General features: G+C 70.5%; 217 protein-coding genes, 3 tRNA genes, 3 pseudogenes and 1 other annotated feature (2 of these 224 running past the window's edge). Of the genes and pseudogenes, 120 read left to right on the top strand and 103 right to left on the bottom strand.

Features of this window, described 5'->3' with window-relative positions:
* The 3 genes in view from ACX9MN_RS28145 to ACX9MN_RS28135 are tightly spaced (at most 24 nt apart) and all read right to left on the bottom strand, a layout consistent with a single transcriptional unit that may run on beyond the window.
* Positions 1-181: the start of an LbetaH domain-containing protein gene (locus tag ACX9MN_RS28145; RefSeq protein WP_489726062.1), read on the bottom strand. Its footprint begins 440 nt before the window's first position; the window shows 181 of its 621 coding nt (coding positions 1-181); it begins with the start codon at positions 179-181; the stop codon falls past the left edge of the window.
* Positions 174-860: a DUF1045 domain-containing protein gene (locus tag ACX9MN_RS28140; RefSeq protein WP_489726061.1), complete on the bottom strand. Its 687-nt coding sequence runs from the start codon at positions 858-860 to the stop codon at positions 174-176. Before ACX9MN_RS28140 ends, ACX9MN_RS28145 begins: the two co-directional genes overlap by 8 nt.
* Before the next feature lie 24 nt (positions 861-884).
* Complete coding sequence (locus ACX9MN_RS28135) at positions 885-2,033, bottom strand: ceramide glucosyltransferase (RefSeq protein ID WP_489726060.1); 1,149 nt, start codon at positions 2,031-2,033, stop codon at positions 885-887.
* A gap of 197 nt (positions 2,034-2,230) precedes the next feature.
* Here ACX9MN_RS28135 and ACX9MN_RS28130 point away from each other — a divergent pair, with 197 nt between their 5' ends.
* Complete coding sequence (locus ACX9MN_RS28130; protein ID WP_489726059.1) at positions 2,231-3,859, top strand: inorganic phosphate transporter; 1,629 nt, start codon at positions 2,231-2,233, stop codon at positions 3,857-3,859.
* Between the two features lie 89 nt (positions 3,860-3,948).
* Here ACX9MN_RS28130 and ACX9MN_RS28125 read toward each other — a convergent pair whose 3' ends face one another.
* From ACX9MN_RS28125 to ACX9MN_RS28095, 7 genes are all read right to left on the bottom strand, one after another.
* Positions 3,949-4,200, bottom strand: coding sequence for a hypothetical protein (locus ACX9MN_RS28125; protein WP_091980035.1), 252 nt, complete (start codon positions 4,198-4,200; stop codon positions 3,949-3,951).
* A 3-nt stretch (positions 4,201-4,203) separates the two neighbouring features.
* On the bottom strand, positions 4,204-4,611 hold the full coding sequence (locus ACX9MN_RS28120; protein WP_020093775.1) for a Ros/MucR family transcriptional regulator: 408 nt from the start codon (positions 4,609-4,611) through the stop codon (positions 4,204-4,206).
* A gap of 476 nt (positions 4,612-5,087) precedes the next feature.
* Positions 5,088-6,416 (bottom strand): MFS transporter, encoded by a 1,329-nt coding sequence (locus ACX9MN_RS28115; RefSeq protein ID WP_056523767.1) that lies wholly within the window; start codon positions 6,414-6,416, stop codon positions 5,088-5,090.
* Positions 6,417-6,757: 341 nt separating this feature from the next.
* A complete protein-coding gene (locus ACX9MN_RS28110) occupies positions 6,758-7,684 on the bottom strand; it encodes a hydroxymethylglutaryl-CoA lyase (protein WP_489726058.1) in 927 nt (308 codons plus the stop codon).
* Positions 7,681-8,874, bottom strand: coding sequence for a CaiB/BaiF CoA transferase family protein (locus tag ACX9MN_RS28105; RefSeq protein WP_020093779.1), 1,194 nt, complete (start codon positions 8,872-8,874; stop codon positions 7,681-7,683). The genes ACX9MN_RS28110 and ACX9MN_RS28105 overlap by 4 nt, the downstream gene beginning before the upstream one ends.
* Before the next feature lie 100 nt (positions 8,875-8,974).
* The gene (locus ACX9MN_RS28100) at positions 8,975-9,895 is read right to left on the bottom strand and encodes a LysR family transcriptional regulator (RefSeq protein WP_100252749.1); all 921 of its coding nucleotides are present in this window, start codon (positions 9,893-9,895) and stop codon (positions 8,975-8,977) included.
* Positions 9,896-9,920: 25 nt separating this feature from the next.
* The gene (locus tag ACX9MN_RS28095) at positions 9,921-10,295 is read right to left on the bottom strand and encodes a hypothetical protein (protein WP_020093781.1); all 375 of its coding nucleotides are present in this window, start codon (positions 10,293-10,295) and stop codon (positions 9,921-9,923) included.
* A 230-nt stretch (positions 10,296-10,525) separates the two neighbouring features.
* Between ACX9MN_RS28095 and ACX9MN_RS28090 the strand changes: the two genes are divergently transcribed.
* The 9 genes from ACX9MN_RS28090 to ACX9MN_RS28050 all read left to right on the top strand — a co-directional run bounded on the left by ACX9MN_RS28090 (position 10,526) and on the right by ACX9MN_RS28050 (position 19,175).
* Positions 10,526-11,149 carry a LemA family protein gene (locus ACX9MN_RS28090; protein ID WP_489726362.1) on the top strand — a complete coding sequence of 208 codons (624 nt, stop codon included), beginning with the start codon at positions 10,526-10,528 and terminating at the stop codon, positions 11,147-11,149.
* Between the two features lie 34 nt (positions 11,150-11,183).
* Complete coding sequence (locus ACX9MN_RS28085; RefSeq protein ID WP_489726057.1) at positions 11,184-11,996, top strand: TPM domain-containing protein; 813 nt, start codon at positions 11,184-11,186, stop codon at positions 11,994-11,996.
* Positions 11,986-12,618, top strand: coding sequence for a TPM domain-containing protein (locus ACX9MN_RS28080; protein WP_489726056.1), 633 nt, complete (start codon positions 11,986-11,988; stop codon positions 12,616-12,618). The genes ACX9MN_RS28085 and ACX9MN_RS28080 overlap by 11 nt, the downstream gene beginning before the upstream one ends.
* Before the next feature lie 303 nt (positions 12,619-12,921).
* On the top strand, positions 12,922-14,238 hold the full coding sequence (locus ACX9MN_RS28075; protein WP_489726055.1) for a glycosyltransferase: 1,317 nt from the start codon (positions 12,922-12,924) through the stop codon (positions 14,236-14,238).
* Positions 14,238-14,474, top strand: a complete 237-nt coding sequence (locus ACX9MN_RS28070) for a ferredoxin (protein WP_489726054.1) — start codon at positions 14,238-14,240, stop codon at positions 14,472-14,474. The genes ACX9MN_RS28075 and ACX9MN_RS28070 overlap by 1 nt, the downstream gene beginning before the upstream one ends.
* Positions 14,471-15,796, top strand: a complete 1,326-nt coding sequence (locus tag ACX9MN_RS28065; RefSeq protein ID WP_489726053.1) for an NAD(P)/FAD-dependent oxidoreductase — start codon at positions 14,471-14,473, stop codon at positions 15,794-15,796. Before ACX9MN_RS28070 ends, ACX9MN_RS28065 begins: the two co-directional genes overlap by 4 nt.
* Positions 15,789-17,030 (top strand): cytochrome P450, encoded by a 1,242-nt coding sequence (locus tag ACX9MN_RS28060; protein ID WP_489726052.1) that lies wholly within the window; start codon positions 15,789-15,791, stop codon positions 17,028-17,030. The genes ACX9MN_RS28065 and ACX9MN_RS28060 overlap by 8 nt, the downstream gene beginning before the upstream one ends.
* Before the next feature lie 186 nt (positions 17,031-17,216).
* A complete protein-coding gene (locus ACX9MN_RS28055) occupies positions 17,217-18,392 on the top strand; it encodes a zinc-dependent alcohol dehydrogenase (protein WP_091681780.1) in 1,176 nt (391 codons plus the stop codon).
* Between the two features lie 114 nt (positions 18,393-18,506).
* On the top strand, positions 18,507-19,175 hold the full coding sequence (locus tag ACX9MN_RS28050) for an SOS response-associated peptidase (protein ID WP_489726051.1): 669 nt from the start codon (positions 18,507-18,509) through the stop codon (positions 19,173-19,175).
* Between the two features lie 6 nt (positions 19,176-19,181).
* Here the strand turns inward: ACX9MN_RS28050 and ACX9MN_RS28045 are convergent, their stop codons facing one another.
* The 3 genes from ACX9MN_RS28045 to ACX9MN_RS28035 form a co-directional block, all read right to left on the bottom strand.
* Entirely contained in the window at positions 19,182-19,952 is a 771-nt protein-coding gene (locus ACX9MN_RS28045) for a lytic transglycosylase domain-containing protein (RefSeq protein ID WP_489726050.1), read from the bottom strand.
* A gap of 72 nt (positions 19,953-20,024) precedes the next feature.
* Positions 20,025-20,285 (bottom strand): hypothetical protein, encoded by a 261-nt coding sequence (locus ACX9MN_RS28040; protein ID WP_020093792.1) that lies wholly within the window; start codon positions 20,283-20,285, stop codon positions 20,025-20,027.
* Positions 20,286-20,333: 48 nt separating this feature from the next.
* A complete protein-coding gene (locus ACX9MN_RS28035) occupies positions 20,334-20,624 on the bottom strand; it encodes a hypothetical protein (RefSeq protein ID WP_489726049.1) in 291 nt (96 codons plus the stop codon).
* Positions 20,625-20,761: 137 nt separating this feature from the next.
* On the opposite strand from ACX9MN_RS28035, the gene ACX9MN_RS28030 reads away from it, so the two are divergent.
* Positions 20,762-20,983, top strand: a complete 222-nt coding sequence (locus tag ACX9MN_RS28030) for a hypothetical protein (RefSeq protein WP_100252755.1) — start codon at positions 20,762-20,764, stop codon at positions 20,981-20,983.
* Positions 20,984-21,060: 77 nt separating this feature from the next.
* Here the strand turns inward: ACX9MN_RS28030 and ACX9MN_RS28025 are convergent, their stop codons facing one another.
* Positions 21,061-22,329 carry a hypothetical protein gene (locus ACX9MN_RS28025; RefSeq protein ID WP_489726048.1) on the bottom strand — a complete coding sequence of 423 codons (1,269 nt, stop codon included), beginning with the start codon at positions 22,327-22,329 and terminating at the stop codon, positions 21,061-21,063.
* Positions 22,330-22,444: 115 nt separating this feature from the next.
* Here ACX9MN_RS28025 and ACX9MN_RS28020 point away from each other — a divergent pair, with 115 nt between their 5' ends.
* From ACX9MN_RS28020 to der, 3 genes are all read left to right on the top strand, one after another.
* Positions 22,445-23,056 carry an NnrU family protein gene (locus ACX9MN_RS28020; RefSeq protein WP_100252756.1) on the top strand — a complete coding sequence of 204 codons (612 nt, stop codon included), beginning with the start codon at positions 22,445-22,447 and terminating at the stop codon, positions 23,054-23,056.
* A gap of 128 nt (positions 23,057-23,184) precedes the next feature.
* Positions 23,185-23,895 carry a tetratricopeptide repeat protein gene (locus tag ACX9MN_RS28015; RefSeq protein ID WP_091927367.1) on the top strand — a complete coding sequence of 237 codons (711 nt, stop codon included), beginning with the start codon at positions 23,185-23,187 and terminating at the stop codon, positions 23,893-23,895.
* Between the two features lie 31 nt (positions 23,896-23,926).
* Positions 23,927-25,276 carry a ribosome biogenesis GTPase Der gene (gene der / locus ACX9MN_RS28010; RefSeq protein ID WP_489726047.1) on the top strand — a complete coding sequence of 450 codons (1,350 nt, stop codon included), beginning with the start codon at positions 23,927-23,929 and terminating at the stop codon, positions 25,274-25,276.
* A gap of 123 nt (positions 25,277-25,399) precedes the next feature.
* Here the strand turns inward: der and ACX9MN_RS28005 are convergent, their stop codons facing one another.
* The 5 genes from ACX9MN_RS28005 to ACX9MN_RS27985 all read right to left on the bottom strand — a co-directional run bounded on the left by ACX9MN_RS28005 (position 25,400) and on the right by ACX9MN_RS27985 (position 30,395).
* A complete protein-coding gene (locus ACX9MN_RS28005; RefSeq protein WP_091927366.1) occupies positions 25,400-26,518 on the bottom strand; it encodes a carboxylate-amine ligase in 1,119 nt (372 codons plus the stop codon).
* A 58-nt stretch (positions 26,519-26,576) separates the two neighbouring features.
* Positions 26,577-26,987: a dihydrofolate reductase gene (locus tag ACX9MN_RS28000; protein WP_012320823.1), complete on the bottom strand. Its 411-nt coding sequence runs from the start codon at positions 26,985-26,987 to the stop codon at positions 26,577-26,579.
* 196 nt (positions 26,988-27,183) lie between these two features.
* A complete protein-coding gene (locus ACX9MN_RS27995; protein WP_489726046.1) occupies positions 27,184-27,933 on the bottom strand; it encodes an SDR family NAD(P)-dependent oxidoreductase in 750 nt (249 codons plus the stop codon).
* A 246-nt stretch (positions 27,934-28,179) separates the two neighbouring features.
* Positions 28,180-29,655, bottom strand: a complete 1,476-nt coding sequence (gene purF / locus ACX9MN_RS27990) for an amidophosphoribosyltransferase (protein WP_489726045.1) — start codon at positions 29,653-29,655, stop codon at positions 28,180-28,182.
* A gap of 131 nt (positions 29,656-29,786) precedes the next feature.
* Positions 29,787-30,395: a CvpA family protein gene (locus tag ACX9MN_RS27985; RefSeq protein WP_056523728.1), complete on the bottom strand. Its 609-nt coding sequence runs from the start codon at positions 30,393-30,395 to the stop codon at positions 29,787-29,789.
* Positions 30,396-30,671: 276 nt separating this feature from the next.
* On the opposite strand from ACX9MN_RS27985, the gene alr reads away from it, so the two are divergent.
* Both alr and radA read left to right on the top strand, forming a co-directional pair.
* Entirely contained in the window at positions 30,672-31,781 is a 1,110-nt protein-coding gene (alr, locus tag ACX9MN_RS27980) for an alanine racemase (protein WP_489726044.1), read from the top strand.
* 45 nt (positions 31,782-31,826) lie between these two features.
* Positions 31,827-33,263, top strand: a complete 1,437-nt coding sequence (gene radA / locus ACX9MN_RS27975; protein ID WP_091681792.1) for a DNA repair protein RadA — start codon at positions 31,827-31,829, stop codon at positions 33,261-33,263.
* Positions 33,264-33,369: 106 nt separating this feature from the next.
* On the opposite strand, the gene moaA is transcribed toward radA, so the two are convergent.
* On the bottom strand, positions 33,370-34,422 hold the full coding sequence (gene moaA / locus ACX9MN_RS27970; RefSeq protein ID WP_489726043.1) for a GTP 3',8-cyclase MoaA: 1,053 nt from the start codon (positions 34,420-34,422) through the stop codon (positions 33,370-33,372).
* 81 nt (positions 34,423-34,503) lie between these two features.
* Between moaA and ACX9MN_RS27965 the strand changes: the two genes are divergently transcribed.
* Positions 34,504-34,926: a gamma-butyrobetaine hydroxylase family protein gene (locus tag ACX9MN_RS27965; protein ID WP_056523722.1), complete on the top strand. Its 423-nt coding sequence runs from the start codon at positions 34,504-34,506 to the stop codon at positions 34,924-34,926.
* A 173-nt stretch (positions 34,927-35,099) separates the two neighbouring features.
* The gene (locus tag ACX9MN_RS27960) at positions 35,100-35,420 is read left to right on the top strand and encodes a cupin domain-containing protein (protein ID WP_091980002.1); all 321 of its coding nucleotides are present in this window, start codon (positions 35,100-35,102) and stop codon (positions 35,418-35,420) included.
* 221 nt (positions 35,421-35,641) lie between these two features.
* Here the strand turns inward: ACX9MN_RS27960 and ACX9MN_RS27955 are convergent, their stop codons facing one another.
* Positions 35,642-36,307 (bottom strand): L,D-transpeptidase, encoded by a 666-nt coding sequence (locus ACX9MN_RS27955; protein ID WP_091681796.1) that lies wholly within the window; start codon positions 36,305-36,307, stop codon positions 35,642-35,644.
* Positions 36,308-36,531: 224 nt separating this feature from the next.
* On the bottom strand, positions 36,532-38,460 hold the full coding sequence (gene mdoH, locus ACX9MN_RS27950) for a glucans biosynthesis glucosyltransferase MdoH (RefSeq protein ID WP_489726042.1): 1,929 nt from the start codon (positions 38,458-38,460) through the stop codon (positions 36,532-36,534).
* Between the two features lie 271 nt (positions 38,461-38,731).
* Here mdoH and ACX9MN_RS27945 point away from each other — a divergent pair, with 271 nt between their 5' ends.
* The gene (locus ACX9MN_RS27945) at positions 38,732-40,246 is read left to right on the top strand and encodes an OpgD/OpgG family glucan biosynthesis protein (RefSeq protein WP_489726041.1); all 1,515 of its coding nucleotides are present in this window, start codon (positions 38,732-38,734) and stop codon (positions 40,244-40,246) included.
* Positions 40,247-40,287: 41 nt separating this feature from the next.
* Here the strand turns inward: ACX9MN_RS27945 and ACX9MN_RS27940 are convergent, their stop codons facing one another.
* Positions 40,288-40,488, bottom strand: a complete 201-nt coding sequence (locus tag ACX9MN_RS27940) for a hypothetical protein (protein WP_056523710.1) — start codon at positions 40,486-40,488, stop codon at positions 40,288-40,290.
* A gap of 122 nt (positions 40,489-40,610) precedes the next feature.
* Complete coding sequence (gene zwf / locus ACX9MN_RS27935; protein ID WP_020093813.1) at positions 40,611-42,083, bottom strand: glucose-6-phosphate dehydrogenase; 1,473 nt, start codon at positions 42,081-42,083, stop codon at positions 40,611-40,613.
* A 219-nt stretch (positions 42,084-42,302) separates the two neighbouring features.
* On the opposite strand from zwf, the gene ACX9MN_RS27930 reads away from it, so the two are divergent.
* Positions 42,303-42,590 (top strand): GIY-YIG nuclease family protein, encoded by a 288-nt coding sequence (locus ACX9MN_RS27930; RefSeq protein WP_331297676.1) that lies wholly within the window; start codon positions 42,303-42,305, stop codon positions 42,588-42,590.
* 147 nt (positions 42,591-42,737) lie between these two features.
* Here the strand turns inward: ACX9MN_RS27930 and ACX9MN_RS27925 are convergent, their stop codons facing one another.
* Complete coding sequence (locus ACX9MN_RS27925) at positions 42,738-43,580, bottom strand: SDR family NAD(P)-dependent oxidoreductase (protein WP_489726040.1); 843 nt, start codon at positions 43,578-43,580, stop codon at positions 42,738-42,740.
* Positions 43,581-43,736: 156 nt separating this feature from the next.
* Here ACX9MN_RS27925 and ACX9MN_RS27920 point away from each other — a divergent pair, with 156 nt between their 5' ends.
* Positions 43,737-44,915 carry an endo-1,4-beta-xylanase gene (locus ACX9MN_RS27920; protein ID WP_489726039.1) on the top strand — a complete coding sequence of 393 codons (1,179 nt, stop codon included), beginning with the start codon at positions 43,737-43,739 and terminating at the stop codon, positions 44,913-44,915.
* Here the strand turns inward: ACX9MN_RS27920 and ACX9MN_RS27915 are convergent.
* Positions 44,902-46,020 carry an acyltransferase family protein gene (locus tag ACX9MN_RS27915; RefSeq protein WP_489726038.1) on the bottom strand — a complete coding sequence of 373 codons (1,119 nt, stop codon included), beginning with the start codon at positions 46,018-46,020 and terminating at the stop codon, positions 44,902-44,904. The two genes, ACX9MN_RS27920 and ACX9MN_RS27915, sit on opposite strands and share 14 nt — an antisense overlap.
* Before the next feature lie 384 nt (positions 46,021-46,404).
* On the opposite strand from ACX9MN_RS27915, the gene ACX9MN_RS27910 reads away from it, so the two are divergent.
* Together ACX9MN_RS27910 and ACX9MN_RS27905 are read left to right on the top strand one after the other, a co-directional pair.
* Positions 46,405-48,270 carry a L,D-transpeptidase family protein gene (locus ACX9MN_RS27910; RefSeq protein ID WP_489726037.1) on the top strand — a complete coding sequence of 622 codons (1,866 nt, stop codon included), beginning with the start codon at positions 46,405-46,407 and terminating at the stop codon, positions 48,268-48,270.
* Positions 48,271-48,406: 136 nt separating this feature from the next.
* Positions 48,407-48,940, top strand: a complete 534-nt coding sequence (locus ACX9MN_RS27905; RefSeq protein ID WP_020093819.1) for a Dps family protein — start codon at positions 48,407-48,409, stop codon at positions 48,938-48,940.
* A gap of 54 nt (positions 48,941-48,994) precedes the next feature.
* Here the strand turns inward: ACX9MN_RS27905 and ACX9MN_RS27900 are convergent, their stop codons facing one another.
* Positions 48,995-51,682 (bottom strand): bifunctional acetate--CoA ligase family protein/GNAT family N-acetyltransferase, encoded by a 2,688-nt coding sequence (locus tag ACX9MN_RS27900; protein WP_489726036.1) that lies wholly within the window; start codon positions 51,680-51,682, stop codon positions 48,995-48,997.
* A 394-nt stretch (positions 51,683-52,076) separates the two neighbouring features.
* Here ACX9MN_RS27900 and ACX9MN_RS27895 point away from each other — a divergent pair, with 394 nt between their 5' ends.
* Together ACX9MN_RS27895 and ACX9MN_RS27890 are read left to right on the top strand one after the other, a co-directional pair.
* On the top strand, positions 52,077-52,490 hold the full coding sequence (locus ACX9MN_RS27895; RefSeq protein ID WP_020093821.1) for a Ros/MucR family transcriptional regulator: 414 nt from the start codon (positions 52,077-52,079) through the stop codon (positions 52,488-52,490).
* 110 nt (positions 52,491-52,600) lie between these two features.
* Positions 52,601-53,359, top strand: coding sequence for a restriction endonuclease (locus ACX9MN_RS27890; protein WP_489726035.1), 759 nt, complete (start codon positions 52,601-52,603; stop codon positions 53,357-53,359).
* Between the two features lie 6 nt (positions 53,360-53,365).
* Here the strand turns inward: ACX9MN_RS27890 and ACX9MN_RS27885 are convergent, their stop codons facing one another.
* From ACX9MN_RS27885 to ACX9MN_RS27875, 3 genes are all read right to left on the bottom strand, one after another.
* Positions 53,366-54,007, bottom strand: coding sequence for a DedA family protein (locus ACX9MN_RS27885; protein WP_020093823.1), 642 nt, complete (start codon positions 54,005-54,007; stop codon positions 53,366-53,368).
* Between the two features lie 91 nt (positions 54,008-54,098).
* A complete protein-coding gene (locus ACX9MN_RS27880; RefSeq protein WP_020093824.1) occupies positions 54,099-54,578 on the bottom strand; it encodes a peroxiredoxin in 480 nt (159 codons plus the stop codon).
* Positions 54,579-54,680: 102 nt separating this feature from the next.
* On the bottom strand, positions 54,681-55,079 hold the full coding sequence (locus tag ACX9MN_RS27875) for a hypothetical protein (protein ID WP_244539993.1): 399 nt from the start codon (positions 55,077-55,079) through the stop codon (positions 54,681-54,683).
* A 129-nt stretch (positions 55,080-55,208) separates the two neighbouring features.
* Here ACX9MN_RS27875 and ACX9MN_RS27870 point away from each other — a divergent pair, with 129 nt between their 5' ends.
* Positions 55,209-55,847, top strand: coding sequence for a YqgE/AlgH family protein (locus tag ACX9MN_RS27870; RefSeq protein ID WP_091979976.1), 639 nt, complete (start codon positions 55,209-55,211; stop codon positions 55,845-55,847).
* Between the two features lie 145 nt (positions 55,848-55,992).
* On the opposite strand, the gene ACX9MN_RS27865 is transcribed toward ACX9MN_RS27870, so the two are convergent.
* Positions 55,993-56,976: a hypothetical protein gene (locus ACX9MN_RS27865; RefSeq protein ID WP_489726034.1), complete on the bottom strand. Its 984-nt coding sequence runs from the start codon at positions 56,974-56,976 to the stop codon at positions 55,993-55,995.
* Positions 56,977-57,368: 392 nt separating this feature from the next.
* Between ACX9MN_RS27865 and dnaK the strand changes: the two genes are divergently transcribed.
* From dnaK to ACX9MN_RS27845, 4 genes are all read left to right on the top strand, one after another.
* On the top strand, positions 57,369-59,285 hold the full coding sequence (dnaK, locus tag ACX9MN_RS27860; protein WP_029359089.1) for a molecular chaperone DnaK: 1,917 nt from the start codon (positions 57,369-57,371) through the stop codon (positions 59,283-59,285).
* Positions 59,286-59,536: 251 nt separating this feature from the next.
* Positions 59,537-60,685, top strand: coding sequence for a molecular chaperone DnaJ (gene dnaJ, locus ACX9MN_RS27855; protein ID WP_020093829.1), 1,149 nt, complete (start codon positions 59,537-59,539; stop codon positions 60,683-60,685).
* Between the two features lie 139 nt (positions 60,686-60,824).
* Complete coding sequence (locus tag ACX9MN_RS27850; protein ID WP_020093830.1) at positions 60,825-61,463, top strand: class I SAM-dependent methyltransferase; 639 nt, start codon at positions 60,825-60,827, stop codon at positions 61,461-61,463.
* A gap of 109 nt (positions 61,464-61,572) precedes the next feature.
* A complete protein-coding gene (locus tag ACX9MN_RS27845; protein ID WP_020093831.1) occupies positions 61,573-61,890 on the top strand; it encodes a hypothetical protein in 318 nt (105 codons plus the stop codon).
* 58 nt (positions 61,891-61,948) lie between these two features.
* Here ACX9MN_RS27845 and deoA read toward each other — a convergent pair whose 3' ends face one another.
* From deoA to ACX9MN_RS27805, 8 genes are all read right to left on the bottom strand, one after another.
* On the bottom strand, positions 61,949-63,247 hold the full coding sequence (gene deoA, locus ACX9MN_RS27840) for a thymidine phosphorylase (protein ID WP_489726033.1): 1,299 nt from the start codon (positions 63,245-63,247) through the stop codon (positions 61,949-61,951).
* A gap of 2 nt (positions 63,248-63,249) precedes the next feature.
* Positions 63,250-63,981 carry a deoxyribose-phosphate aldolase gene (deoC, locus tag ACX9MN_RS27835; protein WP_489726032.1) on the bottom strand — a complete coding sequence of 244 codons (732 nt, stop codon included), beginning with the start codon at positions 63,979-63,981 and terminating at the stop codon, positions 63,250-63,252.
* Complete coding sequence (locus tag ACX9MN_RS27830) at positions 63,974-64,798, bottom strand: purine-nucleoside phosphorylase (RefSeq protein WP_489726031.1); 825 nt, start codon at positions 64,796-64,798, stop codon at positions 63,974-63,976. Before ACX9MN_RS27830 ends, deoC begins: the two co-directional genes overlap by 8 nt.
* Positions 64,791-65,231, bottom strand: coding sequence for a cytidine deaminase (locus ACX9MN_RS27825; RefSeq protein WP_489726030.1), 441 nt, complete (start codon positions 65,229-65,231; stop codon positions 64,791-64,793). Before ACX9MN_RS27825 ends, ACX9MN_RS27830 begins: the two co-directional genes overlap by 8 nt.
* A gap of 63 nt (positions 65,232-65,294) precedes the next feature.
* On the bottom strand, positions 65,295-66,062 hold the full coding sequence (locus ACX9MN_RS27820; RefSeq protein WP_026605029.1) for an anti-sigma factor: 768 nt from the start codon (positions 66,060-66,062) through the stop codon (positions 65,295-65,297).
* 101 nt (positions 66,063-66,163) lie between these two features.
* Positions 66,164-66,799, bottom strand: coding sequence for a sigma-70 family RNA polymerase sigma factor (locus ACX9MN_RS27815; protein WP_489726029.1), 636 nt, complete (start codon positions 66,797-66,799; stop codon positions 66,164-66,166).
* Between the two features lie 56 nt (positions 66,800-66,855).
* Positions 66,856-67,410: a glutathione peroxidase gene (locus ACX9MN_RS27810; protein ID WP_331298210.1), complete on the bottom strand. Its 555-nt coding sequence runs from the start codon at positions 67,408-67,410 to the stop codon at positions 66,856-66,858.
* A gap of 61 nt (positions 67,411-67,471) precedes the next feature.
* Positions 67,472-68,599, bottom strand: a complete 1,128-nt coding sequence (locus ACX9MN_RS27805; protein ID WP_447682555.1) for a patatin-like phospholipase family protein — start codon at positions 68,597-68,599, stop codon at positions 67,472-67,474.
* Between the two features lie 384 nt (positions 68,600-68,983).
* On the opposite strand from ACX9MN_RS27805, the gene ispG reads away from it, so the two are divergent.
* The 7 genes from ispG (at position 68,984) to ACX9MN_RS27770 (ending at position 77,080) form a co-directional block, all read left to right on the top strand.
* Complete coding sequence (gene ispG, locus ACX9MN_RS27800) at positions 68,984-70,309, top strand: flavodoxin-dependent (E)-4-hydroxy-3-methylbut-2-enyl-diphosphate synthase (RefSeq protein ID WP_026605032.1); 1,326 nt, start codon at positions 68,984-68,986, stop codon at positions 70,307-70,309.
* A gap of 312 nt (positions 70,310-70,621) precedes the next feature.
* Positions 70,622-72,640: a potassium transporter Kup gene (locus ACX9MN_RS27795; protein ID WP_489726028.1), complete on the top strand. Its 2,019-nt coding sequence runs from the start codon at positions 70,622-70,624 to the stop codon at positions 72,638-72,640.
* 63 nt (positions 72,641-72,703) lie between these two features.
* Positions 72,704-72,949 carry a type II toxin-antitoxin system VapB family antitoxin gene (locus ACX9MN_RS27790; protein WP_103985845.1) on the top strand — a complete coding sequence of 82 codons (246 nt, stop codon included), beginning with the start codon at positions 72,704-72,706 and terminating at the stop codon, positions 72,947-72,949.
* Entirely contained in the window at positions 72,949-73,353 is a 405-nt protein-coding gene (locus tag ACX9MN_RS27785) for a type II toxin-antitoxin system VapC family toxin (protein ID WP_489726027.1), read from the top strand. The genes ACX9MN_RS27790 and ACX9MN_RS27785 overlap by 1 nt, the downstream gene beginning before the upstream one ends.
* 462 nt (positions 73,354-73,815) lie before the next feature.
* Complete coding sequence (locus tag ACX9MN_RS27780) at positions 73,816-74,295, top strand: (2Fe-2S)-binding protein (protein ID WP_489726026.1); 480 nt, start codon at positions 73,816-73,818, stop codon at positions 74,293-74,295.
* On the top strand, positions 74,292-76,622 hold the full coding sequence (locus tag ACX9MN_RS27775) for a xanthine dehydrogenase family protein molybdopterin-binding subunit (protein WP_489726025.1): 2,331 nt from the start codon (positions 74,292-74,294) through the stop codon (positions 76,620-76,622). Before ACX9MN_RS27780 ends, ACX9MN_RS27775 begins: the two co-directional genes overlap by 4 nt.
* A gap of 74 nt (positions 76,623-76,696) precedes the next feature.
* Complete coding sequence (locus ACX9MN_RS27770) at positions 76,697-77,080, top strand: hypothetical protein (protein WP_427509694.1); 384 nt, start codon at positions 76,697-76,699, stop codon at positions 77,078-77,080.
* Between the two features lie 238 nt (positions 77,081-77,318).
* Here ACX9MN_RS27770 and ACX9MN_RS27765 read toward each other — a convergent pair whose 3' ends face one another.
* The 3 genes from ACX9MN_RS27765 to ACX9MN_RS27755 form a co-directional block, all read right to left on the bottom strand.
* Positions 77,319-78,113, bottom strand: a complete 795-nt coding sequence (locus tag ACX9MN_RS27765; protein ID WP_091681903.1) for a DUF1194 domain-containing protein — start codon at positions 78,111-78,113, stop codon at positions 77,319-77,321.
* Between the two features lie 313 nt (positions 78,114-78,426).
* Positions 78,427-78,651, bottom strand: a complete 225-nt coding sequence (locus ACX9MN_RS27760) for a hypothetical protein (protein WP_012320868.1) — start codon at positions 78,649-78,651, stop codon at positions 78,427-78,429.
* 282 nt (positions 78,652-78,933) lie between these two features.
* Positions 78,934-79,647 carry an SIR2 family NAD-dependent protein deacylase gene (locus ACX9MN_RS27755; RefSeq protein WP_489726024.1) on the bottom strand — a complete coding sequence of 238 codons (714 nt, stop codon included), beginning with the start codon at positions 79,645-79,647 and terminating at the stop codon, positions 78,934-78,936.
* A gap of 120 nt (positions 79,648-79,767) precedes the next feature.
* On the opposite strand from ACX9MN_RS27755, the gene ACX9MN_RS27750 reads away from it, so the two are divergent.
* From ACX9MN_RS27750 to ACX9MN_RS27715, 8 genes are all read left to right on the top strand, one after another.
* Positions 79,768-80,325: an isochorismatase family protein gene (locus tag ACX9MN_RS27750; RefSeq protein WP_489726023.1), complete on the top strand. Its 558-nt coding sequence runs from the start codon at positions 79,768-79,770 to the stop codon at positions 80,323-80,325.
* Positions 80,322-81,392, top strand: a complete 1,071-nt coding sequence (locus tag ACX9MN_RS27745) for a GlxA family transcriptional regulator (RefSeq protein WP_489726022.1) — start codon at positions 80,322-80,324, stop codon at positions 81,390-81,392. Before ACX9MN_RS27750 ends, ACX9MN_RS27745 begins: the two co-directional genes overlap by 4 nt.
* 235 nt (positions 81,393-81,627) lie before the next feature.
* A complete protein-coding gene (gene hydA / locus ACX9MN_RS27740; RefSeq protein WP_489726021.1) occupies positions 81,628-83,055 on the top strand; it encodes a dihydropyrimidinase in 1,428 nt (475 codons plus the stop codon).
* Positions 83,056-83,104: 49 nt separating this feature from the next.
* Complete coding sequence (locus ACX9MN_RS27735) at positions 83,105-84,100, top strand: ABC transporter ATP-binding protein (RefSeq protein WP_489726020.1); 996 nt, start codon at positions 83,105-83,107, stop codon at positions 84,098-84,100.
* A gap of 11 nt (positions 84,101-84,111) precedes the next feature.
* Positions 84,112-85,374 carry an ABC transporter substrate-binding protein gene (locus ACX9MN_RS27730; protein ID WP_489726019.1) on the top strand — a complete coding sequence of 421 codons (1,263 nt, stop codon included), beginning with the start codon at positions 84,112-84,114 and terminating at the stop codon, positions 85,372-85,374.
* 259 nt (positions 85,375-85,633) lie between these two features.
* A complete protein-coding gene (locus tag ACX9MN_RS27725; RefSeq protein WP_020093854.1) occupies positions 85,634-86,566 on the top strand; it encodes an ABC transporter permease in 933 nt (310 codons plus the stop codon).
* A gap of 2 nt (positions 86,567-86,568) precedes the next feature.
* Entirely contained in the window at positions 86,569-87,456 is an 888-nt protein-coding gene (locus tag ACX9MN_RS27720) for an ABC transporter permease (RefSeq protein ID WP_056523607.1), read from the top strand.
* Positions 87,457-87,645: 189 nt separating this feature from the next.
* Entirely contained in the window at positions 87,646-88,329 is a 684-nt protein-coding gene (locus ACX9MN_RS27715; protein WP_020093856.1) for a 50S ribosomal protein L25/general stress protein Ctc, read from the top strand.
* Between the two features lie 71 nt (positions 88,330-88,400).
* On the opposite strand, the gene pdxH is transcribed toward ACX9MN_RS27715, so the two are convergent.
* Positions 88,401-89,024, bottom strand: a complete 624-nt coding sequence (gene pdxH / locus ACX9MN_RS27710; protein WP_489726018.1) for a pyridoxamine 5'-phosphate oxidase — start codon at positions 89,022-89,024, stop codon at positions 88,401-88,403.
* A gap of 92 nt (positions 89,025-89,116) precedes the next feature.
* Here pdxH and ACX9MN_RS27705 point away from each other — a divergent pair, with 92 nt between their 5' ends.
* Positions 89,117-89,617: an RT0821/Lpp0805 family surface protein gene (locus ACX9MN_RS27705; RefSeq protein ID WP_489726017.1), complete on the top strand. Its 501-nt coding sequence runs from the start codon at positions 89,117-89,119 to the stop codon at positions 89,615-89,617.
* 52 nt (positions 89,618-89,669) lie between these two features.
* On the opposite strand, the gene ACX9MN_RS27700 is transcribed toward ACX9MN_RS27705, so the two are convergent.
* Positions 89,670-89,969 (bottom strand): hypothetical protein, encoded by a 300-nt coding sequence (locus ACX9MN_RS27700; RefSeq protein WP_020093859.1) that lies wholly within the window; start codon positions 89,967-89,969, stop codon positions 89,670-89,672.
* A gap of 343 nt (positions 89,970-90,312) precedes the next feature.
* Here ACX9MN_RS27700 and ACX9MN_RS27695 point away from each other — a divergent pair, with 343 nt between their 5' ends.
* The 5 genes from ACX9MN_RS27695 to ACX9MN_RS27675 all read left to right on the top strand — a co-directional run bounded on the left by ACX9MN_RS27695 (position 90,313) and on the right by ACX9MN_RS27675 (position 96,831).
* Complete coding sequence (locus ACX9MN_RS27695) at positions 90,313-91,929, top strand: glucosamine inositolphosphorylceramide transferase family protein (protein ID WP_489726016.1); 1,617 nt, start codon at positions 90,313-90,315, stop codon at positions 91,927-91,929.
* 185 nt (positions 91,930-92,114) lie between these two features.
* Positions 92,115-94,088 (top strand): monovalent cation:proton antiporter-2 (CPA2) family protein, encoded by a 1,974-nt coding sequence (locus ACX9MN_RS27690; RefSeq protein WP_489726015.1) that lies wholly within the window; start codon positions 92,115-92,117, stop codon positions 94,086-94,088.
* Between the two features lie 17 nt (positions 94,089-94,105).
* Positions 94,106-95,542 carry an MATE family efflux transporter gene (locus ACX9MN_RS27685; protein WP_489726014.1) on the top strand — a complete coding sequence of 479 codons (1,437 nt, stop codon included), beginning with the start codon at positions 94,106-94,108 and terminating at the stop codon, positions 95,540-95,542.
* A 110-nt stretch (positions 95,543-95,652) separates the two neighbouring features.
* Positions 95,653-96,441 (top strand): DUF937 domain-containing protein, encoded by a 789-nt coding sequence (locus ACX9MN_RS27680; protein ID WP_427509704.1) that lies wholly within the window; start codon positions 95,653-95,655, stop codon positions 96,439-96,441.
* Positions 96,442-96,513: 72 nt separating this feature from the next.
* Positions 96,514-96,831 carry a cupin domain-containing protein gene (locus ACX9MN_RS27675; protein WP_100252789.1) on the top strand — a complete coding sequence of 106 codons (318 nt, stop codon included), beginning with the start codon at positions 96,514-96,516 and terminating at the stop codon, positions 96,829-96,831.
* A 22-nt stretch (positions 96,832-96,853) separates the two neighbouring features.
* On the opposite strand, the gene ACX9MN_RS27670 is transcribed toward ACX9MN_RS27675, so the two are convergent.
* Together ACX9MN_RS27670 and ACX9MN_RS27665 are read right to left on the bottom strand one after the other, a co-directional pair.
* Positions 96,854-97,303 (bottom strand): hypothetical protein, encoded by a 450-nt coding sequence (locus ACX9MN_RS27670; protein ID WP_489726013.1) that lies wholly within the window; start codon positions 97,301-97,303, stop codon positions 96,854-96,856.
* A gap of 137 nt (positions 97,304-97,440) precedes the next feature.
* Positions 97,441-97,608 carry a hypothetical protein gene (locus ACX9MN_RS27665; protein ID WP_489726012.1) on the bottom strand — a complete coding sequence of 56 codons (168 nt, stop codon included), beginning with the start codon at positions 97,606-97,608 and terminating at the stop codon, positions 97,441-97,443.
* A 235-nt stretch (positions 97,609-97,843) separates the two neighbouring features.
* Here ACX9MN_RS27665 and glyA point away from each other — a divergent pair, with 235 nt between their 5' ends.
* The 4 genes from glyA (at position 97,844) to ACX9MN_RS27645 (ending at position 101,530) form a co-directional block, all read left to right on the top strand.
* Positions 97,844-99,148 carry a serine hydroxymethyltransferase gene (gene glyA, locus ACX9MN_RS27660; protein ID WP_012320887.1) on the top strand — a complete coding sequence of 435 codons (1,305 nt, stop codon included), beginning with the start codon at positions 97,844-97,846 and terminating at the stop codon, positions 99,146-99,148.
* Positions 99,149-99,263: 115 nt separating this feature from the next.
* On the top strand, positions 99,264-99,797 hold the full coding sequence (gene nrdR / locus ACX9MN_RS27655; protein ID WP_056523583.1) for a transcriptional regulator NrdR: 534 nt from the start codon (positions 99,264-99,266) through the stop codon (positions 99,795-99,797).
* Positions 99,794-100,903 carry a bifunctional diaminohydroxyphosphoribosylaminopyrimidine deaminase/5-amino-6-(5-phosphoribosylamino)uracil reductase RibD gene (gene ribD, locus ACX9MN_RS27650; RefSeq protein WP_427509707.1) on the top strand — a complete coding sequence of 370 codons (1,110 nt, stop codon included), beginning with the start codon at positions 99,794-99,796 and terminating at the stop codon, positions 100,901-100,903. Before nrdR ends, ribD begins: the two co-directional genes overlap by 4 nt.
* A 3-nt stretch (positions 100,904-100,906) precedes the next feature.
* Entirely contained in the window at positions 100,907-101,530 is a 624-nt protein-coding gene (locus ACX9MN_RS27645; protein ID WP_489726011.1) for a riboflavin synthase, read from the top strand.
* Positions 101,531-101,640: 110 nt separating this feature from the next.
* Here ACX9MN_RS27645 and ACX9MN_RS27640 read toward each other — a convergent pair whose 3' ends face one another.
* The 12 genes from ACX9MN_RS27640 to ACX9MN_RS27585 form a co-directional block, all read right to left on the bottom strand.
* A complete protein-coding gene (locus ACX9MN_RS27640) occupies positions 101,641-102,069 on the bottom strand; it encodes a PaaI family thioesterase (RefSeq protein ID WP_091681860.1) in 429 nt (142 codons plus the stop codon).
* Between the two features lie 266 nt (positions 102,070-102,335).
* The gene (locus ACX9MN_RS27635) at positions 102,336-103,907 is read right to left on the bottom strand and encodes a SpoVR family protein (RefSeq protein ID WP_132367012.1); all 1,572 of its coding nucleotides are present in this window, start codon (positions 103,905-103,907) and stop codon (positions 102,336-102,338) included.
* Between the two features lie 34 nt (positions 103,908-103,941).
* The gene (locus ACX9MN_RS27630; protein ID WP_489726010.1) at positions 103,942-105,243 is read right to left on the bottom strand and encodes a YeaH/YhbH family protein; all 1,302 of its coding nucleotides are present in this window, start codon (positions 105,241-105,243) and stop codon (positions 103,942-103,944) included.
* A 193-nt stretch (positions 105,244-105,436) separates the two neighbouring features.
* Complete coding sequence (locus ACX9MN_RS27625) at positions 105,437-107,389, bottom strand: PrkA family serine protein kinase (RefSeq protein ID WP_020093872.1); 1,953 nt, start codon at positions 107,387-107,389, stop codon at positions 105,437-105,439.
* A gap of 218 nt (positions 107,390-107,607) precedes the next feature.
* Complete coding sequence (locus ACX9MN_RS27620) at positions 107,608-108,051, bottom strand: Ig-like domain-containing protein (RefSeq protein ID WP_489726361.1); 444 nt, start codon at positions 108,049-108,051, stop codon at positions 107,608-107,610.
* A gap of 120 nt (positions 108,052-108,171) precedes the next feature.
* A complete protein-coding gene (locus ACX9MN_RS27615) occupies positions 108,172-108,591 on the bottom strand; it encodes a hypothetical protein (protein ID WP_026605037.1) in 420 nt (139 codons plus the stop codon).
* A gap of 80 nt (positions 108,592-108,671) precedes the next feature.
* Positions 108,672-109,175, bottom strand: coding sequence for a MerR family transcriptional regulator (locus ACX9MN_RS27610; RefSeq protein ID WP_132367011.1), 504 nt, complete (start codon positions 109,173-109,175; stop codon positions 108,672-108,674).
* Positions 109,176-109,289: 114 nt separating this feature from the next.
* A complete protein-coding gene (locus tag ACX9MN_RS27605; RefSeq protein WP_020093876.1) occupies positions 109,290-109,610 on the bottom strand; it encodes an integration host factor subunit alpha in 321 nt (106 codons plus the stop codon).
* 167 nt (positions 109,611-109,777) lie between these two features.
* On the bottom strand, positions 109,778-110,785 hold the full coding sequence (locus ACX9MN_RS27600; protein WP_051123757.1) for a beta-ketoacyl-ACP synthase III: 1,008 nt from the start codon (positions 110,783-110,785) through the stop codon (positions 109,778-109,780).
* Positions 110,786-110,884: 99 nt separating this feature from the next.
* Positions 110,885-111,919 (bottom strand): phosphate acyltransferase PlsX, encoded by a 1,035-nt coding sequence (plsX, locus tag ACX9MN_RS27595; protein ID WP_091927318.1) that lies wholly within the window; start codon positions 111,917-111,919, stop codon positions 110,885-110,887.
* 145 nt (positions 111,920-112,064) lie between these two features.
* On the bottom strand, positions 112,065-112,595 hold the full coding sequence (locus ACX9MN_RS27590) for a YceD family protein (RefSeq protein ID WP_489726009.1): 531 nt from the start codon (positions 112,593-112,595) through the stop codon (positions 112,065-112,067).
* Positions 112,592-113,161 (bottom strand): ubiquinol-cytochrome C chaperone family protein, encoded by a 570-nt coding sequence (locus ACX9MN_RS27585; RefSeq protein WP_489726008.1) that lies wholly within the window; start codon positions 113,159-113,161, stop codon positions 112,592-112,594. Before ACX9MN_RS27585 ends, ACX9MN_RS27590 begins: the two co-directional genes overlap by 4 nt.
* Positions 113,162-113,316: 155 nt before the next feature.
* Here ACX9MN_RS27585 and ACX9MN_RS27580 point away from each other — a divergent pair, with 155 nt between their 5' ends.
* On the top strand, positions 113,317-113,814 hold the full coding sequence (locus ACX9MN_RS27580; protein ID WP_020093881.1) for an outer membrane protein assembly factor BamE: 498 nt from the start codon (positions 113,317-113,319) through the stop codon (positions 113,812-113,814).
* On the opposite strand, the gene ACX9MN_RS27575 is transcribed toward ACX9MN_RS27580, so the two are convergent.
* The 4 genes from ACX9MN_RS27575 to ACX9MN_RS27560 all read right to left on the bottom strand — a co-directional run bounded on the left by ACX9MN_RS27575 (position 113,751) and on the right by ACX9MN_RS27560 (position 119,931).
* A complete protein-coding gene (locus tag ACX9MN_RS27575) occupies positions 113,751-114,461 on the bottom strand; it encodes an HAD hydrolase-like protein (RefSeq protein WP_427509710.1) in 711 nt (236 codons plus the stop codon). The genes ACX9MN_RS27580 and ACX9MN_RS27575 overlap by 64 nt on opposite strands.
* A 22-nt stretch (positions 114,462-114,483) precedes the next feature.
* Positions 114,484-116,397 carry a PAS domain S-box protein gene (locus ACX9MN_RS27570; RefSeq protein ID WP_132367009.1) on the bottom strand — a complete coding sequence of 638 codons (1,914 nt, stop codon included), beginning with the start codon at positions 116,395-116,397 and terminating at the stop codon, positions 114,484-114,486.
* Positions 116,398-116,500: 103 nt separating this feature from the next.
* On the bottom strand, positions 116,501-117,592 hold the full coding sequence (locus tag ACX9MN_RS27565; protein ID WP_020093884.1) for an alkene reductase: 1,092 nt from the start codon (positions 117,590-117,592) through the stop codon (positions 116,501-116,503).
* Between the two features lie 194 nt (positions 117,593-117,786).
* Positions 117,787-119,931 carry a sodium-translocating pyrophosphatase gene (locus ACX9MN_RS27560; RefSeq protein WP_091927315.1) on the bottom strand — a complete coding sequence of 715 codons (2,145 nt, stop codon included), beginning with the start codon at positions 119,929-119,931 and terminating at the stop codon, positions 117,787-117,789.
* A gap of 448 nt (positions 119,932-120,379) precedes the next feature.
* Between ACX9MN_RS27560 and ACX9MN_RS27555 the strand changes: the two genes are divergently transcribed.
* On the top strand, positions 120,380-120,751 hold the full coding sequence (locus ACX9MN_RS27555; RefSeq protein WP_489726007.1) for a hypothetical protein: 372 nt from the start codon (positions 120,380-120,382) through the stop codon (positions 120,749-120,751).
* Here ACX9MN_RS27555 and thiL read toward each other — a convergent pair.
* The 4 genes from thiL to ACX9MN_RS27535 all read right to left on the bottom strand — a co-directional run bounded on the left by thiL (position 120,671) and on the right by ACX9MN_RS27535 (position 123,512).
* Entirely contained in the window at positions 120,671-121,666 is a 996-nt protein-coding gene (gene thiL / locus ACX9MN_RS27550; RefSeq protein ID WP_482959388.1) for a thiamine-phosphate kinase, read from the bottom strand. The genes ACX9MN_RS27555 and thiL overlap by 81 nt on opposite strands.
* Positions 121,667-121,669: 3 nt before the next feature.
* Complete coding sequence (nusB, locus tag ACX9MN_RS27545; RefSeq protein ID WP_170863012.1) at positions 121,670-122,275, bottom strand: transcription antitermination factor NusB; 606 nt, start codon at positions 122,273-122,275, stop codon at positions 121,670-121,672.
* Positions 122,276-122,286: 11 nt separating this feature from the next.
* Positions 122,287-122,781: a 6,7-dimethyl-8-ribityllumazine synthase gene (gene ribH, locus ACX9MN_RS27540; RefSeq protein WP_020093929.1), complete on the bottom strand. Its 495-nt coding sequence runs from the start codon at positions 122,779-122,781 to the stop codon at positions 122,287-122,289.
* Positions 122,782-122,924: 143 nt separating this feature from the next.
* Positions 122,925-123,512, bottom strand: coding sequence for a carboxymuconolactone decarboxylase family protein (locus tag ACX9MN_RS27535; RefSeq protein ID WP_091927313.1), 588 nt, complete (start codon positions 123,510-123,512; stop codon positions 122,925-122,927).
* Between the two features lie 174 nt (positions 123,513-123,686).
* Here ACX9MN_RS27535 and ACX9MN_RS27530 point away from each other — a divergent pair, with 174 nt between their 5' ends.
* The 11 genes from ACX9MN_RS27530 (at position 123,687) to dxs (ending at position 132,281) form a co-directional block, all read left to right on the top strand.
* Positions 123,687-124,409 (top strand): SDR family NAD(P)-dependent oxidoreductase, encoded by a 723-nt coding sequence (locus tag ACX9MN_RS27530; protein WP_041372745.1) that lies wholly within the window; start codon positions 123,687-123,689, stop codon positions 124,407-124,409.
* A complete protein-coding gene (locus tag ACX9MN_RS27525) occupies positions 124,406-125,605 on the top strand; it encodes a hypothetical protein (RefSeq protein WP_489726006.1) in 1,200 nt (399 codons plus the stop codon). Before ACX9MN_RS27530 ends, ACX9MN_RS27525 begins: the two co-directional genes overlap by 4 nt.
* Positions 125,602-126,126, top strand: coding sequence for an NUDIX hydrolase (locus ACX9MN_RS27520; RefSeq protein WP_091927311.1), 525 nt, complete (start codon positions 125,602-125,604; stop codon positions 126,124-126,126). The genes ACX9MN_RS27525 and ACX9MN_RS27520 overlap by 4 nt, the downstream gene beginning before the upstream one ends.
* Positions 126,123-126,581, top strand: a complete 459-nt coding sequence (locus ACX9MN_RS27515; protein WP_020093933.1) for a TIGR02301 family protein — start codon at positions 126,123-126,125, stop codon at positions 126,579-126,581. The genes ACX9MN_RS27520 and ACX9MN_RS27515 overlap by 4 nt, the downstream gene beginning before the upstream one ends.
* Positions 126,582-126,740: 159 nt before the next feature.
* On the top strand, positions 126,741-126,995 hold the full coding sequence (locus ACX9MN_RS27510) for a hypothetical protein (RefSeq protein WP_012320917.1): 255 nt from the start codon (positions 126,741-126,743) through the stop codon (positions 126,993-126,995).
* Positions 126,996-127,096: 101 nt separating this feature from the next.
* Positions 127,097-127,948 carry a CAF17-like 4Fe-4S cluster assembly/insertion protein YgfZ gene (gene ygfZ, locus ACX9MN_RS27505; protein ID WP_489726005.1) on the top strand — a complete coding sequence of 284 codons (852 nt, stop codon included), beginning with the start codon at positions 127,097-127,099 and terminating at the stop codon, positions 127,946-127,948.
* A 130-nt stretch (positions 127,949-128,078) separates the two neighbouring features.
* On the top strand, positions 128,079-128,693 hold the full coding sequence (locus ACX9MN_RS27500; protein ID WP_489726004.1) for a DNA-3-methyladenine glycosylase I: 615 nt from the start codon (positions 128,079-128,081) through the stop codon (positions 128,691-128,693).
* A 26-nt stretch (positions 128,694-128,719) separates the two neighbouring features.
* Positions 128,720-129,280 carry an HD domain-containing protein gene (locus ACX9MN_RS27495; RefSeq protein ID WP_091979887.1) on the top strand — a complete coding sequence of 187 codons (561 nt, stop codon included), beginning with the start codon at positions 128,720-128,722 and terminating at the stop codon, positions 129,278-129,280.
* Between the two features lie 50 nt (positions 129,281-129,330).
* The gene (locus ACX9MN_RS27490) at positions 129,331-129,843 is read left to right on the top strand and encodes a tyrosine phosphatase family protein (RefSeq protein ID WP_020093937.1); all 513 of its coding nucleotides are present in this window, start codon (positions 129,331-129,333) and stop codon (positions 129,841-129,843) included.
* Between the two features lie 139 nt (positions 129,844-129,982).
* Positions 129,983-130,243: an exodeoxyribonuclease VII small subunit gene (locus ACX9MN_RS27485; protein WP_012320922.1), complete on the top strand. Its 261-nt coding sequence runs from the start codon at positions 129,983-129,985 to the stop codon at positions 130,241-130,243.
* 43 nt (positions 130,244-130,286) lie between these two features.
* A complete protein-coding gene (gene dxs / locus ACX9MN_RS27480) occupies positions 130,287-132,281 on the top strand; it encodes a 1-deoxy-D-xylulose-5-phosphate synthase (RefSeq protein ID WP_489726003.1) in 1,995 nt (664 codons plus the stop codon).
* Between the two features lie 260 nt (positions 132,282-132,541).
* Here the strand turns inward: dxs and ACX9MN_RS27475 are convergent, their stop codons facing one another.
* Both ACX9MN_RS27475 and ACX9MN_RS27470 read right to left on the bottom strand, forming a co-directional pair.
* Complete coding sequence (locus tag ACX9MN_RS27475) at positions 132,542-133,633, bottom strand: tartrate dehydrogenase (RefSeq protein ID WP_020094395.1); 1,092 nt, start codon at positions 133,631-133,633, stop codon at positions 132,542-132,544.
* Between the two features lie 103 nt (positions 133,634-133,736).
* Positions 133,737-135,668, bottom strand: coding sequence for a chloride channel protein (locus ACX9MN_RS27470; protein ID WP_244540868.1), 1,932 nt, complete (start codon positions 135,666-135,668; stop codon positions 133,737-133,739).
* A gap of 221 nt (positions 135,669-135,889) precedes the next feature.
* Between ACX9MN_RS27470 and ACX9MN_RS27465 the strand changes: the two genes are divergently transcribed.
* The 8 genes from ACX9MN_RS27465 to ACX9MN_RS27430 all read left to right on the top strand — a co-directional run bounded on the left by ACX9MN_RS27465 (position 135,890) and on the right by ACX9MN_RS27430 (position 141,791).
* Positions 135,890-135,966, top strand: a tRNA-His gene (locus ACX9MN_RS27465).
* A gap of 257 nt (positions 135,967-136,223) precedes the next feature.
* Positions 136,224-136,592: a hypothetical protein gene (locus tag ACX9MN_RS27460; RefSeq protein ID WP_020094393.1), complete on the top strand. Its 369-nt coding sequence runs from the start codon at positions 136,224-136,226 to the stop codon at positions 136,590-136,592.
* Positions 136,593-136,716: 124 nt separating this feature from the next.
* Complete coding sequence (hpt, locus tag ACX9MN_RS27455; protein WP_020094392.1) at positions 136,717-137,283, top strand: hypoxanthine phosphoribosyltransferase; 567 nt, start codon at positions 136,717-136,719, stop codon at positions 137,281-137,283.
* Positions 137,284-137,446: 163 nt separating this feature from the next.
* Positions 137,447-137,812, top strand: coding sequence for a response regulator (locus ACX9MN_RS27450; protein ID WP_007567202.1), 366 nt, complete (start codon positions 137,447-137,449; stop codon positions 137,810-137,812).
* Positions 137,813-137,916: 104 nt separating this feature from the next.
* Positions 137,917-138,246, top strand: coding sequence for a hypothetical protein (locus ACX9MN_RS27445; protein WP_091928131.1), 330 nt, complete (start codon positions 137,917-137,919; stop codon positions 138,244-138,246).
* 64 nt (positions 138,247-138,310) lie between these two features.
* A complete protein-coding gene (locus ACX9MN_RS27440) occupies positions 138,311-138,688 on the top strand; it encodes a hypothetical protein (protein WP_020094390.1) in 378 nt (125 codons plus the stop codon).
* Positions 138,689-139,038: 350 nt separating this feature from the next.
* On the top strand, positions 139,039-139,593 hold the full coding sequence (locus tag ACX9MN_RS27435; protein WP_489726002.1) for a class I SAM-dependent methyltransferase: 555 nt from the start codon (positions 139,039-139,041) through the stop codon (positions 139,591-139,593).
* A gap of 1,079 nt (positions 139,594-140,672) precedes the next feature.
* The gene (locus ACX9MN_RS27430) at positions 140,673-141,791 is read left to right on the top strand and encodes an acyltransferase family protein (protein WP_489726001.1); all 1,119 of its coding nucleotides are present in this window, start codon (positions 140,673-140,675) and stop codon (positions 141,789-141,791) included.
* A gap of 371 nt (positions 141,792-142,162) precedes the next feature.
* Here the strand turns inward: ACX9MN_RS27430 and ACX9MN_RS27425 are convergent, their stop codons facing one another.
* Positions 142,163-142,414, bottom strand: a complete 252-nt coding sequence (locus ACX9MN_RS27425; protein WP_103986162.1) for a hypothetical protein — start codon at positions 142,412-142,414, stop codon at positions 142,163-142,165.
* A 211-nt stretch (positions 142,415-142,625) separates the two neighbouring features.
* Here ACX9MN_RS27425 and ACX9MN_RS27420 point away from each other — a divergent pair.
* The 5 genes from ACX9MN_RS27420 (at position 142,626) to ACX9MN_RS27400 (ending at position 146,148) form a co-directional block, all read left to right on the top strand.
* Positions 142,626-142,700, top strand: a tRNA-Thr gene (locus tag ACX9MN_RS27420).
* A gap of 282 nt (positions 142,701-142,982) precedes the next feature.
* Entirely contained in the window at positions 142,983-144,197 is a 1,215-nt protein-coding gene (locus ACX9MN_RS27415; protein ID WP_489726000.1) for an ABC transporter substrate-binding protein, read from the top strand.
* A gap of 17 nt (positions 144,198-144,214) precedes the next feature.
* Positions 144,215-144,973, top strand: a complete 759-nt coding sequence (locus ACX9MN_RS27410) for an SDR family oxidoreductase (protein WP_489725999.1) — start codon at positions 144,215-144,217, stop codon at positions 144,971-144,973.
* 324 nt (positions 144,974-145,297) lie between these two features.
* Positions 145,298-145,555 carry a NepR family anti-sigma factor gene (locus tag ACX9MN_RS27405; RefSeq protein WP_091682814.1) on the top strand — a complete coding sequence of 86 codons (258 nt, stop codon included), beginning with the start codon at positions 145,298-145,300 and terminating at the stop codon, positions 145,553-145,555.
* Positions 145,552-146,148 (top strand): sigma-70 family RNA polymerase sigma factor, encoded by a 597-nt coding sequence (locus ACX9MN_RS27400; RefSeq protein ID WP_170855239.1) that lies wholly within the window; start codon positions 145,552-145,554, stop codon positions 146,146-146,148. Before ACX9MN_RS27405 ends, ACX9MN_RS27400 begins: the two co-directional genes overlap by 4 nt.
* 32 nt (positions 146,149-146,180) lie before the next feature.
* Here ACX9MN_RS27400 and ACX9MN_RS27395 read toward each other — a convergent pair whose 3' ends face one another.
* The 10 genes from ACX9MN_RS27395 to chpT form a co-directional block, all read right to left on the bottom strand.
* The gene (locus ACX9MN_RS27395) at positions 146,181-146,714 is read right to left on the bottom strand and encodes an isochorismatase family protein (protein ID WP_056529984.1); all 534 of its coding nucleotides are present in this window, start codon (positions 146,712-146,714) and stop codon (positions 146,181-146,183) included.
* 303 nt (positions 146,715-147,017) lie between these two features.
* The gene (locus ACX9MN_RS27390) at positions 147,018-147,923 is read right to left on the bottom strand and encodes a tetratricopeptide repeat protein (protein ID WP_489725998.1); all 906 of its coding nucleotides are present in this window, start codon (positions 147,921-147,923) and stop codon (positions 147,018-147,020) included.
* 347 nt (positions 147,924-148,270) lie between these two features.
* The gene (locus tag ACX9MN_RS27385; protein WP_091981130.1) at positions 148,271-149,287 is read right to left on the bottom strand and encodes an asparaginase; all 1,017 of its coding nucleotides are present in this window, start codon (positions 149,285-149,287) and stop codon (positions 148,271-148,273) included.
* Positions 149,288-149,406: 119 nt separating this feature from the next.
* On the bottom strand, positions 149,407-149,997 hold the full coding sequence (locus ACX9MN_RS27380; RefSeq protein ID WP_489725997.1) for a hypothetical protein: 591 nt from the start codon (positions 149,995-149,997) through the stop codon (positions 149,407-149,409).
* A 248-nt stretch (positions 149,998-150,245) separates the two neighbouring features.
* Positions 150,246-151,109: a CheR family methyltransferase gene (locus tag ACX9MN_RS27375; protein ID WP_489725996.1), complete on the bottom strand. Its 864-nt coding sequence runs from the start codon at positions 151,107-151,109 to the stop codon at positions 150,246-150,248.
* Positions 151,106-152,317: a chemotaxis-specific protein-glutamate methyltransferase CheB gene (gene cheB / locus ACX9MN_RS27370; protein WP_020094378.1), complete on the bottom strand. Its 1,212-nt coding sequence runs from the start codon at positions 152,315-152,317 to the stop codon at positions 151,106-151,108. Before cheB ends, ACX9MN_RS27375 begins: the two co-directional genes overlap by 4 nt.
* A gap of 58 nt (positions 152,318-152,375) precedes the next feature.
* Positions 152,376-152,768, bottom strand: coding sequence for a response regulator (locus tag ACX9MN_RS27365; RefSeq protein WP_012320961.1), 393 nt, complete (start codon positions 152,766-152,768; stop codon positions 152,376-152,378).
* An 11-nt stretch (positions 152,769-152,779) separates the two neighbouring features.
* On the bottom strand, positions 152,780-153,298 hold the full coding sequence (locus tag ACX9MN_RS27360) for a chemotaxis protein CheW (RefSeq protein WP_020094377.1): 519 nt from the start codon (positions 153,296-153,298) through the stop codon (positions 152,780-152,782).
* Positions 153,299-153,431: 133 nt separating this feature from the next.
* Positions 153,432-156,200 carry a hybrid sensor histidine kinase/response regulator gene (locus ACX9MN_RS27355; protein WP_489725995.1) on the bottom strand — a complete coding sequence of 923 codons (2,769 nt, stop codon included), beginning with the start codon at positions 156,198-156,200 and terminating at the stop codon, positions 153,432-153,434.
* Between the two features lie 104 nt (positions 156,201-156,304).
* Positions 156,305-157,015 carry a histidine phosphotransferase ChpT gene (gene chpT, locus ACX9MN_RS27350; protein WP_103986157.1) on the bottom strand — a complete coding sequence of 237 codons (711 nt, stop codon included), beginning with the start codon at positions 157,013-157,015 and terminating at the stop codon, positions 156,305-156,307.
* 407 nt (positions 157,016-157,422) lie between these two features.
* Here chpT and ACX9MN_RS27345 point away from each other — a divergent pair, with 407 nt between their 5' ends.
* Positions 157,423-160,428 (top strand): bifunctional [glutamine synthetase] adenylyltransferase/[glutamine synthetase]-adenylyl-L-tyrosine phosphorylase, encoded by a 3,006-nt coding sequence (locus ACX9MN_RS27345; RefSeq protein ID WP_489725994.1) that lies wholly within the window; start codon positions 157,423-157,425, stop codon positions 160,426-160,428.
* A gap of 72 nt (positions 160,429-160,500) precedes the next feature.
* Positions 160,501-161,373 (top strand): 3'(2'),5'-bisphosphate nucleotidase CysQ family protein, encoded by an 873-nt coding sequence (locus ACX9MN_RS27340; RefSeq protein WP_489725993.1) that lies wholly within the window; start codon positions 160,501-160,503, stop codon positions 161,371-161,373.
* Here the strand turns inward: ACX9MN_RS27340 and ACX9MN_RS27335 are convergent.
* The gene (locus tag ACX9MN_RS27335; protein WP_489725992.1) at positions 161,354-161,956 is read right to left on the bottom strand and encodes a YHS domain-containing (seleno)protein; all 603 of its coding nucleotides are present in this window, start codon (positions 161,954-161,956) and stop codon (positions 161,354-161,356) included. The genes ACX9MN_RS27340 and ACX9MN_RS27335 overlap by 20 nt on opposite strands.
* A gap of 124 nt (positions 161,957-162,080) precedes the next feature.
* On the opposite strand from ACX9MN_RS27335, the gene ACX9MN_RS27330 reads away from it, so the two are divergent.
* From ACX9MN_RS27330 to ACX9MN_RS27300, 7 genes are all read left to right on the top strand, one after another.
* Positions 162,081-162,707, top strand: coding sequence for a DUF1134 domain-containing protein (locus ACX9MN_RS27330; RefSeq protein WP_091928104.1), 627 nt, complete (start codon positions 162,081-162,083; stop codon positions 162,705-162,707).
* A 150-nt stretch (positions 162,708-162,857) separates the two neighbouring features.
* On the top strand, positions 162,858-163,580 hold the full coding sequence (locus ACX9MN_RS27325) for a hypothetical protein (RefSeq protein WP_489725991.1): 723 nt from the start codon (positions 162,858-162,860) through the stop codon (positions 163,578-163,580).
* Between the two features lie 143 nt (positions 163,581-163,723).
* Positions 163,724-164,026, top strand: a complete 303-nt coding sequence (locus tag ACX9MN_RS27320; RefSeq protein WP_020094369.1) for a hypothetical protein — start codon at positions 163,724-163,726, stop codon at positions 164,024-164,026.
* A gap of 168 nt (positions 164,027-164,194) precedes the next feature.
* Entirely contained in the window at positions 164,195-164,542 is a 348-nt protein-coding gene (locus ACX9MN_RS27315; protein ID WP_489725990.1) for a hypothetical protein, read from the top strand.
* A 166-nt stretch (positions 164,543-164,708) separates the two neighbouring features.
* The gene (lysA, locus tag ACX9MN_RS27310; protein ID WP_091928102.1) at positions 164,709-165,977 is read left to right on the top strand and encodes a diaminopimelate decarboxylase; all 1,269 of its coding nucleotides are present in this window, start codon (positions 164,709-164,711) and stop codon (positions 165,975-165,977) included.
* A complete protein-coding gene (locus ACX9MN_RS27305) occupies positions 165,974-166,834 on the top strand; it encodes a glycosyltransferase family 2 protein (RefSeq protein ID WP_489725989.1) in 861 nt (286 codons plus the stop codon). Before lysA ends, ACX9MN_RS27305 begins: the two co-directional genes overlap by 4 nt.
* Positions 166,835-166,846: 12 nt before the next feature.
* Positions 166,847-166,938 (top strand) — tRNA-Ser (locus ACX9MN_RS27300).
* Positions 166,939-167,072: 134 nt separating this feature from the next.
* On the opposite strand, the gene ACX9MN_RS27295 is transcribed toward ACX9MN_RS27300, so the two are convergent.
* Genes ACX9MN_RS27295 through ACX9MN_RS27275 form a run of 5 tightly spaced genes read right to left on the bottom strand, consistent with a single transcriptional unit; the run spans position 167,073 to position 176,760 of the window.
* Positions 167,073-169,136, bottom strand: a complete 2,064-nt coding sequence (locus ACX9MN_RS27295; protein ID WP_489725988.1) for a 3'-5' exonuclease — start codon at positions 169,134-169,136, stop codon at positions 167,073-167,075.
* Positions 169,136-169,867: a hypothetical protein gene (locus tag ACX9MN_RS27290; RefSeq protein WP_489725987.1), complete on the bottom strand. Its 732-nt coding sequence runs from the start codon at positions 169,865-169,867 to the stop codon at positions 169,136-169,138. Before ACX9MN_RS27290 ends, ACX9MN_RS27295 begins: the two co-directional genes overlap by 1 nt.
* Before the next feature lies 1 nt (position 169,868).
* Positions 169,869-172,805, bottom strand: a complete 2,937-nt coding sequence (locus ACX9MN_RS27285) for a site-specific DNA-methyltransferase (RefSeq protein WP_489725986.1) — start codon at positions 172,803-172,805, stop codon at positions 169,869-169,871.
* Complete coding sequence (locus ACX9MN_RS27280) at positions 172,805-173,725, bottom strand: hypothetical protein (RefSeq protein WP_489725985.1); 921 nt, start codon at positions 173,723-173,725, stop codon at positions 172,805-172,807. The genes ACX9MN_RS27285 and ACX9MN_RS27280 overlap by 1 nt, the downstream gene beginning before the upstream one ends.
* The gene (locus ACX9MN_RS27275) at positions 173,722-176,760 is read right to left on the bottom strand and encodes a BPTD_3080 family restriction endonuclease (protein WP_489725984.1); all 3,039 of its coding nucleotides are present in this window, start codon (positions 176,758-176,760) and stop codon (positions 173,722-173,724) included. The genes ACX9MN_RS27280 and ACX9MN_RS27275 overlap by 4 nt, the downstream gene beginning before the upstream one ends.
* 418 nt (positions 176,761-177,178) lie before the next feature.
* Here ACX9MN_RS27275 and ACX9MN_RS27270 point away from each other — a divergent pair, with 418 nt between their 5' ends.
* Positions 177,179-178,168 (top strand): hypothetical protein, encoded by a 990-nt coding sequence (locus ACX9MN_RS27270; protein WP_489725983.1) that lies wholly within the window; start codon positions 177,179-177,181, stop codon positions 178,166-178,168.
* A gap of 513 nt (positions 178,169-178,681) precedes the next feature.
* Positions 178,682-179,940 (top strand): IS3 family transposase gene (locus ACX9MN_RS27265; protein WP_489725237.1). Its coding sequence is split into 2 segments (ribosomal slippage): positions 178,682-179,026 and positions 179,029-179,940, totalling 1,257 coding nucleotides; the frame shifts between segments, so codons are not numbered across the junction.
* A 433-nt stretch (positions 179,941-180,373) separates the two neighbouring features.
* Here ACX9MN_RS27265 and ACX9MN_RS27260 read toward each other — a convergent pair.
* Both ACX9MN_RS27260 and ACX9MN_RS27255 read right to left on the bottom strand, forming a co-directional pair.
* Positions 180,374-182,911, bottom strand: a complete 2,538-nt coding sequence (locus tag ACX9MN_RS27260; protein WP_489725982.1) for a S8 family peptidase — start codon at positions 182,909-182,911, stop codon at positions 180,374-180,376.
* Between the two features lie 56 nt (positions 182,912-182,967).
* Entirely contained in the window at positions 182,968-183,978 is a 1,011-nt protein-coding gene (locus tag ACX9MN_RS27255) for an AAA family ATPase (protein WP_489725981.1), read from the bottom strand.
* Positions 183,979-184,572: 594 nt separating this feature from the next.
* Here ACX9MN_RS27255 and ACX9MN_RS27250 point away from each other — a divergent pair.
* Both ACX9MN_RS27250 and ACX9MN_RS27245 read left to right on the top strand, forming a co-directional pair.
* Positions 184,573-184,986, top strand: coding sequence for a zinc-finger-containing protein (locus ACX9MN_RS27250; RefSeq protein ID WP_489725980.1), 414 nt, complete (start codon positions 184,573-184,575; stop codon positions 184,984-184,986).
* A 375-nt stretch (positions 184,987-185,361) separates the two neighbouring features.
* Entirely contained in the window at positions 185,362-185,694 is a 333-nt protein-coding gene (locus ACX9MN_RS27245) for a hypothetical protein (protein ID WP_489725979.1), read from the top strand.
* Between the two features lie 135 nt (positions 185,695-185,829).
* Here the strand turns inward: ACX9MN_RS27245 and ACX9MN_RS27240 are convergent, their stop codons facing one another.
* Positions 185,830-186,072 (bottom strand): hypothetical protein, encoded by a 243-nt coding sequence (locus tag ACX9MN_RS27240; protein WP_489725978.1) that lies wholly within the window; start codon positions 186,070-186,072, stop codon positions 185,830-185,832.
* A gap of 154 nt (positions 186,073-186,226) precedes the next feature.
* On the opposite strand from ACX9MN_RS27240, the gene istA (ACX9MN_RS27235) reads away from it, so the two are divergent.
* From istA (ACX9MN_RS27235) to ACX9MN_RS27225, 3 genes and pseudogenes are all read left to right on the top strand, one after another.
* Positions 186,227-187,489: an IS21 family transposase gene (istA, locus tag ACX9MN_RS27235; RefSeq protein WP_489725977.1), complete on the top strand. Its 1,263-nt coding sequence runs from the start codon at positions 186,227-186,229 to the stop codon at positions 187,487-187,489.
* Positions 187,486-188,349 (top strand): IS21-like element helper ATPase IstB, encoded by an 864-nt coding sequence (istB, locus tag ACX9MN_RS27230; RefSeq protein ID WP_489725688.1) that lies wholly within the window; start codon positions 187,486-187,488, stop codon positions 188,347-188,349. The genes istA (ACX9MN_RS27235) and istB (ACX9MN_RS27230) overlap by 4 nt, the downstream gene beginning before the upstream one ends.
* Positions 188,234-188,947 (top strand): annotated as a pseudogene (locus tag ACX9MN_RS27225) (FAD-dependent oxidoreductase); the annotation flags it as partial. The gene istB (ACX9MN_RS27230) and the pseudogene ACX9MN_RS27225, both read left to right, overlap by 116 nt.
* A 222-nt stretch (positions 188,948-189,169) precedes the next feature.
* Here the strand turns inward: ACX9MN_RS27225 and istB (ACX9MN_RS27220) are convergent.
* Both istB (ACX9MN_RS27220) and istA (ACX9MN_RS27215) read right to left on the bottom strand, forming a co-directional pair.
* The gene (gene istB / locus ACX9MN_RS27220; protein ID WP_043766072.1) at positions 189,170-189,901 is read right to left on the bottom strand and encodes an IS21-like element ISMex39 family helper ATPase IstB; all 732 of its coding nucleotides are present in this window, start codon (positions 189,899-189,901) and stop codon (positions 189,170-189,172) included.
* A gap of 5 nt (positions 189,902-189,906) precedes the next feature.
* Positions 189,907-191,400 (bottom strand): annotated as a pseudogene (gene istA / locus ACX9MN_RS27215) (IS21-like element ISMex39 family transposase); the annotation flags it as partial.
* Positions 191,401-191,500: 100 nt separating this feature from the next.
* On the opposite strand from istA (ACX9MN_RS27215), the gene ACX9MN_RS27210 reads away from it, so the two are divergent.
* Positions 191,501-192,130, top strand: coding sequence for an FAD-dependent oxidoreductase (locus ACX9MN_RS27210; protein WP_489725976.1), 630 nt, complete (start codon positions 191,501-191,503; stop codon positions 192,128-192,130).
* 70 nt (positions 192,131-192,200) lie between these two features.
* Here the strand turns inward: ACX9MN_RS27210 and ACX9MN_RS27205 are convergent, their stop codons facing one another.
* Positions 192,201-193,181, bottom strand: a complete 981-nt coding sequence (locus ACX9MN_RS27205) for an AraC family transcriptional regulator (RefSeq protein ID WP_489725975.1) — start codon at positions 193,179-193,181, stop codon at positions 192,201-192,203.
* Positions 193,182-193,397: 216 nt separating this feature from the next.
* On the opposite strand from ACX9MN_RS27205, the gene ACX9MN_RS27200 reads away from it, so the two are divergent.
* Positions 193,398-193,943, top strand: a complete 546-nt coding sequence (locus tag ACX9MN_RS27200; protein WP_489725974.1) for a YkgB family protein — start codon at positions 193,398-193,400, stop codon at positions 193,941-193,943.
* Between the two features lie 96 nt (positions 193,944-194,039).
* On the opposite strand, the gene ACX9MN_RS27195 is transcribed toward ACX9MN_RS27200, so the two are convergent.
* Positions 194,040-194,660: a CGNR zinc finger domain-containing protein gene (locus tag ACX9MN_RS27195; RefSeq protein ID WP_489725973.1), complete on the bottom strand. Its 621-nt coding sequence runs from the start codon at positions 194,658-194,660 to the stop codon at positions 194,040-194,042.
* A 251-nt stretch (positions 194,661-194,911) separates the two neighbouring features.
* On the opposite strand from ACX9MN_RS27195, the gene ACX9MN_RS27190 reads away from it, so the two are divergent.
* The 4 genes from ACX9MN_RS27190 (at position 194,912) to ACX9MN_RS27175 (ending at position 198,317) form a co-directional block, all read left to right on the top strand.
* Entirely contained in the window at positions 194,912-195,763 is an 852-nt protein-coding gene (locus ACX9MN_RS27190) for an alpha/beta fold hydrolase (protein WP_489725972.1), read from the top strand.
* A gap of 81 nt (positions 195,764-195,844) precedes the next feature.
* Positions 195,845-196,816 carry a zinc-binding alcohol dehydrogenase family protein gene (locus ACX9MN_RS27185; protein ID WP_489725971.1) on the top strand — a complete coding sequence of 324 codons (972 nt, stop codon included), beginning with the start codon at positions 195,845-195,847 and terminating at the stop codon, positions 196,814-196,816.
* A gap of 26 nt (positions 196,817-196,842) precedes the next feature.
* Positions 196,843-197,610: an SDR family oxidoreductase gene (locus tag ACX9MN_RS27180; protein WP_489725970.1), complete on the top strand. Its 768-nt coding sequence runs from the start codon at positions 196,843-196,845 to the stop codon at positions 197,608-197,610.
* Between the two features lie 26 nt (positions 197,611-197,636).
* Complete coding sequence (locus tag ACX9MN_RS27175) at positions 197,637-198,317, top strand: haloacid dehalogenase type II (RefSeq protein ID WP_489725969.1); 681 nt, start codon at positions 197,637-197,639, stop codon at positions 198,315-198,317.
* Positions 198,318-198,371: 54 nt separating this feature from the next.
* Here the strand turns inward: ACX9MN_RS27175 and ACX9MN_RS27170 are convergent, their stop codons facing one another.
* Complete coding sequence (locus tag ACX9MN_RS27170; RefSeq protein ID WP_489725968.1) at positions 198,372-198,656, bottom strand: hypothetical protein; 285 nt, start codon at positions 198,654-198,656, stop codon at positions 198,372-198,374.
* 226 nt (positions 198,657-198,882) lie between these two features.
* On the opposite strand from ACX9MN_RS27170, the gene ACX9MN_RS27165 reads away from it, so the two are divergent.
* Complete coding sequence (locus ACX9MN_RS27165) at positions 198,883-199,014, top strand: hypothetical protein (RefSeq protein ID WP_489725967.1); 132 nt, start codon at positions 198,883-198,885, stop codon at positions 199,012-199,014.
* 1 nt (position 199,015) lies between these two features.
* Here the strand turns inward: ACX9MN_RS27165 and ACX9MN_RS27160 are convergent, their stop codons facing one another.
* The gene (locus tag ACX9MN_RS27160) at positions 199,016-199,195 is read right to left on the bottom strand and encodes a hypothetical protein (protein ID WP_489725966.1); all 180 of its coding nucleotides are present in this window, start codon (positions 199,193-199,195) and stop codon (positions 199,016-199,018) included.
* 86 nt (positions 199,196-199,281) lie between these two features.
* Here ACX9MN_RS27160 and ACX9MN_RS27155 point away from each other — a divergent pair, with 86 nt between their 5' ends.
* The 5 genes from ACX9MN_RS27155 (at position 199,282) to ACX9MN_RS27135 (ending at position 202,076) form a co-directional block, all read left to right on the top strand.
* Entirely contained in the window at positions 199,282-200,163 is an 882-nt protein-coding gene (locus tag ACX9MN_RS27155) for a nucleotide-binding protein (RefSeq protein WP_489725965.1), read from the top strand.
* A 78-nt stretch (positions 200,164-200,241) separates the two neighbouring features.
* The gene (locus ACX9MN_RS27150; protein WP_489725964.1) at positions 200,242-200,454 is read left to right on the top strand and encodes a hypothetical protein; all 213 of its coding nucleotides are present in this window, start codon (positions 200,242-200,244) and stop codon (positions 200,452-200,454) included.
* On the top strand, positions 200,451-200,597 hold the full coding sequence (locus ACX9MN_RS27145; RefSeq protein WP_489725963.1) for a hypothetical protein: 147 nt from the start codon (positions 200,451-200,453) through the stop codon (positions 200,595-200,597). The genes ACX9MN_RS27150 and ACX9MN_RS27145 overlap by 4 nt, the downstream gene beginning before the upstream one ends.
* A 223-nt stretch (positions 200,598-200,820) precedes the next feature.
* Positions 200,821-201,327: a hypothetical protein gene (locus tag ACX9MN_RS27140; RefSeq protein ID WP_489725962.1), complete on the top strand. Its 507-nt coding sequence runs from the start codon at positions 200,821-200,823 to the stop codon at positions 201,325-201,327.
* Positions 201,328-201,479: 152 nt separating this feature from the next.
* Positions 201,480-202,076 carry a lysozyme inhibitor LprI family protein gene (locus ACX9MN_RS27135; protein WP_489725961.1) on the top strand — a complete coding sequence of 199 codons (597 nt, stop codon included), beginning with the start codon at positions 201,480-201,482 and terminating at the stop codon, positions 202,074-202,076.
* A gap of 276 nt (positions 202,077-202,352) precedes the next feature.
* Here ACX9MN_RS27135 and ACX9MN_RS27130 read toward each other — a convergent pair whose 3' ends face one another.
* A complete protein-coding gene (locus ACX9MN_RS27130; RefSeq protein WP_489725960.1) occupies positions 202,353-204,041 on the bottom strand; it encodes a tyrosine-type recombinase/integrase in 1,689 nt (562 codons plus the stop codon).
* A gap of 466 nt (positions 204,042-204,507) precedes the next feature.
* On the opposite strand from ACX9MN_RS27130, the gene ACX9MN_RS27125 reads away from it, so the two are divergent.
* Entirely contained in the window at positions 204,508-204,717 is a 210-nt protein-coding gene (locus ACX9MN_RS27125) for a helix-turn-helix transcriptional regulator (protein ID WP_489725959.1), read from the top strand.
* Between the two features lie 316 nt (positions 204,718-205,033).
* Here ACX9MN_RS27125 and ACX9MN_RS27120 read toward each other — a convergent pair whose 3' ends face one another.
* Together ACX9MN_RS27120 and ACX9MN_RS27115 are read right to left on the bottom strand one after the other, a co-directional pair.
* A complete protein-coding gene (locus ACX9MN_RS27120) occupies positions 205,034-205,216 on the bottom strand; it encodes a hypothetical protein (protein ID WP_489725958.1) in 183 nt (60 codons plus the stop codon).
* A gap of 293 nt (positions 205,217-205,509) precedes the next feature.
* Positions 205,510-206,738, bottom strand: a protein-coding gene (locus tag ACX9MN_RS27115) for an IS3 family transposase (RefSeq protein WP_091713013.1) whose coding sequence is annotated in 2 segments (ribosomal slippage) — positions 205,510-206,450 and positions 206,450-206,738 — 1,230 coding nt in all. Because the reading frame shifts where the segments join, the coding sequence is not laid out codon by codon here.
* Positions 206,341-206,457, bottom strand: a sequence feature (AL1L pseudoknot). (Overlaps the previous gene by 117 nt.)
* A 294-nt stretch (positions 206,739-207,032) precedes the next feature.
* Here ACX9MN_RS27115 and ACX9MN_RS27110 point away from each other — a divergent pair.
* The 8 genes from ACX9MN_RS27110 (at position 207,033) to ACX9MN_RS27075 (ending at position 212,210) form a co-directional block, all read left to right on the top strand.
* Positions 207,033-207,179 (top strand): hypothetical protein, encoded by a 147-nt coding sequence (locus tag ACX9MN_RS27110; protein ID WP_489725957.1) that lies wholly within the window; start codon positions 207,033-207,035, stop codon positions 207,177-207,179.
* Positions 207,172-207,369 (top strand): hypothetical protein, encoded by a 198-nt coding sequence (locus ACX9MN_RS27105; protein ID WP_489725956.1) that lies wholly within the window; start codon positions 207,172-207,174, stop codon positions 207,367-207,369. The genes ACX9MN_RS27110 and ACX9MN_RS27105 overlap by 8 nt, the downstream gene beginning before the upstream one ends.
* Positions 207,366-207,635, top strand: a complete 270-nt coding sequence (locus ACX9MN_RS27100; RefSeq protein ID WP_489725955.1) for a hypothetical protein — start codon at positions 207,366-207,368, stop codon at positions 207,633-207,635. Before ACX9MN_RS27105 ends, ACX9MN_RS27100 begins: the two co-directional genes overlap by 4 nt.
* A gap of 16 nt (positions 207,636-207,651) precedes the next feature.
* Complete coding sequence (locus ACX9MN_RS27095) at positions 207,652-207,834, top strand: DUF3606 domain-containing protein (RefSeq protein ID WP_489725954.1); 183 nt, start codon at positions 207,652-207,654, stop codon at positions 207,832-207,834.
* A 148-nt stretch (positions 207,835-207,982) separates the two neighbouring features.
* Positions 207,983-208,873 carry an ImmA/IrrE family metallo-endopeptidase gene (locus tag ACX9MN_RS27090; RefSeq protein ID WP_489725953.1) on the top strand — a complete coding sequence of 297 codons (891 nt, stop codon included), beginning with the start codon at positions 207,983-207,985 and terminating at the stop codon, positions 208,871-208,873.
* 128 nt (positions 208,874-209,001) lie between these two features.
* On the top strand, positions 209,002-209,340 hold the full coding sequence (locus ACX9MN_RS27085) for a hypothetical protein (protein WP_489725952.1): 339 nt from the start codon (positions 209,002-209,004) through the stop codon (positions 209,338-209,340).
* Positions 209,341-209,475: 135 nt separating this feature from the next.
* Positions 209,476-209,874 (top strand): restriction endonuclease subunit S, encoded by a 399-nt coding sequence (locus ACX9MN_RS27080; protein ID WP_489725951.1) that lies wholly within the window; start codon positions 209,476-209,478, stop codon positions 209,872-209,874.
* Between the two features lie 581 nt (positions 209,875-210,455).
* A complete protein-coding gene (locus tag ACX9MN_RS27075) occupies positions 210,456-212,210 on the top strand; it encodes an HWE histidine kinase domain-containing protein (protein WP_489725950.1) in 1,755 nt (584 codons plus the stop codon).
* A gap of 96 nt (positions 212,211-212,306) precedes the next feature.
* Here the strand turns inward: ACX9MN_RS27075 and ACX9MN_RS27070 are convergent.
* A pseudogene (locus ACX9MN_RS27070) lies at positions 212,307-212,471 on the bottom strand (DUF2852 domain-containing protein); the annotation flags it as partial.
* A 131-nt stretch (positions 212,472-212,602) separates the two neighbouring features.
* On the opposite strand from ACX9MN_RS27070, the gene ACX9MN_RS27065 reads away from it, so the two are divergent.
* Both ACX9MN_RS27065 and ACX9MN_RS27060 read left to right on the top strand, forming a co-directional pair.
* Positions 212,603-213,877 (top strand): MFS transporter, encoded by a 1,275-nt coding sequence (locus tag ACX9MN_RS27065; protein ID WP_489725949.1) that lies wholly within the window; start codon positions 212,603-212,605, stop codon positions 213,875-213,877.
* Between the two features lie 26 nt (positions 213,878-213,903).
* Positions 213,904-214,632 (top strand): phosphatase PAP2 family protein, encoded by a 729-nt coding sequence (locus tag ACX9MN_RS27060; protein WP_489725948.1) that lies wholly within the window; start codon positions 213,904-213,906, stop codon positions 214,630-214,632.
* Between the two features lie 361 nt (positions 214,633-214,993).
* Here ACX9MN_RS27060 and ACX9MN_RS27055 read toward each other — a convergent pair whose 3' ends face one another.
* The 5 genes from ACX9MN_RS27055 to ACX9MN_RS27035 all read right to left on the bottom strand — a co-directional run.
* Positions 214,994-215,410 carry an ester cyclase gene (locus tag ACX9MN_RS27055; RefSeq protein ID WP_056529496.1) on the bottom strand — a complete coding sequence of 139 codons (417 nt, stop codon included), beginning with the start codon at positions 215,408-215,410 and terminating at the stop codon, positions 214,994-214,996.
* Positions 215,411-215,844: 434 nt separating this feature from the next.
* Positions 215,845-217,371, bottom strand: a complete 1,527-nt coding sequence (locus ACX9MN_RS27050) for a GMC family oxidoreductase (protein WP_489725947.1) — start codon at positions 217,369-217,371, stop codon at positions 215,845-215,847.
* A gap of 32 nt (positions 217,372-217,403) precedes the next feature.
* Positions 217,404-218,348, bottom strand: a complete 945-nt coding sequence (locus ACX9MN_RS27045) for an alpha/beta hydrolase (RefSeq protein ID WP_091928349.1) — start codon at positions 218,346-218,348, stop codon at positions 217,404-217,406.
* Between the two features lie 103 nt (positions 218,349-218,451).
* The gene (locus tag ACX9MN_RS27040) at positions 218,452-219,330 is read right to left on the bottom strand and encodes a pirin family protein (protein WP_489725946.1); all 879 of its coding nucleotides are present in this window, start codon (positions 219,328-219,330) and stop codon (positions 218,452-218,454) included.
* A 186-nt stretch (positions 219,331-219,516) separates the two neighbouring features.
* A protein-coding gene (locus ACX9MN_RS27035) for a LysR substrate-binding domain-containing protein (protein ID WP_056529504.1) crosses the window boundary here: on the bottom strand, positions 219,517-219,827 show its 3' end. Its footprint extends 601 nt past the window's final position; the window shows 311 of its 912 coding nt (coding positions 602-912); its start codon lies beyond the right edge, outside the window; the stop codon is at positions 219,517-219,519.

Genomic DNA, 219,827 nt, shown 5'->3' with positions numbered 1-219,827 from the left:
AGAACTTGCCGATCGCGGTGTAGATCACCTCGCCGTCCTCACCGATGTAGGAATAGTCGTCGAGGGTCGTCTCGGTGAGGTGGGTGCGGGCGCCGACCTCGGTGTAGCGGCCGAGGCGGCTGTCGACGACCCGGGCGCTCGGATCGAGCGCGGGTTCGAGGCCGAGGGGGCGGTCAACCACGGGCCTCTCCGAAGGGCAGGCGCGCCAGGAGCCGGAACGGCCCCGACCCGTCCTGGGTCAGGAGGCTGACGGCGTCGATCCGCAGGGGCTCCGGTCCCGCGGCGGCGTAGGCCTCGGACAGGCGCCGGTGCCAGAGGTCGCGCTCCGCCTCCGGCAGGGCGTCGGTCAGGGTCATGTGGAAGCGGAAGGCCTCGAACACGTAGGGGTAGCCCCAGCGGTCGAGGAGCGCGCGGCCGCGCGGGTCGAGGCGCTCCGGCCGGCGCTTGGCGCGCTCGGCCTCCGTGAGCGGTGCCCGGAACGGGTCGAGGGCGGCGACGCACTCGGCGGCGAGGAGCCCGAGTTCCGGCGGCGGGCCCTCCGGTACCAGGGCGAGGAACGGCCCGAGGGCGGCGACCCGGAGCGGCCCCACCGCCACCGGCGGGTGCGCGGCCGCGAGGGCGCGGGCGGCGGCCACGAGGTCGGCCTCCCCGGTGCCCGGGGCGAGGCGCAGCGGCGCCTTGAGGGTGGCGTGGAACCCGTAGACCCGCGCGCCCGCCGTGACCGCAGCGAGATCACCGAGCCCCTCCGGGTGCGGCACCGGCAGCCCGGTGACGTTGTCGGTGCCGAGGATCGCCCGGCCGAAGGCTTCGAGGCGCGAATCCGGGGCGGGCAGCCAGTAGAGGGCGTAGCGGCGCGACACGTAGGGTCTCCGATCGCCGGGCGGTCAGGCCGTCGGCGCGTAGGTGCGCGCGTCGGCGGCCCGCCGGGGGCGCACGTCCATGGCATTGCCCCGCCACACGATGGCGCTCCGCATCCAGGCGCCGACCCAGATCACCGGGATCAGGGCGTCGCGCGCCAGGAAGGCGGCCAGCGTGCGGGGCGAGCGGTGCCAGCCCGCGCGGGCCGCGAGCCGGTGCTCGGCGGCATAGCACAGGGCGGCGAGGCCGGCAGCGCCCGCGAGGCCCGCGAGGCTTCCGGCCCAGAGGGCGACGAGGAGCGCCGGCAGCAGGACGCCGCTGCCGATCTCGGGGGCGAAGAACAGCGGGAAGGTCACGCGGCGCAGGCGCGCCCAGCGCAGCTGCCGCGACCAGACCTCCCGGAAGCCGCGCGGGCCGAGCGGCTGCTCGAACGGGCTCGCCACGAGGTGGACCCGCTTGCCGGCGGCGCGCACGAGCTTGGTGGCGGCCGCGTCCTCGGCGATCTCGGCCGCGAGCGCCTGGAGGCCACCCTGCGCCTCCAGGAAGGGCTTGTGCCAGAGCATGCTCTTGCCCTGCGCGAAGCCCAGCCCGAAGGCCTCGGCGGCGTATTGCCAGCGCGCCTGCAGGGTGTTCAGGAAGGCGCACTCCACCTCCGCCATGAAGCTGCCCGGGCGGGCGCCGGCCGGGGTGGAGCAGACGAGGCCGGTATCGGCGCGCCACGCCGCCTGCAGCCGCTGGAGGTAGTCCGGCGGCATGGCGACGTTGGAATCGGCGAGCACCACCCAGTCGTGGGCGGCGGCGCGCCAGCCGCGCAGGCAGTTGTTGAGCTTCGGGTTGGCGCTGACGCGCTCGTCGCCGAGGATCAGGCGGGCGGGCACGTGCGGGTGGGCCTCGATCAGGCGCTCCACCATCGGGACGATCGGGTCGGCCGGGTCGGCCACGCAGAAGATCAGCTCGTAGGACGGGTAGTCGAGACGGAAGCTGCGGAGGAGCATCTCCTCGCTGTAGGCCTCGACCCCGCGCAGGGGGCGGACCAGGGAGACGGGCGCGCTGTCCGGGAACCGCGACGGGCCGTGGTCCCGGCCGAGGCGCCGGGCCGCGACGGCGATGCTGCCGATCTGGACGACGGCCAGGAGCGCGCCGAGGGACAGGGCCGGCACCGTGGCGTCAATCATGCGGATCCCTCGTGCGATCGGGCGAGCGGTCCGGTCCGCTAGCGGCCGGACCGCGTCAGGCGTGTGACAGCGGCGCCCGACGCTCTCAGACACGCTCTCGGACACGCTCGCCGACGCGCGGCGTCGCGGGCCGTCACCCAACCGTCACCGCGCGGTTTTAATCCCCGCTCACCACGAAAGATTCCGCGCGAGGGTTCATGTCCGATACCGCCGTGATGCCGTCGGGGGCGGTGGGAGGCCGGAAGGCGGGCGGCCCGCGCCTCGACCACGGGATGCATCTCGGCGGGGTGGTGGCGTTCCTGCTCGTCCTCGTGGCGGGCCTGGGCTACGCGGTGGTGAGCCTCATCGCGGACATGAATGCGGTCGGGGAGGCGCCCCTGGCCTACGGCGCCTTCGCGCTGCTCGGCCTCGCCCTGCTGATCGCCCTCGCCTTCGAGTTCGTGAACGGCTTCCACGACACCGCCAACGCGGTCGCCACGGTGATCTACACCCACTCGATGCCGCCGCTCGTCGCGGTGATCTGGTCGGGCGTCTTCAACTTCCTCGGCGTGATGCTGTCCTCGGGCGCCGTGGCCTACGCGATCGTCACGCTGCTGCCGGTCGAGCTGATCCTCAACGTCGGCTCGCACGCGGGCTACGCGATGATCTTCGCGCTGCTGCTGGCGGCCATCATCTGGAACCTCGGGACCTGGGCGTTCGGGCTGCCGAACTCGTCGTCCCACGCGCTGATCGGCTCGGTGCTCGGCGTCGGCCTCGCCAACCAGCTGATGAACGGCGGCGACGGCACCGCGGGCGTCGACTGGACCCAGGCGCTCAACGTCTTCAAGGCGCTGCTGTTCTCGCCGGTCTGCGGCTTCGTGCTCGCGGCGCTGCTGCTGCTCGCCCTGAAGGTCACGGTCCGCCGCAGGGACCTCTACGAGGCGCCCGCGGGCGAGGCGCCGCCGCCCCCGTGGATCCGCGGCCTGCTGATCCTCACCTGCACGCTGGTCTCGTTCTTCCACGGCGGCAATGACGGGCAGAAGGGCATGGGCCTGATCATGCTGATCCTGATCGGCGCCGCGCCCACCGCCTACGCGCTCAACCGCACCATGGCGGACGACACGACGCCCGCCTTCGTGCAGGCCTCGACGGCGGCGAGCGCGGTGTTCGCCGTCCGCGCCCCCGGCGCGGCGGTTCCGGACGCCGCCGCCGCGCGCCGGACGGTGACGGAGGCGCTCAAGACCAAGGCGCTGAACACGCCGCCCGTCTACGCGGCGCTGGCGGCGCTCTCGGACGACATCGCCGCCAGCGTGAAGAATTACGGCGCGATCCGCACGGTGCCGGCCGCCCAGACCCAGAACCTGCGCAGCGACATGTACCTCGCCGCCGACGCGGTGCGCGTGCTGCCGGGCGCCGGGGCGGACTTCTCGGAGGCCGACAAGGCCGACCTGAAGCGCTACGCGGGCCTGCTCAACGACGGCACGCGCTACATCCCGGGCTGGGTCAAGGTCTGCGTCGCCCTGGCGCTGGGTCTCGGCACCATGGTCGGATGGAAGCGCATCGTCGTCACGGTGGGCGAGAAGATCGGCAAGACCCACCTGACCTACGCGCAGGGCGCCTCGGCCGAGATCGTCGCCGCCGGCACGATCGGGCTGGCCGAGCTCTACGGCCTGCCGGTCTCGACCACCCACATCCTGTCGTCGGGCGTCGCCGGCACGATGGCGGCCAACGGCTCGGGCCTCCAGATGTCCACGGTGCGCAACATGGCGCTCGCCTGGATCCTGACCCTGCCGGCGGCGATCACCCTCGCGGCCGCTCTGTTCTACCTCCTGCGCCACCTGTTCTGACGCGGGTCCGGCCGGACGGGCCGGAGACCGCGCTCCGCCCCCCGACGAAGCGACCCGGTCTCCGGCCTCCCGCAGCGCGCCCCGGCGCTTCAGGAACTCGCCATCGCCCGCACGAAGGCCAGGCAGGTCCGGCGCGCCGCCGGACTGTCGATCGCCACGAAGGCCGAGACGAGGTCGGCCGCCTGGGTCATGGCCGCGTCGGGCCGGTCGGCATCCGGGTAGAAGCTCGCCACCGGCACGTCGAGGATGCCGGCGATGCGGCTCAGGGCGTCGCTCGTGCGCGCCGCCCCCGGTAACGGCGCGCGGTCCCGGGCCGGATCCGCGGAAGCGTCGGGCGTCATCGCTCAGGCCGCCTTGTGGCCGAGCTGGATCGCCCGGGCGATCTCCGAGCGCCGCGCGGCGTAGCCCGGGGCCACCATCGGGTAGTCGGCCGGCAGGCCGTACTTGGCCCGGTACCGCTCGGGGGTGAGGCCGTGCGCGGTGAGGTGGCGCTTCAGGGTCTGGTAGGACCGGCCGTCGATGAAGCTGATCAGGCCGTCCTGCTGGATCGAGGCATCGACCTGCGACTGGCTCAGCCCGACCCCGCCGAACTCCGACGGCGCGCAGCGGAGCACCGCGATCGCCGTGTGCACTTGGTCGATCAGCGCCGGCAGCGCCGTGACCTCGATCGCGTTGCGCGAGACGTAGGCCGCGACGATCGCGCCGACCTTCTCCAGCATGAAGGTTGAACGGTGGTCGGTGAGGTGGTCCATCTGAGACATCGCTGTTCGAGGGCGTCCCGATCCTCGTGCCCGTCTCCGGTGGACCCGCTCGCGCGGGCTTTGCAGGACGAAACCGAGGCGACGGGCCAGCCGAGGGATTTCTACCTCAAGTTGATTTCACTCCGTTTCTTGAGGTTGCAGATAATATACAATATGAGTGGCCGGCGGTTTGTCCGGCAGCGCGAGGTTTTTTGCTCCAACGCGCAACCGGCGGCATTCCCGCCATGGTTACTGATACGTTCACTGATTTCGGCCGCTGAGATCGGCGTCTGAACCGGATATCGGCATCGGCCGATCCCGGCGGCGCGCAACCTCGGGGGCCCCCGGCGCCGATCCGGGACCGCTCGGTCGCGGCGGTCGCGCGCCTGACCGATCCCGCCCGCGCGGCGTGCGGCCACGCCCGTCTCGCCCCGCTCCGGGGCCAGCCGCGGCCCGCCGCCCCGGCCGCGCCGGGGCGGCGGGCCGTCTCACGCCGCGCGGTCGCTCCGGCGCAGGCTCGCCGGCATGGCGAAGAGCGCGAGCCCGGCGGCGACGAGGCAGAGCACGCCGATCCCGTAGAGCGCGGGCGTCGTCGAGCCGGTGAGATCCTTCACCCAGCCGACCATCACCGGGCTGACGATGCCGCCGAACTGCCCGAGCGTGTTGATCAGCGCGATCCCGCCCGCCGCGCCGACGCCGGTGACGAGCTTGGCCGGCAGGGTCCAGAAGGTCGGGATCGAGGCGACGATGCCGGCCCCCAGCAGTGCCAGGGCGAACATCAGCGGCACGATGTGCTTGTCGAACAGGCCGGCGCCGAAGAAGCCGAGCGCCGCCGCGATGGCGAGGCCCGCGACGAATTTCGGCCGCTCGCCCGAGGCGTCGGACAGGCGCCCGATCACCACCATGCTGATCGCCCCGCAGATGTAGGGGATCGCCGTCAGGAAGCCCACCGAGGCCGCCTGCCCGCCGCTCGCGGTCTTGATCAGGTCCGGCCCCCAGAAGTTCAGGCCGTACGAGCCGATCTGGAGCAGGAAGTAGATCAGCGCGATCATCAGGAAGCCGGGCTGCTTGATCGCCCCGATCAGCGAGTGGTCGCCGATGTCCCGGTTGTGGTGTGCGATCCGGCTCGACAGGAGCGCCTTCTCGGGCTCGGACAGCCAGCGCGCATCGGCGATCCGGTCGTCGAGGCGCGTCAGCACGAGCATTCCGAGCACGAGGCAGGGCAGGCCGCCGGCCAGGAACAGCCATTGCCAGCCGGCGAGGCCGCCGACGCCGTTGAGGCCGCCGAGGATCAGGCCCGCCACCGGCGCGCCGAAGATCCCCGAGAAGGCCGAGGCCACGAACATGAACGAGGTGATGCGGCCGCGATGCGAGGCCGGGAACCAGATGGTCAGGTAATAGAGGATGCCCGGCGCGAAGCCCGCCTCCATGGCGCCGATCAGGAAGCGCAGGGCGTAGAAGTGCCACTCGCTGCGGATGAAGATCATCAGCGCGGTGGCGATGCCCCAGGAGATCATGATCCGGGCGATCCAGCGCCGCGCCCCGACCCGGTAGAGGAACAGGTTCGAGGGCACCTCGAAGATCACGTAGCCGACGACAAACATGCTCGCGCCGAGCCCGTAGGCGACGTTGCTGAAGCCGAGGTCGCTCTGGAGCTGGAATTTGGCGAAGCTGATGTTGATGCGGTCGAAGAACGCGAACATGTAGCAGATCATGATCAGCGGCATGAGCCGCCACGCGACCTTGCGGACGACGCCGGTCTCCGTCACCGCGCCGGCCTCGGCGGCGGCCGGCGACCCGGACAGGGCTGCGGTCATGGTTTCCTCCGTGGTGTGTTCTTGAGGGACGTGTCGTGGGCGGTGCCGCCTTCGGGCGGGCGGCTTCCCGCGAAGTCAGGTTCGGTCGCAGCTCACGGCACACGACGGCGACGCCGCCTTCGCCGGATGAGGCGCGGGTCCCCTCTCCCGTGCGCGAGAGAGGGACAGGGTGAGGGATCAGGTCTGTCCGGATGAGAAGCGTCCTGCCGGCGCGTCGACGGTGTGCCGCATCCGGAGAGTTCTCATCCCTCACCCCGACCCTCTCCCGAACGGGAGAGGGAGCGCGTCGCGTCCAAAGCGTGGGGCGGGCCATTGTGAGCCCGCCCCTCCCCGTCTCCGGCTCAGGCCGCCCGGGCGGGGGCCGGATGCAGGTCGCAGGGCCGTCCGGCCTTGGCGACCTGGCCGGGCACGTCGTGGCCGACGAGGCGCGGCAGGTCCCGCGACAGGCCGATCAGCGCCGGGAGGTCGAGGCCCGTCGGCACGCCCATCTCGTGGGCCATGCTGACGAGATCCTCGGTGCAGATGTTGCCGGTGGCACCCGGCGCGAACGGGCAGCCGCCCAGGCCGCCGAGCGCGGCGTCGAAGCGGCGGGCGCCCGCGTCGTAGGCCGCCAGCACGTTGGCGAGGCCGAGGCCGCGGGTGTTGTGGAAGTGGAGCGTCAGGCGCCCGGGACCGACCAGGGGCAGGACCCGCGCGACCAGGCGCGCGACCTGCCGGGGATTGGCCATGCCGGTGGTGTCGGCGAGCGTCACGCCGTCGACGCCGAGTGACAGGTAGCGCTCGACCTGGGCGAGGACCTTGTCGGCCGGCTGGTCGCCCTCGAACGGGCAGCCGAAGGCGGTCGCCACCGTGGCGTTGGTGCTGAGCGGGGCGCCGCGCACCGAATCCATGATCCGCGCGAAGCCGGCGATCGAGTCGGCCGGGCTCATGCCCATGTTGGCGCGGTTGTGGGTCTCACTCACCGAGGCGACGAGGTTGATCTCGTCGACCCTGGCGGCGAGCGCCCGCTCGGCGCCCTTCGGGTTCGGCACCAGGGCGACGTAGACGGTCCCGGACCGGCGCCGGATCCCGGAGAAGACCTCGGCCGCGTCGGCGAGCGCCGGCACCGCCTTCGGCGAGACGAAGGACGAGACCTCGATCCGGCTGAAGCCGGCCGCCGCCAGGGCGTCGATCAGGCGGATCTTCTCCGCCGTCGGCACGAAGACCGGCTCGATCTGGAAGCCGTCGCGGGTCGCGACCTCCTGGACGATCAGCGCGTCGCCGCTCATGCCACGGCTCCCTTCTCGCGCAGCGCGGCGATGCGCGCCGGGTCGAGACCGAGCTCGGCGAGCACGGAATCGGTGTGGGCGCCGAGGGCCGGCCCCTGCCAGCGGACCTCACCGGGCGTGTCGGAGAGCTTCGGGACGATGCCGGGCATCTTCACCGCGGTCCCGCCGGGCAGCTCCGCCTGCAGGATCATGTCGCGCGCCTGATAATGCGGGTCGGCCACGATGTCGGCCACCGAGTAGATGCGGCCGGCCGGCACGTCGGCGGCGTCGAGGGCGGCGAGCGCCTCCTCGACCGTCTGCGTCTTCGACCAGTCGGCGATGGTGCCGTCCAGCATGGCGGATTGCCTGGAGCGGCCCTCGTTGTTGCGCAGCGCCGGGTCGTCCGCGAGGTCGGGCCGGCCGATCGCCGTCATGAGACGGCGGAAGATCGGGTCGCTGTTGCCGGCGATGACCACGTAGCCGCCGTCCCGCGTCGGGTAGGTGTTCGACGGGGTGATGCCCGGCAGGGCGCCGCCGGTGCGGGTGCGGACCTCGCCCAGCAGGTCGTATTCCGGGACGAGGCTCTCCATGACGTTGAACACGCTCTCGACGAGCGAGACGTCGATGACCTGGCCCGCGCCCTGCCCGGTCTTGACCCGCAGCAGGGCCATCAGCGCGCCGATGACGCCGTGGAGCGAGGCCAGGGTGTCGCCGATGCTGACGCCGACCCGGGCCGGCGGGGCCTCCGGGCTGCCGGTGGTGAAGCGGATGCCGCCCATCGACTCGCCGATGGCGCCGAAGCCGGGCCGGTCGCGGTAGGGCCCGGTCTGTCCGTAGCCCGAAATCCGCACCATCACGAGCTTCGGGTTGAGGGCGGAGAGCACGTCCCAGCCGAGGCCGAGCTTCTCCAGGCCGCCGGGCCGGAAGTTCTCGACCACCACGTCGGCGCTCGCGGCGAGCTGCTTGACGATGTCGAGCCCCTCGGGCGACTTCAGATTGACGGCGATCGACTTCTTGTTGCGCGACTGCAGGTACCACCAGAGCGAGGTGCCCTCGTGCATCTTGCGCCACTTCCGGAGAGGATCGCCCTCGCCCGGGGGCTCGACCTTGATGACCTCGGCGCCGAACTCGGCCATCAGCCGCGTCGCGAAGGGCGCGGCGATCAGCTGACCGAGCTCGAGAACGCGGATACCGCTGAGCGGACCGGACACGGCTTTCCTCCATCGTTTGTTGCCCCGGAGATAGGGCTCTTCCGGTGGCCAAGTCCAAACGCCATGCATCACCGTGCGTTCGCCGACGGAGAACGCGGGCTCAGCGCCCGGCCTCCCGGAGATGCTCCAGCAGGAGGGCGGCCGCGGGCGACAGGGCGCCCGGGCGGACGACGAGGCGCAGCGTGCGCACGGCCCAGGGATCGGTGAGCGGCACCGCTGCGAGCCGCATCGGCGGGCCGAGCAGGGCGTAGACGCGCTCCGGCACGGTCCCGAGGCCGAGCCCGACCTGCGCCATGCGGCAGATCGCGTCGAAGCTCGGGACGTGCATGCGCAGCCGCAGCGGCCGGCCGAGGCGCCGGGCCTCGTCGCGCAGGGCGGCGTAGATCGAGCTCTCCGCGTGCAGCCCGACATGGTCGTAGTCGAGTGTGTCGGCCAGCGCGACGGCGCCGCGGCCGCTCAGGGGATGTCCGGCCGGCATCACCAGGACGAGGCGGTCGCTCCGGTACGGGTAGGCGGTGAGGCTGCGGGTGTCGGTGTTGTCCGCGCAGAGGCCGAGATCGGCGAAGCCCTCCTCGACGCCGGCGACGACGCCGCCGCTCGGCCGCTCCTCCAGGTCGACCCGGATCCCGTCCTGCGCCGCCAGGAAGGCCTGCAGGTCCTCGGGCAGGAACTCCACGATGGCCGAGAGGTTGGCGAGCACCCGCACGAAGCCGCGCACGCCCCGGGCGTGCTCGGCGAGTTCCAGGGCGATCTGCTCGGCGCTCGCCAGCATCCGGCGGGTGTGGTGCAGCAGGGTCTCGCCCGCCGGGGTGAGCCGCATGCCGCGCGGCTCGCGGGTGAGCAGGGTGCAGCCCAGCGCGTGCTCCAGCTCGGCGAGGCGCTTGCTCACCGCCGAGGGCGCGATCGCCGCCCGACGGGCCGCGCCGTTCAGGGTCCCCTCCGCGCAGATGGCCGCGAACAGCCGGAGCGTCTTCAGGTCGAGGCGGCTCAGGGTCGCGGCCGCGGGCAGGTCGGCGGACATCCGGCGGCTCGGTCCGGGCGCGCCGTCAGTCGCGGGATCCGACCGGCTGGCCGTAGGTGCCGAGACCGGCCTTGGCCCCCTCCCGGTTGACGAGGCCGAAGCGCAGCACAGCCTGCTCCAGGTAGTCGATCGCGTCGACGAGGTGGGCGCGCGCCGCGGCGACGCTCTCGTCCCCCTCCTCGACCGGCGTCTCGGCGAGCTTCACGGCGGCGATCAGGACGCGGTCGCGCTCGTCCTCGATCCGCGGGTCGCGGGCGAGGTGGCCCCGGACCCGGGCGTCGAACGTCGCGATGACCGACCAGGGCAGCGCGTCCTTGCCGGACGGCGCCCGGTACGCCCGAGCGTGGCGCCGCGCGTCGGCGCTGGCGGCCCTGACATCGTCGGCGAGTGCTGCATCCATTCCCGGCCTCCGCGGCGCCGCGCCGATCGGTCCTCGGCCGGACCATCGGCTCGAGGGTCCGAACGTGCGCCGGCCCGGTCCGTTGCCGACGCCCTTAACGGTCCGCGCCACAAACCTTCAAGACCCGTCGGGCGAGGGCCTTACCTTGGCGGTTCCGGCCCTTATCTCTCGGGCTCGTGATCAAGCGGCCGAGTCTCGGCCGGCAGATGGGGGACGATATGGGAACGACGCTGACGGCCGGCGCGGTGCGCCGGACATCGCCCGCGGCGCGCCTCCTCGGCGTGCTCTCGGTGATCCTGGTGGCCGCGGGTCTCTCCGGCTGCGGGGCGGTCAACCGGGTGCCGACGCTGCAGGAGCAGGCCAAATCCGCGTGGAGCGAGGTGCAGAACCAGTACCAGCGGCGGGCCGACCTGATCCCCAACCTCGTCGAGACCGTGAAGGGCTACGCGCAGCAGGAGAAGGACGTGCTGATCGGCGTCACCGAGGCGCGCGCCAAGGCGTCCAGCGTGAGGGTCGACGCCTCCACGGTCAGCGATCCGCAGAAGTTCAAGGAGTACCAAGACGCCCAGAACCAGCTCTCGGGCGCGCTCGGACGCCTCTTGGTGACGGTGGAGCGGTATCCCGACCTCAAGTCGAACCAGAACTTCCTCGCCCTGCAATCCCAGCTGGAGGGCACCGAGAACCGCATCGCGGTGGCGCGGCGCGACTACATCACGGCGGTCCAGGCCTACAACACCGAGGTGCGCACGATCCCGGGCCGCTGGATCGCGGCGGTCCTGTACCCCGACGCCAAGCCGATGGAGACCTTCACGGCGACGCCGAACGCCGACCGGCCGCCGAACGTGAAGTTCTAGGATGCGGCGCGTGGGGCGGCGCGTAGGACCGACCATGACCCGGACCCGGGGCGGGATCCTGCCCGACCGGGTGCGGCTCGCCCTGTCGCTCGCCGTCCTGGCGGCGTGCCTGACGGTCTTCGCGCTCGGGGCGCTGGCGGCGGAGCTGACCTTCCCGGCGCTGACCGGCCGCGTGGTCGACGCGGCCGGCATCCTGACGCCGGAGCAGCGCGGCACCCTCGAGACCAAGCTGAAGGCGCACGAGGACAAGACCTCGGACCAGGTGGTCGTCGCCACGGTGCCGAACCTGCAGGGCACGACCGTCGAGGACTACGCCAACCGCCTGTTCCGGGACTGGAAGCTCGGGCAGGCCAAGACCAACAACGGCGTCCTGCTGCTGGTGGCGCCGAGCGAGCGGAAGGTCCGGATCGAGGTCGGCTACGGCCTGGAGGGCGCGCTGACCGACGCCCTGTCCAAGGTGATCATCGCCGGCGCCATCACGCCGCGCTTCAAGACCGGCGACTATTTCGGCGGCCTCGACGCCGGCGTCGACGGCATCCTGTCGATCCTGGCCGGCGACGCGCAGGACTGGCAGCGCAAGCCGCAGGTGCGGTCCGACGAGGTCGATCCCGCCCAGGTGGCGGTCTTCGTCGTCCTGCTCCTTATCGTGGTGTTCGTCGCGTGGCGCATGAGCCGCGGCGGCCGGTCGGGACCCGGCGGCCTCGTCATCCTGCCGGGCCCCGGCTCGGGCGGGTGGGGCGGCGGCTTCTCGGACGGCGGGTCGGGCGGCTCCTCGGGCGGTTTCGACGGTGGATTTTCCGGCGGCGGCGGCTCGTCGGGCGGCGGAGGGGCCTCCGGTGACTGGTAGACGCGCGGCTGTCCTGACTCCGGAAGCGCGGGAGCGGCTCGCCCACGCGGTCGGGCGCGCGGAGGCCGGGACCTCCGGCGAGATCGTCGTGATGGTGAGCCGGCGCGCCGGCGCCTACCGCTCGATCGTGCTGCTCACCGCCCTCGTCGCGGCGCTGGTCCTGCCCTGGCCGCTGATCGCCCTGACCGCCTGGAGCGCCGCGTCGATCCTGCTGGCGCAGGCGGCCCTCGTGGCGGCGATCCTCGCGGCGAGCCAGAACGAGCGGCTGCGCATGGCCCTGGTGCCGACCCGCCTGCGCCGCGCCCGCGCCCGGGAGGCGGCCCGGCGGGCCTTCTGGTCGCGCGGCCTGAGCCTGACGCGCCGGCGCACCGGCATCCTGCTCTACCTGTCGCTCGCCGAGCGGCACGCCGAGATCGTCACCGATCTCGGCGTCCTGCGGGAGATCCCGCCCTCCGCCTGGGACGGGATCCTCGCCGAGCTCATACCGGCGCTCGGGCGCGGCGCCATCGAGGACGGCCTGACGGCGGCGGTCGCGCGCGTCGGGGCCTGCCTGGCGGAGCATCTCCCCGCGGGCCCGGGCGATCCCGACGAGCTGCCGAACCGGGTCGTCGTGGTCGACTGACGGCGCCGCCGGCCGTCGCGGTCGGGCGCCGGTGACGCGTCATTCGAACGGTGGACGCGCCGAGATCCGGCAGGCCGCACGATCGCTGTGGCCTGTGACACTCCGATATTGCGTCGGACTTCAACCGGATGCCATGGTGCGGCGCCGCACCAAGCACCTTGGGGTTGTGTAACTGCGCTGGACCGGCCGCGATTTCCCCTGTGAGTCCGGCGCGCCGGGGGCCACGGGGCACCCGCGCGTGAAGGCGCCGGCACCCGAGCAGGAGCGACGCCGGCCCGACCGGCGGCGCTCGAGGAGGCCGTGATGAAGATCCTGATCACCGCGACGCCGCTCACCGGCCACGTGAACCCGCTCCTCGCCATCGGTCGGACGGTGGCGGCCCGGGGGGACGACGTCCTCGTGCTCACCGACCCGGCCTTCCGGCCGAAGGTCGAGGCGGCGGGCCTGCGCTTCACGCCCTACGCGGACAACCACGCGGCCGAGTACCGCGAGACCGAGCTGCCGGCCGGCCCGGAGCGCTACCGCCGCGAGTTCGAGCGCCGGTTCGTGGATCCGATGCCGGTCCAGGCCGCCGCCCTGCGGGCGCTGATCGCGGCCGAGGCGCCCGACGTGATCCTGGCCGGCAGCATGTTCCTGGGCGCGCTGCCGCTGCTGCTCGACAGCGCGCCGCGGCCGCCGATCGTGACCGTCAACGTCAGCATCCTGTTCCTCGACCGGCCCGACCACGCGCCCGTGGGCCTCGGCCTGCCGCCGGCCCGCGACCGGGACGACCTCGTCCGCTACGCCACCCTGAAGGCCGGCATGGACGCGGCCTTCGTCAACCCGGTGCGGGCCTACACGGACGCGAAGCTCGCCGCGCTCGGCCTGCCGCCCCTGCCGGCGTCCCTGCCCCACTCGATCGTGGTCCTGCCGGACCTGTTCCTGCAGCCGACCGTGCCGGGCTTCGAGTACGAGTACGGCACCCTGCCGCCCGGCCTGCGCTTCATCGGCCTGCTCGATCCGCCGACGCCGCCCGCGCCGCTCCCGGACTGGTGGCCCGATCTGGAGGCGGCGAACGCGGCGGGCCGGCCCGTCGTGCTGGTCACCCAGGGCACGCTGGCCAACGCGGATTTCGGCGAGTTGGTCGAGCCGACACTGACCACCCTGGCCGACCGGGACGATCTGCTGGTCCTGGCCACCACCGGCGGCCGCCCGGTAGACGCGCTGAAGGTTCCGGTCCCGGCCAACGCCCGGGTGTCGTGCTTCCTGCCGTTCCGCGAATTGCTGCCGCGGGTGAGCGTGCTGGTGACCAACGGCGGCTACGGCAGCGTCTCGCAGGCGCTCGCCGCCGGCGTGCCGATCGTGTCGGCCGGCCTGACCGAGGACAAGGCGGAGGTGAACGCGCGCATCGGCTGGTCCGGCGTCGGGATCAACCTCGGGACCAACGCGCCGGCCCCGGAGGCGGTCGGCGCCGCGGTGGCGCGGGTGCTCGGCGAGCCCGACTTCCGGGCACGCGCCGGGGCGCTGCGGGACGCCTTCGCGGCCCGGGACGCCATGGCGTCGATCCTGACGGCTCTGGACGATCTCGCGCGCGCCGGGACCGATGCCGGGACCGCGCGCCGGCTGGCGAGGTCGGCGTGATGCCGGCCTCCGACACCGCGGCGCTCCGGGTCGTCGTGGATCTCAACCGCTGCCAGGGCTACGCCCAGTGCTGCTACGCCGCGCCGGACGCCTTCGCGATCCGCGGCCACGAGATCCTGTTCTACGATCCCGCGCCGCCGGCCGACCGCCGCGGCGCCATCGAGCGGGCGGTGCAGGCCTGCCCGGTCCGCGCCATCAGCCTCCAGGCCGGCCCGGACGACGGAGAGGCGCCGTGACCCCCGAACCCGCCGGCATCGTCGTGGTCGGCGCCTCTCTCGCCGGCCTGCGCGGCGCCGAGGCGCTGCGGCGGGGCGGGTACGGCGGCCCGCTCACGCTGGTCGGCGCCGAGCCGTACCGGCCCTACGACCGGCCGCCCCTGTCGAAGCACGTGCTCGCCGGCGAGCTCGCCGCCGACGCGACCCGGCTGCCGGAACTGGCGGATCTGCGCGCCCGCTGGCACCTCGGGAGCCCGGCCGTCGCCCTCGACCGGGCAGCCCGCACGCTTCGGCTCGCCGACGGCTCGGCGCTGGCCTACGAGGCCCTGCTCATCGCCACCGGCGCCGAGGCCCGGCCCTGGCCGGCCGAGGCCGGCGGCGGGCTCGCCGGCATCTTCACCCTGCGCGGGCGCGACGACGCGGCCGCCCTGCGGGACGCCCTGCTGGCGCGCCCGCGGCAGGTGCTCATCGTCGGCGGCGGCCTGATCGGTTGCGAGGCGGCCTCCTGCCTGCGCGACCTCGGCCTGCCCGTGACCCTGGTCGACCCGAACGCCGCGCCCCTGGCCCGGGGTCTCGGGACCTTCGTCGGCAGCGTGATCGCCGAGCGTTTGCGCGAATCCGGCGCCACGTTCCGCCCCGGCACGATGGTGCGGGCGTTCGAGGGCGACGCGGCGGGGCACGTGGCCCGGGCCCGGCTGGCGGACGGCAGCACCGTCGAGACCAACTTGGTCATCGCCGCCCTTGGGGCGACCCGGGCGACGGGCTGGCTGCGGGGCGCGGGCCTGCGCGCCGATGCCGGCGGCGTGACCTGCGACGCCGCCTGCCGGGTCCTCGACGCCGACGGGGTGCCCTGCCCGGACATCTACGCCGCGGGCGACGTCGCCCGGTGGCCGATCCCGCTCTACGGCAATCGGCTGATCGCCGTGGAGCACTGGGGCAACGCCGTCGAGCAGGCCGCCCACGCCGCGCGCAACATGCTGGCCGGCCCCGGCGAGCAGCGCCCCTACGGCCACCTGCCGGCCTTCTGGTCGAGCCAGTTTGGGATCAACATCAAGCTCGTCGGCCTCCCCGACGGCGCCGATTCCGTGGCGGTGGTGCAGGGTTCGCGGGCCTCCCGGCGCTTCCTCGCCGTCTACGGCCGCGCCGGGCGCAGCGTCGCGGCCGTCTCGTTCGATCAGGCCCGCTGGCTGCCGGCCTACGCGGAGGCGATCACGGCCGGCGACCCGTTCCCGCCGATCACCGACGCCACCGACCGGCCGCGCGTCGAGATGGCGGCCCCGGGCTTCCCGACGCCGCGCCGCGCCGCCCCGGCGCGGCCTTCCGCCGAGACCGTCCATGTCTGACGACGCGCTGTTCGCCGCGGTGATGGATCCGGCCAACCGGGCCGACCCGTACCCGCTCTATCGTCGGTTGCGGCAGCAGCCGGTCTCCCGCCAGCGCGACGGCAGCTACGTCGTCTCCACGCACGCGGCGATCCGCAGCCTGCTGTTCGACCCGCGGCTCAGCTCCGAGGATCTGCCACCGCCCCGGCGGCCCCGCACCGGCAATCCGCTCAAGGACCTGATCCTCAACCCGATCAAGAACCGCATCAGCGCCACGCACCGCCCGCTCATCTTCCGCGATCCGCCGGACCACGACCGGCTGCGCAGCCTGGTGATGCGGGAATTCTCGATCGCGCGGGTTCAGGCGCTGCGGCCGCGGATCGTCCAGGAGGTGGACGGCCTGATCGACGCGTGCCGGGACCGGCGGGAGGTCTGTCTCGTGAGCGACCTCTCCTACCCGCTGCCGGTGACGGTGATCTGCGAGCTGCTCGGCGTGCCGCGCGAGGACGAGCCGCGGTTCCAGGCCTGGGCGACGCAGCTCGCCACGGCCGTCGAGCCGGACGCGCGCCACGACGACGCGACCCGGCGCCAGATCGTCGGCGCCTTCGACGAGATCGCCGCCTACATGCGCGACCTCATCCGCGAGAAGCGGCGGCGCCCGGCCGACGACATGCTGAGCGGCCTCGCCGCCCCCGGTCCGGACGGCCGGAAGCAGATGAGCGACTTCGACCTCCTGTCGACGGCGGTCCTGCTGCTGGTCGCCGGTCACGAGACCACCGTGAACCTCATCACCAACGCCATGCTGACCCTGCTCCGGCACCCCGAAGAGCTGGAGCGGCTCCGGGCCGATCCGGAGCGCGCGCCGCGGCTGATCGAGGAGGTTCTGCGCTACGAGCCGCCGGTGCACTTCCGGACCCGCAAGGCCCTCGGCGCGATCGCGGTGGCCGGCGAGATGATCCCGAAGGGGGCACCCGTCATCCTGATGTTCGCCGCCGCGAACCGCGATCCCGACCGGTTCGCGGATCCCGACCGCTTCGATCCCGACCGGGGCGACATCGAGCATTTCGGCTTCGGCGGGGGCCTGCACTACTGCGTCGGCGCGCCCCTGGCGCGGCTCGAGGCCGAGATCGCCCTGGTGGCGCTGAGCCGCCGCCTCGTCGCCCCGCGGCTCGCGGTCGATCCGCCGCCCTACCGGCCGGGCGCGTCGCTCCGGGGGCCCGAGCAGCTCGGCATCGGCATCGACGGGATCGCCTGATCTGGACCGGGCCGGCGCGAGTCGTAAAGCGACGGTGAACGGGGCTGTTTCACGTGAAACATTCGTAAACCCCTTCGTCCGCGGTCGCCCGGACGGCGACGCCGGAACTTGGCCGTGCCGAAGCGGGCTTTACGGGAGAGCGGCCGAGACGGCCGCAATCCCGAGAGCTTCCGGAGAGACGACGCCATGAAGGCATTGTGCTGGCACGGCCGCAACGACATCCGCTGCGACACGGTCCCGGATCCGGTCATCGAGGATTCCCGCGACGTCATCATCAAGGTGACGAGCTGCGCGATCTGCGGCTCGGACCTGCACCTGATGGACGGCCTGATGCCGACCATGAAGAGCGGCGACGTCCTCGGCCACGAGTTCATGGGCGAGGTCGTCGAGGTCGGACAGGGCTTCACCAAGTTCAAGAAGGGCGACCGGATCGTGGTGCCCTTCAACATCAATTGCGGTGCATGCCGGCAGTGTAAGCTCGGCAACTTCTCGGTCTGCGAGCGGTCGAACCGCAACGCCGAGATGGCGGCCGCGCAGTTCGGCTACACGACGGCCGGCCTGTTCGGCTACTCGCACCTCACCGGCGGCTACGCGGGCGGCCAAGCCGAGTACGTGCGCGTGCCCATGGCGGACGTCGCCCCCATGAAGGTGCCGGACGGCATGGACGACGAATCCGTCTTGTTCCTCACCGACATCCTGCCCACCGGCTGGCAGGGCGCCGAGCACTGCGAGATCCGGGGCGGCGAGACGATCGCGGTCTGGGGCACCGGCCCGGTCGGCATCTTCGCGATCCAGTCCGCGAAGATCATGGGGGCCGGGCGGATCATCGCCATCGAGACCGTGCCCGAGCGGATCGCCCTGGCCAAGAAGGCCGGCGCCACCGACGTCATCGACTTCATGAACGAGGACGTGTTCGAGCGGATCAAGGAGATCACCAAGGGCCAGGGCGCCGACGGCGTGATCGACTGCGTCGGCATGGAGGCGAGCGCCGGCCACGGCGGCCTCACCGGCATGCTGTCGACGGTGCAGGAGAAGCTCACCGCCACGGAGCGCCCCTACGCGCTGGCCGAGGCCATCAAGGCGGTCCGCCCCTGCGGGATCGTCTCGGTGCCGGGCGTCTACGGCGGCCCGATTCCGGTCAACATGGGCTCGATCGTCCAGAAGGGCCTGACCCTCAAGAGCGGCCAGACTCACGTGAAGCGCTACCTCGAGCCGCTGACCAAGCTGATCCAAGAGGGCAAGATCGACATGACTTCCCTGATCACCCACCGCTCGCAGGACCTCGCGGAGGGCCCGGACCTCTACAAGACATTCCGCGACAAGAAGGACGGCTGCGTGAAGGTGGTGTTCCACCTGAACTGAGGCGGCGGCGTCCCGGTCGGCGATCGGCCGGGACGCCCCTCTCCGCCGGGCTGGGCGCGGCGTCCCGAAAGCGTGTAGAGCCGGCAACGCGCTCACCGACCACGCGGGGTGTCCATGTGCAATCTCTACAGCCTGCGAACCGGCCCGGCGGACCTGCGCCGGGCCTTCGAGATCGCGGAGGATCGCACCGGAAACCTCCCGCTGTTGCCGGCTATCTTTCCCGACCAGCTAGCGCCTGTGGTCCTGAACGGCGCGACCGGCCGCGACCTCGCGATGATGCGCTGGGGCATGCCCGGCCCGAAGGCGTTCGGCGAGCACCCGATCACCAACGTGCGCAACGCCGCGAGCCCGCACTGGCGGCCCTGGCTCGGCGTCGCCCACCGCTGCCTCGTGCCGGTCACCGCCTTCAGCGAGTACGCCGACACCAAGCCGCGCAAGACGCCCGTCTGGTTCGCCCTCGACGCGGACCGGCCGCTCTTCGCCTTCGCGGGGATCTGGCGGCCCTGGACCGGCGTGCGCGGCACGAAGCGCGAGAACCCCGACCGGGTCGCCGCGGAGCACCGGCTCTTCGCCTTCCTGACCACCGAGGCGAACGGCGTCGTCGGGCCGGTCCATCCCAAGGCCATGCCGGTCCTGCTCACGAAGCCGGAGGAATGGGCGACGTGGCTGGAGGCGCCGACCGCGGAGGCGCTCCGGCTCCAGCGGCCGCTTCCGGACACGGCGATGCGCGAGGTCGCCCGCGGCGCGCGCTCGGACGGGCCGGAGGCCGAAGCCGAGGCGTGAGGGGCGCTAGCCGCCGGCCGGCTCGCCGGAGGCCCCGTCGGGCGCGGCCGACCAGCCGCGGGCCCGCCAGCGCGACACCACGGCGGCGTTGAGCCGGGCGATGCGCGCCCGGTGCGCCTCCCAGAACGACATCGGCTTCGCCGGGACGGCGGCGACGCGGGTCCGCTGGACGGGGGCCGTCGGCCGCGCGGCGAGGCGGTCCGGCGCGGCCGCGCGGGCGCTCGCCCGGACGACGCGCGCCTCCGGATTGCCGAGGATCGCCTGGGCGCGGGCGCAGTAGAGCTGCGACAGCGGCGACATCGCCTCCGAACCGTGGCCGGCCCGGTACTTCATCAGGGCGCGGCAGAGGTCCCCGTCGGCCCGGCGCCACGCCTCGGCGAGGTAGCGGACGCCGTAGCGGACGTTGATCTCCGGCGACGCCAGCTCGGCGACGGTGCCGCGGAAGCCGAGCATCGCCGCGGTGGTCGGGCGGACCTGCATCAGACCGACCTCGCCGACGCTGCCGACCACGGTGGGGTCGTAGCCGCTCTCGATCCGCGCGACGGCGTCGGCCACCGCGAGGGGCAGGCCGGTGCCGGCGGCCTCGCGGGCGATGAGCGGCAGGTAGCGGGCGCGGGCGTCGGCGGCGACCGGTGCGGGTGCGGGCACGGCCGCAGGCGCGGGCGGGACCGGCGGCAGCGAGGCCATGCCGACGGCGTGCACCGCCAGGAAGGTGGCGGGCCGGGCCTGCGCGGGGGCGGCGCAGGTCAGCAGCAGGAGAAGCAACGGAGCGCGCATCGGCCGCCACGGAGAGGAACCGGAACCTGTCTATCCCGGCCGCCTCAACGAAGCCTTTCGCCGGCGCGCGCCCTACTGGATGGGGCCGCGGTCCCGCGCCTGCAGCAGCCGCAGGGCCTCGCCCAGGACCGCGTGGAGGTCGGCCGCGCCCTGCTGGCTCAGCGGCAGGCCGACCCGCTGCCCGTGGATCGTGTCGAGGACCAGCATGGCGAGGTCCTCGCCGATCAGCAGGTTGGATCCGGGCAGGCAGAGCGGCAGGACGAAATCGCCCTCGACCTCGCCGAGGGCGTCGACCGCGTCCGCGGGCCGGAAGGGCGGTTTCCGATCGGTCATCGCTCCCCTCCTCGCATTCCTCCCGGCGCCGGTCCCCGGCGCCGCGGCTCAGCCGCGGTCCGGCATCCGCACCGACCGCACCGTGAGCGTGTCGATCTCCAGCGAACCGACCTCCAGGGTGCCGACCCGGGCGCGGCCCACCGAGAGGCGGCCGATCGCGAAGGCGCCGACCGCCACGACGCCGAGGGCCGCGGCCCCGAGGGCCAGCGCGCCCAGGGCCGACGCCCCGATCGCCCCCGCGCCGACGGCGCCCGATCCCAGGATCGCCGTGTCGTGGGACGGGATCACCCCCGCCCCGTCGGGGCGGCTCTGCGCCTCCGGAACCCTCGAACGCGACATGCGGATTCCTCTCCGAGCGGACGACTCCGGAGCCAGCTATACCCGACGTTAACCGCGTTTTCACGCCGCTCGGAGACGATGGCGCTCGATCCCGGCCGGCCCGGACCGCGCGTCCGCCGCCAGAGAGGACGTCGCCCGTGCAGCACCTGTTCCAGGCCGTCGCGATCTTCGCGTTCGGCTGCCTGCTGATCCATGCCGGTCGCGCCTATGCCCGGGCGACCACGCTCCTGCTCTCCGCGACCGCGCTGATGCTGAGCGTCACCCTCGGCACCGTGCTCTGCCAGCGGATCGGCCTCCCGGGGCGCTCCGTCGCGGCCGGCCCGTCCTACACGGTGGCGCTCGGCCGGCCCGCTCCGTAGAGCCGCGTCCGGTCGGACGGGATGCGCCCGAGGCTCGGGACGGTGTCGCGCGGTGGGGCCGCGCCGGTCGAGCGGGATCAGGGCCAGACGCGGATCGCCACCGGGCGGCGCAGCAGGTCGCGGTCGGAGGTGATCGTGCAGCCCTCCGTGCGCAGGCTCGCGTAGGTCAGCAGCGCCCGGTCGCCGACGTCGTCGAAATTGCGGCCGCGCGCGTCCGGGTCGAGCAGCGACGGGTAGGCGAGGAGCGGCGCCGTCGCCGCGCACGGGTCGTCGTAGAGGGTCGCGCCCTCGAGCAGCAGGCGCGGGCTGTCCCAGGTGATCAGGTCGCGGGAGGTGGTCCAGTAGAAGCCCGACCGGGGAAAGCCCTCCCCCGCCTTGGCCATGAACACGGCGATCCAGGCGCCCGTGCCGCGGTGCCGGACGACGGCGCCGACCGGGCCCGGGAACGGCCCGACCGGCCGGCAGGTCGCCGTATTCGGGCGGGCAGCGCGGTAGGGGTCCGGGAAGGCGGCGGTGAAGCCGGTGCCGGTCCAGGCCCGCCAGCGGGTCGGATCGGCCGGGTCGTCGCTGCGGAACAGGCAGACCCCGGCCTCCTGATCGCTGCCCGGTCGGGTCCAGCCGGTGGTCGAGGCGAGGAAGTACCGCCACATCCCGTCCGCGACGATGTTCGACGGGTTGAAGAAGCCGCGGTGGCGGCCTTGGTCGATCTCCTGCCGGAACGGCGCCCCGGCGACCACGACAGGCGGGCTCTGGCGCTTGAAGCTGCGGCCGCCATCCGTCGAGGCTGCGGCCGTGATCGTGTTGTACCAGCAGGCCATGTAGCTGGCCGCCGGGCAGCGGCCGGGATGCTCGTTGGCCTGGTACTCGTGGTGGAGGAGCGCGGCCACGCGGCTCCCGTCCTCGGTCCAGGTGGCGGTGATCCAGGAGCGGTCGTCGTAGGTGGCCGGATCGGGCTTCTCGCCCGAATCGAGCACCACCGCGCAGTCGATCTTGAGATGCTCGAGGTCGGGACCACGCAGCGCCCGGTTGCGGTAATGCATCCCGTAGAGCGCCACCGCGCCCGACGCGTCCCGGAAGGCGCGCGCCGGCGCGTCGGGCACGTCGGCGCCGTCGCAGGCGTCGCGCCCCGCCTTGAAGACGAGCGCGGGTGGCCCGACCAGCGTCAGCGCCGAGAGCGGCGGCTCGGGCGCGGCCGCGGCAACGCGCGGGAGGAGCGGCAGAAGCACCAGGGGGAGTGCCACGGATAGCGCCAGGGAAAGCGTCGGCAGGATCCGGCGCGCCGCCGTCCCGGAGCCGGTTAAGCGCGCGGCGCGCGTCCGTCCGGCGATCCCGTTCGCCCAACCCATGATCGCCACCCGGCTGCGTCCCGGCCGCGCCTGGACAAACAGGCGGAGATTCGCTTGAGAACCATTACAGAGTGCTTGCCGCCGACCGGACGCGCGGCCCGACCGAAAGTCATCCATGGTTCTCCTGATCCTCGGGCTGGTGCTGTTCCTCGGCACGCACGCCTTCTCGATGGCCCGCACCCGCCGCGCCGCGATCGTCGGCCGGATCGGCGAGGGCCGCTACAAGCTCGGCTACACCGCCCTTTCGCTGCTCGGGCTCGTGCTGATCGGGATCGGCTTCCACGATTACCGGCTCGCTGGCTACATCCCGGTCTGGGACCCGCCGGTCTGGACGCGCCACCTCGCCCTGACGCTGGTCTGGGCCGCCTTCGTGTGCCTCGCGGCCGCCTACCTGCCGGGCCATATCCGCGCCAAGGCCAAGCACCCGATGCTGCTCGCCGTGAAGATCTGGGCGACGGCACACCTCCTCGCCAACGGCGATCTCGGCTCGATACTGCTGTTCGGCGGCTTCCTCGCCTGGGCGGTGACCGCGCGGATCAGCGCCAAGCGCCGGGGCCTCGCTCCGGGGGCGGTCGCGGCCCAGCACGGCGGTCCGGCGGCGGCCCCGCTGGGCTGGCGCAACGACGTCCTGGCCCTGGTGATCGGCACGGCTGCGTGGTTCGTCTTCGCCCGCTACCTGCACTACCCGGTGATCGGCGTGCCGGTCTGGCCGGGTACCCCGGCCTGAGCCGGCCCCCGAGACGACACCCGAGGCGGCCCCGAGACATGGCCTGTCGCCAACCCGGCGCCCGTGTGTTAGGCGCGGGGCCCGAACGCGACGAGGTGGCCCGCTGAGATCATGCGGGCCGGGATAGAATGGCCGAGAACAACGAGTTCCTCCGCGAGGTCGACGAGGATTACCGCCGCGACCGGATCCTCCAGATCTGGAAGCGCTACAGCGGCGTGATCATCGCGCTCGCCGTGCTGCTGGTGGCGGGCGTCGCGGGCTGGCGCTACTGGCAGGCCCAGCAGCGCGCGGCGGCCGAGGTCGCCTCGGTGCAGTTCGACGACGCCAACCGCCTCGCCAAGGACGGCAAGGTCGCGGAGGCCGACAAGGCCTTCGACGCCCTCGAGGCGCAGGGTCCGGCGGGCTACCGCCTGCTCGCCCGGTTCCGGGCGGCGGCCGAGACCGGCAAGCGCGACCCGGCGGCCGGGGCCGCGGAGTTCGACAAGCTCGCCGACGATACCGGCCTCGGCGACGGCCTGCGCGACCTCGCGCGCCTGCGCGCCGCGCTGCTGCGCCTCGACGGGCAGAACCCGGATCCGGCGCTCGCCAACCTCCAGGGCCTCGCGGCCGGGACCCCGTTCCGCCACACCGCCCGCGAGATGCTGGGCCTCGCCGCCCTGAAGAAGGGCGATTACGAGGACGCCAGCCGCTGGTTCGACCAGATCGTGGCCGATCCCGACACGCCACGGAACCTGCGCGAGCGGATCGAGGTCTACGCGGCGATCGTGGCGGGCGGTCCCGTGACGGTGACCGCGGCCAAGCCCGAGCCCGCCGCGCCGCCCCCGCCGATTACGCGCTGATTTCATCGTCCGGACTGTCTCGAGAACCACCATGGATATGCCGACCGTCGCGATCGTCGGGAGGCCGAACGTCGGCAAGTCGACCCTGTTCAACCGCCTCGTGGGCAAGAAGCTCGCGCTGGTCGACGACCGCCCGGGCGTGACCCGCGACCGGCGCGAGGGCGACGTCGCGTTCGGCGGCCTCCAGTTCCGGGTGATCGACACCGCCGGCCTGGAAGAGGCCGACGAGAAGACCCTCACGGGCCGGATGCGGATGCAGACCGAGGCGGCGATCCTCGCCGCCGACGTGGTCCTGTTCGTGATCGACGCCCGCGCCGGCGTGCTTCCGGCCGACCAGCCCTTCGCTGAGCTGGTGCGCCGCGCCGGCTGCCCGGTGATCCTGATCGCCAACAAGGCCGAGGGCGGCGCCGGCCTCGCCGGCGCCTACGAGGCCTTCACCCTCGGGCTCGGCGACCCGATCCCGTTCTCCGCCGAGCACGGCGAGGGCCTGGGCGAGCTGCACGAGGCGCTCAAGGGCGCCCTGCCCCAGCGCGACGAGGACGAGGATTCCGACGACGACGCCCCCGGCGGCCGCGCCCTGAAGGTTGCGATCGTGGGCCGCCCGAATGCCGGCAAGTCGACCCTGATCAACAACATGCTCGGCGAGGACCGGCTGCTCGTCGGCCCCGAGGCCGGCATCACCCGCGACTCGATCTCCCTGGACTGGGAGTGGCGCGGGCGGCGGATCAAGCTGCACGACACCGCCGGGATGCGCCGCCGCGCCCGGATCGACGACAAGCTGGAGAAGCTCGCGGTCTCGGACGGCCTGCGCGCCGTGCGCTTCGCCGAGGTGGTGGTGGTGCTCCTCGACGCGACGATCCCGTTTGAGAAGCAGGACCTCACCATCGTCGACCTCGTCGAGAGCGAGGGCCGCGCCCTGGTGATCGGCCTCAACAAGTGGGATCTGGTCGCCGACCAGCCGGGCCTGCTCAAGCAGCTCCGCGAGGATTGCACCCGGCTGCTGCCGCAGGTGCGCGGCGTCGGGGTCGTGCCGCTCTCGGGTCTCGCGGGCGACGGTGTCGACAAGCTGATGCAGGCGGTGGTGCAGGCCGCCGAGGTCTGGGACCGGCGCGTCTCGACCTCGCGCATCAACGACTGGCTGAACGAGGCCACCTCCCGCAACCCGCCGCCGGCGGTGTCGGGCCGGCGGATCAAGATCCGCTACGCCACCCAGGTGAAGAGCCGGCCGCCGCACTTCGCGCTGTTCGGCAACCAGCTCAACGCCCTGCCGAAATCCTACACGCGCTACCTCGTGAACGGCCTGCGCGAGGCGTTCGACCTGCCGGGCACGCCGATCCGCCTGTCCCTGCGCACCTCACAGAACCCGTTCGACAAGGGCTGATCCGAGCTCCGGTCGTCCTTGCGAGCGGAGCGAAGCAACCCAGTGTCGCGCCGCGCTGGTCGAGGTCGCGGCACCCCGGGTCACGTCGCTCCGCTCGTGATGACGGCGCGGATGCGGCAGTGCTCAGCGCGCCGCGTCGGCGATCCAGTCCACCGCGGCCGCCAGCGCGGCGCGCTCGTCCTGATCCGCGGCGAGCGCGGCCTCGTAGGCCGCGATCTGCCCGTCCGCGCTGGTCCCCTCGGCCACGATCGCCCGCGCGCGGGCCACGTCCGCCGCGCAGCCGAGGGCGTCCGCGTCCTCGGCCACCAGCGTGAGCACCGCCTCCAGCGCCTCGGCGAACGGCACGGCCTCGCCGCGCGCCTCGTCGATCAGGGACGCGGCGACGCCGCTGTGCTGGGCGCGCCAGAGGTTCTCCGAGGCCAGCGCCCGCGAGACGCCGTCGAGCCCGGCATGGAGGTCCGGCCGGCGCGCGCACAGGCGCACGAGGCAGCGGAACAGCGCGGCGACGCAGAGCGAATCGTCGAGGCGCGTGCAGGCGTCGGCGATGCGCAGCTCCAGGGTCGGGAACTTGATGGAGGGCCGCAGCGACCACCACAGGAAGCTCGCGTCCGCGATGGCGCCCGACCGGGTCATGATGGCGACGAACCGCGCGTGGGCGTCCGAGTCAGTGAACAGTTCCGGCAGGCCGGTGCGCGGCAATTCCCCGAAGACGCTGAGCCGGTAGGCCCGCAGGCCCGTCGCCTCGCCCTGCCAGAACGGCGAGGAGGCCGACAGCGCGAGCAGCAGCGGCTGGAACGGCAGCAGCCGGTTCATCAGGTCGACCCGGGCGTCGGGGTCCGGAACCTGGACGTGGACGTGCATGCCGCAGATCAGGGCCCGCCGCGCCGCGATGCCGACATCCGACAGGATGCCCTTGTAGCGCGCGCCGTCGGTGGCGGTCTGGCGCGACCAGCGCGCGAGGGGGTGCGTGCCGCAGGCCAGCAGCCGGAGGCCGTTCTCGGCCGCGATCCCGGCGAGCTGCGCCCGCTGGCCGCCGAGGTTGTCGCGGGCGGCCGCCGCGTCGGTGAGCGGCGGCGTGCAGACCTCGACCTGCGCAGCGACCAGCTCGCGGCCCGTCTCGGGGAGCTCCGCCTTGACCCGCGCGTGGAAGGCGGCGAGGTCGCCCCGCGGCGTCCCCCGGGTCTCGGCATCGGCCAGGAAGTACTCCTCCTCGATGCCGAAGCGGTAGCTGGGGGCGCTCATCGTGGTCTCCGGAAACGCGACGCGTGCGCCAACGCGCCGGCCCGCAGGAAGGTGCCGCTCAGGGCGTCCGCAGCGGCCCGCCGACCAGCCAGGCGGGGTCGAACCAGCGGTCGGCCTCGCCGTCGTAGGGCAGGCGCGTGATGTCCCAGTTCTGGATGTACCGCGCGTAGACGTTCCACACCGCGATCCCGCCGCCGACGAAGATCCGCCGCCCGGGATAGCGCTTGAGCACCGCCTCCGGATCCTCGTGGCTGCGGATCACGTCGATGGTGCGGTCCTTGAAGGCGAATTCGGGTACCGAGGCCACCGTCTTCGGCCCGGCGATCAGCACGTGGCCCATGGTGAGGGCGAAGAAGCGCGTGACGTCCTCCACGAAGAGCGGGTCGGTGTTGCCCTCCCAGGGCAGGTGGCCGTTGAGGCCGAGCTGGCCTCGCAGGCCGATCGCGCAGATGCAGCGGACGTCGATCATCGTGATGAACTCAGAGAGGAAGATCAGGCCCGTCCCATACAACCCCTCATCCCGAGATGCCCGCGCGAGCGGACCGCGAAGGAGGGCTCCAGGGATCGCGCGACCTCCGGGCCGTTCTCTCGAGGCCTCCGCTTCGCTCCGGCACCTCAGGATGAGGCAGGCGGTGGGATGTGCGTTCGAATAGCAGCGCAGGGGCTCACTCGGGTGCGCGGAAACTCAGCACCCGGTCTGTGGGGAAATCGTAGAGCTTGCCGGTCTCGGCCCAGTCCGGCGCCGCGAGCCGCACGAAATGGGGGGCGAGCTCCTCGGGCGTCCGGAGGGTCTCGGGGTCCTCGCCGGGCATGGCCGAGCGGCGCATGCCGGTCCGCAGGGGGCCGGGATTGAGCAGCATGGCCCGGATCGCCGTGCTCTCGTTCTCGGCCGCGTAGGTCCGCACCAGGGCCTCCAGTGCCGCCTTCGAGACCGAGTAGGGCCCCCAGTAGGGCCGGCACTTCGAGGCCGCCCCCGACGAGACGAAGATCGCGCGGCCCGCGTCCGACATGCGCAGCAGCGGGTCGAGGGAGCGGATCAGGCGCCAGTTGGCGGTGACGTTCACGTCCATCACCTGCCCCCAGATCTTCGGGGTGATGTGGCCGATCGGCATGAGCGCGCCGAGGATGCCGGCATTGGCGACCAGGATGTCGAGGCGCTTCCAGCGCTCGTTGATCGCCGCGCCGAGGCGGTCGATGGCGTCGTAGTCGGCGAGGTCGAACGGCACCAGGGTGGCGCTGGAGCCGGCGGCGCGGATCGCGTCGTCGAGCTCCTCGAGGGCGCCCACGGTCCGGGCCACCGCGATGACGTGCGCGCCGGCCCCGGCCAGCGCGAGGGCGGCGGCGCGCCCGATGCCGCGGGACGCGCCGGTGACGACCGCGACGCGGCCTTCCAGGGGTCTTTGGGAGTCAGCCATGGGGAGCACGTAGCGCATTCCCGCGCCAAGGGTCGAGGAGTCCGGTTTCAAATGGCCAGTAACCGGGCCCTTTCGACCACTTTCGGTCGATGGCCCCGACCCGCGTCTTTGCGAGCGCAGCGAAGCAATCCAGGCGGCGCCATGCTCACCGATGTTGCGCTACCCTGGATTGCTTCGCTCCGCTCGCAAAGACGGCTGTGCCGAAGCCGTGTTTCTGCTTTGCCGGTCGCGCCCTTCCGGAGAGGCTCAGTCGGCCTCGGCCAGCATGGCGAAGCGCTTCGGGCCGGCGATGGTCAGGTCGGTCAGGCCCGTCGGGTAGTCGCCCGTGAAGCAGTGGTCGGTGTATTGCGGGCAGGCCGCGTTGCGCGCCTCCTCGCCCATCGCCCGGTAGAGGCCGGGGATCGACAGGAAGGCCAGCGAATCGGCGCCGATATACTTGCGCATCGCCTCGAGATCGTGGGTCGCGGCGAGCAGCTTCTCCCGCTCGGGCGTGTCGATCCCGTAGAAGTCCGGGTAGGTGATGGGCGGCGAGGCGATCCGGAAATGCACCTCCGCGGCGCCGGCCTCGCGCATCATCCGGACGATCTTCACCGAGGTCGTGCCGCGCACGAGGCTGTCGTCCACGAGGACGATGCTCTTGCCCTCGATCGCCGCGCGGTTGGCCGAGTGCTTCATCCGGACGCCGAGCTCGCGCACCGACTGGGTCGGCTGGATGAAGGTCCGGCCGACATAGTGGTTGCGGATGATGCCCATCTCGAACGGGATCCCGGTCTCCTGCGAGAAGCCGAGCGCCGCCGGCACCCCGGAATCCGGCACCGGCACGACGATGTCGGCGGGCGCCGCGGCCTCGCGGGCCAGCTCCCGGCCGATCGCCTTGCGCACCGCGTAGACGCTCTTGCCGTTCACCACCGAGTCCGGCCGGGCGAAGTAGATGTACTCGAAGATGCAGGGCCGCATCGGCACGGCGTCGGCGAAGCGGATCGACTCGATCCCCTCCTCGGAGATCACCACGATCTCGCCATTCTCGATGTCGCGCACGAAGCGGGCGCCGATGATGTCGAGCGCGCAGGTCTCGGAGGCCAGCATGTAGCGGCCGTCGAGCTCACCCAGCACCAGCGGGCGGATGCCCAGCGGGTCGCGGGCGCCGATCAGCTTCTTGTTGGTGAGCGCCACGATCGCGTAGGCGCCCTGGATCGCCTGCAGGGCGTCGATGAACCGCTCGATGATCCGCGGCTTCCGCGAGCGGGCCGCGAGGTGCAGGATCACCTCCGTGTCGGAGGTCGACTGCGTGATCGCGCCGTCGCGCACGAGGTCGCGGCGGATCGACAGGGCGTTGGTCAGGTTGCCGTTGTGGGCGACCGCGAGGCCGCCGCTGGCGAGCTCGGCGAAGAGCGGCTGGACGTTGCGCAGGATCGTGCCGCCAGTGGTCGAGTAGCGCACGTGCCCGATGGCGGCGCGGCCCTTGAGGCGGGCGATCGTGTCCCCGTCCGAGAAGGAATCACCGACGAGGCCGGGGCGTCGCTCGGAGTGGAACACCGCGCCGTCGAAGGAGACGATGCCGGCCGCCTCCTGGCCCCGGTGCTGCAGGGCGTGCAGGCCCAGCGCGACGATCGCCGAGGCGTCCGGATGGCCGAAGATGCCGAAGACGCCGCACTCCTCGCGGAGCGTGTCGCCGTCGAGATCGAGATCGAAGGTGTCGGTGGTGGCGGCGGCGTGTGACATGGGGCTGTCGATCACTCACAGATCCCGGCGGCGACGGGCCGGCGCGCCGGTCGTCGCGGAAGCAATCCGTACACCACCGGAACCGCTATCTAGGCGTTCCGCGCGACGAGACCTACGGCGAATACCGCAGATCAGCGTCGCGTCGGGGTCGGCGCGGTCTCGGTCCGGCGCTGCGGCGCCGCGTCGGTCTCGGCCGGGGCGTCGGCGGAATCGCTCGGCGGCGCGCCGGTCTTCGGCTTCTTGAACTGCTTGAGGAAGCCTTCCGGATTCTCGGGCAGCTGCGCCACCAGGGCGTCGCCGGACTTCTCCAGCATCGGGCGCGTGCGGGCCTGGGCGGCCCAGTCCGGCACCTTGCCCTGCACCAGCCACGACAGGAACACCCAGCCGATCACGCAGATCAGGAACCCGCGGGCCGCGCCGAACAGGAAGCCGAGGGAGCGGTCGACCGCGCCGATCCGCGAGTCGAGCACGACGTCGGAGATCTTCACCGTGATGATCGACACGACGATCAGGGTGCCGAGGAAGATCGCCGCGATCGAGGCGACGAGCGCCACGGTGTCGCTGTTCACGTGCTGCTTCACGGTGGGCAGCAGCATGGGGTGGAGCGTCCACGCGACCGCGGCGGCCGCCACCCAGGCGACGATCGCCAGGACCTCGCGGGTCACACCACGCACGGCCGCGAGCAGCGCGGAGACCGCGACGATGCCGAGCACGGCGAGATCCAGGACGGTAAACGGCATCGTTGAGCTTTTTGGTACCCGCGGGGATAGCGCGTCGGCCGTGCGGCTCCCCCGGACCGCGGCGGATTTATACCAAGCCCGACCTCGGCCGTCACCCTGGCGCGCCCGCCTGATCGCGCGCCTGTGCCGTCCATGCATCAGACCGTGCATCGGACGCGCCGATCACCGTGGCGCGCGCCGCCGCGCGGAATGCCCGGCTCCACCCGGGCACCGTCCCGGTGCTATGGGTCGCGCCCGGGGTCCGGTCCGCGCGTCCGGACTCCCGGTGGCGAATGGATGGAGGCGTTCCGCGTGTCCGAGGCCGGACCTGTGACGGAGATCGGCGCCCACGGCGCCCGGCTGACGATCGACCTCGGGGCGATCGCGGCCAACTGGCGGATCCTGGCGGCCCGCGGCGCGGGCGCCGACTGCGCCGCCGTGGTGAAGGCCGACGCCTACGGCTGCGGCGTCGGCCGCGTCGGGCCGGCCCTGTGGGCCGCCGGATGCCGGACCTTCTTCGTCGCGCACCTGTCCGAGGGCGTCGCCGCCCGGGCCGCCCTGCCGGACGCCGCGATCTACGTCCTGAACGGTCTGCCCCCGGGCGCCGCGGCGGCCTTCGCGGCCCACGGTCTGCGCCCGGTGCTCGGCAGCGTCGAGGAGCTGTCGGACTGGGCGGCGTTCCCGGGGAACCGGCCGCCCGCGGCGCTCCACGTCGATACCGGCATGAACCGGCTCGGCCTGTCGGTGCCCGAGACGCTGGACCTCGCCGGGGACGCGCGGATCGCGGCCGCCGGGATCGACCTGCTGCTCAGCCACTTCGTCAGCGCCGAGAAGCCGGAGGACCCGGTCAACGCCCGGCAGATCGCCGATTTCGCCCGGGTCCGGGCGGCCTATCCCGGGCTCCGGGCCTCGCTGGCGAACTCGTCCGGGGTCTTCCTCGACGGGGCCCGGCACGACCTGCTGCGGCCGGGCTACGCCCTGTTCGGCGGCAACCCGACGCCGGGCGCCGCGAACCCGATGCGCCCGGTGGTGCGGCTGGAGGCGGCGATCGCGCAGGTGCGCGGCGTCGCGGCCGGTGCCACCGCGGGCTATAACGGCCGCTGGACCGCCGCCGCGCCGAGCCGGCTGGCGACGCTCTCGCTCGGCTACGCCGACGGCTTCCCCCGGGCGATCAGTGGCCGCGGCCACGCGCTGGTCGGCGGCGTCCCGTGCCCGATCCTGGGCCTCGTCTCCATGGACCTGATCATCCTCGACGTCACGGCGGCACCCGCGGCCCGGCGCGGCGCGGAAGCGGTGCTGATCGGCGACAGCCTCGACATCGACGCGGTCGGCCGCGCCGCCGGCACGATCGGGTACGAGATCCTGACCGGGCTGGGTTCTCGGTATGTTCGAACTTATGTAGGCTGACGCGACTCCACCCTGACACGCCGGATCGCCGGCGCCCGGACCCGTATGGCCAAGATCCACCAGACCTTCGTCTGCCAGTCCTGCGGGGCGGTCTACAATCGCTGGCGCGGACGCTGCGAGGCCTGCAACGGCTGGAACACGATCGTCGAGGAGGCGCCCTCGGCCCCCGGCCAGTCCGGCCCCGCCGCGACCCGGCCGTCGCGCAATCGCGGCCGGGTCTTCCCCCTCGAGGGCCTGACCGGCGAGGCCAAGGAGGCGCCGCGCATCCCCTCGGGGATCGGCGAGCTCGACCGGGTGACCGGGGGCGGCTTCGTGCGCGGCTCGGTGATCCTGCTCGGCGGCGATCCCGGCATCGGCAAGTCGACCCTGCTGATGCAGGCCTCGGCCGCCATGGCGGGCACGGGCGAGCGGGTCGCCTACATCTCGGGCGAGGAGGCGGTCGGGCAGGTGCGCCTGCGGGCCGAGCGGCTGGGCCTGAGCGCGCGCCCGGTCCAGCTCGCCGCCGAGACCAACGTCGAGGACATCGTCGAGACCCTGAGCCAGGGGCGCCCGCCCGCGCTCGCGATCATCGACTCGATCCAGACCATGTGGACCGAGACGGTGGAATCGGCCCCCGGCACGGTCACGCAGGTGCGCTCCTCCGCGCAGGCGCTGATCCGCTTCGCCAAGACCACCGGCACGGCGGTGATCCTGGTCGGCCACGTCACCAAGGACGGGCAGATTGCCGGTCCCCGCGTGGTGGAGCACATGGTCGACGCGGTCGCCTCCTTCGAGGGTGACCAGGGCCACCATTTCCGCATCCTGCGCGCCGTGAAGAACCGGTTCGGGCCCACCGACGAGATCGGCGTGTTCGAGATGACCGACGCGGGCCTCAGCGAGGTGCCGAACCCCTCCGCCCTGTTCCTGGCGGGCCGCGACCATCAGGCGGCGGGCACCGCGGTCTTCGCCGGCATGGAAGGCACGCGGCCGCTGCTGGTGGAGATCCAGGCGCTGGTGGCGCCCTCGTCGCTCGGCATGCCCCGGCGCGCCGTGGTCGGCTGGGACCCGAATCGGCTGTCGATGGTGCTCGCCGTGCTGGAAGCCCACGGCGGCATCCGGCTCGGCAGCCACGACGTCTATTTGAATGTTGCCGGAGGCTTGCGCATCACCGAGCCGGCAGCGGATCTGGCGGTGGCGGCAGCGCTGGTCTCATCGCTGTCGGGGGCCGTGCTGCCGCCCGAGACGGTCTATTTCGGCGAGATCGGCCTGTCGGGGGCGATCCGGCCCGTGGCGCAGGCCGGCTCCCGGCTGAAGGAGGCGCAGAAGCTCGGCTTCGCCAAGGCGCTGATCCCGCAGGGCCGCGGCGAGGGCGAGAAGGCGCTCTCCGTGGAGACGCTCCGCCACATCGCCGACCTGGTGGCGGGGATCAGCGCAGGCGCGCCGCGGCGGGGATCCGGCCAGCGCGGGCGGCAGCAGGCCCGCTACGCCGACGAGGAGATGTGAGCGCGTCCGTCCTTGCGAGCGCAGCGAAGCAATCCAGGGATGCGCTACGGTCGGGAAGGGCCCGCTGCCCTGGGTTGCTTCGCTGCGCTCGCAAAGACGGAGGCGGTCAGCCCCCCGTCACGCTCATGTGCCGCGGCACGGCGGCCGGGCGCTGGCGCTCGATGACGAAGTCGTGGCCCTTGGGCTTGCGGGTGATTGCCTCGACCACCGCCGCGGCCAGCACCGCGTCGTCCTGGGAGGCGCGCAGGACCGCGCGCAGGTCGGCCGAATCCTCCTGGCCGAGGCACATGTAGAGCTGGCCCGTGCAGGTCAGGCGGACCCGGTTGCAGCTCTCGCAGAAATTATGGGTCAGCGGCGTGATGAAGCCGAGCTTCCCGCCGGTCTCCTCGACCCGCACGTAGCGCGCCGGGCCGCCGGTGCGGTCGGGCAGCGGCGTCAGGGTGTAGCGGGTCTCCAGGCGCTGCCGGGCGACCGACAGGGGCAGGAACTGGTCGGTCCGGTCCGCCTCGATCTCGCCGAGCGGCATCACCTCGATCAGCGTCATGTCCATGCCGAGGCCGTGCGCCCAGGCGATCATGCCGGGGATCTCGTCGGCGTTGATGTCGCGGAGCGCCACCGCGTTGATCTTCACCTTCATCCCGGCGGCCCGCGCCGCCGCGATGCCGTCGAGCACCACCTTGAGGTCGCCGCGCCGAGTGATCTCCCGGAACTTGTCCGGATCGAGGGTGTCGAGCGAGACGTTGATCCGGCGCACGCCCAGGCTCGCCAGCTCGTCGGCGTAGCGGGTAAGCTGCGTGCCGTTGGTAGTGAGCGTCAGCTCCTCCAGCGCCCCCGAATCGAGGTGGCGCGAGAGCCGGCGGAACAGGTGCATGATGTCGCGGCGCACGAGCGGCTCGCCGCCGGTGATCCGGAGTTTGCGCACGCCCCGGGCGATGAACACGCCGCAGAGCCGGTCCAGCTCCTCCAGGGTCAGCAGGTCGCGCTTGGGCAGGAACTCCATGTGCTCGGACATGCAGTAGGCGCAGCGCAGGTCGCAGCGATCCGTCACCGAGATGCGCAGGTACGAGATCGCCCGCTGGAACGGGTCGATCAGCGGCGCGGGCCCGGCGGGCGCGCCGACCGCGGACGTCTGCGGCGTCAGGGAGCTGTCATCGAGCATCGTCCGGCATATGATGCCACCGGCGGTCGCGGGCAAGCCGATCCCGCGCCGCAGTCCCAGATTGCGTGAGGAGTGTGACCCGTGAGCGAGGATCTGTGGCCGACCGAGATCCGCCTGTCGGCCGACCGGCGGGTGCTCAACGTCGCCTTCGAGGATGGGGCGCGCTACGCCCTGCCGGCCGAGTACCTGCGGGTGTCGAGCCCCTCGGCCGAGGTGCAGGGGCACTCGCCGCTGGAGCGGAAGGTGATCGGCGGCAAGCGCGCCGTGGCCATCCTGGCGGTGGAGCCGGTCGGCAACTACGCGGTGAAGCTCGGCTTCGACGACATGCACGACACCGGCATCTACGGCTGGGGCTACCTCCACACGCTGGGCCGCGAGTACGAGACGCGCTGGAACACCTATCTCGGCGAGCTCGCCGAGCGGGGACTGGACCGCGAGACCGCGCGCACCGCCCCGGTGAAGCAGGGCGGGGGCTGCGGGTCGGGCTCGTGCGGCTGCCACTGAGGGCAGCCGCTCCCGCTTACTCCGGCCCCGAGCCTCGTCTTTGCGAGCGGAGCGAAGCAATCCAGAGTGGCGCCACGATTTTCGGCGTCGCGCATCCCTGGGTCGCTTCGCTGCGCTCGTGATGACGGCGGCGTCGAGCCGCGCACCCGTCAGCCCGCACCTTCGGAGCCGCCATGGCCTTCGCCTGCACCATCCCCGCGACGCCCACGATCCAGCAGGACGACGCCGCCGTGCGCATCACCCGCTGGGATTTCCCGCCCGGCGGCGTGACCGGCTGGCACGAGCACGGCTGGCCCTACTTCGTGGTGATGCTGGTGGACGGGATCCTGCGCGTCCACGATGGCGCGGCGGTCAGCGAGACGGCGCTCGCGGCCGGGCAATCGTACATGCGTCCCGCGGGCATCCGGCACGACGTGATGAACGGGTCCGACCACCCGATCGCGTTCATCGAGATCGAGGTGAAGCGTCCGGACGCGCTGGTCACGCTGCCGTGATCCGGTTTCCGTTTGAACGCTTCGGTTGATGTGCCTATCCCGTCATCACGAGCGAAGCGAAGTGACCCAGGGCAGCGCGACCTCTGCAGGCGTGGCGCCGCTGGATTGCTTCGCTCCGCTCGCAAAAGACGGCCGTGCCGAAGCCATCAACCGGAAACCCTACGAAACGCAAAAAGGGCCGACCTCGCGGCCGGCCCCCTCGTCGAAGCTCCGAAAAGGAATCAGCGCTGGACGATGACCTTCGTGCCGACCTTGGCGCGGGTGTAGAGGTCCGTCACGTCGTCGTTGGTCATGCGGATGCAGCCCGACGAGACGGCGGTGCCGATCGTCTCCGGCTCGTTGGAGCCGTGGATGCGGTAGATCGAGCCGCCGAGATACATGGCGCGGGCGCCGAGCGGGTTCTCGAGGCCGCCCTTCATGTAGCGCGGCAGGTCGGGCCGGCGCTTCAGCATGGTCGACGGCGGGCGCCAATCCGGCCACTCGCGCTTCATCGTGATGGTCTGCACACCGCCCCAGGTGAAGCCCGGCCGGCCGACGCCGACGCCGTAGCGCAGGGCCTGGCCGCCGCCGAGCACGTAGTAGAGCCGCCGCTCGGCGGTGGAGACGACGATCGTGCCGGCGCCGTAGGGGCCGTTATACGCCACCGTCTCGCGCGGGATCGCCGACATCTGCGGGACCGCCGCGTCGGCGCTCAGCGGGTCGGCGGGATTCAGGGCGGCGTTGGCCACCGGCACCGCGACGGTCTCGACGGCCTGCGGGCGGACGCGCACGGTGAGCGCGTCGTTCAGCGGCTGGCGGGTCAGCGGGTCGATCTCGTAGGCCAGTGCCGGCGCGGCGCAGGCGGCCGCGCCGAGAAGCCCGATCAGGGCGGGGAGAAAACGACGCATCAAAGCCTCTCGGGGCAGGCGCGGACTATGGCGGGAACGCGGCGAAGACCGCGGCACGATGCCGTGCCGATCCTCGCCAAGGGGTAAACGCTCGCGCCTCAAATCCAAGCCTGAAACCGCCCGGCCGGGGCGGTTCCGCCCGCCCGTGACTCGATGGCAACACTGTGGCAGCTTGGCCGTAAGAGCCTGGATGACGGGCGCGGATCCGCGCGTTCGCCCCCCCGTCAGGCCTCGTCGGCGGCGAGCCAGATCGCCGGCTCGCGCGCGGCCGGGCGGAGCGGGGCCGGCGCGGCGGGCAGGCCGCGCAGCTGGGCGAGTTCGGCGAGTTCCGGCGCCTGCGCGGTGTCGTCGGCGTTCAGGAACAGACCCCGCGCCCGGGCGGCGCGGCCGAGATCGGCGCGGCTGGTCCAGACGCTCTGGGCCGGGCTCGTGAGCAGCGCCAGGGCGATCGGCGCCAGCCAGAGGGCGAGCCACGGGTTCCCGACGAGGACCAGGGCGAGCACCATCAGTGCGCCGACCACCACGGCGTCGGCCTGGAGCCGGAACGCCTCCGCCCAGGAGACCTGCCGGTCGTCCCGGTCCTGCGTCTCCCAGCGGACCACCCGGCCGAAGAAGGTCGAGACCACGGCGCCGGCGGTGAATAGGGTCAGGACCGGCCACAGGACCACCCACACCGCCTGCTCCAGGGCGGCGCTCGCGAGCAGCGCCCGCGTGCCGCCGAAGGCCGCCCGGCGCTCCGGCGAAGCGAGGACGTGGCCGAGGCTCAGGAGCTTGGGCAGGGCCAGCACGGCGACGCTGAGGGCGGCGAGCGCGTGGGCGGCGGCGCCCTGCCCGGTCAGCCCGTAGGCCAGGAGGCCGAGATCGCCGGTCCGGGCGGCCTGCCACGCGGCGAGGCCCAGGAAGGCGATCCAGAGCGGCAGCACCCCGTAGGAGAGGATGCCGACGAAGAGGTGCCAGCGGCTCGCGCCGTGAAGGCCCGCCCAGGGCAGCACCCGCAGGTGCTGGAGGTTGCCCTGGCACCAGCGGCGCTCGCGGCCGAGCAGGTCGACGAGGTTGGTGGGCATCTCCTCCCAGGTGCCGCCCATCTCGGGCAGCAGCCGCACCTCCCAGCCGGCGCGCACCATCAGCGCGCCCTCGACGATGTCGTGGCAGAGGATCTCGCCGCCGAGCGGCTCCCGGCCCGGGAGCTTCGGGAGCTGCGCGTTCTCCGCGAAGGCCTCGACCCGCAGGATCGCGTTGTGGCCCCAGTAGCTGCCCTCCGGGCCCTGCCAGGTCTCCAGGCAGCGCAGGGCCAGCGGCGCGTAGAGCCGGACGGCGAATTGCTGGATGCGGGCGAAGAGCGTGTCCCGGCCGGCCGCGTACGACACGGTCTGGATCAGGCCGGTGCGCGGGCTCGCCTGCATCAGCCCGACGAGCCGGCCCATGGCCGCGCCGGTCATCAGGCTGTCGGCGTCCAGCACGATCATGAAGGCGTACTCGCCGCCGTAGGTGCGGCAGAACTCGCCGATATTGCCGGCCTTGCGGCCGACATTCTCCGTCCGGCGCCGGTAGCGGATCCGCGGCAGCGCCGGGTCGGAGGCCGCCCAGGCCTGGATGCGGGCGTACTCGTGCTCCTCCACAGCGGCGATCGCGCCGTCCCGTGTGTCGGAGAGGACGAAGATGTCGATGCCCCGCGCCTCGGCGCGGGCGAGCGACCGGGCCATCACCCGCAGGCGGGCGAAGACCGCGACCGCGTCCTCGGCGTGGATCGCCACCACGGCGGCGGTGCGTCCGGCCCCGGCCGGCACGGCGCCCGCCTGCTCGGAGCGGCGCTCCAGCGCGGACGTCGCCCGGTCGCCCAGGAGGGCCGCGACGAACCCGTAGACGTACTGGCAGGCGACGAAGGCCTGCCAGCCCATCACGAGGCCGAACAGCACCAGGACCGCCCAGGCCAGCGGGCTGACACCCGCCGGGTAGGCGAGCGCGGCGAGCCAGACGAGGCCGCCGGCGGTGGCGAGGCTCGGGACGGCCAGGGCGAGGCGGCGGGCGCGCAGGGCGCCGCGCGGCGCGTCGGTCCAGACCTCGCGGCAGGCTGCGTTCTCCGACGGATCGGGTATGGCGGGAGCCGCGTTCCGGTGCGACCGCTCGGCGGAGGAGGTGACGCGTGACGACATGGCGCGAGGAACTCGACCGTGGAAGGCTGCCGGCCGCCCGGCCGTGCGGGGCCGGGAACCGATGACCGTGGATATCGATGTGCGGGGTGAGGATACGGAGCCGACCCGGCAGCCCAGGCCGCCGGAAGCCGAACGGATCAATCCCCCCTCCCGGCGCCGCGTTCTTCGAACAGTCCTGGCCGCGGCTGCCGGCACGGTTCTACCTAGCGCGACGGATCTGAATGGGTCCAGAACGTGGGCCGGGCCGGCGCTTCCGCCGCAGGGCGACGCGATGACCTTCGAGAGCCTGTCGGCGCAGGCGGCGCAGCGCGCCGCAGCGCCCTACGCCCCGCCGCCCGAGGACCTGCCGCCGGCGCTCGCCGCCCTCGACTACGACGGCTACCGCGCGATCACCTTCCGGCCGGACGCGAGCCTGCGGCTCGGCGCGCATTTCAGCGCCCAGCTGTTCCACCGCGGCTTCCTGCAGCGCCGGCGCGTGGCGCTCCACCTCCAGCCGCTCCGGGGGCCCGCGCGGCCGATCCCCTACGACACGGGGCTGTTCGACCTGGGCACGCGGCTCGCCGGCCAGGGCTTCCCGGCGGATCTCGGCTTCGCGGGCTTCCGCCTGCACTACGCCTTCCCGGACACGCCCGCCTGGCGGCCGAAGGGTTTCCAGGAGGAGTTCCTCGTCTTCCTGGGCGCCTCCTACTTCCGCCTGCGCGCGGCCAACCAGGAATACGGGCTCTCGGCCCGGGGGCTCGCCATCGGCACCGGCGCCCCGGAGGGCGAGGAATTCCCCGACTTCGTCGCCCACTGGATCTGCGAGCCGGAGCCGGAGGCGCGCACCCTCACGGTGCTCTCCCTCCTCGACAGCCCGAGCGTGGCCGGCGCCTACCGGTTCGAGATCGCGCCCGGCGACCCGGCCCGGATCGCCGTCACCGCGGCGCTCCACCCGCGCCGGGCGCTCCCGAAGCTCGGGCTGGCGCCGCTCACCAGCATGTTCCTGTACGGCCAGAACGGGCCCGGGGCCCGGGGCGCCAAGCCGTTCGACGATTTCCGGCCGCAGGTGCACGATTCCGACGGGCTGTGCGTCGCGGCCGGGGCCGACCCGGCGCGGATCGACCGGATCTGGCGGCCCCTGGTCAACGGGCGGGCGCAGCCGCAGATCTCCGCCTTCGCGGCCCGGCCGCTCGCCGGCTTCGGGCTGCTGCAGCGGGAGCGGAGCTTCGCGGCCTACCTCGACGTGGAGGCGCGCCACGAGGCGCGGCCGGGCCTTTGGGTGGCGCCGGATTCCCCCAGGGGCGCCTTCGCGGACGGCGCCGTGCAGCTCTTCGAGATCCCGTCGGGCGAGGAGTACATGGACAACATCGTGGCGGCCTTCGTGCCGGCGGCCCCGGCGCAGCCCGGCGCGCCGCTGCACGTCCGCTACGGGCTGACCACGGTGGGGGCCGAGCCCGTGCCGGCGATCCCGGAGACCGCCCTCGCCCGGGTGACGTCGACGCGACTCGGCTCGGCGGAGCGCCTGCGCCCGTCGAACCCGCCCGACCCGCGGCGGCGGCTCTGCGTCATCGACTTCGAGGGTCCGGGCCTGCCGAAGGGTCCCGACGACGCGGTCGCCGCGGAGGTCTCGGCCAGCGCCGGCACGCTGCACGATCCGGTGGCCAACTTCGTGCCGCAGACCGGAGGCTGGCGGATCTACGTCGAGTGGCGCCCGCCGGAGCCGGTGCCGCCGGGCGACGTCGTGCTGCGCGCCCGGCTGGTCCGCGGAACCGTCCCACTCAGCGAGACCTGGGACGCCGCCGTCTAGGCTCCGTCATCGCGTCGCCACGCTCGCGAAGACGGCGTGTCTCAGGCGGTCCGGCGCTCCTGCTCCAGGCGCCGGGCCAGGCGGGTGGCGCCGTAGACCTCGCTCAGGCGGCGGCGGGCCGCGGTGACCGGCGGCGCCTGCCGCTCGTCGTGGGCGGCCGCGATGACGCGCAGGGCGGCGGCGACCGAACGCTCCAGGCGACGCTCGGCCTGGACGGCCGCGTCCCGATGATGGTCCAGCATGTGATGATCCCTCGTGCTGCGCCGTCTCCACCCTCTGGCGGGGCGGTCGCCGGCAGCGCCGACAGATTTCACATCCGGCTTGACCGTATCAAGGCAGCTTGGCCGTGAGCCGCGGCGCGTCGTTACCGCAATTCCTCGTGCCACGTCCGGCCGTCGCGCTCGATCAGCGCGATGGCGGCGGTCGGGCCCCAGCTCCCGGCCGGGTAGGGCCGCGGCGCCTCGGGCCGGTCGGCCCAGGCCTTGAGCACGCCGTCCGCCCAGGCCCAGGCCGCCTCGACCTCGTCGCGGCGCATGAACAGCGTCGCGTTGCCGCGGACCACGTCCATCAGCAGGCGCTCGTAGGCGTCGGGGTAGCGCTGCTTGAAGGTCTCCTCGAAGGAGATGTCGAGGTCGGTCGGGCGCAGCCGCAGGCCGCCGGGCCCCGGGTCCTTGGTCATCACCTCGAGCTTCATGCCCTCCTGCGGCTGCAGGCGGATCACGAGGCGGTTCGGCTCGCGGCCGAAGGCCTCCTCGGGGAAGATCGAGAACGGCGAGGCGCGGAACTGCACCACGATCTCGGAGAGCTTCTGGGGGAGGCGCTTGCCGGTGCGCAGGTAGAACGGAACCCCGGCCCAGCGCCCGGACTGGATCTCGACCTTCATGGCCACGAAGGTCTCGGTCCGGCTCTCGTGGCCGAGCTCGGCGAGGTAGCCCTCGACCGGTTTGCCGTCGACGGCGCCCGCCACGTACTGGCCGCGCACCGTCACCAGCGGGATGTCCTGGCTGGTGATCGGCTTCAGGGCGCGCAGCACCTTGAGCTTCTCGTCGCGGACGGAGTTCGCCTCGAGATTGAGCGGGCTCTCCATGGCGGTGAGGCAGAGGAGCTGCAGGATGTGGTTCTGCAGCATGTCGCGCATCGCGCCCGACGTGTCGTAGTAGCCGGCCCGGCCCTCGACCCCCACCGTCTCGGCGACCGTGATCTGGACGTGGTCGATCACGTCGGAGGTCCAGAGCCGCTCGAAGATCGTGTTGGCGAAGCGGAGCGAGAGCAGGTTCTGGACCGTCTCCTTGCCGAGATAGTGGTCGATCCGGAAGATCTGCGATTCGGGGAAGACCTCGCCGACCGCGTCGTTGATCGCCCGGGCCGATTTCAGGTCCTTGCCGATCGGCTTCTCCAGCACGACGCGGGACTTCTCCCCCACGAGCCCGTGGGCGGCGAGGTTGCGGCAGATCGAGCCGTAGAGGTCGGGCGAGGTGGCGAGGTAGTAGGGCCGGACCTGGTCGGGCCGCTCGTCGAGCTTGGCGACGAGGTCGGTCCAGCCGCTGTCGCCGGCCCCGTCCACCGCGACGTAGTCGACGTGGTCGAGGAAGCGGTGGAGCATGTCGTCGGACAGGTCGGCCGCCGGCACGAAGCGCTTGAGCGCGTCGCGGGCGTGCTCGCGGAAGGCGTCGAGGGACAGTTCCGAGCGCGAGGCGCCGATGATCCGGCTGGTCTCGGGGATCTGGCCGTCGCGGAATCGGTAGAACAGGGCCGGCAGGAGCTTGCGCGCGGTCAGATCGCCGGTGGCGCCGAACACGACGCAGTCGAAGGAAGCGACGGGGATGATCGTGGCCAAGTGCGGCTCCCGGTTGTCGTGCGCTGGTCTCGTGCGGCGGCTGCGTCGCACTGACCTAGCCCGTGTGCAAGGGCTTCGCCAGACGAGGGGCGCCAAGGCCGGGGCAATCGACAGGCGCCACGCTCATCGATAGGGCGCCACGTCTTTGCGAGCGCAGCGAAGCAACCCAGAGCGGCGCGGGGCGAGTCGTCCTGCGCACCGGCCATGAAGGAAGCCTCTGTGCGCGAGCCGGCCGTCTACATCATGGCGAGCCGCCGCAACGGCACGCTCTACACCGGCGTGACCTCGAACCTCGCCAGGCGGGTCTACGAGCACCGGGAGGCGCTGCTTGCCGGTTTCACGAGCCGCTACGCTTGCCAACGCCTCGTCTGGTACGAGCGCTATCCGACGATGAATGAGGCCATCACCCGCGAGAAGCAGATCAAGGCGGGCTCACGGAAGAAGAAGCTCGCGCTGATCGAGGCGATGAATCCGGACTGGAACGACCTGTATCCCGATCTCGCGTGAACGGGTCCGGCGTCGCGGATCCCTGGATTGCTTCGCTGCGCTCGCAAAGACGGCGATCGTGGCATCCCGCGCAGTCACGCAGCGGGTCTCGCTCCTCCGTCATCACGAGCGGAGCGAAGTGACCCAGGGCAGCGGGCCGCCGGGGGTTCAGCCCTCCATGTAGCGCTTGAACGCCTCGGCGTAGTCCGGGTGCCAGCGCGAGAGGGCGGGCCGGTTCTCGACGATGTCGCCGGACGCCCAGGCGATCCGCTTCGCGTCCTGGGCGCGCGTGGTCTCGTTGTCGGGGCAGAGGATGTAGAAATCGCCGGCGGCGAGCCGCTCCAGCAGGAAGGCCACGGTCTCGTCGGGCGTCCAGGCCCCGGCGGGCTTCTCGGCGACGCCGCGGGCCTTGGTGAGCCCGGTATAGACGAAGCCCGGGATCAGCAGGTGGGCGGTGGTGTGGCAGCCCTCCCGGTTGCGCAGCTCGTGGGCGAGCGCCTCGGTGACCGCCTTCACGCCCGCCTTGGAGACGTTGTAGGGCGCGTTGCCCGGCGGGGTGGTGATGCCCTGCTTGGAGCCCGTGACGATGATCGCCCCGGGCCTGCCGCCCTCGATCATCCCGGGCGCGAAGGCGTGGATGCCGTTGACGACGCCGCCGAGGTTGGTGCCCAGGATCCGCGTCCAGGTGTCGGCGTCGGAGAACAGTTTTCCGCCGGCCTCGATCCCGGCGTTCAGCATCACCAGGGCGGGCGGCCCGCCCTTGGCGACGGCGGTCGCCAGGGCCTCGACGGCGCCCCGGTCCGACACGTCGGTGGGCACGGCGCGCACCTCGACGGCGGCGAGTTCGGCGACGGCGGCCCGGGCCGCGTCCAGGGCCGGGCCCGGCAGGTCGGCGAGCCAGACGTTCATGCCGGCCCGGGCGAAGGCCTGCGCGGCGGCGAGCCCGATGCCGCTCGCAGCCCCGGTGACGACCGCGCTGCGGCCCGGACTGATCGCGGGGTGCTGGCTCATGACGGATCCTCGGCTGACGGGCGCCCATCAGATGGGGCGCCCCGGGCGGAAGGCGAGTTCGCGCCGCGGTCCCGCGCCGCCCCGGCAGAACCAGCGGATCGCCGCCGCGGCGGCTTCTGCTAGGGTGGCGGGCACGTCACGGAACGAAGCACCCGGATGCCCCCTCTCCCGCACCGCCGGTCGATCCTCGCCGGCGCGGCCGCCCTCGGCCTCGCCGGCGCGGCGCGCGCGGCCGGCCCGGCGGGGTTCGGTCCCCTCGGCCGGCCGTCCTGGTCGGCCGACAGCCTCCAGGCCGCCGCGGCCGCCAAGGGCCTGACATACGGCTGCGAGGTGCCGTTCCACCGCTTCGACGCGACGCCCGCCTACCGGCAGGCGGTGGCGCGGGAATGCGGCATCCTCGTCTGCGGCACCGAGATGAAGATGGAGGAGGTCCTGCCGGCGCCGGGCAAGACCGACTTCGCCCGCGGCGACGCCATCCTGCGCTTCGCGAGGGGAAACGGCCAGCGCATGCGCGGCCACACGCTCGTCTGGCACGCGGCGCTGCCGCCCTGGGTCGGACCGCTGCTCGGCCGGGCGAGCGCCGTCCAGGCCGAGGACTTCATGCGGCGCTGGATCGAGACGGTGGCGGGCCATTACCGCGGCCAGATCGTCGCCTGGGACGTGGTCAACGAGATCCTCGGCAACGAGTCCGACCCAGACCGCGGCGGCGGCCTGCGCGACTCGCCCTGGCTCGCCTCCATCGGCCCCGGCTACGTCGACCTCGCCTTCCGCATCCTGCACGAGACCGATCCGGCCGCCGCCGGCACGTGGAACGAGGACGCGGTGGAGCAGGGCGTGCCCTGGATGGAGGCCAAGCGCACCAAGGTCCTGCGCCGCCTGGAGGCGATGTTGTCCCGGGGCGTGCCGATCCGGCGCTTCGGGCTCCAGTCGCACCTCACCAGCACGATCCCGATCGATCAGGGCCAGCTGCGGCGCTTCCTGCGCGAGATCGGCCAGATGGGCCTCGGCATCGAGATCACCGAGCTCGACATCGACGACCGCGACTTCCCGTCCGACGTGGCGACCCGCGATCGGATGGTGGCCGATTACGCCCGCCGCTACCTCGACGTGGTGCTGGACGAGCCCGCCTGCCTCGACGTCCTGACCTGGGACATCTACGACCCGGACACGTGGCTGAACGACCACCCCTACCGCAAGCGGCCCGACGGCCTGCCGCAGCGGGCGCTGCCGCTCGACGCGCAGTTCCGGCGCAAGCCCCTGTGGCACGCGATGAAGGCGGCCTTCGAGGCCGCGCCCGATCACAGGGCCGCCCGCGAGAAGCTCAGGCGGGCGTGACACCGGCCCGGCGGCCGTCCTCGGCCAGGCTCGGCTCCGGCGGCCGGTCCGCCAGGAGCCGGCGGCGGAGGCGCGCGCAGGGGCGCTCGACGAGGCCGTACATGCCCCAGCACCACAGCAGGGTCACCGGGAAGGCCGCCAGCATCAGGCCGACGCCGTGCAGCCCGGGCCGCAGGTGCAGCACCAGGGCCACCACGGTCATGTGCGCGAGGTAGAAGCTGTAGGACCAGAGACCGAGCCGGCGCATAGGCCGGCTGGCCAGCAGCCGCACCAGAGGTCCCTCGCCGTGCAGCAGGTACACGAAGGGCACGAACAGGGCGGCGCTCTGGAGCGTGTAGCGCAGGCTCTCCCGGAAGGCGGGATCGCGGACCGCCAGGGTCCCGAGGATCACCGCGAGGCTCGCCGCCACGTGCCAGGGCGCGGGGCGCCACGCCCGGTCGGCCGGGACCACCGGGTTGTTCCACAGCCCGAGGCAGCACCCGAACAGGATCGCGTCGATCCGGGTGTGGGTCCAGCTGTAGTTCAGGCTGTAATCCGGCAGCCGCCAGACGTTGACGCACCGGATCGCCAGGACCGCCGCGCAGAGCCCCAGGCAGGCCAGGGCCGCGCGGCGCGGCCGCAGGCGCCCGAGCCAGAGCAGGAAGACCAGCGGGAAGACGAGGTAGAAATGCTCCTCGATGGCGAGGCTCCAGAGCGGCACCGGCAGCACCGCCTCGGTGCCGAACAGGCCGGGATAGTTCGTCAGGAAGGTCGCCTGCCCGAGGACCGCCGCCGGCGCGACCGGCATCCAGTCGAGCCACCCCGCCGCGTAGAGCGCGCCGGAGGCGAGCAGGGTCAGGTACATGGGCGGCAGGATGCGCAGGCTCCGCCGGAGGTAGAAGGCCGGAAGCGACACCGTTCCGGTCCGCGCCCGCTCGATCCGCAGGAGCGTGGTGATCAGGTAGCCGCTGAGGAAGAAGAAGACGGTCACGCCGAAGCCGCCCGGCACCACGTGGCCGTAGCCGCAATGGGCCGCGAACACGATCAGGATGGCGAGCGCCCGCACCCCGTCGAGCTGCGGCAGGTAGGGCATCGTCCTCGGGATCGGATCACCGGAATCCGGCATGCTGGGGACCGATCTCCTGTCCGGGCCTGGGCAGCCGTGGCGGCCCGGCCACGCGGTGTCCGACGGAACGCTTCGATGAAGGTGTCCTACTCCGTCATCGCGGGCGGAGCGAAGTGACCCGGGGCAGCGCGACGACGGGCGGCGTCGCGCCGTCTGGATCGCTTCGCTCCGCGCGCAAAGACGTGGGCGCCGGAGCCAGCAACGCATGAATGTATGAGCGCGACGTTCACGCCGACCGACTTCCGCGCCGTCACACGCGGATGAATCAATGGCGGGATCGTAAATCCCGATCCTGCCCGCTCTCGGGGTCGGAGGAGATTGGTAACCACGCCGGCCCATCATCCGGCCCGGTCGCGCCGACTGAGCGCGTCGGGAGTGTTGCGTATGGTCCCGGTCCAGCCCCGCCGTCACGCCCGCCCGCACGCCGCGCTGGGTGCGGGCCTGTCCCTGCTGGCCCTGCTCGGAGCGCCCGGCGTCGCCCTGGCGCAGGGGACCGGCGCGGCGCAGGGCGGCCCCGCGCCGGTGCCGCCGCTCGCCGCGCCGGTCGCGGTGCCGCCCGCCGCGGGCGAGACCGCGAAGAGCCAGGAGCCCCGCGCACCGGAGGCGAAGGGTGAGGCGAAGGGCGCGGCCGTCAAGCCGGCGGAGGCCAAGCGGGCCGACACCAGGCCGGCCGAGACCAGGCCGGCCGAGCCCCGGGCGACCGAGGCCGCGCCGGAGCCCGTCCCGGCGCAGGGCAAGGCGCAGGATGCCAGGGCACAGGACGCGAAGGCCCAGGACAGCAAGGCGTCGGAGAGCAAGGCGTCCGACGCCCGATCGGCCGAGACCAAGTCCCAGCCGGCCAAGCCTCAGGAAGCGGCGAAGAGGTCCCGCGAGCCGGCGCCGCTGGTCTACGCCAAGGTCTCCGCCGACCCGAACCCGACGCTGACGCCCCGGACGTTCCTCGACACGCTCCGGGCGGCCGAGCGCTACGCGGCCTTCGCGGAGGCCGGGGGCTGGGAGCGGCTGCCAGACGATCTCGCGCGCCTCAAGCCCGGCGAGCGCCACCCGGCGATCCCCGCCCTGCGCCACCACCTGACGCTGACCGGCGACCTGCCGGCGGATGCCCCCGCGAACGACCGCCTCGACCCGCCCCTGGTGGCGGCGATCGCGGCGTTCCAGGGGCGTCACGGCCTGCCCGACAGCGGTATCCTTGGCCGGCTCACGATCAACGCGCTCAACGTGCCGGCCGCGGTGCGCCAGCGCCAGCTCGCCGCCTCCGCGGCCCGGCTGATGGGCTCGAAATTCCCGTTCGGCGAGCGCTACGTGGTGGTCAACATCCCGTCCGCCGCCGTGGAGGCGGTGGAGAACGGCGCCGTGGCGCGCCGCTACGTCGCGGTGGTCGGCTCCCCCGACAAGGCGACGCCGTCCGTCGAGACGCGGATCACCGACATCAACTTCAACCCGACCTGGACCGTCCCCGCCTCGGTGGTGAAGAACGAGATCATCCCGGCGATGCGCAAGAACCCGGGCTACCTCGCCAAGAACCGCATCCGGATCCTGGGCCCGGCGGGCGAGGTCGACCCGACCCGGATCGACTGGGCGGGCCAGAAGGCCGTCAACTACACGCTGCGCCAGGATTCCGGCCTCGACAATTCGCTGGGCCAGGTGCGGATCGACATGCCGAACCGCTTTGCCGTCTACATGCACGATACGCCGGCGAAGTCGCTCTTCGCCGCGAGCGTGCGCTTCCACAGCCACGGCTGCGTCCGGGTCGGACAGGTGAAGGAGCTGGTCGGCTGGCTGCTGCAGGGCACGGACGGCCCCAACGGGCCGGGCACGAGTTGGGGGCCGATCGAGATCGAGACCGGCATCGCCGACGGCGAGCGCCGCGACATCAAACTCACCAAGCCGATTCCGGTCACCTTCGTGTACCTCACCGGCTTCGCCACGCCGGACGGGAAGGCGCATTTCCGCGACGACATCTACAACCTCGACACGCCGGCGCCCGAGCCCGCCGCCACCGGCGCGATCCCGCCCGCGGCGGGCGCGGACGCCGCGAAGCCGGCCCCCGCCACCGCGCCGGCCCCGCCCCGGCCCGGTGCCGCCCACGACGCGAAGCCGGCTCCCGCGCGGGCTGCCGCGGCCAAGCCCGCGACGGTCGGGCCCGCGACGGTCGGGCCCGCGCCGGTCAGGCCCGCACCGGCGAAGCCGTCGCCGGAGCGGCCCGTTACCGAGCACCGCAGTTTGGAATCCGTCGAACCTACCCGCTAAAGCCAACCCAGCTATGCGATTCTCAGCACGCCGGAACATCCTGGCGGGCCGGCCATTGGCCTGCAGAAGGCGCGTTCGCCCCTCCGCGGCGTGACGGAGCGGCGCGCCGAGCCAGCGAATCGCATTGGAGACGACCATGGCCAAGGCCAAGCCGAGCAGCCGCATCGAGAGCGCGCGCCTCAACACCCCGACCGACCTCGATCCGAGCGACGTCCGGACGATCGCCGAGGGCCTGACGGTCCTGAGTTCGGACCTGTTCGCCCTCTACATCAAGACCAAGAACTTCCACTGGCACATGAGCGGGCCCCATTTCCGCGACTACCACCTGCTGCTGGACGAGCAGTCGGCCCAGATCTTCGAGATCATCGACGCGGTGAACGAGCGCGCCCGCAAGATCGGCGGCACGGTCCTGCGCTCGCTCGGCCAGGCCAAGAGCCTGACCCGCGTGGCCGACAACGATGCCGAGTACGTCTCGCCCCTCGACATGCTCAAGGAGCTGCGCGACGACAACAAGGCCCTCACCGCCAACATGCGGACGCTCCACGGGGTCACCGACGAGGCCGGCGACGTGGCGACCACCTCGCAGCTCGAGGAGTGGATCGACCAGTCCGAGGAGCGGACGTGGTTCCTCTACGAGACCACCCGCAACGCGACCGACAGCGGCCACTGAGCCGCGCCCCCCGGCACCGGCGCGGCCGGCGCCGGGTCGGGCCTCGCCGCGCCGCTAGCCGGTTGCGAGATCGAGGTGCACCTTCACGAGGCCCGGATCGTCCGGGTCGCGCCCCTGCGTGAAGCCGAGGCGGCGGCACACCGCCAGCATCGGCCGGTTCTCGGCGAGCACCGTGCCCTCGACCCGGCCGATCCCCTCGGAGCGCGCCCAGTCGATCATCAGGCGCATCAGCGCGAAGGCGAGGCCCGTCCCGCGGGCGTCGCGGCCCACCGCGATCGCGTACTCGCCGCTCTCGTGGTTGGCGTCGGCGTGGAGCCGGACCGCACCGAGCATGCGCTCGCCGCCGCCCGGCCCGATCTCCGTGGCCACGAACGCGATGGCGCGGGCGTAGTCGAGCTGCGTCAGGCGGGCCAGGAAGGCGTGGCTGAACTCGCGCACCGGCCCGAAGAACCGCAGCCGCAGGTCCTCCGGGTCAAGACCCTTGAAGAAGGCCAGGAACAGGCCCTCGTCCTCCGGGCGCACGGGCCGCACCCGCACGGTCCGGTCCTTGAGGTTGAGCGTGCGGATCCACTCGGCCGGATAGGGCCGGATCGCGAAGCGCGGGTGGCCGCGGCCGTGGACGCTGCCGTGGTCGCCGCGCTCGGCGCGCCCGATCCGGACCCGGGCGTCGAGGGCCAGCACGCCGGTCTCGTCGGCCAGGAGCGGGTTGATGTCGAGCTCGCGCACCTGCGGCAGGTCGGCGGCGAGCTGGGACAGCTTCACCAGCGTCAGCGCGATCGCCCCGAGATCGGCCGCCGGCACGTCGCGGTAGGCCTCCAGGCGGCGCGCGACCCGGGTGCGGGCAATGAGATCGCGCGCCAGGGTCAGGTCGAGCGGCGGCAGGCCGAGGGCGCGGTCGTCGATCACCTCCACGGCGGTCCCGCCCCGGCCGAACACCACCACCGGGCCGAACACCGCGTCCTCCGCGAGCCCGGCGATCAGCTCCCGGCGCTGGCCGCGGCGGACCATCGGCTGCACGGCGAAGCCGGTGACCCGGGCGTCGGGCCGCTCCCGGCGCGCGCGGGCCAGGATGCTGCGGGCGGCCTCCGCGACGTCGGCCTCGCTGGTCAGGTCGAGGTGGACGCCGCCGATGTCGGATTTGTGCACGATGTCCGGCGAGACGACCTTCAGCGCCACCGTCCCGCCCGCCGCGATGATCGGCCACGCGGCCGCCGCGGCCGCGTCCGTGTCGGGGGCGAGCGTGATCGGGACGGTCGGGATCCCGTAGGCCTGCAGGAGGCCGTTCACCGCCACCGGGTCGAGCCACGCGGCGCCCTGGCGCAGGGCCCCGGCGACGATCGAGCGGGCCCGCGCCGTGTCGGGGGAGAAGTCCCGCGGCAGCGAGTCCGGCGTGCGCATCAGGTCGTCCTGGGCCTCGCGGTAGCGCACGAGATGCAGGAAACCCTCGATCGCCTCGGAATCGGTGGTGAAATGCGGGATCCCGGCCTGCGCGAAGGTCTCGCGCGCCGCCTCCGCGTCGCCCAGCGTGACCGCGAAGACCGGCTTCTTGCGGGTCTGGCCGGCGCGGGCGGCCTTGACCGTCGCGGCGACGGCCTCGGCCACCGCGCCGGCCTCCGAGCGGATCGTCGGCACGTGGATCGCCAGCACGGCGTCGCTCGTCCGATCCGTCAGCAGCGGCGTCAGCGCGGACGCGAAGGCCGGACCGGCGGCGTCGACGCCGAGGTCGAGGGGGTTTCCCGGCGCGCGGCCCTCCGCCTCGGCGGGCGCCGCCAGGGTCCCGGCCCGCTCGATCAGCCGGTCCGCCGCGAGGAGGCCGATGCCACGGCCGTTGGACACGATCGCCAGCCGGTGGCCGGGGAACGGCCGCTGCCGCCCCAGGGTCTCCACGGCGGAGAACATCGCGTCGAGGTCCGGCACGGCCAGCAGGCCGGCCCGCCGGAAGGCCGCGGCGTAGACCGCGTCCGGGCGGGCCAGGGCGCCGGTATGGGTGACGGCGGCGCGGGTGTCGGGCCGGTGCCGGCCGGCCCGCAGGACCACGACGGGCTTGGCCCGGGCCGCGGCGCGGGCGGCCGACATGAACCGGCGGGCATCCGCGACCCGGTCGAGGCAGAGCAGGATCGCGCGGGTGCGGAAATCGGCGGCGAAGTGGTCGAGGCAGTCGGCCACGCCGATGTCGAGGACGCTGCCGAGCGACAGCACCGCCGAGAAGCCCGTGCCGTGGCGGGCGCCCCAGGCGACGATGGCGGCCGCGACCGTGCCGGATTGCGAGACGAGGGCAAGGTCGCCGGCCTCGGGCGCCTGGGCGAACAGGCTGGCGTTGAGCCTCGCGCCCGGGACCGCCAAGCCGGCGCTGTCGGGCCCGAGCAGGCGCAGGCCGTGGGCGCGGGCGATCCCGTGGGCGACCGGACCGGGATCCCCCGGCCCGGATCCGAGCCGCGCCGTGAGGATCACGGCCGCCCCGGCGCCGATCGCGGCGGCCTGCGCGACGACCTCGGGCACGCTCGGCGGCGGCACCGCGATCAGGACGAGGTCGGGGGCGGCGGGCAGATCCGCGACCCGCGGCACGCAGGCCAGCCCCTCGACGGCGGCCTGATCGGGCTGGACCGGCATGATCGCGCCGGGAAAGCCCGCGGCGCGCAGGCTGTCGAGCACGCTGCGCCCCAGCGAGCCCTCGCGCCCCACCGCCCCGACCAGGGCGATCGAGCGGGGCGCCAGCAGTTTGTCGAACCGGTAGGTGCTCACGTTCGGCGGCTCACGACATCGTCACGGGACGCGGTCCCGCAGGCCGTTCCTGGCGGCACGTATCTGGCCTCTCGCTCATGTCCGAACGGACGAGGCGCCGGGGCGCCCGCCGCCCTCCCAGATGGCGCGATCCGGCGCGCCTGCAACGCCCGGTCGGCACGCGCCGGCCGGAAATCGCGTGGTCGACGCGAGCGCGGTCTCCAGACCTCCTTTTGCTCAATATCGGGCGCCATTTATCCACTCTAAGACGGCACTTGTGGGCATGTGTGGATTGGACTTGCTATTGAATTCACACCACCATAGTAACTGCCCATTAACTACCCTGTATCGGGTCGAGCAGAGACAGATCCCGGCCGGCGTCGGTGGCCGGCTGGGATCGATTGGAGGTTACGGGATGGACGCCACGGGTGAAGGGCAACCGGACTATCTCACGCTGTCCGTCGACATCGTGTCGGCCTTCGTGAGCAACAATCCGGTCCCCGCGCCGGAACTGCCGGGGCTGATCGCGGCCATCCACGCGACGCTACACGGGCTCGGCGAGCCGTCCGCCCCGCCGGCGGAGCAGCTGCGGCCGGCCGTGCCGGTCCGGCGCTCGGTCCAGCCCGACTTCATCGTCTGCCTGGAGGACGGCAAGAAGTTCAAGTCGCTGAAGCGCCACCTGCGGACGCACTACAACCTGACGCCCGAGGAGTATCGGGGAAAGTGGGGCCTGCCGCCCGACTACCCGATGGTGGCGCCGAACTACGCCGCGGCGCGGTCCAGCCTCGCCAAGAGCATGGGCCTCGGCCACCAGCGCCGGAAGGGCTGACGGCGCGGCGCTCTCATCCGCGTCCGCGTCCACAGCTTTCGGAGGCGGGTTAGGCATCGGGCAAGCCGCGCTTGCGAGGGTCGGGGGCCCGTCAGCGCCCCCGAGACCCGATGCCCGGCAAGCCCAGCCTCGTCGCCCGCCTGTTCTGGACGGCCGTGATCGGCCTCCCCTTCGGGCTCTGGTACGGCCGGCCGGCGCTCGCCGTGACGGGACTCGCCCTCGCGCTCGTCCTGGTGCGGCATCTCGGGCGCCCGCGCCGGTTCCGGGCCCGGGTGCGCCGGATCGCCCGCGCCCATGCCGAGACGCTGGCGCTGCGGCGGCGCCAGGAGAGCTACACCGACCCCTACGGCAACCGGATCGAGGACGGCTGGCTGCGCGAGCGCGATTATTTCCTCGAGCGGACCGTCGTGCCGCAGCTCGGCCCGCGCTTCGCCGACCTCGCCGAGGCGGAGCACGCGCGGATGCTGGCGATCGTCGAGGCCGAGGCCGCCGCCGTCGCGCTCCCGGAGGAGGACGAGGCGCCCGGGGACGGGCTGGACTACGAGCGCTACTGCGCCGAGCGCCTGGTCCGGGCGGGCTGGCGGGCGCACCGGACGCCGGCGAGCGGCGACCAGGGCGCCGATATCGTGGCGGTGCGGCACGGGCTGCGCCTCGTCGTGCAGTGCAAGCGGCTGAGCAAGCCCGTGGGCAACGCCGCCGTGCAGGAAGCCGCCGCGGCCCTGCGCTACTGGGACGGGGACCGGGCCGCCGTAGTGTCGAACGCCGGCTTCACGCCGGCGGCGCGCCGGCTCGCCACGGCCACCGGCGTCCTCCTCCTGCACCACGACGCCCTCGAGGCGATCGAGGCGTTCGACCTCGCGGAGACGTGATGCCCGTCAGGCGAGCGGGCCGGGGATGGCGATCTCCGCCTCGTTGAGCAGGCGCGCCTCGTGGCGGCGCACGAACAGCCACAGGGCCAGGCCGCCGAACACCACCAGGGCGAGCAGGGTCAGGCCCACCGGGCCGACAATGTGCTCGATCTGGCGCCCGCAATAGTACGAGCCGATGCCCATGCTGCCGGCCCAGACGATGCCGCCGAGGGCGTTGAAGGCGAAGAAGCGGCGCGCGTCCAGGCGGTTGACCCCGGCGAGCAGGGCCGCGTAGGCGCGCAGCATCGCGGTGAAGCGGCCGAAGAACACGATCTTCCCGCCGTGCTGGCGGAACAGGTACTGGCCGAGCTTGAGCCGCCCGTGGTCGAGGGCGATGAGATGGCCGTAGCGGAGCAGCAGCGGCATGCCCCAGCGCCGCCCCGCCCAGTAGCCGACATTGTCGCCCAGGATCGCCGCCGTCGCCGCCGCGGCGATGACCAGGCCGATGTTCAGGTTCCCGGTGCTGCCGGCGTAGACGGCGGCCGAGATCAGCACCGTCTCGCCGGGGCAGGGCACGCCGGCGCTCTCGAGGGTGATGATCACGAAGATCGCGATGTATCCGTAATTCGCGATCAGGTCGGCGATGGGCAGGTCGTTCAGGAAGGCCATGCGGTCCTCGGGCCGGTCTCCGGGCAGAGCCCGGCGACACAAGCGGACGGAACGTGGCCTTAAGAGGGCCGATCTGCGGCCGGCGGCGTCCTCAGAGGACCTTCAGCAGTGCTTCGGCGCCGGACGCCTCGGCCTTCGAGGGCGTCTCCTCGACGTTGAGGATCCGGACGACGCCGTCCTCGACCAGCATCGAGTAGCGCTTCGAGCGCATCCCGAGGCCGAAGCCGGTGCCGTCCATCTCCAGGCCGAGGGCCTTGGCGAAATCGGCGTTGCCGTCGGCGAGGAATTCCAGCCCCTCGGCGCCGCTCGCCTTCGACCACGCGTCGAGCACGAACACGTCGTTGACGCTCGTCACCGCGATGGCGTCGATACCGCGCCCGAGGATCTCGTCCCGGTGGGTGACGAAGCCCGGCAGGTGGTTGCGGTGGCAGCTGGGGGTGAACGCCCCCGGCACGCCGATCAGGACCACGCGCCGGCCCTTGAACACGTCGTCGGTTGTGCGCGCGATCGGGCCCTCGGGGCCGATCACCCGGAAGGTGGCCTGGGGCAGGTGGTCGCCGACCTGGATCATCGCGGGTCCCTCGTTGTCGCGCGCTGGGATGGCGCGCGTGAGCAGCGCGCCTGACCTAGCGTGGCAGGGGGTGCCTGTCGAGGATCGGGAGCGGCCTGCGGCTCACGGTCCGAGAAGCTTGACGAAGGCCGCCCCGGCGCCGAACAGCGCGGCCCCGGCCGTCATGTCGGACAGCGCCACCTGCCAGGGCGCGAGACTCCGGTCCCGGCCGATCTTGGCGGCCTCGGCCGCGAGCTTGGTCTGCTCGACGGCCGTCTTCGAAGCCTCGGCCGTCATCTTGAACTGCTCGGCCGCCAGCTTGGTCTGCTCCGCGGCCAGGTTCGACTGCTCGGCGATCAGCTTGTGCTGCTCGGCGACGAACTTCCGCGTCTCCTCGTGCGCGCGCTCGATCCGGGCGCGCTGCTCCTCGATGTCGAACGCGGTCTGAGAGGCGGATCCAGCCATGATGGTCACGGTCTCGAACGTGGCCGGAACGATCGCCTCGCGTGCCGGCCAGGACATTCTGCGGCGCGCATGAGACTCGCACAAGCTTGGGGGAGGCTTGCTGCGTCCCTTTTGCCCGCTGGACAACGGAGGGGCGCGGCGTAGCATGGACGCATGGCGCACCCTCCGCACCGCAGGCCCGATCCCATGTCGGCAGCGTCGTCCCAGGCCGGGAAGGCGGCGCCGCTCCGCACGGAGCTGGCGGGCCCGCACTTCCTCGACGGGCAGTTCCTCGTGGCCATGCCCGGCATGGCCGACGAGCGCTTCGCGCGCTCGGTGATCTACATCTGCGCCCATTCCGCCGACGGGGCCATGGGCATCATCGTCAACAAGGCGGCGACCGACATCAGCATGCCGGACCTGCTGGTCCAGCTCGACGTGGCGCCCGAGGCGGACGCGATCCGCCTGCGCGAGCGGGTCGGCCACATGCCGGTCCTGATGGGCGGCCCGGTGGAGGGACGGCGCGGCTTCGTGCTCCACAGCGACGATTTCCACATCCAGCAATCGACGCTGATCATCGACGACGGCATCTGCCTGACCGCGACCGTGGAGATCCTCCGCGCCATCGCCAGCGGCGAGGGGCCGGCCAGCGCCGTGCTGGCGCTCGGCTACGCCGGCTGGCAGGCCGGGCAGCTGGAGAGCGAGATCATGGCCAACGGCTGGCTCAACTGCCCGGCCGACCCGGCCCTGATCTTCAACGCCGACCTCGACGCCAAGTACGACCTCGCCCTGCGGGCCAACGGCATCGACCCGGCGATGCTGTCGATGACCGCCGGCCGGGCCTGACCCGACCGCGCTCGCCGGGGCGGCACGCCGTCTTTGCGAGCGGAGCGAAGCGATCCAGGAACGCTACGCCGGCCAGCCTGGCGCTACCCTGGGCTGCTTCGCTCCGTTCGCAAAGACGGTTGCGCCGGGCCGTTACGGGGCGGTCTTACTCCGGAACGGCGTCGCCGCCGCCGACCGCGTCCGGGTTCATGCCCTCGACCGCCGGCTTGGGCCGGGGCCGCCGGGGGGCCACGGCGGCGGTGGGCGTCGCCGTGTTGGCGCCGAGCCGGGTCGCCAGGGCCAGGGCGCGGTTCTCCGTCACCCGCAGATGGCAGAACCCGTGCGTCCCCTCGCGCGCGTAGGTGCGGCAGAGCTGCTCCCGGTCCGAGGAGAACGCCGCCTGCTCGCTGACGATCGGCCGCACGTCCTCGCGCCGGGCCCGCTGGGTCATCAGCTTGTAATTGTCCCGTACGGCCTTGTCGGCGACGCCCCGGGCCGTGTCGAACTCGCCGGCCCGCGGGATCAGGGTGGCGGCGCCCGGCCCCCAGAGGCCGACCGGCGTGGTCGCGCAATCCGCCGCCGAGAAGGTGCAGACCGAGCCCGAACCCAGGCTCGAGACCAGGACGCCGCCGTCGGTCACGTCGAAGCGCAGCGGGCACTCGGCCCCGGCGGCCTCGAAGCGGGGCACGCCCTCGGGCTTGCCCTCGGCGGTGAGCGGCACCGGATTGCCGCCCGCGAGCGGGACGGTGCACGAATCCGCCGGCTGCGAGATCTTGGTCCCGGGCAGCTTGATCCGCGCCGTGACGGCCGTGCCGGAGCGCTCCAGCTTCAGGGACCCGGACAGGCCGTTGAGCTGCAGCTCCTGGCCGATCACGCCGTCCTCGGAGGGCGTCTTCAGCACGACCGGGCGGGCCGGGACTGGGGCGGGCCGGGGCGCCTCGGGGGCCGCGGGCGGTCCCGGCTCGCCCGGCGCCGCCGGGCCGGGCGCCGGTTCCGGCAGGCCCCGCGGCGGCGTCGGCGGCCGCTCCGGCTTGATGCCGAACAGGCGCTCGAAGAAGTTCTGGGCCCGCGCGGGGGGCGCGACGAGCATCCCGGGCGCCGCGACGGCGACCGCCAGGATCGGGAGCAGGAGGCTGCGGGTCGGGCGCATCGGACTCTACGACGGGGAGACGAAGTGGCGGGGCCACGCGCAACCCCTTGTCGAAACGTTAACACGCCGTCGATGGCGCCGACGTGGCAGCGGAGCAACAAAATGCAGCCACGCCACCGGGCCGGCGCCGGCCGTGCGGCGAGATCCTGCCGGAATGCCAAGGGGATGGCCCGGATCCGCGGGGCCGATCCCGCCGCGCAGGCTTCGCCTTGCGGGCCCGGAACGGGCTTCTTATATCGCCCTCGACGCGGGATTGCGCGCTGGGTTTCAGCCGTTCACGGCCCTTGATCCGGCCCGGGTCCCATACTCACATCACCCCCGACACCGCCATGGGCCGAGCTGCTTCGGGGCTCGGCGGTCTGCTTGAACGCGACACAAAGAGGGATCCCACCATGGGTAAAGTTATCGGCATCGACCTGGGCACCACCAATTCCTGCGTGGCCGTGATGGAAGGCACGCAGCCCAAGGTCATCGAGAATTCGGAAGGCGCGCGCACCACGCCGTCCATCGTCGCCTTCACGGACGACGGCGAGCGGCTCGTCGGCCAGCCGGCCAAGCGCCAGGCGGTCACGAACCCCGAGCGCACGTTCTTCGCCATCAAGCGGCTCATCGGCCGGACCTACGACGACCCGATGACCCAGAAGGACAAGGGCCTTGTGCCCTACAAGATCGCCCGCGGCGACAACGGCGACGCCTGGGTCGAGGCGGACGGCAAGAAGTACTCGCCCTCGCAGATCTCCGCCTTCACCCTGCAGAAGATGAAGGAGACTGCCGAGTCGCATCTCGGCCAGCCGGTCACGCAGGCGGTCATCACGGTCCCGGCCTACTTCAACGACGCCCAGCGTCAGGCCACCAAGGACGCCGGCAAGATCGCGGGCCTCGAGGTGCTGCGCATCATCAACGAGCCGACCGCGGCGGCGCTCGCCTACGGCCTCGACAAGAAGAAGTCCGGCACGATCGCGGTCTACGACCTCGGCGGCGGCACCTTCGACGTCTCCATCCTGGAGATCGGCGACGGCGTCTTCGAGGTGAAGTCGACGAACGGCGACACCTTCCTGGGCGGCGAGGACTTCGACAACCGGATCGTCGAGTACCTGACGGCCGAGTTCAAGAAGGAGCAGGGCATCGACCTGACCAAGGACAAGCTCGCCCTCCAGCGCCTCAAGGAGGCCGCCGAGAAGGCCAAGATCGAGCTGTCCTCGGCCACCCAGACCGAGATCAACCTGCCCTACATCACCGCCGACAACACCGGCCCGAAGCACCTCGCGCTGAAGCTCAGCCGCGCGAAGTTCGAGTCGCTCGTGGACGATCTGGTGCAGCGGACGATCGAGCCCTGCCGCAAGGCGCTCAAGGATGCCGGCGTGTCGGCCTCCGAGATCGACGAGGTGGTGCTGGTCGGCGGCATGATCCGCATGCCGAAGATCCAGGAGGTGGTGAAGTCCTTCTTCGGCAAGGAGCCCCACAAGGGCGTCAACCCGGACGAGGTCGTGGCCATCGGCGCCGCCGTGCAGGCCGGCGTGCTCCAGGGCGACGTCAAGGACGTGCTGCTGCTGGACGTGACCCCGCTGTCGCTGGGCATCGAGACGCTGGGCGGCGTGTTCACCCGGCTCATCGACCGCAACACCACGATCCCGACCAAGAAGTCCCAGACCTTCTCGACCGCCGAGGACAACCAGAACGCGGTCACGATCCGGGTCTTCCAGGGCGAGCGCGAGATGGCGGCCGACAACAAGCTGCTCGGCCAGTTCGACCTCGTCGGCATCCCGCCGGCGCCCCGCGGCATGCCGCAGATCGAGGTGACCTTCGACATCGACGCCAACGGCATCGTCAACGTGACGGCCAAGGACAAGGCGACCAACAAGGAGCACCAGATCCGCATCCAGGCCTCGGGTGGCCTGTCGGACGCCGACATCGACCGGATGGTGAAGGACGCCGAGGCGAACGCCGAGGCCGACAAGAAGCGGCGCGAGCTCGTCGAGGTGAAGAACCAGGGCGAGAGCCTGATCCACGCCACCGAGAAGTCGGTGACCGAGTACGGCGACAAGGTCCCGGCCGCCGACAAGGGCGCGATCGAGACCGCGATGACCGCGCTCAAGACCGCGCTGGAGGGCGACGACGTCGAGACCATCAAGGCCCGGACCACGGACCTGATGCAGGCCTCGATGAAGCTCGGCGAGGCCATGTACGCCGCCAACCAGGCGGCCGGCCCGGATGCGGGTGCCGAGGCGGCGGCCTCCGAGAAGAAGGACGACGTCATCGACGCCGACTTCCAGGAGGTCGACGAGAAGGACCAGAAGAAGCGCGCCTGAGGCGCGGATCTGATACGACCGCGCGGGGCCGGAGCGATCCGGCCCCGCCTTTGCGTGAGAAGCGTATTCAGAAGCTCCGTCATGCCGGACCTGCGGGGCCCGGAACCGGGAGCCGCCGGCCGATCGCGGATCCGCGTCGTCGGCGCCTCCGGTTTCCGGGCTCGTCGCGGCCTCCCGGAACGGCGGCGCGGTGGTAGAGAAGCGTCGCGGCCCGGGGTACGGGACGGGACGGGAAGGCACCTGAGGGCGGGATGTCGAAGCGGGACTACTACGAGATCCTGGGGGTCACCAAGACCGCCACGGAAGGCGAGATGAAGGTCGCCTTCCGCAAGCTCGCGATGACCTATCATCCCGACCGGAATCCCGGCGACAAGGACGCCGAGATCAAGTTCAAGGAAATCAACGAGGCCTATCAGTGCCTCTCCGACGGCCAGAAGCGCGCCGCCTACGACCGGTTCGGCCATGCGGCCTTCAGCCAGGGCGGGGCCGGCGGTCCCGGATTCGGCAACGAGTTCGGCGACTTCATGTCGGACATCTTCGACAATTTCTTCGGCGACGGCCGCGGGGCCGCCGGCGGTGGCCGCGGACGCGGCGGCACGCCGGGCCGCGAGCGCGGGGCCGACCTGCGCTACAACCTCGAGATCACCCTGGAGGAGGCCTTCACCGGCAAGGCCGAGACCATCAAGATCCCGACCTCGATCACCTGCGAGGTCTGCGACGGGTCCGGCGCGAAGCCCGGCTCGAAGCCGCGGACCTGCCCGACCTGCGCGGGCTACGGACGGGTCCGGGCGGCGCAGGGCTTCTTCGCCATCGAGCGAACCTGCCCCAACTGCCACGGCCGCGGCGAGATCGTCGACGACCCCTGCACCGCCTGCCAGGGCGCCGGGCGCGTCAACCGCGAGCGCACCCTCTCGATCAACGTGCCGGCGGGCGTCGATGACGGGCTGCGGATCCGGCTCGCCGGCGAGGGCGAGAGCGGGCTGCGCGGCGGGCCGGCGGGCGACCTCTACGTCTTCCTGTCGATCAAGCAGCACGAGTTCTTCCAGCGCGACGGCGCTGACCTGTTCTGCCGGGTGCCGATCTCGATGGTCACGGCCGCGCTCTCGGGCGAGATCACCGTGCCGGTGATCGACGGCTCGCAGACGCAGGTGCGCATCCCGGCGGGGACGCAGACCGCCAAGCAGTTCCGCATCAAGGGCAAGGGCATGCCGGTGCTGCGCTCGCGGGAGGTCGGCGACCTCTACATCCAGGTCTTCGTCGAGACCCCGCAGAACCTGACCAAGCGCCAGCGCGAGCTGCTCCAGGAGTTCGACCAGTCGGCCTCCCCGGAGAACCATCCGGAGTCCGCGGGCTTCTTCTCGAAGGTGCGGGACTTCTTCGGGGGCGCGGTCCGGCCGTGAGTCCGGATCCGAATCCCGGGAAGACCCGTTATGCAAGCGGCCGGCGTGGCTTGCATCCCCTAGGCGCGGCGCCGGCTTGACTGTAAGACAGCGCCGTCCCTAGCCATTCATTCTCATCCGGCCTCAAGGAATCCAGGACTTGCCGCCGCTCCGCCGTCCCAACGCGAAGGCTCCTGCGGGCAGGAGCGCGATTTTCGGGCCGCGGCGCGACCCCCTCGAGGACGAGGCCCGATTCCTGCGGTCCTGGCTGGAGCGCCCCCTGGTCACGGGGGCCGTGACGCCCTCGGGCAAGATGCTCGCCCGGACCATGGCGGCCTACGTCGACCCGCGCCTCGAAGGGCCGGTGGTCGAGTTGGGCCCCGGCACCGGTCCTGTGACCGAGGCGCTGATCCGGCGCGGCGTCGCGCCGGAGCGGCTGATCCTCGTGGAGTTCAACCCCGATTTCTGCCGCCTCCTGACCCATCGCTTCCCGGGCGTGCGGGTCATCCAGGGCGACGCCTACAACATGCGCGCGAGCCTCCAGGACGTGCTGACGGAGCCCGCCGCCGCGACGATCTCGAGCCTGCCGCTGTTCACCAAGCCGCTGGAGCAGCGGCTCGACCTGCTCAACACCGCCCACGACCTGATGCGGCCGGGCGCGCCGTTCGTGCAGTTCACCTACGCGGTCGTTCCGCCGATCCCGGCCCGCTGCGAGGCCGGCAGCTACACCGCCGATCGCTCCAACCGGGTCTGGCTGAACCTGCCGCCGGCGCGAGTGTGGGTCTACCGCCGACCCTGACCTGAACACGGCCTGAGCGAACAGGTCACGTTTGCGTCAACTGGAAAGGCGCACACCTGGGACACGGCCGGACGCCACAGGGCGACCGGCGTGGATCAGGAGAACGCCGATGTTCACCAAGACCGCACGGACCCGTTTGGCCGCCGCCCTGGCCTTCGGCGGACTCGCCTTCGCGGCGCCGGCCATGGCCGCGCCCCTCGGCCGCGATGCCGGCCTGCAGGCAGAAGCCGGCGACGTCCAGACCGTCCAGTACGGCTACGGCTACGGGCACCGCCACGGCGGCTGGGGTCACCGCGGCTACGGCCCGCGCCACCACCACCACGGCTGGGGCCGGGGCCATCATCACGGCTGGGGGCACCGCGGCTTCGGCCCGCGTCACCATCACCACGGCGGCTGGGGCCATCGCCACGGCTACGGCCGCTGGTAAGTAAGGGCTCCGAGCCCGCCGCGCCCGGCCACGGCTCCGTGATGGCCGGGCGCGCCCGCTAGCCGGCGCCCACCCGCTCGAGGACGGGCGGGCGCTCCGGCGGCGCGTCGCCCATCCGGTAGGCCGCCCGCAGCGCGGCCTCCGCCCGGTCCGCGGCGGCCTCGTCGGCCGCGTGGACGATCCCGAGCAGCCCGCCGGACGATCCGGGACCGGCAAGATCCGTGAAGCCGACCCGCGGGTCGACCGGATCCTCAGGCCGCGTGCGGCCGCCGCCCAGTCCGATCACCGCCAGGCCCAGCGCCCGCGTCGCGATCCCCGCGACGGTCCCGTCCTGACGGACCGCCCGGCGCACCGGCGCGGCCGGCAGGTGCGCCTCCGGCCGCTCCAGGAGATCGCCCGGCCCGCCGAGCGCCGCGACCATGCGGGCGAAGCCCTCGGCCGCCCGGCCCGAGGCGAGGGCCTGCTCCAGCCGCTCCGCGGCGCTGTCGCGGTCCGGCGCCAGGCCGCCCACGACCAGCATCTCGGCGCCCAGCGCCACCGTGACCGCGTGGAAGCGCGGCTCGCGGCGCGCGCCCGTCAGGTAGTCGAGCGCGTAGGCGACCTCGACGGCGTTGCCGGCCGCGCTGGCGAGCGGCGCGTCCATGTCGGTGATCAGCGCGGCGGTGTGCAGGCCGGCCCCCGCCGCAACCGTGACGATGCTCTGGGCCAGCGCCCGCGCCTCGGGCACGCCCGCCATGAAGGCGCCGGAGCCCTGCTTCACGTCCATCACGAGCCCGTCGAGCCCGGCGGCGAGCTTCTTCGACAGGATCGAGGCGGTGATCAGGTCGCGGGACTCGACCGTGCCGGTGACGTCGCGGATCGCGTAGAGGCGCCGGTCCGCGGGCGCGAGTTCGGCGGTCTGGCCGATGATGGCGCAGCCGACCTCCGCGACGACCCGGCGGAACGCGTCGAGCCCGGGCGTGGCGTCGTAGCCCGGGATGCTGCCGAGCTTGTCCAGCGTCCCGCCGGTATGGCCGAGGCCGCGCCCCGAGATCATCGGAACGTAGCCGCCGCAGGCCGCGACCATCGGGGCGAGCGGCAGGCTCACCGCGTCGCCGATGCCGCCGGTGGAGTGCTTGTCGAGGATTGGCCCGGGCAGGTCCCAGGCGAGGATCCGGCCCGATTCCGCCATCGCGCGGGTGAGCGCCACCCGCTCCGGTAGCGACAGGCCGCGGAAGAACACCGCCATGGCGAAGGCCGCCGCCTGCCCCTCCCCGACCGTGCCGTCGGTGAGGCCGCGGATGAAGGCCCCGATCTCGTCCGGATCGAGGGGCTGGCCGTCGCGCTTGGCCCGGATCGTCTCCTGAGGCAGCCGCACGCTCACAGCGTCCGCGCCCGCATCAGGGTCTCGAACAGGCTGCTCGCCCCGAGCCGGAAGGTTCTCGGGCCCACCCAGCCGGGGCCCATGACCCGGTCGGCGAGGTCGAGGTAGGTGGCGGCGTCGGCGACGCTGCGCAGGCCGCCGGAGACCTTCAGGCCCGCGGGGCGGCCGCCGGCGCGGATCTCGGCCAGCATCGCCTCGGCGGCTTCCGGGGTCGCCGAGACCGGGCTCTTGCCCGTGGAGGTCTTCAGGAAGTCGGCGCCCGCCTCCAGGGCGATCCGGCTGGCCTCCCGGATCCGCTCCGGCTCGGCGAGCGCACCCGTCTCCAAGATCACCTTCAGGGTCGCGGATCCGCAGGTGTCGCGCACGGCCTCGACCATGTCGCGGGCCACCGCCGCCTCGCCCCGCAGCAGCGCGCCGTAGGGCAGGACGAGGTCAATCTCGTCGGCGCCGTCGCGCAGCGCCTCGGCGGTGTCGTCGGTGGCGCGGGCGCAGTCCTCGCCGCCCGCGGGGAAGTTGATGACCGTGGCGATCCGGATCCCGGTGCCCGCGAGCGCCCGCGCGCCCTGCGCGACGAAGCGCGGCCAGACGCAGATCGCCGCGACGCCGCCGCGCTTCGCGTCCCGGCAGAGGACGTCGATCCGGGTCTCGGTGCAGGTCTCGCCGAGGTCGGTGAGGTCGAGGAGCGGCAGGGCCCGGCGGGCGACCGCGCCGGCTTCGGGGTCAGTCATCGGCTGTCTCTCCGTCGGGCAGACCGGCCACGAAGGCCCGGACCAGGCGCCCGAGATCCTCCGCGGCCCGGGCCGCCACCGCCTTCGTCTCCGCGTGGTGCGGCGCGCCGCCGGCGATGCCGGCCGCGAGGTTCGTCACGACCGAGACCGCCGCCACCGGCAGGTCGAGGAACCGGGCGAGGATCACCTCGGGCACGGTGGACATGCCCACGAGGTCGGCGCCCAGGATGCCGGCCATCCGCACCTCCGCGGGCGTCTCGAAGCTCGGGCCCGAGAACCACGCGTAGACCCCCTCCCCCAAGGGCACGCCGCAGGCCCCGGCCGCCGCGCGGAGCCACGCCCGCAGGTCCGGGTCGTAGGCCTCGGTCATCGGCACGAACCGGGCGTCGCTGGCCTCGCCGATCAACGGGTTCAGGCCGGAGAGGTTGATGTGGTCGGCGAGCAGCACGAGGCTGCCGGGCCCGGTCGCGGGCCGCAGCGATCCGGAGGCGTTGGTGAGGAGCAGGCGGCGGGCGCCGAGGTGCCGGGCGCAGGCGAGCGGCACCCGCATCGCCGCCGGGTCACCGCGCTCGTAGGCGTGGGCCCGCCCCTCGAAGATCAGGACCGGCCGCCCGGCGAGGCGGCCGCGATGCAGCCGGCCGCCGTGGCCGCTGACACCGGGCCCCGGAAATCCGGGGATCGCCGCGTAGTCGACGGCGCTCGCGTCCGTGAGGGCCGCCACGATCCCGCCGAGGCCGGTGCCGGTCACCACCGCGCAGGCGTAGGGACCCCCGAAGCCGGCGGCGAGCAGGGCGTCGCGGGCGGCCGCCTCACTCACCGAGCGTCTCCGGGCCGAAGGATTCCGGCAGCAGCTCCGCCAGCGTGAAGGTGCGGGCGACCCCGCCCGGACCGGCGGCGTGGATCGGGGTGTCCGGCCGGGCGAATTCGCGGATGCGCTGGCGGCAGGCGCCGCAGGGCGTCACCAGGCCGTTGCCGTCGCCGCAGACCAGGATCGCCGCGATGCGCCGGCCGCCGGTCGCCACCATGGCGGCGATCGCCCCTGCCTCCGCGCAGGTCCCGACCGGGTAGGCGGCGTTCTCGACGTTGCAGCCCGCGTGGATCGCGCCGCGCTCGTCGCGCAGCGCGGCTCCGACGGGGAAGCGGGAATAGGGGGCGTGCGCCCGCGCGCGCACCGCGCGCGCCGCGTTGAACAGGGCTGCGAGCCCGTCATCGTCCCGTGCCGGGTCCCGTGCTGGATCCTTGGCCTGCATGGCCGATCTTTGGCACCCGCCGGGGCGCCCTGTCGAGGCCCCGGGCGGGAGGCCGGCGCGCGCTCAGCGGGTCGCCGGACCGGCGCCGAGGAGGCTCGCCGCCTGCCGCAGGTCCGCGTCGCTGCGCGGACCGCTCAGGGCGTAGGCGGTGTCGCCCGCGTTCCACGAGACGACGTCGCCGTCGTCCGAGCCGGTGATAAGCGTCGTCGGTCCGCCGCGGATGCCGCGGGTGGCGAACAGCGACGCCTCGCCGAAGCGCTCGGTCTCCAGGGCGACCTCGATCCCGGTGCCGTGCCGGGCGGGGAAGACCTGGATGTCGCGCACCCGCCAGCCGTCCGGCAGGGCCGGCAGGTCGATGCCGGTCGCCGAGCGGAGCCGCGCCCGGTCGTAGACCGGATCGTCGGCCTGGCCACCGATGCTCTTGCGCAGCTGCGCCACGACCCGGGCCTGCCGCGCGTCTGCGATCAGGGCCGGATCCGGGGTCGCCGCCAGGGTGTCGGGAACGCCGAAGCGGCCGATCTCGTCGTGGGCCAGCCAGCCCGCGCCCACGAGCACCGCGATCGCGGCGGCCCGCTTCAGGCGCGAGGCGACGCGGCGCCAGCGCAGGTTCCGGTCGAAGCGGCGCGCCAGGACCATGTTCCGGTCCGGCCCGGGCCCCGGAACGCGCTCGAAGCAGGCCCTGAGGGCGTCGCGATCGTGCATCTCGGCCATCACCCGGGCCGCGGCCTCGGGATTGGCCGCGAGGTGCGCCTCGACGTCGAGACGGCGCATCGGGTCGATCTGGCCGTCGACGAAGGCGATGAGATCGTCGTCTGTGATCGGATCGATCATCGTGAAGTCCTCGAATCCAGCGTGCCCGGAGGCGATCCGCCGGTCGCAATCGTCAGTCGGCACCGGCGCCCGCGGGTGCCGGTCCTTCATCAGCTCCGTGCTCAGCTCTCTCCGACGGCGCGTCGCAGAGGCCAGGCGGACCTTTCCCGCGGCTCGTCGGAGACGACGAGCCGGAGAGTGGAGGGCGGTCCGCGCCGCGTCTCGGATGTCTTGGTGGGTTCCGCCTCGTCGGAGCCGCGGTCGGTCCGCGTCCCCTCCTCGAAGGCCCGCAGGGCCGCCCGGCCGCGGCCGAGGCGGGACATCAGCGTGCCGATCGGGATGCCGAGGACGGCCGCCGCGTCGGCGTAGGCCATGCCTTCCAGGGTGACGAGGTGGAGCGCCGCGCGCTGCTCCTCCGGCAGCTTGAGGAAGGCCTGCCGGATCTGGGCGAGGCGCACCTGACCCTCCTGGGCCGGCGGCGCCATGTCCTCGGTCATCCGGACCAGCGTGTCGGCGTGTCGCGCCTCCACCTGCCGGCGGCGCTGCTCGTCGATGAAGGCGTTGTGCAGCACCGTCATCATCCAGGTGCGCAGATTGGTGTTCGGCCGGAGCGAGCCCTGCATCTCCAGGGCCCGCACCAGCGTGTCGTGCACGAGGTCGTCGGCCCGCAGCGTGTCGCGGGTGAGCGACCGCGCGTAGCGCCGCAGGGGCACCAGCAGGTCGAGGAGGTCCGCGCGCTTGTTCTTGTCCGATGCCATGATGTGTGAACGCGGGGCCCGCGCGTTTAATCCCGCCTCCCGGCCCGGCGTCGCCGTCAGGCCTGGTCGAGGGTGGCGGCGATCCCCGAGATCACCCGCGGATCGGTCGGCTCGACCTGCGTGGCGAAGGCCGCCGCGAGGGTGCCGTCGCGGGCGATCAGGTATTTGTGAAAGTTCCAGCGCGGCGTCTCGGCGGGGCGCTCGGCCGCCGCCCAGCGGTAGAACGGGTGGGCGCCCGGCATCTTCACGCGGGTCTTGGCCGTGAGCGGGAAAGTGACGCCGTGATTCCTCCGCGCCGCCTCCGCGATGGCCGGGCCGTCCAGGGGTTCCTGGTTGCCGAAATCCGGCGACGGCACGCCCAGCACGATGAGCCCGCGATCGCCGAACCGCGTCCAGAGCGTCTGCAGCCCGGTGAGCTGCCCGGCATAGCCGCAAGCTGTCGCGGTGTTGACCACGAGGATCGGCTTTCCCGCGTAGGCGGAGAGCGGCATCGGCGCGCCCTCGGGCGTCTCGAAGGTGAAGTCCATGGCCCGCGCGGCCTCGGCGGCGCGGGCGGTGCCGGCGAGGCCGGCACCGATCAGGATGAGAGCCTCGCGGCGCAGCAGGGTCATGTCAGATCTCCGGCTCGGACCGCCCACGGCCCCGATGGGCCGGGTCGGACGCGGGATTACCTCACTGATATGCCTGCTGCAGGTCGACCGTACAGTCTCGGCCGACTGCGTCATAATTCTCGGCGAGCCAGGCCTGCGCGGCGGCGCGGCCCTTGTCGCGCAGGCGCTTGAACACCGTCCAGCGCGCGTCGAGCTTGGAGGCGGCGTTGTAGTCCTCGAGGGCGTCGGTGCCGTCGATCCGGTGCACGAGGACCCGGCGGTACTGGCCCTGGCCGAGGGTGCCCTCCTCGATCAGCCCGTCGAGGAAGTCGATCGCCCGCAATTCGCGCATCAGATTCGCGTTGAACGTGATCTCGTTGAGCCGGTCGCGGATCTCGGCCTCCGTGCGGGGGGTCTCGCGCCGCTCCACGGGGTTGATCTGCACGAGCAGGATGTCGCGGGTCTGGGCGCCGCGGTGCAGGGGGTAGAGGGGCGGGTTGCCGAGATAGCCGCCGTCCCAGTAGGGCACGCCGTCGATCTCCACTGCCTGGAAGACCGTGGGCAGGCAAGCCGAGGCCATCAGGTGGTCGACGGTCAGGCGCTCGCGCTCGAACACCGCGAGCTTGCCGGTCCAGACGTTGGTCGCCGACACGAACAGGCCCGCCGTGTCGGCCTCGCGGAGGCGGTCGAAATCGACCTGCTCGGCGAGCGCCTTGCGCAGCGGATTGATGTTGAGCGGGTTCGACACGTAGGGGCTCGGCGCCAGCATCTTGGCCCAGAACTCGGCCACCGGGTTGCCCTTCCACAGGCTGAACAGGCCGCTCACGAGGTTGCGCTGGGCCGGCCCTAGGTCGCCGTCGAGGCTGACCTCGCGCCAGAACCGCTCCAGACCCTCGCGGGCCCCGTCCGGGCCGCCCTTCAGCCAGCCATCCACCAGGACGACGGCGTTCATCGCCCCGGCGCTCGCCCCCGTCACCGCCTCGAAGCCGAGGCGGCCGTCCTCGATGAGCGCGTCGAGCACGCCCCAGGTGAAGGCGCCGTGCGCGCCGCCGCCCTGGAGGGCGAGCGCCACCGGCTTCTCGAACTTGGGCCCGGCGAGCGCGGGGCCCGGCGCCTGCGCCGGCTGCGCCTCGATCGCGTCGGTGACGGGCGATTCGGGAACGGCGGTGGCGGGGTTGTGCGGCTCGGCGCCACCGAATTGCTCGCTCATGTCGACCTCCTGATCCACCACACAGATGGGATGCTGCGATGCAGCATCAACCGTGCGACGGGATCGCGGCGGAGTGCCCGCCCCGCGCCGGCACCTGTCCCGGCCCGAGCGAATCGGCAACAGAGTCCGACGAAAACCGGCTGGCGGCGGCGGCGGGTGCCTCCGGGACGTGCAGGAAACTCGACATCCGCGCCCGGATACGACATGACAGCCGCGATGCTGTCCTGCGCGATGCTGCCCCGCGCGGCGCCGGGTTGACGCGGCGCCGGGTCGTCCGCAGCTAACCCGCGGCAGCCCCGAAGTTCCGGCGAGGCGTGTCCCCGGGACCGGCCCGGCAGCCGTCACGGCTCCGGCACCCGCGAGGCGCGCCCGCGAAAGTCCACGATGGAAGTCATGGAAGCCACCCGTTCCGAGAACCCCGCCGACAACCCGCTGGCCGGCGGCGGACCGGAGATCGCCGGCCCCGCCCCGCGCCACCGCACCGTCGGGGTCACGGTCGGCGAGGGGGAGGGCGCGGTCACCGTCGGCGGCGGCGCCCCGATCGTCGTCCAGTCGATGACCAACACCGACACGGCCGACATCGACGCCACCGTGGCGCAGGTCGCCCAGCTCGCCCGGGTCGGCTCGGAGCTCGTGCGCATCACGGTCGACCGCGACGAGGCGGCGGCCGCAGTGCCGAAGATCCGCGAGCGCCTCGACCGGATCGGCGTCCACGTGCCGCTGGTGGGCGACTTTCACTACATCGGCCACAAGCTGCTCGCCGACCATCCGGCCTGCGCGGAGGCGCTAGCCAAGTACCGGATCAACCCCGGCAACGTCGGCTTCAAGGACAAGAAGGACACGCAGTTCTCGGCGATCATCGAGCAGGCGATCAAGCACAACAAGACCGTGCGGATCGGCGCCAACTGGGGATCGCTGGACGGCGAGCTGCTCACTCACCTGATGGACGAGAACGCCAAGGCGCCGCGGCCGATCGACGCCCGGGCGGTGATGCGCGAGGCGATGGTCCGCTCGGCGATCAGCTCGGCCGACCGAGCCGTGGAGCTCGGCCTGCCGCAGAACAAGATCATCCTCTCGGCCAAGGTCTCGGCGGTGCAGGACCTGATCGCCGTCTACCGCGAGGTGGCGCGCCGCTCGGACTACGCCATCCATCTCGGCCTCACCGAGGCCGGCATGGGATCGAAGGGTCTCGTGGCCGCCTCGGCCGCCATCGGCGTGCTGCTCCAGGAGGGGATCGGCGACACGATCCGGTACTCGCTGACCCCCGAGCCCGGCGGCGACCGGACCGTCGAGGTCAAGGCGAGCCAGGAACTCCTGCAGACCATGGGGTTCCGCACCTTCGTGCCGATGGTGGCGGCCTGCCCGGGCTGCGGCCGCACGACCTCGACCACGTTCCAGGAACTCGCCCGCGACATCCAGAACTGGATCGTCACCTCCATGCCGGAGTGGAAGAAGACCTATCCGGGCGTCGAGGGGCTGAACGTGGCCGTGATGGGCTGCATCGTGAACGGCCCGGGCGAATCGAAGCACGCCGATATCGGCATCTCGCTGCCCGGCACCGGCGAGACCCCGACCGCGCCGGTCTTCATCGACGGCAAGAAGGCGATGACGCTCCGCGGCCCGACGCTGGCCAAGGACTTCGAGACGATCGTGATCGACTACATCGAGCGCCGATTCGGCCAGGGCGGGAACCGCACCGCCGCCGAGTGACGGGCGGGCCGACGCGCAGGTCCCGCGAGACGGAGACCGCGTCGCCTCCCGCCGTCGCTCCGGGGCGCCGCGCGTCCGGTTAACGTTGGCGGCGTGGCCCGCCGTGCCGAGACCCAGCTCCGCGTTCTTCGCGGGTGCACACGGTTTCCGGGCGCACGAGGGCATGATAGCAAGGCCGCACGATCCCGCGAGCGGTCGGCCCGGTGGCCGGCCCGCACGGTTCGGCGGAGTCTTCGCGTTTTCTGCCCGGCCCCGACTGGCCCCTGAGCCGAACCGCGAAGCGCCGGCCACGCCCGAGCTTCCGACATCCGCATGAGCCAAACCTTCGCACCCGGCGTAGCCCCCCAGCCCGCGCCCGCAGCCCCCGACGCCGCGCGCGCGGCCGCCCAGGCCGCCGACGAGACCGGCGCCCCGGCGCCGACGCACGGGCCGGCCACCGCCGGCAGCCTCGACGCCCCCGAGAAGGCCGAGACCCAGCACGGCCATGCCGGGTTCTGGACGCTGCTGGTCGGCTCCGTCGGTGTCGTCTACGGCGATATCGGCACCAGCCCGCTCTACGCGTTCCGCGAGGCCCTGGTCCCGGCCCGGACCGACGGCATCCTGCTGCCCGAGGAGGTGATCGGCACCGTGTCGCTGATCCTCTGGGCCCTCTTCATGATCGTGACGGTCAAGTACGTCGCGATCCTGCTGCGCATGGACAACAACGGCGAGGGCGGCATCCTCTCGCTGATGGCGCTGGCCCGGAAGGCGCTCGGCGGCTCGCGCATCGTGTTCATGCTGGGGCTCCTCGGCGCCTCGCTGTTCTACGGCGACGCGGTGATCACGCCGGCGATCTCGGTCCTCTCGGCGGTGGAGGGCCTGAAGCTCGTCACGCCCGCCCTCGACGAGTACGTCCTGCCCATCACCGTGGTGATCATCGTCGCGCTGTTCCTCGTGCAGAACCGCGGGACCGGGAAGGTGGCGGCCTTCTTCGGGCCGGTGACCGTCGTGTGGTTCCTCGCCATGGCGCTCGCGGCGCTGCCGCACATCACCCTGCACCCGGAGGTGTTCCGCGCGCTCAATCCCTGGCACGCCGTGCACTACCTGCTCGGCCACGGCAGCGGCGCGCTGATCGCCCTGGGGGCGGTGTTCCTGGCGGTGACCGGGGCCGAGGCCCTGTTCGCCGATCTCGGCCATTTCGGCCGCAAGCCGATCCAGGTGGCCTGGATCTGCCTCGTCTTCCCGGCGCTCGCCCTCAACTATCTCGGGCAGGCGGCCCTGGTGCTGGAGAAGCCCGACACGGCCGATCCGTTCTTCCAGCTCGTGCCCGCCTGGGGCCTGCTGCCGATGGTGGTGCTCGCCACGATCGCCACCGTGGTGGCGAGCCAGGCGGTGATCACCGGTGCCTTCTCGCTGTCCCGGCAGGCGATCCAGCTCGGCCTGCTGCCGCGGCTGGAGATCCGCCACACCTCCGAGTCGCATGCCGGCCAGATCTACCTGCCGCAGATCAACGCCCTCCTGATGTTCGGCGTGGTGCTGCTCGCCGTGCTGTTCAAGACCTCGTCGTCGCTGGCCTCGGCCTACGGCATCGCGGTGACCGGCACGATGCTGCTCACCGCCTCGCTGACCTTCCTGGTGATGTGGCGCATGTGGAAGTGGTCGCCCGTGGCGGCCGCGGCCGTGATGCTGCCCTTCATCGTCCTCGAGTTCCTGTTCCTGCTCTCCAACCTGATCAAGGTCGTGGAGGGCGGCTACGTACCCCTGCTGCTCGCGGGCGGCCTCATCATCCTGATGTGGACCTGGGTGCGCGGGGTGACGATCCTGTTCAACAAGACCCGCAAGACCGACGTGCCGCTGGTCGAGCTGGTCAGCATGCTGGAGAAGAGCCCGCCCCACCACGTGCGCGGCACCGCGGTGTTCCTGACGAGCGATCCCGAGATCGCCCCGGCGGCGCTCCTGCACAACCTCAAGCACAACAAGGTGCTGCACGAGAAGAACGTGATCCTCACCGTCGAGACGGTGGACACACCGCGCTCGAACGAGGCCGACAAGGTGCGGATCGAGCCGGTGGGCCCGCATTTCTACAAGGTCGTGATGAAATTCGGCTACATGGAGACGCCGAACATCCCGAAGACGCTGGTGCTGCTGCGCCGCCAGGGCTTCAAGTTCGACATCATGGCGACGTCGTTCTTCCTGTCGCGCCGCTCGATCCGGCCGGCGGCGCATTCGGGCATGCCGCTCTGGCAGGACCGGATCTTCATCACCCTCGCCAAGAACGCCAACGACGCGACGGACTTCTTCCAGATCCCGACCGGGCGCGTGGTGGAGGTCGGGACGCAGGTGACGGTCTGAGGGCCGCACGCTGGTGTAGATCGGCGGAAGAGCTTATCTACATCGTGCCCGAGGGCCGACCGCATGCCGATCAACGTCAACAATCCCGAGGCCGACGCGCTGACACGCCGGTTCGCCGCCCTGGTGGGAGTCGGCATCACCGAGGCGATCGTCATCGCCATGCGCGAGGCGATCGAGCGCCGCCACCGGGAGGAGTCCCCGCGGGAGACCGCCGCACGGGTGCGTCAGAAGCACGGGGTCGCGCTCAGCGAGACCGCCCGCGTGCCTCTCGCGCGGGATGCGTATGACGCGATGTGGGAAAGCGTCTGATGTTCGTGGATGCGTCCGCGATCGTGGCCCTGCTCGCCGACGAGCCCGAGGCCGAGCGGATCTCCACGGCGCTCGCCTCGGCACGCCAGTGCAGAACGTCGCCCGTTGCCGTCCTCGAAACGGTGCTGGCCCTCGCGCGGCCCGACAAGTTCGACATGACGGTCGAGGCGGTCGGGCCGATCGTCCTCGAATTTCTCGAAGCCAGGGGCATCGAGATCTGCGACCTGCCGCCGGCCATCGAGACGACGGCGCTCGCCCTGTCGGCCGCGCATCGATACCGGGCCGGCCGCCACGGCCTCAACCTCGGCGATTGTCTCCACCACGCGGCGGCACGGCTCTACCGCACGCCGATCCTGGCCACGGCCGACGAGTTCCGCAGGACGGATCTGGAGACCGTGCCGTGACGGTCTGCGACCGACGTGCCTCGATTGCTACCAGAATGGGTCAGTGCCAGGGGATCTGAGTTGGACGCGAAACGCCGTCCTCGCGAGCGAAACGACTGAGGATCGACACGCTATGTCGGGGCGTAACGATGCGTTCGCGCTTCGAACCAACCGCGGCCACGGCGCGCGGCTGACCGGAACGCCGGCCTGAATCGACTGGCCCGCGTCTCCGCATCGATGGTCGCCCATGTGCGCCGCCGCACGCGGCATGCCCCGGGCGCAGAGGCTCGGGGATGACCGGCCGCGTCCCCGCGTTGCGCCGACCCCGCCGCGTGCCTTAGAATATTTATTATTCTGAGCTTGAGCGTTCGCCCCGCGGCCTGTCCGCACCGGGGAACGTGAGCCGGCTAAGCCGGCCGAGGCCCCCGGCCCGGCTCGGACCCGACTGATCGCCGCTCCGGCGCCGCCAGACAGGACGCAACGATGATCAAACTCACCGTGAACGGGGCTGCGCGCAGCTTCGACGGCGACCCCGACATGCCGCTGCTGTGGTACCTGCGGGACGAGCTCGGGCTCACCGGCGCCAAGTTCGGCTGCGGCGTGTCGCTCTGCGGGGCCTGCACCATCCATCTCGGCGGCGCGGCGACCCGCGCCTGCATCACGCCGGTCTCGGCGGCCGCCGGCCAGGAGGTCGTGACCATTGAGGGTCTGTCGCCGGACGGCAACCATCCCGTGCAGGTGGCGTGGCGCGACCAGAACGTCGCCCAGTGCGGCTTCTGCCAGTGCGGCCAGATCATGCAGGCGGCTGCCCTCCTCAAGGACACGCCGAAGCCCACCGACGACGACATCGACACCACGATGAGCGGCAACATCTGCCGCTGCGGCACCTACCCGCGCATCCGCGCCGCGATCCATCAGGCCGCCGGCCAGACGGCGCCCGCCAGCAAGGGAGAGCGCCTGTGATCCACGACGCCAAGCTCACCGCTGAGCGCGCCGCCGGCACCACGCCGGCCCTCGACAACGTCAGCCGCCGCGGCATCCTCGGCGGCGCCGGCGCCCTGGTTCTGGCCCTCTCGCTGCGCCCGGCCCGGGCCGACGAGACCCAGACCAAGGAGCAGAAGGAGCAGAAGTTCGGCGCCGACGGCATGCCGCACGGCTGGCGCGACGACCCGAAGGTCTTCGTCGCCATCGCGCCGGATGGCACCGTCACGGTGACCAACCACCGCTCCGACATGGGCCAGGGCATCCGCACCTCTGTGGCCTTCACGGTCGCCGACGAGCTGGAGGCCGACTGGGCGAAGGTGAAGGTCGTCCAGGCCTGGGGCGACGAGAGCCGCTTCGGCAACCAGGACACGGACGGTTCGCGCTCGACCCGCCACTTCTTCCAGCACTTCCGCCACGCCGGCGCCGCCGCGCGGCTGATGCTGATCCAGGCGGCGGCCAAGCAGTGGGGCGTGCCGGCCTCCGAGGTGACGGCCGTCAACCACACGCTGACCCACGCCAAGTCGGGCCGCACCCTCGGCTACGGCGCGGTCGCCAAGGCCGCCGCCGAGCTGCCGGTGCCCGCCGACGTCAAGCTGAAGGATCCCAAGGACTTCCGCTACATCGGCACCGGCAAGATCGGTCTGATCGACAACTTCGACATCACCACCGGCAAGGCCGTTTACGGCCTCGACACCAAGCTCGACGGGATGCTGTACGCGGTCGTCGCGCGCCCGGCCGTCTACGGCGGCACGGTGAAGTCCTTCGACGACAGCGAGGCCAAGAAGGTCCCGGGCGTCGTGAAGATCTTCAAGATCGACGCCACCCCGATCCCCTCGGAGTTCATGCCGCTCGGCGGCGTCGCCGTGGTGGCCAAGAACACCTGGGCAGCCCTGAAGGCCCGGGACGCGCTCAAGATCACCTGGGACGACGGCCCGAACGCCGGCTACGATACCGACGCGTTCCGCAAGGAGTTGGAGGCCGCCGCGCGCAAGCCGGGCAAGGTCGTGCGCACGCAGGGCGACGTCGACGGCGCCATGGCCAAGGCCAAGACCAAGGTCCAGGCCGAGTACTTCGTGCCGCACCTCGCCCAGGCCCCCATGGAGCCCCCGGCGGCGGTAGCCCGGGTGAAGGACGGGTTCTGCGAGGCCTGGGCCTGCGTCCAGGGTCCGCAGGCCGCCAACGACCGCCTGATGAAGGCGCTCAAGCTGCCCGACGACAAGGTCAAGGTGAACGTCACGCTGCTCGGCGGCGGGTTCGGGCGCAAGTCGAAGCCCGATTACGTGGTTGAGGCGGCGCTCTGCTCGCAGGCCGTCGACGGCGCGCCGGTGAAGCTGGCCTGGACCCGCGAGGACGACCTCCACCACGGCTTCTACCACACGATCTCGGTGGAGCGGCTGGAGGCCGGCCTCGACGACAAGGGCATGCCGGTGGCGTGGCTGCACCGCTCGGTGGCGCCGACGATCGGCTCGATCTTCGCGCCCGACCCGAAGCACGAGCTGCCGTTCGAGCTCGGGATGGGGCTGGTCAACACGCCGCTCGACATCCCGAACATGCGACTGGAGAACCCCGAGGCCGCCGCGCATGCCCGCATCGGCTGGTTCCGCTCGGTGTCGAACATTCCGCACGCCTTCGCGATCCAGTCCTTCGTGTCGGAGCTGGCGCACGCCGCCGGCCGCGAGCCGAAGGAGTACCTGCTCGCGCTCATCGGACCCGATCGCAAGATCAGCCCGACCGAGATCGGTGACGTCTGGAACTACGGCGAGGACCCGAAGCGCTACCCGATCGAGACCGGCCGCCTGCGCGGCGTGATCGAGGCGGCCGCCAAGGGCGCGGGCTGGGGTCGCCAGATGCCGAAGGGCACCGGCCTCGGCATCGCCGGCCACTACAGCTTCGTCACCTACACGGCGGTGGCGGCCGAGGTGGAGGTCGACGACAAGGGCCAGGTCCAGGTGAAGGCGATCGACATCGCGGTCGATTGCGGCCCGCAGGTCAACCCGGAGCGCATCCGCTCGCAGATGGAGGGCGCCGTGGTCATGGGGATGGGGCTCGCCCTCACCTCCGAGATCACCTTCAAGCAGGGCCGGGCGGTCCAGAACAACTTCGACGGCTACGAGGTCCTCCGGATCGACGCAGCCCCGAAGGCGGTCCGCGTGCACTTGGTGCCGACTGGCCGCTGGGACGGTCCGCTCGGCGGCGTCGGCGAGCCCGGCGTGCCGCCGGTGGCGCCGGCCATCGCCAACGCGATCTTCGCGGCCACCGGCCGGCGGGTCCGGCAATTGCCGATCCGCGATCAGCTGAGCGCCTGAACCGTCACCCGTCGCGAGGCGTTGGGGCCGTGGGGAAACCCGCGGCCCCATTCTCTTGGAAAGTACTCGACCCGATGATGCGTCCCGCCCTGACGGCCTGCCTGACCCTGATCCTGACGGCGGCCCCCGCCCTCGCCTCGCCCTGCGGCGACCGGATCGAGGGCGTCTCCAAGCGGGTCCAGTCCGAGCTGACCCAGTCGATCTCCGCCTCGACCAGCGGCCAGGGTAACGCCGCCAAGCGCGGCGGCGAGGGTGTCACCGGGACGGAGGGCCAGCGGGCGAACGAGTCGCCGCAGGCGCCGCCGGAGAAGTCGGCCCAGGCCGGCCAGGGCGCGGACGCCGCCCAGCAGGCGAAGGTCGCCCTGGAAGAGGCGCGCACGGCGGATCAGAAAGGCGACGCGAAGGCGTGCGAGGCGGCGCTCACCCGCGCCGAGCAGCAGTTGAAGAAGGCACCCTGAGGGGCTGATACGCTTTCCGGTTGTCCGTTTCTGCCCCACCGTCTTTGCGAGCGGAGCGAAGCAACCCAGGGTCACGCCAAGCCTTCCGAGGTCGCGCTGCCCTGGGTCGCTTCGCTCATGATGACGGAGCGCGTAATACCCCAGCCTCCGTCAGGTCCGCGCCGGCCCGTCACGGTTGGCTCAGGGCCAGCCGCGAGGGCGATCCGATCCGCGTGACGTACGTCCGGGGAGAGCCCCGTCACTGCCCCAGCGCGCTGATCTCGATCACGAATTTCCGCCGCAGCGCCCGCGAGAAGTCGCCGTAGCCGGCGGCCGCCAGCAGGAACGCCCCCGGGCCGCCGATGACGTGCGCGCGGTACCACTGCTCCAGGCCCGTGCGCTCCTGCGGCAGCGGCGTCGGGAGCAGGCCGTAGCCGGGCGCCCGGTAGGCCCCGGCCCCGACCACGTCGTTCTCGCCCGGCACCAGGATCGGCAGGCCGTTGACCGTCGCGCCGGTGTCGAGCAGTGACCGGTGCGCCTCCGCGAGGCTGTCGGCGTCGGTGCAGTTGTCGATCCCGTCGCCGGAGACGTCGACCACCACGCGCTCGGCCGGGACCGGGAGCGCCGGGAGCACGGCGGCGGTCACGGTGCGAAACATCTGGCCGAGGCAGGTGAACTCGCCCGCCTGGCGCGGCGTCGCCCGCACCAGGGCCGCGGCCGCCGCGGCATCGGCCCGGCCGGCGATCCGCCGCCAACCGACCGCGAGGGTCGCCCGGTCCGCCCAGGTGACCATCGCGAACAGGATCCCGCCCGGATTGCCGGTGATCGCGCCGAGGACCGACGGATCCTCCAGGGCCTCGGCGATGCCCTCCATCTGCAGCCGGAAGCGCGCCTCGTCGACGGATTGCGACACGTCCACGGAGACGACCAGCGCGGTGGCGACGCTCTCGGGCGCGGCCTGAACGGGCTCGGGTGTGGCGGGCGCGAGCCCGAGGAGCAGCAGGACGGCGCCCCGCAGGACGCCGCGGCGGATCCGTCGCGAACCCGTCCGCATCATCGACCTCGGCGCTCCCGGAAGGCGCGGCCGTGCGGCCGTCGCGCATCCGTTAGGCCACGTTTCGGCGTCGCGCGAAACCGGCCTTTCGGGGGGCCCGCCGCGCGGACCCACCCGTCGGACCGACGCGCCGCGGGGCAGGCCCGGATGCGCGTCGGCAGGGTGTGGTTCGGGCGCGAAGCCCGGCCCCGGTGAGGAAGGTTCGCTCCGGCGGCGGTGGCCCGCTCATCTCGGAGGTTGCCCGTCCTCCGGCCCCGTCCCTGGGCCGGCCGCGGGGTCGGCGAGGGCGGCCTCGGCCGCCCCGGAAGCTGCCTTAGGCCGCCGCGGCGGCGAGGGCGTGCGGGTTGCCGTTCAGGCCGGCGCAGAGATCGTCGATCTCGGCGAGGTCCAGCGCCTCGCCGGCCCGGCCGGCGATGGTGTCGATCAGGTGATCCTGACGGGGGTCGAACGGATGACCCTGCATCCGGTAGAACTGGTAATAGCGCAGTGCCGCCAGGACGGTGTCACGCTCGCGGTCGGTTACGGTGAAGTGCTGCATGGGTAGTTGCTTCCCCTTGTGGCTTCAACGAACGCTCGGGTAGGCCGCGACGCCGATCCCGAGCTTGACTGTTGTAACCCGTGGGCAACTGCCCGACCAGTTCTTGACAGCTCGCGCCGATGTGATTCGCGTCATTTAAGATTTTGATCCTGACCCGGTCCGGCGGATCACGGGCCGAGAAACCTCGTTCGCACAACAGGTTGGCGAGCCCGAAGGCGAACGCCGCGTGGTCGGCCCCGTCCGCGGCCGGTCCCGAATCCCCGCCGTCGGCCGGTCGCCCCGCTAGAGGCCGAGCTCGTCGAGGTAGCGCGGCAGCGCGACGCTCGCCGGCCCGTAGCGGGTCGCGTCGAAGGCGTCGGCGTTGTCGGACGGCTCCAGGTTGACCTCGCAGGTCGGGATGCCGAGGGCCTGGGCCTGCCGCACGTAGCCGGCCGCCGGGTAGACCGCCCCCGACGTGCCCACGGCCACGAACAGGTCGGCCTCGGAGAGCGCCGCCTCGATCGCGTCGCGGTGCATCGGCATCTCGCCGAACCAGACCACGTCCGGCCGCATCCGGCCCGGAGTGCTGCAGGTGGGGCAGCTGTCCGCCCGGCTCAGGTCGGCGCGCCACGGGGTGACCGCGCCGCAGGCGCAGCAGCGCGCCTTGAGCAGCTCGCCGTGCATGTGGGTGACCGCCCGCGAGCCGGCCCGCTCGTGCAGGTCGTCGACGTTCTGGGTGCACAGGAACAGCCGCCCGCCCCGGTCGGCGATCCGCGCCTCGGCCCGCGCCAGAGCGAAGTGCGCGGCGTTCGGCTCGGCCGCGACCACGCCGCGGCGGCGATAGTCGTAGAAGTCGAGCACCGTGTCGGGATCGGCCGCGTAGGCCTCCGGTGTGGCGAGCTTCATCGGGTCGAACCGCGCCCAGATCCCGCCGCGGTCGCGGAACGTGCCGAGCCCGCTCTCGGCCGAGACGCCGGCCCCGGTGAGCACGAAGATCGTCTTGGGATGGTCGCTCACGCGCGGCTCCTGTTCGCCCGAGAATGGCCGGATATGTCCGCTCGTTGGCGGTGCGGTTTCTTTCCCGCCGGGTCCCGCCGGTGAATGCTGCGGCTCGCTTCACCGAACAGGAGACACGAAATGTCCGATGTTGCGCTGCTGGTCATCGATGTCCAGGAATCCTTCCGGCACAGGCCCTTCTGGAACGACGCCGATGTCCCGCCCTTCACCGCGCGCCTGCAGGCGCTCATCGACGGCGCCGCGCGGCGGATCCCGGTCCTGCAGGTGTTCCACGTGGCCGAGAGCGGCCCGTTCGCCATCGCCTCCGGCCACGTCCGCACCCTCGCGCCGGTCGTGATCGCGCCGACGGCCACCTTCCACAAGCGCCGGCACAGCGCCCTGGTCGATAGCGGCCTGTCGGGCTGGCTGACGCAGCACGGCATCCGCCGGCTGATCGTGTCGGGCATCCGGACCGAGCAGTGCTGCGAGACCACGGCCCGCCACGCCTCCGACAGCGGCTGGCAGGTCGACTACGTGACCGAGGCCACCCTGACCTTCGCCATGACCCACCCGGACGGCCGCCGCTTCGGCGCGGACGAGATCAAGGCCCGCACCGAGCTGGTGCTGACCGACCGGTTCGCCCGGATCGCCACCGTGGACCAGGCGCTGGCCGGCCCGGACCTGCCGGTCGCCGCGTGAGCGGGGCGGCGCGGCACATCCCGGTCCTCGTGGTCCTGCCGCCGCGCGCGCTGCTGCTCGACCTCGCCGGCCCGCTGGAGGTGCTGCGGATCGCCGGCACCGTCCAGGACCGGGTCGGCTTCGCGGTGGCGTACGCGGCACCGCGGGCGCTCACCCGCTGCTCGATCGGGCTCGACCTGGGCGGTGCCGGACCGTTGCCGGAGACGGTGGCGGACGGGACGGTCGTGCTCCTGCCGGGCTCCGCCACGCAGGTGCTCGGCGACGGGCCGGCCGGAGCGCCCGACGCCAACGCGGAGGCCGAGATCGTCGCGTGGCTGCGCGGCGCGGTCCGGCCGGGCCACATCGTGGCGACCGTCTGCGAGGGCGCGCTGCTCGCGGCTCGGGCCGGGCTCCTCGACGGCTACGTCTGCACCACCCACCATGCCAGCTGCGACCGGCTGAGGGCGGCGGCCCCCGAGGCCCGAGTCCTGGACAACCGCCTGTTCGTGCAGGACCGCGACCGGTTCAGCAGCGCCGGCGTCACGGCCGGCATCGACCTGATGCTGCACCTCGTAGCGGAGTGGGCGGGCCCGGCGACGGCGGTCGCCGTCGCGCGGACGCTCGTCGTGTACATGCGGCGCGGGCCCGACGATCCCCAGCTCTCGCCCTGGCTCGAGGGGCGCAGCCATCTGCACCCGGCGGTCCACCGGGCCCAGGACGCGATCGCCGCCGACCCGGCCCGGGACTGGTCGCCGGCGCTGCTCGGCCGGGTCGCGGGCGCGAGCCCGCGCAACCTCGCGCGGCTGTTCCGGCTCCACGCCGGCATGACCGTGACGGACGCGGTCAACCGGTCCCGCGTCGCGCTGGCCCGGGAGCTGATCGCGCAGAGCGACCTCGGCCTGGAGCAGGTCGCCGAGCGCGCCGGCTTCGGCTCCGCCCGGCACATGCGCCGCGTCTGGCGGCAGTTCCACGCAGCGGCGCCATCGCGCCTGCGTGCCGGACCCGCGGACGGGGCGTCCGCGCCGGTCCGCCCGAGGCACCCCGCGAGACACCCGTCCTTGCGAGCGGAGCGAAGCAATCCAGGGTAGTGCTCCGCTTTCCGGCGTCGCGCGCCCCTGGGTCACGTCGCTGCGCTCGTGATGACGGGAGAGCGACGCCAGCCGAAGGCTTCGGCTGGAACCGTGGGCGTCAGGCCGTGCCGCTCGCGGCCCGCTGGACCCGAACAGCGGCCTGTGACCTCCTGCGGTGCCGACCGCGTCCGCCCGAATCGGCGCGGACCGTGCATCGGCCCGGCGCGCCCGCTGGCGCGGAGGAGTGAGCGGCATGCCTGAATTCGACCTTGCCATCCGGGGCGGCACGGTGGTCACGGCGAGCGACACGGTCCGGGCCGATATCGGCGTGCGCGGCGGGCGGATCGTCGCGGTGGCCGAGGGTATCGCCGACGCCGCCCGGGTGATCGACGCCTCCGGCCTGCTGGTCCTGCCGGGCGGCATCGACAGCCACGTCCACATCGCCCAGGATTCCGGCCCCGGCATCGTCATGGCCGACGACTTCGCCAGCGCCACCCGGGCGGCGGCGGCCGGCGGCAACACCTGCGTGATGCCCTTCGCGCTCCAGCCCCGGGGCGCTTCCCTGCGCGGCGCCGTCGACGCCTACCGGGCCAGGGCCGAGGGCCAGTGCCACGTCGACGTGGCGATCCACATGATCATCTCGGACCCGACCGAGGCGGTGCTCGGCCAGGAGCTGCCGGCTCTGGTGGCCGACGGCTACACCTCGTTCAAGGTCTTCATGACCTACGACGACCTCGTGCTGAACGACCGCCAGCTCCTCGACGTGTTCCACGTCGCGCGGCGGCAGGGCGCCCGGGTCATGGTCCACGCCGAGGGCTACGACGCGATCCGCTACCTGAGCGAGCGGCTGGAGCGAGCGGGCGAGACCCGGCCCTACGGCCACGCCCTGTCGCGCCCGGAGATCGTCGAGCGGGAGGCGGCCCACCGGGCGATCAGCCACGCGGAGCTGATCGACCTGCCGATCGTCATCGTCCACGTCTCGGGGCGCGAGGCCACCGAGCAGATCGCCTGGGCGCAGGCGCGGGGCCTGAAGATCCGGGCCGAGACCTGCCCGCAATACCTCACCCTCACGGCCGAGGACATGAAGGGTCTCTGCCAGGAGGATCCCATGGCGGGGGCGAAGTACGTCTGCTCGCCGCCGACGCGGGACGTCGAGAGCCAGGAGGCGGTGTGGTCGGGGATCCGCCGCGGGATCTTCGACGTGGTCTCGTCCGACCATTGCCCGTTCCGCTACGACGACCCGCAAGGCAAGCTGAACCCGCGGGGTAAGACCTCCTTCCGCTGGATCCCGAACGGCATTCCCGGCATCGAGACGCGCCTGCCGGTGTTCTTCTCGGAGGGCGTCTCGAAGGGGCGCATCAGCCTCAACCAGTTCGCCGCGCTCACCGCCACGAACCACGCCAAGCTCTACGGGCTCTACCCGCGCAAGGGCTCGATCGCCCCGGGCTTCGACGCCGACCTGACCCTGTGGGACCCGAACCGGCGCGAGACCATCCGCCAGGCGAACCTGCACCACGGCTCCGACTACACGCCCTGGGAAGGCTTCGACGTCACCGGCTGGCCGGTCATGACCATCGCGGGCGGGCAGGTCATCGCCGAGGACGGCCGGGTCCTGTCCGAGCCGGGGCGCGGGCGGGTGCTCGACCGGGCCGTCGATCCGGCCGAGCGGCGGCACGCCTGAGGGCGACGCTGGCCCGCCGCTTGCCTGCAATCTCCGGGGGGAGCACCGCATGGATGTCGAACTGATCGGCCTGACCAAGCGCTACGGCGCGGCCATTGCGGTCGACGGCATCGACCTGAAGGTGCCGTCCGGCGCCTATTGCTGCCTGCTCGGCCCCTCCGGCTGCGGCAAGACCACGACGCTGCGGATGATCGGCGGCCACGAGCGCGCCAGCGCCGGCGACGTGGTGATCGGCCCGAAGGCGGTCGGCGACGCGGCCCCGGCCGCGCGCGGCACCGCCATGATGTTCCAGAGCTACGCGCTGTTCCCGCATCTCGACGCGCGCGACAACGTCGCCTTCAGCCTCAAGATGCGCGGGATCGGCAAGGCGGAGCGCCGGACCAAGGCGATGGCCATGCTCGACCTCGTGCAGATGGGCCACCTCGCCGGGCGCCTGCCGGCCCAGCTCTCGGGCGGCCAGCAGCAGCGCGTGGCCCTCGCCCGCGCCCTCGTCACCGGCCCGAAGGTGCTGCTCCTCGACGAGCCGCTCTCCGCCCTCGACCCGTTCCTGCGGGTGCGGATGCGGGTCGAGCTGAAGCGGATCCAGACCGAGCTCGGGCTCACCTTCATCCACGTCACCCACAGCCAGGAGGAGGCGATGGCGCTCTCCGACCTCGTAGTGGTGATGAATGCCGGGCGGATCGAGCAGGCCGCCGACCCGCGTACCGTGTTCGAGCGCCCGGCCACCGCCTTCGTGGCCCGGTTCATCGGTGGCCACAACGTGATCCGGCTGCCCGACGGGCTCGTCGCCGTGCGGGCCGACCGGATGCGGCTCGGCGCCGAGGCCGGCCCCGGCGCGCTGCCGGCCCGGGTGGTGGCGGTCGAGTACCAGGGCACCAGCGTCCATGTCGGCCTCGACGCCGACGGGCTGGAGCGGACGCCCGAGAGCCCCGCCGCCCTCACGGCGATCCTCAGCGACGCGGATTTCGCGAGCCGCCCGCTCCGTCTCGGCGACACGATCCCGGTCGGCTGGGACGCGGCCGCCGCCCACCACCTCGACGCCTAACGGAGACCACCATGAACCTGCCCCAGAAGCCGAGCCGGCGCACGCTCCTGAAGGGGGCCGCCGCGCTCGCCGCGACGCCGGTGACCGGCTTCCCGGCGGTGCACGCCGCCGAGCCCGTGACCCTCCGCTATCTCGGCACCGCCGTGAACCAGTCCGCCGACATCGCCAAGAAGGTGAAGGAGGATCTGGGCATCACCCTCGAATACATTCCGGTGGTGACCGACGAGGTGACCAAGCGGGCGGTCACCCAGCCGAACTCCTTCGACCTGATCGACACCGAGTATTTCAGCCTCAAGAAGATCCTGCCCTCCGGCAACCTGCAGGGCATGGACGCCAAGCGGATCAAGCTCGCCGACAAGATCTCGTCCGTTTTCACGAAGGGAGAAGTGGCGGGCAAGAAGATCGGCGACCAGGGCACGGCGCCCAGGAAGGTCTTCTACCTGGAAGGCCAGGATTCCAAAAAATTTGCCGGCGAACAGACCGGGTGGATCTCGCTGATCCCGACCGTCTACAACGCCGACACGCTGGGCATCCGGCCGGACCTGATCAAGGTGCCCGTCACGAGCTGGAAGGAGCTCCTGAACCCGGCCTTCAAGGGCAAGGCCTCGATCCTCAACATCCCGTCGATCGGCATCATGGACGCCGCCATGGTGGTGGAGGCGACCGGCGACTACACCTACGGCGACAAGGGCAACATGACGAAGCCCGAGATCGACCGCACCATTAAGGTGCTGATCGAGGCCAAGCGCGCCGGTCAGTTCCGCGCCTTCTGGCAGGACTTCAACGAATCCGTGAACCTGATGGCCTCGGGCGAGACGGTGATCCAGTCGATGTGGTCGCCCGCCGTCACCAAGGTGCGGGCGCAGGGCGTGCCCTGCACCTACCAGCCGCTGAAGGAGGGCTACCGGGCCTGGGCCTCGGGCTTCGGCATCCCCAAGACGCTGAGCGGCCGGAAGCTCGACGCGGCCTACGACTTCATCAACTGGTTCCTGTCCGGCTGGGCCGGGGCGTACCTCAACCGGCAGGGCTACTACTCCGCCGTGCTGGAGACCGCCCAGGCGAACATGCAGCCCTACGAGTGGGCCTTCTGGATGGAGGGGAAGCCCGCCGAGAAGGACATCCTCGGCCCCGACGGCACCCTGATCGAGAAGGCCGGCGCCACCCGCGATGGCGGCTCCTTCGACGCGCGGATGGGCGCCGTCGCCTGCTGGAACGCCGTGATGGACGAGAACACCTACATGGTGCGCAAGTGGAACGAGTTCATCGCGGCGTGAGGGCGGTGGGCGCCCGCTGCAAGCGACCGAAGAGTCCCATCCTGCGCGGCCACGCGGCGGCTGGATGGAACGCGGGTCCCCTCTCCCGTGCGGGAGAGGGACAGGGTGAGGGATGCGACCTCTCCGGAAAGCCCCTGTCCCTCACCCCAACCCTCTCCCGCACGGGAGAGGGGGCGCGTCGCGCCTTGCGGGAACCGATGCGTGCGCATCGCACCCCACTGAGGAGATGGGACGCATCAGCACGCGTGGGGCGAGCCCGATGAGCGATCTCGCCCTGCCCGCCGCGGCCGCTGCGAACACCGCAGCGCCCACCGTCGCGGCGCGCCCGCGCGGCCGCGCCCTCGCCTATCTCCAGGCCGCGCCACTGGCCCTCGTCTTCCTCGTCTTCCTGGTGGTGCCGCTGGTGCTCACCGGGATCGTCTCGCTCTGGGAGTACAACGAGTACGAGATCATCCCGGCGCTCACCCTGCAGAACTACGCCGACGTGTTCGACGGCTGCCTGTCGGCCGACCTCTGCACGACCGTGCGCACCTACCTGTCGACGGTGAAGTTCGTCGCGCTGACGCTGGCGATCACGCTGCCGCTGGGCTTCGCCATCGCGTACTTCCTGGCCTTCCACATCCGCTCGGGGACGGTGCGGATGGGCCTGTTCCTGCTCTGCACGATCCCGTTCTGGACCTCGAACGTGATCCGCATGATCTCGTGGATCCCGCTGCTCGGCCGCAACGGCCTCGTCAACGACACGCTGCGCACCCTCGGGCTGATCCGCGAGCCGATCGAGGGCCTGCTCTATTCCGACTTCGCGGTGGTCCTGGCCTTCGTGCACCTCGACACGGTGTTCATGATCGTGCCGATCTTCAACAGCCTCGCGCGCATCGACCGGCGGCTGATCGAGGCGGCGCGCGACGGCGGCGCGTCGGGCGCGCAGATCCTCTGGAACGTGATCCTGCCGCTCGCCAAGCCCGGCATCGCCATCGGGACGATCTTCGTGACGACCCTGGTGATGGGCGACTTCGTCACCGTGGGCGTGATGGGCGGCCAGCAGATCGCCAGCGTCGGCAAGGTGATCCAGGTGCAGATGTCCTACCTGCAGTTCCCGGCCGCCGCCGCCAACGCCGTGGTGCTGCTCGCCGCCGTGCTGCTGATGATCCTCGGGCTCACCCGGATGATCGACCTCCGGCGGGAGCTGTAGCGATGGACCAGCCTCGCGGCCGCGCCTTCTACCTGCTGGCGGCGGTCTTCGCCCTCTACGTCCTGTTTCTCTACGGGCCGACTCTGACGATCCTGGCGCTGAGCTTCCAGGGCCCGTCCGGCGGCCTGACCTTCCCGATGAACGGCGTCTCGACCCACTGGTTCGCCAAGCTGTGGGAAGGCGTCGGCGTGATCGACATCTGGGCGGCGCTGCGGCGCTCGCTGGCCCTCGGCCTCGTGGTCATGGCGCTCACCGTGGGAATCGCATTCTACGCGGGCCTCGCCTTCCGGAAGGGGTTTCGCGGGGCCGGCCTCGTCTTCGCCCTGGCGGTCTCGAGCCTGATCGTGCCCTCGATCGTGGTCTCGCTGGGCATCGGCCTGGAGTTCCGGCTCCTCGACGACGCCGTGAAGGCGCTCGCCGCCGCCACCGGCTGGGGTTTCCTGCAGGATCACGGCACGCTGATGGGCCTCTACAGCTCGGCGCTGGGCGCGCATCTCACCTGGACCCTGCCCTTCGGCCTGCTGATCATGTTCGCGGTGTTCAACCGGTTCGACCCGGCCTACGAGGAGGCCGCCCGCGACCTGGGCGCCAGCGGCCCGCAGACGCTCCGGCACGTGGTGGTGCCGATCCTCGCGCCGGCCCTCGTCGGCGTGGCGCTGTTCGGCTTCACCCTGTCGTTCGACGAGCTCGCCCGCACCAGCCAGGCGATCGGCGGCCGCAACACCCTGCCGCTGGAGCTGCAGGGCCTGACCACCACGGTGACGACGCCGGAGATCTACGCCCTCGGAACGGTGACCACGGCCGTCTCGGCGCTGGTGATCGGGACCGCGCTCGGCCTGACCCTGTGGCTGCAGAAGCGCCGGGCGCGGCGGGCGCTGGCGGGCCTGTGATCGATGCCGGACGGCCGGGCCGCCGCGGGTCGGCGGCGCCGCCGCATTGCCAATCCGCCCCCGCCCGTGTATGCGCACGGCGCGCCCCCGAGACACCCTTGGAGGCAGGGGCGCGCCGGGAAGGATGTGGCCGTCCGCCAGGGGCGGCCTTTTCGTTTTCCGGCTCCAGCAATCGTAAAGGATCACGCCATGAGCGCTGTGAAGACGCTTGAGGCCGTGGCACGCGACCGGGTCGGCAAGGGGGCCGCCCGGGCCGTTCGTCGCCAGGGCCAAGTTCCCGCCGTCATCTACGGGGGTGGCCAGCCGCCGCAATCCATCGCGGTCGACCTCATCCGCACCCGCACCCTGATCTACGCCGGCGGCTTCAAGACCACGCTGTTCGAGATCAACGCCGGCGGCAAGAAGGTCCGCGCGATCCCGCGCGACTTCCAGCTCGACCCGGTGACCGGCGTGCCGCTGCACGTCGACTTCCTGCGCGTCGTCTCGGGCCAGACCGTCACGGTCGAGGTGCCGGTGCACTTCGTCAACGAGGACGCGGCACCCGGCATCAAGAAGCTCGGCGGCACCCTCAACATCGTGGCCCACACGCTGAGCCTCGACGTCGCCCCCGACCAGATCCCGGACGCGATCGAGGTCGATCTGACCGGCCGCGCGATCGGCGACGTCATCCACGTCTCCGACATCAAGATCCCGGCCGGCACCTACACCGGCGAGCAGACCGACCCGGTGGCCAACATCGTGCCGCCGACCGTGCTCGGCGCCGAGGTGGAGGCCGAGGAGGCCGCCATCGCCGAGGCGCAGTCGGCCGAGGCCGCCGAGGAGAAGGCCGAGGAGTCCGCCGAGGACGAGAAGAAGGACGGCGAGGAGGCCTGAGCCTCAGCGCCACCCGTCACGCGACGCGAGAGCCCCGGCCCTGCCGGGGCTCTCTGCGTTTCGGCTTGATGTCAGGGATAGAGCCGCGCCCGGCTCCAGCCCGCGCCCGTCCGGGTGAAGCGGACCCGGTCGTGCAGGCGGAAATCGCCGTTCTGCCAGAACTCGACGCTCACCGGCGCGATCCGGAATCCGGTCCAGTGCTCCGGCCGGGGGATTGGCCCGTCGCCGTACCGCTCGGACAGCTCCGCCACCGCGTTCATCAGCGTGGCGCGGTCGGCCAGCGGGCGGGATTGCTGGCTGGCGATCGCCCCGAGCCGGCTCTCGCGGCGGCGGCTCTGGAAATACGCGTCGGCCTCCGCGGCCGTGACCGGCGTGATCGGCCCGCGGGCCCGCACCTGCCGGCGCAGGCTCTTCCAGTGCAGCACCAGGGCCGCCTGGGGATTCTGCGCCAGCTCCTCCCCCTTGGTGGACTGCGTGTTGGTGTAGAAGACGAAGCCTCGCGCGTCGAAGTCCTTCAGCAGGACCATCCGCACGTCCGGCAGCCCGTCCGATCCGGCGGTGGCGAGCGCCATCGCGTTCGCGTCCTCGGGCTCGGAGGCCTCGGCCTCCTTCATCCAGGCCGCGAACAGCCCAACGGGGTCCTCGCTCAGCGTGAAGTCCGCGCGCTTCGGGTCATCGGTCCTTAACTGATCCACGCCAAGACTCCTGCCAGCCGCGTCCAGGGCCTGAGGGGGCACCGACATCGGCATGTTCGGTCGAGCGAATAGCCCGTCGTGAGTCAGGTGTAATGCGGGGATGCGCGTGTAAAGGGCCAAGCCGGCGTTCGCGCATCTGCGCGTCCGTGTCGGTGGTGTCGATGGCGATGGCGATGGCCCTGTGCGGCTGCAGCCAGCCCCTACTGGTCTTCCGGGGCGATCCGCCGGCGGCGCCACCGCGCGTCGTCGAGGAGCCGACCGTCACCGGCAGCATCGAGAAGCGGCCCGTGAGCTTCGGGGACGACCTCGCCGAGGAGGATTGGCGCCGGGCACGGGCCGCCCTGAGCGTCGCCCTGGATCCGCAGGGCAACGGGCGGCCGGTCAAGTGGGACAACCCGGAGACCGGGCTTCACGGGTCGGTCAATCCGACCGGGCTCCCGTACGTCTCGGACGAGCTGATCTGCCGCAACTTCCTGGCATCAGTGATCGCGCCGAGCCGCAGCCGCTTCGTCCGCGGCACCGGCTGCAAGCTCTCGGGCGGACCGTGGACGCTCAAGCGCGTCCGGGCCGCGAGCGGCGTCGGACGCTCCTGAACGACGAGGCCGTCGCGAGACGGCCTCCGCGGATCGCCTCAGGCAGATCGCCTCAGTAGGGGTACCCGTAATACGGCCGCACGCGCAGGCGCGGCTGCGCGGCCGGGGGCGCCGCGTAGCGGGCCGCGGCCTCCGGATCGTAGGTCCGGATATAGGGGTCGAGGGCCGGGTCACGGTAATTGCCGTTGTTGACCCCCGCCGAGCGATCGTTGCCGCTCAGCGCCGCGTAGGGCGAGAGGCCGCTCCCGCTGTCGCCGCCGCCACCGCCACCGCCGCCCCAGGCGAAGGCCGTTCCGGGAATGGCGGCGAGGAGCATCGCCGCGAGGGGCATCGTCAGCGTCTTGCGCGTCATGTCCTGTCTCCGCACCACGTCCTTGACTGGCGAACGGTCCAGCTGGAGGTGGGGTTCCCCACGGCGAACTGCCACCGCCTCGCGACACTGTATCACGACCCGCCAACACGCGTTTATTTGATGGACGGCGTTTCGATTTTTTCGGTTCATCCTCCAGAAATCGTCCCGCACGTTAAGCTTGAACCTGTAGACAGTCACGCGGCCGTGCTCGATCGTGGCGCGGCGTAACAGCATTCGAGCCCGGCTCGACCGTATCGAGGGTCGAGGCCGGGCGCATCTTGGGTCTGGCCGCCGTGAGCGTCGATACGAAATCCGGCACGCGGGGCGCGGGGCTGACCGGCTGATGGAGCGGGTGATCGGAGGCGCGGACCGGCCGTCGGCGACCGGTGGCCGGGCTCCCGCCCGGACGGAGCCGTCGCCCTCCGGGACGCGCGCCCGCACCCGGACCATCGTCGTGCGGCTCGACCGCCGGTCCCTGCGCGGCTGGCACATCCGGCTCCTCGACCAGCTCGGGCAGCGGCCCGACCATCGGATCCGCGTCGCCTGGGTCGAGCACGCGGAGGGCCTGCCGCCGAACGCGGAGCTCCTGTTCCGCCTGGAGGCCGCCATCCACGGCCTGCCGCGGCCGGGCCTGGCGACCGCGGCGGAGCCGGTGGCCCTCGCCCCCTACGAGGCGGGCCCCGACGGCGCGGAGCCCGTCTGGAGCGCCGCCGACCTCGTCCTCGACCTCTCGGACAGCCCCGCGGATCCGGGCCCGGCGCCGACCTGGCGGCTCGATTACGACGGGATGCCGGGCGAGGCCGGCCTCCTCGCCGCCCTGTTCGCCCACGGGGCGCCGGTGGCGGCCCTGCGCGGGCCGGACGGTGCGCCGGTGGCGGTCGGCCGCCTCGGCACGGAATCGCACACGGTGATGCTCACGGCCTTCGAGGGCTACCTCGCGCGGACCATCACGCTGATCCTCGCCGCCCTGGACGGCGCCGCCTCGACGGCACTCCCCGACGGCGCCGGAGCACCCCTGCGGCCGGCGGCCGCCTACGACCTCGGCGGCCTGGGCGCCCGCCGCCGGGCCGCCGGGGGGCTCGCCCGCCAGATCGCCCGTCGGCTCTACGCCCTCTGCTTCCACGGCCCGCACTGGCGGGTGGGCTGGCGGCGGATCGTCGGCCCCGACCTGATCGACCTGCGCCGGCATCCCGAAGGCGGCTGGCAGGTCCTTCCCGACGACGGGCGCCGCTTCTACGCCGACCCCTTCGCGATCGCCCGGGACGGCGCCGTGACCCTGTTCGTGGAGGAATTCGACTACCGCCGCGGCAAGGGCGTGATCGCAGCGGTGGATTTCGGGGCGAACGGGCCCCGCGGCCGCCCGGAGCCGGTGCTCGAGCTCGAAACCCACCTCTCCTACCCGTTCGTGTTCGAGGCGGACGGGCAGGTCTGGATGATCCCGGAATCCCACGCCTCCGGGACGATCGACCTCTACCGGGCCACCGACTTCCCGCGCGGCTGGGTCCACGAGGCGGTGCTCCTCGACGGGGTCGTGGCCGGGGACGCGACCCTGCTGCAGCACGGCGGCCGCTGGTGGATGTTCGCCACGGTCCGGGCCGGCGGCGGCAGCTACTCCGACACGCTCCATCTCTGGCACGCGCCGCATTTCCGCGGGCCCTGGACCCCGCACCGGCACAACCCGGTGCTGATCGATATCGGCTCCGCCCGGGCCGCGGGCCCGATCGTGGCGCGCGACGGCGGCCTGATCCGGCCCGTCCAGGATTGCCGCCAGGGCTACGGCGCGGCGCTCGGCCTCGCCCGGATCCTGCGCCTCGACGAGGAGGCCTACGCGCAGCGGGTCGAGACGCGCCTGTGCCCGGGCGCGGCCTGGCCGGGCACGCGCCTGCACATGCTGAGCGCCGCCGGCGGCTTCGAGTTCATCGACGGATCGCACCGGGCGCGCCCCCGCCTCTTGGGCTGAGCGCGTCTCTGGGCTGAGCGCGTCTCTGGGCTGAGCGCGCCTCTCGGGCCGAGCCGGGGCCGAACCGCCCCGCGCGGGCCCGTCGGTGCCGAACGGCACCCGCTTACGGCTCGCATCCCGGCCCCGTGCGCGCTAAGCGGAAGCTCCACCTGCGCCGATCCAGCAGAACCGCCGGGACGATCACCATGGCGAGCCCCGTCGAACATGCGAGCTTCCTGCCGCCGGTCCTGACCTTCCTCACGGCGGCCGTGATCGGCGTGCCGATCTTCCGGCTGATCGGGCAGAGCGCCGTGCTCGGCTACCTCGTGGCCGGCGTGCTGATCGGGCCCTCCGGCCTGTCGCTGATCGCCGAGCCCGACACGGCCGCGAGCGTCGCCGAGATCGGCGTGGTGCTCCTGCTCTTCATCGTCGGGCTGGAGCTGCACCTGTCGCAGCTCGTCTCGATGCGCCGCGACATCTTCGGCCTCGGCGCCGCGCAGCTCGTCGTCTGCGCGCTCGTGCTCGGCGGCGCCGGCCTCGTGGCGGGCCTCAGCTTCGGGGCCGCCGCGGTGATCGGCCTCGCGCTCGCCCTCTCGGCCACCGCGGTGGCCCTGCAGCTCCTGGAGGAGCGGGGCGATCTCGGCAGCGCCTACGGCGCGCGCGCCTTCGCGGTCCTGCTGTTCCAGGACCTATCGGTGGTCGGCATCCTGGCGCTGATGCCGCTGCTGGCCTCGGCCGGCGAGGCGACCGACGTCTCCTGGCTCGGGGAGGCCGCGGTCTCCACCGGCAAGGCGCTCGCGGCGATCCTCGCGGTGGTGCTGGTCGGCCGCTACGGCCTGAACCCGTTCTTCCGGCTGCTCGCGGCGAGCGGCGCCCGGGAGGTGATGACCGCCGCGGCGCTCCTGGTGGTGCTCGGCACCGCGCTGCTCATGGAGCAGGTTGGCCTGTCGATGGCGATGGGCGCGTTCCTCGCCGGCATCCTGCTCGCCGAGTCGAACTTCCGCCACCAGCTGGAGGCCGACATCGAGCCGTTCCGCGGCATGCTGCTCGGCCTGTTCTTCATGAGCGTCGGCATGTCGATCGACGGCACGCTCGTACGCGAGGTCTGGCCGGCCCTGTTCGGCGCGACCCTGGCGGCGATCCTGGTCAAGGTCGCCATCGTGGCCGGCCTGTTCCGGCTGTTCGGCTCGGACACCCTCGGGGCCCTGCGGGGGGCCGCGGTCCTGGCGCCCGCGGGCGAGTTCGCCTTCGTGCTGCTGCCGCAGGCCCAGGATCTCGGCCTCACCGGCGCCACGGCGACGCGCTTCGCGGTGGCGCTCGCCGCGCTGACCATGCTGATCGGCCCCATCGCCGCCAAGGGTCTCGACAAGCTGATCGAGCGGCGCAACGCGCGCAGCACCTTCGCGCTGGAGGAGCCCTCCACCGAGCTGTCCGAGAGCGGCGACGCGCGGGTGCTGGTGATCGGCTTCGGCCGGTTCGGGCAGGTGCTGACGCACGTGCTGATGGCCGAGGGCATCCCGGTCACGGTGATCGACAAGGACGTGGAGCAGCTGCGCGCGGCCTCGCGCTTCGGCTTCCGCATCTACTACGGCGACGGCACGCGCCTCGACGTGCTCCGCGCCGCCGGGATCGGCCGGGTCGAGCTGGTCTGCATCTGCGTCGACGACCGGGAGGGCGCCCTCAAGATCGTCGACATCGTCCACGAGGAATTCTCGAGCGTGCGGACCTTCGTGCGGGCCTACGACCGCCTGCACGCGGTGGAGCTGATGAACCGGGACGTCGACTATCAGATCCGCGAGACCGCCGAATCCGCCCTCGCCTTCGGGCGGGCGGCCCTGGAGGGGCTCGGCCTGTCGCCGGAGGCCGCCACGGCCCGGACCGACGACGTGCGCAAGCGCGACATCGCGCGGCTGGTCCTGCAGCAGGCGGGCGCCCTGCCGGACGGGTCCAGCTGGATGCGCGGCGCCGCGGCCGGGCTGAAGCCCGAGCCGCTGACCGCCCCGGTCCGGCCGGCCCGGGCGCTCAGCACCGAGACCCGCGACCTCGTGGGCAGCGACCGGCGCGAGGCCGCCGAGCGGCTCCTGGAGAAGCCCGCCCTGGCCCCGCAGGAGACGGAGGCCGCCGAGGAGTCCGATCCGGAGGCCGAGCTCGAGGCGGAAGGCAGTGCCCGGGATGCGTGACGGGCGGGATGTCTGACATGTCCGACGGGCCGCCCCCGGCGGAGGCGGGCCGCTTCGTCACCGGCTCGATCCTCCGCCACGTCGTGGTGATGGCGGCCACCGGCTCGGCGGGGCTGATGGCGATCTTCGTCGTCGACCTCCTGTCGCTGCTCTACGTCTCGACGCTGGGCGACCCGAACCTCACGGCGGCGGTCGGCTTCGCCGGCATCGTCCAGTTCTTCGCCACGGCGGTGAATATCGGCCTGATGATCGCGGCCGGCGCCCTGGTCGGGAAGGCCGTCGGCGCGCGCGACCGCGCGGCGGCGCGGCGCCTCGCGACCTCGGCGCTGGTCCTCGGCAGCCTCGTGGCCGCCCTCATCGCGGGGCTGATCGCGCTGCTGGCCGGCCCGCTCCTGGCCCTGATCGGCGCGCAGGGCGAGGCACTGCGGGTGGCCGTCCTGTTCCTCTACATCACCCTGCCGTCGAACCTGCTGCTCGCCGCCGGCATGCTGTTTACCGGCCTGCTGCGCGCGGTCGGCGAGGCGCGGCAGGCGATGTCGGTCACCCTGGCCGGCGCCGTGATCACCGCGCTCCTCGATCCGCTGCTGATCTTCGGGGCCGGCCTCGGCGTCACGGGCGCGGCGATCACGGTCTGCGCGGCGCGCGCGACCTTCGTGGCGGTGGGCGTCCGCGGCGTCGCCCGGCACGGCCTCCTGGGCCGGCCGCGCCTGTCCGATCTGCCGGCCGACGCGGCCGCCCTGGCGGGTGTCGCGGGCCCGGCCGTGCTCACGAACCTCGCCCCCTCGGTGGCGAGCGCCTTCCTGGCACGTCTGTTCGCCGGCTACGGAGCGGACGCGGTCGCGGCCGCGTCGGTGATCGACCGGCTGACGCCGGTGGCCTTCGGCGGCCTGTTCGCGCTGTCGGGGGCGATCGGCCCGATCCTGGCGCAGAACTGGGGCGCGGGCCTGTTCGACCGGATGCGCGGCGTGCTCGGCGCGGCGATCCGGGTGACTCTGGCCTACTGCGCCGCGGTCTGGCTCCTCCTGGCGCTGGCCCGTGGGTGGCTCGCCGGCCTGTTCGGCCTGCAGGGGGTCGCGGCCGAGCTGTTCGGCTTCTTCTGCCTCGTCGGCGGCGCGATCTGGTTCTTCAACGGGCTCCTGTTCCTCGGCAACGCCGCCTTCAACAATCTCGGCTTCCCGCTGCGCTCGACGCTGCTGAACTGGGGCCGAGCGACGCTCGGGACGATCCCGCCGGCCATGCTCGGCGCGTCGCTCTACGGCCCCCGCGGCGTGGTGGCCGGGATGGGGGTCGGCTCCCTGGTCTTCGGCGCGCTCGGCATCCTGCTCGCCCGCCGCACGGTCGACCGGCTGGAGGGGGTCGGCCCACGCCGGCCGGAGCCGGACGTCGCCGCCGAGGCGCCCCACCGGGCGGCGCCGCTGCCGCCGGGGCACGCTCATCCCGAGCCGCTGAGCTGAGACGGCGGCGCGGAGGCACAAGTTCCGCGGGTGGGAACTGGTATTTCCCCGCGCAAAGGGTCACGATGCCCTGTCCCGGGCGGTCCCGGCCGGGACAGGATCGAGGCGTCATGTTCAACCCGCTCGAGATGTTCCAGGCCCAGGGCGAGGCCGGGCTTCAGGCCATGGGCCAGCCGTTCGGCCTGACGACCGAGCAGACGGCCCGCGCCTTCGAGGCGCTGATGCCGGCCCTGACGCTCGGCCTCCAGCGCAGCGTCGGCCTGGACCCGACCGGCTTCGCGCGGATGTTCGGTCTGGAGGCCGCCAAGCCGGCGCCGGCGCAGGGGTTCGAGGCCCTCGGCCAGATGTTCGGCTCGGCGCAGCTGATGCAGGCGGTGCTGCGGCAGGCCTCGGCGACGAGCGGCGTCGGCGCGCAGGTCCTGCGCCAGATGCTGCCGATGATGGCGGGCGCCGTGGTGGCGAGCATCGTCCACGTCATGCTGAACCAGCCGCAGGCCGAGCCGGCGCGGCCGAGCGCGCCGCCGCCGCCCGTGCCGTTCCCGTTCGGCCCGGCCTGGGCCGAGATGGCCAGGGCGATGATGCCCGCCGTCGAGCCGCCGGCTCCGCCGAAGCCGGCCGCCAGACCCGCCGCCAAGCCGGCCGCCAATCCGCAGGCGAGCGCGGGCGAGGCCGGCTCCGACATGTTCCAGCAGATGCTGCGCACCGGGGCCGAGGTTCAGGGCAACAACATCCGGGCGATGCAGGAGCTATTCGAGACCTTCTGGCCCACCTCCGGCACGCCGTCCGCGAGCGCCGTGCCTCCGGCGCCGTCGACCAACCCGGCCCGACCGGATCCGGCGCCGGCCGACCCCGCGGCCGGCAAGGGCCGGCGCGGCCGCCAGCCCGGCGGGACCGGTTGACGCGGGGGCGGGGTCCGGTCGAGCGTTGACCCGACCGATCGGAGCGGCACCCTGCCAGCGAGGAGACCCGTGATGAGCGATTACCTGACCGCCTGGGACGACCGCGCCGAGAGCCTCGGCGGGAACGGCGTCGCCAAGCGCACGATCCCGGGCTCGGGCGCCAGCCTCGTGCGCGTGGTCGTCCCGGCCGGCGTCTCGGCGCCGGCGCACAGCCACGATCACGAGCAGTTCGTGCAGGTGCTCTCGGGCTCGGGGATCCTGGAGACCGAGCGGGGCCGCGAGCCGTTCTCGGCCGGCAGCGTGTTCCACTTCCCGGCAGGGGCGTGGCACGCGGCCGCGTTCGAGACCGAGACGGTCCTGATCGAGACGAACCTCGCCCCGCGGGCCTGACGGCGCGACACGCCGTCCGGCCTCAGCCGCCCGCCGAGGCGTCGAACTGCACGTCCAGACTGACGATGCGCGCCACCGTGTCGCGCGCGTAGCGGATCGCGTCCTCGGCGGTGAGCAGATGCCCCTCTTGCGGATCGAAGACGATACCGCCCGACCGGGCCACGCAGGCCGCGACAGCCATCCACGCGCCGGCGCAAGCCGGGAGCGTGGCGAAGTAGAAGGCATAGACGCACGTCCACGGCCCACCGAAGTCGATGTCGGTATAGGTGTCTGTCAGATCCGACAGCGGAATGATCTGGCATTCGAAGCCGGCCTCGCGGCGCCGCCAGGTCGCGGGCAGATGCCCTTGCGTGGCCGGCGGTATGCGCGCGGCGTCGAGTTTCAGATCGAACCCGTTTTCGTGGATGGCCGCCTGCCATTCCGCCACACCAGGCATCGCGCCCGCGCAGAGCGCGTAGGCTTTCATGCTCATGGCAACCTCTCTCCGAGTAGGATCGCGGATATTGACAGTCCCTTGACCGAGTTTCCTCGTCTCAAGTGAACCTCTATGACGGGAAAACTGTCATCCACGCCGACATCTCTGCGCAGTTCGCGCGCGCGAGCCGGCGTCTACTGCGCATTGCCGGTCTTGATCTCCCAGATCGCTTGAACCGGGGCAGCGCTGGTCCTGCCGTCGAGCGATGAAGGCAGGCCGAGCCGAAGCTCAGTGATGGAATAATCTAGGGCATCCGGCAGATCACAGTACCGCATCGCGTCTCTGATCTTCGAAACGTTCATGATTTATTCCATGACTTTTTTCCTTTTATCGAGCCGCTAGTGGCAGAGAAGGAAAATATGCCGGCAGCACTCTCGAGGTCGCCGCGGCAGGCTGCGACAAATTATTCTTGGCGCGCGAGCAAAATGCCTGTGCTTGGCCTGAGCCCTCGGCGCGTGTAGGAATCCCACCTTCAACGCCCGCCCGTGCACGCCGACGAAAGGCCGGGCATCGCCCCTACCAGAACAGAGGCAGACCATGAGCGCCGGTACCGCCGCCGACAAGCACTTCTCCAACAGCTTCTTCGCCGCCCCGCTGACGGAAGCCGACCCCGAGATCGCCGAGGCGGTGGCCAAGGAGCTCGGCCGCCAGCAGCACGAGATCGAGCTGATCGCCTCGGAGAACATCGTCTCCCGCGCCGTGCTGGAGGCTCAGGGCTCGGTGCTCACCAACAAGTACGCCGAGGGCTATCCGGGCCGGCGCTACTACGGCGGCTGCCAGTTCGTGGACATCGCCGAGGATCTCGCCATCGAGCGCGCCAAGCGCTTGTTCGACTGCGGCTTCGCCAACGTGCAGCCGAATTCCGGCTCCCAGGCCAACCAGGGCGTGTTCCTGGCGCTCATGCAGCCCGGCGATACCTTCCTGGGCCTCGACCTCGCCGCCGGCGGCCACCTGACGCACGGCGCCCCGCCGAACGTCTCGGGCAAGTGGTTCAAGCCGGTCTCCTACACGGTGCGCCGCGAGGACCAGCGGATCGACATGGAGCAGGTCGCCCAGCTCGCCCAGGAGCACAAGCCGAAGGTGATCATCGCCGGCGGCTCGGGCTACCCGCGCCACTGGGACTTCGCCAAGTTCCGCGAGATCGCCGACTCGGTCGGCGCCTACTTCATGGTCGACATGGCTCACTTCGCGGGCCTCGTGGCGGCCGGCGTCCACCCGTCGCCGTTCCCGCACGCCCACGTCGCCACCACGACGACCCACAAGACCCTCCGCGGCCCGCGCGGCGGCATGATCCTGACGAACGACGAGGCGCTCGCCAAGAAGTTCAACTCGGCGATCTTCCCCGGTCTCCAGGGCGGCCCGCTGATGCACGTCATCGCCGGCAAGGCGGTGGCCTTCGGCGAGGCGCTGAAGCCCGAGTTCAAGATCTACGCCCGCCAGGTGGTGGAGAACGCCCGGGCGCTCGCCGACACGCTGATCTCGGGCGGCTACGACATCACCTCGGGCGGCACCGACAACCATCTGATGCTGGTCGACCTCCAGCGGAAGGGCCTCACCGGCAAGGCCGCCGAGGCGGCCCTGTCGCGGGCGCACATCACTTGCAACAAGAACGGCGTCCCCTTCGACACGCAGAAGCCGACCATCACCTCGGGCATCCGGCTCGGCACCCCGGCCGGCACCTCGCGCGGCTTCGGCGTCGCCGAGTTCAAGCAGATCGGCGGCTTCATCGTCGAGGTGCTGGACGGGCTCGCCGCCAAGGGTGAGGCCGGCGACAGCGCGGTCGAGGCCGACGTCAAGACCCGCGTCCACGCGCTGACGGACCGGTTCCCGATCTACGGCTGAGGCAAGAGGGCCGCTTGAGGCGGGGCCGGTCTTCCGGGCCGGCCCGCGGTGGATTAGGAAACGGCCGCGGATCCGACCGGTCCGCGGCCGTTTCCATGCCCGAGTAGCGAGATCCATGCGCTGTCCCTACTGCGGCGGCTCCGAGACCCAGGTGAAGGACTCGCGGCCCTCCGAGGACGGCGCCGCGATCCGGCGCCGCCGGGTCTGTCCGGACTGCGCCGGCCGCTTCACCACCTTCGAGCGCGTGCAACTCCGCGAGGTCGTGGTGCTCAAGCGCTCGGGCAAGCGCGTGCCGTTCGACCGCGACAAGCTCCAGCGCTCCATCGACGTGGCGCTGCGCAAGCGCGCCGTCGATCCGGAGCGGATCGAGCGGCTGGTCAGCGGCATCACCCGGCAGCTCGAGAGCGCCGGCGAGCCCGAGGTGACCTCCGAGGCGATCGGCGAGCTGGTGATGGCGGGGCTGAAGGGCCTCGACGACGTCGCCTACGTGCGCTTCGCCTCCGTCTACAAGAACTTCCGCGAGGCCCGGGACTTCGAGGAGCTGCTCGGCACGCTGAGCGACGGCACGCCGGTACCGGCGGCCGCGCCGGGTCCGGAGGGCGACCCGGAGCCCGAGGCGTCGGGGCGGCGCCGCGCCGGGCGTCCATGAGCGGCGACCCGAACTTCATGCGCCTCGCCCTGGCGCTGGGCCGACGCGGGCTCGGCACCACCTGGCCGAACCCGTCGGTCGGCGCCGTCGTGGTCGAGCCCGAAACCGGCCGCATCCTCGGGACGGCGGCCACGGCGCCGGGCGGGCGCCCGCACGGGGAGCCCGTGGCGCTCGCCGCCGCCGGCGAGGCTGCCCGCGGCGCGACCCTCTACGTCACCCTGGAGCCCTGCTCCCATCACGGCCGCACGCCGCCCTGCACCGACGCCATCCTGGCCGCCGGGATCGCCCGGGTGGTCAGCGCCCTGGAGGATCCCGACCCGCGGGTGGCCGGGCGCGGCCACGACCTCCTGCGGCGGGGCGGCGTCGCGGTCGAGACCGGGCTGATGCGGGAGGAGGCGGCGCGCGACCATGTCGGCCACGTCACCCGGGTGACCCGCGGCCGCCCGGCCCTGCACCTCAAGCTCGCCCGCACCCGCGACGGCTTCTGCGCTTCCGCCGGGCCGGAGCGCCTGCGGATCACCGGGCCGGTGGCGGACGGGGCGGTCCACCTGTGGCGGGCCCACGCCGACGCGATCCTGATCGGCATCGGCACCGCCCGGGCCGACGACCCGTCGCTGACCGTGCGGCTGCCGGGCCTCGGCACGCGCTCGCCCCTGCGGGTCGTGCTCGACACGCATCTGCGGCTCTCCCCGGCGAGCGTCCTCGCCCGCACCGCCCGCGACACACCGACTTTGGTGCTCACGACCCGCTCGGCCCCGGCCCACGCGCGGCGGGCCCTGGAGGCGCTCGGGGTCGAGGTGGCGACCGTGCCGGCGGACGCGGCCGGCGGGATCGATCTCCCGGCGGCCCTGGCGCATCTGGGGGAGCGCGGCCTGACCCGCCTGTGCAGCGAGGGCGGCCCCCGCCTTGCGGAGGCGCTGGCCCGGGCCGATCTGATCGATGCCTGCACGCTGGTCACCGGGCCGGCGGAGCTGGGCGCAGCGGGCGGCCTGCCGGCGCTGGGCCCGGCCCTGGCGGAGGCCCTGGCGGACGACCGGTTCCGGGAGGCAGAGCGGCTGCAGCTCGGGCCCGATACGGCCGTGACCTACGAACGCAACAGGACGTAAGCGATGTTCACGGGCTTGGTCAGCGCCATCGGCACGGTCGTCTCGGTCTCCGGCGCGGGCGACCTGCGCCGGATCGCGATCCGCGCCGCCTACGACCCGGCGACGATCGCGCTCGGCGCCTCGATCGCCTGCGCGGGCCCGTGCCTCACCGCCGTGTCGGTGGAGCCGGCCCCGGGCGGCTGCGTCTTCGCGGTCGACGCCGCCGCCGAGACGCTGGCGCGCACCACCGTCGGCACCTGGGCGGCGGGCACGCGGATCAACCTCGAACGCTCCCTGAAGATCGGCGACGAGCTCGGCGGCCATCTCGTCACCGGCCACGTCGACGGCCTCGCCGAGATCGTGGAGCGCGTGAGCGTGACGGCCGATGCCTGGGGCGCCAGCGAGCGCTTCACCCTGCGGGCCCCGGCCGCCGTGAAGAAGTTCATCGCCGAGAAGGGCTCGGTCTGCCTCGACGGCACCTCGCTCACCGTGAATGCGGTCGCGGACGACCTGTTCTCGGTGCTGCTGATCCCGCACACGCTCCAGGTCACCACCTGGGGGGAGCGGCGGCAGGGGGACCGGCTCAACCTGGAGGTCGACCTGATCGCCCGCTACGCCGCCCGGCTCGCCGAGGCGCGTGTCGGCTGAGCCGGGCACCCTCGTCATGGCGAGCGGAGCGAAAACCCAGCAGCGCCACGCTCTCGAGTGTCGCGAAGCCCCGGCGCGCTTGGCTCCGCTCGCGATGACGGCCTGGCGCGTCAGCGCGGCGGGATCGAGTAGGTGCCGGTGGCGTGGCAGACGAGGTCCGGGCTGCCGACGGCGGTGATCGACACCTCGCCGACGGCGAGGCGCCGGCCGAGCTTGAGCAGCCGGCATTCGGCCACGAGATCCCCCGTGGCGGGCTTGCGCAGGAAGTTGAAGGTGAGGCTCGTCGTCACCGCGAGCGCCACGGGACCGATATTGGCCAGGATCGCCGCGTAGAGGGCGTAGTCGGCGAGCGCCATCATGGCCGGCCCCGACACGGTCGCGCCGGGACGCAGGAAGCGCTCGTGGGCTTCGAGCCGCATCCGCGCCGAGAGCGGTCCCACGGCCTCGAGGTGGTAGGCGCGGCCGCCCGCCTGCATCTGCGGGAATTCGCGGTCGAGGAAGTCGCCGGTCTCGGCGAGGGTGAGGATCGTGGCGGTCATTGCCCCATGCAGCACGGCGGTACCGCCGAGGCAATCACGAGGCCTTCGGAACTGCCGTCCTCATCGGAAGGTCCCGGTCGATCGGCCGGTGCCGTCTTGGCGAGCGGCGCGAAGCGATCCAGTCGGCGCTACATTCACCGATGTCGCGCGACCCTGGGTCACTTCGCTGCGCTCGTGATGACGGAGGGCTGCCGCCATCGAGGGTTTCGGCCGGACGCCACATCAGGACGGGGAATCGGGCGGGAGGCGCCCTCCCGCCGTCCCGCTCAGAAGAAGATCGGCCGCGCGCTGGCGGTGATCTCGCCGAGCACCGCGCCGCTGGCCGGCTCGACCTCCTTGAGCACCACGTCGTAGCCCCAGAGGTCGGCGAGGTGCTGCAGCACGCGCTTGGCGTCGTCCTTCTGCAGGGTGATCTTGTTGATCGCCTTGTGGTGCAGGATCAGGCGCCGGTCGCCCTCCAGATCCACGTCCACCACCTCGATGTCGGGGTCGAGCCACGCCACGTCGTACTGCCGCGCGAAGGAGCGGCGCAGCTTGCGATAGCCGCGCTCGTCGTGGATCGCCTCCACCCGCAGCTCCGGCTCGTCGGGATCGTCGACCACGTGGAACAGGCGCAGGTCACGCATCAGCTTGGGCGACAGGAATTGCTGGATGAAGCTCTCGTCCCGGTAATTCTCCCAGCAGTCGCGCAGGACCGCCATGGCGTCGCCGACCCCCGCGATATCGGGGAACCACGCCCGATCCTCCTCGGTCGGCTGCTCGGCGATGCGGGCGATGTCCTGCATCATCGCGAAACCGATCGCGTAGGGATTGTGGCCGCCGTAGGAGCGGTCGTCGTAGTTCGGCTGCCGGATGACGTTGGTGTGCGACTGCAGGAACTCGAGATAGGCCGCCTCGGTGATCTGCCCGGATTCCGACAGGGCGTTCATGATCCGGTAGTGGCAGTAGGTCGCGCAGCCCTCGTTCATCACCTTGGTCTGGCGCTGCGGGTAGAAGTACTGGGCGACCAGGCGGACGATGCGCAGGATCTCGCGCTGCCAGGGGCGCAGGCGGGGCGCGGCCTTCTCCAGGAAATACAGGATGTTCTCCTGCGGCAGTTCGAGCAGCGCCTTGCGCCGCTCGGCGGCCGCGTCCGGACGCGCCGTGCCGATCTTCTGCGGCAGGGTGCGCCAGAGATCGTTGTAGATCTGCTCGCCGTGCTCGATCCGCTCGCGCTCGCGCCGCTGCTCGGAGGCGAGGTCCGGCCGCTTCTTGCGCGGGTAGCGGTGGACGCCCTGGCTCATCAGCGCGTGGGCGGCGTCGAGCACCTGCTCCACCGCCTGGTGGCCGTAGCGCTCCTCGCAGCGGGCGATGAAGCCCTTGGCGAAGTCGAGGTAGTCGAGGATGCCCTCGGCGTCGGTCCACTGCCGGAACAGGTAATTGTTCTTGAAGAAGTGGTTGTGGCCGAAGGCGGCGTGCGCGATGACCAGCGTCTGCATCGTCGCCGTGTTCTCCTCCATGACGTAGGAGATGCACGGGTCCGAGTTGATGACGATCTCGTAGGCAAGCCCCATCAGGCCGCGGCGGTAGCCGGCCTCGTGCTGGGCGAAGTGCTTGCCGAACGACCAGTGCTTGTAGAACAGCGGCATGCCGATCGACGCGTAGGCGTCGAGCATCTGCTCGGCCGTGATGATCTCGATCTGGTTCGGGTACCACGACAGTCCGAGCTGCGGCCCGGCCACCGCCTCGCAGGCGTCGTGGATCCGCCGGATCGTGTCGAAATCCCAGTCGTTGCCGGTGAACAGCGGCTTCTGGTTGCCCGCGATGATCTGGGGCGTGCGTGCCTTGACGAGCGTCATGCGGCCTCCCGATCGGTCGATGCGCGCGCCGCCATCACGCCTCCGCCTCGGCGCGGCCTTCCTTGCGGCCGAACAGCTCGCGGAAGACCGGGTAGATCTCCCGGCGGTGGTTGACCTTGCGCATGGCGATCGGGCCGCCCGCCTTGGCGATGACCTCGTAGGTCCGCCACAGGGTGGTGCGGTGCTCGACGAAGCCGGCGCGGGGACCGTTCTCGTCGCCCACCTCCAGATAGGCGAAGTGCTGGCAGGCGGGCAGGATGTGCGACCGCAGCAGCTCCGTGGAGGTCGGCCCGTCGGACGAGACGTTGTCGCCGTCCGAGGCCTGGGCCGCGTAGATGTTCCAGTCGTTCGGGTCGTAGCGCTCGGCGATGACGCGCTTCATCTCCACGAGCGCCGACGAGACCAGGGTGCCGCCGGTCTCGCGGGAGCCGAAGAAGGTCTCCTCGTCCACCTCGGTCGCCCGGTCGGTGTGGCGGATGAACACGATCTCGACGTGCCGGTAGCGGCGCGTCAGGAAGATGTGCAGCAGGATGTAGAATCGCTTGGCGAGGTCCTTCATGTGCTCGGTCATCGAGCCGGACACGTCCATCAGGCAGAACATCACAGCCTGCGCGATCGGCCGCGGATAGGGCTCGAACCGGCGGAAGCGCAGGTCGATCGGGTCGACGTAGGGGATGCGCTTCGCGCGCTCGCGCAGCCGGAACAGGGCCTGCTCCAGGTCCGGCCGCTCCGGGTGCCCCTCGGCGAGGGCGTCGAGCCGGGCCTCCAGGGCCGCGACCTCGTCGGGCTTCGGGCGCTTGAGGGCGATCCGCCGCGACATCGAGTTCCGCAGGGTGCGGGTGAGCGCGAGGTTCGCCGGCGAGCCGGTGACCGTGTAGCCCGCCCGGCGCAACCCTTCCGTCTCGACGATGGCGAGGCGACGCTTGGCGAGGTCCGGCAACTCCAGATCCTCGAGGAAGAGTTCCAGGAACTCCTCGCGGGTGAGCACGAAGCGGAACGCGTCCTCGCTGTTCTCGCCGCCCTCCCCGCCCTCGCCTGAGCCGCGACCACCGCCGCTGCCCGGCGGGCGCTCGATCGTGTCGCCCTCCACGTAGGTCTTGTTGCCGGGCAGGATGTGGTCCTGCAGGCCGGTGCCGGGCTGGCGCGAGAAGCGGGGCTCCCGGACGCCGTCCGCCGGCACGGTGACGCGGCCGTCCTTGCCGAGATCCTTGATGTCCTTCTCGCGGGCGGATTCCCGCACCGCGCGCTGGGCCACGTCCTTCACGCGCCGCAGGAAGCGCTGGCGGTTCGGGAGGCTCTTGCCGCCCGGGTTCAAACGTCGGTCGACGATGTGCATCCGCTGCGAAAACCCTCGTCCGCGTGCTCCGGCCGGGTCCGGACCCTTGTCGTACCATGCCGTCACCGGAGGGAAGGATCCCTCTTTGGCAGCAGGGCCGCGATCTTCGCCGGCCGGTCGTCCGAAACTGTGGCGGCGGAGGGTCGGAACGGGGCCCGGCCGACCGAGCGGGCCGGTCGAGCCCCGTCGTCCCTCAGCCGGCCTGCTTCACCCGCATGTACCACTCCACCAGGCGGCGGACCTGCCGCTCGGTGTAGCCGCGCGCGACCATGCGCTCGACGAACTCGCCGTGCTTCTTCTCGGTCTCGCCGTCCTTCTTCGAGCCGAAGGAGATCACCGGCAGCAGCTCCTCCACCTGGGAGAACATCCGCCGCTCGATCACCTCGCGCAGCTTCTCGTAGCTGGTCCAGCTGGGATTCCGGCCGCCGTGCTGCGCCCGGGAGCGCAGGGCGAACTTCACCACCTCGTTGCGGAAGTCCTTCGGGTTGGCGATCCCGGCGGGCTTCTCGATCTTGGTCAGCTCCTGGTTCAGGAGCTCCCGGTTCATGAGCTGGCCGGTCTCGGCGTCCTTGAAGTCCTGGTCCTCGATCCAAGCGTCGGCGTAGTCGATGTACCGGTCGAACAGGTTCTGCCCGTAATCGTGGTACGATTCGAGGTAGGCCTTCTGGATCTCGTGGCCGATGAACTCCGCGTAGCGCGGGGCCAGTTCGGTCTTGATGAATTCCAGGTACTTCTTCTCGGTCTCGGGCGGGAGCTGCTCGCGGCGCAGCGACTGCTCCAGCACGTACATCAGGTGCACCGGGTCGGCCGAGACCTCGGTGGTGTCGTGGTTGAAGGTCGCGGCCAGCACCTTGAAGGCGAAACGGGTCGAGATCCCGTCCATGCCCTCGTCGACGCCGGCCGTGTCCTTGTACTCCTGCATCGAGCGGGCGCGGGGATCGACCTCGCGCAGGGACTCGCCGTCGTAGACCCGCATCTTGGAGAAGACGTTGGAATTGGCGTGCTCGCGGAGCCGCGACAGCACCGAGAACCGCGCCAGCATCTCCAGCGTGCCGGGGGCGCAGGCCGCGTCCGACAGCTCCGAGCCGGAGATCAGCTTCTCGTAGATCCGCTGCTCCTCGGTGACGCGCAGGCAGTACGGGACCTTGATCACGTAGATCCGGTCGATGAAGGCCTCGTTGTTCTTGTTGGTCTTGAAGGTCTGCCACTCAGCCTCGTTCGAGTGGGCGAGGATCACGCCGGTGAACGGGATCGCGCCGATATTCTCGGTGCCGACGTAGTTGCCCTCCTGCGTCGCGGTGAGCAGCGGGTGCAGCATCTTGATCGGCGCCTTGAACATCTCGACGAATTCGAGAATGCCCTGGTTCGCCCGGTTCAGGCCGCCCGAGTAGGAGTAGGCATCGGGATCGGCCTGCGACAGGGTCTCCAGCCGCCGGATGTCGACCTTGCCGACCAGGGACGAGATGTCCTGGTTGTTCTCGTCGCCCGGCTCGGTCTTGGCGATGGCGATCTGGCGCAGGCGCGACGGCCGGACCTTGATCACCTTGAAGCGCGAGATGTCGCCGTTGAACTCGTCGAGGCGCTTGAGCGCCCAGGGGCTCATCAGGCCGGTCAGGCGGCGGCGCGGGATGCCGTAGCGGCGCTGGATCTCCTCGCCCATGGTCTCGGGGTCGAACAGGCCCAGCGGGCTCTCGAAGACCGGCGACACCTCGTCCCCAGCCTTGAGTACGTAGACGGGGTGAACCTCCATCAGGAGCTTCAGCCGCTCGGCCAGCGACGACTTACCACCGCCCACCGGTCCGAGCAGGTAGAGGATCTGCTTGCGCTCCTCCAGCCCCTGCGCGGCGTGGCGGAAGAACGAGACGATCCGCTCGATCGTCTCCTCCATGCCGTAGAATTCGCGGAAGGCCGGGTAGGTCCGGATCGTCCGGTTCATGAAGATCCGGCCGAGGCGCGAATCCCTGGCGGTGTCCACGAATTCCGGCTCGCCGATCGCCGCGAGGATGCGCTCGGCGGCCGAGGCGTACATCAGGGGCTCGTCGCGACAGGCCTCCAGGTACTCGGAGAGCGTCATCTCCGTGTCGCGGCGGGCCTCGTACCCTCGGGCGAAGCTCTGGAAAAGGTCGTTCGTCGCATGCATCGGCATTCGATAACCCTCTCAGACCGTGACAGCTTCATCCTGTCTCGGCTCGGATGCAACCGACAGGCCCGCTTTTGTCGCAGTGCGGCGAGCATGGCGCCCGGCATGTCGATTGCATGCAACACTCCGGAGCGCTGAAGGCGTCACGGACGAGACTCCGTGACGCCCCCGGACGGCTGACCGAGCGGCAGGACTGGCCAGATACCGTTTCGGCCGGAGCCTGCTCACAAATCCGTGCCCTCTTTCTTGCCGTCGTCTCCTGATTTGGTCCCCGCGCCCCCGACCGTGATCTTGACGGTCTGCGTCTGGACTTGGCCGTCGGAGCTCTTGACCTCGAACGTCACTTCGTCGGTGCCGGTGAATCCGTTGTTGGGCTGGTAGAACAGCGCCTGGACGGCCGCTTCCTTGTTGGGACAGCGGTAGCTCGCCGGCGTCTTCAGCTTGCCAACCTTGGTGATCACCGACCCGTTCTTCGGCGGGCCCGAGACCTTGAACTCCGGCATCGGCCCAGGAGAACAATCCTTCTTGAGGTTGGGCGCGATCTCGATGCGGACCGTCTTGCCGGGCGCCACCGTCTTGGTTCGGTTGGACGGCGTCTGGGCCAGGGCGGGCCCGGCCAGTGCCATGCTCCCTGCGAGCAGCGCGGCGAGCGGACGTAGGGCAATCATGGCAGCGTCTCTCCAGTGCCGACCCGGGACCTCTCCCCGGACACGCGTCCGGATGTCCCGTTCATCGGTGGAGACCATGTGGGGACGCCGCGCACGGGCGTCGAGGGCTCGGGCGGCGGGTTAATTCTGGAGGGCCGCCGCGACGATCCCGGTGATGCGGGCGATCTGCGCCGCGTCGAACTCGCCGGCCAGGGCGGCGGCGAGCCGCCCCTCGACCCGCGCCCGCTCCCCGGCATCGGCCACCGGCACGGGGGGAATCTCGTCCTCGGCCAGCCGGCAGACCCGGCGAATCGTCTCGGCGGCCGCCAGGAGTTTCTCCCGGTCGGTGGGACCCATCTCCCAGAGCGGGTTGCGCAGGCGGCTGATCACCCGCTTGGCGTCGCGATAGTCCCGGTCGACCCCGGTGGCCGCCTCGATCTGGCTGACGAGGAACATCAGCTCCAGGACTTCAGACGCCGCCTCCGGGCAGGAGCGGACGATCCGCATGATGCGGGCCATCAGTTCCTGGCTGGGCGTCAACTTGGGTTTGGGCGCGGCCATGCGGGCGACAACGCGACGTGTTGCCGGAAAGTTCGCCCGCCGCGCGCCGGGGCCGGGGTCGTCGAGCCCGGCAGGCCCGCTCAGGCCTCCATGTCGGGCAGGTCGCGCAGCCCGTCGAGCAGGGCGCGGCAGGCGCGCAACTCGTCCAGCGCCTCGGCCAGGGCCGCCCGGTCCGACGCGCCGAATGTCGCGCCCCCGGTCCCGCTCCGGGCTCCCGCCTCGGTCTCGACCTCCTGAAGCAGCGGCTCGGCCGCCACGGCCTCGCCGCGGCCGACGGCCTGCACGAAGCGGACGCCGTTCTCCTTGAGGACCCGCTGCGCCCCCGCGATGGTGTAGCGCTGCACGTGCAGGAGATGGCGGATGCCGGCGACGAGCTCGATGTCCTGGGGCCGGTAGTAGCGGCGCCCCCCCGCCCGCTTCACGGGGCGGATCTGGCCGAAGCGGGTTTCCCAGAACCGCAGGACGTGCTGGGGCACGTCGAGCTCTTCGGCCACCTCGCTGATCGTCCGGAACGCGTGGGCGCTCTTCTCGCCGATCCCGGTCGGCGGTTCGTCGGTCGAGGCGGCGGCGAGGGCTGGCGGCATGGGCGTCTTACGGAGCGGGGCGAAGCGGCCCGATCTTGCCGGCTCGCGGGGCCGCACTCAAGCCTGAAGAGCCCGCCCGAAGCGCTCGCCGACGCGGCCGCATTCGCGGCGCGCTCACTCGTCGTCGTGGTCGCCCGCGCCGTTCAGGCCGTTGATCTTGGCCTTGAGCACGTTGGAGGGCTTGAACACCATCACCTGCCGCGGCTCGATCGCGACCTCGACCCCGGTCTTGGGATTGCGGCCGACGCGCTTGCCCTTGCTGCGGACCACGAAGGAGCCGAACGAGGACAGCTTCACCGTCTCGCCGCTCGCGAGGCAGCTGCAGATCTCGGACAGCACGGTCTCGACGAGGGCGGCCGACTCGGTCCGCGACAGGCCCACCTGGTGGTAGACGGCCTCGCTCAAGTCGGCGCGCGTCACCGTCTTGCCTGCCATGCCGTGTCCCCTCGCCCGCGTCGCTCGCCCCATGACGCACGGCGCGGCATCCTTGGCCGCGCCGAACGCTGACGGCGTATCCCTATGATCCGGCACGCTAATCGGCGCTCCGCCCCCGGTCAACCGCGCCGGGACAGCGAATCGTTTCGGGCGCGCCGCCCGAAACGCTACCAGCGGATTAGCGCGGCGCCCCAGCTGAACCCGCCGCCGATCGCCTCGATCATCACGAGGTCGCCCGCCCGGATGCGGCCGTCCCGCCGCGCCACGTCGAGGGCCAGGGGTATCGAGGCCGCCGAGGTGTTGCCGTGGCGGTCCACCGTCAGGACGATCTTGTCCCGGGCGACACCGAGCTTGTCGGCCGAGGCCTCGATGATCCGGCGGTTGGCCTGATGCGGCACGAACCAATCGAGTTCCTCCGCGGTGATGCCCGCCTGCGCGAAGGCTTCCACGATCACGTCGGTGACCTGCCCGACGGCGAATCGGAACACGTCGCGGCCCTCCATGCGCAGGTGGCCGGTGGTGCCGGTGGAGCCGGGGCCGCCGTCGACGTAGAGCTTCTCCCGGTGGCGTCCGTCCGACCGCAGGCTCGCGCTGAGGACGCCACGGTCCCCGGCCCCCTCCTGCGCCTCCAGCACGACGGCGCCGGCCCCGTCGCCGAACAGCACGCAGGTGGTGCGGTCCTCCCAGTCGACGATCCGCGAGAAGGTCTCGGCGCCGATCACGAGGGCCCGGCGGGCGGCCCCCGTGGTCAGGAACTTGTCGGCGGTCGAGACCGCGAAGACGAAGCCGGCGCACACCGCCTGCAGGTCGAAGGCCGCGCCCTGATGGATGCCCAGTGCCGCCTGGATCTGGGTCGCGGTCGCCGGGAAGGTGTGATCCGGCGTCGAGGTGGCGCAGATGACGAGGTCGATGTCGTCCGCGCTCAGCCCGGCATCGTCGAGGGCCGCCCTGGCGGCGCGCGTACCGAGGACCGAGGTGGTCTCGTCGGGCCCCGCGAGATGGCGCTGGCGGATCCCGGTCCGCTGGACGATCCACTCGTCGGACGTGTCCACCCGCTCGGCGAGGTCGGCGTTCGTCACCACCCGCGCGGGCAGGCTCGAGCCGGTCCCGACCACCACCGAGCGCAGAGGGGGGACGCGCCGGTGCTGCTCGGGGTCAGTGCGGAGGGTTGCCATCATTGTCCTTCCCGGACGACCCAGCTTCACAATCGCCGGTTGTGAAGCCGCGGGCGTCCGATTTCCATCCCGTCCGTCGACGGAGGCCCGGGGCCGGCGTCAGGCCGGCGCCAGCGCCGCCGTCTGGTCGAGCATCTCGCGGATCGTGCGGATCATGTCGTGGCGCGCCATGTCGTGCGCCAGATCGATCGCCGCAGCGAAGCCCTGCGCGTTCTCCGAGCCGTGGCTCTTGATGACGATGCCCTCGAGGCCGAGGAACACCCCGCCGTTGGCTCGGCTGGGGTTCATCTTGTCCTTGAGGGCCTTGAAGGCCTGCCGCGCGAACAGGGCGCCGATCTTGGCGGCCAGCGTCCGGGTCATGGCGGCGCGGAGATAGGTGCCGATCTGCTTGGCGGTGCCCTCGGCGGTCTTGAGGGCGATGTTGCCGGTGAACCCCTCGGTCACCACCACGTCGACCGTGCCGCGCCCGAGATCGGTGCCCTCGACGAAGCCGTGATAGGTCAGCCCGGGGCTCTCCATCTCGCGCAGGATCCGGGCGGCCTCCTTGACCGCCTCGTTGCCCTTCATCTCCTCGGTGCCGACGTTGAGCAGGCCGACGGTCGGACGCTCGAGGTCGAACACGATGCGCGCCATGGCCGAGCCCATCACGGCCATCTCGACGAGGTGCTCGGCATCCGTGCCGATCGTGGCGCCGACGTCGAGCACGACGCTCTCGCCGCGCACGGTCGGCCACAGGCAGGCGATGGCCGGGCGCTCGATGCCCGACATGGTCTTCAGGCAGATCTTCGACATCGCCATCAGCGCGCCGGTGTTGCCGGCCGACACGCAGGCATCGGCCTGCCCGTCGCGGACCGCCTGGATCGCCTGCCACATCGACGACTTGCCCCGGCCCTGGCGCACCGCCTGGCTCGGCTTGTCGTCCATGGCCACGGCCACGCTGGTGTGGCGGATCTCCACGCAGTCCTTGAGCCGGGGCTCCTTGGCGACCAGCGGCGCGATCACCGCCTCGTCGCCGAACATGAGGAAGGTGGTGCCGGGATGGCGCTCCCGGGCCAGCGCCGCGCCGGGCACGACCGTGGTGGGCCCGTGGTCGCCACCCATGGCGTCGAGCGAGATGCACACGCGTTGGGACATGTCGGTAGCGGGTCGCGGGTCTCGGCGGGAAAGGGGTTCGGACGGCGGCGGGACGGGGCCCGCCGGGCGCGGCGGACCATAGCGATACCGGCCCGGCGGGCAAATGAAATCGGGCGGCCGGCGGTTCCGGACGGACGCGGCGGGCTCAGCCGTCGCGGTCGCGGAGCTTGCGCAGGCCGTCGAGGGGTCCGGCCTCGTCGCCCGCCACGACCGGCTCGAAGGCGATGCCGGGCTTGCGCGGGTACGGGTCGAGGCCCAGCGCCAGGAACTCGGCGGTGAGCGCGCCGAAATCGATGCGGCCGCCGACCAGAGGGTCGGGGATGTCGGCGTCCTCGGCATCGGTGCCGGCGAGCCGGTCGGTGTCGGTGAACACCACCTCGACCGGCTCCCGGACCGGCGCCTCGAAGGGTTCGAGGCTGACGGTGCAGACCTGGGCCACCAGGGCCTCCACGGTGCCGGTCACGGTGAGGCGGCTGGTCGCCCCCTCGATGGCGAAGCGCCCGACGAGGTCGCGGATCCCCGGGATGCCGAAATCGGCGGCCAGCGCCGCGCACTCGGCCGGGCTCGCCTCCACGGTGACGGCGCCGCGCCCCTGGGGCAGGCGCTCGACATTGACCCAGCGCGCGAGCGGGAAAGCGTCCTGGCCGGCATCGCGGCTGCTGGCATCGCGGCTCATGCGCGTCCTCCGTGGTCAGGGCCGGCCGGTACCGGCGCGAAGCCGTCGGGCTCCGGGAAGGGCGGCCCGGCCGCGAGCAGCCCGTCGAGATCGGCCCCGGCGAGGGCGGCGTCGGCCGCCCGCACGTAGGCGGCGAGACCGCGCCCGTCCCCCTCGCCGCCGAGCACGTTGCGGACGAGGGCGGCCGCCAGGGCCGCGACGTCGCCGGCCTCCAGGGCCGCGTCGTAGCCCTCGGCCCGGCCGTAGAAGGCGGCGCCGAGCTTCTTCATCCGCTTGGACACGCCCATGTCGCCGACGCCGAGTTCGCGCAGGGAGGCGTCGAGCTGGGTGAAGACCGAGTTCACCAGATCCTGCGCCACCTCGGCGGCCGGCGGCGGCAGCCGGTTCAGCCGGCGCAGGACCAGGATCGCGTGCAGGCACAGGGATTCGAACCGGCCCTCCACGGTGTCGGGCACGCCGAGATCCGTGTAGAGGCCCGGCCGGCGCGCGGCCTCGCTCAGGGCGACGTGCAGCCCCTCGACGGCGCGGCGGCGCGCGCCCGCGCGGCGGAACAGCCCGGCGATCATCGGTGTCGAACCCCGGCCCTCTGTGGCCAAGCTTGCCTTGTCAAAGCCATAACCCCGCGGTACGGCAACCCACGCCCAGGGCGCAAGCGCCGTCGGAGCCCCGTGCCGGCGGCGACGGTCGCGCCCCGTCCGTCAACACGCTCTCTGGGGGCCCGATGCGGCGCCGTTTCGTCCAGTCCTTCGCGCGCCTCGCCCTGCTCGGCCTCGCGGCAACCGGTCTGTCGGGCTGCATCGGCGAGGAGCTGCGCCACGGCTACCAGGTCGATCAGGCGGCGCTCGCCACGATCAAGCCCGGCATGGGCCCCGAGCAGGTGCTGCAGATCCTGGGCACGCCCTCGACCGTGTCCACGGTCGGCAACAAGTCCTGGTACTACATCTCGCAGAACACCCGCCGGACGATCATGTTCCTGGGCGAGCAGGTCGAGGACCAGAAGGTCACGGCCGTGTACTTCACCCCCGCCTTCAAGGTCGAGCGCGTGGCGCTCTACGGCCTGCAGGACGGCCGGATCTTCGACTTCATCGAGCGCACCACGCCGACGAGCGGCGCCGACCGCGCCTTCCTCAGCCAGCTGTTCCGCGGCCTGACCCGCTACGAGCCGTTCGGCAGCGGCAGCGGCACCAGCGTCGTGCCGGGCGCGAATCGCGGCATGTGACCGGCCTCGCCCGCCACGAGGCGGGCGATCGCCCCGGGCTCCGGGAACAGGTGCTCGGGGCCGTGGGACACGAGGGCCCGCGGGTCGGTGTAGCCCCAGGCCACGGCGCCGAACGGGCAGCCCAGCGCCCGCGCCGCCTCGAGGTCCCGGATCTCGTCGCCGACGCAGAGGGCCCGGTGCGGCGGCACCCCGGTCCGCGCGAGCAACGCCCGCAGCCGGCGCGCCTTCCCGAAGATCGACGCCCCGCAGGCGTAGCTGCCGATGCGGGCGGCATTGTCCGGTCCGAGCACCCGCCGCACCGTGTCGGCGCGATTCGACGACAGGATCGCCAGCGGCACGCCCGCCGCCGCGATCGCGGCCAGCATCGCCGGGACGCCGGGAAACAGGGCGATCTGCGCGGCGTCGCGGGCGGCCAGCGCGTGCATGTGGCGGGCGATGAGCGGCAGCTTCCAGCGCGGGATGCCGAGATGGGCGACGATCGCCCGGGCGCCCTGGAGCCGGAGCTCCTCCACCTCGTGGGCCTCGACCCGGCGGAAGCGGTAGCGGTCGGCGACGCCGTTCAGCACCGAGCAGAACCACCCGAAACTGTCGGCCAGCGTGCCGTCGAAGTCGAGGACGACGAGACCCGGCCCGGGCGCGGCCGGCATCCGGGCCGGCATCCGAGCCACGTCAGGTCCGCAGGTTCTCGAGCGGGACGCTGAGCCGCATCAGGAGACCGCCCGGCGCCCAGTCGTGCTCCAGCGCCCCGTCGAGCTGGCCGGCGACGCTGCGCTCGGCCAGCACTGTGCCGAATCCCTTCCGGGACGGCGCGCCGGCGATCTGCGGGCCGCCCTCCTCGCGCCAGGTCAGCGTGTAGCGGCCCGCCTCGCGGGTCCCGCTCAGCGAGACGCCGCCCTCCCGCGTCGACAGGCCGCCGTACTTGACCGCGTTCGTCGCCTGCTCGTGCATGATCAGCGCGAGGGCCGTGGCGGTGCGCTCGCCGATCTCGGCATCGTCCCCCGAGATCACCACGCGGGCGCGCCCGTTCTCCTCGTAGGCGGCCATGATCAGGCGCATCAGCCCGAGCACCGTCTGGCCAGCGACCGGCGGGGCGCTGTCGGGGGAGTGCGGGCGGACGTATTCGTGGGCCCGGGCCAGGGCGCCGAGCCGCTCGCGGAACGCGGCCACGAAGGGCTTGGCCGCGGGGTCGGTCCGCGCGGTCAGGGCGGCGAGGCCGCCCACCACCGCGAAGATGTTCTTGATCCGGTGCGACAGCTCGCGGATCAGCAGGTCGCGGGCCTCCTCGGCGCGCTTGGCCTCGCGCAGGTCGCGGGTGACGGTGGCGTAGCCGAGCTCGGTCCCGGTCGGGTCGCGCACCGGGAAGATGTTGTAGAGCACGGCCAGGGGCTCGCCGGTGACGAAGTGCCGGAAGGCGAGTTCGCCCTCCCAGAACCCGTCCCGGCGCACCGCCGGCATCACGGTCTCGGCCAGGATCCGGCGGCTGTCGTCGGTGAAGAAGTCGGGCACCTTCTTGGCGCGGGCGGCGGCGAGATCGGGCAGGCCGACCAGGGCCATGGCCGCCTCGTTGAGATGGGTGATCGCGCCCTCGAGGGTGCTGAGCCCGATGAAGTCCTTCGACGTCTCGACGATCGCCGCGAGCTTGCGGGCCTCGGCCTCGGCGCGCTTCAAATCGTCGATGTCGGTGCAGGTCCCGAACCACCGCTCGATCCGCCCCTCGGCGTCCCGGATCGGCATGGCCCGCCCCAGGGTCCAGCGGTAGTCGCCGCTGTGGTGGCGCAGGCGATACTCGATCTCGTAGGGCTCGCCGGTCGCGAGGCAGTGGCGCCACCGCGCCCAGGCCCTGTCCTGGTCCTCGGCATGGAACACACCGTTCCAGCCCTCGCCGTCGGTGGAGCCGTAGGGGACGCCGGTGAACTCGTACCAGCGGTCGTTGTAGTAGTCGTGGAACCCGTCCGGCCGCGTGGTCCAGACCATCTGGGGCATCGCCGAGGTCATCACGCGGAAGCGGCGCTCGCTCGCGGCGATCTCCGCCTCGCGGGCGGCGACCTGCGCCAGCGTCCTGCGGTGCTCCAGCAGGCTGGAGATCTGGCGCGCCAGCGCCAGCAGGGTCGCGGTCTGCTCCGAATCGAGCCCCTCCGGCCGCGGGACGCGGTCCAGCACGCACAGCGCGCCGAGCGGGATGCCGTGGCTACCGCGGATCACCGCACCCGCGTAGAAGCGGAAGGCCGGTGCCCCGGTCACGAGGGGATTCTCGGTGGTCCGGGGGTCCGTGGTCAGGTCCGGGATGACGAGAAGGTCGCCGGCCTCGATCGTGTGGGCGCAGACCGAGCAATTGATCGGCAGCTCGCGCTTGCCGAGGCCCACCTCCGATTTGAACCACTGCCGCTCGGCATCGACGAGGCTGACGAGCGCGACCGGCGCCCGGCAGACATAGGCGGCGACCCGCACGAGGTCGTCGTAGAGCGGCTCGGGCTCGGAATCGAGGATCGCGAGATCGCGCAGTTCGGCGATCCGGTCGGCGGCGCGCCAGCGCCCGTCGGTCGGTCCGGCTTCCGCGAGCGCGTGAGGTGCAGGCACATCCATGGTCCTGCCCTCACATAGGCGCGCGACGGCCCGCTGCCAAGGAACCGCCGCGGTTTCCTGCCGCAGCCCTCCGGGCCGCGGCAGGGCACGCGACCGCGGCGCGTCAGGCGGCGCGGGACTCGGTCAGGGTCGGGTAGTCGACGTAGCCCTCGGGGCCCTGGCTGTACCACGTCGCGGCGTCGTCCTTGGCGAGCGGCGCCTTCCTGGCGATCCGCTCGGCGAGGTCCGGGTTGGCGATGAAGGTCCGGCCGAACGCGATGGCGTCGGCCTCGCCGGCATCCAGCGCCTTCTGGCCGCTGACCCCGTCGTAGTCGGCGTTCAGGATCATCGGGTTGCGGAACACGCGCCGCATCGCCGGGGCGATCGGCGGGTGGTCGGCCTTGCCGAAGGTGCCGTTCGGCCCCGGCTCGCGCATCTCCAGGAAGGCGATCCCGGCATCGGCGAGCGCCTGGGCGGCGGCGACGAACAGCGGCTCCGGGTTCGAGTCGTTGCAGCCCTGGATCGCGCCGTTCGGCGAGAGGCGCACGCCGGTGCGCTCCGGCCCGGCGACCTTCGCCACCGCCTCGGTCACCTCGCGCAGGAGCCGCACGCGGTTCTCGACGGACCCGCCATACTGGTCGGTGCGGTGGTTGGTGCCGTCGCGGAGGAACTCATCGATCAGGTAGCCGTTCGCGGCGTGGATCTGCACCCCGTCGAACCCGGCAGCCAGGGCGTTGGCGGTGGCCCGCTCGTAATCGCCGAGCAGGCGCGGGATCTCGGACACCTCCAGGGCGCGGGCCTCGCTGTAGGGCTTCTTGCCGGAATAGGTGTGGGCCTGGTCGGGCGCCGTCGTGGCCGAGGACGAGACCGGCTTGGCGCCGCCGAGGAAGTCCGAATGGACCATCCGGCCCATGTGCCAGATCTGACAGACGATCTTGCCGCCCTTGTCGTGCACGGCCTTCACGATCGGCCGCCACGCGTCGACCTGGGCGTCGGACCAGATGCCGGGCGCGTAGGGCCAGCCGAGCCCCTCCTGGCTGATACCGGTGGCTTCGGTGAGGATCAGGCCGGCGCCGGCGCGCTGGGCGTAGTACTCGGCCATGATCGGGGTCGGAACGTGCTCGCGGGTGCCGCGGCCGCGGGTCAGCGGCGCCATGAAGATCCGGTTCTTCGCCTCGATGGCGCCGATGCGGATCGGGTCGAGCAGGGACGGCATGGGTTACCTCGTGCTGGTGCGGCGGGGGCCGCGTCCGGGTTTTAATCCGGCGCCGAGGTGGCGCTGCGGCGCCGCGATGCCAAGGTGCTGCGCCGCGGGACTGGCCGTCGCGTGCGGGGGCGCACACGGCGAAACGGGAAGGGCCGGGCTCGCGGAGAGCCCGGCCCCGTCGGCCGATCCGGTCTTCGCGGAACTCAGCTGTGCGCCAGCACGGCGAGCAGCAGCAGGGCGATGATGTTGGTGATCTTGATCGCCGGGTTCACCGCCGGACCGGCGGTGTCCTTGTAGGGGTCGCCGACCGTGTCACCGGTCACCGCCGCCTTGTGGGCGTCGGAGCCCTTGCCGCCGTGGTGGCCGTCCTCGATGTACTTCTTGGCGTTGTCCCAGGCACCGCCGCCCGAGGTCATCGAGATCGCCACGTAGAGGCCGGTGAGGATCACGCCGAGCAGGCTCGCGCCCACGGTGGCGAAGGCCTGGCTCTTCCCGGCGATGAACTGGATCACGAAGAACAGCACTATCGGCGACAGGACCGGCAGCAGCGACGGGATGATCATCTCCTTGATCGCCGCGCGGGTGAGCATGTCCACCGCCCGCCCGTAATCCGGCCGGTCCGTGCCCTGCATGATGCCGGGCTTGGCCCGGAACTGGCGCCGGACCTCCTCGACCACCGCGCCCGCCGCGCGCCCGACCGCCGTCATGGCGATGCCGGCGAACAGGAACGGGATCAGGCCGCCGAGCAGCAGCCCGACCACGACGTAGGGGTTGGAGAGCGAGAAATCGACGCTGACGCCCTGGAAGAAGCGGTACTGCGTCGGGCTCGCATGGGCGATGAAGTAGTTCAGGTCCGACGTGTAGGCGGCAAACAGCACCAGCGCGCCGAGACCCGCCGAGCCGATCGCGTAGCCCTTCGTCACCGCCTTGGTGGTGTTGCCGACCGCGTCGAGGGCGTCGGTCGACTTGCGCACCTCCGAGGGCAGGCCCGCCATCTCGGCGATGCCGCCGGCATTGTCGGTGACCGGCCCGAAGGCGTCCAGCGCCACGATGAAGCCCGCGAGCGCCAGCATGGCGGTGACCGCGATGGCGATGCCGAACAGGCCGGCGAGCGCGTAGGTGCTGATGATGCCTGCCACGATCACGATGGCCGGCAGCGCGGTCGATTCGAGCGAGATCGCCAGCCCCTGGATCACGTTGGTGCCGTGGCCGGTCACCGACGCGTCGGCGATCGACTTCACCGGGCGGAAGTTGGTGCCCGTGTAGTACTCGGTGATCACGACGATCAGCGCCGTGATGGCGAGCCCGATCACCGCGCAGCCGAACAGCGCGGCCGACGTGAAGGTCAGGCCGGTCGAGGTGGTGAAGCTCGTCGAGAAGCCGCCGAGCAGGGTCATGTTGACCGCCGCGATCGCCGCGATGGAGAGCACGCCGGCGGCGATCAGCCCCTTGTAGAGCGCCCCCATGATCGACTGGTTCGCGCCGAGCCGCACCGCGTAGGTGCCGGCGATGGAGGTGAGGATGCAGGCCGACCCGATGGCGAGCGGGTACAGCATCATCGGCTCGAGGACGTCGCGGTTGCTCCCGCCCGCGCCGGAGAAGAAGATCGCGGCCAGCACCATCGTGGCGACGACCGTGACCGCGTAGGTCTCGAACAGGTCGGCCGCCATGCCGGCGCAGTCGCCGACATTGTCGCCGACGTTGTCGGCGATGGTGGCGGGGTTGCGCGGATCGTCCTCCGGGATGCCGGCCTCGACCTTGCCGACGAGGTCGCCGCCGACATCGGCGCCCTTGGTGAAGATGCCGCCGCCGAGGCGGGCGAAGATTGAGATCAGCGAGGCGCCGAAGCCGAGCGCCACGAGGGCGTCGATCACCTCGCGGCTCGACGGCTCGAGATGGGCGGCGCGGGTGAGGAACAGGTAGTAGAGGGCCACGCCCAGCAGCGCGAGGCCCGCCACCAGCATGCCGGTCACCGCCCCCGACTTGAAGGCGACGTCGAGGCCGCCGCCCAGCGAGGTCGAGGCGGCCTGGGCCGTGCGGACGTTGGCCCGGACCGAGACGTTCATGCCGATGAAGCCGGCCGCGCCCGACAGAACGGCGCCGATCAGGAAGCCGACCGCGACCTTGATCCCGAGGAAGACGGCGAGAAGGACGAACAGGACGACGCCGACGAGGCCGATCGTCGTGTATTGCCGCCGGAGATAGGCCTGCGCGCCCTCGGCGATGGCGGCGGCGATCTCCTGCATGCGCTGCGTGCCGGCGTCGCGCCGCATCACGTCGAGGATCGTGACGATGCCGTAGGCGACGGCGCAGAGCCCGCCCGCGATGATCAGGACCAAGGGAATCATTCGACCGTCCTTGTTATTATCGTGCCTGGCGTTGGCTTGTGATTGTCGAGCTTGGCCGCCGGACGACGGCCATGGGACGCGGCGCTCGGATTCGGGGCTTTCCTTCCCAGAACAATGCCTTGATTGCCAAACTTCGCCGGGGAGCGCAAACGCCGCGTCGGCGGGCGACGCCGGGAATCGGGTCTCACGACCCGGGGGCTAAAAAGCCCTCGAACCCGCAATGCTGCATTATGTTGCAGATCTGGTTTCCCGCCGGCCGCTGCACCCGGTTCCATGGGCGCGAGCCCCCTCTTCCGTGCGGGAGAGGGGGCCGAGCGCGGCTCCCGCGAGCGGAGATGCCCGTCCCCCGAACCGGAACATCACGAACGCGAGCGGCTCGAGCCGCCGTTAACGTCGCCTTAACCAACCGATATTCTATTTTTGGTTGTGTTCGGACGAGGGACTCGCCATGAGCAGCGACCAAGCCGCCAGGTTGGCGGCGACCATCGAGGTGTTGAGCGGCGCGGTCGGCTTCCTGATCGCAGAGCGGGTCGCGGCGCAGCCGGTCACGATCCAGGACGACCTGCTCTGCGTGCTGCAGCGCGCCCTGTCCCGGGCGCCGGGCGCGGGTGGGGACTCGGCCGGCCGCTGGATCCCGGTGGTCGCCGCCGCGATGATCGGCGAGGTCCGGCGCCAGATCGGCCACCCGGCCGGGGACGCCGCCGGCCCGATGATCTCGGGACCGGACGCGATCTGGGCGTCAGAAGTGGCTGAAGGCTCCGGCCGCGAACACGCGCTCGGCGCCATCGCGCATTTCGAAGCGCGGCGGGCCGTCGCCTGAGGTGACGGTGCCGATGGCGGCGACGGCGATCCCGGCCGCCGCGGCCTCGGCCCGGAAATCCGCCAGGCGCTCCGGCGCGACGGTGCAGAGGATCTCGTAATCGTCGCCGCCGGTCAGGACCGCCTCGATCAGGGCGGGGTCCGCCGCGCAGGCGCACCGGGCCGCCTCCGAGAGCGGCACGTCCGCCGTCGCCACCCGGGCGGTGCGGCCCGCGCCCAGCATCTTGGCGAGATCGCCCGCGAGGCCGTCGGACACGTCCATGGCCGCCGAGGCGTGGCGGCGGATGGCCGGCGCGGCGGCGAGCCGCGGGCGCGGGTGCAGGTAGCGGTCGGCGAGTTCGGCCCGCAGCGCCGGATCGAGGCCGGCCGCCCAGGGGGCGTCGCCCTCCAGGCGCATCCGCAGGCCGAGGGCGGCGTCGCCGATCGTGCCGGTAACGCAGATCCGGTCGCCGACCCGCGCGGTGGTGCGCCGCACGATGGTGCCGGTCGGCAGCTCGCCGAACACGCTCACAGAGATCAGCGCGGGGCCGCCGGAGCGCACCGTGTCGCCGCCCAGCAGCGGGCAGCCGGCCGCCTCGGCCGCCGCGCCGAGCCCCTGCGCGAATCCGTCGAGCCAGGCCTCCGTCCAGTCGTCGGGCAGCGCGAGGGTCAGCAGGAAGCCGCGCGGGACCGCGCCCTTGGCGGCGATGTCGGAGAGGTTCACGCCGAGCGCCTTGCGGGCGATCGAGGCCGGCGGATCCTCCGCGAAGTAGTGGATCCCCGCCACCACGGCGTCGGCGGTGAGGACGAGGTCGTGGCCCGGCGCCGGTGTCAGCGTGGCGGCGTCGTCCCGGAGCCCGTCGGCGCCCGGCCCCGCGAGCGGGGCGAAGTAGCGGGCGATCAGCCCCTCCTCGGAGGCGCGGGCCGGCCCGGCCAAGACTCAGGCCTTTCCGGCCGACGGTTTCCCAGCCGCAGCTTTGCCGGGGAGCGGCTTGGACGAGCCCGGCTTGCCCGAGGCCTTCGGGGCCCCGACCTCGCCCGGCCGGACCTCCCGGGCGACCCGGTCGAGGACGGCGTTGACGAGGCCCGGCTCGTCGGCGGTGTAGAAACTGTGGGCGACGTCGACGTATTCCGAGATCGCCGCGGCCGCCGGCACGTCGCGGCGGAACATCAGCTCGTAGGCGCCCGCCCGCAGGATCGCCCGGAGCACGATCTCGATGCGCCGCAGCGGCCAGCCCTGCGCGAGGGCCTGGTCGAGCTTGGGGTCGATGGCGCGCTGCTCCTCGACCGTGCCGCGCAGCAGGTCGCGGAAGAACGCGGTCTCGGCCGGGGGATGGGCGATCCCGTCGACCTCCTGGCCGATCCAGAAGGCCTCGAACTCGGCGAGGGCGTCGAGCACGCCCTTGCCGGAGACGTCCATCTCGTAGAGCGCCTGCACCACCGCGAGGCGGGCGCCGCTGCGCAGGCTGATCTTGGCGGGGGCGCCGGCGGTGCCGGTGCCATTCTCCGCGCCGGTCTCCGGCTGGGTCTCGGGGGTCCCGGTCATGGGTGTATCCGTCATCGCGGGCGCGCGCCTTCGGCCGCACGCTTCAGGGCGAGCACGCCGAGCGCCGCCTCGGCGGCGCCGCCGCCCTTGTTCATCTCGGCGACCCGGGCGCGGGCGAGCGCCTGCGCCTCGGTCTCGACCGTGAGGATGCCGTTGCCGAGCGGCACGCGGCGCTGCACCGACAGGTCCATCAGCGCCCGGGCGCTCTCGCCGGCGACGATGTCGTAGTGGCCGGTCTCGCCGCGGATCACGCAGCCGAGCGCCACCACGGCGTCGTAGGCGCCCGTGTCGAGCAGGATCGCCACGGCGGCGGGGATCTCCAGGGCCCCCGGCACGGTGACCACGGTGGCCTGCGCGTCGGCGGCCGCGATCGCCGCCAGGGCGCCGGCCAGGAGTTCGTCGGCGATCGCGTCGTAGTAGCGCGCCTCGACCACGAGGATCCGGGCGCCGGCGAGCGCCGGGTCGGTGGGCTTGGGCGCCGAATCGGCGCGGGTATGGGCGACCATGGCTCTCGTCCGGCCGGGTTTTCGGGAACGGGCGGGCGGCACGTCGGGCACCCGCACGGGGGAGGACGGTTAGACCGAAGCGGCCGGCGCCACAAGCCGCGCGGGATCGCCCCCGGCCCGCGCCGCGGCCGCGGCGGCGCGCCCTACCCGACCAGCGGCGGCAGCGGCGGGGCCGCGGGGCCGCCCTCCGGCAGGGCCGTGCGGGCGACGTTCATCGTCATGGCGAGCAGCGCGTAGTAGCCGTTGATGCCGGTCAGATCGATCGCCCCCTGCTCGCCGAAGCGCGCGACCAGGGCCGCGTAGGTCGCGTCGCTCACCGCGCGGTTGCGCATCAGCTCGGTCGAGAACGCGTAGGCGAGGGCCTCGTCGGCGCTCATCGTGTCGGGGCGGCGCCCCTCGGCCAGCGCCCGCGCGGTCTCGGGGGCGACTCCGGCCTCGAGGGCGATCGGGTGATGGATCGCCCACTCGACCGGCTGGCTCCACTCCCGCGCGACCACCAAGATCGCGAACTCGCTGATCCGCAGCGGCAGGACGCTGCCGTAGCGCAGGTACTGGCCCATCCGGCTCGCGCACAGCATCAGCTCGGGGCTGCGCAGGAGTGGCACGAACGGCCCGAAGACCGGGACGCCGCGCTCGGCCCGGAACGCGGCCGCCGCCTCTTCCTGCGCCGGGGACAGGCCGCCGGCCGGAATCTCCGGCATGCGCTCCGCGCTGGTCTGCCCGCTGGCCATGCGTTTCCCCTCCGTGCTCCGGCGCCGACGCGCGGCCCGCTCTGGATTTCCGGTGCCCGTGCGCCTAGACCATTGGGGCTCACCGGCACGCACCGCGCCCGACCGGGCGGCGATCCCTGAACGCCAGCGAGGCTTACGGCTTTGGCCCTCCCCGTCAACGAACGCCGGCGCATCATGCTGCTCACGGGCGCGAGCCGGGGCATCGGCCACGCCACCGTCAAGCGCTTCTCGGCCGCGGGCTGGCGCGTGATCACCTGCTCGCGCCACGCCTTCCCGGAGAACTGCCCCTGGGAGATGGGGCCCGAGGACCACCTGCAGGTCGACCTCGCCGACGCGCAGGACACGGTCCGCGCCGTCGAGGAGGTGCGGGGCCGGCTCGCCGCCGAGGGCGGGGTGCTGCACGCGCTGGTCAACAATGCCGGGATCTCGCCGAAGGGGCCGGAGGGCGAGCGCCTCGGCGCGCTGGCCACCGAGTTCGACACGTGGCAGCGGGTCTTCCAGGTCAACCTCTTCGCCACGATCCTGCTGGCCCGGGGCCTGCGCGAGGAACTGGCCCGGGCCAAGGGCTCGGTCGTCAACGTGACGTCGATCGCCGGCTCGCGCGTCCACCCCTTCGCGGGGGCGGCGTACGGCACCTCCAAGGCGGCGCTGGCGGGCCTGACCCGCGAGATGGCCGCCGATTTCGGGCCGCTCGGCGTGCGGGTGAACGCGATCTCGCCGGGCGAGATCGACACGTCGATCCTGTCGCCCGGCACCGAGAAGCTCGTCGAGCAGATCCCGCAGCGCCGGCTCGGCACGCCGGACGAGGTCGCCAAGGCGATCTACTTCCTGTGCACCGAGGCCTCCTCCTACGTGAACGGCGCCGAGCTCCACATCAACGGCGGCCAGCACGTTTGACCAGATCGGTCGCTTCCTGGGGCGCTTCCGCGCGCACGGCGTTACCGCGCCGGCACCCGGCGGCGCGCCGCGGGCGGGTCTCGCTCGTCCTGGGCCTCCTCGCGTGCGTCGCGCCCGTCGCGGGGGCGCGGGCCGAGCCCGGAATCCGGATCCTCGACCTGCCCTTCAAGGTGCGGGCGCTGCGCGGCTCGCGCAGCGAGGCCGCGGTCTCGGTGGCGACCTCCGGGCTCCTGCCGATCACCGGCGGCATGGCAGGGGCAAAAGCCGGCGCGCAGGGCGGTGGCCAGCAGACCGGCGACGAGGAGAGCGCGCCGATCGCCGTGGTCTGGGGCGACGACGGCGGCGCCGTGCTCGCCCTCGCGGAGGGCGGCGTCACCGTGCGGCCGATCGGTCGGGACGCGGTCGAGGGGCTGACCGCCGCCGAGACGCCGCGCGGGGCTCTGCCGGGCTCGCGCCGGGCCCTCTCGGGCCCCCTGAGCGCCTATCTCACCGGGCGCACCCGCGCCCCCGACGGCAGCGCGGCCGCCGCGGTGCTGACGATCCGCGAGCGCCAGCCGATGGCGGTGAGCACCGATCCGAAGCCCGTCCCCGTGGCCACCGTGACAGTGCCGGCGGGGGGCGAGGCCGTGTTCGCGCCGCTGCGGCCGCGCCTGCTGCGCCTCGGGGACCGCCCGGCGCTGCTGGCGGCGACGCTGTCCGGCGCGGATGCCGGTGGCCTCGTGCTGATCGACCGGCCCGCCGGCGATCCGGGCGCGGCCTGGGCCGTCGCCGCCCGCACGCCCGCCCAGCCGGGCCCACCCCTCAAGATCGCCGGCATCGCGGATTTCTCCGGATCGGGCGCCACCCAGGCCGCGACGGTCAGCGCCAAGGGCCGGCTCCAGCTCTGGACGCTGCGTCCCGACGCGATCGAGCCCGCCGGCGAGGCCGCGGGCTACGCGGCCGGCGACGGCGATTCGGATCTCGCCGTGACCGTTCCGGCCGGCGGCAGCCCCGAGCTCGTCCTGCCGGTGGCGGGCCGGCCGGAGATCGCCTTCGTGGCGGCCAAGGGCGGCCTGCGCGAGCGGGCGCGCGTGCCGCTGCCGGCCCCCGCGGAGACCGGCATCGTCGTCCTCGGCGAGGGCGCGGCGGCGCGGCTGCTCGTCGGCCTCGCCGACGGCCGGGTGGCCGTCGTGGCACCGGACGGGGGCAAGCCGTGACCGCGGGCGCACCGGATCCCGACAGCCGGCTGTTCCCGGCCCGGCCCTTCGTGGGCGCGTCGATCGCGGTGATCCGCGGCGAGCGGGTCCTGCTGGCGGCGCGGGCCAACGAGCCGATGCGCGGCGTCTGGACCCTGCCGGGCGGCCTCGTGGAGGCGGGCGAGTCCCTGGCCGAGGCGGCCCTGCGCGAACTGTCCGAGGAGGTCGGCCTGCCCGCCGAGGTGGTCGGCGTGCTCTCGCCCACGGAGATCATCGTCCGGGACGAGGCCGGCCGGGCCCGCCACCACTACGTCGTCCACCCGCACGCCGCGCTGTGGTGCGGCGGCGAGCCGGTGGCCGGGCCCGAAGCCCTGGGCACCCGGTGGGCGACGCTCGCGGAGGTCGCGACCCTTCCGACCACCCCCGGCTTGGTCGACACCCTGCGCGAGGCCTTCGCGCGGGTGGCGGCCCGGGACACGGACGGGAGCGCGGATCGGCGCGTGAATCGCGCGGGAATGCCGGGCGGGGAGCCGACGGCGTGAGGCGCCCCGCGACCCTCCTGTGCCTGCTGGCGCTCCTGGCAGGCCCGGTCTCCGCGCCGGCGCTGGCGCAGCAGCGCTCCGGCCGGAGCGGCGCGCCCGCCAAGGAAGCCGCGAAGGAGCCGTCCAAGGAGGCGCCCGCCCCCGCGGACGTGCCCGCGCCCTACGACCGCGACCTGCTGCGCATGTCCGAGATCATCGGGGCCCTGGCGTTCCTGCGGAACCTCTGCGCGGCCCCGGACGCGGCCGACTGGCCGGCCCGCATGAAGGCGCTGATCGACTCCGAGGGCGTGACCCCGGCCCGCCGCGACCGGCTGGCCGGCGCCTACAACCGCGGCTATCGCGGCTACGCGCTGACCTACCGGGTCTGCACGCCCGCGGCCCACGAGGCGGCCGCACGGTACGTCGCGGAGGGCGACCGGCTGTCGCACGCTCTGGCCGGGCGTTTCGGGGGGTGATGCAGGTACAGCACACATACCGGCGATGCCGGCGAAACATCGGATTTGAGCGCTCGCGTTAACCGATCCGAAATTCTCGGCTGGCCGAGCCGCCGGGACCTGCTTATCATCCATTGCGTCCGCCGGGCCCCGTGTCCGGCGCAATGGAAGTATCCGGCCATGCAGCACAGCTCTCACACCGCCCCCATCGAGGTCGATGTCGAGGAGAAACGCGTCGCGCTGAGTTACGTCTCGGAAGCGTTCGCGGAAGGCTGCCTCGATGGTCTCGACGGTGACTGCATGGCCCAGGCCGCCCTGTTCGCGGCTTTTCAGGAACTCGTGACGACGTACGGCGAAGAAGCCACGGCCCGTTACGCGGAGGGATTCCCGGAGCGCATCCGCGGGGGCGCGTTCACCACGACGCTCCAGCATTGAGCAGGTGAGCGCGGACGGTTGAGGCGCGGGCGGTCAGCGACTACGTCCCGGGTCCACGGTCCGGCCCGCCGGACCGCTCGTTTCCCGAGGAATCGTCGCCCATGCCCGTCGCCCTGCTGCCGGACCGCGCCCTGGTCACCGTTACCGGACCGGACGCCACGACGCTGCTCCAGGGCGTCCTGACCTGCAACGTCGAGACGCTCCAGCCCGGCGAGGCGCGCCTCGGCGCCCTGCTCACGCCGCAGGGCAAGATCCTCTTCGATTTCCTGGTCTCGCGGATCCCCGACGGCTTCCGGTTCGACGTGCTGGCCGACAGGGCCGCGGACCTCGCCAAGCGCCTGACGCTCTATCGCCTGCGCGCGCAGGCGACCATCGCGGCCGACCCGACCGTCGCGGTCGCGGCGGCCTGGGCCGGCGCGGCCCCGCCCGCCGCGGAGGCGCTGGCCGATTCCCGCGCGGCCGATCTCGGCGCCCGTCTCTACGCCGAAGCGGGCGCCTTCTCGGCGGACGCCACCGAGGCCGACTACCACGCGCACCGGATCGCCCTCGGCGTGCCCGAGGGCGGACGCGACTTCGCCTTCGGCGACGCCTTTCCGCACGAGGCGCTGATGGATCAGCTCGGCGGAGTTGACTTCCGCAAGGGCTGCTACGTCGGCCAGGAGGTGGTCTCGCGGATGCAGCACCGCGGCACGGCCCGAACCCGCATCCTGGCGGCCGTCTACGCGGACGCCGCGCCCGCGCCCGGCATCGAGATCACCGCGGGCGGCAAGGTGCTCGGCACCACGGGCAGCGCCGCGGGGAACCGCGGCCTCGCCACGGTCCGCCTCGACCGACTGGGCGACGCGCTCGCCTCCGGCGAGACCCCGCGCGCGGGCGACCAGCCCGTGACGCTGACGCGCCCCGCCTGCGCGACCTTCGCCATGCCGGACAGGGCGGCGAGCGCGGCCGAGTAGGATCGAGACGCGCGGGATCGGGCCGCGTGACCGCGGCTCGTCTTGCACCGGCGGAAGGGACCGTCGAGGTGGCCGTGCGGCCGCCGCCGCGACGGTGGCGTTCCGCTCCTGTTCTCGTTACCATCGCCGTATGTCCGAGACCGGCCTCATCGACCATCCCGACGGCTGCCCACGCTGCTGGTGGGCCGGGCTCGACCCGCTCTACGTCGCCTATCACGACACCGAGTGGGGCGTGCCCGAGCATGACGGCCGCGCTCTCTACGAGAAGCTGATCCTCGACGGCTTCCAGGCCGGGCTGTCGTGGATCACCATCCTGCGCCGCCGGGACGGGTTCCGCGACGCCTTCGCGGATTTCGATCCCGAGCGGATCGCCCGCTTCACCGAGGCGGACGTCGCGCGGCTGATGGCCGACACCCGCATCATCCGCAACCGCGCCAAGATCCAGGGCACCGTCGCGGGCGCCCGGGCGTGGCTGCGGATCGAGGAGCGCGGCCCCGGCTTCGCGCACTTCCTGTGGGACTTCGTCGACGGCCGGCCGGTCCAGGGCACGGCCCGGACCCGCGCGGAGATCGCCACCGAGACGCCGGTCTCCCGGGCGATCGGGAAGGCCCTGAAGGCGGAGGGCTTCTCCTTCTGCGGGCCGACCATCGTGCACGCGTTCATGCAGGCGGTGGGCATGGTCAACGATCACCTCGTCGGCTGCCACCGGCACGGGCCCTGCGCCGCGCTGGGCGGGCCCCGGTGAGCGCGCCGCCGCGCGCGTGGCAGCGCATGCTCTCCGGCCGCCGCCTCGACCTCCTCGACCCGGCGCCCGGGGACATCGAGATCGCCGACATCGCCCACGGCCTCGCCCGGGTCGCGCGCTGGAACGGCCAGACCCGCGGGCCGCACGTCTTCTCGGTGGCCCAGCACAGCCTGCTGGTCGAGGCGGTGGGCCGCCACCTCGCCCCCGGCTGCACCGACCGGGACGGGCTCGAGCTGCTCCTGCACGACGCGCCGGAATACGTGGTCGGGGACATCATCTCGCCGCTCAAGGCCGCCATCGGCGACGCCTATCGCGGCGTCGAGCTGCGCCTGCTCGCGGCGGTGCGCCGCCGCTTCGAGCTGGCCGCCCCCTCGCCCGCCCTCGCCCGGCTCGTGAAGCGGGCCGACCGGATCGCCGCCCACGCCGAGGCAGTGCGCCTCGCCGGCTTCGCGCCGGAGGAGGCCGAGCGCTATTTCGGCCCCTCGGTCGACCTGCCCGAGCCAGTGTCGGCCCTGGCCGGGCCGTGGCCGACCGCCGAGGCCGAGGCGCGATTCCTCGCGCGCTTCACCGCCCTGTCCCCGCCCTGACGGATCTTCGCCCTCGATCCGTCACGATCGCAGGTCACTGGCGCCCCACCATGCCGACCCTCCACGTCTGTCCGCTCTCGCGCTTGCCCGAGACCGTCGCCGCCACGGGCGCGAGCCACGTGCTCACGCTGATCAATGTCGGCACGCCGCTGGAGCGGCCGGCGGTGATCGACGCCGCGAACCACGCCATCATCTGGGTCAGCGACATCGCGGCGGCCCGGGACGGACACGTTTTGCCGGCTGAAGAACACGTGGCCCGGCTTCTCGACTTCGTCCGGACCTGGCCGCGGGAGAAGCCGCTGGTGATCCACTGCTACGCCGGGATCAGCCGCTCGACGGCCGCCGCCTACATCGCGGCCTGCGCGCTGGCGCCCGAGCGCGACGAGGCGGCGATCGCCGACGCCCTGCGGTCCGCCTCGCCCTCGGCGACGCCCAACGCCCTGTTCGTGGCGATCGCCGACCGGATGCTGGACCGCGACGGCCGCATGGTCGCGGCGATCGCCCGCATCGGGCGCGGCGCCGACGCCTTCGAGGGCACGCCGTTCACCCTCGCGCTGGCGTGAACCGAACGCAGGTGCGAAGTGTGGCGCAAACGCCGCCGCGGCCGGCCAAAACGGAGCGGACCTGGCCGGCGGACTGGCCCCCAGGGTTGTGGCGACCGGGGATCGCGCCGTACAAACACCCCCAAAGGAAGTATCTGGGATGAGTGCGAGCAGACCCGAGGTGGCTCCCGCCGCCGGCGACCTGCCCTTCGAGAAGGCGCTGGAACAGCTCGAGGAAATCGTCCGCCGGCTCGAGCGCGGCGACGTGCCGCTCGACGAGTCGGTGGCGATCTACGAGCGCGGCGAGGTGCTGAAGAAGCATTGCGAGGCGCTGCTGAAGCGGGCCGAGGCGCGGATCCAGCGGATCACGCTGGGCTCCGACGGGCGGCCCGAGGGCGTCGCCCCACTCGACATGTCCTGAGGCTCGGCGGTCGAACCGATCCCATCCGTTAGAGGTTGATGCCGTGGCGATTACCCCCGAGCAGAGTGCACTTCTCGACCGCGTTCCGTCGCCTTCGGCGCTGCGGCGTCTTCCGGAGTCGGAGCTTCAGGCGGTGGCCGACGCGGTGCGCGCCGAGATGATCGACGCGGTCTCGATCACCGGCGGCCATCTCGGCTCGGGGCTCGGCGTGGTCGAGCTGACCGTGGCGCTCCACCACGTGTTCGACACCCCCGACGACCGCATCGTCTGGGACGTCGGACACCAGTGCTACCCCCACAAGATCCTCACCGAGCGCCGCGACCGCATCCGGACGCTGCGCCAGGGCGGCGGCCTGTCCGGCTTCACCAAGCGGAGCGAGAGCGTCTACGACCCCTTCGGCGCCGCCCACTCCTCGACCTCGATCTCGGCCGCGCTGGGCATGGCGGTCGCCCGCGACCTCGACAACGCCGCCGCCAAGGCGAAGAACCGCCCGCCCAAGCGCCGCAACGCCATCGCGGTCATCGGCGACGGCTCGATGTCGGCCGGCATGGCCTACGAGGCCCTCAACAATGCCGGCGCCCTGCACTCGCGCCTGATCGTCATCCTCAACGACAACGACATGTCGATCGCGCCGCCCGTCGGCGCCATGTCGGCCTACCTCGCCCGCCTCGCCTCGGGCGGCGCCTACCAGTCCCTGCGCGAGACCGCCAAGCAGCTCGGCAAGCTCCTGCCCAAGGCGCTCTACCAGCGCGCCGCCGCGGCCGAGGAATACGCCCGCTCGCTCGTGGTCGGCGGCGGCACCATGTTCGAGGAGATGGGCTTCCACTACGTCGGCCCGGTCGACGGGCACAACCTCGACCACCTGCTGCCGGTCCTGAAGAACGTCCGCGACGCCGAGCACGGCCCGATCCTGCTCCACGTCGTCACCCAGAAGGGCAAGGGCTACGCCCCGGCGGAAGCCTCGGCCGACCGCTACCACGGCGTGGTCAAGTTCGACGTGGTCTCGGGCGTCCAGGCCAAGGCCAAGCCGAACGCGCCGGCCTACACGCGGGTGTTCGGCGAGAGCCTGATCAAGGCGGCCGACGCCGACGACAAGGTCGTGGCGATCACCGCGGCGATGCCGGGCGGGACCGGCATCGACCTGTTCGGCAAGGCGCACCCGGACAAGACCTTCGACGTCGGCATCGCCGAGCAGCACGCGGTGACGTTCGCGGGCGGTCTGGCCACCGAGGGCTACCGGCCGTTCGTGGCGATCTACTCGACCTTCCTGCAGCGGGCCTACGACCAGGTGGTGCACGACGTGGCGCTGCAGAACCTGCCCGTGCGGTTCTGCCTGGACCGGGCGGGGCTGGTCGGCGCCGACGGGGCGACGCACGCGGGCGCGTTCGACCTCGCCTACCTGTGCTGCCTGCCGAACATGACCGTGATGGCGGCCTCCGACGAGGCCGAGCTGGTGCACATGGTGGCGACCGCCCACGCGCACGACACGGGCCCGATCGCGCTGCGCTACCCGCGCGGCGAGGGTGTGGGCGTCGAGCTTCCGGAGCGGGGCGAGGCGCTGGCGATCGGCAAGGGCCGGGTGGTGCGGCGGGACGCGGAGGCGCGTGTGGCGCTGCTGTCGCTCGGCACGCGCCTGTCGGAGGCCTTGAAGGCGGCCGACACGCTGGCCGAGCAGGGCGTGGCGGTGACGGTGGCGGACGCGCGGTTCGCCAAGCCGCTGGACGAGGCGCTGATCCTGGAGCTCGCGCGCGAGCACGAGGTTCTGATCACGATCGAGGAGGGCTCGCGGGGCGGGTTCGGCGCGATGGTGCTGCACCTGCTGGCGGAGCGGGGCGCTCTGGACGCGGGCGGGGTGCGGGTGCGGACGATGACGCTGCCGGACGCCTACCAGGACCACGACAGCCCGGAGAAGATGTACGCCGAGGCGGGCCTCGACGCCACGACCATCGTCAAGACCGCCCTCGACACCCTGCCGGCGGAGACCGGCAAGGCCGAGCCGGCGAGCAACGTGGTGAGCGTGCGCCGCCGCCCGCGCTGACGCCGCGGAGAACGGGGCCTCCCGCGCTCGTTCCGTTGGCTGTCGATGTGTTCGGACCTCCGCTCGTGATGACGGAGAGGGCATCTCAACGACAGCCTTGAGACGGAAACGGAATCCCACCTCATCCTGATGGGCGGAGCGCAGCGTAGCACTCGAAGGAGCCCTCCAGCGGTCTCACGATCCCTGGAGGGCTCCTTCGAGGCCCGCTGACGCGGGCACCTCAGGATGAGGGCCTGGAAGGGAGGCTCGGGGTGATTGCCCTACCCCAGCGCCTGCTCCACCGCCTTGCCGCAGGTCTGCGTGTCGGCGTTGCCGCCGAGGTCGCGGGTGCGCAGCGTCCGCTCGGACAGCACCCGCTCGATCCCGCCGACGATCTCGGCCGCCGCCGCGTGCTCGCCGAGATGCTCCAGCATCATCGCCCCCGACCAGATCTGGCCGATCGGGTTGGCGATCCCCTGGCCGGCGATGTCCGGCGCCGAGCCGTGAACCGGCTCGAACACCGACGGGTGCACCCGTTCCGGGTTGATGTTGCCGGAGGGCGCGATGCCGATCGTGCCCGTGCAGGCGGGCCCGAGATCCGACAGGATGTCGCCGAACAGGTTGGAGGCCACCACCACGTCGAACCGGTCCGGGTTCAGGACGAAATGCGCGGTCAGGATGTCGATGTGGTACTGGTCCCACCGGACGTCCGGGTAGGCCTCGGCCACCGCCTTCACCCGCTCGTCCCAGTACGGCATGGTGATCGAGATGCCGTTCGACTTCGTGGCCGAGGTCAGGTGCTTCTTCGGGCGCTTCTGGGCCAGCTCGAAGGCGAACCGGAGAATCCGGTCCGTCCCGTGCCGGGTCATGATCGTCTCCTGCAGGGCGAACTCCCGGTCGGTGCCGGCGAACATCCGGCCGCCCGCGTTCGAGTACTCGCCCTCAGTGTTCTCCCGGACCACCCAGAAGTCGATGTCGCCGGGCTTGCGGTCGGCGAGCGGGCACTTCACCCCCGGCATCAGCCGCACCGGGCGCAGGTTCGCGTACTGGTCGAATTCCCGTCGGAACAGGATCAGCGAGCCCCAGAGCGAGATGTGGTCGGGCACGCGCTCGGGCATGCCGACGGCACCGAAATAGATCGCGTCGTGGGTCTCGATCCGCGCCTTCCAGTCCTCCGGCATCATCCGGCCGTGCTGCTCGTAATAGTCGCAGCTGGCGAAATCGAACCAGTCGAGCTGGAGGCCGAAGCCGTGCCGCTTGGCCGCCTGCTCCAGCACGCGCACGCCCTCCGGCACCACCTCCTTGCCGATGCCGTCGCCGGGGATCACCGCGATGCGGTAGCGACGCTGCTGGCTGTTCTCTGGGGCGGCCATGAATCCTCCACGCGTTCCGAAGTGCGGGCCTCCGCGGGGCCCGGGTCGTCGGCGTCAGGTGATTGGTCCGCGCCGGTGTCGGGTCAACACCCCAGCCTGACAATCAGTCGGTTTCGCCCGCCATCGCCCGGCGCTGGCGGTCGAGCTCCTCGCTGTAGCGCTTGAGCGTGTGGCTCTCGGTGAGCAGGCCCAGCACCTTCCGGCTCTCGGCGCTCTCGACGACCGCGAGCGCCTCGCTCTCGGTCCGGTCGAAGGCGGCCGCGGCGTCCTTGGCGTTCATCCCCGGCGTCAGGAAATCGTCCGCGTGCAGGAGCAGGTCGGCGAGGACCGGCTGCGCGTCGGCGCCGGAATCCCGGGCGGCCGCGTGCGTCTCGGGCACGTTCAGGATGCCGGCGTAGCGCCCAGCCCCGTCCACGGCGATCACCCGGGAGGGCGAGCCGAGGGGATGGGCGCGCAGGAAGGTGGGCAGCGGCGTGTCCAGGGCCACGGTGCCGGGATTGCGGCGCATCAGCCGGCCGACGGTGAGCGAGCGGATCCAGCCGACGTCGTGGGGGCTTCGGATGCTCTCGCCGCGCAGGTGGAAGCGCCACGTGGCGAAGGAGTAGCCGAAGGTCTTGCGCACGGTGAGCGAGGACGCGATCACCGCCGCCAGCACGACGCCGGTGATCGGCAGGCTGCCGGTGACCTCCAGGGCCAGGAACGTCATGGTGAGCGGGCCGCCGATGACCGCCACCGCCAGGGCGCTCATGCCGATCACCGCGTAGGCGAGCGGCGTCAGGCCGAAATCCGCCAGCGGCGGCACCAGCACGGGGGCGAGGGCGGCGAACAGCTTGCCGGCGATGGCCCCGAGGAACAGCGACGCGAAGAACAGGCCGCCGCGGAAGCCCGAGCCGATCGAGATCGCCGAGGCCGTGGCCTTGGCGGCGAACAGCCCGGCCAGGACCGCGATGCCGTGCCCCTGCCCCTCGGCGGCGAAATGCATGTGCAGGGCGCCGTGGCCGCCCGAGAGCACCTGCGGCGTCGCGAGCAGCGCCAGCGCGCCGACGCACAGCCCCCCGAAGGCGGGCGCCGCCACCCGCGGCACGCCGGAGGCCTGGACGAGGCGCTCGACCAGCGTGACCCCGCGCATGATCAGGATCCCGAGGCCCGCGCAGAACAGCCCGAGGGCGAGGCTCGGCAGGATCTCGAGGCTGGTGACGTGCGAGGTCGTGACCGCCTGCATGTCGCCGAGATCGACGAGCGGCTGCGCCTCGATCAGGGCGCGCGAGATCAGGTTGCCGCACAGCGCCGCGACGACCACGGGCGTCAGCGTGGCGATCGAGTAGGTGCCGATGATCAACTCGAAGGCGTAGAACGCGCCGGCGAGCGGCGCCCCGAAGCCGGCCGCGATCGCCCCGGCCGCGCCGCAGCCGACCAGGGTGCGCAGGTCGCTGCGCCGCACTTCGAAGGCGATGCCCAGGCGCGAGGCGAGGCCTGAGGCGATCTGTGTGTAGCCGGCTTCCAAACCCACCGAGGCGCCGGACCCGTTCGAGATGACGTTCTGGAGCGCGAGGTAGAGGCTGTCGCGCAGGGACATGCGGCCGCCGTGCAGGGCGTTGGCCTCGATCGGGTCGATGGCCGGGCGCTTGCGCGGGCCGCGGACGTAGTTGGCGGCGACGATCAGCAGGCCGAGGACGGCGCCGCCGAGGCACGGGCCCACGAGCAGGAGCGCCGGCGGCACGGCGTCGACGGCGCTGAGGCGCGCGCCCGCGGGCAGCTGGTAGAGATGCTCGCGCAGGGTCTGGGTGATCCAGGTCATGGCGGACACCGCCACGCCGGCGACGCAGCCCACCAGGGTCGCGAGCGCGACGAGGCCGCCCTCGCTCCGTCGGACGAGGCTGCGGAGCCGCCCGGGGGCCTGGACGAGCCCGATCCCGGTCCAGGGCCGACGGGGCCTCCGCGCCGGCCTGACGGGCCGCCGGGCCGGGACGTCGGCCGATCCGTCGCCGGGCGCCCTGCCCCCGCCGGCGGCGCCCGATGGCTGTCGCGCGCTCACGGTCCGCCCCCTCGCCTCCGGTCCGCCCGATCGGCGGGGCCGACGCGTCGGTCCCGCCGCCGCAGTTACAGCCGGGGCCGAGCCCGTTGCAAACGGGCGGTGCTGCGGGAGCGCGGCCGGCCCCGGCGCGGGGGGCTCGGACGGCGCTGTCCACGAAGTTCAAATCCCGTGCACGCATCGCCTTGAAAACTGCCGCGGCCCACGATACACCCCGCGCCAGTGCCGCCGTAGCTCAGTTGGTTAGAGCACCAGATTGTGGATCTGGGGGTCCCCCGTTCGAGCCGGGGCGGTGGTACCATCCATTCAGCTCGACAGCGCGAGGGGTTGGCGGATCGCCAGCCCCTTTTGCTTGTGCGCGGATGGCACCGCGCCGTATCAGGGCCAGCCCGAACCCTCACCCCGCCCCGATCGGAATTGACGGGACCGCTCCTCGCGCCGGAGCCGGCCTGTACACAGGCGGCCGCTCCAATGCTCACGCACGTTATAGAATCGCCAAATTTGCTCGCATACCGTCCCGTTTGGGAGAAGACTATTTTCGTTAGCGTGAAGACTGCCATGAAGAGCACGACACAGCAGGATCAGCTCGAGATCGTGAGCGACCTCGCGGCCTCGCTCGCCGACCGGATGCTGATGGAGCGCCTGACACAGGGGAAGCTGCCCCTCGCGAACGCGAGTCGCCTCTGGACAGCCTCGCTGCTCCTGGAAGAGCACGCGCGGCCCATCCCGCGCATCGTGACGGACGTCCTCGAGCAGGTCCGGCACGTGGAGCCGGACGACGAGGATGCGGTCGACGGGGACGACGCCGACGGGATCGGTGCGGGGCCGGAACCGGACTTGGCCGCGGCGCGGCGTGCGGCCCGGCCGGCGCGCCGGCGCGGGCTCACCCGCTTGCTCCGACCGTTCCGGCAGGCGGCCGAAGGCTGACCCGCGTCGACGGCGCCGGACCATCTGGCGGATCCGGAGTTCCCCGCGCGCGCCCGGGACGCTAAGACCGTTCCCGAGCGTGGCGGCGGGCGCCGCCGCGCCAACGGGCTTCGGGACACGAGAGATGAGCATCCCTGAACGGCGCGTCCGCACCCTGTTCGACGAGGCGGCCATCGCCAAGCGCAACGACGAGCTCGCCCGCGAGATCCTCGCCGCGCGGCCCGAGAACCTCCTCGTCGTGGCGGTGCTCAAGGGCAGCTTCATGTTCGCGGCCGACCTGCTCCGGTCGCTGCACCGGGTGGGTCTCGCCCCGCAGGTCGAGTTCGTGCACCTGTCGAGCTACCGCACCGGGACGGTCTCCAGCGGGCAGGTCGAGATCCTGCGCGACGTACAGAGTGAGGTGCGCGGGCGGGACGTGCTGCTCGTGGACGACATCCTGGAATCGGGCCGGACCGTCGTCTTCGCCAAGGACCTGCTGATGGCCCGCGGCGCCCGGCGCGTCCTCACCGCGGTGCTGCTGGAGAAGCCCGGCAAGCGCGCCGTGACGATCGACGCGGATTTCGTCGGCTTCACCTGCCCCGACGTGTTCGTCGTCGGCTACGGGATGGATGCCGCCCACGCCTTCCGCCAGCTGCCCTTCGTGGGCGTGGTCGATTACGGGGACGGCGCCCCGGACCTGTTCGACGCCTGACCGTGCCCGCGGCGCGGCATTTTCGCCGCGGGCCGCGACCCGCGGGACAATTCAGCCTGCGACGACTTGACAGACGGAGAATTCGTCTGCGTCTGTCGGTATTTGGGCGCGCGCGGCGTCGCGACGCGGCGCGCGCGGATTTCGGGGACGGTTACGGGACCACATGGCGCGCATCCTCCTGGTGGATGACGAAGAGACCGTCCGGGGCTTCCTGAAGCGGGGGCTCGAGATCGACGGGCACGCGGTCGTCACGGCCAACGACGGCAGCGACGGGCTCGACCGCCTCAACGAGGCCGACGGCGGCTTCGACCTGATGCTCACCGACATCCGCATGCCGCTCATGGACGGCATCGCGCTGGCCCTCGCCGCCAAGCGCGACTTCCCCGACCTGACCATCCTGCTGATGACCGGCTTCGCCGATCAGCGCGAGCGCGCGCGCGGGCTCGACGCCATCGTCACCGACGTGCTGACCAAGCCCTTCTCCCTGGCGGATCTGCGCGCCACGGTGAGGCGGGCGCTCGCCGCCTGAGCCGGGCGGGACCGGTTCAGAAGAACTTAAACATTGCTCTTAGGTTGAGCTTCACGAAAGCGTGGCACCTTCGGTCCGACTGATCAGACCGAGCACGGAACGCCATGTATCGCCGGGACCGGGACATCGACGCGGCGGCGTATCAGGCGGACCGCTACGGCTGGGAGCCGGACGACCGGGACTGGGACGACGACCGCGACGCGCGGCGCCCGCGCAGAGGCGTCTTCGGGCGGTTCTTCTCGCCGACGAAGCTCGCCCTCCTCGCGGTGCCGGCCGGGCTGTTCCTGTACGGCAGCTTCGCGGATTGCAGCGCCCGCCCGGCGGCGGGCTGGCTCGGTCTTGTCGGGGCCGGGGCCTGCGCCCGTACCGAGATGCTCGGCAACGTCCTGTCGATCCAGGACAACCTCGCGCTCCTGAAGCGGCTCATCGACTGAGCGCCCGCTCAAGGCCCTTCCGCGCTCCGCCGATCCGCTCCGAACCGACCTCCGCGAGGCCGCCATGTCCACCCGCCCGCTCCTCCCGGCCTCGTCCGGCCGCGCCTCCGACGCCCTCGAGGAGGCCCAGTTCCGCGCTCGCATGGCGCGGGTCGGCCCGGACGGCGCGCACCGCACCCCGCGCCGGAACCGGGCGCCCGAGCGGCGTCGCGGCTTCCGGCTCGGCTGGAAGGGCTGGCTCGTCGTCGACTGCCTGGTCGTGCTGCTGGTCGTGGCGGGCGTGGTGGCGTGGCCGCCGGTCCAGTCCTGCCGCAACCAGGACCAGACGGTCGGGTTCTACGCCGGCGATTCCGTCGGCAAATGCATCCGGCGCGGCATCGCCGACCGCCTCGACACCGCCGACCAGCGCCTCAAGAGCCTGATCCGCCGCTCGGGCCATTGAGGGCCGGCCGCGCAGATGCTGGCGCGGCTCGGATTGAGCGGCGCTTGTACGCCGTTTCTGCGAACCGAGTATCTGTCTCGCGCGCCCCGCCACCTTCCGTTCTCAACGCCCCCCACGCGGTGGCGGCGGGTCTGAACCGGTACGCCTGTGCCGACTAACGAAACTATTGATAAGATTTCACAGCCAACGCTCGAAATGTTCCAGGACGCCCACACGTTGGTGCCGCATTACACCAATGGACGAGTGCTCATGCCCGGATATCGAAATCCGGGCCTAGCTGCCCTCTCGACGGCGACTACGTTGTCAAAACTGAGTTGAATCGAACGCTATATTCCTGGCTGCGCGAACGCATGGAGCGCAAGAGCCGGCACTTCAGAACGTTCGCCGAAGACATGAAGCAATTCGCCGATTTCTCGGACGTCGCTGACCGCGACCTCGACGGCCGGACACCGTTCCTGCCGAACGGCTACTTCAGCTACGGCGACGCATTGGCCCTGACGACTGTCCTCGCCACACGCAAGCCGGCCCGGTATGTCGAGGTCGGAGGCGGCAACAGTACGAAATTCGCTCGCCGCGCAATCGGCAAGTACAAGCTCGACACCAAGATCGAGTGCATCGACCCCAATCCGCGCTCAAGCGTCCGCGACATTGCGGATAAGTGGATTTCTAACGGCCTCCTCGATGTTGACCCGTCCTACTTTCAATCGCTGAAGGGTGGCGATGTGCTGATGCTGGATGGCAGCCATCTCCTGTTCCATGGCAGCGACACGACGCATTTCTTCCTGCCAATCTACCCGCTTCTCCGGCCGGGCGTGATCGTGCATGTGCACGACATCCATCTGCCATATGAGTATCCTGAGATTGCGACAGGCTTTTTTGGAACGAGCAATACATTCTCGCCATGATGTTTTACTATAAGCCTGCGTCCGACATTATCGCTCCGATCATGTACAGGCATCGTGAGGGCATGTGCGACGAGGGTGCCGGCTTCTGGTTCGAGGTCTAGCGGGATCCGCACCGGAAATCGCCATCGCTTCTGACACATTGGCAACCGCTCGGCATACGCATAGCGGTGAACGGAATGACGGGCAGGGAATATGTGAGCGATACGGCAGTTCGCGCGCATCCAACGGCGAACGGGCTTCGCGTTGATGCGATCATCGGAAGCCTTCTACGCTTCTATACGAACGCGCGGAGTACCGGACGATGCCTGGGCTGACCTGGCGGCCTGCCGGTCCGGGCGAGCCCTCCCTCGGAGGCTAGGCCACCCCGACCGGATCGGCGGCGGCCGCGCCGTGGCGCTGATCCACGGCAACAGCCCCTGCTGCTCGCGCGAGCGGCGCCCGCGACGAACTTCACCCGCGACGGGGATACGTTGGGGCGGACCAACCCTGCCCGCGCAGATGGGGATCGACCCGGTCGACGAGAGCTTCCCGACCTGTCGGACGCGGCACTGGGCTCGAAGGTCGAGCGCGTGCAACACCCGCACGCCACGGTGCGGGCCTGGACCGGGGTCCCGACCTCCATCGGCCTCGGCCCGACCAAACCCTGCTTAAATGGTGCCGGCGCGCGGGGCGGGTCAGTCGGCACGACTGGAACACCAAGTTGTCGATTCGTACGCAGCGGGACACGACGCAGGTGAGCAATCTGCCGGCGACTGACGCGTGAGCGGTCGTATCACCGACCACGTGCCGCCGACTCCAGCTCAGGCGCCCATTGCCGATTGTTAGCCATAGGCCTCCGACCGAGCCAGCGCGTGCAGCGAGCGAGGCGCGCGCACGGCAGTGGATCCCGGTACGCTCTGCAATATCGATGGTCGTCGAGGAATTTGGGCATCAAGCCTTCTCGAAGCCCACACATGTTAGCCATTCGGATATGGTGATACGTTCAATAGCGTAATCTTCTTTATAATTTCCAAATTTCCCATTCGGAGGTACGATCTGGATTAAGATATCAATCCCGGCTTCCGGGAGGGACGGAAACGATGACTCTGAGTGAACGCCTCTTTCTGACGAAAGGGCGGCCATCCGGCTTCGATTATATGCGAATTGGTCTCGCCGCAATGATAGTGTTGTGGCACACTGTGATAGTTTCTTATGGCATAGAAGCTCAAAGATGGCTCATTTTGGGACCGTCGCGGCCAATATGGGCCATGATACTTCCCATGTTTTTCGCACTGAGCGGATTCCTCGTTTCCGGAAGTCTAGAACGCTCTCGAACGATCGTCGGGTTCTTGGGACTTCGACTAATTCGCATCTTCCCTGCGCTGGCAGTGGAATCGACAATAGCAATGATGATCGTTGGAGCGCTGTTCACGTATTACCCGCTCCCAAAGTATTTTATGGATCCAGGTTTTTGGTCCTATACTTTGAACATGATAGGCGTCGTTCGGTATTATCTCCCCGGCGTCTTTACTGATAATCCAACTACGCAGGTGAACGCGCAATTATGGACACTTCCTTACGAATTGTATTGCTACATATTGATATCTGTATTTTATATAATCGGTTTCTACAGATCGGAAAAACTGATTTTGTTCGGCTGCCTGGTGATGCAAGCCTTAGTCATGATCACCATTTATACGCGAACGCAGGTTGACGAAGGGACTGTTCGCGGCCCTGTGCTTGTCTTATCCTTTCTGTACGGCGCGTACCTCTATCGGGTCAGAGATCGAGTTCCATATAGCGCCCCGATTTTCTTCGCATGCGCCATTGCCATGGTTGGGTTTCTTTATCTTCCGATCTTCAATGCCCTCTCCGCACTTCCTGCCGCCTATGTGACTATCTATTTGGGGATGCGGAATCCGACACGGTCCGCAATTGTGTCAAGCGGAGATTATTCATATGGCATTTTCTTGTATGGATTTCCGATACAACAGGCAGTGTCTGCAGTCTTTCCGGATCTTCGGCAGTGGTGGATTAATTTTCTAATTTCGACCCCGATAATAATTTCGATTGCCTATTTTTCATGGCATTACATTGAGAAAAGAGCACTCCCCCTTCGGGGTCCGTTGATGAAATTCGAAAGCTGGTGCATGTCTTATTGCGAAAAATTACTTCATACATGTAAAAACAGTATCGCATTCGACCTGAAGAGCAGATAGACATCTAGTCGACTTAGATGCATTCCGCACACCGGAAGCAGCGGAAATATCGAAAACCGAATTCAGTATCGACCGCACATTCTAGATATTCGGATCCTGTCCTGTCATGATGATCCCTCCCAGCGAAGCCGCTACGAGGCGCGAGGGATTTCGTCGTCGACCCTGCTTCCCGGGTGCGATCAGGATGCACGTGCGCGCCTTGCCAACAGGTCTCCGCCTGCGGCGATCGGTTGGGGAGGCGATCACCCATTCGATGATCTGGCAGGCGACCCTACCACTGACGCCGCTTCCCTGCGCGAAGCCGCTCAACCGCTCCATTACGCGTTCGGCAGTCGCCGCTCGGGCGGCACCGGGATCTATCACGCTCACCCCTATATCGAGTGCCCCAGCAGGATCGCGGTCCGAACCATGTTGCGCTTTCGAGCCGGCTTGTGGGCGGCGCGCGCAACGGCCGCACGAGTGTTCTGTTGAATGGTCGCGTTGATGTCACGGCGCCGATCCTTCGGAAGCGGGTAGGTCCTGCCGGCGCGGTCGGCCAGCACCGCGACGACCACGGCGCGGATCGCCCGATCGGTAACCTCGCGGTCTCGCGCAGCTCGGCGAGTCGAGGGTTCCTTGGCCATTCACTCCCAAACCGTGGACTTTGCCATGAACTGTGCCGCCTCCCGCATCGCTCGGGCGCCGGCCTTCTTCGGCCCACTCCAAAGGGTCGCGCGCATGCACGATGAACGGAACGTGCCGAGATGTGTGCCTTGACGAAGCGCCCCCAAACGTAGTCAAAAGCGCCTCTGACGCACCGAAACCGCCAATTTTCTCAATGGTTTCAGAGCGCGAGCCGGTGTAGCACAGCGGTAGTGCAGCGGTTTTGTAAACCGAAGGTCGGGGGTTCGATCCCCTCCGCCGGCACCACGACATTCGATCGCCGAGGCCGGGCCTCGCGCCCGTGGGGCGTGACCGTCGTCCGGCACAGCGCGTCGGCTGAGGCCGCGCCACCGCGCCGATCCCGATGTCGCGACGGGCCGGTCTCGGGTGGGAGTTCCGGCCCGATTCCGTCGGCACCGCCGCCGCGACACATCCGGCGCCGGCCTGTCTCACCGCTCCCGGATCCGGTCGCGGACCGCTGCTTGACGCTGGGATGCCAGCGTGCCCTCCTGGCCGAAAGACAGAAACTGCCGCGGAGGACGGTCTGCCATGGCGTCGATCCGGAGTTGCGTGCTCTCGGTCGCGATCGGCTTCGTCGCGCTCGCCGGGCCGGCCGTTGCCGAGCCGATCCGCGTCAAGGTCGGCGTCCTCAACGACATGTCCGGCGTCTACGCCGATACCGGCGGCAAGGGCTCCGTCGTCGCCGCGCAGATGGCGGTCGAGGATTTCGCCAAGACCGAGCCGGGCGTGCAGATCGAGATCGTCTCGGCCGACCACCAGAACAAACCCGATATCGGCGCCGCCGTCGCCCGCCAGTGGTACGACCGCGACGGCGTGGACGCGATCCTCGACGTGCCGACCTCCTCGGTTGCGCTGGCGGTGAGTCAGGTCACCCGCGAGAAGAACAAGGTCTTCATCGACTCGGGGGCCGGCACCACGGAGCTGACCGGCAAGCAGTGCTCGCCGAACACGATCCAGTGGACCTACGACACCTACGCCCTGGCGCACGGCACGGCCGGCGCCATGCTCAAGCGCGGCGGCGACACGTGGTATTTCCTCACCGCCGACTACGCCTTCGGGCTCTCCCTCCAGAACGAGGCGAAGGCCGTGATCGATACGGGCGGCGGGCGCGTATTGGGCGCCGCGCGGGTCCCGTTCCCCGCCACGGACTTCTCCTCGTTCCTGCTGCAGGCGCAGGCCTCGGGCGCGAAGGTGGTGGGTCTGGCCAACGCGGGCGGCGACACGGTCAACGCGGTCAAGCAGGCGCACGAGTTCGGGCTGACCGACGGCGGCCAGAAGCTCGCCGCCCTGCTGATCTACGCCGTCGACGTCCACGCGATCGGCCTGCAGACCGCGCAGGGCCTCGTGCTGACGGAGTCGTTCTACTGGGATCTCAACCCGGAGACCCGGGCCTTCTCGGAGCGCTTCTACCCGCGCAACGGCAACAGCATGCCGACGATGAACCACGCGGGCGTCTATGCCGGGCTCCTGCACTACCTGAAGGCCGTGGCGGCGACGAAGTCGACGGACCCGCAGAAGACCATGGCCTGGATGAAGGCCAACCCGACCGACGACCCGCTGTTCGGCAAGGGTGTGGTCCGGGCGGACGGGCGCAAGATCCACCCGATGTACCTGTTCGAGGTGAAGGCGCCGTCCGAGTCGAAGGGCCCGTGGGACCTCTACAAGGTGCTGGAGACGATCCCCGCCGAGCAGGCCTTCCGCCCCCTCGCCGAGGGCGGCTGCCCGCTCGTCGCCAAGCCGTAGGGCGGGAGCCGAACGCCATGATTCGCGCGCTCGAAGGGCAGGCCGCCTGGGTGACGGGGGCCGGATCCGGGATCGGGCAGGCGGCCGCCGTGGCGCTGGCGCGGGCCGGCATGCGGGTCGCGCTCACCGGACGGGGTCAGGAGGCCCTCGCGCGCACCGCGGAGATGGTCCGCGCGGCGGGCGGCGAGGCGCTGGTCGCCCCGGCCGACATGGGCGTGGCCGACGACGTGCAGCGCGCCTGGGAGGCGGTTCACGCCGCGTGGCGGCGCTGCGACCTGCTGGTGAACGCGGCGGGCCTCAACGTGCCGCGGCGCGGCTGGAGCGAGATCACGCCGGCCGGCATCGACGCCGTGGTCGGCGTCAATCTCAACGGCCCCTTCTACGCGGCGCGGGCGGTGCTGCCGACCATGCGGGCGCAGCGGAGCGGCCTGATCATCCACGTCTCCTCCTGGGCCGGCCGCTACGTCTCCAAGCTGACGGGACCGGCCTATTCCGCCGCCAAGCACGGGCTCGTGGCGCTCTCGGAGAGCCTGAACCAAGAGGAGTGCGGGCACGGCATCCGGTCCTGCTGCATCTGCCCCGGCGAGGTCGCGACGCCCCTCCTCGACAAGCGGCCAGTCCCGGTCACCGCGGAGGATCGCGGGCGCATGCTCCAGCCGGAGGATCTCGCCGAGACGATCCTGTTCGTCGCCCGCCTGCCGGCCTCCGTCTGCGTCAACGAGATCCTGATCAGCCCGACCTGGAACCGCGGCTATCTCGAGGGCGTGAAGCTCTGAGCGGGGCCGTCGCGGCGCGCTTGGCCGGGGGCGCGGTGCGCTCATCCCGCGTTCAGGCACGGAGGACGAGTGTCGCCACGGCCAAGCTGAACACAAGTATTTCTGAATTGTATCTGAGACTTTATGGATTAAATTCGGCGCAAGCTGGGCTATTTCAAGATTAAAATTGGATGAATGCGGGGTTCAGAACCGATTAAATCCGTCGCGCCTACCAGCGCTGCCGGAAGGCGATGAGACGCGTCTTCGCCGAACCGATGGGGACAACGGTCCGGCGGACCGCCGGGCCCCTCGGGGCCCCATCGCGCACGACCGGGGGGCGCGACCATGTCAGGGACCGAGGACGATCCAGGGATTCCGGGCTCCGCCGGCGCGGCGGACCCGGCCGGACCGGGCGCCGCGGCCGCATCACGCCCGGTGTCGGTCGGCGGACCCGGCCGGCCGATCGACGACGGCGCGCGGGACCGGATCGGGCGCGGCCTGCGCCTGCACTACGCGGGCGTCCTGGCCCTGCCGATCCCGGACCGGCTCCGGACGCTGCTCGACGAGCTCGCCGCACACTCCGACACGGAGGCCTCGCGATGACCCTGATGCTGCAAGCCGCCCCCGCGGGGAGCGGATCCGGTCCGGCCCCCCGGGGCGCCGACGCGGAGATGCGCGACCTCCTGCTGGGGGCGATCCCGGCGCTGCGGGCCTTCGCGTTCTCGCTGACCTACGACCTCGACCGCTCGGACGACCTCGTGCAGGACACGCTCGTGCGCGCCTGGATCAACGCCGCCAGCTTCCGCCGCGGGACCAACCTGACCGCGTGGCTGTTCACGATCCTGCGGAACCTGTTCTACTCGGAGCAGCGCAAGCGCAAGCGCGAGGTGGAGGACGCCGACGGCCTCCATGCCGGGCGCCTGACCGCCCTCCCCGAGCAGGAGATCCGGATGGAGATGGCGCAGTTCCAGAGCGCGCTGAACCGGCTGCCGCCGGCCCAGCGCGAGGCGCTGGTCCTGGTCGGCGCCCAGAGCTTCACCTACGAGGAGGCCGCGGCCATCTGCGGCGTCGCGGTGGGCACGATCAAGAGCCGGGTCAGCCGCGCCCGGACCCGCCTGATCGAGGTGCTGGGCATGACCGGCACCGACGACATCGGACCCGACCCGCAGACCCGCGCGGCCCTCGACGGCTCCTGAGGCGCGCGCCGCGGCGAGGACCGCCGCGGCGCCTACTTGATGAGCCTGACGACGTCGCGGAACCGCCTGTGCCGCGCCGTGCCGAGCCACTCGAACGCCACCATCTCGGTCGTGACGATCTCGGCGCCGTGGGCCGCCATCCGGGCGAGCGCGGCCTCCCGGTTCTCGATCCGCCGCGAGCCCACGGCGTCGGCCACCACGGCGACGCGGCGGCCGGACTCGCGCAGCCCGAGAACCGTCTGCAGCACGCAGACATGCGCCTCGCAGCCGCTGACCACGAGGTCGCGATCCGCGGGCAGGCGCTCGAGGAAGCCGGGCGTCCGGGTCGCGCCGAAGCTCATCTTCGCGAAGGCCGTCCCGGGCTCGGGCGCCAGGGCCGGCACGGTCGGCCCGAGGCCGCCGGCATTCTGCTCGGTGACCAGGACCGGGACGTCGAGCAGCTGCGCGGCGGCGAGGAGGCGGCCCGCATTGGCGACGACCCCGTCCCCTTCCGCGATCGTCGGCATCAGCCGGACCTGAACGTCGATGACGAGGAGGAGCGAGCGGGCGGGGTCGATCAGCGGCATCGATGTCTGGTCCCTGCGGACGGGTCGCGTCGGAGACGGAGGAGGCCATCCTGGCCCCATCCGAGCCGTATCCTCGCCCCATCCGGTCCGGTGGGGACCGCGCCCGCCGGCATGACACGTGCGCGCCCCGACCGCGACCCCGCCCAAGAGCCGCTCCCGATCGTTTTGCGACGGTTGGGAAGGGCGGCAACTCCGGTCCCGGCAGCCGCGCCAGGGCCCCTCTCCCTCGCGGAAGAGGGCACCGGTGCCTCGTTCGGCACGGGCCCGGCGATCACCTCCGTCCCGAACCGACAGGGAACGGCTCTAGCGGAGCGCGATGTCGCCGGGGACGTTCGCGGCCGCGGCGCCGCCGGCGGCCTTCTCGAACCACCGCCGGGCGGCCTCGAAATCCTGCTTCACCCCGCGACCGTTGACGTAGAGGAAACCGAGATTGTTCGTCGCCTCCGCGTGGCCGGCGGCGGCCGCCTTCTCGAACCAGCGGCGGGCCGCGGCGGCGTCCGTCTTCACGCCCTGGCCGTTCAGGTAGAGGCTGCCGAGATTGTTCATCGCGTCCACGTTGCCGCCGGCGACCGCCCGCTCGAACCAGCGGCGGGCCGCGGCGGCGTCCCGCTTCACGCCCTGACCGTTGAGGTGCAGGCTGCCGAGGGCGTTCATCGCGTCAACGTTGCCGGCGGCGGCGGCCTTCCCGAACCAGGACGCGGCCGCGCCGTAATCCTGCCCGACGCCCTGACCGTTGGCGTAGAGTAGGCCGAGATTGTACAGGGCCGACGCGGCGCCGGCGGCCGCCGCCTTCTCGTACCAACTGCGCGCGGTGGCGTAGTCCTGCGTCACGCCCTGGCCGGCATCGTAGAGGCTGCCGAGGTTGTTCATGGCCTCGGCGTTGCCCGCCAGGGCGGCCTTCTCGAACCACGCGGCCGCGGCGGCGTAGTCCTGCTTCACGCCCTGGCCGTTGTAGTACAGGCTGCCGAGGTTGAGCATGGCGTCGACGTCACCGCCGGCGGCCGACTTCTCGAACCAGCGTCCGGCCGTACCGAAATCCTGCTTCACGCCCTGGCCGTTGATGTAGAGGATTCCGAGATTGTACATCGCGGCGGCGCTGCCGCTGACGGCCGTCGTCGTGGAGAGGCTCCCGGCGGTCTCCGCCTGTGCGCCCAGCCCGGACAGGACCGAGAGCGCCAGAGACATGGAGACGATGGATGTCGCGCGCATGGCCGTGAATCCCTGTGCGGGCACGCGAACCGTCATGCCCTGCGCGGAAGCCGATCCCGAGCATCTTCCGCAATGCTGAAGGCGTGTTCCCGAACCGTCTTCGTCCGCTGACAGTCTTCCGGGCGAAAAACCCTTCGGCTGGACTGCACCGGACTGATCCTTGACCTATCAGGGCCCGGCAGGACTTTCTGGACCAAATCGCACATGCGGCCCGCATGGTCGGCCGACATCGCCGGCGCGCGCCACGGGCCGCGACAGGGTTCGCGCGCGGCGGGGACCGTGCGGGACCGGCCGGAAGGAGGCGTTGAGGGCTCGGCGGGGCGGGCGACCGGTCCCGGGACGCGTCGCTAGTAGGTCGCGAACAGCCGCGCCACCGCCTCGGGCTCCGCCGTGACGGTCAGCGCCAGGGCGAGCAGGATCCGGGCCTTCTGCGGGGTGAGGTTGTCGGCGCTGAGGATGCCGCGACTGCGCAGCCGGGTGGTGAGCGGGACCACGCCGCTGCCGGCCCGGGTCGACATCACCACCACGATCCCGGCGGCGGCCGCCGCCTCCAGGGCCTCGGCCTCGGCGGGCGGGGTCATGCCCGGCGCGAGACCGGCCGCGACGAGGCCGCGCGCGCCCGCGGCCAGGAAGGCCCGGACCGCGGTGCCGTCGGCGTCGGCGTACCCGTAGGCGACGTCGACCCGCGGCAGCGCCGGCAGGGTCCGGATGTCGAAGGGCGTGCCCGGCGCGTGCGCCCGCTCGGAGCGGCGGTAGTAGCGGACGGACTCGCCATCGACGTGGCCGAGCACGCCGAAATCCGGGGTCCGGAAGGTCTGGAGCCGGGCCACCGAGGTCTTGGTCACCTCGCGGGCCGCCTGGATCTCGTCGTTGAGCACCACCAGCACGCCGCGCCCGCGGGAGGCGGGCGCCGCGGCCGTGCGCACGGCCGCCACGAGGTTCAGCTTGGCGTCGGTGGAGAGGGCGCTCATCGGCCGCTGCGAGCCGACCAGCACCACCGGCAGATCCACCGTCAAGGTGAGGCTAAGGGCGTAGGCGGTCTCCTCCAGCGTGGCGGTCCCGTGCCCGATGACGATGCCGGCGAGGTCCGGGTGCTCGGACGCGAGGCGCTCGCACAGCCGGACGAGGTCGCGCCACTCCGCGAACCCGATCGCCGGGCTCGGGACCGCCCGGAACGGCACCGGCACCACCGCGGCGACTGTCGCGAGTTCCGGAACCGCGTCCAGGATCGCGCCGGCCTCGAGACGCCGGTCGGTGGCGGTGTAGTCGAGGATGTCGAGGGCATCGCGGCCGAGGGACGAGATCGTCCCGCCTGTGCCGATGAACGCGACCTTGGGCAATCCGGTCCCCGCTCCTGCCGCCATGCCGTCTCTCCCGTGCCTGTCCGGCGCTGTGATGCCGCGTCGCGCGGCCGGGGTCGACCCCGGCCGCGCGCAGGCGGGCGATGCACCGGGCGGGAGGCCCGCCGGGCGCGTCCCCGGCCTCAGCTGCGGAAGTCGAGGAGGAGCGCCGAGACGGCGCCGCTGTTGGCGGTGCCGCTCGCCCCGTAGCCGACGCGGCCCGACTGGCCGCTCTGGAGCTGCTGGATGAAGGTGGATAGCAGGTCGTTCGTCGTGCGCGCCGCGTCGGTGGTCGAGGTCGAGGTCGAAGTCGAGGTCGAGGTCGAGGCCGACGCGGAGACCGACGCCCCGCTCCCGGCGCTGCCCGCAGCGTCCGTCGGCGCCGGGCCGGGCGGGGGCCCCGGCGGCGGGCCGTCCGGGCCGGCGACGTCGCCAGTCCCGTCGCCAGTGGCGTCCGCGCTCTGGGTGCTCCGGCCGTGGCTGGCGAACAGGTTCTTCAGCTCCGTGGCCTGGTCGGCGGTGAGGCTGCCGCTGCTGACCTGATCGGCGATCAGGCCGTCGATCCGGTCCTTCATCGAGGACGGGTCGAGCCCGGACCGGCTCGTCGCGCTGGTCGAGGCAGCGCTGGTCGACGACAGGCTCCTATCGATGCTGCTCAAGGCGCCCGCGAGGGCCGTCGCGTCGGTGCTGCTGATCGTGCCGGCCGACAGCGCGCTGCTGATCGTGTCGGACATCCGGGTCTGGGGCGACGCAGGCGGCGACCATCGCTGCGCGGCGAGCTGTGCTGTCGCGGTGGACGAGACGGTACTCATGGGGGGCTCGGGTCACGGATGAGCCGGATTCGCCCGGCGGCGGGTCCGTGTGCAAATTACCCACGCGATTCTTAAGGCCGCGTTTCCGGGATCGCCCGGATTCCCGTCGCGCTGGCGGACTCGGGGACGGCCCGGAGCCGGGGCACGACCAGGGATCCCGGTCGCGCCGCTCAGAGGCTCGCGGCCATGCGCAGCGGCGGCGCCTCGGCCGGACGCGCCGCGGCCTCGGCGTGGCCGTAGAGGCCGCGGTGCTTCGGGTTCGGCGAGAGCCGGTCGGTCAGGCCGATCACCGTCTCGGCGGCGCCGAGCAGGAGCGCGCCCTCCGGGGCGAGCTGCGCCGCGAGCCGCGCCAGGACGTCGGACTTGGTCGGCGCGTCGAAGTAGATCAGCACGTTGCGGCAGTAGATCACGTCGAACTGGCCCAGCGAGGCGAAGCTGTGCAGCAGGTTGAGCTGGCGGTAATCCACCATGCTGCGCAGGCTCTGAGCGATCTGCCACTGCTCGCCGACCTGGGTGAAGTACTTGATCAGCCACTGCACCGGCAGGCCGCGCTGGACCTCGAAATGGCTGTACAGCCCGAGCTTAGCCTTCTCGATCACCTCGGTGGACAGGTCGGTGGCGACGATCTCCACCTGCCAGCCGGCGAGCCGCGGCGCCGCCTCCTGAAGGAGCATGGCCAGCGAGTACGGCTCCTGCCCGGTCGAGGCCGCCGCGCACCAGATCCGCAGCCGGCGGCGGCCGGCTTTGCGCGCCAGCACGTCCGGCAGGAGCGTGTCGCGGAACAGGTCGAAGGGGATCCGGTCGCGGAAGAAGAAGGTCTCGTTCGTGGTCATGGCCTCGACCACGGCCCGCTCGATCGTGCTGTTCTGGGCGAGCTTGAGGGCGCCGATCAGGTCGCCGAGGCTGGCGAGGCCGAAGCGGCGGCAGACCGGGGTCAGCCGGCTCTCCACGAGGTAGCGTTTCTCCGGCGTCAGCGCGAGGCCGGAGCGCTGCTTCAGGAAGGTGCGCAGGAATTCGAACTCGAGCTCGGTCATGCCGGCTGCCCCGTGATCAGGGCGCGCAGCGCCGTCGCGAGTTCGGGCAATGGCAGCACGGCCTCGGCGAGCCCGGCCCGCGCGACGCTGCCCGGCATGCCCCAGACCGTGCTGGTGGCCTCGTCCTGAGCGAGGACCGGGCCGCCGGCCTCGGTGAGCGCCCGGGCGCCGTTGGTCCCGTCCGAGCCCATGCCGGTGAGGATCACGGTCGCGGTGGCGGCGCCGAAGACCACCGCCGCGTCCTTGAACAGGACGTCGACCGCGGGGCGGCAGAAGTTCACCGGGGGGCCGTCGGTGAGCTTGATGATCGGGCCGCCGGCCCCGCCGGCCAGCCCCATGTGGCGGCCGCCCGGGGCGACGTAGATGCGGCCCGGCTCGACCCGCTCCTCGGCCTTGCCCTCCGCCGCTGGGAGCCCGGTACGGGTGGCCAGGTGCTCGGCGAAGACCGCCGTGAAGATCGGCGGCATGTGCTGGACGATCAGGACCGGCAGGCGCCGCAGGGCGGCCGCGCCGATGCCCTCCAGCATCTCGCCCACGGCCCGCGGGCCGCCCGTGGAGGAGCCGATCAGCAGGGCGCGGGGCTGGGTCCGGTTGCGGACCTTGGGCCGCAGCGTGAAGGGGGTCGCCGGGCGCGCCGCCGCGGCCGGCGCCGGATGCACCGCGGCCGGTGCGGCCGCCGGCGCGGCGTGGTACCCGGGCGCGTGGCCGGCGGGCGCGGCGGCCGGGCGCCGGCCACGCGCGCGGGCGGAGCCGAACACGCGGACGCGCTCGATCAGCTCGACCCGGAACGTGTCCGAGGTGGTGACGCCGCGGCTGCTCTCCGGCTTGGCGATGTAGTCCACCGCGCCGAGGGCGAGGCATTTCAGCGAGATATCGGCGTTGCGCGTCGTCAGGGTCGACATCATCACGACCTGCACGCTCGGGCTCATGGCGAGCATGCGCGGCAGCGCGGTCGTGCCGTCGAGTTCCGGCATCTCGATGTCGAGCAGGACCACGTCCGGGTCGTGCTTGGCCATCAGCTCCAGGGCGATCCGGCCGTTGGAAGCTGTGCCGACGAGCTCGAATCCGGCCTCGCCGATCCAGCGGGCCACGAGGCCGCGCACCACGGCCGAGTCGTCGGCCACGAGCACACGGATCGCCGTGGCCGATGAGGTCGTGCTCTGGGTTGGCGGCGTGCGCAGCGGGGCGACCGCGGGACTCAGGGCCATGATGATTGCCTCGGGTGCAGGGTCGCGGGGCTCGGGCCGCGGGTCAGGGAACAGGCGATCAGGCCGCGTCGGCGACGAGACCGACCTGTTCGAGCTTGGCCGTCAGGATGTCGCGGTCGAAGGGCTTCATGATGTACTCGTCGGCCCCCGCCCGGAGGGCGCGGGCGATCGCCCCGACGTCGTTCTCGGTGGTGCAGAACAGGACCTTCGGCGCGCCCCCGCCCTCGCTCTGGCGCAGGGCCTGGAGGAACGCGTAGCCGTCCATGTTCGGCATGTTCCAGTCGAGCAGGATGGCGTCGGGCATGCTGGCCGCGCAGGCCTCGAGGGCGGCGCTGCCGTCCTCGGCCTCGCTGACATTCATGCCGAGATCCTCGATGATCCGCCGGGCGACCTTCCGGATCACCGCGGAATCGTCCACCACCAGGCAGGTGGTCTCGTGGGGCGCCTTCATCGACCTCTCCCTCAAGCCGCCTTGGCGCCGGCGGGCGTGAAGCCGAGGAGCGCGTCCACGTCGAGGATCACCAGGAGCCGGCCGTCGAGGCGGTGGACGCAGGTGGCGAGGTCGCGGAAGCGCGGATCCAGGTTGATCGGCACCGCCTCGCGGCTGTCGGCGCCGAGCTTGAGCACCTCGCCGACCCCGTCGACCACCAGCGCGAAGGTCTCGCCGGCCTGCTCCAGGCCGATCGCCATCTTCGGGCTGGCCTTGCTGCCGTCCGCCTCGGCCTCCGCGTCCGGCAGGCCCAGGCGCCGGCGCAGGCTCATGGCCGTCACGACCCGGCCGCGCAGGTTCAGCAGGCCGACGATCTCGGCCGGCGCCAGGGGAACCGGCGTCACGCCCGACGGGACGAAGACGTCGTGGACCCGCTCGATCGCCAGGCCGAACAGCGTCTCGCCGACGAAGACCGTGACGAAGTCGTCGGTGGCGCCGGTCTCGGCGCCGTTGGTGGTGGCGCCGCTGGTGTTGGCGTTGGCAGCCTGCATCGGAACTCTCCGGATTCGTTCGTCGCGATCGTCGCGATCGGCCTGGGTCGATCGGCTTGGGTCGATCGGCCTGGGTCGATCGGCTTGGAGCGATCGGCCGGGGTCGATCGCCCGGGGCGGGCGGCGCGGCGGCTCAGGCGGCTTTCGACACCGTGGCGGCGCCGATCTCGGCCAGCGCCGAGATCAGGCCGCTGCGGTCGAACTTCGCCACGAGGTCGCTGATCGCCAGCGCCCGCGCCTTCTCCACCGCGTCGGCGCCGATCGCGCCGGTGAGGCCGATCACCGGGAGCCCGGCGAGGCGCGGCTCGGCCCGCCGCATGGCGGCGACGAGGTCGAAGCCGCTGCGGCCCGGCATCTCCAGGTCGGTGACCACCACCTCGATCTGCGGATCGGACTGGAGGGTCGACAGGGCCGTCTCGGCGCTCGACGCCGTGACCACCTGGTAGCCCGCGGCCTTCAGCACCGGGCTCAGCATGTCGCGGAAGAAGGCCGAGTCGTCGACCAGCAGGACCGTGGAGATCTGCTCGGGCCGCTTCAGACCGCGCGCCCAGTCGTCGTAGGCCAGCGGCAGGAAGTGGGCGATGTTGATGATGTCGGTCGCCCGGCCCCGCAGCACCGCCGAGCCGATCAGGTCCGACCGGTCCGCCGCGATCTCGATGTCGAGGCGCTCCTCGACGATGTCGACGATCTCGTCGACCACGAGGCCCATGGCGCGCTCGCCGTCGGAGAACACCACCAGGGCCTGCGTCCCCTCCGACTTGATGGTGATCGCCGCGTCGGCCGGGACCAGGGGCATCAGGCGCCCGCGGTACTGGATCAGCGCGCGGCCGCCGAGCCACTCGACCTTGGCGCACTCGATCTCCTCGAGGCGGGTGACCAGCGACAGCGGCACCGCCTTGAAGCTGCCCTGGCCGCCCTTGAACACCAGGAGCGTGGTCTTGGTGTCGGCCATCTCGACCGCCTCGTCGGCGTCGGCGTCGATGTGGCCGCCGCTGCCCTGGACGCCCTGCGCTACCTGACGGGCCACGCCGTTCGGATCGACGATCAGCACCACGGCGCCGTCGCCGAGGATCGTGTTGCCGGCAAACATCGGGATGTGCCGCAGCTTCACCGACATCGGCTTCACGACGATCTCCTCCGTGTGGAAGACCTCGTCGACGAGGATGCCGAAGCGCTCGCGCCCGACCTGGGCGACCACCACGAAGCCGGCCTGGTCCGTCTCCGCGCCCGGGCTCGTCTGGCCGAGCAGGCCGGTGAGCGAGACGATCGGCAGCAGCCGCTCGCGCAGGCGCAGCACCGGCGCGCCGTTGATATGCTCGACCCGCTGCGCCCCGGCATCGACCCGGACCAGCTCCAGCACCGCCACCTGCGGCAGGGCGAAGCGGTGCTCGCCGGCCCGGACGATCAGGGCGGCCACGATCGCCAGCGTCAGCGGGATCTTGATGGTGAAGGTGGTGCCGCGACCCGCAGTGGTGGCGATGTCGATCAGGCCGCCGATGGTCTCGATGTTGGTCTTGACCACGTCCATGCCGACGCCGCGGCCCGAGACCGAGGTCACCGCCGCCGCCGTCGAGAAGCCGGCGTGGAAGATGAACTTGGCGACCTGGGCGTCGGTCATCCGCTCGATATCGGCCTGGGAGGCGAGCCCGCGCTCCGCGGCCTTCTTGCGGATGGCCGCGAGGTTCAGGCCCTTGCCGTCGTCGGCGATCTCGATCGTGATCGTGCCGCCCTCGTGGTAGGCGGCGAGGCGGATCGTTCCGCGGGCGGGCTTGCCCGCCGCCACGCGCTCGGCGGTCGATTCGAGGCCGTGATCCGCCGAGTTGCGGACCATGTGGGTCAGCGGGTCCTTGATGACCTCGAGGACCTGGCGGTCGAGCTCGGTCTCGTTGCCGACCATCACGAGGTCGATCTGCTTGCCGAGTTCGGCCGAGAGGTCGCGCACCACGCGCGGCAGCTTCTGCCACGCGTTGCCGATCGGCTGCATGCGCGTCTTCATGACGCCCTCCTGCAGCTCGGCGGTGACGTGCGACAGGCGCTGCAGCGGGACCTTGTAGCTCGAATCCTCGTGCCGGCGGGCGATCTCGAGGAGCTGGTTGCGGGTCAGCACCAGCTCGGAGACCATCGTCATCAGGTGCTCGAGCGTGTCGACGTTCACCCGGATGGTCTGGTTCTTGGCGGCGGCGGTCGTCTCGCCCTCGGCGCCCTCGACCTTCTCGGCGCGCGCCGGCTCGGCCTTCTCGGTCTTCTCGGCCTCGACGGGCTCGGGCTTCTTCTCGGCCTTGGGCGCCGCGCTGACGGCGGGCGCGGGCGCCGGGGCCGGGGCGGGGGCGACGGCGGCCGCAGGGGCGGGCATCGCGGCCACGGGGGCCGGCGGCGGGAGGAAGTCCGATTCGTCCGGACCGGGGGCGGCCAGGAAGGCGGCCTCCAGGTCGTCGAGGGAGACCTCGCCGGGCTTCAGCTCGCGGACCACCGGATCGGGCAGGACCGGCTCGGGCGGCGGCGGCGGGGCGGCGGCCTCCGGCTCGGGCGAGCCCTCGGCCATGCGCTCCAGGGCGGAGATGAGGTCGTCGTCCGAGCCCGCGGGCTCCGTGCCGGTGGCCTCCAGATCGGCCAGGATCGCCTTCAGCCGGTCCAGCGTCAGCAGGATCAGGGTGACGGAATCCGACGTGGCGGGCAGCCCGTCGCGGAAACGACCCATCAAGGTCTCGGCGGCGTGCGCCAGAGCTTCCAGCCGCGGGAGTCCGAGGAACCCGCAGGTTCCCTTGATCGTGTGCACGAGTCGGAAAATGTTCCGCAGAATAGTCTCGTTGTTCGGATCCTGCTCGAATCGAACCAATTCTGCATCGACCGTGTCGAGATGCTCCCCGCTCTCGGTCAGAAACTCGCGAAGCAGGTCGTCCATAGGCGCTACTCGTTACGCGGAGAAGGTCTCGCGCAACCTACTTACTCGCGCGGGGTTAGGGAAGCGTTTCCATCCCGGCCCCGCGCGGCACCTTTTTCAGAGTTTCACGCCAGCGCCGTGTCCGAAGCCTCTCCATCGCGATCTTCGGGCGCGTCGATCACTGCGGGTGTGGCGGTGATAGTCACTTCATCGCCCTCGATAGCGAAGCGGACATCCATGGCGGCGGCCCGGGCCACGAGGCCCGCGTAGAACGGCAGGATGCCGTGGGCGTCGACGGTGCCGCTCTCGGGGCTGCCGGCCATCAGCTCCTCGACGTGGGGCGGGATGCGGGCGTGCGAGCCCTTGGCCTTCAGCACCAGCGTGGGCGCCTCGCCGTCGCCGGAGACGACGACGTCGATCAGGCCGCCCCGGGGAATCGCCGAGGTGGCGACCATCACGAGATTGAGCAGGAGCTTGACCTTGTTCTTCGGGAACAGCGCCTGCGGGGCGCTCCAAGTCAGCTTGGTCTTGTCGTCGGAGAACATGCCCTTGGCGACGCTCTCGGCGTCGGCGAGGTCGATCGAGGCGCCGGCCGAGCCGGCGGCCCCGAAGGCGATGCGGGCGAATTTCAGCCGCGCCGAGGCCTGACGGGCGCTCTTCCCGATCAGCTCCAGGGCGAAGGTCCGCATCGATTCGTCCTGGTCGTCCTCCAGGACCTCGAGCCCGTTCACGATCGCGCCGACGGGGCTGATCACGTCGTGGCAGACGCGGGAGCAGAGCAGGGCGGCGAGGTCGAGGCCGTCGAGAGTCAGGGTGGGCGAGGTCGGGGAGGACATGGTGCGCTCCGGGCGGGCGGATCGGAAATGCGGACGTCTGCGGGCCGGGGCCCCGGTCGGGGCTGCCGGTTCCCGGCCGCCCGGTTCTCGGCCGCCCAGTCCTCGGCCGCCCCTGCGGCGATCGAGTCGCCCGAAGGGATCCCGCGCGGCCCGCGGGCCGGACCGGGGGCGACGACCGGTCCGCACGGATAGACGCCACGGTCGGCTTTGAAAAGCGTTACCGGATCGGGCGGAAGGCCGGGACGGCCCCCGATTCCGGGCCCGCGCGGCCGCGAACGCGTCGCCGCTGCCCGGTCCTGGCCGCATCGTGAACGCGCGGCGGGCGCCGCGTGCCATGCGCGCCGGACCGGACACGGGCGGCCCGGTCGGCTACGATGCCGGCCCCGTCGCGCCAGGGAGGATGCGGCATGAGAGATGAGACCGGTCTCCCGAACGGATCGGCGAAGGGAGCGGCCGCCGAGCCAGCCGAGACGCTGCGCGCGCGCCTGCGCCCCCGGCTCGGGCTCGCCGACCCGGACGCCGCGGGGGCCCGGCTCGCCGAGCTCGCGCCGGCGCTGCCGGCCGGCTTCCTGACACCGCCCTGCCGGGAGCTGCTCCTGGGCCTGGCGGATCATTCCCCCTTCCTGTGGCGGGCGGCCACCCGGTCGCCCGAGCGGCTCGTCGCCCTGCTGGATCAGCCGCCGGACGCGGCGAGCCGGGACATCATCGCGCGGCAGCGCGCCATCGGCGCCGCCTGTGGGGCGAATCCCGACCTCGCCGAGGTCGGCCGGCAATTGCGCGCCAACCGGGAGGCCCACGCCCTCCTGGTCGCCCTGGCGGATCTCGGCGGCTGTTGGGACCTCGACGCGGTGACCGGCGCCCTGTCGGCCTTCGCCGACGCATCGGTGAGCGGGGCGGTCGAGGCGCTTCTCCGGCAGGGGATGGCGGCCGGGCGGTACCGGCCCAGGGATCCGGAGGCGCCGCAGGACGGCTCGGGCCTGATCGTCCTGGGCCTGGGCAAGCTCGGCGGCTGCGAGCTGAACTACTCCAGCGACATCGACCTCGTCGTCTTCTACGAGGCCGAGCCCGCTGCCGCGGCGACCGGCGGCGATCCGAAGCCCTTCCTCGTCAAGCTGGCGCAGGGGCTGGTGAAGCTCCTGGCCGACCGGACCGCCGACGGCTACGTCCACCGCATCGACTACCGGTTGCGGCCGGACCCGGGCTCGACCGCGGTGGCGCTCTCCACCGGCTTCGCCTTCGACTACTACCAGACGCTCGGCCAGAACTGGGAGCGCGCGGCCTTCATCAAGGCCCGGCCGATCGCCGGCGACATCCCGGCCGGCGAGGCCTTCCTGGCGGAACTCGCGCCGTTCATCTGGCGCCGGCACTTCGATTTCCCGGCCATCGCCGAGATCCACGCCCTGAAGCGGCAGATCCACATGGTCCGCGGCCACGAGACCATCGCGGTCGGCGGCCACGACATCAAGATCGGCCGCGGCGGCATCCGGGAGATCGAGTTCTTCGTCCAGACCCAGCAGCTCGTCTTCGGCGGCCGCAAGCCGGCCCTGCGGGGCCGCCGGACCGTGGCGATGCTCGGCGAGCTCGTCGCGGAGGGCTGGATCGACGGGCGGGCCCGGGACGAGCTCTCCGCGGCCTACGCGTTCCTGCGCACCCTCGAGCACCGGATCCAGATGATCCGGGACGAGCAGACCCAGCGCCTGCCCACCGGGACCGAGGCGCTGACCGCGCTCGCCGTGTTCGCGGGCTTCCCCGACTTGGCGGCCTTCGAGGCGGCCCTGCTCCACCATGCCGGACGCGTCCAGGCGCACTACGCCCTGCTGTTCGAGGCGGAGCCGGAGGCCGGCGCCGACGGCACCGCCCTGGTCTTCGGCGAGAGCGAGCCGGATCCCGAGACCCTGGCGCGGCTCGGCGCCTTCGGGTTCCGGGATCCGCCCCTGGCCTGGGAGACCGTGCAGGGCTGGCATCTCGGGCGCCGCCCGGCCCTGCGGACCGGCCGGGCCCGGGAGATCCTCGCCGAGATGCTCCCGGCGCTGCTGCGCGCGCTCGGCGGCACCGCCGACCCCGACGCGGCGCTCCTCGCCCTCGACCGGGCCTTCGCGCGGATGCCCGCGGTGGCCGAACTCCTCGCCATCCTGCGCTCGCACGAGCGCCTGCGCCTGCTGTTCGCTGACATCCTGGGGACGGCGCCGCGCCTCGCCGACACGGTCGGCCTGAGCCCGCACGTCCTCGACACCGTGCTCGACGCCGATTTCGTGACGCCGACCACGGATCCCGGGGAGGTCCGCGCGCAGTACCGGTCGCTCCTGGGCCAGCCTGCAAGCCACGAGGAGAGCCTCGACCGCTGCCGGGACGCCACCCGGCAGATGGCCTTCGTTACGGGCGCCCGCCTGCTGTCGGGCATCCTCACCCCGCGCCAGGCCGGGGAGGCCTACGCGGCGATTGCCGAGGCCACGGTGGCCCTGAGCCTGGAGGCGGAGGAGCGCCGATTCGCCCTGGACCACGGCGCGGTGCCGGCGGGGCGCTGCTGCGTCCTGGCGCTCGGCCGCCTCGGATCCCGCCAGCTCAGCGCGGAATCCGACCTCGACCTCGTGTTCCTGTACGATTTCGACCCGGAGAACCGCACCAGCGACGGACGGCGGCCCCTCGACGCCGTGGTGGCCTACAACCGGCTGGCGCAGCGTGTGTTCGCGGCGCTCACCACGGCCACGCGGCGCGGCCGGCTCTACGCGGTCGACCTGCGGCTGCGACCCTACGGCAGCCACAGCCCGCCCGCCGTGCAGCTCAGCGGCTTCGCGGCCTATCACGGCGGCGAGGCGGAGCTCTGGGAGCACATGGCGCTCGCCCGCGCCCGGGTCGTCGCCGGCGACGCCACCCTGGCGGCCGACGTCACGGCCGCGATCGCCGGGATCCTCCGGCAGCCGCGCGAGACCGCCGCCGTCTGCGCCGAGGCGGGCGCGATGCGGGCCCTGGTCGCGCGGGAGCGGGGCCATGCCGGCCCCTACGACCTGAAGCTCGCCCCCGGCGCGCTGTTCGACCTCGACTTCCTCGCCCAGGCCATCGTGCTGAGCCAGGCGCACGACTGGCCCGGCTGCATCGGCCTCGGCGCGGAGTCGCTCTTCCGCGAGGCGGCGACGCGCGGCCTCCTGCCCGCGGCGGCGGGCGAGGCCCTCGCCGAGACCTACGGCTTCCTCGACGCCGTCTACCAGTGGCAGCGGCTCGTGATGACCGATCCCGCCGCGGAGCCGTCCGAGACCGCGTCCCGGCAGATCGCCAAGGCGGTGGGCCTCCCGGACGCGCGCGGCCTCGCGGCGGAGCTGCGCCGCCACCGCCGCCGGAGCCAGGCCCTGCTGGCGCGGATCCGGCGGACGGTTCGGATGCCGGCCGCCGCGCGGGAGCTGCCGGAGCGCCGATGAGGCGGCGCTCCGGCCAGTGGCCGTCGACATTCCCCCCCCGCTCGGGCATTCAGGGCGGTGTCGGGAGGCATCATGACGGGCGCGGCGACGATCTCGGGACCGGAGCGTGAGCGGATCGCCGCAGCGCTCGCCGAGATCGCCTGCGCGGCGGGGGAGATCCTGCGCCGCTACCACCGGGGCCCCTGCCCCCACGCCCTGAAGCCGGACGGCTCGCCCTCCAGCGCCGCCGACGTCGAGGCCGAGGACCTGATCGTCGAGGCCCTCGCCGGGCGCTTCCCCGGGATCGCGGTCGTGGCCGAGGAGCGCGCCCAGAGCGACGCGACCCGCCCCGCCGATCTCTTCTTCCTCGTCGATCCCCTGGACGGCACGCGCGACTTCCTCGCCGGGACGCCGGACTACTCGGTCAACATCGCGCTGGTGTCTGGCGGCCGCCCGGTGGCGGCCGCGCTGGCGGCCCCCGGCCTCGGCCGCGTCTGGTGGGCCGGCCCTGCGACCTTGGAGGGCCCCGTGATCGCGGGCCGGCCGGGGGCCGGGCGGCCGGTCCGCGCGCGGGCGGCGCCGGGGACGGGCCTCGTCGCCCTGGGCAGCCGGCGGCACGGCGATCCCGAGACCGCCACCTGCCTGGCGGCGCTGCCAGTGGTGGAGACGCGCCAGGTCGGGTCCGCCCTGAAGTTCGGGCTGATCGCCGCAGGCGAGGCCGACATCTACGTCCGCTGCGGCCCGACAATGGAATGGGACACGGCCGCGGGCGACCACATCGTCGCGGCGGCGGGGGGCTGCGTGGTGGTGCCGGGCGGCGGCCCGATCCGCTACGGCCAGCACGGGCCCGATCACCGCAACGGGCCCTTCGCGGCCCTCGGCGACCCTGCCCTGGCCCCGCGGCTCGCCCTGCCGGCCCGCGCGAGCGACCGGCCGGCGGCGGCGCTCAGCGCGGCGCATCCGTAGGCGGCACGTTGGGCGATGCGTCGAGCGAGGCGTCGGGCGGGACATCCTGCAGGCGGCGCACGGCCGGCCAGGCCGCCTCCGCCTGCCGGGCAAGACCGGGCTCCGCCAGGAACCGGGCGCGGCGCCCGGCATCCCGGAACAGGTAGAGGCGCTCGTCGATCACCGCGAAGACCAGGGGATCGGCGTCCACCAGCCGGCCATCCAGGATCCCGGCGGCGTCGTAGCCCCCGAGACGCGGCGCGTAGGCGGGCGGGTCGTCCCGGAAGGCGGCGCGGTTGGCGCCGCTGGAGAAGCGCCAGACCTGGCCGCCCCAGGACAGCTCGAACCGGGCCAGACCGGCCTGCGGCCCGCCCTCCAGGAAGTAGCTGACCGGGTCGAAGCCGTTGAGCGTCAGCAGCTCGATCCGCGTCCGGGCCGTCAGGCCCTCCTCCGCGGCGGCGCGGCCGGGGGGCAGGGCCGCCAGCGCGGCTGACAGCGCGGCTGACAGCCCCACCGCCCGCGCGAGCGTGAGCGCCGCACGCGGGACGCCCGCGCCCGACCGCCCGGCCGTGCGGAGTGCGGGGTCAGGACGCGTTAACCACATCTTGCGGATTCCCTCAGAAGCTGGTCCGACTCATCCGCCCGGCGCGGCCTCTGCCGGCCCGGCGGGACAGAGCGGCACAGGTCCATCGCACGAACCGTTAATCGAACCGGGCGAGGAGGCAACGATGACGGCACGAGACGATCGCGGCACCGACCGCCGCACCCTCCTGCGCGCGGGCCTCGGCCTGGCGCTGGGTGCGCCCCTCAGCGGCTCCCTCCTCGGCGCCGCGGGCGCGGCCCGCGCGGCCGGCGAGGATCTCGACACGCCCGAGACCTTCCGTCCCGGCGAGATCGTGGAATCCGGCCACCGGTTCTTCGGCACGGTGTCGCGCGGCCTCGCGCTCACCGTCGAGGAGGCGGGCCGGCGCTGGGGCGAGCCCAACGGCTACATCCTCGGCCAGGAGGGGGGCGGCGCCGTGGTGGCGGGCGTCCGCTACGGCGAGGGCACGCTCTACACCCGCAACGCCGGCAAGCGGCGCATCTACTGGCAGGGCCCGTCCCTCGGCTTCGATGTCGGCGGCGACGGCGCCCGCACCATGATGCTGGTCTACAACCTGCCCAACGTGCGCGACCTGTACCGCCGCTTCGCCGGCGTCGACGGCTCCGCCTACTTGGTGGGCGGCTTCGGGATGACCGCGGTGGTCAACGACCGGGTCATCGTCGTGCCGATCCGCAGCGGCGTCGGCGCGCGGCTCGGGATCAATGTCGGCTATCTGAAGTTCACCCGTGAGCCGACGTGGAACCCGTTCTGATCCGGCCTCGATCCGGGACGGCGTCGCGGAACGCGTTCTGATTGACCGGCCCCGCGGGATTTCACCCTCGCGGCCAACCTGGGCTAGAGTGGAGTTGGGTCGGGTTTTCCGGCCGGATGCGCGGGCTGCACCCTCGTGATCGAAACGGTGATGATCTTCGCGCTGGGCTTCCTGGCGGCGAGCCTATGCGGCCTGCTGCTTCTGCCGGCCCTGAATGCCCGCGCCGCGCGCCTGGAGCGTCGGCGGGCCGAGGCGCGCCTGCCCCTGTCGCCGGCCGAGATCGCCGCCGAGCGCGACTTCCTGCGCGCGCAGTTTGCCGTGCAGCAGCGCCGGTTGGAGCGCCGGGTCGAGACCGTCGAGGCGCGGCGGCAGGCCGACATGGCGGCGATCGGGGCCGGGACGATGCGGGTCGCCGCCCTGGCGCGCGACGTCGCTGCCCGCGACGCCGAGATCGCCCAGGCCCAGGCCAAGACCCGGGAGCTGGAGACCGAGCTGACGCTGGCGCGGGAGGACGGGAGCGCGAGCCTCGCCACGCTCCAGGCTCTCGAGGACGCCCATGCCGACCTGCTCGACAGTCTCCTGGCGCTCCGGCAGGGCGCGGCGCCGGCACCGGACGCCGCCGCGCTGGCGGCCGAGCGCGACGACCTGCGCGCGAGCCTGAAGGCGGCCGAGGAAGCTCTGGCCCTGACCGTGGCCGACCGCCAGAACGAACGCCACGACCGGGCCGGAAACCTGCCGCCGGACCGGCAGGCCGGCATCGAGCGCGAGAACGCCGATCTCCGCCGGCGAATCGTCGAGGTCGCCGAGGCCCTCACGGCCCCGGGCCGGATGCCGCGGACCGCGGCGGCGATGCCGGAACCCGAGCGGGTCTGAGCCGATCCACCTCCGAAACGGGGTTTGGCGACCGGAACGCAACCGAAAACCTGCGATGACTGCCTTGTTTCGACCACGCAAAGGCATCATCGCATCGCCGACGCGTCCTGCATTCACAACTTCGACAGATGGTACGGATACCCATGCGCCTGAAGCCGATCGTCCTCGCCGTCGCGGCGGCCGTTGCCCTGACGCTGCCGGCAGCCGCGCAGCAGACGAAGCGCGGCAACGAGACCCTGAAGAAGTACTGCACCGGGGACTACCTGACCTATTGCGGCAACTTGGCCCCCGACGATCCGGCCACCGATGCCTGCTTCCAGAAGAACTGGAAGAAGCTCAGCGAGAACTGCCGCCGGGCGATCGACGCCTACGAGGCCGAGCAGCAGCAGAACGCCCCCGCCAAGAACCGGCAGGGCTCGCAGGGCGGCAAGGAGCGGCGGGGCTGACGCCTTCCGGCTGTCGAGGCCGGGCCGGGAGCCGCGGGAACGGGCCCCAACCATGCGCCGCGGCCGGCCTGTGGCGGACGGGCGCTCGCGCCGGGACGCGGCAACGGCTAAGGTAGCGCTCCCGCCGGCCCTCGCGTGCCGGTGCCGAGCCCGCCGGACCCTCGCGCGATGTTGTCGAAACCCGCCCTGAAACTCCTCGCCGTGTCCGGCCTCGTGGCCCTGGCGGCTTCCGCCTGCGGGCGGCGGGGTGCGCTGGAGCCGCCCCAGACGGCGGCCCCGCGGGCGGGTGCGCAGGCCAGCGCGGACGCGCCGACCGGGCGGCGGACGCTGCCGGTCTCGGTCGGCCTCGGTGGCGGCGCCCCGGAGCCGGACCCGGCCTCGGTACGCGCCGGCGACGAGCTCTCCGCGGCGGCGGTCCCGCCGGGCGGCACCGAGGCGCCGGTCGAGACCAGCCGCGGCGCGCGGCGCGGCTACCTGGTGCCGAAGGAGCCTTTCATTCTGGATCCGCTGCTGTAGAGGGCGGAGGCCGGCACGCCGTCGCGGTACCGCGCGCCCGGTGGCCCCGCTCGGACTCGGTCGGACCCCGCCACCGGCGCGCGCCGCCGCAGCCTGCGGCGGAGTGTTTCACGGGAAACAGCCCGCGCTCCGGCGGGACGAGATACGGCGACGAGACACGGCCGAGATGCACCATTTTCACTATCGCGACGGCCGCCTGCACGCCGAGGATGTCGACCTGACCGGCCTCGCCTCGGAGGTCGGCACACCGTTCTACTGTTACAGCACCGCCACGCTGGAGCGGCACTTCCGCGTCTTCGCGGAGGCGTTCGCGGCCGACGACGCGCTGGTCTGCTTCGCCATGAAGGCGAACTCGAACCAGGCCGTCCTGCGGACCCTCGCGGCCCGGGGCGCCGGGATGGACATCGTCTCCGGCGGCGAGCTGCAGCGGGCCCTGGCGGCCGGGGTGGACCCCGGCAAGATCGTGTTCTCGGGAGTCGGCAAGACCCGCGCCGAGATGGAGGCCGCACTGAGGGCCGGCATCTTCTGCTTCAACGTGGAGAGTGAGCCGGAACTCGCGGTCCTGTCCGAGGTGGCGGTGGGCCTCGGCCTCCGCGCGCCGGTCTCGGTCCGGGTGAACCCCGACGTGGACGCCGGCACGCACGCCAAGATCTCCACCGGCAAGTACGAGAACAAGTTCGGCATCCCGATCACCCGGGCGCCGGCTGTCTACGCCGCTGCGGCCGCCCTGCCGGGGATCGCGGTGCACGGCGTCGACATGCATATCGGCAGCCAGATCACCGATCTGGCGCCCTTCGCCGACGCGGCCCGGCTGCTCGCCGGCCTCGCCCGGGAGTTGCTGGCGGCCGGCCATCCCCTGCGCCACATCGATTTCGGCGGCGGCCTCGGCATCCCCTACCGCGACGATAACGCGCCGCCGCCGGACCCGGCCGCGCTGGCGGCGACCCTGCGGCCGCATTTCGCCCCGCTCGGCCTGCGGCCGGTCTTCGAGATCGGCCGGATGATCGTCGGCAATGCCGGGATCCTGCTGACGCGCGTGCTCTACGTGAAGCACAGCGAGGGGCGGACCTTCGTGATCGTCGACGCGGCGATGAACGACCTGATCCGCCCGACCCTGTACGAGGCCTATCACGGCCTGCGGCCGGTCATCGAGCCGGGTCCCGAGACGCCGCGCCTCGTCGCCGATGTGGTCGGCCCGGTCTGCGAGAGCGGCGACTACCTCGCCCTCAACCGCGAGATGCCGGAGGTGAGGCCCGGCGACCTGATCGCCGTGATGAGCGCCGGCGCCTACGGGGCGGTGCAGTCCTGCACCTACAACACCCGGCCGCTGGTACCGGAGGTTCTGGTGCGGGGCGACCGCGCGGCGGTGGTCCGCCCGCGCCTCGACGTCGACGCCCTGATCGCCCTCGACCGGGTGCCGGACTGGCTGGCGTGAGCCGCGCTCCGGAGGGCGCCGCCGCCCCCAGGCCGCTCCCGGGACCCGACGGGCCCCTGCCGCTGTCGGTCTTCATCATCGCCCACAACGAGGTGGACCGGATCGGCGCGACGCTTCGGGCGGTCCGCGGCCTGACCGACGACCTCGTGGTGGTCGATTCCGGGTCCACCGACGGCACGCAGGCCCTGGCGGAGTCGCTGGGCGCGCGGGTGCTGCACCATCCCTGGCCGGGCTACGGCCCGCAGAAGCGCTTCGCAGAGGAGCAGTGCCGGCACGTCTGGCTCCTGAACCTCGACGCCGACGAGGTGGTGCCGCCGGAGCTGGCCCGGGAGATCCGGGGCCTCTGGGCCGCGGGCGAGCCGCGCCGGCCGGCGTGGCGGATCGGCATTGCCGAGATCTTCCCCGGCGAGGGCCGGCCGCACCCGCTCGCCTACACGCTGACGCCGGTCCGGCTCTACCGGAAGGATCGGGGCCGCTACGCCGCCTCGCCGGTCCACGACCGGGTGGCGCTGGAACCGGGGGTGAAGCCGGGCCGGCTCCGGGGCGTGATCCACCATTTCTCGGTGCGCTCGCTCGGCGACCAGCTCGACAAGCTGAACCGCTACTCCGACCAGCAGGCGGACGACTTGGAGTCGCGGGGCGTGGTGATCCCGACCTGGCGGGTGTTCGTCGAACTGCCGGGCAATTTCCTGAAGGCCTATCTCGGCCGCCGCCACTTCGTGCGGGGCACCTACGGCTTCCTGACGGCGATGAACTACGCGATCTCGCGGCATCTGCGCGTCGCCAAGCACGTCGAGCGCCGCCGCGTGGCCGCCGGCCGCCAGGATCGGGTTGACCCGCCGGATCCGACCTTCTAGAGCCAGAGCGCCGGAGACGTGGCCGAGCGGCTGAAGGCACTCGTTTGCTAAATGAGCATACCCAGAAATGGGTATCGAGGGTTCGAATCCCTCCGTCTCCGCCATCCAATTTTATGATGGCAAAACAACCAGTTAGATTGGCATCCGCCAGGTATTTTGTAGTTTTTTTGGTGGGCTGCGCTTTGTAGCTGACGGCTGGTTAGTATGGCGGTTCCGGTGGAGAGGCTGTGCCACCGAATCACCCTAGGTCATCGAGAAATTCCGATCCGGGACGCACGCCGGTGATCAGCAGGCGATCCCGCGCGCGCGTGCTGGCGACGTAGAGCAGGTGTCGCTCGGTCTCGTAGACCTCCTCTAGCTCAGCCTCATCGCTAACCGTGTCGATGCGATCTTGAAGCGGGAGCACGCCGTCGTCGCAGGCGAGCACGGCCACGGCCTTGAACTCTAAACCCTTCGCCAAGTGCATCGTGCCGACGGTGACGCTAGCCCCTGAAGCGCTAGGAGCGTCCCCCGGTTCTACAGGCACGAGGCCAGCGGCTTGGGCGACGGCGCGAGCGCGGTCGAGCTGAGGACGGTCGCGGACGAATAGGCCGATCTCGTCCGGCGCGATGCCATCCGCCCGGGCGGCTTCCAGGAAGCCTAGAATCGCTTCGCGCTCGGCAGCCTCGTCGGCGAGCTTGAGCACCTGCGGGCGCGGCCCGTCGAACACCGAGACCGTGCCCTTCCGCGCCTCTTCGCGCCCATCCATGTCTTGGACAGCGCCGGGGAGCAGTCGGTCGGCGGCCTCGCGGATCTGGTGCGAGGTGCGATAGTTCACCTTGAGCGTTGTCGAGCGCCCGCGCACGTCGACGCCGAGCGCCTTCCACGAGAACGGCGGCTGGAAGATGCGCTGGCCAAGGTCGCCGGCGAAGAACAGGCGATCCTCACCCTCAGGTGCGAGTGCACGCAGGAAGCGCAGCTCCGAGACGCCCAGGTCCTGCGCCTCGTCCACAACGACATGCGTGAAGGGCGGTGTCGCGGATGCACCGTAATGAGCTGCGAGTCCGCTGAACACGCTCGCCCAGGTCGCCAGACCCTGCGCGGCCAGCCGGGCCCGGGCCGCGGTGAAGACCGGCCAGAGGGCCGCGCGCTGCTTGGCGCCGAGGCGTGAGCGACGACCGGGGCGGGGCGTATCCGCGTAGGCGGTCTCATCCGCGACCTGCCAGGCGTCGATCACGTGGCGGAACTCGCTCACGAGGAACCGCTCAGACCACGCCGCATTCCCGCTCGCGGCCTCAACTAGCGCCGCCCTGATCTGCGCTAGCGTGGCGACCCGAGGCCGGCGCATGTGAACGAGCTGGTGCAGCTCGTCTGCCAGCCCATCCCAGGGCACGACGGTGATGCGGCCCCGGACTTGTGGCTCCACCGCAATGAGGATGTCGACCTTGCGCTGCAGCGCGTCGGCTAGGGGCTTCGAGAAAGTGGTGAGCAGCACACGCGCGTGGTGGTCGGCGCGAGCGAGCCGAACGGCCCGGTGCACAGCCACCACCGTTTTGCCAGTGCCAGCCGAGCCAGCGACCCGAGCAGGGCCGCTGTAGGTCTTAGCGATCACGCCGGCTTGGGAGGGGTGCAGAAACACCGACCAACGCTCCCAGGGCGCATCGAGTGCGACCCGCAGCGCCTCGACATCCTCGATGACGCGGAAGCGGCGCTGCGCGTCCGGGTGCTCGAAGGGATCGACGGCCGGCTCGACAGGCTTCGGCAGGCGACCGGTGGCCGCGTATTCCAGGAGCGCCTCGGCCGCCTCAGCCGGCAGGTGCGCCGCTAGATCAAAAAACCGCGCCTCGGTGGCCGCCCGCACAGGCTCGACCCAGTCTTCCGGCACACCGACGCCGAGCAGGTCGTCGGTCTGAAGCGCGTCGAATAGCGCGGGCTCCGGCGTTGCTCGCTCGGGCTGCGCCTTCGTGAAAAGGGCAGGCGCGGCCTCCTCAACCCGCTCGCGCGACTCGACGATCTGCACGGCGCCGGTGCGCGGGTGGGCCTCGATGCGCCGCCGTTCGGCCCAGGCGTAGGCTTTGTCATGATGGTCAACGTAAGCGAGCAGCAGACTGCCGGCGGTGCGGTGGACTATGATGCGGATGTCGCGGTTGACCCGCACAGACCAGAAATTTGGGTCCCGCGCAGCCTCGATCCGGTGGAACTGTAGGCCTGGCCCGGACGGATCGAGCTGCATGTCGAAGGCTGAGGTCTTCACCGCCTTCTGCTCCTGGGCGGGCAGGCGAGCTAGTGCGGCGCTGAAGGTGTCGGCAATCCGAAAGTCCATTATCCACCCGTTCTAGCCTTTTCGCGTGCTGCACGCCGATCCGCCTTAAGTTGAATGAATGCAGCCTTAGTCATGGCTGAAAATTGAAGCTTTCCATCAGCAAGATAATCCCTTATGCCCAATGCAAAGGGACGAATTCTTCTATAAGCAATTTGCGCTTGTGCTGTGTCGTATGTAATAACATTTTTAATTGCATTTGAGAGGTGTATACCATTCCGCAGTTTGTAAAATCTCTTTATATCAGGAGCAATACTTGAGTGTATAAAGCCAATTTGAACGCAACAGTCAACTTTGTCATCGAATTTGATCGTTGTTTTGTCTCTCTTGATAGTTTTCTTTTTACACAACAGAAGATCAGCCCCATCTATATCAGAGAATACGATCTTTTTGCTATAATCAGACGGGACCAATTCAGTCCCCGAGAATAGTTTTTTGACCGCTTCATTATCTTTGTAAATATCTTCCAGCATATATCCTACTATTGCTTCATATATAGAAGCATATTGAGTGATTTGAAATTTACTGTGAGCGTGAAGTTCTGTTCCGGTGCAAGCAAGACCTTGTCCAAGTTTGTATATATATCTTGCGCCTGAATACGCGATTACGATCTCATCAAGAAGTTTGGCATCCGCGATGAAGCTAAAAAGTCCCCGGATGTAACTGTCTGTTTCATTGTATTTTCTGCAATATTCGTTTACTTCGGTGATTGTGGCGTTTGGAAGAGTTTTCATACTAAACCCCATACACCTTTATCACCTCATCCCCGAAGTGGTTGATAACTTTGACGGCGATCCTTCCCGTTCGCGGTCGTGCGAATGGCCGGCTTGTGGCTCGGTAGAGAGTCGCCCAGGCAGCCTCGTCGATTTCGGCCTTCAGAGCGGTCTTCAGCGCCTTGTAGGGGTCGTTCGCGCCCAGGAAATAGGCGTGGCGGACGAAGAAGCTCTCCTCGTCATAGTCGGTGTCGACGAACCACGCGGCGATGCCAGACGTGTCATTCGAGCGCACGTCGCCGGTATTGGGGTCGAACACGTCGACGCCCTTCACCTCCACTTCCAGCCGGTCTCCGTCGAGGCAGCGGATCTCGATATCGGGCTCGCCGAACACCACGAACAGGTTGCCTTTGCCGGTGATCTTAAGGTCGTCGGCCATGTGCAGGTCGGGGTTCATTTTCGCCTGCAGGATCGGCAGCGGCCCGAGCTTGGTCAGCTCGCTCGCGTGCGCATCGTAGGCGAAGGCGCAGGCCACCAGCACGTCGAAGCGGGCGTCGGCCGCCTCCCGGGCAGCAGCTACAAGGTCCGGGCGCGACAGCGTGCCGAACTCGGGGCCGATCAGGATCGCGGCGCGGCGCTCGACGTCCTCACCTTCGACAAATCGCCCTTCAGCGCCAATAAATTTTCCTGGCCAGGGCTGAAGCATCGTGAAGCGCACTCGGTCAGCGCGGTCGCGACCCTGGACGCCGGCGGCGGCGAGGTTCTCCAACACCATCGCGGAGAAGTCCTGCGCCGGGGCGGTGGCTACGTCGCGGGCGCGGCGCCCGTCTAGTGCCTCGAACTCCGCGTCAAGGTCGAGCTCGTCGGCGGGGATGACGCGGTGGGGCGAAAGGCTCTCTACCGTGAACGGGCCCGCGACCCGGACCTTACCCGCGTCTACATAGGGCCGGTCGTAGAGCATCTCCACGTCGGCGGCCCGACCAATTGAAGCGTCGATCTCGCGCTGCCGGGCGATCCGCGCCTCCCGCCACGCGGCGTGCGCCTGTCGCGCTGAGTCCGGCCAGCCTGCGCCGGCCTCGCGGGGGATCTGCCACTCCTCCCAGGTCTGTCCGAGGGCGGCGTTGAGTTCGCCGCGCAGGGGTTCGAGCAAGGTCTGGAAGCGCTCCCAGATCACGTCGATCTCGGCGTTGTTGGCGATCGACTTGAGGGTGACGTGCGGGGCGCGCTCGTAGACGAAGCCTTGGCGGATGTCGCCGTAGGCCGCGCTCTGCGGCTGCGGGCGACCCGAGACTGCCTGCTCCTTCGCCCGGCCCTCGGGACTGTCGACGAGCAGATAGTAGGGGTAGCGGGCCGACATCAGGCGCGTCCGGGCAAGCGCCAAGGCGACGCGGCTTGTGTCAATGGTCATCCAGCGTCGGCCCCATTGCTCCGCCACGGTCGCCGTCGTGCCTGAGCCGCAAGTAGGATCGAGGACAAGGTCGCCGGGGTCAGTGGCCATGAGGATGCAGCGTTCGATCGCCGTTTTTGAAGTCTGGACAGTGTATATCTTCGGATCCGCGCGACTCTGGATTCCTCCGATATCCATCCAAGTATTTGTCAAAGGATACGCGGGAAAATCCATCAAAAATCGGACATATCCAAGACTGTTTGATGAAGCATGTATTCTGCTCGCAATCTTCAACCTCTGCATACCAACAGCGTTGGTCTTCCATTCTCCTTGTGCCGGCATAAAGCTTCTGCCGTTAATTTCTACCTTAAATATGCCCGCCCTCGACTCACGTATGCGAGGAGACGTAATGTTGTCGATTCGGAACACCTTACCTTTTGATAATCCGTCGGATTTCAATTTGGCAGCCAAGGCGAGTGAAAGGCGCTCACCATTTTCAAATTCAACTTGATCATATTTCGACCCGCCAGAGCCGCCAATTTCTTTCGACACAAAAAGCTGGTTGAACTTCGTGTGATCTTTGTTCTTCGAATACCATAAAATGAAATCTGTTGTATTAGCGATGAACTTGCCAGTCGTTGTAGACGTCTTAGAATAAGATAATACCGAAATAGAATTTTCGGATCCAAATACCTCATCCATTACCGCTCGAACACGGTGCACATTCTCGTCGCCAATCTGAACGAAGATAGACCCGCTCTCGTGAAGAAGCTCCCGCGCGACAGTCAGCCGGTCACGCAGATAGGTAAGATACGAATGGATGCCGTCCTTCCAGGTATCGCGAAACGCCTTCACCTGCTCAGGCTCGCGGGAGATATCAGTCTGCTTGCCGTCCTTAACGTCGCGCGACTGTGTCGAGACCTGCCAATTCGAGTTAAACTTGATGCCATAGGGTGGGTCGAAATAGATGCACTGCACCTGCCCCTTCATTCCCTCCCGCTGGGCTAGTGATGCCATGACCTGCAGGGAGTCGCCCAGAATCATCCGGTTCGACCAGTGCTGGTCGTGGGCGTAGAACTCTGTGCGTGCCTCCGAGTCGAGGCCGTTGAAGTCGGCGAATAGGTCCGGCACGTCGTCCTCGGGCATACGCGTGCCCGCCCGGCGTAGGTCGTCAATGATCGCCTTCGGGTGGATCTTCTCCTGGATGTAGAGGGGCGGCGCCTGGACGATGAGATCGGACCAGTCCTGCTGGTCTTTGCCGCGCCAGACGAGCTGCGCATCGCCGATAGCCGTCTCACCAGTCTCCATAAGCGCCTGCACCTGCTCGCGCGTGAGCCGGATGCGGGCGCCGTTCCAGACGATCTGCGGGTCGAGGTCTTGGTCGCGCGGGCGAGTTTCGCCGCTTGGGAGCGGCCGAGCACGGGGATAGGGCTCGGGCGCAAAGCCGGTGATCGCCTCCTCGGCCTCAGCGAAACTCTGCAACTCAGCGGTGGGGATGTTCTTCCGTGCGGCCTCATCGTGCGTGAGGGTCTCGACGGACTTGGTTATGCTGCGGGCAGGTCCGCGCGCCATTACTCTGTGTCTCCCAGGATGTCGGTGATCGCGGCGGCGTAGCGGTCGGTCTCGGCAGCGAGCCAAGCGATCAGCCGGGCGCGGTCGCCGGCCGCCGCGTAACTTCCATCGACGGTCTTCATGAAGAGGTATGCGGCTCTAGGATCGAATGGCACGCTAAGGCGCTGAGCCAGTGCGTCCCTGACCGGCTCCAGGCGTTCGGCGATCTCGGCTGTGCTGGCGCCGCGCGGCCCGCGCACACAGATCCCCGCGTAGCGCTCGGCAATGAAGCGCGACAGGACGAGGCCAGTGCCGCCGACCGAAGCCCAGCGCTGAATGGCGCCGCTCGGCTTGCCCCGAGCTGTCTCTGCGGGGATCTCGGCGCAGTAGGCGGACCAAAAAGCGTGGCGCGCCTCACCCGCGGGCCCACGCTCATTTCCCTCTCTCGCCGCCTCCTGAAGGCGCTTCTCCCAGTCGTTCGGTCGCTCCAGCACATCGAACAGCGGCGCTAGCGGCGAGTCGCCGATGCGCACGACGCGCAGGCGCACGGCGAAGAAGTCGAAGCCTGGCGCCGTGTGCTGGTTAAGCCATCGGATTGCCGAGAGGTGCGCCTCCCGGAACTCGGGCGCGACCCAGACCACCGTGCGTGCGTCGAGGCCGGCAAGGTAGGTGAGGATCTGGCCGAGATGGCCGTGGTCGCTGACCTCCAGCTGATTCTCGATCAACACGGCGCGGCCGTCCGGCACTGTGTGAGCGAGGATATCGGCGGCGAACCGCGTGACCGCGACCTCCGAGTCGACGTGCTCCAGCTTCAGCCCAAGCGCCTCGCCGAGCCGGTCGAGATTGGCCGCCAGCCATGGGGTGAAGCCCAGTGCCTCATGCGCCCAGGCCCGGCGCACGGCGACGTCCTCCAGGCGCCCGAGATCGACGGCGCCGGTCACGCGAAGTCCTCGACCGCGACGAGGCTGTCCACAAGCTTGCGGAAGCTCTCTTCGATGGCGAACACATCGCGGAACTCGTGAAAGGCGAAGCGGCCGTGTGCACCCAGCGCGTTGACACCCGGGACCCAAGACACAGCCATGGTCTCGGCCTTCAGCTGTGCGTCGGTGCCGCGATAACCCTTGGTCTCCAGCACAAGGGTGAGCGGATCGGTCCGGCCGTCGTCTAGGCGCACGAGAAAGTCCGGCCGGTAACGGCGCGGCACCGCTCCATCGCGATAAGGCACCTCGAAGCCGAGCCCCTGGTTCTTCACGTAAGCGAGCACCCGCGGGTGCGCCTCCAACACTCTGGCGAGTTCGCCCTCCCACTCGGAGTCAAGCACGACGTGGCTGACGTGGGACTTGCTTGGGTCAGTCTCCCAAACCGCCTTCGAGGTGGTAAAGCTGACAATTCGGGTCGAGCTCACCGGGTTGTAGGGGTCGAGCACAGCCTTGATGCGTTTGGCGTCCGGCACCGAGCGCTGACAGGCGAGGTAGATGAACTCCACCGCTTGCTCGGCGAGCTGCGGGTAGAGCACAGCGGCCCGCGGGACCCCCTTCGCGACGAGGTAGCCTCCGTCGAGCCACTGGCGCACCACGCGCTGGGCTTGCCCGAACAGGTGGACGGGCAGATGTTCGTCCGGGTCGCGCAGGCGCGTCTCCAGTAGACGCTTGGCGAGCTTGAACGACAGCTCGCTCGGACGCATGTCCTTGAACGCCTCCTCAGCGTCCAGCGTCACCTGCTCGCCGACGATGCCGGCCATGTGCACCTTGGCTGGGCCGACGTTCGCCGGTGTCAGGGTAAAGTGGCTCTCGTTGGTGAAGGTCGCGGAAAGCCGCTCGTTCGGCAGATCGAAGCGGTAGCCCTCGACCCGGGGGAAGCCAATCTCGAGGTCCGTGCGCTGTCGCAGGGCTTGGACGCGTGTGAGCTTGCGGGGTGCAGCCGGCACCGAGACGACGGGCTCGGCGGTAAACGAGAATGGGATGCCGAGGATATCGGCATACTCGACGTTGAACAGCCCCTGGTCGTTTAGCTCGTAGGACTGCCGGCGCAGGCCGCGCCCGACCACCTGCTCGCACAGGAGTTGCGTGCCGAAGGCTCGCACGCCGAGGATGTGAGTGACTGTGTTGGCGTCCCACCCTTCGGTCAGCATCGACACCGATACGACGCAGCGCACTCGCTCGCCGAGCCGGCCCTTCCGGCCCACCGTGTTCATCACTTCCCGCAGCAGGTCTGCGTCCGTGGTCTCGGCCGCCGTGACTGCGTCGACCCCGCGCTCGATCCGCTCACGACGGAACTGCTCGATTTCTGTGCCCATCATGTCGCGGAAGGCGGGGTCGAGGGCCTCGCCCGACTCAAGCTGCTCGCTGTCGATGAGCAGTGTGTTGGGTCGCGCGAGCCGCTGGCGGTTGTCGTCGTAGTTGCGGAACAGGCGCAGGTGTCCGACGTGGCGCGTTTCGGCCTCGCCGTCGGCGTTTGGCCGCTCGAACCCGGCGATCCACTCGTAGACGAGCTTTGAGGTCGCCGTGTTGTTGCATACGACGATGAACACCGGCGGCACGTCGATGCCGGCTCGTTCCCAGGCCTCGCTCGTCTTCTCGTAGTGCGCGTAGAGGGCGTGCAGCGCCGTCTGGAGCTGGCTCGGGAAGACGTGAGAGAGCGGATCGAGGGTGCCGGCCTTGCCTGCACCCTTCTTCGGCATCGCCTTGCCGATGTGCTCCCACAGCTCGCGGTAGAGCGGCACTTCGCCGCTCGCGGCGTTATCGGCGATCGGCACGCGGGGCAGTTTGACGATGCCGCACTCGATGGCGTCGATGAGCGAGAAGTCGCTCACCGTCCACGGAAACAGGGTGCCCTCTAGGTAGCCCGAGCCGCGCAGGAAGAACGGCGTGGCCGAGAGGTCGTAGACCGCGCGCAGGCCGACCTTGCGCTTCAGCGCTTCGATGCCGGAGATCCAGAGCCGGGCGGCCTCAGCGTTGCGCTTGGCCTCCTCGCGGTCCTCAGCGGCGACCGAATCCTCAGCGGCCCCGGGCTTCTCGCGGTAGCAGTGGTGCGCCTCGTCGTTGATCACCACGAGGTTCTTGATCGGCAGCAGCTCGCGGCAGACCCGCTGGAGCATCGCACCCTCGGACTCGATCGTGTCGATCGGCGCGTGCCGGCCCTGAAGCAGAGAGCGCCCAACCTTCGAGACTTCCAGCGTCTCGCGGCGCTTGAACGCGTGGTAGTTCGTCAGCACGATCTTGGCCTGCCCCATGTCTTGGAGCATGTCGGCTGGGACCAGCTCGCGCTTGTCGTAGTAGGCGTCGGGATCGCCAGGCATCAGCACGCGCAGGCGGTCGCGGATCGTGATCCCCGGTGTGACCAACAGGAAGCCTCGGGTGAAATGCTTCGCGTTCGGGCTGCGGACCCAGTTGATGGTCTGCCACGCGATCAGCATGGCCATCACCGTCGTCTTGCCGGCGCCGGTCGCCATTTTGAGCGCGAGACGGGGCAGGCCGGGATTGGCACCCTCGTTCGCGCCCTCGATGTGTCTGATCAGGTGCGCATACTGGCGCTGCCGCCCGGCAACCTCCGTGAGCCAGATCGCGGTCTCGACGGCCTCGACCTGGCAGAAGAACGGCCGGGGCCCATGCCAGTCGCGATCACGCCGCCAATGCTGGAGCAGCCGCTGTGTCGCCGGCGTGACGCCCCAGTCCGCTGGGTTCGGCAGCGCGCGCCAGGAGGCGACGTGCCCGCGGATCTCATTGATGATCGGAGTCGGGTTGTAAGCCTGATCCGCGGAGGTCAGACCGCCGTCGTCGCCGAGCCCCAGATCCGCCTGCTTGCCTCTGCCGCGCTGCTTCTTCGCCTTCGGCACGGGCGTGATGAGCGCTGAGCGCCGACGACCCTTGACCGGCTCCTGGTCGAGGGGCTGGCCGTCTGCGTCCAGCGCGTGATGTTGGGTCGGAACCTCGTAGGGCGAGTTGAGGATCGGCTGCTCGAAGAACGGCTTCGCCACGCTGCCTCACCCTCCTGCTCGACGGGCCATTGAGCCTTGAGGGTGGATACCGAGATCAGCGACCCGACGCGAGCAGCGTGACCACCGAGTCATCGAGAAGCTGCGCACTGTGCCATGCGCGCAACTTAAGGCTGGCAACTGCCCACCGTAATCGCAACCAACTTGGTGGCGCAAACCTCGACGGCACCAAGGCGATCTAGTCGTCGGAGATAGCACGGGCTTCGTGCTGCAGGCGCAGCGAGTCTCCGACGGCGAGAAATTTCGCCTCCGCCCCGCGCCTCAAGGCCAAGCGCCGCGCCGCGCCGCCGAAGCAAATCCCGAGGCTGACTCGCTACAAAGAGCGAGACACCGGCCGCTGGCCAACGCAGCACCACGAAGAAAGACCCAACAGATGCCCCTCTCATCTGATCGCCCCCGCATGCCCGATGAACTCCTCGACCGGTCGAGCCTCAAAAAGAGGACAGCCGACATGATCCGCGCGGCCAAGCACATGCGTCCCGAGGACTGGCGCGTCGAGCGCGATCTGTCGATGAGGAAGTGGTTCGACTACCGTTTTATGTCGCCACTCGACGCGACCTTGCAGTTCATGGCGGACTACAAGTTCGCCTTCCACGCCAAGTGGAGGAGCGACTTCGACGCGGCCACGGCCGATTTGAAGCGCGGCACGGCCAAGGAGGGGCTGTTCGCAGACCGCCGGGAGTTCAGCACGTTCTGGAACGCGCGTGTCTGCGCCGACACGCTGGGCGTGCGCTACCGCTTCTTCATCTTCACGACGATGGAGGCGGTGTTGCGACGTGGGAAGTGGAGGCGCGTCCCCCGTCCCGGACAGCTCTGGAACAAGCCGGACTGCCTCGCCGCGGTTGAGGCCAAGTGGGAAGAAGAGCTGGCTGGCCGCCAGGCGGTCTCGGCATTGGCGCATTATCGACCCGAGAATTTCCTGGGCCTCCCGCACCAGCTTGATCATCAACGGCACGCGCTCGAGGTCGTCAAGAAGCGGTCGAACTTGAGGCACGCTCTCGGGAGCTACATCGACACCGACCGCCTCGTGAGCGTCGAGCAGGCAGAAGCTACCTACGGCACCCGGGTGGTGGCCATGGCACGGGAGGCGGTCAGCGGGACTGCCCCGCCCGTGCCGCCGGACGTGCTCCCACTCGTCCAGTTGCTGCCGTCCTGTTTCGGTCTGCCGGTCGCCGTGGACCGCGCGCTGCCGCCTTGTGCGACCTGCCCCTTGGTCGAGCGGTGTGCGAAGGCATCGGCCGTCGCCCAGGCCTGGTCGATCAAGCTCTACGGCGATGACCCCGTGGCCGCGCATAAGCGGGCGCAGTCGCGCGACCGGTCTCGCCGATATCGAGAGCGCGGTCGTGATGGCCGGGGTGCCGCCGGCACCACCTTGCAGGACCTGACCTAGTCCAGAGCCGGGTCAGCCTCGGTCTGACTTCACCTCCACATACCCCGGCGGCACACCTCATGGACCGGGGCCTGCTTTTAGCGCGCGTCACGCTTTCCATAAATCTAATACACCTTGAGGAAGTATTTAACTTATGGAAAGCGTGACGTTGATCTGCTTCCGGGGGATGATCCTGGGGTAGGGAGGTCCCGGAACACGAAGGAAGCTGGCTTCGGAGGACGCGAACGAGGTCCCGGGACACCCCTGTGCTGCGGCGAATGAGGCCTCCGTCTCGTGACACAGAGCCGCTGCCCCTCGAGTTCCGCCACCTTGACCTCCTACGCCTACCCCAACGTCTCGGCGAGGTCGGCAGCGCGCAGGTGCATGTCGCGCTGAAGCACGCGCAAGCTCCCACTGGTTCGACATCGCGGCGACCTCGACGACGTTGAAACTCCCTCGATCTGCTTGAAGTAGCCCCCTAAATGACCGGACAGGGGCTCACGCTTATGGAAGTGTGTGCCTATGACCGACCGTATGGTGAGTTCCAACGACCCGCCCCGCGCCGAGCGCGTCGAGGTGATCACCTCGGTCCAGCGCCGGCGGCACTGGACCACGCAGGAGAAGGTGCGCCTCGTCGAGGAGACCTATCTGCCTGGCCAGTCCGTCTCGCTCGTCGCCCGCCGCCACGGGCTGAACGCCAACCAGCTGTTCACGTGGCGTCGGCTGATGGAGCGCGGCGCGTTCACGGCCGCCGGTGCCGGTGAAGAGGTGGTGCCAGCCTCCGAGCTTCGTGTTGCCCAGCAGCAGATCCGTGAGCTGCAGCGGCTCCTGGGCAAGAAGACGCTCGAGACCGAGATCCTGCGCGAGGCGATGGAGCGGGTTGCCGCCCCCAAAAAGTTGCCCTCGCGCGTGACCTCGTGGCCGGGGGACGGCCGGTGAGCGCTGTGGCCGCAGCTTTGAGCGTGTCGCGCCCGCACCTCGCCTCGTCCAGGCAGGCCTCCCCCGCCTGGAAGCCCAGGGGCCGACGCGGCCGTCCGCCTGCACCCGACGCCGCGTTGCTCGGCGCGATCCAGGCGCTTATCGCCGATCTGCCAACCTACGGCTATCGGCGAGTCCATGCCCTTCTGCGCCGGCAGGCCGAGCGGGATGGGCGGCCTGCGCCGAACGCCAAGCGGGTTTACCGGGTCATGAAGGTGCACGGCCTCCTGCTCCAGCGACATGCGGGCGGAGCCGAGACGCGCCGTCACGAGGGCAAGGTGGCGGTGGCCGTGCGCAACACGCGTTGGTGCTCGGACGGGCTGGAGATCGCGGCAGAGAACGGTGAGCGTGTGCGGGTCGCCTTCGCGCTCGATTGCTGCGATCGGGAAGCGATGAGCTACGTGGCGACCACGGCGGGCATCACGGGCGAGGACGTCCGAGACCTGATGGTGGCGGCCGTCGAGCATCGCTTCGGGGCGGTCAACCAGCTACCGAGCCTGATCGAGTGGCTGACTGACAACGGCAGTTGCTACGTCGCCCGCGACACGCGCCGCTTCGCCCGCGAACTCGGCTTGATACCGAAGACGACGCCGCTGGAGAGCCCGCAGAGCAACGGCATGGCCGAAGCGTTCGTGCGAACCTTGAAACGCGACTACGTGCGTGTCTCGGTGCTACCGGATGCCGAGAGCGTGCTGCGCCAGCTCCCCGTTTGGTTGGCGCACTACAACGATCTTCATCCTCATCGCGCGCTCGGCTACCGCTCGCCGCGCGAGTTCATCACCCGATCAACCCAGGAGACCCTGTCCGGTCTTTAGGGGGCAACAACATCTGCTGGAACGCCGCCTCGTGCTTCAGATCGTGCAGGTTTAGGTCCTGCCGCCCCACACGGCGCCTCAGGCAGTCCCAGGCGAGCCTGACGGCTCTTGCAGCAGCGGGAAGAGCGCGGGCACGCTCTCGCCCGCCCTGAGCGTCCTCAGCGCGTCTACGGCCCGTGTGGACAGCCTGGCTGTGCAAGAGCCGCATGAACCAGCGGTTTTCATAGCCCCGCTTGGGCGGGCTCTACCTCAAGCTCCATCACACTTGGCCCTTCGGCGATGGCGGTTCAGACGACGCTCGTTTCGTCGAGGTAGCAGGCTCGAGTTCCCTCTGCAGGATACATCACGGCTTGCACGGGCAGACGCAGAACGGGCCCTCACCAAGGTGACCCGCCCGAAGGAGGAGGCCTCCAGTCCCTTGTTGGTGCAAGATCTAGGCGGCTGGCACTTCCACAGCCGCAGCCTCGACGAGGGAAGTCACCTCAGCGTGGAGGTCAACGGTCTGGCCCGGCGCTGAGATGGAAACCACGAGTGCGTAGCGGCCCTTGGAGTTCATGCGCTTCTGACCCAGGTGCGACTTCCACCAGCCGCCGACGGGGTAGACCGCGATGCCATCGTGACCTGCGAGATCGACAGCGTAGCCCCGCCATAGGTCGCAGTGGAGGGACCCTGCCTCAACTGCCTTGGGACCCAACAACCAGTAGTCCGCCTCTTGCTGACTAACCGTGCCGTCCTTCGCCTGGCTCGCGTTAATCCGGGCACGGAAGCGCGGTTCGCTCTCGGCGCGCTTCTTCATGGCGAAGCGCAGGCCGTAGGAGCGGTAGGTGTCAGGGCGAGTCGCGGCTTTGCCGCTTAGGTTCGGCTCCATAAAGTAGGACAGGGTCACCTTCATGGTGACGATCTCGTTCTCGAGCGCCTGCAAGGCCAATCGCGGCCAAGGCAGCTTATAGAAGTGCATGTCGTTGAAGACAGCGCTACTCCGATCCTCGCTGAGGACGAAAGGCTGGATCTCGGCCTGGGTGATTAAGGTCACGTCATTGCGCGATGACAGGATTGCGCGTTCTAAGTCCGGCACGCCGTAGCCGAACTCACGTAGGAGCTGCTGCTTCTGCCGCTTGTTGCCGGTTTTCCAGTGCGCACCCGTTCCAATAAACTTGGCACGGATCGGTTGCGGCCATGTCGCAGAGTCGACCGTGAGAGCCCGATGCGTCTCAGGCCACAGGTCCGGGAGCGCGGCTTGTAGGCGTCCGACGAAGTTGCCAGCCACACCGACGGCGGCACTTGTTGCCCAGAACGACAACAAGGGCTCCGCGACCACGTCAGAACCGGTGGTCAACAGGGCCACGCTGTCATGAGCGTCGCAGTCGCCGGACTCATCGGCGACCATGTTGCCAGCCTCGAAGAGCACCTCGGGCTTGATGGGCGTTAGGTCGTAGGGGAGCGCGTGGGAGCCGAGGCTGAACGGGCTGCGGTGGTTGGCCGGCACAACAGGCGTCAAACCACGCGGATGCTTCGGCGGTGTGTCTTTGCGGGTGAAGCCGCCGACCGTAAGCGCGTTCCAACTCTGGGCAGGGTCCTCGAGGGACTGCAAAGTCTCGATCTGGGCGCGAGGACCGGGCTGCACATTGCCCGTCGCAACCAGGACCAGCCGCCTCAAGCGGTCATCATCAGACCCGCTATCGCCCACCTCGCCCTTCATGGCACCGGCCGCAACCTGATCGAGTGCTCCGCTCCAGCTCGAGGGGCGGCTCGACGGGAAGTGGGTTGCGGAGTTTGCCAAGCAGAAGCTGCGCAGGATGCCCGGCCGCTCGAGCTCGGCAGAAGCAACGGCTCCCTGCGTGAATATCCCCCAGCTTCGCGGTGGAGTCTCGGGGATGCCGGGCGGGGGAAGGAGCTTCATCGACTCCGCGCTGTGGGTCAGGGCGACCGGCGCGGCGCTGTTCATCAACGACTCGAGATCACCATAGAGTGCCAAGCCGACCAAACCAGTGCCATGACCACCATGGCGATGGTGATCATCGACACCCCAAGCTTCGTTGTAGGTCCACGCTCCCTGTAAGCCGGGCAGCAATAGCGGGTGAGCGGCACTGACTCCGGTGTCGAGAACGCAGACGGTCGGGGCTTCAGCGGGGGGTGGAGTGAGACGACCGACTAGGTCGTTGACGAAGTCGTGCTGCCCGATCTTCCGATCCCGCCGGTCTAGGAAGGGCTCGATCGTGCCCGCCGCGCGGCGAACTTCAGTGATTGCACCGGGGACTTGGCTCGCAAATACGAGAAGCGCAGCGACGGCGGCATGGACGTAGAGAACGGTCGTGTCCGGGAACTCGAGCTTGTCGGGGTGGACGTCGAAGTTGGCAGCGCGGGCATGTGCGGCGAGGCTGGCCACCAGGGACTTCTGTCCGCGCACCCAAAGCTCCCACCAGACGGTGTCCGGGGCGGAGAAGTCGACCGCACCTGTAAAGAGCAGCGCGGGTGCCGCCGCGTTCAAGGTCTCGATGAGCTCGAATTTCTCGACGTCCGGCCGCTCCTGATTTCCAGGGTTGCGACCGTATCGCTTGATGCGGTTCTCCAAGAACGCATGCGCGTCGTCTGGCACGAACCATACGGCGTGTTCCGTGCGATCGTCGCGGCGCTCGGTGCGCAGGATCACGATCCCCTGCTTAAGGAAATCCAACCCAGACGGCACCTTGGCCGCCTTCGTGCGTGAATTCTGATCCGGCGCTCTCGTTGCTATCTCAACAAGCGCACCAGGTTTGAGATTGTCGATCTGAAGTCGAGGACCGCCGCCTAAAGACGAGCCGGTCATGGCGGCAGCAAGTTGGGTGATGAGCGAAGCGGCGTGCGCGGCGTAGTCGGAACGCAAAGGCTTCCGATTAATTTCATTGGTTCGCGGCTTATACTTGAAGTTCTCTTTGAATTTTTCGATTGAAATATGCTGGAGATCTCGAGCGCCGTAATTTTCATCAGCCATCAAATTATTTCCTAGAACGCACGTCCCTCTATTTGTTATGAAAATGTTATTTGATGCTAAGAGGTTGTAGCTCGCCTAAATTTGCCTCTGAGAGTCTGTCGATCTTGAAGGGCCGAACGCAATGCAGCGGTTTCCACGGTAAGAGTGCCTTCGAGAATGGCGTCGCGAATAACGGCATCCGCCGCCCGGACAAGCTCGGCTTGGCTCAGCCCTTCATAGGTTGGCTTTAGGCTCGACCAGGATTTCGCATTCAGCTTGTAGCGGCCCAGGCGGCGTTCCAGCAGGCTCTTGGCTGCTGCTGGATCGGGTAGGCCATACTCGATCACCTCCTCGAACCGGCGCGCCAAGGCCTCGTCGAGGATCTCGACATGGTTGGTCGCCGCTAGCACGAGGCTGTCGGTCGCGTTCGGCTCCTCCATGAAGGTCAGCACGGAGTTGAGCACTCGGCGGATCTCACCGACGTCGTTGGGCTCGCCACGCCGAGCCCCGAGAGCGTCGAATTCATCGAGGAGGTAGACGCCGCGGGTCTGGGCCACCTGGTCGAACAGGACCCTCAGCTTCGCGGCTGTTTCACCTAAAAAGCGGCTGAACACGGACTCCAGGCGAACGGTGAAGAGCGGGAGCTTCAGCTCACCGGCCAAAGCAGCGGCCGTCATCGTCTTACCGGTGCCAGGGGGACCTACGAGGAGAATGTGAGCGGGCGGTGTCTGGCCGTGCTCACGAAGGGCAGCGCGCTCCTGCTGCTGTCGCACGATGCGGCTCAGCCGGACGCGCACGCTATCAGCCAGCACCATGCTCGCCAGCGAGATCTTCGGGTATGTGCTCTCGACGAGGCCCTGGAGTTCACCGCGTGGGCGCGCCATCGGGATCGGCGTCTGTCCCGACGCTAGCCGTCCGGTCCGCTGCTGATCGCGAGCCTTCTTAACAAGCCGCTTCAGCTGCTCGGCTTCGTCGGCCCGGCCCTGCCGCGCTTCTTGGGCAGCCACCTGCAGCGCGATGGAGAGAACCTGCTCGTCGTCACCATCGACGTGCGAGCTCAGAAGGGCGAGTAGCTGCTTGGTCGACATAGCCCTCCCCTTCTGACCGCATCAACCCCGTATACCTACTGTGATCCTAACAGGCCGTGCACGAGAACAAAACACCAACAAACCGCACGGTGCTAGCCGGCGCCTCCTTGGGCAGCAAACACTTAGCTTGGCTTGATACCAGTTGGCGCTGAGATGGCCAGTGGCTCGACCACGGTGCTGACAGCAACCGTGCGCCCGTCTAGCGCCGCTCGAATGCGACGGAGGATGGGCTGCTACCGAGCTGCCACGCTCTCCCGTTCCCCACCAGATCCTCGGGTGTGACCGCGTCGACCAGCCGAGCGTCCAAGGCGAGTTTCGTGATCAGCGCCCGCAAACTCTGTCGGGCTCGGCAGGAAGAGTTTTTTCGCTCATTCGCACATGGGCGAAAAATAGAATGCGAGCATGCTCTCCTAGGAAAACGCCTCGATCAGGCTACGTCCAACTTGTCCGTTTTGATGAAAATCGCGATCACAGCGGACATCTAGGGGACACGCGGGGGACAAAACCGGACAAAATCGCATTGGTCGTATTGAGCGCTCAGGACACTTGGGGGACACGTTGTCCGGCTGCCAGACACCTTGGAGACTTGGAAGCGTGGCTAAGCCCATCCCGATCTGCCCCCGCTGTGGGCAACCGGCGACCCAGACACTGACACCGACGGGCCGGAAGAGCCGCTGTGAGCCGTGTGGGTTGTGGTCGAAGGGCAGCAAGCCGCTCCGCGACGAGGCTGGTCACCAAGCTCATGGGGCACGCGTCCGCGCCAGGCAGAACGCCCACCTCTGCTTCGACCCTCTCTGGAAGGAAGGCCTCGTCGATCGGGAGATCGCCTACGAGTTACTCGCCCAGGAGCTCGGCATTGAACGAGACGACTGTCACATGAGCTTGATGGACGCCGAGGTCGCCTTGCGTGTCCCTCGCGCCGTCAAGGCTATCCGGGCTTCCTTGGCGGCTGCACCAGCGGTGGAAACGAGCGCGCGCGCTCATGATCCTGAGACCCGGACCTACTGAGCTTCGTCACTGAGGGGCTGCTTAAGGTGGCACCTGGACTTTGACCATTCGTCCCAAAGCAGACGTGCCAAATCCGACCTGCTTTTGACTTCGATGCCGATGAACGACCTTAGAGAGAGCGAATAAGAGGAGCAGCGTTCCAAAAGATCTTCAGCGTTAGAACGGCATAGCCGGAACCTAACCGTGCCGTTTAACCGAGGCACCTTCGGCGCCGACACGGCGAACTGTTTGCGCTTCTATCCGAGGGAACAGAACGAGGGCAGAGGCCCCACTACGAGACGATGGAGCATAATTAAAGGCTTTTGAAGCATTCACCGTATCAATCGCCGTCCTTAATGTGGCCCCAAGTTCGCAACTCAGACGAAGGGGTTTCACATGTCCCGCGCCGTTTTCTCCTCTGACCACAGCGTTGCCCGAAGCAGCACGTCAAAGCTGGTCTCCACCGCGCTCGCCGCCCTCGTCCTCGTTAGCACAGCGGTGACGCCTGCAGCGGCAGGGCATTTCATGTCGGAGACCTCAGCCGCCGCGAAGCCGGTTCAGCTACCGCCGCTCCACACCACGATGGTCTTTCGGCGCGTGAGCGCCGTCGGTCAGACCAAGCCGCCCGGTGCGGCCCTGGATTGGCGCGCCGGCACGACCCCTGCGCTCGACGCTCAGAGGCACCGCCTGGATCAGCTCATCACCACCACGATTTGCAGTCGCTGCTGATCCGACGAATGCTAGCGCGACCGCAGCCGGAGTTTGTCAGCCAGATTGCCGGAACGCGTTGAAGTCCGCCTCTGCCGAGGCGGCCCTCTGCTTACGCTTATTTCCGGAGCCACGACCATGAGCGCGACCGACCCCTTACTCGACATACATCCGCAGCACGAGCAGACAGGCAATACCGAGGCACAAGCCGCATCCCGGCCGGAACACTTCGACGCGCTGATCCTCGGCAGCGGCCAAGGCGGCAAGCTGCTCGCTTGGCATCTGGGTCGCGCCGGGCGACGGGTCGCCGTCGTCGAACGTCGTTGGGTCGGCGGCTCGTGTCCCAACATCGCCTGCCTGCCCAGCAAGAACGAGATCTGGAGCGCCAAGGTCGCTCACCTCTGTCGACGCCGGATGAATGATGGGCGGAGGCGCCGACTGAATAATCCCCAGTTACGCGTGCCTCCGCTGAGGCGGGCGCGCAGATCCGGGCAGCCGGGCGTCGTCACCTCGCCGATGATCAACCCTCGTGAGCGCACGAGGAGCATTGGCGATGGTCCAGCTCGGGGAACTCGTCATGATCCTGGACCTGCACCGCCAGGGCCTGTCCGTCACTGCCATCGCCCGGCAGCTCAACCTCGACCGCAAGACGGTCCGCAAGTACATCGCCCGCGGCCTCGAGCCACCCGCCTACAAGCCGCGCCCACCTCGCGAGCATCAGCTCGATCCCTTCATCGCCTATCTGCGCGAACGCGTCGCCGCCTATCCCGCGCTGACTGGCTCCCGGCTGTGGCGGGAGATCAGGGAGCGCGGCTACACGGGCGGCTACACCGCGGTGACCGATTACCTGCGCACCGTTCGACCGGCGCTACCCGCTCCCTTCGAGGTCCGCTTCGAGACCCCGCCCGGCCAGCAAGCTCAGGTCGACTTCGCCCGCTTCGAGGTCACGTTTGCCGACGAGCCGGGTGTGACCCGCATCGTCTGGCTGTTCTCGATGGTGCTGGGCCACTCTCGCCACATCTGGGCACGCTTCGTCCTGCACCAGGACCTGCAGACGGTCCTGCGCTGCCACATCGCCGCCTTCGCGGCCTTGGGCGGCGTGCCCGGCGAGATCCTCTACGACCGCATGAAGACCGCGGTGACCGGCGAGAGCGAGGACGGCCACATCGTCTACAACCGCTCGCTCGTGGCGCTGGCCGCCCACTATGGCTTCCTGCCGCGCGCCTGCCGGCCCTACCGGGCCAAGACCAAAGGAAAGGTGGAGCGGCCGTTCCGCTACGTGCGCGAGGACTTCTTCCTCGCCCGTCGCTTCCGCGATCTCGAGGAGCTGAACGCCCAGCTCGGCGGCTGGCTCGCCACGGTCGCCAACGTGCGCCTGCATGGCACCACGCAGCGCGTCGTCGCGGAAGCCTTTGCCGAGGAGCGGCCTAGCCTGCAGCCGCTCCCGCTCGTGCCGTTCCGGGCGGTGCTGCGTCTGGAGCGGCGCGTCACGCACGAGGGTCTCGTGAGCGTGGGCGGCAACTTCTACAGCGTGCCGGACCGGACGCGCCGTCTCGTCGAGGTCCACCAGTTCGCCGAGGAGATCCAGATCTTCGATGCCGGGCGCTTGGTCGCCGTGCACCCCGTGATCGAGGGCCGTCGGCGCACCCAGGTCGCCTCGGGTCACCGTCGCGGGTCGGGCCTTCCTCCGCGTGCGCAGGGGCCGGCACGTGAGGGCAGCCTCATCATCGGCCGCGCCGGAGAGCAGGTCGCGCGGCGTTCACTGGAGATCTACGCGGCGGTCGGTCGCCGCCTCGCCGCGGGAGGCCAGCCATGACGGACGGGCTCGATCCCGCCTCGACGCTGGAGCGGATCCGGCGCAACCTCGTCGGGCTGAAGATGGCCCGGGCGCTCGAAGTTCTCGACCAGACCCTGCGCCGGATCGAGCAGGGACAGATCGGTGCGGTCGACGCCATCGACGTATTGCTGTCCGAGGAGCTGACGCTGCGCCAGAACCGGCGGGTGAAGATGGCGCTGATGACCGCGCGCATCACGAGCGTGAAGACGCTCGCCGGCTTCGACTTCGCCTTCCAACCCTCGCTCGACCGCAACCGCATCCTGGCGCTGGCGGGTTTGGACTTCCTCGACCGCCGCGAGGCGGTGCACCTGCTGGGGCCACCCGGCACAGGAAAGAGCCACTTGGCTGTGGCGTTGGGTGTGGAGGCGATCAAGGCGGGGCGCAGCGTCTACTTTGCGACGTTGGCCGACATCATCGCCTCGCTGGCCAAGGCGGAGCGGGAGGGGACGTTGCGCGAGCGCATCCGCTTCCTCTCGGCCTTCGCCCTGCTGATCGTGGACGAGATAGGGTACCTGCCCGTGGTGCCTGGCGGGGGCAACCTGTTCTTCCAGCTCGTCAACGCACGCTACGAGCGCGGCGCCATGATCCTGACCTCGAACCGCGGCTTTGCCGAATGGGGCGAGGTGTTCGGCGATCCCGTCGTGGCCACTGCGCTCCTCGACCGTCTGCTGCATCATGCTGTCGTGGTGCAGATCGAAGGGGCGAGCTACCGGCTGCGTCAGCATGCTGATCTGGTGCCTGAGCACGTGCGCTCGAAGGCGCTCATCACACCGCCACCGGCCCCGAAGCGACGAGGTCGACCGCCCCTGCGACGCGATCCTGAGGTTGGCCCCAGCTGATCAAGCTGAAGTGAGGATTTTTCCTTCGGCGGATCTGAGGACGCTGCACTCGGCGTTGACACACCTCGTGCGCCACGCCGCACAGTTCGGGACCATCACCGGTCCGGTCACGACCGACATGGAGGCTGTCCGCCAACGCAAGCGGACGATGGTCGAGGGCGAGGTCGCGTTCCACCTCAAGGCATACCGCGACGCCGGCGTCGACTTGATCATGGGCAGCGGGCGCTTCGTCGCCCCGAAGACCTTGGAGGTGCGGCTCAACGATGGCGGCACGCGCGTGCTGACGGGCGATCAGGTGTTCCTTAACCTAGGAACGCACGCGACCATCCCCGCCATTCCTGGACTCGATGAGGCTGCTCCGCTCACCCACATCGAGACGTTGGAGCTCGATGCCGTCCCCGCGCACCTGATCGTGCTGGGTGGCGGCTATGTCGGCCTGGAGATGGCGCAGGCGCTAGGCCGCTTCGGGAGCCGCGTGACCATCCTGCAGGCTGGCCCTCAGCTCCTGAGCAACGAAGATGCCGACGTCGCCACCGCGATGCAGGAAATCCTTGCTGCCGAGGGTATCGCAGTCGTCACGCACGCCGAGACCCTGAGCGTGACGGGCCGCTCCGGGCAGGCGGTCAGTCTTGTCGTGCGCACAGGCGCTGGCGAGCAGACCATCTGTCAAACAGCGTTGAACATTGACCCTGGATCGGCGTCGAACTTTGACCCCCTGGATGGGTATGGCGGGACGCCCCTGATCAGCCCGGCGAAGGCGGGTCGGGGTGGCGCAGCCGGGCTGATCAGGGGTCCAGCAGGCGCGACGTGTGTGCTGGCCTCAGGCGCGGTTCTTGAAGCGCCAGCTCTCGTTGCCGGTCTCGACGATCTCGCAGTGGTGGGTGAGCCGGTCGAGGAGCGCGGTGGTCATCTTGGCATCGCCGGCGAACACGCTCGGCCATTCCCCGAAGGCGAGGTTGGTGGTGACCACGATCGAGGTCGTCTCGTAGAGCTTGCTGATCAGGTGGAACAGGAGTTGGCCGCCCGACTGCGCGAACGGCAGGTAGCCGAGTTCGTCGAGCACCACGAAGTCGAGCCGCGCCAGATGGTCGGCGATGCGGCCGTGCCGGCCGGCGCGTGCCTCGGCTTCGAGCCGATTGACGAGATCGACGACGTTGTAGAACCGGCCCCGCATGCCATCCCGGATGCAGGCTCGTGCAAGGGCGATGGCGAGGTGGGTCTTGCCGGTCCCGGTGCCGCCGACGAGCACGACGTTGCGCTGATGCGCCAGGAACTCGCCGCCGGCGAGATCACGCACCAGCACCTCGTTGATCGGAGTGCCGTCGAAGGCGAACTCGGCGATGTCCTTGGCCAGGGGCAGTTTGGCGATGGTCATCTGGTAGCGGATCGAGCGTGCCTGCTTCTCGGAGATCTCTGCCTGGAGCAGGTCGCCGACGATCTGCTGCGGCTCGTGGGTGCGCTTCACTGCGACCTTGATGATCTCGTCGTAGGCGGCCTTCATGCCGAAGAGCTTCAGATCGCCCATGGTGGCGAGGATCTGCTGGCGTTCCATCATGGTGCTCTCCTTAGGCTGTCGTAGCGGGCACAGTCGGCGACCGGCTCGTGGCGCAGCCGCAGGCTCTCGGGCGTCAGGATGGTGACGGGCGTGGTCGGCTCGCGCTGCCGGGCGAGGATGTTGAGGACGACATCGGCCGAGTGGACGCCCTCGCGCAGGGCCTCGGCACAGGCCGCCTCGACCGCCGGCAACCCGTCACCGAGCACAGCGGTGAGGATCTCGACCATCTGCCGGTCACCCCCGGCACTGCCGGCGAGCTTGCGTCGAACCCGGTCGAGGGCGGCGGGCAGCACCCAGTCCTTGAACGGTGCGCCGTTCCGGAGCGCGCCAGGTTTGCGGGCGAGCACAGGGACGTAGTGCCAGGGATCGAACACGGTCTGATCCCGGCCGAAGGCACGCGCGTGCTCGGCGACGACGCGCCCGTCCTGCTGGATCTCGATGCGCTCGGCGTAGGCTCGCACTTCGACCGGGCGGCCAATGGCGGAGGCCATGACCGAGTATCGGTTGTTGTCGAAGCGTACGAGGCAGGTCGCGGACACCGAAGCGGTGACGGCGTGGAAGCCGTCGAAGCGGCCAGCATAGGGCACCAGCGCCGCCCGCTCGGCCTCGAACCGCTCCCAGACGGTGCGCTCGCGCTCCTCGGGATGCGGATGGGCCTTGGCGTAGGCGATAGCTCCATCGAGTAGGAGCGCGTTCAACTCGTCGTAGCTCTTCACCCGGACGCGCGGGGTGAAGAAGCGCTCGCGCACCAGCCCGACCTGGTTCTCGACCTGCCCCTTCTCCCAGCCCGAGGCCGGCGTGCAGGCGACCGGATCGACGAGGTAGTGCGAGCACATCTGCAGGAAGCGACGGTTGTAGGCGCGCTCGCGACCGACGAAGATCGTCTCCACCGCGGTCTTCATGTTGTCGTAGATGCCGCGCTGGCAGGTGCCGCGGAAGAACGCGAACGCCCGGTCGTGGGCGTCGAACACCATCTCCTGGCTCTCGCGCGGATAAGCCCGCACGAACAGCATGCGCGAGTGGCAGAGCCGGACGTGAGCGACCTTGACCGTGACGGTCGTGCCGCCGATCAGCACGATCTCGTGGCTCCAGTCGAACTGGTAGGCCTCGCCTGGGGCGAAGATGAGCGGCACGAAGGCCTGCGCCGTGACCGAGGCGCGCTCGCGCTTCCAGGTTTTGGCATAGCGCCGAACGGCATCGTAGCCGCCCTCGTAGCCGAGCCCGCGCAGCGCCTCGTAGATCCGGATCAGCGTCAGTCGCTCGCGGGCGGACCTGCCGGCGTTGGTGGTCAGCATCCGATCGAGATCGTCGCGCCACGGCCCGAGCTTGGGCAGAGGCTGCACGTCGCGCTCGTAGGTGAAGGCGGTGGCCCCCGACCGGATGACCTTCCGGACCGTGTTGCGGGAGACGTGCAGGTCGCGGACGATGTCCTTGATCGCGCGGCCGCGGGTGAAGAACTCGCGCCGGATGCGCGCAATCGTGTCCACGCCCTTCATCCCCCTGCACCACCCTTCCGGCCGCACCAGAGGGCAGTCTGCGAGAACGAGGTTAGGGGGTCAGAATTGGACGCCGATCCCCCGCCTCAAGGGGTCAAAGTTGCACGCCGAAACACAGACCATCGAGGGGAGCCACATCCTCGTCGCCGCCGGGCGCTCCCCCAACACGCGAGAGATCGGGCTAGAGGGGGCGGGCGTCGCGTTGACCGACCGAGGCTACATCCAGGTGAACGAGCGTCTGGAGACCAGCGCGCCTGGAGTATGGGCGCTCGGCGAGGCGGCCGGCAGCCCGCAGTTCACCCACGTCTCCGTCGACGACTTCCGGATCATCCGGGACAATCTCGCCGGAGGCCAGCGTAGCACGCAGGACCGCCTCGTCCCGGCCAACATGTTCACCGAGCCGCCACTCGCCCGCGTCGGGCTGAACGAGCGCGAGGCGCAGCGCCAAGGCGTGATTGTCCGCGTTGCGCGGCTGCCGATGAGCGCTGTGCTGCGCACGCAGACGACGGGCGAGACCCAGGGCTTCATGAAGGCGCTGGTCGGCGAGGATGACCGCATCCTGGGCTTCACCATGATCGGCTCCGAGGCCGGCGAGGTCGTGGCGGTGGCGCAGATGGCGATGCTAGCGGGCCTGCCCTACCAGCGGCTCCGAGATGCCGTCCTGGCGCATCCGACGATGGCGGAGGGGCTGGGTCCGCTCTTCGCGGGCGTGCCGACGCGATCGCCGTAGCGCCTCGCAAGCGCCGCGCTTGCGCTGGACGGCCGTCCGCGGGTTCGACGGGCGGCTCCGTCCGGAGTCTTCATAAGGAGAGGAACAGGACTGGCAGCTCAGCGGACCGCGCACCCCGGCGCCACTGCGCCGGAGTGACGCCCATGCGCTGCTTGAAGGCGCGCTGGAAGGCGGCTTCAGACTGGTATCCGACGATTTCGGCAACCGCGCCCGTGCTCGCGGACGGCTTTCGCAGCTCGCCGGCCGCCAGAGCCATACGGATATCCGTCAGCAACTCGCTGGCGGACCGTCCCAGTTTCTCTTGGAACTGGCGCGCCGCTGTCGCCCGCGACATGTTGCAGAGGCGTGCCAGCTCGGGTAGCGTCCACGGGCGGCCCGGCTCGCGGAACAGCGCCGACAAGGCGGGCGCCAAGCGCGCATGACCCGCCAACGCCAACAAGCCGACTGGCGTCTCGTGCGCCTCGCTGGCCAGTCGCATCGCCAGCGTGAACAGAGCCGTGGAAAGCGCATCCAGCATGGCCCGGCCGCCCAGACCGTCCGCCACCGCCTCGTGACGCATGAGCGAGACGAGGCCGGTCAGCACTTCCCGAGTTCCAGATAAGGTGGTGGATGCGCCCAGGTTGGCCGTTCGCACTACGAGTCGCGGCGGCAGGTAATCTCTCAGCAGGCGATCCTGCGGTCGCGCGAGCACGAAGTGGCCGCAGAGCATGTCGAGCCGCTCCCCCGTTCCCGTATTCTCACTGATCAGCAGGTTGGCGGCCGCCCGTGTGTGTGCCGGCGCTGCGGGGGCTCCGCTGCCATCGTGGAGGACGTGCGCCTCTCCCTGTGGGAGCAGCAGAATGTCCCCGGCAGAGAGGCGCAGTGGCGAGCCGCCCGTCTGGCCCTCGAGCACGGCCGATCCGGCGACGACGGCGTGATAGGCCATCTCACCGGCCTCCGCGCCCGGTTGGTCAATGCGCCAGGGCGCCCCGTAGGCACAGTAGATATCGAGGCGGCCGCGGACAGGGACGAGTGTGAGCAGGCGGCTGAGCCAGTCCACAGGGGGTGCCATAGTGAGCTCACTTATTTGAGACGTTCTGACGGATTTTAGCTCCATCAAGGCATTAATCAACTCGTATCGGGCCGCTAAACCGATCTCGTGTTTGGCGCTTAGTTAGGTCGTCACCCGGTCTTGTCGGACCATCCCGCCATCCGGCGGCTCAGCGTCAGGTCGCAGCGGTGGCACTCGCGCAGATCGCGCAGGATCGCTCACCGAAGGATTACAGCCATGAACGCTCTCATTTCCTTTGTCGCTTCTCTCCTCAATCGGACCGGACTTCTCAGAAAAGATCTCGACTATCATCTACTGAGAGCAGCGATGGTCGTCATCTTCGCTTGGTTTGGCTACGATAAATGGTTCGAGGCCGAGATCAGGGGACTTCTTCCTTTGATCACGCACGGTCCGCTCACCTTTTGGACCATTCCGGTGCTGGGTATTCGCGGCACGGCCATTTTCCTCGGCGCTTCCGAATGGACCTTCGGCACGCTCCTGTTCCTGGGCTTCTGGAACAAGAAACTAGGCGTGTTAGGCGCCCTCGGATCCACGGCCACGTTCATCTCGACGCTGACGATCTTGCCGTTCGTGCCCGATGCTTGGGACGCTGGCGCTGGTGGATTCCCTGCCATGGCGATGAACGCCGCCTTCCTCCTGAAGGATCTCGTCTTGCTGGTCGTCTCGTTCTACCTGCTCAGGCAAGACGTGATCCGGGCGAGCGCGGTTCGCGACTTCAGTGGTGAGCACGGCACTTTCGCCAACTGGCCGTCGAAGGCCTGATCTGACGGTGCCCCTGCGCCCTGCTGTTGGGTTCAGGGGCGCTGTCTGCCCGCGTTCATCGCAAGCCCGGACGCGAGCCGCAGCCAACATCGCCCGCTAGGGCCTGAGGCGCTTTCTATGGGCCGCCTGCTTGGCCCTGTTGCCGCAAACCGCCATGCTGCACCATCGCCGGGCTCGACCGCGGGTATGATCGGCAAACATCAGCGTGCAGGTATGCCCCTCGCAAGCCTTGATGTGCGTGAAATCCTCATCACACACGAGCTGAGCCAGAGCCTCGGCAATCGGCTGAAGCAGAGAGTCCGGCGTGTGCCAATGACGGGAAGTCTGCACTGTCAGCTGCGGCATGCCTTCATCGTGCTCGCAGACGATCTGGCTGAAGCGCTGATCCCGCTCGAGGAGCCTATTGAGTGGCTTGAGCTCGGGCAGATCCTCGGGTGCGAGGGGGCGTCCTCTACGCTCATCGACAAAGCCTCGGAACCACTCCCGCAATTGTCGGGCCCGAGCCGCGATGTCGTCGAGTTCTCCAGGGGTCGCCCGATCCCGAACGGCTGCGGACGTTGCCGCTCGAACGAGACCAGCCTGTTCAAGCCAGTTTAGCAGACCCTCACCGTCACTGATCCAGTCGACGGGTGTGTCGACCGGTGTCGCGATGGAATTGAGAAAATCGAGGCCTGGCGCGTCAGCCACAAAAATCGCGGGCGTGTGGTGATGGTCCATTCTGTCGTCTTGCAAGCCGCTGATAGCTTCAACCCATATGGCAGCTAACCGATGAAATAGCATTATTCCGGTTAGGCAAATCGCGTGCAAAACTCCCAGCCTGCGACCTTCTGCCCAAAACCGACGTGACCCTTCGTGATCGCAAACGCCGGCCTTCGTTCAAATAACCACATTAACACCAGTTGACAGGTTATATGATGGGGCAGATAACCACCTCATCCCATTTAGGAGGTTACGCCAGGAGGAACGCTATGTCTGGGATCCACTACCGCTCGGTCGACGTCGATGGCTTCAGGATTGCCTATCGAGAAGCCGGCTCTCCTAATGCTCCTAAGCTGCTTCTACTCCACGGTTTTCCGAGTGCGGGGCACATGTTCCGCGACCTGATCCCGCTGCTGAGCGACCATTTCCATCTCTTGGCACCGGATCTGCCCGGCTTTGGTCTGTCCGACATGCCAGCGCGGGATCGCTTCACTTACAGCTTCGACAACGTCGCTTCCGTGATCGACCGCTTCACCGAGGTGATCGGCTTCGACCGGTTTGCCATCTACGTCTTCGACTACGGTGCGCCGACGGGCTTCCGCATTGCCGCGAAACATCCGGAGCGGATCACCGGCATCGTCTCTCAGAACGGCAACGCCTACGAAGAGGGACTGAGTGAGGGCTGGAACCCCATCCGCGCCTATTGGCAGGATGCATCTCAGTCCAACAGAGAGGCCCTTCGCGCTTTCTTGAAGCCGGAGACGACGATCTGGCAATACACCCACGGCGTTCTTGACCCCACCCTCGTTTCGCCGGATGGATACTCACTCGACAATCATTATCTGAGCCGCCTCGGAGCTGACGAGGTTCAGCTTGATCTGTTCGGCGACTACAAGAGCAACGTTGCCCTCTATCCGGCTTTCCAAGCCTACTTCCGTGCCCATAAACCGCGCTTTCTGGCTGTGTGGGGCCGCAACGATCCGTTCTTCCTACCGGCGGGAGCAGAAGCCTTCCGGCGGGACATCCCGGACGCGCAGGTGACCTTCTTCGAGACCGGCCACTTCGCGCTCGAGACCCACGCGGCCGAGATCGGTGCCGCAATCCGGGCCTTCCTTGTCTGAGACTTGAGCCGGAATCCGGTCGACCCGCGTCCCGCCCCTCGATCCTGCGCCCTGCCGGCGCCAGCACAGAAGACCATTGCCATGCGCGCCATCGTTCTGGACGGCTTCGGAGGCCTCGATGTCTTGACCTACAGGGACATCGCCGAACCCGAACCGCTGGCCGGGCACGTCGTCATTGAGATTAAGGCCTTCGGCATCAACCATGCCGAAGTGCACATGCGCCGAGGCGAATGGGCCGAGGCAGCGCCAGTTTCGGGCATCGAGTGCGTCGGTATCGTCAAGTCGTGTCCCGGCGGCGAATTTCGGGTCGGCGCCAAGGTGGCGGCGTTGATGGGCGGCCTTGGGCGCACCATCAACGGGAGCTACGCCCAATTCACCCGTGCCCCAGTCGGCAACGTCGCACTGATCGAGGCGGACCTCCCCTGGGCTGAGCTCGCGGCCATCCCGGAGACCTACGCCACCGCCTGGACCTGCCTGTTTCGCAACCTCGAGATCCAGAAGGACCAGCTTCTGGTGATCCGCGGGGCGACCTCGTCATTCGGGCAGGCAGCCCTGAAGATGGCGGTGAACGCCGGCGCCCGCGTCGTCGCCACGACGCGCAACCCCGAGCGGTTCGCCAAGCTGAAGGCGCTGGGTGCCGAGCGCTGCGAGATCGAGCGGCCGGACCTGTCGAAGCACATCGCCGACGCGAAGCAGATCGACGCGGTTCTGGATCTCGTCGGCAACAGCGTGGTCCTGGACTCGCTCGCGATGCTCCGCCGGGGCGGTCGTTCGTGCCTCGCCGGCTGGCTGGGTGGCCTCGACCCGATCCCAGACTTCAACCCGCTGCTGCAGATGTCGAGCGGCGTCTACCTAACCTTCTTCGGCAGCTTCGTGTTTGGCACGCCGGGCTTTCCGCTTGCCGACGTCCCGCTTGGGCGGATCGCTCAGGACGCAGCCGCAGGGCGGCTCGACGTGAAGCCCGCGCGCATCTTCGGCTTCGACGAGGTTCGTGAGGCGCACCGCCTGATGGAAGCGAACGCGGCCGGCGGCAAGATGGTCGTCGTGCACTGAGCCCGTTCAGATCGGAGGAGATCGAGATGACGAAGACGGTCGCCATCGTGACCGGGGCTAGCCAGGGCATCGGCCGAGCCACGGCGGTGCGCCTGGCCCGGGACTTCTCGGCGCTTGTGCTCGTGGCGCGCAACCGCGCCAAGCTGGAAGAGACGGCTTCCGCCGTCCGGGAGGTCGGGTCTGAAGCCCTAGTGATCGACCTCGATCTCGCGGAGCCCACCGCGGCTCCGACGGTCGTCCAGCAGACGCTGTCCGCGTTCGGGCGCATCGACGCGCTGGTCAACATCGCCGGTGCGGTTCCCGGACTGGACGTCTTCCAGATGACGGACGAGCAGTGGCATGCGGGCCTGGAACTCAAGCTGCACGGAGCTCGGCGCCTCACCATTCAGGCGTGGGATGCCCTGAAGGAGTCCCGGGGCGCGGTCGTGTTCATGTCGGGCAACGCCGCCGTGACCCCGAAGGCAGCCGCAGCGGCTGTAGGCGCGATCAACGCGTGCATAGAGGCCTTGGCCAAGGCGTTCGCGGAACGCGGCATCGTGGATGACGTGCAGGTCAATAGCGTGTCGCCCGGCGCGATCATGACCGACCGCCGCACGGCGATGCTCGAGAGAGCCGCCGGGAAGGCGGTCCACATCGAGGACGCGAAGCAGAGCTTCTTGAAACAGGCCGGGATCGCCCGCTTCGGGACAGCGGAGGAGATCGCGGATGTGGTGGCGTTCGCCGTCTCTCCGGCGGCGCATTGGATGACCGGGACCGTGCTCCGGATAGACGGCGGAGAGGTCAGGTCGGTCTGAGTTCACTCCCACTCTTCCAGGAGGCCATGATGTCCACGCCTGATGTCCTGATCGGCGCCCGCGCCGTCGTCTTCGATGCCTACGGCACCTTGCTCGATGTCCATTCCGCCGTGCAGCGGCATGCCGGCTCGGTCGGCCCCGACACGAAGTCGTTGTCGGACACTTGGCGTCAGAAGCAACTCGAATATTCCTGGGTGCTCTCACTGTGCGACCGGTATACGGCGTTCTGGACGCTAACGGAGCGGGCACTCGAATACGCGTTGGCCCGTCATCCGAACGTCGACCCAGCATTAAGGCCAGCGCTTCTAGAAGCCTACCGAAGGTTGGACCCCTACCCAGAAGTGACTGCGACCCTCGACGCACTCCGGGCGCTCGGCCTGAAGACAGCGATCCTGTCCAACGGCGACACGGCGATGCTCGACATGGCGGTCAGGAGCGCGGTGCTTTACGATCACCTTGACGCGGTGTTGTCGGTCGATCCCGCCGGGGTCTTCAAGACCAGCTCTCGCGCCTACGACCTCGCGCCCGAGCGGCTTGGAGCCGGTATCAGCGAGATCGTGTTCGTGTCTTCAAATCGCTGGGACGTCGCCGGAGCGGCCGCCTATGGCTTCACGCCGGTGTGGGTGAACCGCACGGGTCAGCCAGACGAGTATCCCGACCTCGCTCCCGCGCAGGTCATCGATAGCCTCGACGCGCTACTCCGGTGAACACGGTGGCGAGTGGGCTTCAGAGATGGGTCGGCAACAGCCGTAGAGAGCACCTCAGGCTGCGAACTTCTCCATCTGTCGCATACGCGCGCTCCTACACGAAGCCAGCCCGCTAACGTGGAGGCCAACTGCGAGCCACGCATCGAGGTGTTCGAAGCTGTAGCCAGATGGGATGCCGAGGAGCTGGGACGCCCGGAGAGGATCCTCGCCATCAGCTAGGCGACGGGGCGGCACCTCGGCCACGAGCATGATGTTCTCCAGCCGGCGCGGGTCGACCAGGAACTCGGTGCGGTCGAGCGCGGTGATGATGGCGTCCTCGGGCGCGAAGGCGACGACCACGGCGCCCGGGCCAGATCGCGTGCAGTTGGGCATCAGGCCGAAGAGTCCGGCGTGGACCGGCTCGGGCGTCCACCAGCAGCCGTGCCGAGCCGGACGGGGTGCTGATGGGCGAGGAGGCGCTGTTTTAAGCAAGGCAAGTCCGCGGCGCCGCTGCCGAAGGCCGCTCCGTTCGTCGACGTCACGGGACGGAGCCTCGCGCGGCCCGGCCGACCTCTCCTAAGTGCCAGTGGGTGCCAACCTGCCGGTGTCGGAGCTGGGCAAAACGCCCAACCAGCTCGGCGCGGCCGCCATGAAGGCTTCCATCGAGATGCAGGGCGCGATCGACCAGGCCATCCCGAAGGCGCTTACCGAGCGGTGAGCTAGGGCTTCGGCCTCGGCATCCCGTATCTGTGCGGGTCGCCCTGCTCCAGGGCCATAACGGCGAGCGTCCAGCCGAACCAGCCGATGAGGCCGAACAGGACGATGCCGCCGATCACGAGGACGGGTAGCGGGATGTCCTCCGTCAGCGCGTCCCAGACACCCCTGATCGCTTCCCACATGGCCCTCTCCTTGAAGCTGCGCCATATCACGCGGGCCGCTACGAGTTCACGGGCCGTTCCCGTAGCGGTTAACCGTCCGTGAACTTATGAGGGACCTTTGCGAGCATGATCGTATACGCCCAAGCGCGAGTTCGCCCGTGAAGACACTCGCTGTGCTCTCCCAGAAGGGAGGCGTGGGGAAATCCACGATCGCTAGGCTGATGGCCACGGCCTACGCCGGCGTCGGCTGGCGCGTGAAGATCGCTGACTTTAACACCGGGCAGCTCGCCAGCGTCGAGTGGGCCGGCGTGCGCCTTAAGCAGGAGGCGCGACCCAAAGTGCCGGCAGAGGCGTTCCCGAACGTCAAGAAGGCGCTCACCCAAGAAGCGCAATACGATCTCATGGTCTTCGACGGGAAACCCAGCTTCGACGCCATCACGCTGGAGATCGCCCGGGAGAGCGACATAATCCTGGTCCCAGCCAGCGTGTCGCTCGACGACCTGCGCCCGCAGGTGAAGTTCGCCCACGAGCTCCTCACCCGGGGCATCAACCGCAAGGATATCCTGTTCGTCTTGAACAAGAGCCTCGACAGCGCGGCCTCCGTCACCGACGCAAAGGGCTTTATCGAGGCGGCCGGCTACCAGGTGGCACAGAACGACCTGCCCTCGAGGACCGGCTACCAGCTCGCGCAGAACAACGGGCGCGCTGTCAACGAGAGCGCCTACCCGAGCCTGAACGAGCGCGCCGACGCACTGGCCCAGGAGATCATAGACCGCTTGAGCGCTGCCCTGGTGCCCACCCCGGGCCAGACGCCCCAGACTATGATCTCGGCCGACGACAAGCCCTGGTTCGATCTGTCCTTCAAGGTCACGCGGGACCAACTCGAGGTGTTCCGGCTCGAGGCGGCCAAGCGGCGGATGAAGCAGAAGGACCTGCTGCTGGCCATGTGGCAGCTCTACAACGACACATTCCCAGTGCCGGACAGGTAGGCGTCAGACCCTATTGAGCTCGCGCCTGGGCGGGCGTAGCGGGTTCGCCCTTCTGGGAGGTGTCCTGAAGGGTGATGTGTGACGCTGCGAAACAGCCTCGCGATGTGCGGGGCCTTCTATGAGTTCGAGGATCTGACGAACATGCATCTGTCCGAGATCGAGCTCGAGGCCTACAAGGAGCAGGCGGACGCCGCGGGCGTCTCCATGTGCGTCTACTTCGAGCAGGGCGTGGTCCGGCTAAAGCGGGCACTGGGGCAGCAACAGGGCCAGCGAAGGGGGATGCTGCATTGAGCGAGCCCTACGACGTCCTCGAGCACGGCAAGCTCCTGGACGCGCTCAAGGCCGTCCGAGAGATGCTGGCGCTGATGACCCCAGAGGAGCGGGCCGAAGCGATCTGCGAGGCGCGTGCCAAGGGTGTAGAGGTCGAGTGCTAGTGGCCCCCGCCATGGGCGTGCTCGTGCGCGAGTTCCGGCTCGATGAGATGGCGCGCAGCGACGTTCAGAAGGAACGCTAGAAGCTATCCAAAATTGGCTGGTAGCGATCCAAGACCAGTATGGTGACGGTCGGTTTAACCAACATTCAGGCCCCTCAAACGCCGGTTACGCCTCGCTAACGGACGCAATCTAGGGTCGGCCCCATCCAGTCTGGATAGGCCTGATGGTTGTCATCTTCGCAATATTAGGGTTCTTGCTGTTCATCTCCGGGACAGTCCATGCAATCCGGGCGCACGCTGACGGACGCGAAAACTATGCGACGGCATGCGGAGCTTTCGCGCTGTTCGGCCTCGGCCTGGTCATCGCTCCCATGTTCATGAAGCGACACCCAGCCGTGCCAGAGGCCGTCGCTGCGACGCCAGTCGTCTCGGAGTTCGAGGTCAAGCAGGCTGCGAAGATGGCAGCGCGCCAGATGGGAGAGGCGGCCGTGCGCAACGCGCTACTGGAACCCTCGTCCGCTCGTTTCAGCAGCCAGTTGGAGGTGCTCGCACAGGGCGGCTTCTACGTCGCCTGCGGGATGGTCACGGGTCGCAATAGCTTCGGCGGATTTGCGCCCATGAAGCGCTACTACGCGATCGGACCGTCGGCCATGGTGGAAGGCGTCGATCATAACGCGGCCTTCGAGAACGACTTCCGTAGCTACTGTCTGCTGCCTGATCCGTATCGCTGACGGGGCGTCTCCCAAATGGATCGAGCCGGGAGCCTCTGATACGGCGCCTTCGGCGACTCGGAGCTGCGTGCCGTCTCGCACCAACAATCTGACCCTGAGTCGGATAGGCAGGCCTCGAGTGGATCATCTTCGATCCATCGCCAATAGGTTCTGTGTTCATCTTCGGTCTGAAGTGCGTGGTGATGCGAATTTTGTTTTGCGCCGGCATGCTTTCGCTCGGCTTGGTGGTCGGAGCTCATGCGCAGCCGGGTGCCGTTACCGCTGACGTCGGGAATGCTCCGGTATCCGAACCATGCAGCGGCGAAATGAGTGACGATCAGGTCATGAAGTGCCTGAACCAACAAGGCGAGAAAGCGGAAGGTGCGCTGTCCAAATCTTACGGTGAAAGCGCGCAAACGCTGGACTTGGCGTGCAGCAACATCTTCATAAGAGGTCAGGGCGCCTGTCTCAGCCGCGCTCTCGAGATCGCCGATAAAAAGCTCAACGAGGCCTACGCCCTCGCCCTGAAGACGATCGCCAAGGATGAAGCTGAAGGCGGAACGCCCGGCCGCCCGAAGAACGACTGGCGCGGGAACCTCAAGCGGGCGCAGCAGGCTTGGCTCCGCCTCCGCGAAGCCGACTGCAATGATCTCACATCCAGCGAATGGCGTGATGGTTCTGGGCTGGGTCCGGCAATCGTCGCCTGCGAGTTGGGGCATACCCTCTCCCGCACTGCGGAGCTGCGCCGTCGCTACGATCCAAGGCAGTAAGGGCAGGCACGCGCCTGCTCCCAAGGTCGGGAGCGTCGCTCGACCGATCGCCGGGGTAGAGAGTGTCTGATCTCCCAAGGATGGATCCGGGAATAGTAAGGAGACCCAAGGCACAGCCTCCAAGATCATGTCAAATTTCTAGGACTTCGATACACGTCGTGCAGCTCTCGGGGCCGATTTATTATAAAGTTCTGTAATTATTCCCCGCAAATCGCATTATCAGGTCATTATATAAGTTACATGCGACCTGCACAAATCTCACAAACTATACCTGCGCTAGATATTAAATCCATCGATACGCATCTTCTCCAAGGCATCGCGCATGGCCTCAATTGAAGTTTCATGCACATACTTGCCACCAGCTGTCTGGTCGTCGTGGCCCGTGATGTCATCGCTGATCGAGCGCGGCACACCAGCCCGAGACAGAGCCGTCTTCAGCGTGTGACGGAACGAGTGGAAGACTTTTCGGTCGTCGTTGATCCCGACGCTGGGCAGATAGGTCCGATTGAACCAGCGCGGCAGCACCTGCGAGTAAGGGATGTTTCGCGCGCGGCCGGCGCCTGACTTCGGAACAGCGGTGGCCTTGCGATACCAGTCCGGGAACAGATGCGTCTCACCGGCCGCCCGCAACGTCGCGATGCGGTTCTCCAAGCCGAGTCGGATCAGGGTCGAGTGAACCGGCGTCAGGCGCACCGACCCGCGTGTCTTGACCTGCTCCTCTACGGCAAAAGCGAGGACACCGCGTTCGTGACGCACGCTGTCCAGCCGGAGTTGCCCAATCTCGCTCGCTCGGAAGCCGGTGTGTAGCGCGATCAACGTCGCCCACTGCCGCTCGCCCAGAGGTGCCCCCTTCTCGAAAAGGGGCGGCGCGAAGATCTTGGATAGGTCGCCGGGCGTGAACGGCACGCGGGGTGCGGCAGTCCCAGCGATCTGGTCGACCTTGACTCCGCTCGCCGGGTTGTCCGGCAGCACATCGTTGTTCACGCACCACTTGAAGACGGACTGGATGCGAGCAAGCCACTTGTCGTAGATGGTCGTGGCATTCAGCGTGGGGAAGGGGATAGCTCTCGCCTTGTTGCGCTTGATGGCCTCCGGCAACGCCGTATTGGGGAACCGCTTCGTGTAGTTGGCCGGCGTGTCCATAAGGGCCGCCTTGTAAGACAACACGTCGCGCCGCGTGATCGTGTAGACCGGCCGGGTCTCGCCCAGGTGTTCCTCGAACATGCGGACGGCGACGCCGTATTCGTAGGCGGTCGCAGCCTGCGCCTTCTTCTCCGCCATCATGAGGGGAACGATCTCACTCACAGGTTTCGTGCTGAGCGGTCCGAGAATGCGCGGCGACACTGGCGCCGGTTGAAGGGGTTGCTCCACCGCCAAGAAAGGGTGCGCGGTCGTCGCTGCGAAGTCGCCTTCGTCACGGGCCGCCGAGACCACGAGGGCTTCCCGCTCCGCGACGGCGAGCGCCATCGCCGCTTTCCTGAACTCGGGCGAGGCCGGCGTGAGGTCTGTGTGCCCGCGGACGCGGAAATTCGCGAGGATGCGGCCCACAAGCACTTCCAGTTCGGCGTTCGTGGCCGCACCGGAGATCGCGCGCTCGAGGTCGGCGGCTCGTATATCGTCGATGTGCCCTAGGCTTGCGAGCTCGTTGCTCTCTCGGATCTCTTGATCGAAGTTGACCTGGGTTAGGTAGTGCTGCCGCGCCATCTGCTGCGCTGTGAGCGGGCGACCGCGGCGCGCGGGTGCGCGGGTCGCCTCCCCCTCCCTCGCCCTCGCACGTGCGGCGTCGAGGACTGCTTGCATCTCGGCCACGGCGCCCGGCAGCTTGCGCAGGGCGGCAACCCGATCGGCGCCGAGGGGCTGTAGGAGTTCCCGCTTGCCCACGATGCCGCGCAGTGCTTCCGGCACGGCGAGGCGCGCCGAGTAGCGCCCGCGTGCATGTAGAAGGTGCCGAACCTTACCTGCCACTGCCTGCTCCGAGCCTCAATTTTGTAGCTGATTTTGTAGCTCGAAAATGGGTAAAAGCTATGCGAAACAGCATGTTGCTTGTGGCATCAACGACTTACGGAGCGATGGCGGAGGCTCCCTCCGTCTCCGCCATTTGCCCTGCTAAGGCCCTGCATTCGCAGGGCTTTTTGCTTTCTGGCCTACCGTATCCCCCACCGAGTCCCCCACTCAGCAGGCGACCTGCGGCAGGCAGATCGCCCATCCCCTCTACGTCAGGGCGCGTGAGAGGTCGACGCCCACCATTTATTCGTTGGGGCTGGGTGAAGCGAGGCACCCACGCGAAATCGCAGGACGATTCGTGGTCTGAGGTGATCGGCAGCGAAGCCGAGCCGGTGATCCGTGGCGCCGAGTGGCTTCGCGTGAACGGTGCGGCAGTCCTCAATGGCAGCGTACAACCCGGCTCATCACAGATCGTCTCGGAGCCAGCATGACCCATTCCATCCGTCTCATCCGCATGGCGACGGTCGAATCGATGGTGGGCCTCAAGCGGGCCTGCCTCTACGACCGCATGAGCCGTGGCCTTTTTCCCAAGCCGGTCAGACTCGGCGACGCGCGGAACTCGCCCGTCGCGTGGCTCGAACACGAGGTACAGGCGTTCATCATGCAGCGAGTCATGGACCGTGATCGGAGGGCATAAGGCTCAGTCTCGACTGCGGTTCAGGTCCTGCAGCAAAATCGAGAGGCTAGTCCGCAGCTCGGCCTGCAGCTGCTCCGGGGTAAAGCGATAGGCGTCGCACCCATGACCGCCTGGTAGGTCGCCCTGGCCTCGCAGCCCACCACCCTCACAAGGCTCCACCGTGGCGGCATATCCGTCGACCTGTAGCTCCATGAAACCTGTCCTCTGGCTTGACGAGGGAAGCCAGCAGCACCTTTCAGATGCCGGCGAAGTCTAGTGGCGAGCAACTGACCGGCCAGGTCGGGCAGGGCTAGTGTGGTGGCCAATGCGGCGCCTTCTACTTCTCCAGTTGGTCCAGCCCGGTGGTTAGCAGGTCGATCACGGCGGTGGCCTTGCTGACCGGCAGGCCAGCTGCTTGCTGAAGCGCTTGGCGCCGCTTCTCGATCCGTTCAGCCAGTCCAGCCGGCACTCGCACGGATAGCGCCGTGTCTCGTGGTGCGGTCTGCGTGTCGTTCGTCATGGGTGTTGGGCGCCTCCTTTGGCTTATTGCACACATTGTATGCGGTCACGCCCAAACCTTTGATACCGCTTGTCGGAGAATTTCGCGTGCAAATCGGAGCAAGCAGGCTGTCAATTACCGCCGATTGCTCATTTCAGATCATGCGAACCCACGGAGTTTCACTCGATATAGTTTGGTTCGTCTATCCTGACCGCATACAATGTGTGCGTCGGCAAGAGCTGACCCGGCCTGGAAACCGGTACTGAGGGGGCAGCTGAATCGCCCCGGGTTTTCCGGAGGCCGTTTGGTTTGGCTCAGGCGGCCAAGGCTTGGACCTCGGCCTGGGCATAATAGCGTGCCTCCGCCTCGGCGGGAGGGATGTGGCCGATTGGTTCGAGCAGCCGACGGTGGTTGAACCAGTCCACCCATTCCAGCGTGGCGTACTCGACCGCCTCAAAGGACCGCCACGGCCCGCGTCGATGGATGACCTCCGCCTTGAACAGGCCGATCACCGTCTCGGCGAGAGCGTTATCGTACGAGTCGCCAACACTGCCGACGGAGGGTTCGACGCCCGCCTCGGCCAAGCGCTCGGTGTAGCGGATGCTCACATATTGCGATCCGCGATCCGAGTGACAGACGAGGCCGCTGCCGGCGAAGGGGCGGCGCTCGTGCAGGGCCTGCTCCAAGGCATCGAGCACGAAGTCGGCCCGGGCCGAGCGCGACACACGCCAGCCCACGATCCGGCGGGCGAAGACGTCGATCACGAAGGCCGCATAGACGAAGCCGCCCCAGGTGGCGATGTAGGTAAAATCCGCCACCCATAGCCGGTTCGGGCATTCGGCCCTGAACTGTCGATTGACCCGGTCGAGCGGGCAGGCCGCCGCCGGATCGGGAACGGTGGTGCGAACCCTCCGCCCCCGGACGACGCCAGCCAAGCCCATCGTTCGCATCAGCCGGACCACCGTGCAGCGCGCCACAATGATCCCTTCGCGGGCGAGCTGCCGCCAGACCTTGCGCACGCCGTAGACCCGGAAGTTTGCCTCGTACACGCGCCGGATCTCGACCATGAGTGCCGCGTCCCGCTTGGCTCGAGCCGACAGCCTCCCGGGATCGGCTCGTCGCGCGGCATGGGCGTGGTACGTCGACGGGGCGATCGGCAGAACCTTGCAGATCGGCTCGACCCCGTAGAGCGCACGATGATCGTCGATGAAGGCGATCATGACCGGAACCGGCGGTCGAGCTCCGCCTGGGCAAAATACGCGCTCGCCTTCCTGAGGATCTCGTTGGCCTGCCGGAGCTCGCGGTTCTCCCGCTCCAGCGCCTTGATCCGCTCGCGCTCATCCGTCGTCGGTCCGGCCCGCACGCCCCGGTCGCGCTCGGCCTGACGGACCCACTTGCGCAGCGTTTCGCCAGAGCAACCGATTTTGGCCGCGATCGACTGGATCGCGGCCCATTGCGAACCGTGCTCGCTCTCATGCTCCCGGGCCAGCCGGACTGCCCGCTCGCGAACCTCAGGGGAAAAGGGTGGGGTATGCTTCGTCATGGCTCCAGTCTCTCAAGAGTTGGAGCCTCCGAAAATCCCGGGGCGATTCACAGCCCTTCAATGGCAAGACCTGGCACGCGGGCCACACGGCCGCCGGTACCTCACCGGTTTCCAGCGTGTGCCAGGTCGGCCACCCATTGGAGCGCCATCATGACCCACCAGAGCACCCTTCCCACCCCGACCCTCAGCACCCTGGCTATCGGCCCTGGCTCCTGGCGGGACGCACCCCTTCCCCAACGCGGCGATGTCATCGACGCACGCGGCCGACTGCGCCTGGCGCTTAGCGCTCACGGAATGCGCCTGTCGTTCTGCGTCGACGGCATGATCGCCCGCGACCTGGCCACCAACGAGAGCTGCGGCGGGATCTACCCCTACGGCGACTTCACCGGCATGCACGCTGCCCTGGCCACCGGCGAGCTATCGGAGGTGAGCCATGTCTGAGATCCGCATGGATGCAGAGGGGCGCGCCAGGGTCATTGCTTGGCGCTGCGGCTTCGTCCTGGACCGTGACGCGGCGAGCATCCAGATCAAGTACCCCGCCGACGGCGTCGTCGCCGGTCGAGTGGCCTCGTTCGAGGACGTCCCAGGCGCATTCGTCGACGGCAGGCTGGCCAAGGAGGTGCGCGTATGAACGCAGCACCCCTGTACGGCCGCGGACTGGATGAGATGACTGGCCTCGACGCTGCCGCCGCGGGGCGTGGGCTGGATGAGCTGCTGGAGATGGCGACGGGGCCAGCCTACTCGCCGGCAGAACAGGCGCAGCTCGAGGAGAACGCACGGGCCTATGAGGCCGAGTTCTCCGCCGCCCGGGTGCGCGAGGCGCGCCAGGTCGCCAAGCGGCCGCCCATATACCCGCCAGGGTCGTCGCGAGCTTTTTCCCAGATCGCATTTCATTAACCCGACAGGAGTCCCCATGGCCGGCCTCAAGGACAAGCGTGGCTTCATCGATAAGGACCGCCTCGATTTGTCGGAACGCAAGGCTGTCGAGTTCTGGATGAAGCGCTGGGGCGTGACGCAGGACCAACTCACGGCCGCGCATCGGAAGGTGGGCCGAATGACCAAAGACATTGCCGTGGAGTTGGGCAAGAAGCGATAGGAGCGCGAAGGCTCCAGAGAGACAACTCGTTGGGAGAGCACGTCGATGGTGAGGCCGCCGCGCGCACTCCCCCGCAGTCCGGTCTGGGGATCGGGGGTGTGGGGCCGCCTGATAGATCGGCTCTGGGACGAGAAGGGGCGCTGCGCGGATGTCGGTCAGCAGGATGGACCTTGGGGACGCGGGCTCGCCGGAGGCGCTCGTCAAACGCATCCTTCAGGCCGAGCCGAACCTTAAGGTGCCCGTGCCGGTCCAAGAGCTGTGCGCGCGGCTCGGCATCCTCCAGATCGAGGACCTCGACGACGACGAGTTCGAGGGCGGCCTCGTTACCGACGCGAAGCGGTCTGACGGCATCATCCTCGCCAAGCGCGTGGGCGAACCGCGTCGCCGCTTCACAATCGCGCACGAGCTCGGCCACTTCCTGATGGCGCACCACGTCCCGGATCAGCCCGGCCGGTTCCTGTGCAAGAGTTCTGACTTGCTCCGCGTCACAGCGAAGGAGGGCGATCAGCGGCAATGCAGGGAGGTCGAGGCCAACCGCTTCGCCACTCTCATTCTGATGCCTCCGCACATGCTGCGGGAAGCCATGGCGGCCATTCGCAAGCCCGACCTGCAGCACGTTCTTATGCTCGCGCGCGACTTCGCGGTCGGAAAGGAGACGGCAGCTCGGGCCTACGTGCAATACCATCCAGAGCGGATCGCCATCGTCGTGGTGGGCAACGGCAGGTTGCAGCGGTGCTACCGGAGCCTCTCCTTTCCGGCCATCATCTGCGCGGTCGGCAGCCCGGTCCCGACGGGCACGCTCTTTCACAGCAGTCCACATCGGCCGAGCACAGCGAGCGACACCGCCGCGTGCAGTCCCGATCTCTGGATCGATGTGAAGCGCGACCTCCGCGCGCCGGACCTCCGCGAGCAGGTGTACCTTCAGCGGAACGGCTTTGCGATGATACTGCTGCAACTGGAAGCTGCGCCGGAGGAGAGCGCGGAGGAGCGCAGGCTCAATGAGGGCTGGCGTCACCGCTTCCACTCGGGGCGACGATAGGCAAGCCGGCTCTTACAGAACAGCACTGCCGGGTATAGCCTGCAGCTTCGTCGGAGCGGGCCGTGCCGCCGTCCCGTCGCTGATCCGGCGCACTCCTGAGGTCGATGACGGATCAATGAGGGTCGCAAATGGCGGGAACTGACCACAACCTTCGGCTCCTCCTCAGTCAGGCTACGGCAGAGGAAGCGTTCTTCGACCGTGTCGGCCTCGCCGACGCCGCCGAGCTGGACGCGACGGGCACCGCGCCTGCAACGTCTCCTGCCGTGTCATTGATGATCACGAACCGTCAGCGGGCGGCACTTCGAGAGCTCGACTTTTCCGAAGAAGCCATTCGCCATATGACGCCCGCCGGGGCGCATGAGAAGCTGGGATTGACTCAGCTTTCGTCACCTGAAAGCGGATTAGATGGCTTGAGGCCGCGGTCGACCCGCATATTGTCCGTCGCAACCATGCTTGACGCGGCATAGCCGTCGCCGGGTCCACGACTATCGTGGATCGAGCCCCCGGAGGAACGTCATGCACCGGTCGGACTGCGGTGAGGCAGAGTTCGGCAGAAAAATGCAATGCAGGAGGAGCGGTGAGATTATTTGGGTGCCACGTCCATGATTGAAGATTCCGAAGGTGTTTGGCCAACAAGGCGTCTGTCCGAGGTAACCGACCCTGAAGCTCCTATCGTGTACGGGATTTTACAGGCGGGCCCCAACATAGAAGGCGGAGTGCCGTACGTCCGTCCGAGCGAGATGCATGACGACCGCATCAACGTACAGAACCTGCTGCGAACATCAGCGGAAATCGCCTCACGTTATGATCGGTCAGCTCTGAAACAGAGGGATATCCTTCTCTCAATCGTTGGCACCATCGGAAAAGTTGCGATTGTTCCCGCCGAATTAGAGGGCGGAAACATCAATCAATCCGCGGTGCGCATCCGCGTGCAGCGGGACATTTTCCTGCCAGAATTCCTTGCTTGGCTTCTTCGCTCTCCATATGCCAGGCGCCAATAGAGAAATCGATATTCGGCTCTGCGGTGATGCGGCTTAATGTAGCCCATGTGCGGGCGCTTGAAGTCCCCATCCCGCCATTACAGGTCCAGCACGAATTGGTGATGGACATCGAAAATCGGCTTACGCGGTTGCGGGCTGGTACGGATCTTCTCCTGGGTGCGGAGGCTAATCTCCGGCTTTATCGAGCGTCGATCTTCAAGGCAGGCTGCGAAGGCCGTCTAGTCGCCTCAGAAGCTGATCTGGCGGCGAGGGAGGGCAAAGTTTTTGTCGATGCAGAAGCGCTACTAGCCAGTACCGCAGGTCCACCTTCTCCAGCACGTAATAAGCGAAAAAGTCGCGACATCATCCCAGGTCACTCCGCGCTGGCTGTTGGAAACCCGAAAACAGCACTGCCAAAAGGGGGGGGCTTGGGTAAGTCTGACCGACGTTGCGCAAATGGAGAGCGGGCACACCCCAAGTCGCTCCGTTGCCGCTTGGTGGAACGGCAATATACCATGGCTCAGTCTCACTGATGCCAGCTGTCGCTGTCGACCCTGCGGACGGTCTCGCCGATCCACCTCGAATACCTGCGCAACATGGGCGTGGCGGCCTCGCTGTCCGTGTCCATCCTGCGCGACGGTCGCCTGTGGGGCCTGTTCGCCTGCCACCACACCGAGCCGCGCCACATCTCCCTCGAGCGCCGGACCGGCGCCGAGCTGTTCGGCCAGATGTTCTCCTGGCTGCTGGAGGCCCGCGAGCGGCAGGCCGACGCCGAGCGCGAGGTCCGTTCGCGCGAGTTGCACAACCGCCTGCTGGGCGCGCTGGCCACCGGCGGCACCAACCTGGAAAGCCTCTCCGACTTCCTCGACGACCTGGCGGCGATCCTGCCCTGCGACGGCATCGGCCTGTGGGTGAACGGCGAGATCACGCTCCAGGGCTCGACCCCGACCGCGGAGGAGTTCGCCGGCCTGGTGCGCTTCCTCAACCGCACGGCCGCGAGCAAGGCCTACGCGACCGACGAGATCGGGCGCGTCCACGAACCGGGCCGCGACTTCACCGAGCGGGCGGCCGGCATGCTCGCCATCCCGGTGTCGCGCACGCCCCGGGATTTTCTGGTCTACTTCCGGCGCGAGGTCTCGCGGACCGTGACCTGGGCGGGCAACCCGGTGAAGCCCGCGACCCCGGGGCCGAACGGCGTCCGCCTGACCCCGCGCAAGAGCTTCGAGGCGTGGCGCGAGACCGTGCACGGGCGCTCGCTCCCCTGGGCCGAGGTCGAGATGCGGACCGCCGAGGCCCTGCGCATCACCCTGCTCGAGGTGATCCTGCGCCTCACCGACTCCGCCGAGAAGGAGCGCAAGGTCGCGCAGGAGCGTCAGGAACTCCTCATCGCCGAGCTCAACCACCGGGTCCGCAACATCCTGAACCTGATCCGCGGGGTGGTGACCCAGAGCCGGCCGGCGGACGGGGCGGACAGCGCCTTCGCGAGCACGGTCGGCGACCGCATCCAGGCGCTCGCCCGGGCGCACGACCAGATCACCTCGAGCAACTGGGGACCGGGATCCCTGCGCGACCTCGTCATGCTGGAGGCCGGCGCCTACCTCGGACCCAAGGCCGGCCGGGTCGTGCTCGACGGCGCCGACGTCCTGCTGGAGCCGCAGGCGTTCTCGACCGTCGCCCTGGTCGTCCACGAGATGATGACGAACTCGGCCAAGTACGGCGCGCTCTGCGACAGCCTCGGGCGGGTCGACCTGCGCTGGGAGCGGGACGCCCTCGACCACTTGGTGATCCGATGGCGCGAGACCGGCGGCCCGGCCGTGCGGGCGCCCACCCGGCGCGGCTTCGGCACGACCATCATCGAGCGGTCGATCCCGTACGAGCTCAAGGGCGAGGCGGAGGTGCGCTACGAACTGGCGGGCGTCGAGGCGCGCTTCACCATCCCCCCGGCCTTCGTCCAGAACGCCTCACGCGCCGCGCCGAAGGCTGTCAGGGCGGTTCACGCCGAGGCGCTGCGCGGTCTCGCGGGGTCCGTGCTGGTCGTCGAGGACAACATGATCATCGCCCTGGAGGCCGAGGAGTTGCTCACGTCGCTCGGCGCCACGAACGTGGACATGGCGTCGTCGACGCGCGAGGCGCTCCGGCTGATCGACGCGGCGCCGCCGGCCCGGGCCCTGCTCGACGTCAACCTGGGCTCCGAGACCAGCATCGCCGTCGCGCGCAGGCTGTTCGAACTGGGCATCCCCTACGCGTTCGCCACCGGCTACGGCGACGGCTTCCGCATTCCGGAAGACCTCGCCGCCGTGCCGGTGGTGAAGAAGCCCTACGGGGCGGAGGATCTCCTGCGCGCCTTCCCGGCTTGAGCCCGCGAGCCGGTGCTTGACGGGTCGGTGGTCAGGGTTACCGGTGGTTGGGGCGATGTCGGGCGCGGCTCCTGGCCCGGTGGGATGTTCCGCCACGAAACGCGCGAAGGTCGCGCGACCCTCGGCGCGCCTCAGCTTGCCGAGGAAGCCCTCGGACTCACGGAGACGGGTTTCACGTTCGCGGCGCGGTGCCTCGATGCGGCGGATCTCGCCGTCGCGCCACGCGTCGAAGGCGGTGGTGCCGCTGGCCCGAAGGCGGGGTGAACGATGGCGGGTCGGCGCCGCGGTCGCCGGGCCGGAGCGCCTCTACCGGCGGTCACGCTCATTCGGGGCGGGGTCACCTCGGTTCGGTGCCGCGCCGCTCTAGGTTGGCTGAAAGGGGAGCGGACCGCATGGAGCAGGACATCGGCGAGGGGGAGCGGCCGCCCGCTTCGCGACGGCCATCCGTCTCCAGGTCCCTGGACCTCCTCAACCTCCTGCTCATCGACGTGAACGGGGCGATCAAGCCCTACCTCAACGTCTACCTCTACGTGCACCGCGGTTGGAATGATGCCTCGGTCGGGCTGGTCAGCACGGTGTCGGGCATCGTCGGCATCGTGGTGCAGACGCCCATCGGGACCGCCATCGACGCGGTGCGCGACAAGCGCGTGATCCTGCTCGGCGCCCTGGTCGCGCTCTCGCTGGCCACGCTCCTCGTCGCGCTCTTCCCGTACTTCTGGCCCGTGCTCGCGGCCTCCTGCGTGCTGGCCGCCGTCGGGGGCATGCTGAGCCCGGCCATCGCGACGCTCACGCTCGGCCTCTTCCCTGCCGACCGGATCGCCGGGCGCTTCGGCCGCAACGCCGCCCTGGAGCGGACCGGGAACGTCGCCATCGCCGTGCTGATCGGGCTCGTCGGCTGGCTGTTCCCGGACCGCGCGGTGTTCCTCCTGGTCCCGGCCTGCGCCATCGTCTCGGCCGCGGCACTCTACTCCATCCCGCGCGATGCCATCGACGCGCGCCGGGCCCGCGGCGGCGGCGAGGGGGAGCAAGCCCCGGCCCGGTGGCGGACCCTGCTGACCTGCCGGCCGCTCATGGTCTTCGCGGCCTGCGTAGGGCTTTTCCATTTCGCCAACGCGCCGCTGCTGACCCTCGTCGCCCAGGAGATCGGGCAGGCGCGCCCGGACTGGTCGTCCGTCATCGTCTCCGTCTGCATCGTCGGCGCGCAGGGGGTGATGGTGCCGATGGGGCTCATCGTCGGCCGCCGGGCCGAGCGCTGGGGCCGCAAGCCCTTGCTCGTGATCGGCTTCGCCGCGCTGCCCGTGCGCGCCTTGCTCTATCTCGTCTGGCGCGACCCGTACTGGCTGATCGCGGTCCAGTGCCTCGACGGCGTCGGTGCCGGCCTGCTCAGCGCGGTGAAGCCGCTGGTCATAGCCGACATCACCCGAGGAACCGGCCGCTACAACGCCGCCCACGGCCTGATCGGGACCGTGCAGGGCGCCGGCGCTTCGCTGTCGTTCGTGATCGCCGGAACCTTGGTCCAGCAGGCGGGGTTCGATGCCGCCTATCTCGCGTGCGCCGCCGTCGCGGCGGTCGCGCTCGGGGTGCTCGTGACGCTGCTGCCCGAGACAATCCCGGAGAAGCCCCGGAGAAGCCTCGGGGCGGCCCGGCGGCGTGGCTGCGAGCGGTGAGACCTGGCACGGCTTGAGGAGGGGTGGTGAAAGATCGGATTTCCGGCCGGGGCGGCCGGCGGCTCACCGCGACGCTGGCCGTGCTCCTCTCCCTTGCCCTGCCCGTCACCGCCGCGACGCTCCACAGCACCTACGTCGACCCGGCGGCGATGGCGCTGCAGCGCGTCCTGCCGCCCCCGCCCGAAGCCGGCTCGGAATCGGCCAAGGCGGACATGCAGACCGTGGAGGCCGCGGTCCGCGCCCGCACGCCCGACGACGAGCGGCGCATCACCGCGAACCTGCCGTGCACCCTCGACCGCTTCACCGGTGTGCTCGGCCCAGCCTTCACGGCGGAGACGATGCCGGACACCGCGGCGCTGATCGAGAGTGTGTTCCAGGACGGGGAACTCGCCGTGCTGGCGGCGAAGGCCGCCATCGCGCGGCCGCGGCCCTACACGGTGAAGCCGGACCTCGCCACGTTCGGACATCGCTCCGACAGCACGTCCTACCCGAGCGGCCACGCCACGTTCGGGTATCTCGCGGCCACGGTGCTGTCGCGCCTCGTGCCCGAGAAGCGCCAGGCGCTGTTCGCGTTCGCCGAGACCTACGGGGAGAACCGCGTGATCGCCGGCACCCATTTCCCGTCCGACCTCGAAGCCGGCAAAATCGCCGCGGCCGTCATCGCCGAGGCGCTGTTCCACGACCCGCGCTTCGAACGCGATCTCGCCCGGGCGGCTTCTGAAGTCGCGGCCCAGGGCGGCGCCTCCGGTCGGTGAGGCGAAGGCTCCTGACGCAGGATCACGAAGGCGGGAGGCGGGTTTGCGGGGCGAACCCGCCTGTCTGACCGCGATCCCAGGCAATGCTGGGCACCCGCGCACGGGCCCTTGCCGGCACCCGACCCAGCCCCGGAGATGGGCCGCCCGACATCCGAGCCCCGAACGACAGGAGACCGCCGGCATGTCTCACGTCACCGAGGAGAAGGCCGCTGATGGGTACTTCATGGTCAAGGTCGCCGGTCGTGCCGTCACGGAGACCTGCGAGAAGCGGCAGGCCAGGGAAGCTCGTCCGCGCGATGCGCATCTGTCGGGCGGCCTCGTCACGCTGTTCGGCGGAAGACGAGGCTCGCCGCTGCGATGGCTAAGCCCAGCCGAGCTCTCTCACGGCCCGGGCGTCGTTCCAGATCTTCGTCAATCCGATGATGCGGTCCCCCTCGAACTGCATGACATACACGTAGTCGGTCGACGTGGATTTGCCCGTGGGCGGGCAGGGTCCGCCCTCGCCAGTGTGGGTCCCGTGGAAGACCCCGTAGGCCGTCACGTTCCGGCGCTCCTCGTCCGTCGCGAAGGAACGCACCTCGTACCGACCGTCGGGGATGAAGGTCAGGAGCCCCTTCATCCACTCCGTGTAGTCCCGCAGGGAGGTCACGCCGGCCAGGGCATCGGCCTGGGCGGAGAAGGTCGCATGCGGGGCACAGTAGCGCGCGCACGCCTCCCAGCCTCCGCCGGTCTCGCAGGCATCGAAGAAGGCCTTTGCTACCGTCGTGATGTCGCCCATGCCTGGATCGCCCTTTTCCATTGCCGGAAGCGCCGATTGTAGCGGACGCCGTCCGCGCAAGCACCCTCTGCGAGGGTCTGCGCGGACCGTCATGCGGCTGGCGCCGCTTCCGACTGTATCGCGACGATCAGGAAGGCGCCTCGTTCGAGGCAGCCGCGCCATGCCCCCCGCTCCCGTGCGGGAGCGGGTTGGGGCAAGACGCTTCGAGGTCGAGCCATGTCTGTGACCGTTCTCGTGTGAAGCCGGGGGAGGCGGTGGGTCGGACGTGCCGAGGCGTGCGGCCCGGCTTCTCGAAGGCGGCGTCCCGACTTCGGCCGTCCCCCGGACGAGCGCTCGAGCGCTCTCCGCCGAAGTGGATACCGGTTCGGCGTAAAAGAGCGCGTCAAGACAAAGGTTTAGAGCCGTGCCCGATTGCAACGCGATCGGGCACGGCTCTAGCCGAACCTCCGGCCGATCGCCTCGGCGAGCATGATCGTGGTCACATTCGTCGGCGCCGAGACGATGTCGGGCATGATCGAGGCATCGACGACGTTCAGGCCGTCCACCCCGCGCACCGCCCCGCTCCCATCGACCACTGCCCACGGGTCGTCGCGGCCGCCCATCGGGACGGAGGAGGTCGGGTGGGCATAGCCGTCGACTGCCGAGAGCACGGCTCGCCGCAGCGCGTCGTCGTCACGGACATCGGGACCGGGATACAGCTCCGCCGCGACCACGTCGCTGAACGGGGCCGTCCGGCCGATGCGCCGCGACAGGCGCACCGCTTCCAACATGCGCCTCAGGTCGGCCGGGTCCTCGAAGAAGTTGTAGCGGATGAGCGGCATGGCGCGGGGGTCGCGGCTCGCCAGCCGAACCGAGCCGACGGACCTCGGCAGCGTGACCGAGCAGGCCAGTACGATGGCCCCGCCGGTCGGGCTCTGCGCCGGATCGAAGATGTGCGTCCCCGAGATGTGAAGGTCCAACTCGTCCGGGGCGGCCTCACGCGACCGCGTCCAGATGATCGCGCCCGCGACCGGGTCCATCGCCCGCACCTCCCGCTTGAGCGCGTAGACGTTGTAGTAGAACGGATGCTCCTTGAGCCGCTCGCCGACCGGCGCGTCCTGCAGCACGGGAATGTCGAGGTCGCGCAGGTGCGCCGCCGGCCCGATGCCCGACCGCATCAGGATGGCGGGGCTGCCGAATGCCCCGGCCGAGAGGATCACCCGTCCGGCCTCCACCGTCGCGCCGCCCAGCAGCCGGAGGCCGCGCGCCCGCCGGCCGTCGAACAGCACGGCGTCGACCTCGGCGCCCCCGACGATGGCGAGGCTCGGTCGGCGCCGAACCTCCTCAGTCAGGTAGGCCATGCCCGTGTTGACGCGTCGGCCCTCGACCACGTTCAGCGGGTAGGGCGAGACGCCGTGCTGCTCCACGCCGTTGAAGTCGGCGATGCGGGACAGGCCGGCCGCCTCCGCGGCCAACACGAAGGCGCGCATGGAGGGGGTGATCTCCTCCATCGTGCGCTGGCGGATCGGGAAGGGCCCGGAGCGCCCGCGCCGAGCGTCGTCGCCGGCCGGCGTGTTCTCCAGTGCCCTGAAGACCGGGAGCACCTCGTCCCACGACCAGCCGTCGAGACCGCGCGCGGTCCAGCGGGCGAAATCGGACGGCCGCGCCCGCATGGCGACCGCGGCGTTCACGCCGGAGCTGCCGCCGAGCACCTTGCCGCGGATCGCGCGCACGTCGTGGCCGAGGCCGGAGCGGTCCTGGGTGTGGTAGCCCCAGTCGTGCACCGCGTCGCCGCCGACCCGGTTCGCGTTCGCGATCACGTCCGGATACGCCCCCGGCGCGTAGGCCGGTCCGGCCTCCAGCAGAAGAACCGTCCGGTTCGGATTCTCGCTGAGCCGGCGCGCGAGCACGGCGCCCGCGGAGCCTCCGCCGGCGATGACGACGTCGAAGGCCTGATCCGGGATGGGGGCGCGGGTGGGCATGGCGGACATGTCCTCTTCGAGAGCGGCGATGGTCAGGATGCGGAGGCGCGGCGCAGGAAGGCGGCGGCTCGGTCGAGGGCCCGGCGGCTGCTGTCGAGGTGGGCGACGTCGAGCTGGAAGACGTGATGCAGGCCCTCCCAGACCTCCAGCCACACCGCGACGCCAGCCTGTTCGGCGCGCCGGGCGTAGCGCGTCGCGTCGTCGATGAGGCGCTCGTCGGTGCCGACCTGGATCAGGAGCGGGGGCAATCCGCGCAGGTCGCCGAGGAGCGGTGAAGCCAGCGGGTGGCGGACATCGCGCGCGCCGGCATACTTGCGCGCGCAGTCCTGCAGGTACGCACGGCCGATGAGCGGGTCCTGCACCGAAGGGTCGTTCATGGAGGGGCCGGACAGCGTCAGGTCGGTCCAGGGCGAGAAGACGACGCCGGCCACCGGCGCAGGGCCGCGCGCGCGCAGGGCGAGGCTCGCCAGGGTGACGAGGCTCAGCCCGCCCCCGGCCGAGTCCCCGACGACGGCGATCCGGTCGTAGCCTTGGCCGATCAACCAATCCCAGGCAGCCAGCGCCGCCTCCGGGGCAGCGGGCAGCGTCGCCTCCGGCGCCAGAGGATAGTCGATGGCGAGCGCGGCGACGCCGGCCCGGCTCGCGATCTGGCTGACGAAGCCGCGATAGGCCGCGGCCGTGCCCTGGACGTAGCCGCCGCCGTGCAGGAAGAGGATCGCCTGGCCGGGCGCGGCATCCGCGGGGCGCACCCACCAGCCGCGGATGCCGGCCTCGTCCACAGGGTCGAACGCGACGCCGTCCGCGCGCGGGCTGCCGGCTATGAAGGTGTCGTAGACCGCCCGCGGCTCTCCCGTCGCGTTGCCCCAGAAGCGCGCGAACAGGTCCCGCAGGGCGTCCTCGCGCCGCCGTTCATCGTCGGCGAGCGGAATGGTGATCGTCCCTGGCGCCGGATCGGGACCGAAGGTGTCGTCGCGCATCGCAGTTCCCGCTGGTGCATCGGCCCGACCGCCGCCGGGCAAGGCTCCGCCGTCCGCGCGTCGCTCGGCGCCGCGCGGGGTTCGTGTGTCGGACGATCGGATCTCAGGCCGGGATGCGGCCGAACGCGCCCCGGGCGTAGCCGGCGAGCGCGCGCTCGACGTCGGCGACCGTGGACATCACCAGCGGACCGCGCTTGACGAAGGGCTCGCGGATCGGCCGCCCGGCCATCAGCACGACATGCGCAGCCTCGGCGGCTTCGAGGATGATCTCCGCGGCGGAACCGGCGCCCATTGCCAGGGCGCCGCCCTCCGGCAGGAGGCGCTCCTCCTCACGGCAGCGGACGGACACGCGCCCCGACACGGCGTAGATCCAGGCTTGCCGCCCCTCGGGCAGGGCGTGGGCGAAGGCGCCGCCCGGCTGTAGGAAGCCGTCGAGCAGTGTCATCTCCTCCGGGGTGCCACCCGCGCCGACAACGTCGCCGCTCTGCCCCAGGACGACGCGGACGCGATGGCCGCGGCCTTTGAGGACCGGGATGTCGGCCGCGCGAACGTGCAGCGCGCGCGCCGGCTGCGCCTTGAGGCGCGCGGGCAGGTTGACGAAGACCTGCAGGGCGTGGACCCGTGCCCCTTCGGCCGGCCTCTCCTCGTGCGCGGCGCCCGACGCCGCCGCGAGCCAGTAGAGGTCGCCCGGCTCGAGGGCGACGTCTCGGCCCAGCGTGTCCCGGTTGAGGAAGTGGCCGGTCGCGTCCTCGAACATGACGGTCACGGCCGAGATGCCGGCATGGAGGTGCGGCTCGAAGGTCGGCCCCGTCATGACGAAGTGGTCGACCATCAGAAGCGGGTCCATGCGCCCGTCGAAGGCTTCGTCGGAGAAGTGCGCCGCGGAGAAGTTCGAGCCGATGCGGTGGGGCTCACCGAGAACGGTCTCGCCGAGCCTCGGGTGGAGCGCGTCGGCCCCGTGGATGGTCTCGAGAGCTGTCATGTCCTGCCTCGCTGCGTGGATGTGCCGATGGTGTGGCGACAGACGCTGGCCGAGAAGGCAGCTATTTTCGGACCTATCGTCCGACCGTTTGGACGCCGGGATCCGGCATCCGGTGGCGCTCGCGGCGGATGGCGACCGGCCCCGGCCCCGTACACCCTCGACCGACCCCGTCGAGATCGCCCGCGCCTAGAGCAGCACGGCCTTCGGAAACTCCGCCGCGAGGTGGTCGAGGAAGGCCCGCACGGACGGAAGCAGGCCTTGGCGGTAGGGAATGAGGGCCGTCAGGGTGGAGTCGCCCGCGACCCAGTCGGGCAGAACGCGCCGCAGGGCACCCGAGCGGACGGCCTGACGACAGATGTAGCTCGGCAGAGCGACCACGCCGATGCCGCGGATGGCGGCCTGCTGCAGCCCGACCATGTCATCGCCCATCAGCCGCGGGCTCAACGGCAGTACCGCCTCGTCCCCGGCGCGGCTCGCGTGCCGCAGCCGCCAGACCG

The organism is Methylobacterium sp. 1A, assembly GCF_058072805.1.
This window is presented reverse-complemented; position numbering and strand designations above follow the sequence as displayed.

What these genes read in the sequence shown, in the direction of transcription:
- ACX9MN_RS28135 (WP_489726060.1), bottom strand. Translation starts at nt 2,033, where the DNA reads ATGATTGACGCCACGGTGCCGGCCCTGTCCCTCGGCGCGCTCCTGGCC.
- ACX9MN_RS28130 (WP_489726059.1), top strand. Translation starts at nt 2,231, where the DNA reads ATGTCCGATACCGCCGTGATGCCGTCGGGGGCGGTGGGAGGCCGGAAG.
- ACX9MN_RS28125 (WP_091980035.1), bottom strand. Translation starts at nt 4,200, where the DNA reads ATGACGCCCGACGCTTCCGCGGATCCGGCCCGGGACCGCGCGCCGTTA.
- ACX9MN_RS28120 (WP_020093775.1), bottom strand. Translation starts at nt 4,611, where the DNA reads ATGGACCACCTCACCGACCACCGTTCAACCTTCATGCTGGAGAAGGTC.
- ACX9MN_RS28115 (WP_056523767.1), bottom strand. Translation starts at nt 6,416, where the DNA reads ATGACCGCAGCCCTGTCCGGGTCGCCGGCCGCCGCCGAGGCCGGCGCG.
- ACX9MN_RS28110 (WP_489726058.1), bottom strand. Translation starts at nt 7,684, where the DNA reads ATGAGCGGCGACGCGCTGATCGTCCAGGAGGTCGCGACCCGCGACGGC.
- ACX9MN_RS28100 (WP_100252749.1), bottom strand. Translation starts at nt 9,895, where the DNA reads ATGTCCGCCGACCTGCCCGCGGCCGCGACCCTGAGCCGCCTCGACCTG.
- ACX9MN_RS28095 (WP_020093781.1), bottom strand. Translation starts at nt 10,295, where the DNA reads ATGGATGCAGCACTCGCCGACGATGTCAGGGCCGCCAGCGCCGACGCG.
- ACX9MN_RS28085 (WP_489726057.1), top strand. Translation starts at nt 11,184, where the DNA reads ATGACCCGGACCCGGGGCGGGATCCTGCCCGACCGGGTGCGGCTCGCC.
- ACX9MN_RS28075 (WP_489726055.1), top strand. Translation starts at nt 12,922, where the DNA reads ATGAAGATCCTGATCACCGCGACGCCGCTCACCGGCCACGTGAACCCG.
- ACX9MN_RS28070 (WP_489726054.1), top strand. Translation starts at nt 14,238, where the DNA reads ATGCCGGCCTCCGACACCGCGGCGCTCCGGGTCGTCGTGGATCTCAAC.
- ACX9MN_RS28060 (WP_489726052.1), top strand. Translation starts at nt 15,789, where the DNA reads ATGTCTGACGACGCGCTGTTCGCCGCGGTGATGGATCCGGCCAACCGG.
- ACX9MN_RS28055 (WP_091681780.1), top strand. Translation starts at nt 17,217, where the DNA reads ATGAAGGCATTGTGCTGGCACGGCCGCAACGACATCCGCTGCGACACG.
- ACX9MN_RS28050 (WP_489726051.1), top strand. Translation starts at nt 18,507, where the DNA reads ATGTGCAATCTCTACAGCCTGCGAACCGGCCCGGCGGACCTGCGCCGG.
- ACX9MN_RS28045 (WP_489726050.1), bottom strand. Translation starts at nt 19,952, where the DNA reads ATGCGCGCTCCGTTGCTTCTCCTGCTGCTGACCTGCGCCGCCCCCGCG.
- ACX9MN_RS28040 (WP_020093792.1), bottom strand. Translation starts at nt 20,285, where the DNA reads ATGACCGATCGGAAACCGCCCTTCCGGCCCGCGGACGCGGTCGACGCC.
- ACX9MN_RS28035 (WP_489726049.1), bottom strand. Translation starts at nt 20,624, where the DNA reads ATGTCGCGTTCGAGGGTTCCGGAGGCGCAGAGCCGCCCCGACGGGGCG.
- ACX9MN_RS28025 (WP_489726048.1), bottom strand. Translation starts at nt 22,329, where the DNA reads ATGGGTTGGGCGAACGGGATCGCCGGACGGACGCGCGCCGCGCGCTTA.
- ACX9MN_RS28020 (WP_100252756.1), top strand. Translation starts at nt 22,445, where the DNA reads ATGGTTCTCCTGATCCTCGGGCTGGTGCTGTTCCTCGGCACGCACGCC.
- ACX9MN_RS28015 (WP_091927367.1), top strand. Translation starts at nt 23,185, where the DNA reads ATGGCCGAGAACAACGAGTTCCTCCGCGAGGTCGACGAGGATTACCGC.
- der (WP_489726047.1), top strand. Translation starts at nt 23,927, where the DNA reads ATGGATATGCCGACCGTCGCGATCGTCGGGAGGCCGAACGTCGGCAAG.
- ACX9MN_RS28005 (WP_091927366.1), bottom strand. Translation starts at nt 26,518, where the DNA reads ATGAGCGCCCCCAGCTACCGCTTCGGCATCGAGGAGGAGTACTTCCTG.
- ACX9MN_RS28000 (WP_012320823.1), bottom strand. Translation starts at nt 26,987, where the DNA reads ATGATCGACGTCCGCTGCATCTGCGCGATCGGCCTGCGAGGCCAGCTC.
- ACX9MN_RS27995 (WP_489726046.1), bottom strand. Translation starts at nt 27,933, where the DNA reads ATGGCTGACTCCCAAAGACCCCTGGAAGGCCGCGTCGCGGTCGTCACC.
- purF (WP_489726045.1), bottom strand. Translation starts at nt 29,655, where the DNA reads ATGTCACACGCCGCCGCCACCACCGACACCTTCGATCTCGATCTCGAC.
- ACX9MN_RS27985 (WP_056523728.1), bottom strand. Translation starts at nt 30,395, where the DNA reads ATGCCGTTTACCGTCCTGGATCTCGCCGTGCTCGGCATCGTCGCGGTC.
- alr (WP_489726044.1), top strand. Translation starts at nt 30,672, where the DNA reads ATGGAGGCGTTCCGCGTGTCCGAGGCCGGACCTGTGACGGAGATCGGC.
- radA (WP_091681792.1), top strand. Translation starts at nt 31,827, where the DNA reads ATGGCCAAGATCCACCAGACCTTCGTCTGCCAGTCCTGCGGGGCGGTC.
- moaA (WP_489726043.1), bottom strand. Translation starts at nt 34,422, where the DNA reads ATGCTCGATGACAGCTCCCTGACGCCGCAGACGTCCGCGGTCGGCGCG.
- ACX9MN_RS27960 (WP_091980002.1), top strand. Translation starts at nt 35,100, where the DNA reads ATGGCCTTCGCCTGCACCATCCCCGCGACGCCCACGATCCAGCAGGAC.
- ACX9MN_RS27955 (WP_091681796.1), bottom strand. Translation starts at nt 36,307, where the DNA reads ATGCGTCGTTTTCTCCCCGCCCTGATCGGGCTTCTCGGCGCGGCCGCC.
- mdoH (WP_489726042.1), bottom strand. Translation starts at nt 38,460, where the DNA reads ATGTCGTCACGCGTCACCTCCTCCGCCGAGCGGTCGCACCGGAACGCG.
- ACX9MN_RS27945 (WP_489726041.1), top strand. Translation starts at nt 38,732, where the DNA reads ATGACCTTCGAGAGCCTGTCGGCGCAGGCGGCGCAGCGCGCCGCAGCG.
- ACX9MN_RS27940 (WP_056523710.1), bottom strand. Translation starts at nt 40,488, where the DNA reads ATGCTGGACCATCATCGGGACGCGGCCGTCCAGGCCGAGCGTCGCCTG.
- ACX9MN_RS27925 (WP_489726040.1), bottom strand. Translation starts at nt 43,580, where the DNA reads ATGAGCCAGCACCCCGCGATCAGTCCGGGCCGCAGCGCGGTCGTCACC.
- ACX9MN_RS27920 (WP_489726039.1), top strand. Translation starts at nt 43,737, where the DNA reads ATGCCCCCTCTCCCGCACCGCCGGTCGATCCTCGCCGGCGCGGCCGCC.
- ACX9MN_RS27915 (WP_489726038.1), bottom strand. Translation starts at nt 46,020, where the DNA reads ATGCCGGATTCCGGTGATCCGATCCCGAGGACGATGCCCTACCTGCCG.
- ACX9MN_RS27910 (WP_489726037.1), top strand. Translation starts at nt 46,405, where the DNA reads ATGGTCCCGGTCCAGCCCCGCCGTCACGCCCGCCCGCACGCCGCGCTG.
- ACX9MN_RS27905 (WP_020093819.1), top strand. Translation starts at nt 48,407, where the DNA reads ATGGCCAAGGCCAAGCCGAGCAGCCGCATCGAGAGCGCGCGCCTCAAC.
- ACX9MN_RS27895 (WP_020093821.1), top strand. Translation starts at nt 52,077, where the DNA reads ATGGACGCCACGGGTGAAGGGCAACCGGACTATCTCACGCTGTCCGTC.
- ACX9MN_RS27890 (WP_489726035.1), top strand. Translation starts at nt 52,601, where the DNA reads ATGCCCGGCAAGCCCAGCCTCGTCGCCCGCCTGTTCTGGACGGCCGTG.
- ACX9MN_RS27885 (WP_020093823.1), bottom strand. Translation starts at nt 54,007, where the DNA reads ATGGCCTTCCTGAACGACCTGCCCATCGCCGACCTGATCGCGAATTAC.
- ACX9MN_RS27880 (WP_020093824.1), bottom strand. Translation starts at nt 54,578, where the DNA reads ATGATCCAGGTCGGCGACCACCTGCCCCAGGCCACCTTCCGGGTGATC.
- ACX9MN_RS27875 (WP_244539993.1), bottom strand. Translation starts at nt 55,079, where the DNA reads ATGTCCTGGCCGGCACGCGAGGCGATCGTTCCGGCCACGTTCGAGACC.
- ACX9MN_RS27870 (WP_091979976.1), top strand. Translation starts at nt 55,209, where the DNA reads ATGTCGGCAGCGTCGTCCCAGGCCGGGAAGGCGGCGCCGCTCCGCACG.
- ACX9MN_RS27865 (WP_489726034.1), bottom strand. Translation starts at nt 56,976, where the DNA reads ATGCGCCCGACCCGCAGCCTCCTGCTCCCGATCCTGGCGGTCGCCGTC.
- dnaK (WP_029359089.1), top strand. Translation starts at nt 57,369, where the DNA reads ATGGGTAAAGTTATCGGCATCGACCTGGGCACCACCAATTCCTGCGTG.
- dnaJ (WP_020093829.1), top strand. Translation starts at nt 59,537, where the DNA reads ATGTCGAAGCGGGACTACTACGAGATCCTGGGGGTCACCAAGACCGCC.
- ACX9MN_RS27845 (WP_020093831.1), top strand. Translation starts at nt 61,573, where the DNA reads ATGTTCACCAAGACCGCACGGACCCGTTTGGCCGCCGCCCTGGCCTTC.
- deoC (WP_489726032.1), bottom strand. Translation starts at nt 63,981, where the DNA reads ATGACTGACCCCGAAGCCGGCGCGGTCGCCCGCCGGGCCCTGCCGCTC.
- ACX9MN_RS27825 (WP_489726030.1), bottom strand. Translation starts at nt 65,231, where the DNA reads ATGCAGGCCAAGGATCCAGCACGGGACCCGGCACGGGACGATGACGGG.
- ACX9MN_RS27820 (WP_026605029.1), bottom strand. Translation starts at nt 66,062, where the DNA reads ATGATCGATCCGATCACAGACGACGATCTCATCGCCTTCGTCGACGGC.
- ACX9MN_RS27815 (WP_489726029.1), bottom strand. Translation starts at nt 66,799, where the DNA reads ATGGCATCGGACAAGAACAAGCGCGCGGACCTCCTCGACCTGCTGGTG.
- ACX9MN_RS27810 (WP_331298210.1), bottom strand. Translation starts at nt 67,410, where the DNA reads ATGACCCTGCTGCGCCGCGAGGCTCTCATCCTGATCGGTGCCGGCCTC.
- ACX9MN_RS27805 (WP_447682555.1), bottom strand. Translation starts at nt 68,599, where the DNA reads ATGAGCGAGCAATTCGGTGGCGCCGAGCCGCACAACCCCGCCACCGCC.
- ispG (WP_026605032.1), top strand. Translation starts at nt 68,984, where the DNA reads ATGGAAGTCATGGAAGCCACCCGTTCCGAGAACCCCGCCGACAACCCG.
- ACX9MN_RS27795 (WP_489726028.1), top strand. Translation starts at nt 70,622, where the DNA reads ATGAGCCAAACCTTCGCACCCGGCGTAGCCCCCCAGCCCGCGCCCGCA.
- ACX9MN_RS27790 (WP_103985845.1), top strand. Translation starts at nt 72,704, where the DNA reads ATGCCGATCAACGTCAACAATCCCGAGGCCGACGCGCTGACACGCCGG.
- ACX9MN_RS27785 (WP_489726027.1), top strand. Translation starts at nt 72,949, where the DNA reads ATGTTCGTGGATGCGTCCGCGATCGTGGCCCTGCTCGCCGACGAGCCC.
- ACX9MN_RS27780 (WP_489726026.1), top strand. Translation starts at nt 73,816, where the DNA reads ATGATCAAACTCACCGTGAACGGGGCTGCGCGCAGCTTCGACGGCGAC.
- ACX9MN_RS27770 (WP_427509694.1), top strand. Translation starts at nt 76,697, where the DNA reads ATGATGCGTCCCGCCCTGACGGCCTGCCTGACCCTGATCCTGACGGCG.
- ACX9MN_RS27765 (WP_091681903.1), bottom strand. Translation starts at nt 78,113, where the DNA reads ATGCGGACGGGTTCGCGACGGATCCGCCGCGGCGTCCTGCGGGGCGCC.
- ACX9MN_RS27760 (WP_012320868.1), bottom strand. Translation starts at nt 78,651, where the DNA reads ATGCAGCACTTCACCGTAACCGACCGCGAGCGTGACACCGTCCTGGCG.
- ACX9MN_RS27750 (WP_489726023.1), top strand. Translation starts at nt 79,768, where the DNA reads ATGTCCGATGTTGCGCTGCTGGTCATCGATGTCCAGGAATCCTTCCGG.
- hydA (WP_489726021.1), top strand. Translation starts at nt 81,628, where the DNA reads ATGCCTGAATTCGACCTTGCCATCCGGGGCGGCACGGTGGTCACGGCG.
- ACX9MN_RS27735 (WP_489726020.1), top strand. Translation starts at nt 83,105, where the DNA reads ATGGATGTCGAACTGATCGGCCTGACCAAGCGCTACGGCGCGGCCATT.
- ACX9MN_RS27730 (WP_489726019.1), top strand. Translation starts at nt 84,112, where the DNA reads ATGAACCTGCCCCAGAAGCCGAGCCGGCGCACGCTCCTGAAGGGGGCC.
- ACX9MN_RS27725 (WP_020093854.1), top strand. Translation starts at nt 85,634, where the DNA reads ATGAGCGATCTCGCCCTGCCCGCCGCGGCCGCTGCGAACACCGCAGCG.
- ACX9MN_RS27720 (WP_056523607.1), top strand. Translation starts at nt 86,569, where the DNA reads ATGGACCAGCCTCGCGGCCGCGCCTTCTACCTGCTGGCGGCGGTCTTC.
- ACX9MN_RS27715 (WP_020093856.1), top strand. Translation starts at nt 87,646, where the DNA reads ATGAGCGCTGTGAAGACGCTTGAGGCCGTGGCACGCGACCGGGTCGGC.
- ACX9MN_RS27705 (WP_489726017.1), top strand. Translation starts at nt 89,117, where the DNA reads ATGCGGGGATGCGCGTGTAAAGGGCCAAGCCGGCGTTCGCGCATCTGC.
- ACX9MN_RS27700 (WP_020093859.1), bottom strand. Translation starts at nt 89,969, where the DNA reads ATGACGCGCAAGACGCTGACGATGCCCCTCGCGGCGATGCTCCTCGCC.
- ACX9MN_RS27695 (WP_489726016.1), top strand. Translation starts at nt 90,313, where the DNA reads ATGGAGCGGGTGATCGGAGGCGCGGACCGGCCGTCGGCGACCGGTGGC.
- ACX9MN_RS27690 (WP_489726015.1), top strand. Translation starts at nt 92,115, where the DNA reads ATGGCGAGCCCCGTCGAACATGCGAGCTTCCTGCCGCCGGTCCTGACC.
- ACX9MN_RS27685 (WP_489726014.1), top strand. Translation starts at nt 94,106, where the DNA reads ATGTCCGACGGGCCGCCCCCGGCGGAGGCGGGCCGCTTCGTCACCGGC.
- ACX9MN_RS27680 (WP_427509704.1), top strand. Translation starts at nt 95,653, where the DNA reads ATGTTCAACCCGCTCGAGATGTTCCAGGCCCAGGGCGAGGCCGGGCTT.
- ACX9MN_RS27675 (WP_100252789.1), top strand. Translation starts at nt 96,514, where the DNA reads ATGAGCGATTACCTGACCGCCTGGGACGACCGCGCCGAGAGCCTCGGC.
- ACX9MN_RS27670 (WP_489726013.1), bottom strand. Translation starts at nt 97,303, where the DNA reads ATGAGCATGAAAGCCTACGCGCTCTGCGCGGGCGCGATGCCTGGTGTG.
- ACX9MN_RS27665 (WP_489726012.1), bottom strand. Translation starts at nt 97,608, where the DNA reads ATGAACGTTTCGAAGATCAGAGACGCGATGCGGTACTGTGATCTGCCG.
- glyA (WP_012320887.1), top strand. Translation starts at nt 97,844, where the DNA reads ATGAGCGCCGGTACCGCCGCCGACAAGCACTTCTCCAACAGCTTCTTC.
- nrdR (WP_056523583.1), top strand. Translation starts at nt 99,264, where the DNA reads ATGCGCTGTCCCTACTGCGGCGGCTCCGAGACCCAGGTGAAGGACTCG.
- ribD (WP_427509707.1), top strand. Translation starts at nt 99,794, where the DNA reads ATGAGCGGCGACCCGAACTTCATGCGCCTCGCCCTGGCGCTGGGCCGA.
- ACX9MN_RS27645 (WP_489726011.1), top strand. Translation starts at nt 100,907, where the DNA reads ATGTTCACGGGCTTGGTCAGCGCCATCGGCACGGTCGTCTCGGTCTCC.
- ACX9MN_RS27640 (WP_091681860.1), bottom strand. Translation starts at nt 102,069, where the DNA reads ATGACCGCCACGATCCTCACCCTCGCCGAGACCGGCGACTTCCTCGAC.
- ACX9MN_RS27635 (WP_132367012.1), bottom strand. Translation starts at nt 103,907, where the DNA reads ATGACGCTCGTCAAGGCACGCACGCCCCAGATCATCGCGGGCAACCAG.
- ACX9MN_RS27630 (WP_489726010.1), bottom strand. Translation starts at nt 105,243, where the DNA reads ATGCACATCGTCGACCGACGTTTGAACCCGGGCGGCAAGAGCCTCCCG.
- ACX9MN_RS27625 (WP_020093872.1), bottom strand. Translation starts at nt 107,389, where the DNA reads ATGCCGATGCATGCGACGAACGACCTTTTCCAGAGCTTCGCCCGAGGG.
- ACX9MN_RS27620 (WP_489726361.1), bottom strand. Translation starts at nt 108,051, where the DNA reads ATGATTGCCCTACGTCCGCTCGCCGCGCTGCTCGCAGGGAGCATGGCA.
- ACX9MN_RS27615 (WP_026605037.1), bottom strand. Translation starts at nt 108,591, where the DNA reads ATGGCCGCGCCCAAACCCAAGTTGACGCCCAGCCAGGAACTGATGGCC.
- ACX9MN_RS27610 (WP_132367011.1), bottom strand. Translation starts at nt 109,175, where the DNA reads ATGCCGCCAGCCCTCGCCGCCGCCTCGACCGACGAACCGCCGACCGGG.
- ACX9MN_RS27605 (WP_020093876.1), bottom strand. Translation starts at nt 109,610, where the DNA reads ATGGCAGGCAAGACGGTGACGCGCGCCGACTTGAGCGAGGCCGTCTAC.
- ACX9MN_RS27600 (WP_051123757.1), bottom strand. Translation starts at nt 110,785, where the DNA reads ATGGCAACCCTCCGCACTGACCCCGAGCAGCACCGGCGCGTCCCCCCT.
- plsX (WP_091927318.1), bottom strand. Translation starts at nt 111,919, where the DNA reads ATGTCCCAACGCGTGTGCATCTCGCTCGACGCCATGGGTGGCGACCAC.
- ACX9MN_RS27590 (WP_489726009.1), bottom strand. Translation starts at nt 112,595, where the DNA reads ATGAGCCGCGATGCCAGCAGCCGCGATGCCGGCCAGGACGCTTTCCCG.
- ACX9MN_RS27585 (WP_489726008.1), bottom strand. Translation starts at nt 113,161, where the DNA reads ATGATCGCCGGGCTGTTCCGCCGCGCGGGCGCGCGCCGCCGCGCCGTC.
- ACX9MN_RS27580 (WP_020093881.1), top strand. Translation starts at nt 113,317, where the DNA reads ATGCGGCGCCGTTTCGTCCAGTCCTTCGCGCGCCTCGCCCTGCTCGGC.
- ACX9MN_RS27575 (WP_427509710.1), bottom strand. Translation starts at nt 114,461, where the DNA reads ATGCCGGCCGCGCCCGGGCCGGGTCTCGTCGTCCTCGACTTCGACGGC.
- ACX9MN_RS27570 (WP_132367009.1), bottom strand. Translation starts at nt 116,397, where the DNA reads ATGGATGTGCCTGCACCTCACGCGCTCGCGGAAGCCGGACCGACCGAC.
- ACX9MN_RS27565 (WP_020093884.1), bottom strand. Translation starts at nt 117,592, where the DNA reads ATGCCGTCCCTGCTCGACCCGATCCGCATCGGCGCCATCGAGGCGAAG.
- ACX9MN_RS27560 (WP_091927315.1), bottom strand. Translation starts at nt 119,931, where the DNA reads ATGATTCCCTTGGTCCTGATCATCGCGGGCGGGCTCTGCGCCGTCGCC.
- ACX9MN_RS27555 (WP_489726007.1), top strand. Translation starts at nt 120,380, where the DNA reads ATGAGCAGCGACCAAGCCGCCAGGTTGGCGGCGACCATCGAGGTGTTG.
- nusB (WP_170863012.1), bottom strand. Translation starts at nt 122,275, where the DNA reads ATGACCGGGACCCCCGAGACCCAGCCGGAGACCGGCGCGGAGAATGGC.
- ribH (WP_020093929.1), bottom strand. Translation starts at nt 122,781, where the DNA reads ATGGTCGCCCATACCCGCGCCGATTCGGCGCCCAAGCCCACCGACCCG.
- ACX9MN_RS27535 (WP_091927313.1), bottom strand. Translation starts at nt 123,512, where the DNA reads ATGGCCAGCGGGCAGACCAGCGCGGAGCGCATGCCGGAGATTCCGGCC.
- ACX9MN_RS27530 (WP_041372745.1), top strand. Translation starts at nt 123,687, where the DNA reads ATGCTGCTCACGGGCGCGAGCCGGGGCATCGGCCACGCCACCGTCAAG.
- ACX9MN_RS27510 (WP_012320917.1), top strand. Translation starts at nt 126,741, where the DNA reads ATGCAGCACAGCTCTCACACCGCCCCCATCGAGGTCGATGTCGAGGAG.
- ygfZ (WP_489726005.1), top strand. Translation starts at nt 127,097, where the DNA reads ATGCCCGTCGCCCTGCTGCCGGACCGCGCCCTGGTCACCGTTACCGGA.
- ACX9MN_RS27500 (WP_489726004.1), top strand. Translation starts at nt 128,079, where the DNA reads ATGTCCGAGACCGGCCTCATCGACCATCCCGACGGCTGCCCACGCTGC.
- ACX9MN_RS27495 (WP_091979887.1), top strand. Translation starts at nt 128,720, where the DNA reads ATGCTCTCCGGCCGCCGCCTCGACCTCCTCGACCCGGCGCCCGGGGAC.
- ACX9MN_RS27490 (WP_020093937.1), top strand. Translation starts at nt 129,331, where the DNA reads ATGCCGACCCTCCACGTCTGTCCGCTCTCGCGCTTGCCCGAGACCGTC.
- ACX9MN_RS27485 (WP_012320922.1), top strand. Translation starts at nt 129,983, where the DNA reads ATGAGTGCGAGCAGACCCGAGGTGGCTCCCGCCGCCGGCGACCTGCCC.
- ACX9MN_RS27475 (WP_020094395.1), bottom strand. Translation starts at nt 133,633, where the DNA reads ATGGCCGCCCCAGAGAACAGCCAGCAGCGTCGCTACCGCATCGCGGTG.
- ACX9MN_RS27460 (WP_020094393.1), top strand. Translation starts at nt 136,224, where the DNA reads ATGAAGAGCACGACACAGCAGGATCAGCTCGAGATCGTGAGCGACCTC.
- hpt (WP_020094392.1), top strand. Translation starts at nt 136,717, where the DNA reads ATGAGCATCCCTGAACGGCGCGTCCGCACCCTGTTCGACGAGGCGGCC.
- ACX9MN_RS27450 (WP_007567202.1), top strand. Translation starts at nt 137,447, where the DNA reads ATGGCGCGCATCCTCCTGGTGGATGACGAAGAGACCGTCCGGGGCTTC.
- ACX9MN_RS27445 (WP_091928131.1), top strand. Translation starts at nt 137,917, where the DNA reads ATGTATCGCCGGGACCGGGACATCGACGCGGCGGCGTATCAGGCGGAC.
- ACX9MN_RS27440 (WP_020094390.1), top strand. Translation starts at nt 138,311, where the DNA reads ATGTCCACCCGCCCGCTCCTCCCGGCCTCGTCCGGCCGCGCCTCCGAC.
- ACX9MN_RS27435 (WP_489726002.1), top strand. Translation starts at nt 139,039, where the DNA reads ATGGAGCGCAAGAGCCGGCACTTCAGAACGTTCGCCGAAGACATGAAG.
- ACX9MN_RS27430 (WP_489726001.1), top strand. Translation starts at nt 140,673, where the DNA reads ATGACTCTGAGTGAACGCCTCTTTCTGACGAAAGGGCGGCCATCCGGC.
- ACX9MN_RS27425 (WP_103986162.1), bottom strand. Translation starts at nt 142,414, where the DNA reads ATGGCCAAGGAACCCTCGACTCGCCGAGCTGCGCGAGACCGCGAGGTT.
- ACX9MN_RS27415 (WP_489726000.1), top strand. Translation starts at nt 142,983, where the DNA reads ATGGCGTCGATCCGGAGTTGCGTGCTCTCGGTCGCGATCGGCTTCGTC.
- ACX9MN_RS27410 (WP_489725999.1), top strand. Translation starts at nt 144,215, where the DNA reads ATGATTCGCGCGCTCGAAGGGCAGGCCGCCTGGGTGACGGGGGCCGGA.
- ACX9MN_RS27405 (WP_091682814.1), top strand. Translation starts at nt 145,298, where the DNA reads ATGTCAGGGACCGAGGACGATCCAGGGATTCCGGGCTCCGCCGGCGCG.
- ACX9MN_RS27400 (WP_170855239.1), top strand. Translation starts at nt 145,552, where the DNA reads ATGACCCTGATGCTGCAAGCCGCCCCCGCGGGGAGCGGATCCGGTCCG.
- ACX9MN_RS27395 (WP_056529984.1), bottom strand. Translation starts at nt 146,714, where the DNA reads ATGCCGCTGATCGACCCCGCCCGCTCGCTCCTCCTCGTCATCGACGTT.
- ACX9MN_RS27390 (WP_489725998.1), bottom strand. Translation starts at nt 147,923, where the DNA reads ATGCGCGCGACATCCATCGTCTCCATGTCTCTGGCGCTCTCGGTCCTG.
- ACX9MN_RS27385 (WP_091981130.1), bottom strand. Translation starts at nt 149,287, where the DNA reads ATGGCGGCAGGAGCGGGGACCGGATTGCCCAAGGTCGCGTTCATCGGC.
- ACX9MN_RS27380 (WP_489725997.1), bottom strand. Translation starts at nt 149,997, where the DNA reads ATGTCCGACACGATCAGCAGCGCGCTGTCGGCCGGCACGATCAGCAGC.
- ACX9MN_RS27375 (WP_489725996.1), bottom strand. Translation starts at nt 151,109, where the DNA reads ATGACCGAGCTCGAGTTCGAATTCCTGCGCACCTTCCTGAAGCAGCGC.
- cheB (WP_020094378.1), bottom strand. Translation starts at nt 152,317, where the DNA reads ATGGCCCTGAGTCCCGCGGTCGCCCCGCTGCGCACGCCGCCAACCCAG.
- ACX9MN_RS27365 (WP_012320961.1), bottom strand. Translation starts at nt 152,768, where the DNA reads ATGAAGGCGCCCCACGAGACCACCTGCCTGGTGGTGGACGATTCCGCG.
- ACX9MN_RS27360 (WP_020094377.1), bottom strand. Translation starts at nt 153,298, where the DNA reads ATGCAGGCTGCCAACGCCAACACCAGCGGCGCCACCACCAACGGCGCC.
- ACX9MN_RS27355 (WP_489725995.1), bottom strand. Translation starts at nt 156,200, where the DNA reads ATGGACGACCTGCTTCGCGAGTTTCTGACCGAGAGCGGGGAGCATCTC.
- chpT (WP_103986157.1), bottom strand. Translation starts at nt 157,015, where the DNA reads ATGTCCTCCCCGACCTCGCCCACCCTGACTCTCGACGGCCTCGACCTC.
- ACX9MN_RS27345 (WP_489725994.1), top strand. Translation starts at nt 157,423, where the DNA reads ATGAGAGATGAGACCGGTCTCCCGAACGGATCGGCGAAGGGAGCGGCC.
- ACX9MN_RS27340 (WP_489725993.1), top strand. Translation starts at nt 160,501, where the DNA reads ATGACGGGCGCGGCGACGATCTCGGGACCGGAGCGTGAGCGGATCGCC.
- ACX9MN_RS27335 (WP_489725992.1), bottom strand. Translation starts at nt 161,956, where the DNA reads ATGTGGTTAACGCGTCCTGACCCCGCACTCCGCACGGCCGGGCGGTCG.
- ACX9MN_RS27330 (WP_091928104.1), top strand. Translation starts at nt 162,081, where the DNA reads ATGACGGCACGAGACGATCGCGGCACCGACCGCCGCACCCTCCTGCGC.
- ACX9MN_RS27325 (WP_489725991.1), top strand. Translation starts at nt 162,858, where the DNA reads ATGATCTTCGCGCTGGGCTTCCTGGCGGCGAGCCTATGCGGCCTGCTG.
- ACX9MN_RS27320 (WP_020094369.1), top strand. Translation starts at nt 163,724, where the DNA reads ATGCGCCTGAAGCCGATCGTCCTCGCCGTCGCGGCGGCCGTTGCCCTG.
- ACX9MN_RS27315 (WP_489725990.1), top strand. Translation starts at nt 164,195, where the DNA reads ATGTTGTCGAAACCCGCCCTGAAACTCCTCGCCGTGTCCGGCCTCGTG.
- lysA (WP_091928102.1), top strand. Translation starts at nt 164,709, where the DNA reads ATGCACCATTTTCACTATCGCGACGGCCGCCTGCACGCCGAGGATGTC.
- ACX9MN_RS27295 (WP_489725988.1), bottom strand. Translation starts at nt 169,136, where the DNA reads ATGGACTTTCGGATTGCCGACACCTTCAGCGCCGCACTAGCTCGCCTG.
- ACX9MN_RS27290 (WP_489725987.1), bottom strand. Translation starts at nt 169,867, where the DNA reads ATGAAAACTCTTCCAAACGCCACAATCACCGAAGTAAACGAATATTGC.
- ACX9MN_RS27285 (WP_489725986.1), bottom strand. Translation starts at nt 172,805, where the DNA reads ATGGCGCGCGGACCTGCCCGCAGCATAACCAAGTCCGTCGAGACCCTC.
- ACX9MN_RS27270 (WP_489725983.1), top strand. Translation starts at nt 177,179, where the DNA reads ATGCCCGATGAACTCCTCGACCGGTCGAGCCTCAAAAAGAGGACAGCC.
- ACX9MN_RS27260 (WP_489725982.1), bottom strand. Translation starts at nt 182,911, where the DNA reads ATGGCTGATGAAAATTACGGCGCTCGAGATCTCCAGCATATTTCAATC.
- ACX9MN_RS27255 (WP_489725981.1), bottom strand. Translation starts at nt 183,978, where the DNA reads ATGTCGACCAAGCAGCTACTCGCCCTTCTGAGCTCGCACGTCGATGGT.
- ACX9MN_RS27245 (WP_489725979.1), top strand. Translation starts at nt 185,362, where the DNA reads ATGTCCCGCGCCGTTTTCTCCTCTGACCACAGCGTTGCCCGAAGCAGC.
- istA (WP_489725977.1), top strand. Translation starts at nt 186,227, where the DNA reads ATGGTCCAGCTCGGGGAACTCGTCATGATCCTGGACCTGCACCGCCAG.
- istB (WP_489725688.1), top strand. Translation starts at nt 187,486, where the DNA reads ATGACGGACGGGCTCGATCCCGCCTCGACGCTGGAGCGGATCCGGCGC.
- istB (WP_043766072.1), bottom strand. Translation starts at nt 189,901, where the DNA reads ATGGAACGCCAGCAGATCCTCGCCACCATGGGCGATCTGAAGCTCTTC.
- ACX9MN_RS27205 (WP_489725975.1), bottom strand. Translation starts at nt 193,181, where the DNA reads ATGGCACCCCCTGTGGACTGGCTCAGCCGCCTGCTCACACTCGTCCCT.
- ACX9MN_RS27200 (WP_489725974.1), top strand. Translation starts at nt 193,398, where the DNA reads ATGAACGCTCTCATTTCCTTTGTCGCTTCTCTCCTCAATCGGACCGGA.
- ACX9MN_RS27195 (WP_489725973.1), bottom strand. Translation starts at nt 194,660, where the DNA reads ATGGACCATCACCACACGCCCGCGATTTTTGTGGCTGACGCGCCAGGC.
- ACX9MN_RS27190 (WP_489725972.1), top strand. Translation starts at nt 194,912, where the DNA reads ATGTCTGGGATCCACTACCGCTCGGTCGACGTCGATGGCTTCAGGATT.
- ACX9MN_RS27185 (WP_489725971.1), top strand. Translation starts at nt 195,845, where the DNA reads ATGCGCGCCATCGTTCTGGACGGCTTCGGAGGCCTCGATGTCTTGACC.
- ACX9MN_RS27180 (WP_489725970.1), top strand. Translation starts at nt 196,843, where the DNA reads ATGACGAAGACGGTCGCCATCGTGACCGGGGCTAGCCAGGGCATCGGC.
- ACX9MN_RS27175 (WP_489725969.1), top strand. Translation starts at nt 197,637, where the DNA reads ATGATGTCCACGCCTGATGTCCTGATCGGCGCCCGCGCCGTCGTCTTC.
- ACX9MN_RS27160 (WP_489725966.1), bottom strand. Translation starts at nt 199,195, where the DNA reads ATGTGGGAAGCGATCAGGGGTGTCTGGGACGCGCTGACGGAGGACATC.
- ACX9MN_RS27155 (WP_489725965.1), top strand. Translation starts at nt 199,282, where the DNA reads ATGAGGGACCTTTGCGAGCATGATCGTATACGCCCAAGCGCGAGTTCG.
- ACX9MN_RS27140 (WP_489725962.1), top strand. Translation starts at nt 200,821, where the DNA reads ATGGTTGTCATCTTCGCAATATTAGGGTTCTTGCTGTTCATCTCCGGG.
- ACX9MN_RS27125 (WP_489725959.1), top strand. Translation starts at nt 204,508, where the DNA reads ATGACCCATTCCATCCGTCTCATCCGCATGGCGACGGTCGAATCGATG.
- ACX9MN_RS27120 (WP_489725958.1), bottom strand. Translation starts at nt 205,216, where the DNA reads ATGACGAACGACACGCAGACCGCACCACGAGACACGGCGCTATCCGTG.
- ACX9MN_RS27110 (WP_489725957.1), top strand. Translation starts at nt 207,033, where the DNA reads ATGCGCCTGTCGTTCTGCGTCGACGGCATGATCGCCCGCGACCTGGCC.
- ACX9MN_RS27105 (WP_489725956.1), top strand. Translation starts at nt 207,172, where the DNA reads ATGTCTGAGATCCGCATGGATGCAGAGGGGCGCGCCAGGGTCATTGCT.
- ACX9MN_RS27100 (WP_489725955.1), top strand. Translation starts at nt 207,366, where the DNA reads ATGAACGCAGCACCCCTGTACGGCCGCGGACTGGATGAGATGACTGGC.
- ACX9MN_RS27095 (WP_489725954.1), top strand. Translation starts at nt 207,652, where the DNA reads ATGGCCGGCCTCAAGGACAAGCGTGGCTTCATCGATAAGGACCGCCTC.
- ACX9MN_RS27090 (WP_489725953.1), top strand. Translation starts at nt 207,983, where the DNA reads ATGTCGGTCAGCAGGATGGACCTTGGGGACGCGGGCTCGCCGGAGGCG.
- ACX9MN_RS27085 (WP_489725952.1), top strand. Translation starts at nt 209,002, where the DNA reads ATGGCGGGAACTGACCACAACCTTCGGCTCCTCCTCAGTCAGGCTACG.
- ACX9MN_RS27080 (WP_489725951.1), top strand. Translation starts at nt 209,476, where the DNA reads ATGATTGAAGATTCCGAAGGTGTTTGGCCAACAAGGCGTCTGTCCGAG.
- ACX9MN_RS27065 (WP_489725949.1), top strand. Translation starts at nt 212,603, where the DNA reads ATGGAGCAGGACATCGGCGAGGGGGAGCGGCCGCCCGCTTCGCGACGG.
- ACX9MN_RS27055 (WP_056529496.1), bottom strand. Translation starts at nt 215,410, where the DNA reads ATGGGCGACATCACGACGGTAGCAAAGGCCTTCTTCGATGCCTGCGAG.
- ACX9MN_RS27050 (WP_489725947.1), bottom strand. Translation starts at nt 217,371, where the DNA reads ATGCCCACCCGCGCCCCCATCCCGGATCAGGCCTTCGACGTCGTCATC.
- ACX9MN_RS27045 (WP_091928349.1), bottom strand. Translation starts at nt 218,348, where the DNA reads ATGCGCGACGACACCTTCGGTCCCGATCCGGCGCCAGGGACGATCACC.
- ACX9MN_RS27040 (WP_489725946.1), bottom strand. Translation starts at nt 219,330, where the DNA reads ATGACAGCTCTCGAGACCATCCACGGGGCCGACGCGCTCCACCCGAGG.